215 protein-coding genes, 11 tRNA genes and 1 riboswitch (1 of these 227 cut by a window edge) are annotated in these 230,686 nt (G+C 36.2%); of the genes, 124 read left to right on the forward strand and 102 right to left on the reverse strand.

Annotated elements, in window-relative coordinates:
• The 7 genes from BW951_RS22715 to BW951_RS09085 all read left to right on the forward strand — a co-directional run.
• Window positions 1–194 (forward strand): hypothetical protein (locus BW951_RS22715; protein WP_175608804.1); only part of this gene is annotated, 194 nt, incomplete at its 5' end.
• A gap of 245 nt (window positions 195–439) precedes the next feature.
• Complete coding sequence (locus BW951_RS09060; protein WP_076392004.1) at window positions 440–1,258, forward strand: hypothetical protein; 819 nt, start codon at window positions 440–442, stop codon at window positions 1,256–1,258.
• Window positions 1,259–1,429: 171 nt separating this feature from the next.
• Window positions 1,430–1,825: a hypothetical protein gene (locus BW951_RS09065; RefSeq protein WP_076392006.1), complete on the forward strand. Its 396-nt coding sequence runs from the start codon at window positions 1,430–1,432 to the stop codon at window positions 1,823–1,825.
• A gap of 10 nt (window positions 1,826–1,835) precedes the next feature.
• Window positions 1,836–2,567, forward strand: coding sequence for a CsgE family curli-type amyloid fiber assembly protein (locus BW951_RS09070; protein ID WP_084196397.1), 732 nt, complete (start codon window positions 1,836–1,838; stop codon window positions 2,565–2,567).
• 11 nt (window positions 2,568–2,578) lie between these two features.
• A complete protein-coding gene (locus tag BW951_RS09075) occupies window positions 2,579–2,986 on the forward strand; it encodes a curli production assembly/transport component CsgF (protein WP_076392008.1) in 408 nt (135 codons plus the stop codon).
• Between the two features lie 31 nt (window positions 2,987–3,017).
• Window positions 3,018–4,382, forward strand: coding sequence for a CsgG/HfaB family protein (locus tag BW951_RS09080; RefSeq protein WP_076392009.1), 1,365 nt, complete (start codon window positions 3,018–3,020; stop codon window positions 4,380–4,382).
• Window positions 4,383–4,392: 10 nt separating this feature from the next.
• Window positions 4,393–5,904, forward strand: a complete 1,512-nt coding sequence (locus tag BW951_RS09085; RefSeq protein WP_076392011.1) for a carboxypeptidase-like regulatory domain-containing protein — start codon at window positions 4,393–4,395, stop codon at window positions 5,902–5,904.
• Between the two features lie 212 nt (window positions 5,905–6,116).
• Here the strand turns inward: BW951_RS09085 and BW951_RS09090 are convergent, their stop codons facing one another.
• The 6 genes from BW951_RS09090 to BW951_RS09120 form a co-directional block, all read right to left on the reverse strand.
• Window positions 6,117–6,764, reverse strand: a complete 648-nt coding sequence (locus BW951_RS09090; protein ID WP_076392574.1) for a response regulator transcription factor — start codon at window positions 6,762–6,764, stop codon at window positions 6,117–6,119.
• A gap of 453 nt (window positions 6,765–7,217) precedes the next feature.
• A complete protein-coding gene (locus tag BW951_RS09100; protein WP_076392015.1) occupies window positions 7,218–8,111 on the reverse strand; it encodes a hypothetical protein in 894 nt (297 codons plus the stop codon).
• A gap of 100 nt (window positions 8,112–8,211) precedes the next feature.
• The gene (locus tag BW951_RS09105) at window positions 8,212–9,624 is read right to left on the reverse strand and encodes a T9SS type A sorting domain-containing protein (RefSeq protein ID WP_076392017.1); all 1,413 of its coding nucleotides are present in this window, start codon (window positions 9,622–9,624) and stop codon (window positions 8,212–8,214) included.
• A gap of 80 nt (window positions 9,625–9,704) precedes the next feature.
• Window positions 9,705–11,264, reverse strand: coding sequence for an Rne/Rng family ribonuclease (locus tag BW951_RS09110; RefSeq protein ID WP_076392019.1), 1,560 nt, complete (start codon window positions 11,262–11,264; stop codon window positions 9,705–9,707).
• Between the two features lie 365 nt (window positions 11,265–11,629).
• Complete coding sequence (locus tag BW951_RS09115; protein ID WP_027388329.1) at window positions 11,630–11,920, reverse strand: HU family DNA-binding protein; 291 nt, start codon at window positions 11,918–11,920, stop codon at window positions 11,630–11,632.
• Between the two features lie 140 nt (window positions 11,921–12,060).
• Window positions 12,061–12,732 carry a LuxR C-terminal-related transcriptional regulator gene (locus BW951_RS09120; protein ID WP_076392021.1) on the reverse strand — a complete coding sequence of 224 codons (672 nt, stop codon included), beginning with the start codon at window positions 12,730–12,732 and terminating at the stop codon, window positions 12,061–12,063.
• 180 nt (window positions 12,733–12,912) lie between these two features.
• On the opposite strand from BW951_RS09120, the gene tssO reads away from it, so the two are divergent.
• The 25 genes from tssO to BW951_RS23125 all read left to right on the forward strand — a co-directional run bounded on the left by tssO (window position 12,913) and on the right by BW951_RS23125 (window position 44,208).
• Window positions 12,913–13,449 carry a type VI secretion system TssO gene (tssO, locus tag BW951_RS09125; RefSeq protein ID WP_076392023.1) on the forward strand — a complete coding sequence of 179 codons (537 nt, stop codon included), beginning with the start codon at window positions 12,913–12,915 and terminating at the stop codon, window positions 13,447–13,449.
• An 11-nt stretch (window positions 13,450–13,460) separates the two neighbouring features.
• Window positions 13,461–13,988 carry a type VI secretion system transmembrane protein TssO gene (locus tag BW951_RS09130; RefSeq protein ID WP_076392025.1) on the forward strand — a complete coding sequence of 176 codons (528 nt, stop codon included), beginning with the start codon at window positions 13,461–13,463 and terminating at the stop codon, window positions 13,986–13,988.
• A 62-nt stretch (window positions 13,989–14,050) separates the two neighbouring features.
• Window positions 14,051–14,959 (forward strand): PKD domain-containing protein, encoded by a 909-nt coding sequence (locus BW951_RS09135; RefSeq protein ID WP_076392027.1) that lies wholly within the window; start codon window positions 14,051–14,053, stop codon window positions 14,957–14,959.
• A 53-nt stretch (window positions 14,960–15,012) separates the two neighbouring features.
• On the forward strand, window positions 15,013–17,412 hold the full coding sequence (gene tssR, locus BW951_RS09140; RefSeq protein WP_076392029.1) for a type VI secretion system protein TssR domain-containing protein: 2,400 nt from the start codon (window positions 15,013–15,015) through the stop codon (window positions 17,410–17,412).
• Window positions 17,413–17,505: 93 nt separating this feature from the next.
• Window positions 17,506–18,009 carry a DUF4280 domain-containing protein gene (locus BW951_RS09145; RefSeq protein ID WP_076392031.1) on the forward strand — a complete coding sequence of 168 codons (504 nt, stop codon included), beginning with the start codon at window positions 17,506–17,508 and terminating at the stop codon, window positions 18,007–18,009.
• A 21-nt stretch (window positions 18,010–18,030) separates the two neighbouring features.
• Window positions 18,031–20,259: a M23 family metallopeptidase gene (locus tag BW951_RS09150; protein WP_076392033.1), complete on the forward strand. Its 2,229-nt coding sequence runs from the start codon at window positions 18,031–18,033 to the stop codon at window positions 20,257–20,259.
• 8 nt (window positions 20,260–20,267) lie between these two features.
• Window positions 20,268–21,197 carry a hypothetical protein gene (locus BW951_RS09155; RefSeq protein ID WP_076392035.1) on the forward strand — a complete coding sequence of 310 codons (930 nt, stop codon included), beginning with the start codon at window positions 20,268–20,270 and terminating at the stop codon, window positions 21,195–21,197.
• Between the two features lie 266 nt (window positions 21,198–21,463).
• On the forward strand, window positions 21,464–21,991 hold the full coding sequence (locus tag BW951_RS09160; protein ID WP_076392037.1) for a hypothetical protein: 528 nt from the start codon (window positions 21,464–21,466) through the stop codon (window positions 21,989–21,991).
• Between the two features lie 239 nt (window positions 21,992–22,230).
• Window positions 22,231–23,190, forward strand: coding sequence for a hypothetical protein (locus BW951_RS09165; protein WP_076392039.1), 960 nt, complete (start codon window positions 22,231–22,233; stop codon window positions 23,188–23,190).
• A gap of 190 nt (window positions 23,191–23,380) precedes the next feature.
• Window positions 23,381–23,785, forward strand: a complete 405-nt coding sequence (gene tssD, locus BW951_RS09170; RefSeq protein WP_076392041.1) for a type VI secretion system tube protein TssD — start codon at window positions 23,381–23,383, stop codon at window positions 23,783–23,785.
• A 259-nt stretch (window positions 23,786–24,044) separates the two neighbouring features.
• Window positions 24,045–26,540 (forward strand): ATP-dependent Clp protease ATP-binding subunit, encoded by a 2,496-nt coding sequence (locus BW951_RS09175; RefSeq protein ID WP_076392043.1) that lies wholly within the window; start codon window positions 24,045–24,047, stop codon window positions 26,538–26,540.
• Window positions 26,541–26,594: 54 nt separating this feature from the next.
• Complete coding sequence (locus BW951_RS09180) at window positions 26,595–27,467, forward strand: lytic transglycosylase domain-containing protein (RefSeq protein WP_076392045.1); 873 nt, start codon at window positions 26,595–26,597, stop codon at window positions 27,465–27,467.
• 34 nt (window positions 27,468–27,501) lie between these two features.
• Window positions 27,502–29,439 carry a type VI secretion system Vgr family protein gene (locus tag BW951_RS09185; RefSeq protein ID WP_076392047.1) on the forward strand — a complete coding sequence of 646 codons (1,938 nt, stop codon included), beginning with the start codon at window positions 27,502–27,504 and terminating at the stop codon, window positions 29,437–29,439.
• 2 nt (window positions 29,440–29,441) lie between these two features.
• Complete coding sequence (locus BW951_RS09190) at window positions 29,442–31,121, forward strand: T6SS phospholipase effector Tle1-like catalytic domain-containing protein (protein WP_076392049.1); 1,680 nt, start codon at window positions 29,442–29,444, stop codon at window positions 31,119–31,121.
• 58 nt (window positions 31,122–31,179) lie between these two features.
• Window positions 31,180–32,172 carry a DUF2931 family protein gene (locus BW951_RS09195; protein WP_228427528.1) on the forward strand — a complete coding sequence of 331 codons (993 nt, stop codon included), beginning with the start codon at window positions 31,180–31,182 and terminating at the stop codon, window positions 32,170–32,172.
• A 368-nt stretch (window positions 32,173–32,540) separates the two neighbouring features.
• Window positions 32,541–32,948, forward strand: a complete 408-nt coding sequence (gene tssD / locus BW951_RS09200) for a type VI secretion system tube protein TssD (RefSeq protein ID WP_084196398.1) — start codon at window positions 32,541–32,543, stop codon at window positions 32,946–32,948.
• 232 nt (window positions 32,949–33,180) lie between these two features.
• Window positions 33,181–35,208, forward strand: coding sequence for a type VI secretion system Vgr family protein (locus BW951_RS09205; protein WP_084196399.1), 2,028 nt, complete (start codon window positions 33,181–33,183; stop codon window positions 35,206–35,208).
• 3 nt (window positions 35,209–35,211) lie between these two features.
• Window positions 35,212–36,264, forward strand: coding sequence for a LysM peptidoglycan-binding domain-containing protein (locus BW951_RS09210; protein WP_076392055.1), 1,053 nt, complete (start codon window positions 35,212–35,214; stop codon window positions 36,262–36,264).
• A gap of 13 nt (window positions 36,265–36,277) precedes the next feature.
• A complete protein-coding gene (locus BW951_RS09215) occupies window positions 36,278–36,805 on the forward strand; it encodes a hypothetical protein (protein WP_076392057.1) in 528 nt (175 codons plus the stop codon).
• Between the two features lie 90 nt (window positions 36,806–36,895).
• Window positions 36,896–38,206, forward strand: coding sequence for a hypothetical protein (locus tag BW951_RS09220; protein WP_076392059.1), 1,311 nt, complete (start codon window positions 36,896–36,898; stop codon window positions 38,204–38,206).
• A 149-nt stretch (window positions 38,207–38,355) separates the two neighbouring features.
• Window positions 38,356–38,706, forward strand: a complete 351-nt coding sequence (locus BW951_RS09225; protein ID WP_076392061.1) for an immunity 51 family protein — start codon at window positions 38,356–38,358, stop codon at window positions 38,704–38,706.
• A gap of 634 nt (window positions 38,707–39,340) precedes the next feature.
• Window positions 39,341–42,178, forward strand: coding sequence for a DNA polymerase I (polA, locus tag BW951_RS09230; protein ID WP_076392576.1), 2,838 nt, complete (start codon window positions 39,341–39,343; stop codon window positions 42,176–42,178).
• A gap of 11 nt (window positions 42,179–42,189) precedes the next feature.
• The gene (locus BW951_RS09235; protein WP_076392063.1) at window positions 42,190–43,395 is read left to right on the forward strand and encodes a 5'-methylthioadenosine/S-adenosylhomocysteine nucleosidase family protein; all 1,206 of its coding nucleotides are present in this window, start codon (window positions 42,190–42,192) and stop codon (window positions 43,393–43,395) included.
• A 119-nt stretch (window positions 43,396–43,514) separates the two neighbouring features.
• Window positions 43,515–44,099 carry a hypothetical protein gene (locus BW951_RS09240; protein WP_139326137.1) on the forward strand — a complete coding sequence of 195 codons (585 nt, stop codon included), beginning with the start codon at window positions 43,515–43,517 and terminating at the stop codon, window positions 44,097–44,099.
• Window positions 44,080–44,208 carry a hypothetical protein gene (locus BW951_RS23125; RefSeq protein ID WP_262487836.1) on the forward strand — a complete coding sequence of 43 codons (129 nt, stop codon included), beginning with the start codon at window positions 44,080–44,082 and terminating at the stop codon, window positions 44,206–44,208. Before BW951_RS09240 ends, BW951_RS23125 begins: the two co-directional genes overlap by 20 nt.
• A 6-nt stretch (window positions 44,209–44,214) precedes the next feature.
• Here BW951_RS23125 and BW951_RS09245 read toward each other — a convergent pair whose 3' ends face one another.
• The 22 genes from BW951_RS09245 to BW951_RS09340 all read right to left on the reverse strand — a co-directional run bounded on the left by BW951_RS09245 (window position 44,215) and on the right by BW951_RS09340 (window position 64,809).
• On the reverse strand, window positions 44,215–45,459 hold the full coding sequence (locus BW951_RS09245; RefSeq protein WP_076392068.1) for a hypothetical protein: 1,245 nt from the start codon (window positions 45,457–45,459) through the stop codon (window positions 44,215–44,217).
• Window positions 45,460–45,685: 226 nt separating this feature from the next.
• Entirely contained in the window at window positions 45,686–46,321 is a 636-nt protein-coding gene (locus BW951_RS09250; protein ID WP_076392070.1) for an FEKKY domain-containing protein, read from the reverse strand.
• 96 nt (window positions 46,322–46,417) lie between these two features.
• The gene (locus tag BW951_RS09255) at window positions 46,418–47,152 is read right to left on the reverse strand and encodes a protein phosphatase 2C domain-containing protein (RefSeq protein WP_076392072.1); all 735 of its coding nucleotides are present in this window, start codon (window positions 47,150–47,152) and stop codon (window positions 46,418–46,420) included.
• A gap of 36 nt (window positions 47,153–47,188) precedes the next feature.
• Window positions 47,189–47,584: an immunity 22 family protein gene (locus tag BW951_RS09260; protein WP_076392074.1), complete on the reverse strand. Its 396-nt coding sequence runs from the start codon at window positions 47,582–47,584 to the stop codon at window positions 47,189–47,191.
• Window positions 47,585–47,642: 58 nt separating this feature from the next.
• On the reverse strand, window positions 47,643–48,362 hold the full coding sequence (locus tag BW951_RS09265; protein WP_076392076.1) for a hypothetical protein: 720 nt from the start codon (window positions 48,360–48,362) through the stop codon (window positions 47,643–47,645).
• A 23-nt stretch (window positions 48,363–48,385) separates the two neighbouring features.
• Window positions 48,386–48,700 (reverse strand): hypothetical protein, encoded by a 315-nt coding sequence (locus BW951_RS09270; RefSeq protein WP_139326138.1) that lies wholly within the window; start codon window positions 48,698–48,700, stop codon window positions 48,386–48,388.
• Between the two features lie 89 nt (window positions 48,701–48,789).
• On the reverse strand, window positions 48,790–49,347 hold the full coding sequence (locus tag BW951_RS09275) for a YdeI/OmpD-associated family protein (RefSeq protein ID WP_076392080.1): 558 nt from the start codon (window positions 49,345–49,347) through the stop codon (window positions 48,790–48,792).
• Window positions 49,348–49,360: 13 nt separating this feature from the next.
• On the reverse strand, window positions 49,361–50,239 hold the full coding sequence (locus BW951_RS09280; protein WP_076392082.1) for a hypothetical protein: 879 nt from the start codon (window positions 50,237–50,239) through the stop codon (window positions 49,361–49,363).
• 165 nt (window positions 50,240–50,404) lie between these two features.
• Complete coding sequence (locus BW951_RS09285; protein ID WP_076392083.1) at window positions 50,405–51,553, reverse strand: FAD-dependent oxidoreductase; 1,149 nt, start codon at window positions 51,551–51,553, stop codon at window positions 50,405–50,407.
• Window positions 51,554–51,576: 23 nt separating this feature from the next.
• Window positions 51,577–52,080 (reverse strand): helix-turn-helix domain-containing protein, encoded by a 504-nt coding sequence (locus BW951_RS09290; protein ID WP_228427529.1) that lies wholly within the window; start codon window positions 52,078–52,080, stop codon window positions 51,577–51,579.
• Complete coding sequence (locus tag BW951_RS23040) at window positions 52,055–52,339, reverse strand: DUF6597 domain-containing transcriptional factor (RefSeq protein ID WP_228427530.1); 285 nt, start codon at window positions 52,337–52,339, stop codon at window positions 52,055–52,057. Before BW951_RS23040 ends, BW951_RS09290 begins: the two co-directional genes overlap by 26 nt.
• Complete coding sequence (locus BW951_RS09295) at window positions 52,332–53,000, reverse strand: hypothetical protein (RefSeq protein ID WP_076392085.1); 669 nt, start codon at window positions 52,998–53,000, stop codon at window positions 52,332–52,334. Before BW951_RS09295 ends, BW951_RS23040 begins: the two co-directional genes overlap by 8 nt.
• Window position 53,001: 1 nt before the next feature.
• Window positions 53,002–53,481, reverse strand: a complete 480-nt coding sequence (locus BW951_RS09300) for a hypothetical protein (RefSeq protein ID WP_076392087.1) — start codon at window positions 53,479–53,481, stop codon at window positions 53,002–53,004.
• A gap of 17 nt (window positions 53,482–53,498) precedes the next feature.
• Window positions 53,499–53,762, reverse strand: a complete 264-nt coding sequence (locus BW951_RS22375; protein ID WP_228427531.1) for a hypothetical protein — start codon at window positions 53,760–53,762, stop codon at window positions 53,499–53,501.
• 29 nt (window positions 53,763–53,791) lie between these two features.
• On the reverse strand, window positions 53,792–54,010 hold the full coding sequence (locus BW951_RS22380; protein WP_084196401.1) for a hypothetical protein: 219 nt from the start codon (window positions 54,008–54,010) through the stop codon (window positions 53,792–53,794).
• Between the two features lie 46 nt (window positions 54,011–54,056).
• Window positions 54,057–55,772: a HAMP domain-containing sensor histidine kinase gene (locus tag BW951_RS09310; protein WP_076392089.1), complete on the reverse strand. Its 1,716-nt coding sequence runs from the start codon at window positions 55,770–55,772 to the stop codon at window positions 54,057–54,059.
• A gap of 6 nt (window positions 55,773–55,778) precedes the next feature.
• On the reverse strand, window positions 55,779–56,888 hold the full coding sequence (locus BW951_RS09315) for a histidine kinase (RefSeq protein ID WP_076392091.1): 1,110 nt from the start codon (window positions 56,886–56,888) through the stop codon (window positions 55,779–55,781).
• 125 nt (window positions 56,889–57,013) lie between these two features.
• A complete protein-coding gene (locus tag BW951_RS09320; RefSeq protein ID WP_076392093.1) occupies window positions 57,014–58,099 on the reverse strand; it encodes a porin in 1,086 nt (361 codons plus the stop codon).
• 11 nt (window positions 58,100–58,110) lie between these two features.
• Window positions 58,111–58,659: a K(+)-transporting ATPase subunit C gene (kdpC, locus tag BW951_RS09325; protein WP_076392095.1), complete on the reverse strand. Its 549-nt coding sequence runs from the start codon at window positions 58,657–58,659 to the stop codon at window positions 58,111–58,113.
• 101 nt (window positions 58,660–58,760) lie between these two features.
• Window positions 58,761–60,800 (reverse strand): potassium-transporting ATPase subunit KdpB, encoded by a 2,040-nt coding sequence (kdpB, locus tag BW951_RS09330; protein ID WP_076392097.1) that lies wholly within the window; start codon window positions 60,798–60,800, stop codon window positions 58,761–58,763.
• Between the two features lie 305 nt (window positions 60,801–61,105).
• Window positions 61,106–62,800 carry a potassium-transporting ATPase subunit KdpA gene (kdpA, locus tag BW951_RS09335; protein ID WP_076392099.1) on the reverse strand — a complete coding sequence of 565 codons (1,695 nt, stop codon included), beginning with the start codon at window positions 62,798–62,800 and terminating at the stop codon, window positions 61,106–61,108.
• Window positions 62,801–63,483: 683 nt separating this feature from the next.
• Window positions 63,484–64,809: a sigma-54-dependent transcriptional regulator gene (locus BW951_RS09340; RefSeq protein WP_076392101.1), complete on the reverse strand. Its 1,326-nt coding sequence runs from the start codon at window positions 64,807–64,809 to the stop codon at window positions 63,484–63,486.
• A gap of 137 nt (window positions 64,810–64,946) precedes the next feature.
• Here BW951_RS09340 and BW951_RS09345 point away from each other — a divergent pair, with 137 nt between their 5' ends.
• A complete protein-coding gene (locus BW951_RS09345; RefSeq protein WP_084196402.1) occupies window positions 64,947–67,823 on the forward strand; it encodes a M16 family metallopeptidase in 2,877 nt (958 codons plus the stop codon).
• A gap of 31 nt (window positions 67,824–67,854) precedes the next feature.
• On the opposite strand, the gene BW951_RS09350 is transcribed toward BW951_RS09345, so the two are convergent.
• Window positions 67,855–68,934, reverse strand: coding sequence for a GNAT family N-acetyltransferase (locus tag BW951_RS09350; RefSeq protein WP_076392105.1), 1,080 nt, complete (start codon window positions 68,932–68,934; stop codon window positions 67,855–67,857).
• Window positions 68,931–69,893, reverse strand: a complete 963-nt coding sequence (locus BW951_RS09355; protein ID WP_228427532.1) for a polysaccharide deacetylase family protein — start codon at window positions 69,891–69,893, stop codon at window positions 68,931–68,933. Before BW951_RS09355 ends, BW951_RS09350 begins: the two co-directional genes overlap by 4 nt.
• Window positions 69,894–70,169: 276 nt before the next feature.
• On the opposite strand from BW951_RS09355, the gene BW951_RS23130 reads away from it, so the two are divergent.
• Window positions 70,170–70,301, forward strand: coding sequence for a bacteriocin-like protein (locus BW951_RS23130; protein WP_262487837.1), 132 nt, complete (start codon window positions 70,170–70,172; stop codon window positions 70,299–70,301).
• An 80-nt stretch (window positions 70,302–70,381) separates the two neighbouring features.
• Here the strand turns inward: BW951_RS23130 and BW951_RS09360 are convergent, their stop codons facing one another.
• The gene (locus tag BW951_RS09360) at window positions 70,382–72,520 is read right to left on the reverse strand and encodes a S46 family peptidase (protein WP_084196403.1); all 2,139 of its coding nucleotides are present in this window, start codon (window positions 72,518–72,520) and stop codon (window positions 70,382–70,384) included.
• A 315-nt stretch (window positions 72,521–72,835) separates the two neighbouring features.
• Here BW951_RS09360 and BW951_RS09365 point away from each other — a divergent pair, with 315 nt between their 5' ends.
• A complete protein-coding gene (locus BW951_RS09365; RefSeq protein ID WP_076392109.1) occupies window positions 72,836–73,312 on the forward strand; it encodes a copper resistance protein NlpE in 477 nt (158 codons plus the stop codon).
• 60 nt (window positions 73,313–73,372) lie between these two features.
• Here the strand turns inward: BW951_RS09365 and BW951_RS09370 are convergent, their stop codons facing one another.
• Entirely contained in the window at window positions 73,373–74,020 is a 648-nt protein-coding gene (locus tag BW951_RS09370; protein WP_076392111.1) for an MgtC/SapB family protein, read from the reverse strand.
• Between the two features lie 85 nt (window positions 74,021–74,105).
• Here BW951_RS09370 and BW951_RS09375 point away from each other — a divergent pair, with 85 nt between their 5' ends.
• The gene (locus BW951_RS09375) at window positions 74,106–74,807 is read left to right on the forward strand and encodes a hypothetical protein (protein WP_076392113.1); all 702 of its coding nucleotides are present in this window, start codon (window positions 74,106–74,108) and stop codon (window positions 74,805–74,807) included.
• A 49-nt stretch (window positions 74,808–74,856) separates the two neighbouring features.
• On the opposite strand, the gene ligA is transcribed toward BW951_RS09375, so the two are convergent.
• Window positions 74,857–76,860, reverse strand: a complete 2,004-nt coding sequence (gene ligA, locus BW951_RS09380; RefSeq protein WP_076392580.1) for an NAD-dependent DNA ligase LigA — start codon at window positions 76,858–76,860, stop codon at window positions 74,857–74,859.
• A 243-nt stretch (window positions 76,861–77,103) separates the two neighbouring features.
• On the opposite strand from ligA, the gene BW951_RS09385 reads away from it, so the two are divergent.
• The 8 genes from BW951_RS09385 to BW951_RS09420 all read left to right on the forward strand — a co-directional run bounded on the left by BW951_RS09385 (window position 77,104) and on the right by BW951_RS09420 (window position 91,896).
• A complete protein-coding gene (locus BW951_RS09385) occupies window positions 77,104–80,211 on the forward strand; it encodes a TonB-dependent receptor (RefSeq protein WP_076392115.1) in 3,108 nt (1,035 codons plus the stop codon).
• 369 nt (window positions 80,212–80,580) lie between these two features.
• A complete protein-coding gene (locus tag BW951_RS09390) occupies window positions 80,581–81,324 on the forward strand; it encodes a glycerophosphodiester phosphodiesterase family protein (protein ID WP_076392117.1) in 744 nt (247 codons plus the stop codon).
• A gap of 312 nt (window positions 81,325–81,636) precedes the next feature.
• On the forward strand, window positions 81,637–84,600 hold the full coding sequence (locus BW951_RS09395) for a SusC/RagA family TonB-linked outer membrane protein (RefSeq protein ID WP_076392119.1): 2,964 nt from the start codon (window positions 81,637–81,639) through the stop codon (window positions 84,598–84,600).
• A gap of 11 nt (window positions 84,601–84,611) precedes the next feature.
• Window positions 84,612–86,063, forward strand: a complete 1,452-nt coding sequence (locus tag BW951_RS09400; RefSeq protein ID WP_076392121.1) for a SusD/RagB family nutrient-binding outer membrane lipoprotein — start codon at window positions 84,612–84,614, stop codon at window positions 86,061–86,063.
• Between the two features lie 88 nt (window positions 86,064–86,151).
• A complete protein-coding gene (locus BW951_RS09405) occupies window positions 86,152–87,735 on the forward strand; it encodes a calcineurin-like phosphoesterase C-terminal domain-containing protein (RefSeq protein WP_076392123.1) in 1,584 nt (527 codons plus the stop codon).
• 157 nt (window positions 87,736–87,892) lie between these two features.
• Entirely contained in the window at window positions 87,893–88,606 is a 714-nt protein-coding gene (locus BW951_RS09410; protein ID WP_076392125.1) for a 3-ketoacyl-ACP reductase, read from the forward strand.
• Between the two features lie 1,547 nt (window positions 88,607–90,153).
• Window positions 90,154–90,981, forward strand: coding sequence for a 50S ribosomal protein L11 methyltransferase (prmA, locus tag BW951_RS09415; RefSeq protein WP_076392127.1), 828 nt, complete (start codon window positions 90,154–90,156; stop codon window positions 90,979–90,981).
• A gap of 72 nt (window positions 90,982–91,053) precedes the next feature.
• Window positions 91,054–91,896 carry an SH3 domain-containing protein gene (locus BW951_RS09420; RefSeq protein ID WP_076392129.1) on the forward strand — a complete coding sequence of 281 codons (843 nt, stop codon included), beginning with the start codon at window positions 91,054–91,056 and terminating at the stop codon, window positions 91,894–91,896.
• A 539-nt stretch (window positions 91,897–92,435) separates the two neighbouring features.
• Here BW951_RS09420 and BW951_RS22720 read toward each other — a convergent pair.
• The 4 genes from BW951_RS22720 to BW951_RS09435 form a co-directional block, all read right to left on the reverse strand.
• A tRNA-Thr gene (locus tag BW951_RS22720) sits at window positions 92,436–92,505 on the reverse strand.
• Window positions 92,488–92,769 carry a GIY-YIG nuclease family protein gene (locus tag BW951_RS09425; protein WP_333781130.1) on the reverse strand — a complete coding sequence of 94 codons (282 nt, stop codon included), beginning with the start codon at window positions 92,767–92,769 and terminating at the stop codon, window positions 92,488–92,490. Before BW951_RS09425 ends, BW951_RS22720 begins: the two co-directional genes overlap by 18 nt.
• Before the next feature lie 21 nt (window positions 92,770–92,790).
• Window positions 92,791–92,864: transfer RNA gene (locus BW951_RS09430), tRNA-Arg, on the reverse strand.
• 8 nt (window positions 92,865–92,872) lie between these two features.
• Window positions 92,873–92,947, reverse strand: a tRNA-Pro gene (locus tag BW951_RS09435).
• Window positions 92,948–93,232: 285 nt separating this feature from the next.
• Between BW951_RS09435 and BW951_RS09440 the strand changes: the two genes are divergently transcribed.
• Both BW951_RS09440 and BW951_RS09445 read left to right on the forward strand, forming a co-directional pair.
• Window positions 93,233–93,481, forward strand: a complete 249-nt coding sequence (locus BW951_RS09440; protein WP_139326139.1) for a hypothetical protein — start codon at window positions 93,233–93,235, stop codon at window positions 93,479–93,481.
• Window positions 93,482–93,538: 57 nt separating this feature from the next.
• Window positions 93,539–93,922, forward strand: coding sequence for a hypothetical protein (locus BW951_RS09445; RefSeq protein WP_139326140.1), 384 nt, complete (start codon window positions 93,539–93,541; stop codon window positions 93,920–93,922).
• 77 nt (window positions 93,923–93,999) lie between these two features.
• On the opposite strand, the gene BW951_RS09450 is transcribed toward BW951_RS09445, so the two are convergent.
• The 3 genes from BW951_RS09450 to BW951_RS09460 form a co-directional block, all read right to left on the reverse strand.
• Window positions 94,000–94,073, reverse strand: a tRNA-Arg gene (locus BW951_RS09450).
• A gap of 49 nt (window positions 94,074–94,122) precedes the next feature.
• A tRNA-Pro gene (locus tag BW951_RS09455) sits at window positions 94,123–94,197 on the reverse strand.
• Window positions 94,198–94,215: 18 nt separating this feature from the next.
• Window positions 94,216–94,300, reverse strand: a tRNA-Ser gene (locus BW951_RS09460).
• 136 nt (window positions 94,301–94,436) lie between these two features.
• Here BW951_RS09460 and BW951_RS09465 point away from each other — a divergent pair.
• The 4 genes from BW951_RS09465 to BW951_RS09480 all read left to right on the forward strand — a co-directional run bounded on the left by BW951_RS09465 (window position 94,437) and on the right by BW951_RS09480 (window position 99,162).
• Window positions 94,437–95,465: an N-acetylmuramoyl-L-alanine amidase gene (locus BW951_RS09465; protein WP_076392137.1), complete on the forward strand. Its 1,029-nt coding sequence runs from the start codon at window positions 94,437–94,439 to the stop codon at window positions 95,463–95,465.
• 71 nt (window positions 95,466–95,536) lie between these two features.
• The gene (aspA, locus tag BW951_RS09470) at window positions 95,537–96,937 is read left to right on the forward strand and encodes an aspartate ammonia-lyase (protein ID WP_076392139.1); all 1,401 of its coding nucleotides are present in this window, start codon (window positions 95,537–95,539) and stop codon (window positions 96,935–96,937) included.
• 82 nt (window positions 96,938–97,019) lie between these two features.
• Entirely contained in the window at window positions 97,020–97,874 is an 855-nt protein-coding gene (locus tag BW951_RS09475) for a glycosyltransferase family 2 protein (protein ID WP_076392141.1), read from the forward strand.
• 220 nt (window positions 97,875–98,094) lie between these two features.
• Window positions 98,095–99,162, forward strand: coding sequence for a hypothetical protein (locus BW951_RS09480; RefSeq protein ID WP_076392143.1), 1,068 nt, complete (start codon window positions 98,095–98,097; stop codon window positions 99,160–99,162).
• Here the strand turns inward: BW951_RS09480 and BW951_RS09485 are convergent.
• Complete coding sequence (locus BW951_RS09485; protein ID WP_076392145.1) at window positions 99,155–100,654, reverse strand: lipopolysaccharide biosynthesis protein; 1,500 nt, start codon at window positions 100,652–100,654, stop codon at window positions 99,155–99,157. The genes BW951_RS09480 and BW951_RS09485 overlap by 8 nt on opposite strands.
• Before the next feature lie 6 nt (window positions 100,655–100,660).
• Window positions 100,661–101,452, reverse strand: a complete 792-nt coding sequence (locus tag BW951_RS09490) for an FkbM family methyltransferase (protein WP_076392147.1) — start codon at window positions 101,450–101,452, stop codon at window positions 100,661–100,663.
• A 287-nt stretch (window positions 101,453–101,739) separates the two neighbouring features.
• Here BW951_RS09490 and hpt point away from each other — a divergent pair, with 287 nt between their 5' ends.
• The 3 genes from hpt (at window position 101,740) to obgE (ending at window position 104,078) form a co-directional block, all read left to right on the forward strand.
• The gene (hpt, locus tag BW951_RS09495; RefSeq protein WP_076392149.1) at window positions 101,740–102,294 is read left to right on the forward strand and encodes a hypoxanthine phosphoribosyltransferase; all 555 of its coding nucleotides are present in this window, start codon (window positions 101,740–101,742) and stop codon (window positions 102,292–102,294) included.
• A 138-nt stretch (window positions 102,295–102,432) separates the two neighbouring features.
• The gene (locus BW951_RS09500; protein ID WP_076392151.1) at window positions 102,433–103,014 is read left to right on the forward strand and encodes an adenylate kinase; all 582 of its coding nucleotides are present in this window, start codon (window positions 102,433–102,435) and stop codon (window positions 103,012–103,014) included.
• Between the two features lie 80 nt (window positions 103,015–103,094).
• A complete protein-coding gene (gene obgE / locus BW951_RS09505) occupies window positions 103,095–104,078 on the forward strand; it encodes a GTPase ObgE (protein WP_076392153.1) in 984 nt (327 codons plus the stop codon).
• 65 nt (window positions 104,079–104,143) lie between these two features.
• Here the strand turns inward: obgE and BW951_RS09510 are convergent, their stop codons facing one another.
• Window positions 104,144–105,769 carry a T9SS type A sorting domain-containing protein gene (locus BW951_RS09510; RefSeq protein ID WP_076392155.1) on the reverse strand — a complete coding sequence of 542 codons (1,626 nt, stop codon included), beginning with the start codon at window positions 105,767–105,769 and terminating at the stop codon, window positions 104,144–104,146.
• Between the two features lie 22 nt (window positions 105,770–105,791).
• Window positions 105,792–106,931, reverse strand: coding sequence for an autotransporter outer membrane beta-barrel domain-containing protein (locus tag BW951_RS09515; RefSeq protein ID WP_076392157.1), 1,140 nt, complete (start codon window positions 106,929–106,931; stop codon window positions 105,792–105,794).
• A gap of 312 nt (window positions 106,932–107,243) precedes the next feature.
• Between BW951_RS09515 and BW951_RS09520 the strand changes: the two genes are divergently transcribed.
• Both BW951_RS09520 and BW951_RS09525 read left to right on the forward strand, forming a co-directional pair.
• Window positions 107,244–107,732 (forward strand): DUF6438 domain-containing protein, encoded by a 489-nt coding sequence (locus tag BW951_RS09520; protein WP_076392159.1) that lies wholly within the window; start codon window positions 107,244–107,246, stop codon window positions 107,730–107,732.
• An 87-nt stretch (window positions 107,733–107,819) separates the two neighbouring features.
• Window positions 107,820–109,127, forward strand: coding sequence for a DEAD/DEAH box helicase (locus BW951_RS09525; protein WP_076392161.1), 1,308 nt, complete (start codon window positions 107,820–107,822; stop codon window positions 109,125–109,127).
• A 35-nt stretch (window positions 109,128–109,162) separates the two neighbouring features.
• On the opposite strand, the gene BW951_RS09530 is transcribed toward BW951_RS09525, so the two are convergent.
• The 8 genes from BW951_RS09530 to BW951_RS09565 form a co-directional block, all read right to left on the reverse strand.
• A complete protein-coding gene (locus BW951_RS09530; protein WP_076392163.1) occupies window positions 109,163–109,930 on the reverse strand; it encodes a TatD family hydrolase in 768 nt (255 codons plus the stop codon).
• Between the two features lie 2 nt (window positions 109,931–109,932).
• Window positions 109,933–110,448: a DUF4269 domain-containing protein gene (locus BW951_RS09535; protein ID WP_076392165.1), complete on the reverse strand. Its 516-nt coding sequence runs from the start codon at window positions 110,446–110,448 to the stop codon at window positions 109,933–109,935.
• Window positions 110,445–110,795, reverse strand: coding sequence for a hypothetical protein (locus BW951_RS09540; protein ID WP_076392167.1), 351 nt, complete (start codon window positions 110,793–110,795; stop codon window positions 110,445–110,447). Before BW951_RS09540 ends, BW951_RS09535 begins: the two co-directional genes overlap by 4 nt.
• A 6-nt stretch (window positions 110,796–110,801) precedes the next feature.
• Window positions 110,802–111,752 carry a GSCFA domain-containing protein gene (locus BW951_RS09545; RefSeq protein ID WP_076392169.1) on the reverse strand — a complete coding sequence of 317 codons (951 nt, stop codon included), beginning with the start codon at window positions 111,750–111,752 and terminating at the stop codon, window positions 110,802–110,804.
• An 85-nt stretch (window positions 111,753–111,837) separates the two neighbouring features.
• Window positions 111,838–112,809, reverse strand: a complete 972-nt coding sequence (locus BW951_RS09550) for a polyprenyl synthetase family protein (protein ID WP_076392171.1) — start codon at window positions 112,807–112,809, stop codon at window positions 111,838–111,840.
• A 400-nt stretch (window positions 112,810–113,209) separates the two neighbouring features.
• The gene (locus BW951_RS09555) at window positions 113,210–114,352 is read right to left on the reverse strand and encodes an inorganic phosphate transporter (protein ID WP_076392173.1); all 1,143 of its coding nucleotides are present in this window, start codon (window positions 114,350–114,352) and stop codon (window positions 113,210–113,212) included.
• Between the two features lie 20 nt (window positions 114,353–114,372).
• Window positions 114,373–115,011: a DUF47 domain-containing protein gene (locus BW951_RS09560; protein WP_076392175.1), complete on the reverse strand. Its 639-nt coding sequence runs from the start codon at window positions 115,009–115,011 to the stop codon at window positions 114,373–114,375.
• 152 nt (window positions 115,012–115,163) lie between these two features.
• Entirely contained in the window at window positions 115,164–116,858 is a 1,695-nt protein-coding gene (locus tag BW951_RS09565) for a DEAD/DEAH box helicase (RefSeq protein ID WP_076392177.1), read from the reverse strand.
• 358 nt (window positions 116,859–117,216) lie between these two features.
• Here BW951_RS09565 and BW951_RS09570 point away from each other — a divergent pair, with 358 nt between their 5' ends.
• On the forward strand, window positions 117,217–117,885 hold the full coding sequence (locus BW951_RS09570) for a DUF2461 domain-containing protein (RefSeq protein WP_228427533.1): 669 nt from the start codon (window positions 117,217–117,219) through the stop codon (window positions 117,883–117,885).
• Window positions 117,886–118,095: 210 nt separating this feature from the next.
• Here the strand turns inward: BW951_RS09570 and BW951_RS09575 are convergent, their stop codons facing one another.
• Both BW951_RS09575 and BW951_RS09580 read right to left on the reverse strand, forming a co-directional pair.
• Window positions 118,096–118,725 (reverse strand): hypothetical protein, encoded by a 630-nt coding sequence (locus BW951_RS09575; RefSeq protein WP_076392179.1) that lies wholly within the window; start codon window positions 118,723–118,725, stop codon window positions 118,096–118,098.
• Between the two features lie 55 nt (window positions 118,726–118,780).
• A complete protein-coding gene (locus BW951_RS09580; RefSeq protein ID WP_076392181.1) occupies window positions 118,781–119,227 on the reverse strand; it encodes a hypothetical protein in 447 nt (148 codons plus the stop codon).
• 170 nt (window positions 119,228–119,397) lie between these two features.
• On the opposite strand from BW951_RS09580, the gene BW951_RS09585 reads away from it, so the two are divergent.
• The 26 genes from BW951_RS09585 to BW951_RS09710 all read left to right on the forward strand — a co-directional run bounded on the left by BW951_RS09585 (window position 119,398) and on the right by BW951_RS09710 (window position 143,119).
• Complete coding sequence (locus BW951_RS09585; protein WP_076392183.1) at window positions 119,398–120,684, forward strand: adenylosuccinate synthase; 1,287 nt, start codon at window positions 119,398–119,400, stop codon at window positions 120,682–120,684.
• A gap of 481 nt (window positions 120,685–121,165) precedes the next feature.
• Window positions 121,166–122,002, forward strand: coding sequence for an energy transducer TonB (locus BW951_RS09590; protein ID WP_076392185.1), 837 nt, complete (start codon window positions 121,166–121,168; stop codon window positions 122,000–122,002).
• A gap of 166 nt (window positions 122,003–122,168) precedes the next feature.
• Window positions 122,169–122,942, forward strand: coding sequence for a ParA family protein (locus BW951_RS09595; protein ID WP_076392187.1), 774 nt, complete (start codon window positions 122,169–122,171; stop codon window positions 122,940–122,942).
• A 35-nt stretch (window positions 122,943–122,977) separates the two neighbouring features.
• Window positions 122,978–123,868 (forward strand): ParB/RepB/Spo0J family partition protein, encoded by an 891-nt coding sequence (locus tag BW951_RS09600; protein WP_076392189.1) that lies wholly within the window; start codon window positions 122,978–122,980, stop codon window positions 123,866–123,868.
• Window positions 123,869–124,510, forward strand: a complete 642-nt coding sequence (locus tag BW951_RS09605; protein ID WP_076392191.1) for a DUF5683 domain-containing protein — start codon at window positions 123,869–123,871, stop codon at window positions 124,508–124,510.
• Between the two features lie 165 nt (window positions 124,511–124,675).
• Window positions 124,676–125,377, forward strand: a complete 702-nt coding sequence (gene dapB / locus BW951_RS09610) for a 4-hydroxy-tetrahydrodipicolinate reductase (protein WP_076392193.1) — start codon at window positions 124,676–124,678, stop codon at window positions 125,375–125,377.
• Window positions 125,378–125,500: 123 nt separating this feature from the next.
• Complete coding sequence (gene lepB, locus BW951_RS09615) at window positions 125,501–127,162, forward strand: signal peptidase I (RefSeq protein WP_076392195.1); 1,662 nt, start codon at window positions 125,501–125,503, stop codon at window positions 127,160–127,162.
• A gap of 9 nt (window positions 127,163–127,171) precedes the next feature.
• Window positions 127,172–127,849, forward strand: coding sequence for a signal peptidase I (lepB, locus tag BW951_RS09620; protein WP_076392197.1), 678 nt, complete (start codon window positions 127,172–127,174; stop codon window positions 127,847–127,849).
• A 52-nt stretch (window positions 127,850–127,901) separates the two neighbouring features.
• Window positions 127,902–128,522 carry a WbqC family protein gene (locus BW951_RS09625; protein ID WP_420866229.1) on the forward strand — a complete coding sequence of 207 codons (621 nt, stop codon included), beginning with the start codon at window positions 127,902–127,904 and terminating at the stop codon, window positions 128,520–128,522.
• Window positions 128,523–128,526: 4 nt separating this feature from the next.
• Window positions 128,527–130,203 (forward strand): S8 family serine peptidase, encoded by a 1,677-nt coding sequence (locus BW951_RS09630; RefSeq protein WP_076392199.1) that lies wholly within the window; start codon window positions 128,527–128,529, stop codon window positions 130,201–130,203.
• A 125-nt stretch (window positions 130,204–130,328) separates the two neighbouring features.
• Entirely contained in the window at window positions 130,329–130,823 is a 495-nt protein-coding gene (locus tag BW951_RS09635; protein WP_076392201.1) for a lipocalin family protein, read from the forward strand.
• Between the two features lie 23 nt (window positions 130,824–130,846).
• Window positions 130,847–131,536 (forward strand): YiaD family glycine zipper/OmpA-like lipoprotein, encoded by a 690-nt coding sequence (locus BW951_RS09640; protein WP_076392203.1) that lies wholly within the window; start codon window positions 130,847–130,849, stop codon window positions 131,534–131,536.
• Window positions 131,537–131,643: 107 nt separating this feature from the next.
• Window positions 131,644–132,531, forward strand: a complete 888-nt coding sequence (locus BW951_RS09645; protein ID WP_076392205.1) for a decaprenyl-phosphate phosphoribosyltransferase — start codon at window positions 131,644–131,646, stop codon at window positions 132,529–132,531.
• Window positions 132,528–133,844, forward strand: a complete 1,317-nt coding sequence (locus tag BW951_RS09650) for an FAD-binding oxidoreductase (protein ID WP_076392207.1) — start codon at window positions 132,528–132,530, stop codon at window positions 133,842–133,844. The genes BW951_RS09645 and BW951_RS09650 overlap by 4 nt, the downstream gene beginning before the upstream one ends.
• Before the next feature lie 5 nt (window positions 133,845–133,849).
• Window positions 133,850–134,575 (forward strand): SDR family NAD(P)-dependent oxidoreductase, encoded by a 726-nt coding sequence (locus BW951_RS09655; RefSeq protein WP_076392209.1) that lies wholly within the window; start codon window positions 133,850–133,852, stop codon window positions 134,573–134,575.
• Window positions 134,576–134,646: 71 nt separating this feature from the next.
• The gene (locus BW951_RS09660; RefSeq protein WP_076392211.1) at window positions 134,647–135,234 is read left to right on the forward strand and encodes an HAD family hydrolase; all 588 of its coding nucleotides are present in this window, start codon (window positions 134,647–134,649) and stop codon (window positions 135,232–135,234) included.
• A 117-nt stretch (window positions 135,235–135,351) separates the two neighbouring features.
• On the forward strand, window positions 135,352–136,527 hold the full coding sequence (locus BW951_RS09665) for a cysteine desulfurase family protein (protein ID WP_076392213.1): 1,176 nt from the start codon (window positions 135,352–135,354) through the stop codon (window positions 136,525–136,527).
• An 85-nt stretch (window positions 136,528–136,612) separates the two neighbouring features.
• Window positions 136,613–136,930: a thioredoxin gene (trxA, locus tag BW951_RS09670; protein WP_076392215.1), complete on the forward strand. Its 318-nt coding sequence runs from the start codon at window positions 136,613–136,615 to the stop codon at window positions 136,928–136,930.
• Window positions 136,931–137,064: 134 nt separating this feature from the next.
• Window positions 137,065–137,138: transfer RNA gene (locus BW951_RS09675), tRNA-Asp, on the forward strand.
• Between the two features lie 35 nt (window positions 137,139–137,173).
• Window positions 137,174–137,247: transfer RNA gene (locus BW951_RS09680), tRNA-Asp, on the forward strand.
• A 35-nt stretch (window positions 137,248–137,282) separates the two neighbouring features.
• Window positions 137,283–137,356, forward strand: a tRNA-Asp gene (locus BW951_RS09685).
• 134 nt (window positions 137,357–137,490) lie between these two features.
• A complete protein-coding gene (locus BW951_RS09690; protein ID WP_076392218.1) occupies window positions 137,491–137,877 on the forward strand; it encodes a hypothetical protein in 387 nt (128 codons plus the stop codon).
• Between the two features lie 407 nt (window positions 137,878–138,284).
• The gene (locus BW951_RS09695) at window positions 138,285–138,908 is read left to right on the forward strand and encodes a hypothetical protein (RefSeq protein ID WP_076392220.1); all 624 of its coding nucleotides are present in this window, start codon (window positions 138,285–138,287) and stop codon (window positions 138,906–138,908) included.
• A gap of 19 nt (window positions 138,909–138,927) precedes the next feature.
• Window positions 138,928–139,611 carry a hypothetical protein gene (locus tag BW951_RS09700; protein WP_076392222.1) on the forward strand — a complete coding sequence of 228 codons (684 nt, stop codon included), beginning with the start codon at window positions 138,928–138,930 and terminating at the stop codon, window positions 139,609–139,611.
• Between the two features lie 51 nt (window positions 139,612–139,662).
• Window positions 139,663–141,882, forward strand: a complete 2,220-nt coding sequence (locus BW951_RS09705) for a beta strand repeat-containing protein (RefSeq protein ID WP_076392224.1) — start codon at window positions 139,663–139,665, stop codon at window positions 141,880–141,882.
• A gap of 214 nt (window positions 141,883–142,096) precedes the next feature.
• Window positions 142,097–143,119 (forward strand): L,D-transpeptidase, encoded by a 1,023-nt coding sequence (locus tag BW951_RS09710; RefSeq protein ID WP_076392586.1) that lies wholly within the window; start codon window positions 142,097–142,099, stop codon window positions 143,117–143,119.
• Here the strand turns inward: BW951_RS09710 and BW951_RS09715 are convergent.
• From BW951_RS09715 to BW951_RS09725, 3 genes are all read right to left on the reverse strand, one after another.
• On the reverse strand, window positions 143,116–143,640 hold the full coding sequence (locus BW951_RS09715; RefSeq protein WP_076392226.1) for a hypothetical protein: 525 nt from the start codon (window positions 143,638–143,640) through the stop codon (window positions 143,116–143,118). The genes BW951_RS09710 and BW951_RS09715 overlap by 4 nt on opposite strands.
• A gap of 1 nt (window position 143,641) precedes the next feature.
• Window positions 143,642–144,973 carry a PDZ domain-containing protein gene (locus BW951_RS09720; protein WP_076392228.1) on the reverse strand — a complete coding sequence of 444 codons (1,332 nt, stop codon included), beginning with the start codon at window positions 144,971–144,973 and terminating at the stop codon, window positions 143,642–143,644.
• A gap of 110 nt (window positions 144,974–145,083) precedes the next feature.
• Complete coding sequence (locus BW951_RS09725; RefSeq protein ID WP_076392230.1) at window positions 145,084–145,722, reverse strand: alpha/beta hydrolase; 639 nt, start codon at window positions 145,720–145,722, stop codon at window positions 145,084–145,086.
• Window positions 145,723–145,967: 245 nt separating this feature from the next.
• Between BW951_RS09725 and BW951_RS09730 the strand changes: the two genes are divergently transcribed.
• Complete coding sequence (locus BW951_RS09730) at window positions 145,968–146,420, forward strand: hypothetical protein (protein WP_076392232.1); 453 nt, start codon at window positions 145,968–145,970, stop codon at window positions 146,418–146,420.
• A gap of 123 nt (window positions 146,421–146,543) precedes the next feature.
• Here the strand turns inward: BW951_RS09730 and tyrS are convergent, their stop codons facing one another.
• Entirely contained in the window at window positions 146,544–147,839 is a 1,296-nt protein-coding gene (gene tyrS, locus BW951_RS09735) for a tyrosine--tRNA ligase (RefSeq protein ID WP_076392234.1), read from the reverse strand.
• Window positions 147,840–148,146: 307 nt separating this feature from the next.
• Between tyrS and BW951_RS09740 the strand changes: the two genes are divergently transcribed.
• Together BW951_RS09740 and BW951_RS09745 are read left to right on the forward strand one after the other, a co-directional pair.
• The gene (locus BW951_RS09740; RefSeq protein WP_076392236.1) at window positions 148,147–148,707 is read left to right on the forward strand and encodes an RNA polymerase sigma factor; all 561 of its coding nucleotides are present in this window, start codon (window positions 148,147–148,149) and stop codon (window positions 148,705–148,707) included.
• A gap of 148 nt (window positions 148,708–148,855) precedes the next feature.
• Window positions 148,856–150,184 (forward strand): hydroxymethylglutaryl-CoA synthase family protein, encoded by a 1,329-nt coding sequence (locus BW951_RS09745; RefSeq protein WP_076392238.1) that lies wholly within the window; start codon window positions 148,856–148,858, stop codon window positions 150,182–150,184.
• A gap of 47 nt (window positions 150,185–150,231) precedes the next feature.
• Here BW951_RS09745 and BW951_RS09750 read toward each other — a convergent pair whose 3' ends face one another.
• A complete protein-coding gene (locus BW951_RS09750) occupies window positions 150,232–151,155 on the reverse strand; it encodes an AraC family transcriptional regulator (RefSeq protein WP_084196405.1) in 924 nt (307 codons plus the stop codon).
• Between the two features lie 181 nt (window positions 151,156–151,336).
• Between BW951_RS09750 and BW951_RS09755 the strand changes: the two genes are divergently transcribed.
• From BW951_RS09755 to BW951_RS09765, 3 genes are all read left to right on the forward strand, one after another.
• Complete coding sequence (locus BW951_RS09755; RefSeq protein WP_076392240.1) at window positions 151,337–152,866, forward strand: aldehyde dehydrogenase family protein; 1,530 nt, start codon at window positions 151,337–151,339, stop codon at window positions 152,864–152,866.
• Between the two features lie 262 nt (window positions 152,867–153,128).
• Window positions 153,129–154,166: an alcohol dehydrogenase AdhP gene (adhP, locus tag BW951_RS09760; protein ID WP_076392242.1), complete on the forward strand. Its 1,038-nt coding sequence runs from the start codon at window positions 153,129–153,131 to the stop codon at window positions 154,164–154,166.
• 256 nt (window positions 154,167–154,422) lie between these two features.
• Entirely contained in the window at window positions 154,423–154,806 is a 384-nt protein-coding gene (locus BW951_RS09765) for a DUF779 domain-containing protein (protein ID WP_076392244.1), read from the forward strand.
• Here the strand turns inward: BW951_RS09765 and BW951_RS09770 are convergent, their stop codons facing one another.
• Both BW951_RS09770 and BW951_RS09775 read right to left on the reverse strand, forming a co-directional pair.
• Window positions 154,807–155,337 (reverse strand): hypothetical protein, encoded by a 531-nt coding sequence (locus BW951_RS09770; RefSeq protein ID WP_076392246.1) that lies wholly within the window; start codon window positions 155,335–155,337, stop codon window positions 154,807–154,809.
• Between the two features lie 85 nt (window positions 155,338–155,422).
• Entirely contained in the window at window positions 155,423–156,622 is a 1,200-nt protein-coding gene (locus BW951_RS09775; RefSeq protein WP_076392248.1) for a dicarboxylate/amino acid:cation symporter, read from the reverse strand.
• 94 nt (window positions 156,623–156,716) lie between these two features.
• Between BW951_RS09775 and BW951_RS09780 the strand changes: the two genes are divergently transcribed.
• The 3 genes from BW951_RS09780 (at window position 156,717) to BW951_RS09790 (ending at window position 158,598) form a co-directional block, all read left to right on the forward strand.
• Window positions 156,717–157,637: a DnaJ C-terminal domain-containing protein gene (locus BW951_RS09780; RefSeq protein ID WP_076392250.1), complete on the forward strand. Its 921-nt coding sequence runs from the start codon at window positions 156,717–156,719 to the stop codon at window positions 157,635–157,637.
• A 3-nt stretch (window positions 157,638–157,640) separates the two neighbouring features.
• Window positions 157,641–157,943 carry a chaperone modulator CbpM gene (locus BW951_RS09785; RefSeq protein ID WP_076392252.1) on the forward strand — a complete coding sequence of 101 codons (303 nt, stop codon included), beginning with the start codon at window positions 157,641–157,643 and terminating at the stop codon, window positions 157,941–157,943.
• 127 nt (window positions 157,944–158,070) lie between these two features.
• Window positions 158,071–158,598: a YcxB family protein gene (locus BW951_RS09790; RefSeq protein ID WP_076392254.1), complete on the forward strand. Its 528-nt coding sequence runs from the start codon at window positions 158,071–158,073 to the stop codon at window positions 158,596–158,598.
• Between the two features lie 58 nt (window positions 158,599–158,656).
• Here BW951_RS09790 and BW951_RS09795 read toward each other — a convergent pair whose 3' ends face one another.
• Entirely contained in the window at window positions 158,657–159,640 is a 984-nt protein-coding gene (locus tag BW951_RS09795) for a PLP-dependent cysteine synthase family protein (protein ID WP_076392256.1), read from the reverse strand.
• Between the two features lie 540 nt (window positions 159,641–160,180).
• Entirely contained in the window at window positions 160,181–161,410 is a 1,230-nt protein-coding gene (locus BW951_RS09800) for an ABC transporter permease (protein ID WP_076392590.1), read from the reverse strand.
• 4 nt (window positions 161,411–161,414) lie between these two features.
• Here BW951_RS09800 and BW951_RS09805 point away from each other — a divergent pair, with 4 nt between their 5' ends.
• Window positions 161,415–162,626 carry an exo-beta-N-acetylmuramidase NamZ family protein gene (locus tag BW951_RS09805; protein WP_076392258.1) on the forward strand — a complete coding sequence of 404 codons (1,212 nt, stop codon included), beginning with the start codon at window positions 161,415–161,417 and terminating at the stop codon, window positions 162,624–162,626.
• Window positions 162,627–162,705: 79 nt separating this feature from the next.
• Here BW951_RS09805 and BW951_RS09810 read toward each other — a convergent pair whose 3' ends face one another.
• The 7 genes from BW951_RS09810 to BW951_RS09830 all read right to left on the reverse strand — a co-directional run bounded on the left by BW951_RS09810 (window position 162,706) and on the right by BW951_RS09830 (window position 167,236).
• Window positions 162,706–162,912, reverse strand: coding sequence for a hypothetical protein (locus BW951_RS09810; RefSeq protein ID WP_076392260.1), 207 nt, complete (start codon window positions 162,910–162,912; stop codon window positions 162,706–162,708).
• A 4-nt stretch (window positions 162,913–162,916) separates the two neighbouring features.
• On the reverse strand, window positions 162,917–163,555 hold the full coding sequence (locus BW951_RS09815) for a DUF3575 domain-containing protein (RefSeq protein ID WP_076392262.1): 639 nt from the start codon (window positions 163,553–163,555) through the stop codon (window positions 162,917–162,919).
• A 1-nt stretch (window position 163,556) separates the two neighbouring features.
• Entirely contained in the window at window positions 163,557–164,732 is a 1,176-nt protein-coding gene (locus BW951_RS09820) for a thioredoxin family protein (RefSeq protein ID WP_076392264.1), read from the reverse strand.
• A 143-nt stretch (window positions 164,733–164,875) separates the two neighbouring features.
• Complete coding sequence (locus tag BW951_RS22725) at window positions 164,876–165,040, reverse strand: hypothetical protein (RefSeq protein ID WP_175608805.1); 165 nt, start codon at window positions 165,038–165,040, stop codon at window positions 164,876–164,878.
• A gap of 62 nt (window positions 165,041–165,102) precedes the next feature.
• On the reverse strand, window positions 165,103–165,270 hold the full coding sequence (locus BW951_RS22730; protein ID WP_175608806.1) for a hypothetical protein: 168 nt from the start codon (window positions 165,268–165,270) through the stop codon (window positions 165,103–165,105).
• A gap of 216 nt (window positions 165,271–165,486) precedes the next feature.
• Window positions 165,487–166,173 (reverse strand): LytR/AlgR family response regulator transcription factor, encoded by a 687-nt coding sequence (locus tag BW951_RS09825; RefSeq protein ID WP_228427534.1) that lies wholly within the window; start codon window positions 166,171–166,173, stop codon window positions 165,487–165,489.
• A 13-nt stretch (window positions 166,174–166,186) separates the two neighbouring features.
• Entirely contained in the window at window positions 166,187–167,236 is a 1,050-nt protein-coding gene (locus BW951_RS09830; RefSeq protein WP_084196406.1) for a sensor histidine kinase, read from the reverse strand.
• A 361-nt stretch (window positions 167,237–167,597) separates the two neighbouring features.
• Between BW951_RS09830 and BW951_RS09835 the strand changes: the two genes are divergently transcribed.
• Window positions 167,598–168,404, forward strand: a complete 807-nt coding sequence (locus tag BW951_RS09835; protein WP_076392268.1) for a GLPGLI family protein — start codon at window positions 167,598–167,600, stop codon at window positions 168,402–168,404.
• Between the two features lie 42 nt (window positions 168,405–168,446).
• Here the strand turns inward: BW951_RS09835 and BW951_RS09840 are convergent.
• The 4 genes from BW951_RS09840 to BW951_RS09855 all read right to left on the reverse strand — a co-directional run bounded on the left by BW951_RS09840 (window position 168,447) and on the right by BW951_RS09855 (window position 171,911).
• Window positions 168,447–168,519, reverse strand: a tRNA-Phe gene (locus BW951_RS09840).
• Window positions 168,520–168,635: 116 nt separating this feature from the next.
• Window positions 168,636–168,708 (reverse strand) — tRNA-Phe (locus BW951_RS09845).
• 98 nt (window positions 168,709–168,806) lie between these two features.
• Window positions 168,807–170,648: a lysophospholipid acyltransferase family protein gene (locus BW951_RS09850; RefSeq protein WP_076392270.1), complete on the reverse strand. Its 1,842-nt coding sequence runs from the start codon at window positions 170,646–170,648 to the stop codon at window positions 168,807–168,809.
• Window positions 170,649–170,672: 24 nt separating this feature from the next.
• Window positions 170,673–171,911 (reverse strand): aspartate kinase, encoded by a 1,239-nt coding sequence (locus BW951_RS09855; RefSeq protein ID WP_076392272.1) that lies wholly within the window; start codon window positions 171,909–171,911, stop codon window positions 170,673–170,675.
• Between the two features lie 313 nt (window positions 171,912–172,224).
• Here BW951_RS09855 and fbp point away from each other — a divergent pair, with 313 nt between their 5' ends.
• Together fbp and BW951_RS09865 are read left to right on the forward strand one after the other, a co-directional pair.
• Entirely contained in the window at window positions 172,225–173,241 is a 1,017-nt protein-coding gene (fbp, locus tag BW951_RS09860; RefSeq protein ID WP_076392274.1) for a class 1 fructose-bisphosphatase, read from the forward strand.
• A complete protein-coding gene (locus BW951_RS09865) occupies window positions 173,241–174,245 on the forward strand; it encodes an o-succinylbenzoate synthase (RefSeq protein WP_076392276.1) in 1,005 nt (334 codons plus the stop codon). The genes fbp and BW951_RS09865 overlap by 1 nt, the downstream gene beginning before the upstream one ends.
• Here BW951_RS09865 and BW951_RS22735 read toward each other — a convergent pair.
• Window positions 174,242–174,391, reverse strand: coding sequence for a bacteriocin-like protein (locus tag BW951_RS22735; protein WP_157967241.1), 150 nt, complete (start codon window positions 174,389–174,391; stop codon window positions 174,242–174,244). The genes BW951_RS09865 and BW951_RS22735 overlap by 4 nt on opposite strands.
• Window positions 174,392–175,062: 671 nt before the next feature.
• Here BW951_RS22735 and BW951_RS09870 point away from each other — a divergent pair.
• The 3 genes from BW951_RS09870 (at window position 175,063) to BW951_RS09880 (ending at window position 180,530) form a co-directional block, all read left to right on the forward strand.
• On the forward strand, window positions 175,063–176,736 hold the full coding sequence (locus BW951_RS09870) for a glutamine--tRNA ligase/YqeY domain fusion protein (RefSeq protein WP_076392278.1): 1,674 nt from the start codon (window positions 175,063–175,065) through the stop codon (window positions 176,734–176,736).
• 155 nt (window positions 176,737–176,891) lie between these two features.
• Complete coding sequence (locus BW951_RS09875) at window positions 176,892–178,124, forward strand: MFS transporter (protein ID WP_076392280.1); 1,233 nt, start codon at window positions 176,892–176,894, stop codon at window positions 178,122–178,124.
• Between the two features lie 375 nt (window positions 178,125–178,499).
• Complete coding sequence (locus BW951_RS09880; protein WP_076392282.1) at window positions 178,500–180,530, forward strand: TonB-dependent receptor; 2,031 nt, start codon at window positions 178,500–178,502, stop codon at window positions 180,528–180,530.
• A gap of 195 nt (window positions 180,531–180,725) precedes the next feature.
• On the opposite strand, the gene BW951_RS09885 is transcribed toward BW951_RS09880, so the two are convergent.
• The gene (locus BW951_RS09885) at window positions 180,726–181,688 is read right to left on the reverse strand and encodes a YpdA family putative bacillithiol disulfide reductase (protein WP_076392284.1); all 963 of its coding nucleotides are present in this window, start codon (window positions 181,686–181,688) and stop codon (window positions 180,726–180,728) included.
• 175 nt (window positions 181,689–181,863) lie between these two features.
• Between BW951_RS09885 and BW951_RS09890 the strand changes: the two genes are divergently transcribed.
• A complete protein-coding gene (locus tag BW951_RS09890; protein WP_076392286.1) occupies window positions 181,864–182,502 on the forward strand; it encodes a hypothetical protein in 639 nt (212 codons plus the stop codon).
• A 267-nt stretch (window positions 182,503–182,769) separates the two neighbouring features.
• Here the strand turns inward: BW951_RS09890 and BW951_RS09895 are convergent, their stop codons facing one another.
• The 8 genes from BW951_RS09895 to BW951_RS09930 all read right to left on the reverse strand — a co-directional run bounded on the left by BW951_RS09895 (window position 182,770) and on the right by BW951_RS09930 (window position 190,207).
• Window positions 182,770–184,062, reverse strand: coding sequence for a glycosyltransferase family protein (locus BW951_RS09895; RefSeq protein ID WP_076392288.1), 1,293 nt, complete (start codon window positions 184,060–184,062; stop codon window positions 182,770–182,772).
• 52 nt (window positions 184,063–184,114) lie between these two features.
• A complete protein-coding gene (locus BW951_RS09900) occupies window positions 184,115–184,423 on the reverse strand; it encodes a GIY-YIG nuclease family protein (RefSeq protein WP_076392290.1) in 309 nt (102 codons plus the stop codon).
• Window positions 184,424–184,495: 72 nt separating this feature from the next.
• Window positions 184,496–187,030 carry a hypothetical protein gene (locus BW951_RS09905; protein WP_175608807.1) on the reverse strand — a complete coding sequence of 845 codons (2,535 nt, stop codon included), beginning with the start codon at window positions 187,028–187,030 and terminating at the stop codon, window positions 184,496–184,498.
• Between the two features lie 36 nt (window positions 187,031–187,066).
• On the reverse strand, window positions 187,067–187,297 hold the full coding sequence (locus BW951_RS09910) for a hypothetical protein (protein WP_175608809.1): 231 nt from the start codon (window positions 187,295–187,297) through the stop codon (window positions 187,067–187,069).
• A gap of 75 nt (window positions 187,298–187,372) precedes the next feature.
• Window positions 187,373–188,425, reverse strand: a complete 1,053-nt coding sequence (locus BW951_RS09915; protein ID WP_076392296.1) for a DUF6263 family protein — start codon at window positions 188,423–188,425, stop codon at window positions 187,373–187,375.
• 25 nt (window positions 188,426–188,450) lie between these two features.
• Window positions 188,451–189,194, reverse strand: a complete 744-nt coding sequence (rlmB, locus tag BW951_RS09920) for a 23S rRNA (guanosine(2251)-2'-O)-methyltransferase RlmB (RefSeq protein ID WP_076392298.1) — start codon at window positions 189,192–189,194, stop codon at window positions 188,451–188,453.
• Window positions 189,195–189,292: 98 nt separating this feature from the next.
• The gene (locus BW951_RS09925; protein WP_076392300.1) at window positions 189,293–189,685 is read right to left on the reverse strand and encodes a four helix bundle protein; all 393 of its coding nucleotides are present in this window, start codon (window positions 189,683–189,685) and stop codon (window positions 189,293–189,295) included.
• A 51-nt stretch (window positions 189,686–189,736) separates the two neighbouring features.
• On the reverse strand, window positions 189,737–190,207 hold the full coding sequence (locus tag BW951_RS09930) for a DinB family protein (protein ID WP_076392302.1): 471 nt from the start codon (window positions 190,205–190,207) through the stop codon (window positions 189,737–189,739).
• 251 nt (window positions 190,208–190,458) lie between these two features.
• Here BW951_RS09930 and BW951_RS09935 point away from each other — a divergent pair, with 251 nt between their 5' ends.
• From BW951_RS09935 to BW951_RS09980, 10 genes are all read left to right on the forward strand, one after another.
• Window positions 190,459–191,463, forward strand: coding sequence for an AAA family ATPase (locus BW951_RS09935; RefSeq protein WP_076392594.1), 1,005 nt, complete (start codon window positions 190,459–190,461; stop codon window positions 191,461–191,463).
• Entirely contained in the window at window positions 191,463–191,918 is a 456-nt protein-coding gene (locus BW951_RS09940) for a GNAT family N-acetyltransferase (RefSeq protein ID WP_076392304.1), read from the forward strand. The genes BW951_RS09935 and BW951_RS09940 overlap by 1 nt, the downstream gene beginning before the upstream one ends.
• Before the next feature lie 81 nt (window positions 191,919–191,999).
• A complete protein-coding gene (locus tag BW951_RS09945; protein ID WP_076392306.1) occupies window positions 192,000–192,863 on the forward strand; it encodes a DUF58 domain-containing protein in 864 nt (287 codons plus the stop codon).
• Between the two features lie 109 nt (window positions 192,864–192,972).
• A complete protein-coding gene (locus tag BW951_RS09950) occupies window positions 192,973–193,869 on the forward strand; it encodes a BatD family protein (RefSeq protein ID WP_420866231.1) in 897 nt (298 codons plus the stop codon).
• The gene (locus tag BW951_RS09955) at window positions 193,862–194,854 is read left to right on the forward strand and encodes a vWA domain-containing protein (protein ID WP_076392310.1); all 993 of its coding nucleotides are present in this window, start codon (window positions 193,862–193,864) and stop codon (window positions 194,852–194,854) included. The genes BW951_RS09950 and BW951_RS09955 overlap by 8 nt, the downstream gene beginning before the upstream one ends.
• Window positions 194,854–195,861, forward strand: a complete 1,008-nt coding sequence (locus BW951_RS09960; RefSeq protein WP_076392312.1) for a vWA domain-containing protein — start codon at window positions 194,854–194,856, stop codon at window positions 195,859–195,861. Before BW951_RS09955 ends, BW951_RS09960 begins: the two co-directional genes overlap by 1 nt.
• A 100-nt stretch (window positions 195,862–195,961) precedes the next feature.
• Window positions 195,962–196,699: a tetratricopeptide repeat protein gene (locus BW951_RS09965; RefSeq protein ID WP_076392314.1), complete on the forward strand. Its 738-nt coding sequence runs from the start codon at window positions 195,962–195,964 to the stop codon at window positions 196,697–196,699.
• On the forward strand, window positions 196,699–198,438 hold the full coding sequence (locus BW951_RS09970) for a BatD family protein (RefSeq protein ID WP_076392316.1): 1,740 nt from the start codon (window positions 196,699–196,701) through the stop codon (window positions 198,436–198,438). The genes BW951_RS09965 and BW951_RS09970 overlap by 1 nt, the downstream gene beginning before the upstream one ends.
• Before the next feature lie 44 nt (window positions 198,439–198,482).
• On the forward strand, window positions 198,483–199,085 hold the full coding sequence (locus BW951_RS09975; protein ID WP_076392318.1) for a MarC family protein: 603 nt from the start codon (window positions 198,483–198,485) through the stop codon (window positions 199,083–199,085).
• 5 nt (window positions 199,086–199,090) lie between these two features.
• On the forward strand, window positions 199,091–199,285 hold the full coding sequence (locus BW951_RS09980) for a hypothetical protein (RefSeq protein WP_076392320.1): 195 nt from the start codon (window positions 199,091–199,093) through the stop codon (window positions 199,283–199,285).
• Between the two features lie 348 nt (window positions 199,286–199,633).
• Here BW951_RS09980 and BW951_RS09985 read toward each other — a convergent pair whose 3' ends face one another.
• The 8 genes from BW951_RS09985 to BW951_RS10020 all read right to left on the reverse strand — a co-directional run bounded on the left by BW951_RS09985 (window position 199,634) and on the right by BW951_RS10020 (window position 208,093).
• Entirely contained in the window at window positions 199,634–200,605 is a 972-nt protein-coding gene (locus BW951_RS09985; protein WP_076392322.1) for a chorismate-binding protein, read from the reverse strand.
• 21 nt (window positions 200,606–200,626) lie between these two features.
• Window positions 200,627–201,520, reverse strand: a complete 894-nt coding sequence (locus BW951_RS09990) for an outer membrane beta-barrel protein (RefSeq protein WP_076392324.1) — start codon at window positions 201,518–201,520, stop codon at window positions 200,627–200,629.
• Between the two features lie 15 nt (window positions 201,521–201,535).
• Window positions 201,536–202,654, reverse strand: coding sequence for an RNA polymerase sigma factor (locus BW951_RS09995; protein WP_076392326.1), 1,119 nt, complete (start codon window positions 202,652–202,654; stop codon window positions 201,536–201,538).
• Window positions 202,655–203,049: 395 nt separating this feature from the next.
• On the reverse strand, window positions 203,050–203,484 hold the full coding sequence (locus BW951_RS10000) for a PaaI family thioesterase (protein ID WP_076392328.1): 435 nt from the start codon (window positions 203,482–203,484) through the stop codon (window positions 203,050–203,052).
• A gap of 80 nt (window positions 203,485–203,564) precedes the next feature.
• Window positions 203,565–204,161: a 1-acyl-sn-glycerol-3-phosphate acyltransferase gene (locus BW951_RS10005; RefSeq protein ID WP_076392330.1), complete on the reverse strand. Its 597-nt coding sequence runs from the start codon at window positions 204,159–204,161 to the stop codon at window positions 203,565–203,567.
• Between the two features lie 316 nt (window positions 204,162–204,477).
• Window positions 204,478–206,199: a PspC domain-containing protein gene (locus BW951_RS10010; protein WP_076392332.1), complete on the reverse strand. Its 1,722-nt coding sequence runs from the start codon at window positions 206,197–206,199 to the stop codon at window positions 204,478–204,480.
• Between the two features lie 10 nt (window positions 206,200–206,209).
• The gene (locus BW951_RS10015) at window positions 206,210–206,539 is read right to left on the reverse strand and encodes a PadR family transcriptional regulator (protein WP_072952756.1); all 330 of its coding nucleotides are present in this window, start codon (window positions 206,537–206,539) and stop codon (window positions 206,210–206,212) included.
• A 213-nt stretch (window positions 206,540–206,752) separates the two neighbouring features.
• Window positions 206,753–208,093 (reverse strand): cytochrome P450, encoded by a 1,341-nt coding sequence (locus BW951_RS10020; protein WP_076392334.1) that lies wholly within the window; start codon window positions 208,091–208,093, stop codon window positions 206,753–206,755.
• Between the two features lie 322 nt (window positions 208,094–208,415).
• On the opposite strand from BW951_RS10020, the gene BW951_RS10025 reads away from it, so the two are divergent.
• On the forward strand, window positions 208,416–209,006 hold the full coding sequence (locus BW951_RS10025) for an HD domain-containing protein (protein WP_076392336.1): 591 nt from the start codon (window positions 208,416–208,418) through the stop codon (window positions 209,004–209,006).
• Between the two features lie 88 nt (window positions 209,007–209,094).
• Here BW951_RS10025 and BW951_RS10030 read toward each other — a convergent pair whose 3' ends face one another.
• The 3 genes from BW951_RS10030 to BW951_RS10040 all read right to left on the reverse strand — a co-directional run bounded on the left by BW951_RS10030 (window position 209,095) and on the right by BW951_RS10040 (window position 211,698).
• The gene (locus BW951_RS10030) at window positions 209,095–209,478 is read right to left on the reverse strand and encodes an acyl-CoA thioesterase (RefSeq protein ID WP_076392338.1); all 384 of its coding nucleotides are present in this window, start codon (window positions 209,476–209,478) and stop codon (window positions 209,095–209,097) included.
• Window positions 209,479–209,587: 109 nt separating this feature from the next.
• Window positions 209,588–209,765: riboswitch (cobalamin riboswitch) on the reverse strand.
• A 63-nt stretch (window positions 209,766–209,828) separates the two neighbouring features.
• Window positions 209,829–210,623, reverse strand: coding sequence for a hypothetical protein (locus tag BW951_RS10035; protein WP_228427536.1), 795 nt, complete (start codon window positions 210,621–210,623; stop codon window positions 209,829–209,831).
• A 115-nt stretch (window positions 210,624–210,738) separates the two neighbouring features.
• A complete protein-coding gene (locus BW951_RS10040; RefSeq protein ID WP_076392342.1) occupies window positions 210,739–211,698 on the reverse strand; it encodes a helix-turn-helix domain-containing protein in 960 nt (319 codons plus the stop codon).
• Between the two features lie 229 nt (window positions 211,699–211,927).
• Between BW951_RS10040 and BW951_RS10045 the strand changes: the two genes are divergently transcribed.
• The 3 genes from BW951_RS10045 to BW951_RS10055 are packed head-to-tail and all read left to right on the forward strand — an operon-like array spanning window position 211,928 to window position 214,069.
• A complete protein-coding gene (locus BW951_RS10045) occupies window positions 211,928–213,313 on the forward strand; it encodes a hypothetical protein (RefSeq protein ID WP_076392344.1) in 1,386 nt (461 codons plus the stop codon).
• Between the two features lie 25 nt (window positions 213,314–213,338).
• Window positions 213,339–213,767 (forward strand): transposase, encoded by a 429-nt coding sequence (locus BW951_RS10050; protein WP_076392346.1) that lies wholly within the window; start codon window positions 213,339–213,341, stop codon window positions 213,765–213,767.
• Window positions 213,743–214,069, forward strand: a complete 327-nt coding sequence (locus BW951_RS10055) for a hypothetical protein (protein WP_076392348.1) — start codon at window positions 213,743–213,745, stop codon at window positions 214,067–214,069. Before BW951_RS10050 ends, BW951_RS10055 begins: the two co-directional genes overlap by 25 nt.
• Before the next feature lies 1 nt (window position 214,070).
• Here the strand turns inward: BW951_RS10055 and BW951_RS10060 are convergent, their stop codons facing one another.
• The 4 genes from BW951_RS10060 to BW951_RS10080 form a co-directional block, all read right to left on the reverse strand.
• A complete protein-coding gene (locus BW951_RS10060) occupies window positions 214,071–214,739 on the reverse strand; it encodes an ATP-binding cassette domain-containing protein (RefSeq protein ID WP_076392350.1) in 669 nt (222 codons plus the stop codon).
• Between the two features lie 406 nt (window positions 214,740–215,145).
• A complete protein-coding gene (locus BW951_RS10070; RefSeq protein ID WP_076392354.1) occupies window positions 215,146–215,757 on the reverse strand; it encodes a hypothetical protein in 612 nt (203 codons plus the stop codon).
• 85 nt (window positions 215,758–215,842) lie between these two features.
• Window positions 215,843–216,334, reverse strand: a complete 492-nt coding sequence (locus BW951_RS10075; protein WP_076392356.1) for a YcxB family protein — start codon at window positions 216,332–216,334, stop codon at window positions 215,843–215,845.
• Window positions 216,335–218,482, reverse strand: a complete 2,148-nt coding sequence (locus BW951_RS10080) for an endonuclease MutS2 (protein WP_076392358.1) — start codon at window positions 218,480–218,482, stop codon at window positions 216,335–216,337.
• Window positions 218,483–218,848: 366 nt separating this feature from the next.
• On the opposite strand from BW951_RS10080, the gene BW951_RS10085 reads away from it, so the two are divergent.
• Both BW951_RS10085 and BW951_RS10090 read left to right on the forward strand, forming a co-directional pair.
• On the forward strand, window positions 218,849–219,352 hold the full coding sequence (locus BW951_RS10085; protein WP_076392360.1) for a GNAT family N-acetyltransferase: 504 nt from the start codon (window positions 218,849–218,851) through the stop codon (window positions 219,350–219,352).
• 155 nt (window positions 219,353–219,507) lie between these two features.
• A complete protein-coding gene (locus tag BW951_RS10090; RefSeq protein ID WP_076392362.1) occupies window positions 219,508–220,149 on the forward strand; it encodes a uracil-DNA glycosylase in 642 nt (213 codons plus the stop codon).
• On the opposite strand, the gene BW951_RS10095 is transcribed toward BW951_RS10090, so the two are convergent.
• The 3 genes from BW951_RS10095 to BW951_RS10105 form a co-directional block, all read right to left on the reverse strand.
• Window positions 220,136–220,627: a hypothetical protein gene (locus BW951_RS10095; protein ID WP_076392364.1), complete on the reverse strand. Its 492-nt coding sequence runs from the start codon at window positions 220,625–220,627 to the stop codon at window positions 220,136–220,138. The genes BW951_RS10090 and BW951_RS10095 overlap by 14 nt on opposite strands.
• Window positions 220,628–220,635: 8 nt before the next feature.
• The gene (locus tag BW951_RS10100; RefSeq protein WP_076392366.1) at window positions 220,636–221,127 is read right to left on the reverse strand and encodes a DUF456 domain-containing protein; all 492 of its coding nucleotides are present in this window, start codon (window positions 221,125–221,127) and stop codon (window positions 220,636–220,638) included.
• A gap of 72 nt (window positions 221,128–221,199) precedes the next feature.
• On the reverse strand, window positions 221,200–222,378 hold the full coding sequence (locus BW951_RS10105; protein WP_076392368.1) for a carboxypeptidase regulatory-like domain-containing protein: 1,179 nt from the start codon (window positions 222,376–222,378) through the stop codon (window positions 221,200–221,202).
• Window positions 222,379–222,543: 165 nt separating this feature from the next.
• On the opposite strand from BW951_RS10105, the gene BW951_RS10110 reads away from it, so the two are divergent.
• From BW951_RS10110 to BW951_RS10150, 9 genes are all read left to right on the forward strand, one after another.
• Window positions 222,544–223,812 carry a mechanosensitive ion channel family protein gene (locus BW951_RS10110; RefSeq protein ID WP_076392370.1) on the forward strand — a complete coding sequence of 423 codons (1,269 nt, stop codon included), beginning with the start codon at window positions 222,544–222,546 and terminating at the stop codon, window positions 223,810–223,812.
• A 77-nt stretch (window positions 223,813–223,889) separates the two neighbouring features.
• Window positions 223,890–224,609, forward strand: coding sequence for a pyridoxine 5'-phosphate synthase (locus tag BW951_RS10115; RefSeq protein ID WP_076392372.1), 720 nt, complete (start codon window positions 223,890–223,892; stop codon window positions 224,607–224,609).
• Between the two features lie 85 nt (window positions 224,610–224,694).
• On the forward strand, window positions 224,695–225,474 hold the full coding sequence (locus BW951_RS10120) for an alpha/beta fold hydrolase (RefSeq protein WP_076392374.1): 780 nt from the start codon (window positions 224,695–224,697) through the stop codon (window positions 225,472–225,474).
• Window positions 225,475–225,590: 116 nt separating this feature from the next.
• The gene (locus BW951_RS10125) at window positions 225,591–225,809 is read left to right on the forward strand and encodes a microviridin/marinostatin family tricyclic proteinase inhibitor (protein WP_076392376.1); all 219 of its coding nucleotides are present in this window, start codon (window positions 225,591–225,593) and stop codon (window positions 225,807–225,809) included.
• A gap of 26 nt (window positions 225,810–225,835) precedes the next feature.
• Window positions 225,836–226,054 (forward strand): microviridin/marinostatin family tricyclic proteinase inhibitor, encoded by a 219-nt coding sequence (locus BW951_RS10130; protein WP_076392378.1) that lies wholly within the window; start codon window positions 225,836–225,838, stop codon window positions 226,052–226,054.
• Between the two features lie 87 nt (window positions 226,055–226,141).
• Entirely contained in the window at window positions 226,142–227,098 is a 957-nt protein-coding gene (locus BW951_RS10135; RefSeq protein WP_076392380.1) for an MvdC/MvdD family ATP grasp protein, read from the forward strand.
• On the forward strand, window positions 227,091–228,095 hold the full coding sequence (locus tag BW951_RS10140) for an MvdD family ATP-grasp ribosomal peptide maturase (RefSeq protein ID WP_076392382.1): 1,005 nt from the start codon (window positions 227,091–227,093) through the stop codon (window positions 228,093–228,095). Before BW951_RS10135 ends, BW951_RS10140 begins: the two co-directional genes overlap by 8 nt.
• Window positions 228,096–228,303: 208 nt before the next feature.
• On the forward strand, window positions 228,304–229,317 hold the full coding sequence (locus tag BW951_RS10145; RefSeq protein WP_076392384.1) for an NAD-dependent epimerase/dehydratase family protein: 1,014 nt from the start codon (window positions 228,304–228,306) through the stop codon (window positions 229,315–229,317).
• Window positions 229,314–230,686 carry the 5' portion of an AMP-dependent synthetase/ligase gene (locus tag BW951_RS10150; protein ID WP_076392386.1) on the forward strand. Its footprint extends 397 nt past the window's final position, so the window shows 1,373 of its 1,770 coding nt (coding positions 1–1,373); the start codon lies at window positions 229,314–229,316; its stop codon lies off the right edge, out of view. The genes BW951_RS10145 and BW951_RS10150 overlap by 4 nt, the downstream gene beginning before the upstream one ends.

Genomic DNA, 230,686 nt, shown 5'->3' on the forward strand with positions numbered 1-230,686 from the left:
ATCTTCCGAAATACATTAAGTTCAGTGATTTTGCAAGTTACGACAGGAGCAATAAAGTATATGTAAATACGAATTATCTTTACAGAGCAGATGGCGTAAAGATGAGAAAAGTACATAATTATAAGGATCCTTGCTGTCCTAAACACATCATTAGGATTTTGTTTAAAAGAATCATCAGTATTAATTGCAGATAATATTTTACAGTCAAAGATTTCCTTTTCTCAATCTTATGAACTCGATGAAATGAGATTTTTCGTGAGAAATCATAAGCTCAGCCCGTATTTTCCCCTAATCAGAACCCGTGATGCGGTAAAACCAGCAAACGGTGACAAAACCGTACTGTAATCAGTGATTTTTAAAATTTACCATTTTATTGTGGTTCGCGGAGTTCCTGTACAGCCTACCTTTGTCTTACTATTAACCAATTAATTTTAATAATATGAAAAACTTAGTTACAGGTGTATTTACACTATTGGCCATGGGGTTCACATTTGCACAGGCAAATATGGACATGAGCACTCAAAACGGAAACATGAACGTTGCTACAGTAGACCAGACAGGTCTGATGAACGTAAATCAGTTGAATCAGGATGGTAACAGAAATACTGCGGATATTGATCAGGTTGGAATTTTAAACACAAATGAGGCAGAAAGTTTAGGAAACCGAAATGCTGTAGACGTAGAGCAGACCGGTATCGGAAATTCAAATCTTACAAGCCAGACCGGAAATCGTAACGAAGCCACAACATGGCAGGTAGGTATGCTGAATTCTACACAGCAGACACAGCTCGGAACAAGAAATGAAACATCTTCTACACAGTGGGGAAATATGAATACCGCTGTTCAGTATCAGGACGGGGTAAGAAATGATGCTTCTTCTTTCCAGTGGGGGAATAGCAATGCTGCTACCCAGATCCAGTTAGGACAGAGAAACGAAGCTTCCTCCACTCAGGTAGGTGATGAGAACACTTTGCTGCAATATCAGCAGGGTAATGATAACAGTGCAACAAATATTCAGACAGGCGATAATAACATTGCTGCAGCCTTCCAGGTGGGGGATGATAATATGGCAATGGGAAGCCAGACAGGAGACGACAACCTGCTGGTTCAACTGCAGATCGGCGATGGAAACAGCGCTATGAATACACAGTCCGGTGACGGAAATCTGGCGGCGGTAAGCCAAAGCGGAGATGCACACATCCACGTTGGAAGTCAAATAGGAAACAATAATTCTTTAATGGTTAATCAATCAAATTAGTACTTCTGTAATCTGAAGTTTGGGAGAGACTGCGGTCTCTCCTTTTGATTTTTTAACAGCCATTTTCAGTCGGTATTTCTACGTAACTGAAACCAGTGATTTTAAAAGATTACCGATTACACGTGTTTTGTGCCATGTTACATTAGACTAACTTTATCAAAATTAATAATCATGTTTACTCTAAGATGGGGTGTCTTTGCAATGTTCTTCTTCCTATCTGTAAAATCTCAACAGATAGATTGGGACAGGATTAACAGCAATAATGTTCTCAGCGTTATCACTGTACAGAATCCGGATCTTGCAGCTTCCTCCGATATTATTCAGATGGGTAACGGTAATCATGCAGAGCTTTCCATCAATGCCAAAACAGATATTGCGGTAAGACAGTCGGGAGACTATAATGCGCTTTACTTTGTGAATTCATTTTCGGAAGCAGAAACAAAAACTGCAGTTACAACTCAAGGCAATAACAATATTATTGATATCACGGGAAGCAACAGTATATCCGAAGGTTTGCAGATCCACGTAAAAGGCGATAACAAAACCATCTTCATGAGGAATTATTAAAAATCAGGTGATGAAAAACAGGTTTTCCTTTATTTTGTGTACTTTTTTTATCCTTCTGTCACACACCACTTTCAGTCAGGAGGATAAAAAAGTCACGGTAAAAATAGAAAGCAAAGTCGTTGAAGACCAGATTCAGCTGAAAGCAGTGGTTGCCAATAACACCTCAATCTATGCAGAACTGAATTATCTTCTGATTTCAATTAAAAAAGGAAACGGAGGAAACCTTTCCAATAACAAGCAGAGCGGTAAATTTTCAATCAATCCCAACGAAGTAAAGGTTTTGTCTGAAATAAACGTAAATCTTGAAAAGAAAGACGCTTTAAAAGCTTTTCTCTATGTAAAAGATGAAGAAACCCAGAAGCTTATTGCGAAAGACAGTCTTGAGCTCAACGGAGATTTGTTCAGAAAGAAAATTGCAGGAATTGAAGAAGATGTTTTTTTCGAATTAAAAGGTTTAACGATTGATGAAACCAAAAGCAAAGTAGGAAAGGACTTCTATGATATGTTTTATATGAATTACAGCCAGATTCAGGATAAACTCAATGCCGCTGTAAAAATTTCAGAACTTCCCGTCCGCGGAACCAACGGACAGATCAATATCGAAATTGAAGATAAAATTATATACAGTTTTATAACCAACCCAAGCGAAGATTACCTGAAAGAACAGTTGGTTGCCACTTTAAAGTATATAAAAGAATTTAATGCTAAAAAAAATCTGATCAAGAATGAATTCATCTATTAATAACACCAGCCATGAAAACTCTTATTACTCTACTCAGCATTTTTGCGGGAATTTTCTCAGGAAAAGCACAACAGCTCGTTTACAAGCCCATTAATCCCGCTTTCGGAGGAGATACATTTAATTATCAGTGGCTTTTAAGCTCTGCCAATGCTCAGAATCAGTTTGATGATAAAAAAAGCAACAGCTTACTCGATAATTTTAATTCTCTCGACAGCTTCAGCCAGAGCCTTAACCGTCAGGTTTTGAGTGAGCTGTCCAGGAAATTATTTGCAGACCAGTTCGGAGAAGGAAGTATTCAGCCGGGAAATTACCTGTTCGGCTCCATGTACTTACAGATTACCGCTACCGCTCAGGGACTGCTGATTAACATTTTGGATACCAAAACAGGCGATCAGTCCGAGATTGTTATTCCAAAATAAAGAAGATTACCAATTACTAATTTTTTTGACCATGAGATCCACAACCTACACCAGAATTTTTTTCTGGGTGATAATGCTGTGCATTCTACAGGCATGCAGCTCTTTGCTCGGATTGCCCTCCAGTCCGGAAAAGTCTACGCTTGGCGAAAGCACGCAATACACCACAGAACTTAAAAATTTACCCCTGCCCAAAGAAAAAATCGTGATCGGAGTATATAAATTCCGGGATCAGACAGGGCAGTACAAACCTGCTGAAAACGGAAACAACTGGAGTACAGCCGTTCCGCAGGGAACCACCACCATTTTAATCAAAGCATTAGAAGACAGCAAATGGTTTATCCCGATTGAAAGAGAAAATATTGCCAACCTCTTAAACGAAAGGCAGATCATCCGTTCCACAAGGCAGGAATACCTTAAAGATGCCGATAAAAACAGTCAGGCATTGCCTCCGCTCTTATACGCCGGAATTTTACTCGAAGGAGGCGTTATTTCCTATGACAGCAATATTATGACAGGCGGACTGGGTGCAAGATATTTCGGAATCGGGGCTTCTACACAATACCGACAGGATCGGATTACCATTTATCTGCGTGCCGTTTCTACATTAAATGGCGAAATTCTTAAAACTGTCTATACTTCAAAAACCATTCTATCCACAAGCGTTAACGGAAGTTTTTTCAGATATATCGATACCGAAAGATTGCTGGAAGCAGAAGTCGGTTTAACGCAGAACGAGCCTGTTCAGCTTGCCGTTACCGAAGCGATTGAAAAAGCAGTAAAAGGGTTGATTGTAGAAGGAATTAAAGATAAGATCTGGGGGAAATCAGCCGATAATATTGAGAATTATCAGGCAATACTGGATGAATATGACAGAGAGCAGAAAAATAATGTAAACAGAGCGATCGGAAATAAATTTCCGGGCAGTTACCGAAAGAATTTTGCTGTTTTCGGAAACTTGGAAGCACAAAAAATTAAAGACGATTACGTAAATCCCAAAATGAATATTGGCGGAAAACTGGGTTTTAAATATTTCATGAATCCTAATTTCAATCTTGAATTCAATTCAAACGTATTTACATTAGAAAATGAAAACATTGTAAAAAGAACTTTCCTTGTTCCGGAAATTAATATCGAATATCTGCTTTTCCCGAAATATAAATTCACACCCTACATTTACGGTGGAGCAGGAGTGATGTATTCTGAGATCAAACCTCAGTACAAAGCACAGTTTGGCGGCGGCTTCGAGTATATTTTTGCTAAAAATATAGGCTTAAGAGCATCTTCTCAGTACGATCTGGGTTTTAAAGATCAATGGGAGGGGCTTATCAACGGGCAAAGAAAAGATCAGGCACTGAGATTTTCGCTGGGACTTAATTTTTATATCGGTAACCAATAAACCCTGAACTATGAAAACAATACTTAAAATATTCAGCATATTTATTTTTTCCCTGCTTCTGTTTTCCTGCAATGAAGAGCTTGTAGATCAGGCACAGACAGGAACGCTAAAAGGGAAAGTAGTAAAAAGAGGAACCAATGCCCCGATTGCCAATGTGAAAATTTTCACTTCTCCCAGTACACAGACTGTGTTTTCCGCAGCAGACGGATCTTTTGAAATTACAGGAATGCCTATCGGGAATTATTCTGTAAAAGCAGAACTTACCGGCTACGTTACCAATTATCAGGCGGTTAATATTCAGACCAATAATCAGGCGGTGAGTGTGGTTTTTGAAATGGATGATGACAAATCTTTAAATTCTCCTCCCACAGCTCCGGTATTATTAAGTCCTGTTGATAATGCGGTCAGTCAGCCTTTAAGTGTAGAACTTACATGGAATGCAAGCGATCCGGATACCAAAGATGAACTTACATACAGTTTAACAATTAAAAATAACGTTAATACAAATGTGGTTCAGGTAAATGATGTAACGGTAAAACATTACACCCTTTCCAATCTTAATTACGGAGTAAGCTATTTCTGGCAGGTTTCCGTTTCAGATGGGATTCATCCTCCGGTGATGAGTGCCATCGGTAAATTTACCACCAGTACAGTTCCAACGAACCGCTATCATTATGTTCGGAAACTCAACGGGAATCTTGTGATCGTTTCCAGTGATGCTTCAGGAACGAATTTTCAGTTTACCAATTCTTCTTTCAACAGTTGGCGTCCGAGAAAAAATAATAATTCAGGGCTGGTTGCTTTTTTAAGAACTGAAGGCGGAAGCAATCATATTTACACTGCAAATCCGGATGGTTCCAATCTTTTTAAAGTAACCACAGTGCCGGTTGCAGGCTTCAGGAATGATGAGCTGGATTTTTCCTGGAGTACAAACGGACAGGAATTTTTATATGCAAATTTTAATAAATTATACAGAATTAATAAAGACGGAAGCGGTCTGAATCTCGTTTACACCACGCCGGACGGAAGCATGATCTCCGAGTGCGACTGGAGCTATGACGGAACTAAAATAGCATTAAAAACCAATGATTACAGCGGTTACAATTCAAAAATTTACGTGATTGATATGCTGGGAAATGTTCTTAAAACCGTTCTCACGGGACTTCCCGGAGCCAGTGGCGGACTGAATTTTTCCGTCGACGGACAAATGCTGCTTTATTCGCGGGATATTTCAGGATATCAGGATACTTCCGGTAATTACAGACAACTGGATTCCCATGTTTTTGTCTATAATCTAACAACAAACACAAACCACGATATCTCGGTGGAAAGCGATAAGGTGATGGGAACCAACGATCTCGATCCCAGATTTTCGCCGAACAATGCTCAGGTAATTTTCATGAATACTTCTAATGATAACATCTCCCAACGGAATGTTATGGTTATTGATCTGAACAGCTCGATGACGGATCTCACTAGAGCTGTTCTTTTCAGTAACGCGGAAATGCCGGATTACGAATAACGTTTATGAAATTACTTATCTGTGAATGGCCAATTCAAAGACATTCAGTGCGAATGGTTAGCTGTCAATCCTTAATTACCATTTGCCTGTAAAGTACAATTGGCTGTTCACCTTTTAATCGGAAACATTTTTTGATTTTTTCATGGTTCTTAAAAGGAAATTCCAAACCCGTAAGTTTGGAATTTTTTTTAATGAAAAATTGGAGCTGCCGTTTAATCTATGATATGATTTTCCAATGCATATTTTACAACTCCTACCGAATTTTTTACATTCAGTTTTAAAAGAATTCTTTTTCTGTGTGTTTCTACCGTGTTTATGCTTATGAAAAGTTTTTCAGAGATGTCTTTGCTGCTGAGTCCGTCGCAGATTAATTTCAGGATTTCCATTTCGCGCCTCGTTAACGGATCTTTTATTGAGTTTTTCCCCGTGTCCTGTTCGTTGCTGATGAAATTTACCATTCTGTCTTTTGCATGATTGCAGACATAAATTTCATTGGAAAGTAGTGCCTCGATTGATTTTATAAATTCATCGTAGCTGCTGTTTTTATCCAGGTAGCTTTTGATGCCTTTGTTGAATAATTTCCGGATGTCGATCACATCATAATCGTTTCCTATAATAATAATCTTAATCGCTTTATTTTCGGTGGTAATATTTTCCACAGATTTATATAGTTCCGTAAAAATCAGCATATTGGCACTGATCATGAGAAATTCCGGCGGATCGTCCTTCAAAAGTATTTTTAATGCTTCCGGGCAGTTGCAAATATCAATTGTTGTGAAAATTCCACTTTGTTCGAGAAGTTTTGAGAGCCCTTCCGTATACAACAGAGGTTCGTCGAAGATGGTTAATCTTGGTCTCATCATGATTAGTTTTAGTTTATATAAAAATAAGAAAAAAACATAATATTTTAATAAATATAATCAAAAAATATATTATTATTGTAGTTAAATGTGTAAAATATTTTATTTTTTTATGATTATTTGATAAATAATTCCCTTTAATTTGAGTTTTGAAGCCAAATTGTAGAGTTATTGATGATGGATGTCCGTATTTATAGTGGTTTTGAATGGTTCATTTCAATTTAGAAAAATATTTAACTAACACTTTTGGGATTTGTTTTACCGGAAAATTTATTGAGCCAGAAATGAAATTAGTTTACTTTAAGATGAAGTTTTTAATCTTTAGAACATTAATTTATGAAGAAGATCCTATCAAAATTTACTGTCAAAATAAATTTTATAATTTACTTTATGCTAAAGCACTGAAAACTACTATTATTTCACCTCCATGGATTCAGATTTGATCTTTCCGTTTTAATTTATCAGAAGAGCATAGAATTTCGAATTTTTAAGAATACTTTTTACTATTTTTTCTCGGTCTTTTTCAGTTGTTGCATCATACAGTTTCCAATACGGAAGTGTTACATTTCTGTCTAAAAATTTAATGCTGTAAACAGTGTACTTGTATGTGCCGTTCATTTTCTTTTCTGAAATCAAATTTTTAAATGCTTTTTCAAATTTTATTTTTAAATCTTCTTTTGTGTTATTTTTTAAAAGAAGATCATAAGCCTGCTTAATGATTTCAGAATTATCAGCCAAACCATTTTCTATCAATAATGGGATTAAAATATCCAGTGCTTTTTCATTTTCCTTTAGTCCGATGTAACTTTTACTGTATTTTTCTGCTATTAGAATGTGTTCCATTGCATTGGCATTTCCGCAAAAAGACTTAAAAGGATGTTCATTCGCTTTATCCAGAAATTTTATTACCTCTGTGAAATTATTATTTTCAAGTTCAATGTCTGCAAGGCTTTGATAGATTTGATTTAGATATGAATTTAGAGATTGGTTGTCATGCTCTTTGCCGATTTTTTGATCTTCAATTAATTTTAAACAAAAAAGATAGGATTTTTTTGCATCATTATATTGATGAAGACCTTGTTCCTTAGATGCTTTGCCTAAAAATGCTGCAAATAAATATTCAGAATTCGGATAATCCAGAACAAATTGATTGTATCTTAAAAGAATTTCATTTTGAATTTGGATAATACTTTTTGAATTTAATGAAACTGTATCAGTTTCATAGATGATTTTACTCAGTAAAGAATCTTCTATTTTAATTATTTTATTTAGGGCTAACGAATCCTCTTTCTGACCAAAAGCAACAAAAAAAGACAACAATAGAATAAAGGAGAAAATGTTTCTCATTTCAGGTATTAGTTTTTATAATAAGCGTGTAAAATTATGAAAATCAGATCATAAAAAATCTCCGTAAAAATACGGAGATTTTAAATTTTATGCGTTAAAATTAATTTTTGATAATCTTTTTTGTTAAAACGTTACCATTATCTAAAGTTACTTTTGCAATGAAAACTCCTTTCGGAAGTTCAGAAATATCTGAATTGTTTTCTCGTATGGTCTTTAGAAGCTCTCCGTCGATAGAATAAATGTCTATTTTGCCTATTTTTTCTTTCGATTTATAAACTAAATTTTGTCTTACAGGATTCTCAATTACAATAAATGGGACATCTGTTTTTGCTTCATTGGAAACAGATAATGTAGAAGTATTCAACATGAATTTTAAAATCTTATCTACGCCTTTTACAGCAATAATATTGTTATCGTTAATAATCATTTCGCCGATAAAATACGGTGTTCCTGTTGTTTCAGAATAATAATTGAAGATAGGATCAATCGCCCCGGTTGAAGTAATTTTAGAAATAAAGAATGTCTCTCCGAACGAACCGGTTAATCCTGAAATATAATAATTTCCATTTTTTTCATTAATTATTGATGATAATGCAATTACGTTGAAAGGAAAAGAATTGCTGTCAAAAACAAAAGTGTTATCGTGATCTCCGTTAGGTTTGATTCTAAATATTTCATTATTAATATTCGAACATACGATATTGTTATTGCTGTCCATGAAAGCGGAATTAACGCCTCCCGGATTTGAGGTGAAAGCAAGCACTCCATTATTTCCGAAGCTGGTAAAAGGTTGTCCGTTATTATTGTATTTTTCTAAAGCTCCGTATGTATAAGCATTGGTATTATTGCTTATGAAACTGATAATATTGGATTGGTTATCTAAGAATATAAAATTTCCTAAAGTGTTGAAAGACCCATTATTTCCGAAAGTAGTATCGATACTTCCATTATTGTTTAATCTGTAGATGCTTGTATAATGAATGCCTGGTCCGGGAGCTGCATATCCATAAACAATTATTTTACTGTTTTGAAGATAGAAACCATATCCTGTACTGTTGTAATCTGTTCCTATGTTATCAATTTTAGCAATTCCGTTTATTCCAAATGTTGTATCGAGTTGTCCGTTTGGAAGTAATCTTACAATTGCGGATCCACTGGAATAGAAACACATAATGAGAATTTTCCCGTCAGTTTGTTTTTTCAGTTCACTTTGTTCACCACTGAAATAATTACTAATTATTGTTTCTCCGTTATTTCCAAAAGATGTATCCACTGTTCCGTTAGCATTAAGCTTGGATACAACGCATTCGGGAGCTCCTAATGAGGGATTGTCTTTTGCGTAAGTAAAATAAATACTGTTGTCTGAATTTTGAATAATTCTGTTCCAATAATAATTATTAGAGCCTGTAACTGTATATTTTCCGTTTGAAGCAAAAGAGCTGTCGTATGATAGAATCTGTGCAAAAGTAAGATGTACTACAGTAAGCAGCACAAGAAATAATAGTTTTCTCATTTGTGTTTAAAATTCTTTTGTGTAATCTGATACAAATATATAAAAAAACCTCTAGTTTTCTAGAGGTTTAAAATTTTGTATTAATTAGAATATCCTATCAATTCTTCTTTATTGGAATTGTAAATTCTGTATTCTAAATATTTAAAAGAATCCCTTGGAATAACGGTTACCCACTTTTTGTATTTCATAAACCATTTCATCTGGATGCTTTTGATTCCTTTCGTAAGGTAAGCTTCCACAAATGGATGTACATGCAGGTAAAGTTTTCCTTTTTCCTTTTGCATAATGGTTCTCAGGGTTTCTTCCATTCTTTCCACGATCACGATCGGAGCTACGATTTCTCCGTCTTTGTTCGGGTTTTCTTCTTTGGTGTCGATCTGTTTTTCCGGACGGTTTCTTTGTCTGGTAATCTGTATCAGCCCGAATTTACTCGGCGGAAGAATCTTATGGCGGGCTTTGTCTCGCTTCATTTCTTCTTTCAGATGTTCGTACAGATCTCTTCTGTGTTCTGCGTTGGGCATGTCGATAAAATCGATCACAATAATTCCACCCATATCACGGAGACGCAGTTGTCTTGCGATCTCGGTTGCTGCCATTTTATTCACCTTTAAGGCGTGTTCTTTGTTTACGGCAGCTCCGGTTGTGATATTATTTCCGGAGTTTACGTCGACTACGTGAAGCGCTTCAGTGTGTTCTATCACCAGATAAGCACCTTTTGAGCTTGGGATATTGACGTGTTTTCCAAAGCTTTGTTTGAGCTGTTTTTCAACATTGTAATATTCCAGAAGAGGAATATGGGAATCGTAAAAATGGACAATATTTTTCCTTTCCGGAGCGATAACTTCCAGATAGTTTTTCATTTCTTCCACCATCTGTTCGTCGTCGCAGGTAATGCTCACGAAATCCTGGTTGAAATTGTCTCTTAAAATAGCTGAAGCTTTATCATCTTCGCTTAAGACTCTGGACGGAACTTTATTTTTCTGTATATTTTTGAAGGTTGTTTCCCACTTCTGAATCAGCTGATTCATATCATTGTGCAGGTCTGCAACTTTTTTGCCTTCGGCTACGGTTCTTATAATAACCCCGAATCCTTCAGGCTTGATGCTTTCGATTAAGGTTCTCAGTCTCTCTTTTTCTTCAAAGCTTTTCACTTTCTTGGAAATCGAAACTTTGTTATCGAAAGGAATAAGTACCAAAAAACGACCTGTTAAAGAAACCTGAGTGGAAATTCTCGGTCCTTTGGTAGAAATGGGTTCTTTGGTAATCTGAAGCAGAACAAGATCGTCTTTGGCGATTACCTTGTCTACCGTTCCGTTTTTGTCTATTTCGGATTGTATCTCGAAATTTTTTAAGCTTGAAGTATTCTGTTTTTTGGAAATGGTATCTCGTAAAAATTTTCTGTACGTAAGATACTGTGGTCCCAGATCCTGATAATGCAAAAAGGCGTCTTTTTCGTATCCGATGTTTACGAAAGCTGCATTAAGGTTAGGTGCCAGTTTTTTTACTTTCCCAACAAACAAATCTCCAACTATAAAATCGCTTTTGTCCTCTTGCTCATGAAGTTCACATAGTCTTCCGTCTTCCAGCAGTGCAATCTTTGTAAGATCATCCTCATGCGAAACTATTAGTTCTTTCTTCATTTTGTTGTAAGATAAAATTGTTAAGATTGTAGGAAAAGAGTGTTTTTTTCATCAAATAAATTTTAACCTTAAGTTAAGCATAACAATTGAATGAATGATAATTTTTTTGATAAAATATAAAACGTTCTTTTCCTTAGACATCTTATAGTTGCAAAACAAAATATAGTCGGTGAGGCTTTAAAATTTAAAATCACCAACTATATCTTTATATTGTAAATCTCGAGAAAAAGAGATTATTTCTTCTTATGTCTGTTCGCTCTTCTTCTTTTCTTTCTCTTATGAGTTGCAACCTTGTGTCTTTTTCTTTTCTTTCCGCTTGGCATAATTATAATTTTTTAGTAACTAGTTAATATTCAGTTAATGTCTTATTTTACTGTAACTTTCGTTTTTACTTTCTCCACAAAAGATTTTGATGGTTTGAAAGCAGGAATGTTATGAGCAGGGATTTCAATGGCAGTGTTTTTAGAGATGTTTCTTCCTGTTTTTGCTGCTCTTGTTTTAATGATAAAAGATCCAAAACCTCTTAGATAAACGTTATCTCCATTATACATAGAAGTCCTGATTTCTTGCATAAATGCCTCTACAACTTTCTGTGTTTCATTCTTTTCGGTTCCCAACTTATTTGAGATGGTGTTTACCAATTCTGCCTTTGTCATTTCCTTATTTTAATTTTAAATTTTAGGTGTGCAAATTTAGTTAAAAAAATTGAATATTAGCAAATTAGTGGTAAAATATTTTTTGATAAGAGGTTGAGAACTCAGTATTTATTCTGTATAGATGTCGTCGTAAGTCACGATTACATACTCGAATTGTAGTAGCCATTCTCCACGCAGAAGCGGATGAGGTGCAGTTTTGTCTTCAGTCCGAGCTTTTCCGTAAGGCGGTTAATGTACGTGTCAATGGTTCTCGTGCTGAGATTCAGTTTTTCTCCTATCTCCTTGTTACTGAAGCCTTCATAGCAGAATTTCATCAGTTGAATTTCTGTAGGAGAAAGTTCTTCCTGACTTTTTTTCTGGCGGTTCATATAATCCATTACCGCTAAAGGCTGCTGTTCCCACTGTTTCGTATAGGCTTCATAATCGAAGCTGTCTGAGGTAATTTTTCCTTTGATAATTTCTTTAATAATCGTACTTTTTTTCTGGCAGTAGAAAGTATTGGGAATTTTAGAAAGAATTTCCGCCATATCTTCCTGATACGTTCCGGAATATGTAATAATTGGGGTTTCAGAATCGCTTTTCCGGATGTATTTAATGGCTTCCAGCCCGCTGAGAACAGGCATAAAAAGCTCTACAATAAATACATCTTCCTGCCTTCTGTAATTCCTGCTGATCAGTTCATGCCCGTTGTTGCAGTCGTTCAGCAGCATGTAGAAAGGATTTTCCGTCAGCGTTTTGATCATTATTTTTTTAAAATAAAAATCACTGTCGGCAATAGAAAATCGCACAGTATTGGTTAATATTTTGCTCACTTTTAATATCGATTTGGTGGATGATAATTAAAATTCAGATCACTAAATTAGGAAAATATGCTGAAAGTGAAAATTAATCTTAATTTAATTCAAAAAATAGAATTATTTAAGGTAAAAACTTAAATTTTGTGCATAAATTATTTTTTTATAATTTCACAGAACCAAACCAAATCACAAAATATGTCTTCGATCAGGGAGAAAAAATTAAACAAAGCAGACGTTAGGGTAGGCATTTGGAAATTTGTTCTATCATTCATTGTCTTATCGGGTGTATCCTTCATCTGTGTCTTTTTCTTTTTTAAAAGCTATGATATCCAGCGGGAAGGAATCAAAAAACAGGCGGATGACTACCGCGAACTGCTCACCAGAAGCGACCTTCTCAGGATTCACGTCGACAGCATCCTGTATCGTATGGATCAGCTCGATATCAATAAGGTGGATAATGATATTTTCCTCCGCAACTACATTATGGATAACGTAAGAGATGCCAAAAACATCATGGGAAAAGACAGTGCCGACAATTTTAAGCATTATTCCATCCTCATGAAGCAGATTGAGCCGATGCTTGCACTGAAAAACCAGATCGTGAACGTTTCTTACAAAGAGCAGAATGCTTTACGGGATCTCAGCGAATGCCGCGGTAAAGTAGGCATTGTAAACCACGAACTCAGGGTAGATCCTACAAGAAAATTTTCGGGAAGCCGACGAAGAAGATAAAAACTAAAATTATGCAGGGACAAATCACACTATCGAAAAAAGAAAGGCATTATCAGTTTTTATATTTGATCTTAATGCTTTTTGCAGCGCTTATTTTTCTGGCAATTATCTTTTTAAAAGGTTTTGAATCTCCGTTTTCAGACGAAGACATGATCTCGGTACAGAATCTTGAAGAAAAGGCAAAATTCGATCAGAAGCAGAAATTTTCCTACAAAACCTTAGACAGCACATTTTCTATGATTAATAAGCTGACAGACGAATCGCCGCAGCCTTTCGTGGAAAGCAATATTATGTACGGAATTAATGATGTTGCCAATTACTTCCAGAACGGAGACAATATTTCAGACATCAGAAAAGATGCGTATCCGCAGATTGCGAAATTCTACAAAATGTATTTCAACGACAAAAAAGTAATTTCCAGCAAAACGGAAAACATTAAAAGCTTCGAAAAACAGTTTGAAGAATGCTCCATAGGTTTTAAAGAAAAGAAAAGTCAGCTTTTTCAGCGGGAAACAGCTTTAAAAGCACGGACTCAGTAAATTTTAACATCCTTTTCATAAGACACACCAAATAAAACACACACATCACACAATCATTAACTATGAATTATTTTCAAAAAAACAAAAAAAACATTATCATCGGTGTTATTGCGACGCTGCTCATTGCAGCACTGGTTGCATTGTGGCTGCAGAAGAAGGTAATACACTCCGCAGATGATATTGTAGGGGTTGTTTATCCCTCTTCCCTGAAAGTAGGAGACACTCTTTTGTTTGAAGATAAAACCCAGTTTGCGAAAACCAAAAAATGGATCTTCGGAGACGGAACTTCAAGCGATAAAAACAGCGGCTTCCACTTTTACAACAGACCGGGATATTATCAGGTAACGTTGATTATTGATAATAAATATTCCAAATCTTTTCCTGTAATGGTTTCCGCAAGATCAATTCCGAAGCCTGTAGATTCTGCAAAAACAAGAACTTTAATCGACGCACAGACTCAGGCAATGCAGTTTGAAAACGTACAGTTCCGTGCGATTTCCGATGCCAAACAGTTTACCTGGAAATTCGGAGAAACCGGAAATATCGATTCCAAAGATAAAATGGCAATCTATTCCTACAAAAAGCCGGGAGATTATGTCGTAACGCTTTACACCGACGAAAGTGCAGAGCCGATTCTTCATCAGATTAAAATTCTTCCCGCTTATGATGCGCTTGAAGAAGAGGTAAGTGTAGAAGACGCCTATGCTAAAATAGATAATGATTTTAAATATCATCTTCAGCAGATTGCCAACGGAAACAGCTTCAATATGCATTACAATTATTTACTGAGAACCTATCTGTGCAACAATGAAAATACAGTCGTAAAAGTTAGTGACAGCAAAGTCAATAATTTTTATATGTACTGTGCAGGACTTCAGTTTGATAAAAACATGGTGATCCAGACCGTGAAAGTGAACTTCGATGATGCGCAGAACTGCGTAACCAAAGTTGATATTAACCAAAGTAAATAATTTCCGTTCAGAATTTTTTTTGAACCACCACACCAATCATTAAATAAATCAGGATGAAAAATACACTTCCTCTAGCAGCATATTATATCGGAGTTTCAGTATTGCTCGTAAGCTGTCAGGTAAAACTGCCGTCGAAAAGAACTCCCGAACCCACCCATTACGGACAGGTTGATAATTCACCGGTCGTCAACGGTTTTCCTAAAAAATCAGTTCCGTGGATTGCCATATCCGACAGATCCCGAAATACCGCATATCTCGATAAAAGCGATGAAAAATCCTATAAAGAAGTTAAATTTCTGGAACCTTTAATGGTGTTAAAAAACCGCGACGGAATGGTAAAAGTAGCAGAGTACATTCCGGATGCGCTCATGAAAAAAGTATCTTCCAAACAGATTAAAACCTACGGCTGGATTCCTGAATCTGATCTTCTTTTATGGAGCAATTCCTTAAAAAGCGAAAAGACAGGCTTTCCGGTAAGAGTAGCCATTGTTCCGAGCAACAGTGAGGTCATCAAAAACTCAGAAAGATATTATAAGAACGATTCCATCATGGTTTTCAATTCGCCAAGTCTTATTGAACAGGCAGATGTGAAAATTCCTAACGGGCAGATCGTATACGTCTACAAACAGGCAGAAAACAACAAAAGATTTCTGGTGGGTAAAAAACCAAACATTGATATCGACAGCATCAGTACAAGTCTGTACGGATGGGTAAGTTCCAACGTAGTTTCCACATGGGGAGAACGTTCTGCTGTTAAAATGAAAAATACAACAGGAATTACCGAAACCACACTGGGAATTCATGAAGGTTCTCCGGGAGGAAACGAAACCGAAAACAGAACCGCCGTTTTATTAACGGATGTAAATAAAAGAACACCGCTTGAAAATATTTTTCCTGTAACATTACCGTTAAATGAACCGCCCGCTCCGGATTCTAAAACAAAGTATTTTACCAATATTTTAGATTACAGCAAAAATTACGTTTTCAATGTATTGGGAGAGCCGATTTATTTCGACCGTTATCGGGAAATTACAGAAAAAAATAAAAAAATAAATATCGTATTTGCTTTAGACATCAGTGCTCCGAATGCACCTTATGCTCCGATTGTGAAATCTTTATTACAGGATTTACAGTTGAGATTCGAGAAACCGTCTTACTTTAATCAGGTAAAATACGGAGTTGTTTTGTACAAAAATAATTCCTGTGGAGACAATGTAGCGGTTTCAAATTTAAGCACAGATTACAGCAAAATCACCACCTTCATCGATCAGAAAAGCAATGAGATGAACTGTGTAAGCAACAGCGGTTATCAGCCGGTAAACGAAGGTTTAATGGCAGCCGGAAACCTTTTGTCTAACGTTCCGGATGAAACCAATATTGTCATAACGGTGGGAACATCGTCCAGTCAGGGCGGAAATATGTACGGAGTCATCAATTCTCTAACGCAGGCTCAGGCGAGACTGATCATGTTCCAGACCAGCGCGAGATCATCCGATACCTACAATGATTTTGTTTTGATGGCAGAAAATGTAGTAACCAATACCGCAAAAAATATTGCTGAACTGAAAAAACAGAAAATTATTAATCAGAATGATGTTTTAACTAAAAATAATTTCAGCCTCATCGAAGGAGACGAAGGCTTTTTCTCACTCGATTATCCGAAGCAGAGTATGGCACAGGGATTTGTAATTTTTCCTAAAAAAGGAGATATCGCGAAGCCGGGTTATCTTAAAAAATCTGTCGACAGCCTGATTGCACAGGTTACTCTTGATAATACGACTTTGGATAAATCTTTAAACGACTATTTCCATTCATCAGTAGGAGCAGGAAGAACGGATGTGGATGTAAAGTACAAATATCTTTATCCGGGACTTACCAATCCCGTTCCGGCAGGAATTGCTGCACAGCTCATCAATTACGGAAATCCGTTTCTGGTGAAAGGCTACATTCCGAAAGAACTGAAAGACTACAAACCGGGATTAGAGAAAGGAATTTTAATTTCCGAAAAAGAATTTGACAATTTAAAACTTTTCTACACCGAAGTTTATCAGAATACAGGAGCGGAACGATCAGATTTTAGCCAGTCCAGAGCGATTAACGAGTACGTGAAACTGCTGAAAAAGTACAATCCAACTCTGAAATTTTTAGATAAAAGTGATCTTTATCAACAGCCGATGTCTTACTCCGTGGGAATAAGCACAGGTTTTGATACTTCTGATGAAGAACTGATGTCGAAATATATGCTGAAAGGCTGGAAAAAATCTAAAATTGTGACCAATGAAACGGTAAAAACCTATTTTAAACATTACAAAGATTTAGCCGACAGAATGTTGTCTCACAGAAATGATCCTGCGGTGAAAATCGAACAGAACGGACAGACTTTCTACTGGCTGAATGAATATTTTATGCCGACCATGATGCCCGTTGAAGAACCGGAATATACTCAACATTAATTCTTTATAAACAGAAAAGCGGAAAATAATTTTCTGCTTTTTTTATTTTTTGATGTAAATTTTTTATCTTTGAATTACCCAAATCACGTAAATATGTCACAGCAATCATCACCTCATGACGGCAAATACTTTGTTGTCCGGAAAGGCAAAGCCCAGTGTAACCAGGGTGATCAGTTCCCGCAGTACAAAGTTACCTCCCATCAGAAACATTTTTGGAACGATTCCGAGGGGAATGCAGATTTTCTTGGCGTTACCGAAGACGATCTTCAGTTCAACCCATCCGGTCCCAGTTTCGGAAAATGTAAACTGAAACCTACTTCAGGAGGTTATTTGCCATGCTCTTATGCACCTGCCGGAAAATGGCAGAAAACATACGACAAAGTAACCATTATGGGTAAAAAGATCGTCACCGAATTTTCTGAACTGCAATGTGTAATCGGAGGTAAAATTACCATCAGAGATCACGGACAGCGTGGAGAAATGAGTAAACAGAATGTGAAAAATGCGGATAACAAAACGGTTCAGCACATCAATCCTTTAGTGAAGATGCAGGATTTTAAAGAAACCGTTCTTGAAAATGAAATTGATGCGTATTAATTAATCCAAAAAAAACGTTCTATGTCTAAACAAGGAGTTTCAAAAATCTCAGGAAACCCAAGTCCGGTGGTTGGCGAAAAAACAACTTACATGGTTACAGACTGGTATCCCGCCACGCCCGCAGAAGAAAGAAATCCTGCTGTGGTTACCTGGGAGCTTTTTAAAAAACGTCCCGACGGAAGTTTTACCACAACAAACATCAAAAAAGTGGGGGACGGAAGTTTTACATTCGGAGAAGTTGCAGCCAAAAATACCTATCGTCTCGAAGCGTATCTTCATCAGCCGGAAGGAAAAGGAAGTACCACCATTGATATTACTCCGCAACCGGGAGAAATTCCAAAGATCAATAAAGTGGAACTGCGCTATGCAGACGATTCTCCGGGAACCGTTTTCAGTTATCAGGAAAAACTTGTTGCCAACGCGCAGTGCGTAAATCTTGCAGGTAAAAAACTGCTGTTTACACTTTGGGAAGATGATGCAGCAGGAGAGGGACATAACTCTAAAAATAAATTTGTAGACAGCAAAGAAGCGGTTGTAAGCAGAACCGGAACGGCAACCGCAGAATTCATACTTACTAAAGCTTTGATGCAGAAAGCTTCACAAGGAGAAAGAGATCCTAAAGAACTGGAATTCTATGTAACGGTAGAATATTACAAAGACAAAAAACACGCAAGTGAAAACAGGGTGATAAAAAATCCTGAATACAAACCGCCTGTTCAGCCGTCTCAGGCTCCGAAATCCACGCCAAAAGCCACCGGTTCACCCGCCGCTTCAAAACCAGATTCTAAAAAAGAAACCAGCGGAGTATTTGATTCCTTCACAGAAACCGTAAGAAATACGTGGAATGAACTTTGGGACTGGGCAGAATCCAAAGGAACGGTAAAACCTGATAAAAAACCCAAGGCTCCCAAACCGGAAGGTAAAACAACGAGTGTGGTAAACGGAGAAACTAAGGATTCATGCCTGTGTAAAGAAACCAAATTGTTTTGGGGGAAACATTTTACCTGTCAGGAACGCAAAAAAATTATTGAAATTTCGCATAGACTTGGCTGTAAACCCGATTATCTTACTTCAGCTATGGCTCTGGAAACAGGAGGTACTTTCAATCCCGCAATCGTCAATAGTTTAGGATACACAGGTTTAATACAGATAGGAACTACGGCGGCAGCGGATATCAACAGGAGGAAAGGAACCAATGTAACTGCCGGAAAAAGCGGAAATCTGAAAAACATGACCAAGCTGGAACAGCTTACATACGTAGAATATTATCTGGAACCCTATAAAGGAAAACTCAATACACTGGCAGATTTTTACCTTGCTATTTTAATGCCTGTAGACTGCGGAAGAGGGAATGAAAGAAATCATGTTGTTTTTGATAAGAACTTACAGCTGGATTATGATAAAAATAATAAAGTTATTAAAAACACAAAATGGGTAAGGCAAAAAGCTTATCAGCAAAATCCTGCATTTTTTAAAGAAGGAAAAAACGAAACAGGAAGAACGTACGTTTGGGAAATAGCGGAAGAAATAGAAAAATGGTACAATAAAGGGGAAGCAAATGCAGAAACGAGCTTTTCATGCCAGAAATCTGCTGCACCTGCAAAAGTAGAACCGCAGAGTGGAAAATGGCATGATCCTGTTGATAATCCAAGACTTACAAAATATAATTATGGCGGAAATGTAAAACCTTCCAGCGGAACATACGGATGGTGCAGAAGAAACAGCAACGGAAGCAAAAAATACCATTCAGGATTTGATTTCTTTGCCATCCCCGGAAAAGATAAAGTTTATGCAACTTTAAAAGGTAACATCCATCAGGTAAGATATTCTGCAACTGCAGGATGGATTGTAAGAGTAAAAATTCAAAATGTGAAAGACCTTTTGGAGCAGGAGAAAAAAGTAGCTTACAAAACACAGTTTACCGATGAGCTAAAAGGAATCAATATAAAAGAGACAGATGATGTCTACTTTATTTATATGCATTTAGACAGTGTTTCGGTAACGGAAGCTGATGCAAACGCCAAAAAAGAAGTGGACGCAGGAACCGTTTTGGGATATGCCGGAGTTTCGGGATCTATCGCAAGCGGAGGAAGAGCACCTCATTTACATCTTGAAGTGGCAACAGTTTTGGATGCATATGGAAAAGGCGAATCGGTAAGAACGAACCCTGCAAGATTTGTAAAACTGAATTCTTACGATACAAAAGATCAGGATGAAGCAGCCAAAACAAGCCATACCTACAAAAAATAAGACTATATATGAAGAACTATTCTAAAAGATTATTACTAATACAGCTTTTGCTGTTTATTTTTATCGGATGCAAAAAATATCAGTCACAGGATCACATCAATACAAAATTTACTGTTGATAAAGAAAATATAAAAGACGATAGCTACAGTTCAAAAAATTTAGATAATCTTTTTACAGCAAAAGGAAATACTTATTTCGAGCCAGATTATACAGGTACTTCTTTTGACGATTATTACGTCAAAAATATTGTCGTAAAAGACCAAAAAGGAAAGAAATCTAATTATCTGCTTTTCTTTGATAACAAAGATATTTTAAAAGATACTTTGAGAATTGCTGATGATGAAATGTATTCTTTAAATGTTATTTTTGATAGCAACCGAAAAGGAATTGCAGTAGGAACTTTCGATGCAAAACAATCTTACTTTAAAATCGAAAAGAATTTTGAATTGGATAAAAATATAAAGCTTAAACCCATTCCCGTTTCTTCAAAAATTGAAAAATGTCCGCTTCCTGTACAATTGCTGTCTGAAGAAAATGTAGGTCTGGAAGAACATTTTACATTTGGAACACAAAATTCAGACACCAAAAAAGAAAGTCAATCTGCACAGACTGTTGTTGATGAATTTTCACAATGGAAAGGAAATTATCAGGCTGACTTTGAAATTTCAAGAACGGATGGAGATTATCAGGTAAAATATGAGGTTAAAATTACAGATAAAAATAATGTTGCCATTACCGAAAAGATTAATGATGAAAGCAATTTAGTTTCAGGAACTTTTATAAATTCTGTATCTGATGATAAAATCGTGATCAAATCCAAAACAGATGATACATTAGAATATATTGTTGCTAAAATTGGCGGAAAATATTATCTCATGGGAAATACCATTTATATGCTTAATCCCCCGAATGACAAATATATTCTGAAGAAAATTTAAAAATAGCAGAGGTTGTGTTTTCACAATCTCTTTTTTTTGGCAAATCTTTTAAACTCATCTCACTTTTGCCGTTAAATATATTTTGAACATATAGTGCTGTCATTTGCTGAATGAATTTCCTTTGGAACGTAGTATTAAAATACCACAGAACTTTTCATCTTAAATCATTGTCTGAATCCTTTTTCAGTTAATTTTAAAACAAAAAATATTATCGGATTAAAATTTATGGTATTTTTGATCTAATAAATACGTCAAAAGTATACCTTATGATTACAAAAAAAATCATTGGAATTTGTTTACTGGCAGGAGTTTTCACCATTTCCTGCTCGAAAAATGAAACAAAGAACAAAACGGCAACAGCAGACTCAATGTCCGTTTCTCAGCCTGTTGAAAAAACGGCAGTTCCTGTTGAGAAAAAAGATTCAGCACAATCTGATGAACAAACAGAAAGTCCGGAAGAAAAAGATACAAAAAAGACCGTCTCCAAAACTTCTGTTGAAGGAAAATTTATCGCAACAACCTGTGAAGGTGCAAGATTTTCAATAGAATTTAAAAATACCGACGGAAATCCAACGTTTAAAATTTTAGATAAAACAAAAGTAATTGCTGCCGGAAATGTCTCTGCAGAAACCGACGAAAAAACAGGAGCGATCACCAATATTATGATGGGAGAAATTGGCGGTGTGTATGAAGGTGACAAAATTGTGATCCAGAATTACGGAAATGCCATGAACGAATTCGAACACTTCACCCAATGCGGCGACAAATATCTGGAATTCACCAGACAGAAATAATCAAAAATTAATGATTGAAATAGAAACAGCATCCATTTTCGGGCGCTGTTTTTTTGTGGTTAAATTTAAAATGGTTTTAAAAAAGGTTGCATTACTGACTCCGTAGAAAAGCTATTGTGAACTTAAAAAGTGATTCGCGTAAAAACTTATGAACCTTGCGTTACATGAAGATCATGACAAAACTATTTTGCTGACTAAAATTTTTCCTCTAACTTAGTTTTAGCCAAAAAACAAAATATATGACCGTTCATTTTATCCTTTCCGGTGAAACGCTGGAAAGTATAGCTGAAGAAATTAATCTCGAAAATCCAAAATACCTTAAAGAATTTCACAATACCCATTGTGCAAGAGAAGATTTTATATATGATGACCTTGTTCCGCGGAAAAAACTTCTCATTCCCGATATTCAAAAAATAAAGGAATACAACAGCCGCAACGATGCCGATTTTAAAGATCCTAAATTAAATCCTGAAATCCCTTTCCATCCTGAAAATCTGGCTAAAATTTATACTGTTGAAAGCCGGGAAACCGAAGAAAATGTGCTTGAAGAAAAAAAGAATGCACTTTCTTACACCGTTTCAGTAAAGTGGATTCGGAAAGAAGACAATGTTCACATTTTTCACCTCTTCAAAAATAATTTTTCGGAAAAATCGGGAAGTATGATGGCAGATCTCGCTTCAGAATCCATCCGTTCGCTGAATCCTGTTGAGGTGAGAACTGATGATAAAGGCAGAATTTTACTGATAGCTTTACCAAAAGAAACATTGGATAATTTTACTAAAATAAAAGAACGTTTAGAAGATCTTTTTCCTGATAAATACGCCAAAATATATCTTGATGAATTCGAACGGATTGTTCTCGATCCTTCACTTTTCCACAGCAGAATGAAGGACGATATTTTCATCAAAAATTATTTTGCCGCCATAAGAAATACTTTTACGAATGGAAAATCTTATCTTACACAGTCAATCGGCGAAGAAAATACAGAAATTCAGATTCAGCAGAAAGTGGAACATTCTGAAGATCATGAAATCGTTCTCCGCCAAAACATAAATCCGCAGGGAAATGAGCTTGATTTCACCGGAAAATATACGCTGCATAAAGATTCCGGATGGGTAAAAGAAATCGGGATTGAATATACTATTTCTCAGTTTGGTGTAAAAAACAATAGTGTTTTTTCTCTTAAAGAATTGCTGTAAGTCATTTATAATAAAGAGAATATTACGGCAGTATTAAATCTACGATCGTAGAATTACGACATCAAATCGTAGAAATACGACAAAATTTCAAATTGATATTTAAAAACTTTCAGAAGAGAAATTGCCGCATTATATTTGTTACACAATCACCGAATCACAAAATAGTAATAACGATTAAAATTTACCTGTCATGGCAGCAAATTCAAGAGGAATCTTAAAATTCAATGGCGGAGAAGGGCAAAAATTACTGAAGCTGAACTACAGCGTTTCAAGATCTACGGATGTTTCCGGAAGAGTAGCTTCAGATCCTTCCAATGCGCTCATCAAAGTAACCGTAGAAGCTACCGAAAAATCAGACATTCTGGAAAGCTTACTGAACGGAAAATACAAACCGACAACCGGCGAAATCACCTTCAACAAATCCCACGAAGAAGGTACATTAATCACACTTTCATGGAACAACGGATACGTGATCCAGCATGAAGTGGAATTCGATGCCGTAGACGAAAACAGCATGCTCATCAGTTTCGTGGTAAGCGCAGAAACCATCGACTACGGAAACTCCAAATACGAAGGTCTTTGGCCATCAAGCTAAACAATTCATTTCATTCGTATTCATACAAAAGACTGTCACGCAAGGCGGTCTTTTTTTACCATTTTTAATTAAATTTTGTTAAAATAATTATTCTAAATCACATTATTAAGACATATTTTTCCGTTTTTGAGAAAAAACAGTTAACTTAGTAAATAATAAAAATTCAGAAGGTTATAGATTCATCCCATAAAAAAATAAGGAAAATCCAAACCCGAAGAACACCAATCACCACACACCAAATATTAATCTGAATAGTACAATGGGAGTATTAGTTACCAATGAGACTGTAAAGCAGCTGTTTCATATAGCACAATCCATCGCGAAGGAAAATTACAATGCAACCTACGGAGCTCCGCACATTTTGCAGGCACTCATGCACAAAGACATCGGGTTGAACGAATTCCTTAAAAGCATCGACAAAGATCCCGGATATTTCTACGAATGGGCAGATGTTCGTATTGAAGATTATCCTAAAACCACCCATCTTCCCAACGAAGCCGGAGAAGATGAAACCGTAGATCGTATTGTGGAAGAAGCAGATGATATCCGTCTGAAATTAGGTCTGGACGAAATTACCCCGATCTGCATTCTAACGGCAATTGTAAAACCTCAGGTCGCTTTTACCTTACAGCAGCTCAAATCCCTTCCTCTCAGAGAACACGAAATTTTTAATTTATACAGAAAAGATACACCTTACGAAAGTTCGGAAAACGGAGAATTTTCTTCAATATTTTCAAAAGGTTCAGATTATTCAGATCAGTCTTTTCCTTCCATAAAAAGCTATTGCACAGACAGAACAGCTCAAGCGAGAAAAGGAGAGCTTGAAAATATCATCGGAAGAGACAAAGAACTCAGAATGCTGGTCGAAATTCTCTGCCGGAGAAGCAAACCCAACGTCATCATTATCGGAGAACCCGGAGTCGGGAAAACCGCTTTGGTAGAAGGTTTTGCCATTGAAATCACCAAAGGAAATGTTCCTGAGATGCTTAAAAACGGAACTTTGCTGGAATTAGACACCGGAGCTTTATTAGCAGGAACCTCTTACAAAGGCGAAATTGAAGACCGTCTGAAAAAAGTCATCAACGAATGTAAAAAGATAGAAAAAGCGATTCTTTTTATTGATGAAATTCATACCCTTTTAGATCCCAAAGGAAGCATCGGAAACGTTGCCAATCTGCTTAAACCTGAACTGGCGAGAGGAGAAATTACCGTCATCGGAGCCACTACTCAGGAAGAATACAGGAAAATTATTGAGCCGGAACAGGCTTTCAACCGACGATTCGAAGTGTTAACGGTAAATGAGCCGGACGAAAAAACCTGCGTTAAAATGATTGACGTTTTACTCGAAGGTTACAAAAAACACCACGGAATTGAAGTAGAGAAAACTGCCCTTCCCGAATGTGTCCGTCTTGCAAAAAGATATGCTAAAGGGAAAAAACTTCCCGATGCAGCCATCGATCTCTTAGACAGAACCATGGCGGCGATTAAAATGCTCGACGAACTTTCAGAAAAAGAATTGGAAAGCTGGAAATTAACCTACGAAAAGCTTCAGAGCGAAGATTATTTCGATGAAAAAGACAAAGCAGACGAACTGATCTGGAATTACAATCTGCTGAGAGACAAAATAAGTCCGATTTTGTGGGGTTCTTTAAGTGAGCAGCCGCAAATCGACAATTCCATGCCGGTGGAACAGATTCAGAAAATTATTGAAGACAGCTACGCCGAACTTTTGCAGCACGCCTCAAAGAAAAGAGAAAAAGTAGACCGTCTGGAACTCGCGGCGGTAATGGCGGCAAAAACAAACATTCCGATCGGGAAAATTCAGGCGCAGGAAAAAGAGAAACTGCTGAATATGGAATCTCTTTTAATGAACCGTGTTGTAGGGCAGGATCATGCTTTAAAAATACTTTCCGACGCAATTGTTGAAAACAGGAGCGGACTCAATAAACCGGGACAGCCGATTGGATCATTCTTCCTTTTGGGACCTACCGGAACAGGAAAGACCGAATTGGCAAAATCGATGGCAGAACTCCTTTTCAACGACGAAAAAGCAATGGTTCGTTTCGATATGTCTGAATTCAAAGAAGAACATTCAGCCGCACTTTTGTACGGTGCGCCTCCCGGATACGTAGGTTACGAAGAAGGAGGGATGCTTGTAAACAAAATAAGACAGCAGCCTTACACTGTGGTGTTATTTGATGAAATTGAAAAAGCCCATCATTCGGTTTTTGATGTGTTTTTACAGATCATGGACGAAGGAAAAGTTCATGATAAACTTGGAAAAGAAGGCGATTTCAGCAATGCCCTGATCTTATTTACCTCAAATATCGGAAGCGAAGAAATCGTAAAACAGTTTGAAGAAGGAAAAATCCCTGAATCAAAATCCCTAATGCAGATCATGTCGAATTCCGGACGTTTCAGACCGGAATTTTTAGCAAGAATTACAGAAATTATTCCTTTTGCGCCAATTACAGAATCCATTGCCGAAAGAATTTTTAATATTCAGTTGAAATCACTTCACAATTCTTTAGCCAGACTGGGAATGAGTCTGAAAATCTCCGGTGAAGCCGTGAAAAATTTAGCATTGGGCGGATTCAGCAGCAAATACGGAGCAAGACAAATCTCAGGAGTGATACGTTCTCAATTGGCAAGACCGATCTCGAAAATGATCGTAAGAGAAGAAGTAAAAGCCGGACAGACCATTCATGTCGACTGGAATTCAGAAGAAGAAAAACTGAGCTGGAACGTAGAATAAGAAAGAATGAAATCGTGAATCAGTTTAAAAAACTTTTCACAAAAGCATAAAACAATGAACCCAAATCTCAAAAATATCTTTCTTACCGCAATGGTATTGCTGTGTTTTAATTTTACGAACGCACAGTTTCTTGCTGCTTCCGATACTTCGGAAAGCAGTGTGAAGAGATATAAAAGTATTATTAATGCCAACAGAGAAATTGTGGATTTTATCGAATATTCTCTGGTTCAGAAAGGTTTGCCGAGGCATTTGAGAAATTTAGCCTTAATAGAATCCCATTTCAACAGAAATATAGCTTCGGGAGCCGGAGCAGTGGGAGTTTGGCAGTTTATGACCGCTCACGCGAATCAATACGGATTAACCGAACAGAACAGAACGGATCTTTACAAAAGCACAAAAACAGCAACAGTTTCCTTAGCCAATCTCTACAAAAAATACAACAACTGGATCACTGTAGTGGCTGCTTACAACTGCGGAGAAGGAAATATTGCCAAAGCCATGACCGCTGCAAACTCTACTCAGTACCATGTTTTTTATAAGTTTTTGCCGGAAGAAACCATCAATCATGTTAAAAAATACCTGAACGCGTGCTACGCAACCGGAGAACTCCAAAATGTTTTGGCAAACTATAATTCCTCAAGAATGAACACCGTTTTCCTCGTAAAAGGAGGAAGCGGAAAAAACAATGTGCAATTGTCAGAAACCGAGATCAATGCAGGATTCAATCTCAACATCATTGCCGATGAACTGGATGTGGAAGTAGACAAACTCCTCTCCTGGAATCCCGGAATCAGCGATGAACTTCAGAAAAAGGGGGAAAGTACATTGTATCTTCCGACCGATCTTATGCCTGATTTTTTATTGAGAAAAACTAAAATTCTTTCAAGATCCATAAAAGAAGGAAATACACCAAATACCGAACACTAAGCGATCATGTTTAACCTACCAAATCACAGGAAATATGAAAACAGAATCACAAAATATACTACAGAATCCTTCCTTCCGCCCATCGCAGAATGCAGACGGAATTTCTCAGAATCATCACACAGGAATCAACCGTCTGGTAAAACTTTCTCTCGTGATCGAAGGAAAAGTGATTAAATACTACAAGCATTTTCAACTTACCCAAAGTACAAAACGCCACCACCAATTCAGCGTGACATTGGCTCATGATGCTTTAGGTGACCGACAGACTCATACCCTCGAAGAAGCCAATAAATTTCTCGGAAAACGTTTAACAGCCGTTATTTCTTACAAAGATATTGAAAGCAGCCCCGAAAGAACCTTTGTCGGAGTCATTACAGGAGTAGGTTTCAGTCAGGAAAAAATGAGCCTTGGAAATATTGTGTTAACAGGTTACAGCCCGACCATTTTACTCGATGGAGCGCCGCATATTCAGAGTTTTGGAGGAAGTTCACCGGTTAATATGGGAATCATTGCCAACGAAGTCATCAAACAGGGGATCGATTCCAGCCGTTTTGATGTTAGAGTGGATACCAACGATTATTCGCAGATTATTTACAGCAGTCAGTACGATGAAACGCATTATAATTATCTGGCAAGAATGGCTGAAGCGTATGGCGAACAGTTTTATTATGACGGCGAAGTATTGCATTTCGGAAAACTTCCGCCTCAGAACAAACCGATCAAATTAACCTACGGGAGCAGCGCCAATGATATTAAGGTTGAATTAAAAGCAGTACACACAAAACCCCAGTTTTACGGTTACAACAGCAGTAAACATGAAAAACTGACTTCGGGTGAAACGCCGGTTCAGCATGTGGGAGATTTGGCAAAAACAGCTTATTCCCACAACGAAAAAATATATAAAACCCCTGCATTACAGGTTGCGCCCATTAAAGCTTCCACTCATCTTGATGTGGAATATTCTCAGAAAAGTGCGGCGGGAAGTGAAGCGGTGAGCGTATTTTCATTTTCAGGAAATACAACCGTTCCTTTTTTGCATCCGGGGTGTGTGGTGGATGTTCAGATGAGAAAATTAGACAGCAACGAATCCGATTATTTTACGAGAATCATGGTGACGGAAGTTACTCATGAAATTGATACGATTGGGCATTATAAAGGAAGTTTTGAAGGAATTGCTTCAGACACCGGATTTTTACCTAAACCCGAATTTAAAATTCCAAAAGCAGAACCGCAGATCGCCACCGTAATTTCCAATACAGATCCGGAAGGACAGGGAAGAGTTCAGGTAAGATTCGACTGGCAAACCAACGATACGACACATTTTATCAGAATGATGAGTCCCGACGCGGGAGGAACCGATCAGGTGAACCAAAACAGAGGATATGTCGCAATTCCCGAAGTGGGAGATCAGGTGATGGTGAATTTCGTTCACAGTCATCCCGACCGACCCTTTGTGATGGGCGGAATGTTTCATGGCGGAATCGGTCTCGGCGGTGGTGTGGACAACAGAGTGAAATCTATCCAGACGAGAAGCGGTCACAGAATTATTTTTACAGAGGATGAAAGCATCGTGATTACTGACAAATCAGGAAATAAAATTCATTTAGACACCACCGGAAGCAACATCACCATTACAGCTCCCGAAACCATGACGTTCAATTGCCGGAACATGAACATCAACGTCGGCGAAAATATGAGCACCAATGTCGGAATGAATAAATCCGACACCATTATGGCAAATCATACCGAAAGCGTAGGTTCTATGAAATATCTTTCTACAGGAGCTGATTTCATGACGAATGTTGTCGGAAAAATGAGTCATTACGTAAAAGGCGATATGGAAGTCTACGGTGAAAAAGAGCATAAATTAACCAGCCTTAAAGGCGTTGAGGTCAACAGTCAGGGTAAAGTGGAACATCATGCAGAAAAAGAAGTTCAGAACAATAGTGGCGAGAAATCTAAAAATCACTAAAAATGAGCATTGAATATTTTGTAGAAGGTAAAGCGGTCACCCGTTTTGATGGAGATTCCAGAACTTTTGCCAAAGAAGGCATCAGTCATAACAGTGCGGCAACCGTAGAACAGAAAGGAAACGGAACGGGAGTAAGCTATAACAAAGCAGAAACCATTAATCCCGATGATAAACCCGTTAATACCATCGATATAAGCCTGAATCTTTTTTTTGACGGAACCCAGAATAACAAAACCAATACCCGGCTTGGCGGAGATTTCAAAGAAGCAAGCAGCGATAAAGACGACAGTTACAACAACGAGTTCACGAACGTCGCCCGTGGTTATGATACAATTGATCCGAATGCACAGAATCAGGTTTCATGGTATATTGAAGGAATCGGAACGGAGGACAGAAAAAGCGACAGCATTTTAAAAGGGGTTGCACAGGGAACCGGAGATACCGGAGTGGTGGCAAAAGTGGCAAAAGGGTGCAAAAGAGGAGCCGAAGCCATCGTGAATAAACTTAAAAATAACACGAAACCCATCCGCGTTCTTACCGTAAATGTATTCGGCTTCAGCAGGGGAGCTGCTGCGGCGAGACATTTTATACATGTTGCAAATTCTCCGGGAATAATTTCTTATGCTTTGGGAAAGGAAACGTTACAGGTTTTTCCTCCCGAATTCATCAATAATGAAACGGTTACAATAAAGGATAAAGATGGCTCCAAGTCGCAGTTCATCATGCGGCACGGATATTTCGGAGCCTGTCTTCTCGCGCAGGATCTGGATGTGAAGGAAATAAAATTCCGTTTTGCAGGACTGTACGATACTGTTGCTTCTTACGGTTTAAACCACAGAGGAGGTTTCGGGATTGATGACGATACAAAACAACTTGGTTTAGACTCCATCGGAGGCGGAAAAGTAAATTTTGTGCTTCAGCTTGCTTCGGATGACGAATACAGAGATAATTTTGATTTAACGAATATCGACAGTACAGGTTTATACGGACTGGAATTTACCCTTCCCGGAGTGCATTCCGATATTGGCGGATCTTATGGAGAAGGAGATGAAACTTCCGTTTTATACTGCGATTCTTACGATCCATATAACAATGTAAACACCCACAAAGAATGTGAAGCGTTTAAAAAAATTGTGGTAGAGGAAGGATGGTATCATGATGAGCAGTTGGAAATTAAATATTTCAGGCAGAAAGATGTAAATTATGACCGATGGTGGAATAAAACCTCTATGTATTACGGTCTCGTGGGAACCAGAAAGTTATCCAATAAATATGACAAAATCCCGCTGAACCAGATGTTTCATTATTCCAAACAGCATGAAGTGATATATCTCGAAGATCTCATCAACGAAAATCATAAAATAACAGATTCCTTTTTAACCGGAATTTACAGTCAGCTTTCTACTTACACCAACGCGTGTAACCAGCTCAGAAATAACTATGTAGAAGATTTTAAAGCAGGAAAAAAACCTTCAGTTGCCAAATACAAACAGGATATCAAAGCGATTTCGTATTTAGGTCACATTCAGGAAGAAGATCTTAAAAAATTAAGAAACGAATATCTTCACTGGTCTGTAAAAGCCAACCAGATCGGTCTGGATGCACGACCCAACGACAATGCCCCGAAAAGAAGAGGTGCATTGGCTGCACAATACCGCAAAAGAAACATACAGAATGGATAAAACGATAAAAATAGTATTTTTTTTAATCCTCCTTTTTCAGAATATAAGTTGCCAGAAAATGAAAGAAGAACAGTTGCCGGAATTTAACGTAGAAATAAGCAGTCCGAATAACAATATGATTGTAACGCCTGTTGAAGATAAAATCATCACTCTGGAAGGTGTTCCTGCGAGTCTGCCTTATGGAAGTTCGTCGGGAACGTGGGGGAATTCAGGGAAAGGCTGGACAGAGCAGTACGGAACTCCCGTCGGAATAGATGTTACTTATTTTTCCAGATATGAAGATACTTTTTATCATCTGAAGGCGGATTTTCCGGTAGAAAAAATTAAAGATTATATGCAGCGTGCGTATGCGCAGCGCGAAGCTTCTTTTTACAATAAACCTCTGGAAGAATATAAAAATTTGGGAAGGAATGAAAAATACAGCAGCGCAGAAAATCCGTACAACAGTTTTACAACGCTTGTTTTTGGTTTTGCTCCAAAAGGAATGGTCGTAGTATGGCTTAGATTCCGAGCCGTTCAGATTGAGTTGGGAAAATTTCAGGCTGAAATGGTAAAAGATGATCAACAGTTGGAGCAGGAGTTTTTCTCGAAACTTTCCGTAACGCGTGAGGAAATGAAAAAGAACAGATTTTTGGATGCGGAATCTAAAGAATGGGAAGACTATAGAAAAAAATACAATTGGAAACCGCAGATTACTTCAGAAAATCCGGCTTATAAACTATTTGAATCCAATATCAGTTATTACAATGCGGAAGAAGAAGTTATTCTCCGTTCGTGGATCGACAAAATTCCTTTAAGAGAAAGAGCGGTTCCGAAAGAGCTGAATTTCACATGGGAAACAGCAAAAGGCGAACAGTTTATCGGTAGAGCTTACTTCAACTGGGAAAGGCTCAACAGCGAGTTTCAAAAAGCGGGAAAAGACTTTCATCTGGATTTTAAAGTAGCAAAAGATAACAGCAGTTTTGATATTTCCATCAACAATCAGCCAGTTAAAGCAGACAGCATAAGAATATTCAGGACAGACAGGGAATTCCACGATTCCTACCAATAAAATAATTATCAGTTCTCAGTTTAGTTTATAGAATTCCGGTGAAAGATTTTTCATCGGAATTCTTGTTTTATTTTCAATTTTTAACCGTTAAGAAATAGTAAAAATATCTTAATTAAATCTTAATATTTCCCTTTTTAGTGTGTAAATTTAGCTAAATTTTCATGTTTTAAAATAGTTTAAATATTTGATTATTAATGTTTTAATTTTAAAAATATTTCTTTAATCGTAGAATTACTACACAAAGTCGTAGAACTACTACAAAAACTGAGATTACTGTTTAATTCCTTTCGGGTTCAGAAAAGGTGCCCTATCTTTGGAATACCAAATCAACCAAATCACAAAATATTAACGATTAAAATTTACGAATCATGGCAGCAAATTCAAGAGGAATCTTAAAATTCAACGGCGGCGAAGGACAAAAATTATTAAAGCTGAACTACAGCGTTTCAAGATCTACAGACGTTTCCGGAAGAGTAGCATCAGATCCTTCCAATGCACTGATTAAAGTTACTGTGGAAGCTACAGAAAAATCCGACATCCTAGAAAGCTTACTTAACGGAAAATATAAACCGACAACCGGCGAAATCACCTTCAACAAATCTCATGAAGAAGGAACTTTAATTACTCTGGGATGGGAAAACGGATATGTAATCCAGCATGAGGTGGATTTCGATGCAGTGGATGAAAACAGTATGCTCATCAGCTTTGTCATCAGCGCAGAAACCATCGACTACGGAAATTCCAAATACGAAGGTTTATGGCCGGGAGCTAAGTAATTCAAAACACAACAATCATCTTAGTAAAAATAAAATTGGTTACAGAATAGCATGGCTCAAAAGAGTAGCTATTCTGTTTTTTCTTTTTTACACTGAATTATTTCATCTTTTTCAATGAATTCTTTAAAAATAGAAGTTACATTGAAATTCGATAACAAAAATTTATTTGATGTAAAGTCGGATAAATTTTAGCATTTAAAACAAAACACATCAAATCACAAAATATCAGGCTATGTTTAAGGATGAAAATATGCCCAAAACGCCTTCTTCAACAGGAGAATCTTCAATGCTGATGAATGAGAATTTACAGCCGAATAAACCTTTTTTGGTGGATGAAAAACTCTGGTCTCAGCAACCGACTTCGAAAATACACAATGCAAAGGCAATTCCCGAAAGTCAGATTCAGGGAATCAACCGCGTGGTAAAGCTGGATATTGTTGTTGAGGGAAAAGCGGTAAAGCATTTTAAACACTTTCAGTTAAAACAAAGTGCGACAAGACATCATGAATTCAGTCTTTTATTAGCACACGATACATTGGGAAGCGCAGAAAATCATAATCTGGAAGCAGCTCAGAATTTTTTAGGCAAAAGAATTACCGTAGTTTTTAAATATAAAGACCTCGAAGATGGTCCGGAAAGAAGTTTTGTAGGAGTTATCACGGAAGTAGGATTCAGTCAGGAAAAAGGAAGTCTTGGAAATATAGTTCTTACAGGATGCAGTCCGACGGTTTTGCTGGATGCGGCTCCACATATTCAGAGTTTTGGCGGTGCACAGGAAATCAGCCTGAACAGCATTGCCAATGAGGTGATTAAAGAAGGTTTCGGACATGGAAAATTCGATTTTCGCGTAGATGCACAACACGGAAATGTTTCTTACAGCTCTCAGTATGAAGAAACCCACTACAATTATCTGGCAAGAATTGCGGAAGCCTATGGCGAACAGTTTTTTTATGACGGTGAAGTGTTGCATTTCGGAAAACTTCCTCCACAGGAAAAACCTGTAAAGCTTACCTACGGAAGCAGCGTGAATGATGTGAAGATCAAAATGAAAGCACAGCACGTAAATCCTACATTCTACGGCTACAACAGCAGTAAAAACGAAAAATTAACAACGGGGAATTCCAAAATCAGTCATACCTCAGATATTGCCAAAAGAGCGTATGAAATTTCAGAAAGAACGTTTACGACGCCATCTTTAAGAGTTGCTCCCATTAAAGCAGCCTCTTTTATGGATATTGATGCTTCACAGAAAGGAACCGCCGGAAGTAAAGCTTCCGATGTTTTCATTACTTCCGGTGAAACTACCATTCCTTTTCTTTATCCGGGTTGTATTGCAGATATCGAGATGAGAAAAACCGATACGAACGCGACCGCTTATTTCACCAAATTAATGATTATTGAAGTTAATCATGAAGTAGATGCAAGAGGATATTACACCGGAACTTTTGAAGCGATTGCTTCAGACACAGGATTTATTCCGCGTCCTGAATTTCAGTTGCCGAAGGCGGAACCTCAGTTTGCCAAAGTGATTTCCAACTCTGATCCGATGAATCAGGGAAGAGTAAGGGTACAATTCGACTGGCAAAACGGCGCAACCACTACAGAATACATTCGTGTAATGACTCCAGATGCGGGAAGCAGCGATAAAGTGAATAAAAACCGTGGTTTTATGGCAATTCCGGAAGTCGGAGATCAGGTAATTGTAAATTTTGTACATCAACATCCGGATCGTCCCTTTGTAATGGGGGGAATGTTTCATGGTGCAATTGGAGCAGGTGGTGGAACCGGAAATAATATTAAAAGCTTAAGCAGCCGAAGCGGAAATAAGCTCGAACTGGATGATGGAGCAGGTTCTGTTTTTCTTACCGATCAGGGTGGTGCGAATATGAAGTTTGACGGAGCAGGGAATGTAGTACACAATGCAAATAATGACAGCACCAAAACGGTTGGGAATAATAAAACCGATAAAGTAGGTAACAATAAAAAGCTGGAAGTAGGTTGTGATCATATTGCAGATGTGGGAAATACTCATAAAGTAGAAGTAGGAAAAGGGAAGAGTGTTTTTACAATGGATAATACAGGAACTATTGATTTAACAGGAGTAAAACAGGTTAAATTAAAGGTTGGCAACAGCGAAATTATCATTACTTCTGATAAGATTTCTATTACAGGTGCTGAAGTGGATATCAAAGCGGGAGAAGCTACGGCAAATTTTAAAGGAAATACCAAAATAACCGGAGGACAGGTTGATATTAATTAACAGATGGAGTTTATAAAGTACGAAATTAAAAAGGGTGATACACTGGAATCTATTGCAGCGAAACAAGGCATTTCAGTAAAAGAGCTTGTCGATTTTCATAATTTATATTGTGGAACGACAAATTTTATTATTGGAAACACGCTGCCTATTCATCTTCAGACTCTATGGGTGGAAAAAAAGACGAAGGAGGAAATCAACAGGGCAATAGAAGACGTAAAATTTCCGCGAAAAACAAGATACAGATGCGAACAGTTCAACACCACCAAATTAGAGGACAGAATAACGTTTCACTGCAATACAAAAAAAGAATATGTGGTTGAAAAAGATGCTGCCAGTACAAAAGCGAAAGTCAGGCTTAAAGAATATTTATACAAAATAAATCCTGAAAATATGGCTCTTGCCATAGAAGCGGTAAAAGAACTGGAATTTGATAAAGAAAATGTCATTTTCGAACTGGAATCTGACAATACCATAAAACGCGTACAGAATTTCCCTGAAATTAAAGAAAAGTGGGAACTTTTTAAACCCAGATTAAAATCTTCAGAATTTTACAGGCAGGTAGAAAAAATCAGTCCGAAAGCGGCTGAAGATATTATAAAAGGAGGTGGAGTGGAATTTGAAAGCGAAGCCAATCTGAGAAAAACATATGATAAGTCACTTCTCTATCATGTTCTTTTCAATGATTATGATGCCCGTAAAAAAAGCATACAGAATAGCACGCTAAAATTTATTTCCCAGATATTTGTAGATATTCATATTGAGCTGGAATTGCAACATTCCATTATTAAGGAAGACGATTATTTTATAGAATTTAGAACAGTGGGAACACTTTTAAGAGATAAAATAGACCATTCTGTACTGGAACAGCAGTACAATAAGTTTTATAAACCTATTATCGAATATGGTTTCAGCGAATATAACTATGATTATCGGATCAGAAGGATGGTTGACAAAAAAACAGGAACCATCGTCAATGCTTTTGCCTTAATGAAAGAAGAAGTGAAAAATAATTATCAGTTGGTCACCCAGTTTGATTTAAAGCAAATTGAATATTAAAAGTATCTTAGTTATGGCGGATAAAGTATTTACATTCAATAACGTTTTACCCTTTCATATTGTAAAAACTCTTTTGGTGATTATACCTTGTTTAATGGCTTATGGTGCACTCTATTATTGGTTGTTTAAAGGAGTATTCAGACTCTCATTTGCCATGTTCTTTATTCTTTTTTATCTTGGGACCTGTTATCTTATACTCAAAGCAATGTCCGTAAAAGTGAAAATATGGTTTGATGAAAACTTTTTTTACCTGCAAAAAGGAAATCAGTCTCCTGAAAAGTATTCCAAAACAGAAATAGAAGGATTCTACGCTTATGATTATGAAACCAAAGCTCCGGCATTGCAGAGTTCAAAAATATACTTCAGATTCTGTCTGAAAAATAAGACAGATATTTATTTAAATGATGTTGAATACAGAAATAAATATGAAGAGGAAAAAGGAAATGAACTTAAAAAATTACTGAAAGCGGCTCAGAAAGAACTTAATTTTTCAAAAGAAGAAAAGAAAAGCCTTCAGAATATTTACTGGTATTCAAAGTAAAATGAGTTAAAGATAGTTAGTATAAAAGAAGTCCTTAGTCCAGACTTACCTGCAAATTGATGATGTTTAAATCAAATAAAATACAACATTATGAGTGCTTCATATATCCCGAAAGATGTTTATGCAGTCTGTACATTTCAGACGGATTCGGAACCCAGACAATTAATTCCCACAAGAGAAACGATCACGGTTTTCTATGGATCAGATACAACACGACCTTTATTAACGGTTGAAGACCGTAATATCAATAAAGAATTTCCCTGTAAAAGCCCTAAAAATGCAATGTGGGGATTTCTTTGTTTTGGAGCCGGTCTTATTGTAGGAGCGCTTCTGGTGTTATCCGGTCCTGTAGGTTGGGCGGCACTGGCTGTAGGAGTGGGTGTTCTTGCGTGTGCAGGTGCTGCAGTGTATCATGCCACAAAAATAAACCATTTATGCACCGAATCTTTAGGAAAAGGAAGCTGGAAGATTGAACATGAAAAAGTAACCTTTGATAGATCTAAGGCAATCACCCAGAATTCTATACTCGTTTGTGATACAGGTGGCTTATTAAGCCCGATTTTTAGTTATGCCGTTGCTAAAAAATACGCACAGCAGATCGATAGCAATAACGGAAAAGAAATTTTTCTTAATGCGGCTGCATCTTTTTTTGGAGGAGCAGGAATTGTGATTGCCGGAGCTGAAATGGGAATTGCTAAAACATTATTATGGATGGGCGTAACGATGGGTGTAATGAATGAATTAAGCTACTGGGAAAGAGAAGGTATCCGAAACAGCTCCCTGGAAGATAACAGCCATTATCAGGATATGAATAAAGAAGCGGATGAAAACAGCAGAATTCCGGGCTATTTAAATGATGTACCGGAAAGCGTTACAGGCATTACTCCTTCAGATCTGGCAAGTCCCGATATTCTTGAGCTTAATGAGAAAGGAGGATTAGCAAGCAGAGACGGAAAAACGCCGGTTTTCTTTAACGGCAAATGGTATGTTCAGGACTGGCAGAAGAATCTGATAGAAATAAAACAGGGAACAGCCTTATCCAAAGACTTAACCGCTTTAGAAGGAATAGATTCCCGCGAAGTATGGAAAACCCCCGAAGGAAAAGCAATTGTAGAGAATATTCGTAATGGCAAATACTCAGAATCGCTTGTCGCAACAGCCAAAGACGGCTTAGGAAGAGTACGTCCCCGAAACCTGCCCAACTTAGCCAGAGAACTTCCCGCTATAAAAATGCAGAACATCAAAAATATAGGAAAACTCGGCGTAAAAGGAGGAGGATTTGTAGGATTCTTTTTTCCGTTTATTGCAACCTATTTTTCAGAAGATTCAAGAAAAATACTGGCTCTGGCAATGGCGGAAGACTTTGGAAAAGGCATCAATGTAGTGGCGGATGAAGCCTGAAATAAAAGACTTATCTGAGTTTCGTATAAATTCTCGTAACAATAATTCATGATAAAGATAATCTCGAAAACGTTAATAAATGTTATAAAAAATAAATGAGCTCAGAAATTTATTATCTTTAATATTCAATTAATTTTAATAAAAATAGTATGGAAGCCTACAATTTTGAGACTGCTATTAAGCCCTTTTTTTGGGTATCCTCAGAAAAAACATATTCAGTATGTTTAAACGCAGGAACGTACAAACCTGAAATTTTCGAATGGAGAAAAGACGAAGGTTTCGAAGGCAACGGTTACGACTGGACTTCACTGGCAAAAGTTTTTGTAGAAGAGAAAAAACCGAACCTGTCGGACGATATTAAATTCGATCCGGAAGCCGATATGTTCTGTGCCTATTCCAGCAATCCGGAAAGCCTGAAAGAATTTATTTCTGAATTCAAAAAAGCCTGTGAAGACGAAATGCTGATTCAGGATCTCTTTTCAAAAGCCGAAATTGATTAAATATCCCTTAAAATATTCAAAAAGATCTCAATTTGAGGTCTTTTTTATTTGTAGCATTCCGACTGTTTAAACAATTTCGATCCAAAATCTGTTCTTTCTTATCCTGTGAATGAAAATATTTTAAGGAGCTGTTTCTCGCTTTCCGCACTCGCTATTTCTTTAGTTTCGGCTGCGACGGCAAAGCCGCCGCAGCCGAAACTAAAGAAATGAGCTCAGACAAATGCTGCAATCGAGGCTAGGACAACGGAAACGTTGAAATTTTCAGTAAGATTAGTACTCATTCGTCAGAATGACAGCTCATATTGCCTGAAAATCGACTTCGGAAGCTGAAGTGTTAAGAAAATGAATCAGATGAACGTTAAAAAAATTCTACTGTCTGAGCGCGACAGAATTTTAAACTGAAGAACCAATTTACCATTCGCGCGAGTTTTAGAATTTTTAGAGCATAGGATTCATTTTTAGCATTCAGCTTTCCAGTCTTGAATTTTTGTTTCTTTTGTTTCAGGACAAAAGAAAAATATTTAGAATAGAATTCAATATTTAGATTCTTTCAAAAGACAATTCGCACTGTTATTTTAATTCAACACAAAAGAAAAAGAAAAGTAATTTCTTATCTTTGTTCCTTATGGAAAATATGGACGCAACACAAGATAAAAGGTTATTTCTCATCGATGCTTATGCGATGATTTTCAGAGGATATTACGCATTAATCAGAAATCCGAGGCTTACAAGTAAAGGGCTGGACACTTCTGCCATCTTCGGATTTACGAATTCTTTAATTGAACTGATCAGAAGAGAAAAACCAACCCATTTGGCAGTGGTTTTTGATGTAGGAGAGGCAAGTATAAGAACCGAAGACTTCTCAGATTATAAAGCGAACCGAAGCGAAACGCCTGAAGCCATTAAAAATGCGATTCCATACATTCACAGGATTTTAGAGGCAATGCACATTCCCATTTTGGGAGTTCCGGGATATGAAGCAGATGATGTAATCGGAACCATTGCCTGCAAAGCAGAAAAAGAAGGCTACGTCACATTCATGGTAACGCCGGATAAAGACTTTGCACAGCTTGTAACAGATAAAATCAAAATTTATAAACCGGGACTTAAAGGCGGCGATATTGAAATTTTAGGCGTTGAAGAAGTCAAAGCCAAATACGAAATTGAAGATCCGAAACAGGTAATCGACTTTCTTGCGATGATGGGAGATGCAGTCGACAATATTCCCGGACTGGAAGGCGTTGGTGAAAAAACAGCCATGAAATTCCTGAAAGAATTCGGAAGCATAGAAAATCTTTTAGCCAATACAGATCAGCTTAAAGGAAAGCTGAAAGAAAAAGTGGAAGCTTCAGCCGAAAGAGGAATTTTATCCAAAAAATTAGCGACCATTATCTGCGATGCTCCTGTAGAATTTCATCAGGAACAGTACGATCTGGAAACGCCTGATTTTGAGAAAGTAAAAGAAGTCTTTGAAGAAATAGAATTCCGTAGATTATACGAAAATCTTTACCGTGCTTTTGCTCCGGCTGCAGCGCCAAATGTAGTTACAGAAGTGGAAGTAACGGTTACAGAAACGACTCCTCAGCAAAAAGTTGCACAGGCAGTCGGACAGTTGGATCTTTTTGCCACTTATGAAGATCTTGATCAGGCAACCTCTACAAAATCGACGATTGAGCAGAATGATCACCTTTATCAGTTTGTAGATAATCCGAAAGCACAGAAAATTTTAGTCAATAATTTATTAAAACAAAAAGTAGTCTGCTTCGATACCGAAACCACCTCTCTTAATGAACTGGAAGCCGAATTGGTCGGGATGAGTTTTTCCTACAAAAAAGGTTTGGCGTATTATGTTCCGTTATCCGAAGATCAGGGAGAAGTTCTGCAGACACTGGAAATTTTCAGACCGTTTTTCGAGAAAGAAGATCTGGTAAAAGTAGCGCACAACTTAAAATTCGATTATAAAATCCTTAAAAGATACGATATTACGGTAAAAGGAGCCATGTTTGATACCATGATTGCGCATTACCTTTTAAATCCGGACGGAAGACACGGGATGGATTATCTTTCGGAAGTTTACTTAAATTACAAACCTGTTTCCATCGAAACCATCATCGGTAAAAAAGGAAAAAAACAGGGCAATTTCCGTGATGCGGATCTCAGAACCCAGACCGATTACGCTGCAGAAGATGCAGATGTAACTTTCCAGTTGTACGAATTGTTTGCGCCACAGCTTAAAAAAGAAAATTTAGAAGACTTATTCTTCAGTATAGAAATGCCTTTGATGGAAGTTTTGGCAAAAATGGAACTGGAAGGAATTTCTCTTGACGAAAAATGGCTGGCTCAGGAAAGTATTGATCTTGAGAACGATCTAAGACAGCTCGAATCCAAAATATTTGAGATTTCAGGGGAAGAATTTAATATGAATTCTCCAAAACAGCTGGGTGAAATTTTATTTGAAAAAATGCAGCTTGATCCGAAAGCGAAAAAGACAAAAACCGGACAGTACGCAACTTCGGAAGATGTCCTTCAAAAACTGTCTTCAAAGCACGAAATCATCAAGCATATTCTGGAATACAGAACCTATCAGAAATTAAAATCGACTTACGTTGATGCATTGCCGTCACAGATTGAAAAATCCGATAACCGCGTTCATACCAATTTCTCACAGACTACGGCTGCAACAGGTCGTCTGGCGAGTGTAAACCCAAATTTACAGAATATTCCGATCCGAACTCTGAGAGGTCAGCAAATTCGTGGAGCGTTTGTTTCCGCAGAAGGAAAGAAAATTATTTCTGCCGATTATTCCCAGATCGAACTTCGTCTGATTGCCGAAATTTCAGGGGAAGACAATATGATTAAAGCGTTCCAGAACGGGGAAGATATTCACGCTTCTACGGCGGCAAAACTGTTCAATATTCCATTGGAAGAAGTTTCCAAAACACAGAGAAGTCAGGCAAAAACCGTAAACTTCGGAATCATTTACGGACAGGGCGCTTTTGCATTGGCAGAGCAGACCGGACTTTCAAGAACAGAAGCAAAACAAATGATTGAAGCCTATTTTGAAACCTATCCGAAACTGAAGGAATACATGGCGGAACAGGTAAGAAAAGCCCGTGAAGTCGGTTATGTGGAAACACTTTTAGGCAGAAAACGCCATTTAAAAGACATCAATTCCAATAATTTTGTGGTTCGTGGTCACGCGGAACGAAATGCGGTGAATGCTCCTGTTCAGGGAAGCGCAGCAGATGTGGTAAAAATGGCAATGATTAAAATTCAGAAAGAACTGGAAAAGGAAAAGCTGCAGACAAAAATGCTGCTTCAGGTACATGACGAATTAATTTTTGAAGCCCCGATTGATGAGGTGGAAGTTGCCAAAAACATCATTAAAATGGAAATGGAAAACGCCGTTGAAACGCAGGTTCCGTTATTGGTTGAAGTTGGAGTAGGGAATAACTGGCTGGAAGCGCATTAAAATTTTTATTTATGGAGGAAAGGAAAATACATTATAATTTAAAACCATTATTAGCAAATTTAAATCGATTAGCAAATTTCAAAGATTATTTAGAATCAAGTGAATTCCATAATATTTTGTTAGAATATGGATATGATGAATTGTGGGAAAAAAATATTAGTTATACAGGAATTTTAGGACGACAAGAAGTTAATAAAACATATGTAAATTGTTTAAACTTTATGTTATTAATTTGGATAGATTCTAATGGCGATGAACGAATTACTAAGAGAATAAATGAATTTTTAACTTTTACAATTTCTGGATATATTGAATTTAATGAAATCAAAAAAGATTTTTCTAAATTAATTAACAGTTTAGATTTTGGACCTGATACAAAAGCAACTCAAGATAAAATAAATGGATTATTATCATCAAAAGTATATGAAGAAACTGTAATGGATAAAAATGAAATTGAAGAAGTAACTCAATCTGTAGAAATTGATTATGCGATTATTACTGCTCTTGAAGATGATGAAATGGAAAAGATATTACCATTAATTGTAAAAGAGGGAGAAGTTGAAGATTCGAATAATTATATTGAATATGGTTATCTTAGAGATAAACCAAGTAAAAAAATTGTATATGCTTCACAACATAATACAGGAATGGTAGATGCTTCTATTTTAGCTTCAGAACTTATAATTAAGTTTAAGCCAAAATTTCTAATTATGATTGGGGTTTTGGGAGGAAAGCCGGCAGAGACAAGTATTGGTGATGTAATTATTGCGAATAAAGTTTTTGAAATTGATCGAGGAAAACTAACCGATGTAGGTTTTAAAAAAGAAGCTTCGGTTGCTAATCTTAAATCAAGAGAAATCATAAAAATAAATAGGAAAAAAAGGGAAATAGAAGATTTTATAAAAGGAGTTGATGAAACTAGAAAGTCTCATGTACAATTACATTTTGGTCCTATTGCTTGTGTTAATCAAGTTATAGATGTTGAAGACTTTTTTCAAGAAAAAATAACTACTGTTGATAGGAAAGCTATTGCTTTAGAAATGGAAAGTTTCGCTATAGTCAGAGCTTGTGAACTACTTAATAATGGAGAAACTAAACCTTTAATAATTAAATCTGTAATGGACAATACTCAAGATAAAACAGATGAAGGAAAAACGTATGCTGCATGGACAAGTGCTAAAACATTAGAGTTCATATTATTAAATGATATAATTTAGAGTTACTAAAAAATTAAAATAAATACTTTCACAACAACGTGAAAGTTTTTTTATTGATCGGTTTGAAAAAGCAATTTTTACAAAAATATTAATAATTTTAAGTGAACAAATTTTATCTGATGAAGTTTTTATTTCTGCTTTTCCCTATCATTATCTTTTCCCAAGCGAAAAAGGATTCTATTTATGAAAATTATATATATTCAAAAGCGAAATGCATTGAAGAAAATAAAAAAGATAAGATTCTGTATGATAAGCTAAAGCATGAAGCTTCCGAAATGGACTTCAATTCTTTAACCAGAACCTTAATAGATAATTTGGATGAGCGACAATTTACCAGAAGATACATTAATTTCAGATACAGTGTTTTTAGATTAGAATGTGGAAGTTTCGATCCTGCCGAATATGAATGTGAAAAATACAATCTCAAAGATCCGTTTTATAATCTTCGAAATTGGACAACTGATGATTTGATTTATTTAGGGAAAAAATTTAAAGATAAATTTATCATTCCAAGTTCGGTTGGCAGTGGTTTTGGATATTATGAAGGATATTATTACGTGGATAAAGAAGATGCAGAAAAATTCAAGAAATTTAGTGTAGGAAAAGTCAAGGAGTCCGGAGCAGAATTTTACTACTATTCCAAAAATAGTAAAAAATTCTTTGGAAATCTCAGTAAATACAGGGATGGATTACATTCAATTTAGTTTTTATAATCTGCCGGATCATCAGGTAAAAGTTTATCAGTATATCAACAGTAAAAAAACAGTAAAAACTTACGAATATAAATATGATAAGTGGGAAATTATTGAGTAATTCAATTTACATCAAACCTTTCCCTTTCATTTCCTGATAAACCAGTCCCAGACAGCTTTGTCCTTCCGTATTTTCGTCCCAGTACATATCATGAACTTTGATGCTGTAGAGCATGATAAAATCAATAATGCTGAATTTTCCGATAGGATAAACTTCGTAATTGATATTAAACGGCTTATTGGAAGCTCCTTTAAAAGAGATTTCAGAGTCTCCGGCAATTCCGTCTTTTCTGAAGTTGGAACCTAAAGCATCGGCTGCAGAATACACATTCAACCACTGAAGCTGATCTCCGGGTTGGGTTTGGCGGTTGTTGTAAAATTCAGGATAATAAGAATTTACAAATTCATAAGGCGTTCCGATAGTGATAATGGCTTCACAATATTCTAAAGCATTTTTAGAGGCTTTTATGCCGTAGGGAAAAACATAGTCTAATGCGAGAACACTTCCGAAACTGTAGGCATGAAAATGAATTTTAGAGTCTTTTTCGTTTTCCGTAATGTAATCTACAAGGTGTTCTAAATTTCCCTGAATCAGTTGTTTTTTTGAGCCGTGCTGCAAATAATCGTTGGCGCAGACGAAATTGGTGGCAAGATTTGTGATAATGGTATTGGCGTTTGGAACAAGCAATACCAACAGTGCTGTAAATAAAATAATCAGTTTAGAAAACCAGTTAAAATCTATACCAATATAGCGTTCATGGGAAAGATCGATAAAAATTCCTTTCATCGAAATATATTTCAAATCTCCAATGGGAATCAGTTTTCTGAGTTCAGTCATTTTTCCGCTTTCCTTTGAGAAAAACTGACCTGTAGCTTCGAGAACGGCAGGAAACATCAGAACTAAAGAAAGCGATAAAATTAAAAATATGGAAAATACATACATTAACTGTCCCGGCTTCGAATAGTTTTTGGGGATAAAAATCCGTTTGATGATTAATGGAAATTTCCTGATAACCAATGCGAAAAGCCAGAGACTTTTGTAAATAAGCGTCCTTCCTTTGAAATCCTCGGTGAGAATTTCGTTGTATTTGAAGTCGTAAAATTTGTAAACGGGATTTTCGGGTGATTCTTTTTCGAAAATGCTTACAACGGTACTTTCCCTGTTTTTGCTGTAATGGATTTTTTCAATTTTGGTCTCATACTGGTAACCATTTGTATTGAAATTGATTTCATTTTTTAACCGTTCTGCATAATTTTCAACCGAGTTACTTTTTGAAATTCCCAATCCGGATATATAGATTCCTATTTTCATGGCTGAGCGTTTTTTAAGAAGTAAAAATTAGATGAAAGGATGAATTAAGCATACATCCTGAATGACGATAAAAAAGAAATAACTTATCCTGAATTTTCGGATAACTGATGTTGAGATAATTTCATGTTTATAGTTTTTAAGGTTATTAAAATCAATTTAAATAACTGATTGTTAGTTTGTTTTAAACTTAGCTATTTTTTCTTAGAAACTAAATTATTAATGAAAATTATTTTTGAGGATGCAATTCTGTTTTTTTTAATTTCTCAATTTCATCAAGCATCTTTTTGTTCCAGTCTTTACCATTTCGTTTTTCGAGATAAGGCGTTACAATTTCCTCGTATTTATGACGACCTTCATTTTCAATATAATCTACGGTGCAGCCTGTATTTTCCAGATAAATCCCATAATGGCTTCTGATACTGTCAATTTTACGATAAGTTTCCTGATCATACATAAAAATTGGCAATCCATAGCTTTTAAAAACAATGCTGTCATTTTTAATGTCTTCTTTTGCCTGTTGAATGTATTCATTTTCACTTTTCGTAATCGCTTTTCGGGTATTAAAGAAAGTGCTTAAATTATAATAACCTATCCATAAAAGCATTATTCCGCACAAAACGGTAAAAGCCAGAAGAAATCTGTTTTTAGGGCTTAAATTCTTAATTCTGATGTGACTTATCAGCCAGGAAATCAGGACAAAAAATGCCAGAATAAAAAGAAGGTAATGAGGCTGACTTTCCGAAATAACGGTCAGGAAATCAAACTTTATCGGATAAAGAATAAGATAATTTCCTAAAGTATAAACAACGATAAGCAGGGATAAAACAGCTATAGCAATGCGAAGTAACTTTTTAGAAATCATCTTATTAAGTTATGATAAAGCAAATGTAAGGAAAATCATTTCTGCTCATCAACATGATAAAAACAAAAACTTAATCTATTATATTGAAAATAAAATTTACTTTATAATTCTTATGATGGCAAGATCATCAGTAGGTTTCATTCCGTAATGATGTTCAAGTTTTTTTAATTTCAGGGAAAGCATTTCTTCAGATTCAACATTGTTTTTATCATAGAGAAGATAGTCTGCCGGATTGATTTTTTCGTTGTGATCTGTCTTTTTAATTGGGATGAAAGATGAAATTCCGTCTGTAGCAATAGAAACATCTTTAAGCTTAGTGAATCGTATTTTCTGAGTCTGATTGCCGTACCATTCTTCGAAATCTTCTTTCAAATGATAGGTCAGATAATCCGGTTTGTTGTCTCTTTCAAATTCTGTTGTTTTTCCATTTACGGAAATAAAACCATCTCCGATGCACATGATAATTCCTTCGTCCTTTTTGGTGTCGTAAAGAAGAATAATCAATGTTGTAAGAAGTTCTTTTTCATCAAGCAATAAATGATTTTTGACGGTTGTAATTTCTTTAAACAGCTCTTTTAAAACAGCTTTTAAATCTTCTTCAGGATCAGAATTTTTCTCTGTTTCGTATAATTCTTTATAACCTTTTTCAATGCATATTTTACGCAGGATCTTCCCAAATAGTGCAGAAGCAAACTGACTTTCCATAGCAGTTGAACATCCATCCATTACAGCACAAAGAATCTTATTGCTCCCTATTTTCTTTGTGATGAGAAAATCTTCGCAATGATTAATGTGGTAATCGCCAATCTGAAGAACAGAATAAATGTTCATTAATAATTTGAAAAAGGTTATAAGTTTTTAAATATTTTACGCAGAATATTCAATTCCTCCGATGTAAACCAAAGAGAAAAAATCTGTTTCTACGGAAGTCGGTTTCGGAATCTGCTTATTCAGGAAAATAATGGAATTGATATCAAAATCAAGATTCAGTTCGTTGAGCCTGTTGATTAAAATCGGGAGCCACTGTTCGGCAAAAGAATAGTCTGCAAATTTTTCGTAAATGGTTCCGTTTCCGTTTTCATAGCCGTATTCTACAAAGTCGTGATCCAGCCAGATGGTGTCCTGAGATTCTGCAAATTTTGAAATAAAAACATCATCAGAATCTTCTTCCAGATAAAAATTTTCATCTTCTTCCACAAATTCATAAAAATCTTCCTCGCTTTTGAAATTTCCTACCCAAAAGTCTAATGTGTCTGTAGTCATTTGCTTTTCTAATTTTAAACGTAATAAAGATCAAAGGTAAAATAATATTTGGAGATTTTTAAAACAGATATTTAAGTATTTCGTTAGCAATGGCAGAATCTTTTTTGGGAATTTGGGTACAACGTGTCTGAAATTCATCCCGTGAAATTTCTTTTTCGGAGTATAAATAGTGTTCAAACCACACTTTTCCTTTCGATTTCACAAACTTTTTATCGAGAGCCGGAGCAATTATGTAACGGTATTCTGAATGACAGTTCAAACAGTTATTTTCGTAAAAAACAATTCCGGGAGGGGAACTTTTAGTCTTAAAATTTTCCATCTCAATAATTAATGGCTTCTTTCGGGTAGACTTGTTCAGCTTTAATGTTTTAAAAATATCCAAAACCTGCTGAATATCTCCATTTTTATTTCTCATGTATAAACCCTGTGCAGAATCTGTTATGGGAATATAAACCGAAGCGAAACCTCCGTAATTATTTCGTGAAGTTTCAAAAACAGCTTCTGTACCGTCAATTGGAATTTGCATGAAAATATGATCTTTCAAAGGTTCTTTGTATATTTTCGGATTATAAGATCCGTATTCTATCCAGATGGTATCTTCATCTTTTGAAAGGTAAGCAATGTAAGAATCGATTCCTTGTAGTTTGGTAAATTTCCAGTCAGACGAATATTCAAAACCTATTTCACCAACATTGAATTTCTCAGTAAAAACAGTTTCTTTTTTAGCACAGAATGTAAGCGTTAAAAGTATGGGAATAAATAAAAGGCGAGTAGTCATTTGTTCTTTATCTGAAAGTAAATTTAAGCATTATCTAAAGTGAAAATCATCATCATCAACATCGTTAAAAAATAATATAACAACGTCGAACTAAGATATAAAATACAAAATATAACATTGAAAGTAAAATAGCCACGAATAATCGGAATGTTTTCCAAGAGGCTGTTGATCACGAAAAGCATTAAGAAATATCCGGGAACAGCAAAGTTAATCATCACCAGAAACAAGCAGTTTTCCAAACCTTTATATTCAAAGAAATGTGGAGTAATGATAATGACGTATAAACTTGCCAAAATGGTAATCATGAAAAGTACCGTTAAATATATTTTCAGCTTCATCTGCTTATTTTCCCTCCTGAAAAAGAGGAAATAATGGAAATTTGAAATTCCCAGTAAAGCGGCAAAAAAGATTAAAGCTTCCCACATCTCTATAAAACTCTCTTTTCCAGTTCGCTTTCCCGAATTGTCTTTTCCAATCTCGACAGTCTTGTTTTTTCCTGTTTCGCGCTCATGATCCAATGCAGCATTACTTTTTTATAAGAAGGAGCCTGATTGCTGAAAAATTCCCATGCTTTTTTATTGGCTTTAAATTTTTTTTCAAACTCAGGATCGAGGGTTGCAGGTTCTTTTTCGTGGGAATAGATCGCAGATTTTTCCTCTTTTCTCAGTTCAAAAGCTTTTCGTCCGGCTTCGGTCATTAATCCGACTTTTGTAAGTTCTTCCACTTTTCTGATATTGACTGCACTCCAGATGCTTGTCGGTTTTCTCGGCGTAAAACGGATGCTGTAACTTTCAACGTCAATCGATTTTCTCACCCCGTCGATCCAGCCGAAACACAAAGCCTGATCTACAGATTCCGACCACGTCATGGAAGGTTTTTTCGTTCCGACTTTCCAGAATCCCACCAACAATTCTTTTTCTGTGGTGTGATTTTTTTCGAGCCATTTTCGGAAATCTTCTGGTGTTGGGAAAAATGTTGCAGTCATTTCTATTTTGTTTTTAATTTTCTTTCAATCCGTTTTCAGGTTGTTTATTTTCCAAAGCATCTGAAAGTTCTTTGAAAATTATTTTCGAATAATGTTTTCGGGCTTTTACAAACAATCTTATCGTAGAAATATCATCGGAAGTCTGCAATCCGTTGAAATGCAACGTGGTTTGGTTTTCGCCAATGCTTCTCATCGCAAAATCTACATTTTTTAAGGTGTCCTTATCAATTACAAATTTTTTGATTGTATAAAAATGAATGTCATCCTGTTTAAAAAACGGGTATTTCTTGTAAGTTGATTCCGACATTGGGTAAACGGTATCGAAAACAATTTGATTTTCTTTTAATCTGTCTACAATTTCTTTCTGGGTCATTGCAACTCTAATTACACATTTCCTACAATTCAAATTGCCGTTGGAGTAGGTGTAAGAAAAGCTTGGAGGAGGTGCAGTTGCCATTAGAACAAATCCGGTGGGAAATAAAATGAAAGCAGGATTTATTTTTTGAATTTTAAGAAGATTAAGACAGTTTATTTTTTTAATTAAATAATAAGAAACCGGCAGAAATACAATTACCAAAAGATCAGAATAATCTACAACTCTTGTAATGGGAATCAATGTAAACTTGTTATACATTTCAATTACTTTTCCGGAATATGGAGATTTCCAGAATGCAAACAACAGAGCACTTATCCAGACAGAATGGATTTTTAGTTTCGGAAAAATATAGGTCAGAATCAACGGCAAAATAATAATTCCCACCATATCAGAAAGTTTTCCTGTGAACCAACTGGAAAAAATGTGCTTGAAAAAATGATCGTTTAAAAATAAAATAACAACACAGAATATGAAAATATAATTGAGAATTAAATATTTATTTCTTAGTGGCTTCATCTTAATATTTGATTGAAAGCCGAATTTACAGAATTTCTGATAAAGTAAGCATTCGTGTTGGATTTTAATTAGTTATTGTGGAGGTTTCGGGCGGAGCGAAGCTCCGCCCGAAACCCTTTAACCTTAAGTTCGAAACCTAAAATTCAAAATCTCAAACCATAAAATTTACCCTCCCTGAAACATATTCAGAAGATTTTGTATAGCATTTTCAGAATGAAGCATTTCTGTACTGTTTAAGGTAATCTCTGTAATTTCCGAAGCCCGTTTCAGCATACTTTTCTCGTAATTTGAAAAAGCCGATTTTGCGTCTTTAAAATTGTTGTCCGTAAGATTTTCTGCTAATTCAAAAGCATCCTGCATTGCCATATTCACGCCTTCTCCGGCATAAGGAGTCATCCTGTGAGCAGAATCACCCAGTAAAGTCAAATTCGTGGAAGTTTCCCATTTTTGATCAGGAGGGTAGTGGTATTGAGGACGTGGAATAATAGATATTTCATCGCTCTCAAATAATTCGTGAAAATCTTTACTCCATAAAGAGAATTCTTTTTTGAACCAGTTAAAAACCTGTTCCTTATTATCAAAGTCAATTCCGGAATCTTTCACCCAGTTTTCATCGGTTTTGCAGCCTGTGTAAAACGTTAATGTTCCGTCTCCTTTTGTACTGAAAAGCAAAGACTGATGCAGATCCAAAGCAAAAATTTTTCCGCCATTCACCAGTTTCCATAACTTCGGAGCGTTAATTTCTGCGTTGTAAATATTTCCTTCCACCATAGTTACTCCTGAATAAACAGGCTTAATATCCGTAAGATAAGACCGGATTTTAGAATTCGCTCCATCGGCTCCGATAACAATATCTGCGTAATAAGACTTTCCGTTTTTAAAATGCAGTTTCCACCCCTCACCATCTTTTTCCATCGAAATAAACTGACTGTCCCAAACCACAGTTTCAGGCTTTAAAGAATCCAGTAAGATCTTTCTGAGAGGTGCTCTGTCGATTTCCGGACGGTCTTCTGCATAAGATTCTTCGGAAGCATGTTCATCCAGGAAAACATTCAGATCTTTATCTAAAATTTTTAATTTTCCTGCGCTCGGACGATAGTTGGCTTTAAATTCATCCATCAAACCCGCTCTTTGAAGAGCTTCCAAACCAGATTCCTCATGAAGATCCAATGTTGCGCCCTGAACTCTTACATCTCTATTTTCATCTCTTTCATATACTTTTACTTCGGCGTTCTTTAGTTGTAAAAGTCTTGCTAAGGTTAATCCTCCGGGACCACCGCCAACGATGGCAATTTTTTTGTTGTCTGTTACCATAATTTAAATTTTATGGGACAAAATTACTTCTTGGGCAGAACGGAAAATTGTATAAATCGGTCGTTTTTATTTTGGCTTAATTCTTTTGGCAGAAATCCTGAAAGTTTTTTAATCTCCCTAATAAAATGAGACTGGTCGGAAAAATTTTCTTCAGGAAATAATTTTCCTTCCTTAATGTGCTGAAATGAGGCTCTGAAACGGAGAATTCCACAATATGATTTTAAAGAAATGCCAAATTGCCGGTTAAAGTAACGGTTGATTTGTCTCTCACTCCAGATTACTTTTTCCGAAAATTCTTTTACCGTTAATGAACCTTTTGACGAATAGATAAGATTAAATAATTTAAGTTTCCTTTCATCTGTTTTTTGTGTGGAAAGCTCTTTTTTTATTTGAAATGAAACCTTCTCACAGAATTTTTTAAAATCATTAAAATCCTCAATATTGAAATTCCAGAAATCGGCAGGTAGAATTTTTGCGCTATTTAATAATTCGGAAATGCTCTCATGCAAAATATATTCCGTCGCCAATAAATTGAAGCTGACCGCAAAAATCTTTGTTTTTTTCAGTAATAATCACATGTTCAGGATGTGTTCCGATTCCCAGTAAAACGACATGAAGCGGTTCGGTTGGAGATTGCGAAAAGATCAGATCAATCCTTCCGTCCGGTAAAAGAATGACTTCTTTATGTTCCGAAGGGTTATCCAGCATCCAGAAGCTTTCCACAAAATCGGAAAGTGAAAATTCTGGTTTTTGGGATTGAAAAATCAGATTTACTATTTTATTCATCAATTCCGTAAATTAAGATTTTATCAATTTCAGGAATATTCAAGTTTTCTTTTTTATTAATTCTGATGAGCTGCTCAGCAAAATATTGAAGTTCTTTTTTTGCATTTTCAATTGCTGTTCTCAACGATTCTTTATCTACTTCAATTTGATCCTCCGAAACAGGATAAGCATAACTTTCCTGGGGCATCGAATGTAAAAAATCGAAAATGATCTTATGTTCCTGTATTTCAACTTTAGGAGATGGATGTCCTGTATAAAAATGATGATTCCCTTCGTCGGAAACAAGATCTTCCCATTCAGTAATGTGTTTAAGCCTTCCGCAACATTGTGGAAAATAGGTGTCTACATCATTAATCTTTAAAATGTAACCGCCGTCCATAGAACACACCAAATCATCAATTCCGCGATTTTCTTCAGTCTGCTGTATTTCAATTTCTCTGTAAATGATTTTCAACAGATCTGCATCAGAAATTTCACTTATTCTGTAAAAAGAAGAACTTTTAAAATAAGCTTTGAAACTTTCGGAAAAACCAGTCTTTAGATTCGCGGAAATATTATAATTTTCCCACTCATCCGGAAATTCCAAATAGGAACCGGAAGGCATTTCCAGATCCTCATCGTAATTTGAAACTTCTATAACAGGTATAAGTTCTATTTTCATATTAATAAAATCTGCGGCTTTTGCCTTCTAATGTTTTTTCTAAAATGGAAAGCTGTTCATCAGAAAGATTTTTCAGTATAATCTGACGGCTTCTGTTCATCAGATGATCAGGATAATAAACAAGTTTAACACTTTTTCGGTCAATTTTATATTCTCTGAGCAAAACAGCACTTTTAGTATTTTTCCTGTTGGAATTTGAAAAAAATAAATTCGTAATCCGCCCCGGAATAAAACCGAAACTTTTCAGAAATAAAAAAATTGAATTATTGTTGATCAACAGATCAAATGTACCCAATTCCATTCCCCAACTGAGAAAGCCTTTGTCTGTAATTATTGTTCCGCTTATATTTTTAAGTTCAATTGAATTTTCCTGTCTGTAATTTTTAATAATATTTTTCTTCTGAATAAAAAAATAAATACTGACAATGATTGTAGAACAGATTGACGCAATAAAGAAATAATAAATAGGCAGTTCAAACATATTTTCTAATCATTAAATTACTTGTCAAATCGCCAATTATTAAGAACAATGGTAATGATTGGCTGTGACCACATTTCAAAGTTTTTTAATTTTGGTTTTATTGGAATAATAGAGGTTTCAAACCATCCTTTCTTTCCGACTACATTTATAATGGCATCATAATTTAAATTTTTGTCAAAAGGATTACTTACCGAAAGCGTCATTCCTTTGTTTTGCCTGCCGGAAACTTTCTGAGAAAATTCTATTTCTATGGTTTTTAAAGGGTTCTTATTTTCTTTCACAATCTTCATCGTTTGTATCTTATCATCTTTTACTTCTGTTTCAATAAAAAGATGCTCACCCGGATAAATTTGTAAAATATTATCTTTAACGAATATTTAGATTTTCCAATTTCTTGCTGATAAAATGTCATAGAATCAACAGCTATTTTTAAGGTAAACGCTTCACGAAATTCATTTTCATTTTGGGCAAAAACAAATTTTGAAATAATTAAAAAGAATAAGAAAACAAATTTCTGAAAAATGTTCATGAATAGAGTTTTGTCGCAAATATACTAATTCAAACGAAAATTTTATTTAAACCATCGGCAACACAAAATAAAAAGTACTTCCCTGATTTAAAGAACTTTTAACGCCGATTTCTCCGTTTTGTTTCTCAATGAAATTTTTGGAAATTGCAAGTCCTAAACCGGTTCCGTTCTGATGCTCTCCCGGAACCTGAAAATAGCGGTCGAAAATCTGTCGCTGGTATTTCTCTTCAATCCCTTTTCCGGTATCGGTAATGCTGAATTTAATTCCCGAATGTTCTTTTTCAACCAAAATCAGGATATTTTCATCCTGAAAAGAATGTTTAATCGCGTTGCTCAGGAAATTATTCATTACCCAGACTGTTTTATCAAAATCAGCCAAAACAAAGTCCTTTTCATCCGTCAGAAACTGCGTCTGGATCGAAATGTTTTTCTGTTCCGCCAGTTTTTCCACATTTTTTACAGCAGTCTGTACCATTTCTTTTGGAGCGCAGCTTTCGATATTCAGGCGGATATTTCCGGTTTCCACCTGGGATAAATTCAGCAGTTCTCCCGTAATATCAAGCAGTCTTTGTCCGTCTTCATTAATGCTTTTTAATAATTCTTTCTGCTGATCATTCAGTTCCCCGAATTTTTGATTTTCCAAAAGCTGAACGCCCATTTTTATGGCAGAAATCGGCGTTTTTAATTCATGCGAAATGGTTGCGATAAAGTTGGTTTTTGCAAAATCCAGTTCTTTGAAAGGAGTTATGTTTCTCAGCAGAATAACCTTTCCGATGTATTTTTTTTCCTTTTCTCCCGTCTTTGTAATATTGATCGGGATTACATCCTGCTCAAAATAATTTTCCTTATTGTCGGTTACAATTTTAATAGGATCTTTCTGCGGATGATTGATGTTTTTCAGAAGTTCCCTTATGAGATCATTGTTTACAGCCACTTCATGAACCGTTTTCCCGATAATTTCATCTTTATTGAGATTCGTGATTTTAAGAGCCTCATCATTAATCATATAAATAAAATGATTTTCGTCCAGACCGATTACAGCATCGTGCATATTATTCACGAGGGTTTCAATCCGTTTTTTATCCATAAGCTGTTCAGACAAAGTGCTGCTTTCATATTCCTGAAGCTTTTCCGCCATGATGTTGAAAGAATTGGCAAGATCGTTAAACTCTTCACTTCCCCGGAAATGAACCCTTTCGTTATAATTTTTATTCGCAATCTGCCGGATGCTGAACGTAAGCTGACTGATGGGTTCCGCAATCGTCTGAGGAAGATTAAAAACAAGCGTGATCGCAATTAAAAAACAGATGGTTCCGAGACAGGCGATCCAGAACGTCGCATTTTCTGCCGTAATGATGGCAATATCGCTTTTTCGCTCAATTCCTTTCATATTCAGAGACATGATTTTTACCAGATCTTCACGAATCAGTTTTTCCTTTTCCGGTGAAGGATCATGGATGTAGCTGTTGAAATGAAGATTAAGATTCTGGGTAGCTTCCTTCTCTCCGAATTCCGTTAAATTTCTTTCCTGAAGAAGATTATTTTTCTTAAAATCTTTAATGGCAACTGCGCTGTCGGTTTTCATTTTATCCAGAGCCAGAAGCATATTCTGAGAAAATTCCAGACTGTTGTAATTGGCGATAAGAATTTTTTCTGTATCAGATTTCAGTTTATTGATGTAAAAAGACCCGATAACCGATAGCAAAACAATCAGCACAAATAAAAGACCTACTCCGAGGGTGAGTTTCGTTTTTAGTTTCATTGCATTCTAAGATAAAATAATAATGTCGATCTGTCTTTCATTCAGTCGGTTCATTAAAGTGTAAATCCAGCTGTAGCCGAAAATTCTCTGTAGAAGATGAGCGTGCGGTTTTCCGATGCATACGGTGGTGATGTTATGCGCAATCACGTAGTCCAGAATTCCTTTATGAATACTGCTTTCCTTCTGCCGGATCACTTTGGCTCCCAATTCCTGAGCTAAATTAAAATTATTAATCAGAAATCGCTGCTTGTTCAGGGCAATTTTTTCAGGATTTTCTGATGGTTTCTGGATGTAAAGAACGGTCCACGGACTGTTGTAATAACTTGCCAGTCTTGCCGTTTTCCGAATGATATTTTTGGCTATTTTCTCGTTGCTGCTGATGCAGGCAAGAAATTTTATGGGTTTAAAATTCTCGGTTTTGATCTCTGTTTCTACCTTTCTTTCAACATGGGTTGCCACTTCTTTTAAAGCCAGTTCCCGAAGCTGCAAAATATGTCCGCTCTGGAAAAAATTGCTTAAAGCCGTCTGGATTTTCTCTTTTTTGTAAATTTTTCCTTCTTTCAGGCGAGTTAGAAGTTCGTCGGCGGTTAAATCGATATTCACGACCTCATCCGCCAGAGCCAGAATTTTATCGGGGACACGTTCCGAGACTTCTATTCCGGTGATCTTTTTTACTTCTTCATTCAGGCTTTCAATATGCTGAATATTCATCGCACTGATGACGTTGATTCCATTATCCAGAATTTCCAGAACATCCTGCCATCTTTTTTTATTTTTGGAACCTTCAATGTTTGTGTGAGCCAGTTCGTCCACCAAAACAACTTCGGGATGGGTATTAATAATGGTCTGAAGATCCATTTCCTCCAGATTTTTACCTTTATAAAAAGAAGACCGTCTCGGTATTTCAGGGATTCCGTCTGTTAAAGCGACAGTTTCTTCTCTTCCGTGGGTTTCGATGTAGCCAATTTTTACGTCAATTCCGTTTCGCAAAAGAGCATGCGCTTCCTGAAGCATACGGAAGGTTTTTCCTACACCCGCGCTCATTCCGATGTAGATTTTAAATTTCCCTTTTCTGGATTTCTGGATGAGTTCTAAAAAATCTTTTGCTGAAGACATTTTTTGACTTTTTTTATAATGGATTTATTTAATTACAAACCTAACAGGTTTTTAAAACCTGTTAGGTTTCCCATCTTAGAATTACTAAACTTTTAAAACTAAATCTAAGTTGATGCAGTCTTTTCTCAGAACCAGGCTGCTAAACTGGTGGTGATGAAAAAATTTCCCTGTCTGAAATTGTCGTTTTTCACAAAAATGGCATCTTTGGAAGTAAATCCTCTTGCTTCCGTACGGAAAACCACATTTTTCAGGATCTGATAATCGACATTCAGAGAATATCCGAAAGTCTGAAATCCATTAGGCGTTTCCGTAGCGATGATAACCCCGTTTTTGTCGCTGAAATATTCCACACGTCCCGCAAGACTCCACTGATCGTCAAACTGATACTTCATCAATACGTTTGGAGAATACCAAAGGTTGTAGCTTTCACTTCCTTTTTCTTTCTGTTCGGCTCCGACATCAAAACCTAACGTCGTTGAGAAATGATCTGTCAACTGAAAATTTCCGTACAGATCATGGAAGTAACGCATTCTTTTATCATCCTGCGGTTTATCGTTTCCTATGAATGAACTGCTGTTCAGTGTAATCTTATCGTTGGGTTTAAAAGTTATCTGATGCCCGAAAGAAAGACTTTTATTTCCTTCAGCTTTTGCAATTCTCTGCCATCCGTTTAAAACAAGACCGCTCAGAAACCATTTTCCGTTATCCGAAGTGTAAGAAACTTTGGCTCCGGTCTCGAAATAGGGAGAATTTTCTGCCGCGAGACTTCTGGTAAGATTAACGTTATCTTTCCCGATTGCGCTTTCCCAGCCAATGTGTGACGGCATGATCCCTGCATCGATCCACAGATTTTTTGTTTTGGAAATTTTAATCCCGATATTCGCTTCATTTACATATTTCAGAGCGTCCTGTTCCGCAGCCAGATTATCCTGTGCATAAGTTCCCGCCATCAGAGCGAGATTGGCGCGCATCCTGTCGTTTTCATAGTTGGCTTTAATGAATCCTAAATTGAGGTTAACTTCATTGTGCCTGTTGTAGCTGTACAAAAAGTTCTGGCGGTTTCCTCCGGAAGGTTCATTGAAATCATAGGTGTAAAAAAGTTCAGCGTAAGCAGAGATTTTCAGCTTGGCATCGGTTTTTGCAGAGTCTGTGTTTTGTGCCTTCGGTAAGAAAAATCCTGCCAATAAGAATGCCGCAATATATTTTTTCATAAAATTTTACTTTATTTAAGCTGATCCAGAGCAATATTAAGTTTCAATACATTTACTTTTGACGGACCGAAAATAGATGTTTCTGTTTGATTTTTGATAAGTTGTTCCAGTTTTTCTGAACTGATATTTCTGTTTTTTGCCACTCTTTTAACCTGATAAAAAGCGCCTTCCGGAGAAATATCCGGATCAAGTCCGCTTCCGCTTGCCGTTACCAGTTCTACAGGTACTTTTGCGTTCTGCATTTCGGGATTCATCATTTTTAAAGTGTCAATTCTTTTCTGTACGGTCTGAAGATATTCCTCATTACTCGGTCCTTTATTGCTTCCCGCACTTCCTGCTGCATTGTAATCTACCGCAGAAGGACGACCGTGAAAATACTTCGAAGACGTAAAATTCTGTCCGATATTGGCGTAAAATTTCTGTCCTTTAAAATTAATAATTTCTGCATTTCCCTGAGTCGGTAAAACTTTAGAACCTGCGTAAACAATTCCTAAATATATTCCGACAATTACAAGCATCACCAATGTAAGTCTGGATGCTGATAAAATATGATTTTTCATTTGAATTAAATTTTTGAGTTGAGTGGATAGAAGATGGAAGAAGGATGACGGAAGTTAAAATATTACGTTTCATTTCCAGCTTCCAGCTTCAAACTTCCAGCCTAATAAAAAAGACTTATAACTAAATCGATGAGCTTTATTCCGAAAAACGGGGCAATAATTCCACCCAGTCCGTAGATCAAGAGATTTCTTCTTAGCAGTGCGCTGGCTCCGATCGGTTTGTAAGCAACTCCTTTCAAAGCTAAAGGAATAAGGATCGGGATGATGATGGCGTTAAAAATAATCGCAGATAAAATCGCAGACTCAGGGCTGTGAAGATTCATAATATTCAGCTTCTGAAGCGCCGGAATAAACGTGATGAACAATGCCGGAATAATTGCAAAATACTTGGCAACATCATTCGCAATACTGAAAGTTGTTAACGTTCCGCGTGTCATCAGTAACTGTTTCCCGATTTCCACAATTTCAATAAGTTTCGTAGGATCATTATCTAAATCCACCATATTTCCTGCTTCTTTGGCTGCCTGTGTTCCGCTGTTCATTGCTACGCCCACATCGGCTTGTGCAAGTGCGGGAGCATCGTTGGTTCCGTCTCCCATCATGGCGACCAGTTTTCCTTCCTGCTGTTCTTTTTTAATATAGTTCATCTTATCTTCCGGTTTTGCTTCGGCGATAAAATCGTCCACTCCGGCTTTCTCAGCGATAAATTTTGCCGTTAAAGGGTTGTCTCCGGTTACCATTACCGTTTTCACGCCCATCTTTCTTAACCTCTGAAAACGCTCCTGAATTCCTGTTTTGATGATATCCTGAAGCTCGATAACTCCCCATACTTTTTCATTAACAGAAACCACCAAAGGAGTTCCTCCGTTTTCAGAAATTCTGGTAACGGCTTCCTGTGTTTCGGAAGGGAAAATATTTCCCGCTTTTTCTGTCAGTTTTTTAATCGTGTCATAGGCTCCCTTTCGGATTCTCGTGTTTTCAAAATCGATTCCTGAAGTTCGGGTTTCAGCCGTAAAATCAATGTAAACCGGATTGGGAACAAGTAAATCTTCGGATTTTAACTGGCTTAATTCGATGATCGATTTTCCTTCGGGCGTTTCATCCGCAACGGAACTCAGTGCCGAAGCTTTAATGAATTCATCAAGCTGAATTCCATTTGAAGGATGAAATTGGGTTGCTTTACGGTTTCCGATGGTAATGGTTCCTGTTTTATCCAGAAGCAGTACATCAATATCTCCCGCAGTTTCAACGGCTTTACCGCTTTTGGTGATCACGTTGGCTCTCAAAGCTCTGTCCATTCCCGCGATTCCGATTGCAGAAAGCAGACCGCCAATCGTTGTGGGAATCAAACAAACGAAAAGTGAGATAAATGCCGCAATGGTAATCGGTGTCTGCGCGTAGTCTGCAAAAGGTTTCAGGGTAACGGTTACGATAATAAAGGTTAGCGTAAAGCCTGCTAAAAGTATGGTTAATGCGATTTCGTTGGGTGTTTTCTGTCGGGAAGCACCTTCCACAAGAGCAATCATTTTATCTAAGAAAGATTCTCCCGGTTTGGTGGTTACTTTTACTTTTATTCTGTCGGAAAGGACTTTTGTACCTCCTGTTACGGAACTTTTGTCTCCTCCTGCTTCACGGATAACAGGTGCGCTTTCTCCAGTGATGGCAGATTCGTCGATGGTTGCAAGACCTTCGATAATTTCTCCGTCCATCGGGATTTGGTCTCCGGCTTCGCAAAGGAAAATATCGCCCAGTTTCATTTCGGCAGATTTTTTCATCACGGTTTCTACCTGAAATCCCTGTTTGTTGCTTACGACAACTTTTGCGGGAGTTTCCTCACGGGTTTTTCGTAAAGTATCCGCTTGCGCTTTTCCTCTTGCTTCAGCAATGGCTTCGGCAAAATTGGCGAATAAAACCGTAAAAAATAAGATAACGAATACTAAAAAATTATAGCTGAAACTGCCTTGAGACTTGTCTCCGGTAAGGCTGAACAGGCTTACAATAAGCATGACAACCGTTCCGATCTCTACGAGAAACATGACAGGATTTTTAAACATGATTTTCGGATTCAGTTTTACGAAAGACTGTTTGATGGCTTCGTTTACCAAATCTTTTTGAAACAATGTCTGAGATTGATTTTTCATTTTGTTTTGAAAGTGTTATATCATTGGAAACCAAAATCAACCATTAAAGCAAATTAATATTAAAGAATAAAAATGGATAATATTAGTTGGGTATGGATGAAAATTGAGACTAGTTTTCTTTATATAATCTGCTTAATGGTTTGAATTGATTTTTGAATTAAATTTTTCTTTTTTGAAGCATTAAGATTTATTTAAGAAGCGAAGTTTAATCAAGAAATTCAAAGAATATTTTAAACTTAATAATTTGATAAGATTAATTTTTTTAACGTCTTAAATAAGTCTTAATGGTTCAATTATTTAATTTTTTATTTAGAAAAATACTGAAGCTGTTCTGCAATCGGACCTAAAGTAAGGGCAGGGAAGAAGGACAGCGCAGCGATCAGAAGAATAACGGCTAACGTCATAAATCCGAAAGTGGCAGTATCTGTCTTCAGCGTTCCCGAGCTTTCAGGAATGTATTTTTTCTGTGCCAGTAATCCTGCGATTGCTACCGGACCGATAATCGGGATAAATCTTGATAATAAAAGCACAATTCCTGTGGAAATGTTCCACCACGGAGTATTGTCTCCCAAACCTTCAAAACCGGAACCGTTGTTTGCAGATGATGAGGTAAATTCGTACAGCATTTCACTAAAGCCATGGAAACCGGGATTATTAAGCGTTTTTGCTCCGAATTCAGGCAGATAAGCTGTTAGAGCTGTTCCTACCAAGATCAGAAAAGGATGGAATAAAGCTACAATCATCGCGATCTTCATTTCTTTAGCTTCAATTTTTTTGCCTAAAAATTCAGGCGTTCTTCCCACCATTAATCCGCTGATGAATACGGCAAGAATAATGAAAATGAAATAGTTAAGAATTCCGACTCCGCATCCGCCGTAGAAACAGTTGATCATCATGGCAAGAAGCTCATTCATTCCCGAAAGCGGCATCGTACTGTCATGCATCGCGTTTACAGATCCTGTTGAAATAACGGTTGTAGCAATGCTCCAGTACGCTGAAGCAGCACTTCCGAAACGGATTTCTTTACCTTCCATCGCTCCAAGATGAGAATCAGCTCCCATTTGGGTAATCAGAGGGTTCCCGTTGGTTTCGTTAATAACGTTCGGAACGGTTAAAGCCAGAAAACCAATCGTCATGACAGCAAAAATCGTCCAGGAAAGTTTTCTTTTCTTCAAATAAAATCCTAAAGCAAAAACCAAAGCGAATGGAATAATCATCTGAACAATCATTTCTGTCATATTGGTCGTATAATTCGGGTTTTCTAACGGATGCGCTGAGTTAGCTCCGAAGAATCCTCCTCCGTTTGTTCCCAGATGTTTGATGGCAACAAAAGCGGCAACCGGACCTCGTGAAACATCTATTTTAGCTCCTTCCATAGTGGTAGTGTGGTCTTTTCCTTCGAAAGTCATCGGACTTCCGTTGGAAGAAAGGATGAAAGCAACCACAATGCTTAAAGGCAATAAAATACGGATCACAGATTTGGTGAAGAAATCGTAAAAATTCCCCAGTTCTGTTGTCGTTTTATCTCTGAAAGCTTTGAATAGAACTGCCATTGCAGCCATTCCTGTCGCAGCAGAGACAAACTGTAAGAACATTAAATACAACTGACTGAAATAGCTGACTCCCGTTTCTCCGGAATAGTGCTGCAAATTACAGTTGACTAAAAAAGAGATGGCGGTATTAAAGGCTAAATCCGGCGACATATCCGGGTTTGCGTCCGGATTCAAAGGAAGCCAGGACTGATTCAGCAGAATAAAAAAGGCAAGAATAAACCATACAAAATTGATGGTTAACATCGCAGACATATTCTGTTTCCAGGTCATTTGACGGTTCGGATTGATGCCTGAGATTTTATAGATCAGATTTTCAGCGGGCTGAAAAATTTTGTCTAAAAAGGTTTTTTTGTAGCCGTATACATTAGCAATATATTTTCCGAGAAAAATACCAATCACTAATGTAATCGTGAACATGGCAATAATGCCTAAAATTTCTGTGTTCATTATTTTTGGTTAAAATTTTTCAGGTTTTATTAATACATAGCAGATGTACACAAAGGCGATAACGGATAGGAAAAATAAACTCCACATAATTTTTATATTTTATCAAAAAATTCAACGGATTTGTAAGAGATCCAGAATAATAAGGCGCTGAGAAGAATTAAAACTATCAACATCATACGGCAACAATTAAGGTTAATAAAGTAAATACTACGTAAGATACCATCAGCAGACTCAGTTTTGAGTGCTCCCGTTCTCTGAACGTTTTTCTTGAAATTGTCATTTTATAAATATTTTATTCAGACTGACAATGCCAAAAGAAGTTCCATTGTTGTTTAGATTAATTTAATTAATTGAAAATGAGTGTTTTGGTTATATTTCATCATGTGCCAAAAAACAGAAAAACCTATCAAAATGATAGGCTCGTTATTAAAATGATAGGTTTTATTTTTTTAACCAATTAAGTTCTTTCTTAAAAAAAACATACTAAAACTATGTTCCTTTATATTTTGAAGGCATTTTTTAGATTAAAGCGAAGCTTCTCTTATATAATCTTAACTTCTAAACTAAAACTTAATGGTTTAATTCTTAATGTATTTAAAATTAGTTATAATTAAATGATAATCAATTATTTATTGTTTTAAATAAAATGCTCCGGTATCTACAGCGTGGATTTTAATTAACATTTATCTCAAATGATATTCTTCCAGTTTGCGGTATAAGGTAGCAATCCCGATTTCCAGCAATCTCGCTGCTTCTGCCTTGTTTCCTTTGGTGTATTGAAGCACTTTCTGAATATGCTCCTTTTCCAGAGATTTCATGCTGAAAGAATCGTTTTCAGAAGAAACTTTTTCAGAGTAACGCGGAAGACTTTCTGCATCAAGGATATGATCGTTCATTAGGATTAAGCTTCTTTCGACAGTATTTCGCAGTTCCCGTATGTTTCCTTTCCAGTCGTTTTTTTCCAATGTTTTATAATATTCCGGAGAGATTTCAATATTGGAGATATGAAGTTTTTGAGAAAAAACATTCACGAAATTTTTAGCCAGAGCTTTCAGATCCTCTTTTCTCTCGCGAAGTGACGGAAGCCTGATTTCAAAGATATTCAGCCGGAAAAAAAGATCCTCACGGAAGTTTCCCTGCTTTATTTCTTCCTCCAGATCACGGTTTGTTGCGGCAATCAGTCGGAAATCCGATCTGGAAACCTTCGTTTCTCCCATTTTGATAAACTCTTTGGTTTCCAGTACACGAAGCAGTTTTGCCTGAAGCTCAATCGGCATTTCTCCGATTTCATCCAGAAATAAAGTTCCGCCATTGGCTTCTTCCACCAGTCCTTTTTTATCTTTTACTGCTCCTGTAAAAGCTCCGGCTTTATGCCCGAAAAGTTCGCTTTCCAGAATTTCTTTGCTGAAAGCGGAACAGTTGATGGCTACAAAATTATTTTTCTTTCTGTCGCTGCCTTCATGAATGGCATTCGCAAAAACTTCCTTTCCGGTTCCTGTTTCACCCGTCAGAAGAACGGTTGCATCCGTTAACGCTACTTTTTCAGCCAGTTTTTTTGCCTGAATAATGGAAGGTGAATTTCCGATAATCGTTTCAAAACCTTTTGAAGAAGAACTCTTCTGAATGATTTTCGACCTGTTATCTTTTGCTTTTTCCAGAGATTTATAAACCAGCGGAATAATTTTATCATTATCATCACCTTTCACCAGATAATCGTAGGCGCCGTTTTTCATTGCCTGAACTGCGTCCGTAATATTTCCGAAAGCCGTCATCAGAATAATTTCCAGATGAGGATATTTTGTTTTGATGGATTTTACTAAATCTACTCCGAAAGCATCGGGAAGCCGAACATCGCTTAGCACGACATCAAATTCATACTGTTCTAGCATCGTCATCGCAGAACGTGCGGTGGAAGCTTCTTTTACGTTAAAATTTTCTTGGGAAAGGATCATTCCTAATAATTTCAGGAGCTTGATCTCGTCATCGATGATGAGGATGTTTCCTTGCATGGTGTTGTAATTTGGAAAACTGATGCAAACTTAAATATAAAATGCGAATCTTAATCATAGATTTTAATATTTATAAAATGGAAGGATTCTTTTTTGATTGCTTACATTTGTATTCATTCTATTTTTAAGGGTGAAAAATGAAGTTTATGATTGATAAAAAATTCAGGGAAGAAATTCATACAGATAAAAATAACTACGAATATATCACGGTTTCCAATGACGAAAATGGAGTAAGAATTTACACTTTAAAAAATGGTTTAAAGGTTTTTCTTGCCCAAAATTCCGATGCTCCGAGAATCCAGACCTATATTCCTGTGAGAACCGGAAGCAATAACGATCCTTCTGATAATACAGGTTTAGCACATTATCTGGAACACATGATGTTTAAAGGAACCTCTAAATTAGGAACTCAAAACTGGGAAAAGGAAAGTGAATTATTAGATCAGATTTCAGATTTATACGAACAGCATAAAGCTGAAAATGATCCTGAAAAAAAGAAAGAAATTTACCGCAAAATAGATGAAGTTTCTCAGGAAGCCAGTCAGTATGCCATTGCGAATGAATATGACAAGGCAATTTCTTCTTTAGGCGCAAGCGGAACCAATGCGCATACATGGTTCGATGAAACGGTTTACAAAAATAATGTTCCGAACAATGAGCTTGAAAAATGGCTGAAAATAGAGAAAGAACGTTTTTCTGAACTGGCTTTAAGGCTTTTTCATACCGAACTGGAATCTGTTTATGAAGAATTCAACAGAGCACAGGATAACGATTCGCGTCTGGTGAATTATGAACTGATGGATGCTCTTTTTCCTACGCATCCCAACGGACAGCAAACGACTTTAGGAAAGGCAGAACATCTGAAAAATCCTTCCATGAAGGCGATTCATAAATATTTTGATGAATATTATGTTCCGAACAATTATGCTATGGTTTTGGTGGGAGATCTTGATTTTGAAGAGACAATTCAGCTTGTTGACCAATATTTCGGAACCATTCCGTACAGAGAGCTTCCGAAAAAAACTCCTATTATCGAAAAACCGATTACGGAAATTATAAAACGAACGGTAAAAAGTCCCACAACGCCGAGAGTGCAGTTGGCATGGAGAACGGAAAGTTACGGCACAAAAGAAGCGATGTTGGCGGATGTGGTGGTAAATATTCTTAGCAACAGGGGAGAAGCAGGATTGCTGGATCTGAATATCAATCAGACTCAAAAATTATTGTGGGGACAGGCGTATTCAGTAGGTCTGAAACAGTACGGATATTTTTCCATCGTTGCCGTTCCGAAGGAATCGCAGACTTTGGATGAAGCCAGAGATTTGGTTCTGGAGCAGATCGAACTGGTTAAAAAAGGAGAATTTCCGGACTGGATGCTTCCTGCCATCATCAATGATTTTAAAATTCAGAGGATGAAAGCGCTGGAAACCGCAGACGGATTGGCAACAAACCTTTACGATACGTACATCAAAGGAAGAACGTGGGAACAGGAACTGAATGAAATTGATCAGTATGAAAAACTGACAAAAGAAGAGGTTATCGCCTTTGCCAATGAGTTTTTCAGAGATAATTATGTAATCGTTTATAAAGAAAAAGGGGTAAACGAAAAATTGATCCGCGTAGAAAATCCGGGAATTACTCCTGTGAAAATAAACCGTGAAGCCCAGTCTGAATTTTTACAACAGATTCTGGAAGAAAAAACAGAAGATATTCAGCCGGAATTTGTGGATTATGAAAAGGAAATTCAGAAAGATGTTGTGAAAGGCAAGACCATAAGTTTCGTTAAAAATAAATACAACGATATTGCGCAGGTTCATTTTATTTTTCCGTTCGGAAGCGATCATGACCGCGATCTTGCGATTTCGACACAGGTTCTTCAATATCTGGGAACTGAAAAATTCTCTCCGGAAGATCTGAAAAAAGAATTCTTCAAAATCGGCGTTACCAATGATTTTAAAACCACCAACGATCAGCTGATTATTTCGCTGAACGGTCTGGAAGAAAACATTGAAAAAGGAATAAATCTTCTGCAGCATTGGCTGTATGAAGTAAAACCGGATCAGGAAATTTACAGACAGTTTACAGAAACTATTCTGGAAAACCGTGGTGCGATGAAGAAGGATAAAGGCAGAATTATGACGGCTCTTACAAATTATACCAAATTGGGACCTTTCTCACGGTTTACGGATGTTATTTCAAAAGAAGAGCTGGAAAGCAGCAATGTGGAAGTTTTTACAGACCGTATGAAAAAACTGTTCAGATATCCGTATCAGATATTTTTCTACGGAAGAAATTTTGAAAATTTCACTTCATACATCGGAAAATATACTGAAAATGAAAGTTTTGTCATTCCGGAACCTAAAAATTATCCGGAGCCTGAAACCGATGGAAATGTATATTTTACAGATTACGATATGGTTCAGATGGAAATGAGTAAGGTAGGAAGAGGTCGCAATGTAAACACGGAAAATTTTGGTAAAATCAATGTTTTTAATGAATATTTCGGACGCGGTTTGTCATCCATTGTTTTTCAGGAGATTCGCGAAAGCAAAAGTTTAGCGTATTCTGCATACGTTTCTTACGCTGCCAATTCAGAGCTGGATCATCCGGATTACATTACCACCTACATCGGAACGCAGCCGGACAAATTACAGATTGCTGTAGATACGATGACTGAACTGATGACTGAGCTTCCTGAAGTGAAGGTACAGTTTGAAAATGCAAAAAATTCTGCTTTGAAACAGATTGCTTCGCAACGGGTAACAAGAACGAATATTTTCTTCAATACGTTAAGATTAAGAAAACTGAATATTCATCACGATTTCAGGAAAGATATCTATCATCAGATTGAAAGCTTGAAATTTGAAGATCTGAAAGATTTTTACGACCATTATATAAAATCCGTTCACTTCAACACCGCCATTATCGGGAAAAAAGAAAACCTGAACAGGGAAGCGGTTGATAAGATGGGAACCTTCAGGGAAGTGAGTTTAAAAGATATTTTCGGACATTAAAAAAGAGGCTTGAAAAAAGCCTCTTTCCGTTTCATGTCATTGCACAATCGCCGTCTCCATCCTGAAAATCCGGATCAAAATCTTTCGGCAGATTAACAAGTAAATTTTTATGGAACATATATCTTCTTTCAAAATCTTTCTGATAAATTTTCTGAAACTGCTTTGAAGAAGCGATATTTTCATTAAGTTCAATATGATAATTCGTTAGAACCTTCACTTTATTTTTCACAATGAAATCATTGAGAAATACAACAAATCTCTTTAATTCTGTTTTTGAAAATAAATATAAAACTTTAAGCGTTCCGTCTCTTAGAAGCAGAAGCGAACAGGTTTCCAAATTGTTATTTTCATCATAAATTTTTATCCAGAAATATCTGAATTGTTTTGAATAGGCTGAAAAAAGGTAATCTTTTTCGGTATTTTCGTTTTCCAGAACCCATGGATTTTCAATAAACCAGTTGATTTCATCAGGCGTTCTGTTGCTTTTAAACGCCAACAGAAATGCTGAACTTTCCGCATCAATTTTATCTGAAATTTCAAACTTAAAATCCGGTTTTTGGGTGAAAATTTTTCTAAACGACAATAGCGTGTTGATAAAACTATCCGCAATTTTAAAAACCGGCTGAAAAGGTTTAAAACCAGACTTTTTTGCAGGAATGATCGTTGCAAAATCTGCTTTGAAATAATATCTCTTTCCTTTTTTAGGCTGAATGTACCGGAAAAGTCCAATTTTATTATACAGACTTTCTGCTTCTTTTGTAAATTCTGTGATGGCAATATTTCCGTCGTATTCTTCAAAGGCTGTATTTAATAAAGTCTGTGCAATTTTCTTTCCGCGAAACTCATTGCTGATGAAAAGGGTACTGAGCCATGCATACTTAAAAGGTTTTCCATCGATGATAAAATGATCGGGAAAACACCCTAAATAACCCGCCAACTGATCGTTATGAAGGGCAAGAATCAATAAAATGTCTTCGTCACCGGCTTTCGGATTTCTGAGATGGGAAATAGCGCGATGCTTCGTGATAGGAAGGAAATCATACTTTTTATAATCGCCGGATGATATGAATTCTTCAAGTTTTTTTCGGTTTAAAGTTTTCAGATCAATCATCTTCTCGCAATTTTATTTTTGTTAAAAATCTTCTTCAATTTAAAGTAAGCCATTTCTTTTTTTAATGTAATTTCAGCCGTTTCGCTTGTTTCAAAAGGGATTCTCTGAAAATTTTGAGGAACACTGTCGAGCTTAATTCCTGCGCTCCCAAAGCTGCAAAATAATTCGGGATTTGTAAATAACTGATCAAAAAAAGCTTTTTCTACTCCAAAATCAGTAAATGGAAAAGCAAAACTTTCATATAAAAAATCATTCTGCTTCAAATAGTCAAAAGTTCGGTTACAGGATTCAAGTTGTTGATTAATAGATAATTCGTGGTACAAAGGATGATCCCAACTGTGAGAGGATATTCCGAATCCCTTTTCCGTAAGACTTCTTAACTGATCCAAAGTCATGTAGGGCTTCTGCTGACTTAAAAATGAATTGAAATCAATTTCCAGAATTTCTGCAAGCTGGTCTAAAAGATTTTGTTGTAAATAACTGATTTTTAAAATTTCAGAAATACTATTTTCTTCTGTTTTAAGAATGCTGAAGACTTTTGGGTTTATATCGTTTTTTTTCTCGATTTTATCAACTAAAAGACTTGCTTTACAGCGAAACATCAGGTTTTTATTATCAACAAATTCAGGATTGATAAAGTTAACCGCATAAATTCCTTTTCTTTCCAAAACAGGCAGTACAACGTCATAAAACTCACGCAATCCGTCATCAAAGGTCAGCAAAGCAATCTTCTTTTTCGGCTTAAAACTTCCTTTGATAAAATCTTTGAATTCCTGCCAGTTGACAAACTGAAAATATTTCAGAAAATAATCTAAATCCTGCTCGAACTGCTTTACATTTTTATACTGAATGATATTTTGAAGATGAGGCAGATTTTCATCGGAAACACAATGATAAACGGGTAAAAAGTAAGACAGGGGAAATGATTTTTCAACATTTCCATTTTCAAATTCTGACAAAAAATTAATGATTTTTCTTTTCATTGATCTGTCAAAAATAAAAAGAATCTATTTAAATCCGTTGAAAAATTTAAATAGACTCTTTTAAATATGGATTGAAAATTAAAACTATGATCGGTTAAACCTTATAAAATGCTTTTCTATTTAACATAATATATTTTTTTTCTTAAATGTGTGAAAAATTATTGGAGAATTGTTTCTTTTGTTTAAATTTATCTTAAAATATAGCGGTATCTGAAAAGCTCATAGAGTAGGAAAAAAATTAAAACAAAAACAATGAAAAATTTAAAGAAACTTTCTAGAGAAAATCTTAAAACAGTAAAAGGAGGATTAATGATCTGTATGAACTACGATGGCGTTTGCGAAAAAGTAGGTAAATTCTGTGGAGAACCGGAATGTAAAAATTAAAAACCTCTTTAGACTCTTAAAGTAAGAATCATAAAGAAATAGAAAAGTCCTGAAATTTTTTTCAGGACTTTTCTTATCATTTATTTTACAATCTTCATCTCATCAATCAGCCATTTGGAATCTGCAAATTTATCGATAATGAAAAGAATATACTTTGTATCCACCATGATATTTCTGCTGAAACGAGGGTCATAATTAATGTCGCTCATTGTTCCTTCCCATTGTCTGTCGAAATTCAGTCCTACCAGATTTCCGTTGGCATCAAGAGCCGGACTTCCGGAGTTTCCTCCCGTTGTGTGGTTGGTTGCAGTAAATCCTACAGGAACATCGCCGGTTTTATCTTTGTACACTCCGAAATCTTTTTTGCTGTAAAGCTCAATCAGCTTTTTCGGAACATCAAATTCATAATCTCCCGGAACATATTTTTCCATTACTCCCGCCAAATGCGTCTGATAATTGTAAGAAACAGCATCTCTCGGAGAAGAACCTTTCACTTTTCCGTACGTTACACGAAGCGTAGAGTTTGCATCTGGAAAGAATTTTCTGTCTTTATCCGTTGCCATTTGCTGCGCCATATAAGTCTTCTGTAAAGCATCAATTTTCGTCTGCATCGATGTAAACTGAGGATCAGCTTTTGTGATGTAGGTATCTCTCATGGATAAATAAGTCTGATAAACAGGATCTTTTTTCAATGTTTTGATCAGTTTGTCCTGATTGGAGAATGCCTTGTCGATATCTTTGCTCAGAGAAGCTCCGTTTACTTCAGTTCTTCCTGTGATGATGGAGTTTTTAGAATCTTCTTCAACGGTCTGAAGATTTTGTGCTTCATTTTTATATTTTTCAAATCCTGCAGGTAAAAATTCCGGAGCCGTTTTATTGGCATAAAGAGCCAGTAATTTTGCCGTAACTTTTGCATCAAGTTCTGCATTGTAATCTTTGTAGAAAGAAGTCAGTCTGTTTTTAAAGGAAGTTGTCCCTTTTTCGTCCATTCTTCCGGCTTCTACCGCAGTAATGTAGTTGTAGAAAAGATTGGCAAGCATTAAAGTTTCTGCATTTCTGATGGTTTCAGAATAATATGCGTTGTTTAATGCGTAAGGAGCCTGATCGTTGTACAGTTTGTTCAGCTGATCTAAAGTCGTTTTAATGTCTTTATTTTTAGCGATCAGAGAATTTTCATACTGTACTTTTTTCTCTACCGCGTTAGATTTTTTCAGACCTTCCACTTCTCCGATCCATTTTTTCCAGTAATTGGCTACCGAAGCGTATTTTGAAGCATACTGAATTCTTGTGGCATCATCGGTACGCATTTTTTCGTCCAGCGTTTTCAAAGCAACATCTCTCACTGCAATTCTCGCAGGATCGGTGTCTTTCATGATCTTTTCAACTGCGATAGCAGGAAGATATTCTGTGGTTCTTCCAGGGAATCCGAATACAAAAGTGAAATCATTCTCATTTTTATCTTTAATGGAAACCGGAAGATAATGTTTCGGAACGTAAGGAACGTTATCTTTAGAATATTCAGCAGGTTTGTTATTTTTATCAGCATAAATTCTGAACATGGAGAAATCTCCTGTATGTCTTGGCCAAACCCAGTTGTCTGTATCTGAACCGAATTTTCCGATGCTTTGAGGCGGCGCTCCTACCAGACGGATATCTTTGAATGTTTCGATAGTGAAAGCATAGAATTTATTCCCATAATACATGGATCTTACAGAAATCGACTGATAAGATTCTGTTTTCTGAGAATTTTTGTAAATCTCAATATTTTTGGCAATCTGTTTAGAAAGTTCGGGTTCCTGAAGTTTATCGGTTCCTTCTAAAATCTGAGAAGTCACTTCTTTGATATCAACAATAAAGTCTACCGTTACTCCCGGGTTCGGAAGTTCTCCCTGAGGATTTTTTGCCCAGAACCCATTCGATAAAAGGTCATTCTGTACCGTAGAGTGAGACTGAATCTGTCCGTATCCACAGTGATGGTTGGTAAGCAATAACCCTTTTGGCGAGATAATTTCCGCGGTACAGCCTCCGTTGAACTGTACTACCGCATCTTTTATGCTTGCTTTTTGCGGATTGAAAATATCTTTGGCAGAGATTTTCATTCCCAAATCTTTCATTTCCTTTTCATTAAGCTCCGTTGGAATCCACATTCCGCCGTATTGCTGTGCAAACGTCATTACAGCCGGCAAAAGAAATACAGATAGAAGTATCTTTTTTGTCATAATCAAAATTTTGCCCCAATTTACAAAGAAAAAGGGAGATTTGGGTTAAAATTGGCTGATAGTTAATTGTTTTTTTAGAGGCTGTTCAAATTTAAAATTTTATGATTCTTTTATTTTCAAAAACAAAATTTTAATTCAGCATAACGATTATTCTAGAAAAATAAAAACAAATAAAATTTTTGTATCAGGATTGATGATAAGGTTTAATCTTTAATCAGTTCGATCTATCAACCATCAACAAGAAACCATCAACAAGAAACTATCAGGCGGCTTAATTTTTGCTGCTGAAAAAGCATTCACGCTAAATCATTTATTATGAAAAAAACAATTCAGATTCTGGGAATCACTCTTATGCCACTTGTGGTTTCCTGTACCCAAAAAGACAAAAATCCTGAAGTGAACCCTAAAACAGATCCGATGGCGATTCAGGCTCCGGTGGACAGTACCAAAACAAATTCCGTTGCGGGTGCTGATAATTCAGAAAATTCTTTGGACTGGGACGGAACGTATGAAGCCACAGTTCCATGCGCAGACTGCCCCGGAATTAAAACGACACTTGTTCTAAATAAGGACAAAACTTTTAAAATCACAGAAGAATATCTGGAAAGAAATTCTAAAAATGAAGATACGGGAATGTTTGTATGGGATTCTACAGGAAGCATCATTACCTTAAACGGAAAAACTTCAAAATACAAATATAAAGTCGGGGAAAACACACTTACACAGCTTGATATGGAAGGAAAACCGATTGACGGTCCCAATAAAGCTCTGTATATTTTTAAAAAGAAATAAAATGATTTACACATCTGAAATCTCTTCATCCGAAGGGATTTTTTATTGACATCGGTGATATTAAAACTGATAGGCAATTATTTTATCATCTTCCATCAGGCTTTTCATTAAAATTTCATGATTGGTATTATTGTCTGTAACCATCCATGTTGTCGATAAATTTCCCTGTGTGTACTGCTGTTTTGCGAGGGTGAATTTCAGATTGTTTTTCTTAAAAAGTTCTTCACAGTGTTGAATATCATGATAATTGACGACTGCAATTTTATACTCCCGGATTTTATGATGCCTGTCTATAAATTTTTCAAAATAGGTTAAATAATTTAAAACCAATAAAATAAGAAGCGTTCCGAGGAGAGAAAGATAAACATATCCGGATCCGACTGCCATTCCGATGGAAGCTGTTGCGAAAATGGTTGTGGCAGTGGTAATTCCGTCGATTTTATTATCCCCTTTAAAAATAACTCCCGCTCCCAGAAAGCCGATTCCGGTAATGATATTGGCAGCCAGCCGATCCGGATTGGCGACCCCGATTTTAATGGAAAGTATCGTAAACAGGCAGGATCCGAAACAGACCAGAATAAAAGTACGCAAACCTGCCGATTTGTTTCTGTATTCCCGCTCCGTTCCGATGAAAATGCCGAGAAGAACGGAGATGAAAATCAGCAGAAGCTCATTCTGGATGACGTAATGATCTTTTAAAAATTCCATTTTGAAGATTTTACTAAATAAAATTACAATAATTCTTTTGATAAAAATCCAAATGAGGTATATTGTATCGTAAAATACTAAACCATTGAATGAAAGTCTGAAAAAGTCGATTGAAAACCTGTATTCTGTTTTTTCAAAATATGAAATCCGATCTGTTATCGAGGGATGCCCATGTTGTGTTTCGGATCGTGACAAAGAGAAAATTCATAGTAAGGAACTCAGAGAGCTCGAAGAAGAGGATCTTTCACGATATGCTTTCAAAGCAATGACAACGTGGGGAAATGTGGATGATTTTAAACATTTCCTGCCGAGAATACTGGAACTTTGCATTGATCAGAATCTTGGAATTCAGCCGTTTGGTATTTTCGGAAAACTGGAATACGGAAAATGGGAAGTCTGGGATGGTATTGAAAAAGAAGCGGTTATCACTTTTCTTTTGGAATGGTGGAAGTATTTCTTAGAAAATAGAAATTTTTTTGATGATGATCTGTTTTTCGGAATCTATAATGTGACGGGTAAAATTGAAAAATTATTAGAATACTGGAAAGTGGATATTGCCCAAAACAGCTTTATGATTTATGTGGATTTAATCCGGTATTATTATCAGGATTTTGTCAACGAAAACCTGAAAAATAAAAGTTTCGATGAATCAGATCGGGAAAAATTTCTGAAGTGGATCAAAGAAAATTCAAAAAGTCTTGAAGAAGGTTTTTATTATTTCGAAAAGAGGGATGAAAGATTTGCCAGGGAAATTTCGGATGCTCTGTATATTTTGGAACACAGCTAAAAAAAGACTGCCTTTGAAAGACAGTCTTTTGTAATTATCTAAAGCAAAATTATTTTTCTACCAAATCCAAAAACTGCTGTTCATCCAGAATCTCAATCGTTCCGATGTCCTGCGCTTTTTTCAGTTTGCTTCCTGCTTTTTCGCCAACGACAAGGAAATTAAGGTTTTTGGATACTGCCGAAATATTTTTTCCACCGTGTTTTTCCACCATTTCTTCTGCTGCTTCTCTGGTAAATAATGATAATTTTCCGGTAAAAAGGAATGTTTTGCCTTCCAGAACATTTGATAAAACTTCGTTTGTGCTTTCGCCTTTTTCAAGCTGCACTCCGTAAGATTTTAACCTTTCGATCATGAGAATGTTTTCGGAATTTGCAAAGAACTCCACGATGCTTACCGCGATTTTGGTTCCGATATCTTCTACTTGGCAAAGCTCTTCTACCGTCGCATTTTTCAGATCTTCGATGGTCGGGAAATTTTTAACCAGTTTTTTGGCAACCGTTTCTCCGACGTGTTTTATCCCGATTCCGTACAGTACTTTTTCAAACGGAATTTCTTTGGATTTTTCGATTCCTGAAATGATGTTCTGTGCCGATTTTTCTGCCATTCTTTCAAGCGGAAGAAGCTGCTCTTTTGTTAAAACATAGAAATCTGCCGGATTTTCAATTAATCTTTCTCTGTAAAGCTGTTCGATGGTTTCACTTCCCAGATTATCAATATTTAAAGCCTTTCTCGAAACATAATGGATCATTCTTCCCACAACCTGTGGCGGACAGTGAAGATCATTCGGACAGAAATGAATTGCCTGATCTTCAATTTTTACAAGCTCAGTGCCGCATTCCGGACAATTTTTGATGTATTCAATTTCCTTGCTTTCTTCCGTTCTTTTTTCGGTATTGACGCCGACAATTTTCGGGATAATTTCACCGCCTTTTTCTACATAAACGAAATCATTTTCATGAAGATCAAGTTTTTTAATAATATCTTCATTGTGAAGCGAGGCTCTCTTTACGATCGTTCCGGCTAATAAAACAGGTTTCAGATTGGCAACCGGAGTGATGGCTCCGGTTCTTCCGACCTGATAAGAAACGCTTTGCAGCTCGGTTTCCACTTTTTCAGCCTTAAATTTATAAGCCATTGCCCAGCGTGGAGATTTTGCGGTATATCCAAGTTGTCTCTGCTGTTTTAAAGAGTTGACTTTTAAAACGATACCGTCAATTTCAAACGGTAAATTATGACGTTCAACATCCCAGAAATTAATAAATTCTTTAACCTCATCCAAAGTCGTACATAATTTTGCCTGTTGGGATGTTTTGAAACCCCAGCTTTGCGCTTTCTGAAGCAGTTCCCAATGCGATGTTGCAGGAATATCTTCTGAAATAAACTGATACAGAACCGATGAAAGCCCACGTTTTCTCACTTCGCCGCTGTCCTGCATTTTCAGACTTCCGCTTGCGGTATTTCTGGGATTCATGAAAGGATCGAGACCTTCTTCCTCACGCTGTTTGTTGATTTTATCGAAATTTTTTCGGGTTAAATAAATTTCTCCGCGCATAAAGAAATGTTCCGGAAAATCACCTTTTAGTTTCAGAGGAATATCCGAAATGGTACGAACATTAGCCGTAATTTCATCGCCCTGAAAACCGTCACCGCGAGTTACTGCCTGAACCAGTTTTCCGTTTTCATACAAAATGGAGATCGAAGCACCGTCATATTTCAGTTCGGCAACAAATTCCACCGGTTCGTCAATGGTTTTAATAATTCTTTTTTCCCAGTCTTCAAGATCATCAAAATCATAAGAATTATCAAGAGAATACATTCTGAATTTATGCTGAACCGTAGGAAAAACTTTGGTAATTCCACCGCCGACACGAACGGTAGGAGAGTTTTCATCATAAAATTCGGGATATTGGGCTTCCAGATCACGAAGTTCTTCCAGCAGCATATCAAAATCATAATCCGAAATCGTCGGGGTATCAAGGAGATAATAATTTTCGTTGTGCTGATGAAGCTCTTTTCGAAGATCTTCTATTTTCTGTTGTATGTTTTCGGACATCGGGTTTCTATCTTTTTCAGCAAAAATAAATAAAAGTAATTCCAATTTAAAAAATAAGGGAATTAAATATTCTGCGAAAATTAAAAAGTTGTAACATATTTAAACCCACTGATTATCCACCAGATAAAATCGGGGTTAAAATTCAGGTAACATAAGGTTCCCATATAATTTAAAAAATGTTAAAACTCCCTTAAACAGAGGATCCTGAAAGTCAGAATACATTTGCAAAGCTAATTTGTAGATATGAGAAAAGTAAAGATTGTATTGGGACTATTGTTCCTGAGTTTTGGAACGCTTGCGTATGCGCAGACCACTCAGGCTTCTATTGTAGGAAAAGTTACCGGAACCGGAAAAGCTCCGCAGGAAAAGGTAAAAGTAACCATTGTAAATGAATCGACAGGTTTTAAAACGGAAACGGAAACCAATTCGAAAGGGGAATATATTTTCAAAGAAATTCCTTTGGGCGGCCCTTACACGGTATTCGTAAATGATGAAAAAAGGGAAGGCCACAATGTGAATTTTGGAGATCAGGTAACGGTAAACGTAGATTTGGGAAGCGAGAAAAGCATTGAAGAAGTGGTTGTTACCGGAAATTTAAAAAACAAAATCGGGAATTTAGGTGCGGCAACAGCCATCACAACCAAAAATATCGGAATTTTGCCTGTAAACGGAAGAAACTTCAATAACCTTGCTGAACTTTCGCCGTTGAGCGGTAAAAACGGAAGTATTTCCGGACAGTTGGGTTCTTCCACGAATTTTACCATCGACGGAATGACAGCTAAAAATCCTACTTCTGCAGGTTCTACCACAAGCAGAAGTAATGCTCCTTTTTCTATTTCCATCGAAGCGGTTCGTGAATTTAAAGTAACCACCAATCAATATGATGTCACATTGGGAAGAAGCGGAGGAGGAACTGTAAGTGCAGTTACAAAATCAGGAACCAATAAATTCTCTGGAAGTGCATGGGAATATTTGAGGACAAACTGGCTTTCCAGCAAATACGACATCAGAGGAAATAAAATCAACAACGATTTTTCCACTTCCCAGTTCGGATTCTCTTTAGGCGGACCGATCATCAAAAACAAACTGCATTTCTTCGTTGCATGGGATCATCAGTTGGATTCAAGACCATTGCAGATTGCCGATATCAAATCTCATGACGACGAATTAAGATTAAATACCACAACGGCTACTTTAAATAAATTCCTTGATATTGCCAGAGCAAAATATGGCGTTGGAAATACACCGCAGTTCGGAAGTTTTGATAAAGTGAGAAATTCTGATGCCGGATTTTTGCGTTTAGACTGGCAAATTAACGATAAAAACTTATTGACTTTAAGAAATAACTTCACCTATGATCTGAACAAAAACGGTTTAGGAGACAACACAGCGATCAACGCTTTTGAATCGTATGGAAATGATAAAAATCTGGATAACAGCTTATTGTTGACTTTAAGATCAAACTTAAAACCGAATATGACGAACGAACTGAAGGCGCAGTATCTTTACACGTTTCAGGACAGTTACCAAAACGATCAGCTTGGTCATCCCGTACCGAGAGCCATTGTCGAAAATATCGTAACCAGCATCGACGGAAAAGATAAAGCAACCAATATTCAGATCGGAGGACACCGTTTTGCGCAGGAAAGTTTCAGAAATAATGTTTTCCAGATCGTAGACAATTTATACTACAATACCGATAAAATCAAATATACCTTCGGAGCAGATTTAATGTACACGATGGCAAAATCGGTGTACGGAAGTGAAGTGAACGGAAGATTCCACTTCAGGGAAAATCCTACTGTGAACGGAGGAGATAATCTATTTAATTTTAATAATCTTGTGGCGTACAGATTTTACAGAGAAGTTCCTTTGATGGAAGATCCTTCTGTAAAGTCCAATATTTATAACTTGGGAGTTTACGGACAGATTCAGACAAAAATTGCAAAAGGTCTGGATTTAATGGCGGGTTTAAGATTGGATTACGGCGGTTATCCGAAAGCAGGCTTCAATCAGAAATTGTATGATGAAATGGGAATCCGGACAGATAATCAGATCAAATCATTCATCATTCAGCCAAGATTCCAGTTCGATTGGAATATTAATGAAGGAAATAAAGACTTCCTGAAATTCGGGGCTGGAATTTTCTCTTCAGACATCAACAATTATATGATTATCAATAATCTGGTGTTTGACGGAAGACATTTGGCAACAGTGGATGTAAATCCTTCACAGATTGGTCTTAAGCCGGATTTCATCAGCTACAGAAACGATTACGGAACGGTTCCTACTTTAGCGCAGTATCAGCTTCCTACCATTAACTACACAGGAAAAGATGCAAAAATTCCGGTGGTTTACAAAGCCAATGTTTCTTATACGCATTTCTTCAACGATAGATTCAGAGCGGGAGTTGCGGGTTACATGACGTTGGGAAGAAACAACTATTTCTACTACGACAGGAATATGGTGTCAAATCCGTATTTTACGCTGGATAATGAAGGCGGAAGAGGTGTTTTTGTTCCTGCAGCAACCATTGCAGCCAACGGAACACTGAACTGGAAAGATGGGAGAATCAACAAAAATTTTGGAAGAGTTCTGGAATTGGTGAGTGATGGAAAAGTCAATCAGTTTTCATTCGTATTAGATACAAGTTACCGTTACTGGAAAGACGGAGAAATTACAGCAAGTTACACCTGGGCAGACATCAAAGACAACACTTCGTATAACGGAAACGTAGCCAATTCTGCAACACTGTCTACCATGGTTTCGGGAGATCCGAGAAACTTAAGAATGTCGTATTCTGACAACCAGTTCAGAAACAAAGTCGTGATTTACGGGAACTCTCCAACGATTGCAGGATTTACTTTGGGAATCAGGTATGCCGGAATCGGCGGAACCCGTTTCTCTGTAGCGGCAGGAGGAAATGTAAACGGAGATTTCGTAGATACGAACGATTTAGCTTACATTTTTCCGAATCTTACACAGACTTTAATTGATAATCCTGAAGTGGGACAGGCTTTGAAGAACTACATTACAGATTACAACAACAAAGTTGCAGAAAGAAACGGCGGAAAGAACGGTTTCTACGGAGTTTGGGATGTTCGTGTAGCAAAGAAAATCAAATTTGAAAAAATCGGAGCCTTTGAACTTTCAGTGGATATTTTCAACGTTGCCAATTTGCTTAACAAAGAATGGGGCGTTAACAAATCTTACGGAAATACGGCACTGTACAGAATTACAGGATTTGATCAGGCAACAAAACAGTTTAAATACAGTCTGAATACAAGCGGACTGGAGCCACTTTCAGGAAATCCTTACCAAATCCAGATCGGAGCGAAATATTCTTTCTAATCTAAAAATAAGTTTAAACTCATTTTAATGTAACTGCAAAAGAGACAAAAGACTTTGTTGAGTTTATTTAAAGTATTTCAAAAGTCTGCAAAGAGAAAAATCTTTGATTTTTTTAACTTATGTGCTCTTTTTTTTACATTTAAGTACTCAACTTAAATAACTAAAGTGTTACAATCTTTTGCGGTAAAAAAGTTTAGACAAGTTTAATGTGAAAAATGTAAATGGTCAATTTTGCTTTGCAAGTCAATTGTTAATTTTAAATAACTGATCATTGAAAGCGAAGGATTCACAATTGACGATTCACTTAAATAAATTTATATACCTTTATCTGAAAGTTGAAAGACTTTCGAATACTATTCAAATTATATTATGAAAAATTTTATCTTAGGGTTAGCAGTTTTAAGCACAGTAGTAATGAAGGCACAAACCCAGATCGTAGCGCACAGAGGTTATTGGCAGACGCAGCCGCCGACAACGGAAAATTCTCTGAAATCGTTGGAAAACGCACAGAATTTGAAGATTTACGGATCTGAATTCGATGTGAGAATGACGAAAGACGGAGTTTTGGTGGTAAACCACGACGAACATCACGCCAAAATGGAAATTTCCGAAACCGATTTTAAAGAACTGGAAAAAGTAAAATTATCCAACGGTGAAGATTTTCCCACTCTGAAAGACTATTTAAAACAGGGAAAAAAAGATAAGTCGCTAAAACTGGTGGTTGAAATAAAGCCTGACAAAACGAAGGAAAAAGAGGATGAACTGACGGCGAAAACCATCAAAATGATTAAGGATATGAAGCTTGGAGCGCAATGCGATTTTATTTCTTTCAGCTTAAATATCTGTAAGGAAATTAAAAGGCTGGAACCCACTTTTAAAGTTCAGTATCTGAAAGGAGAGCTTTCTCCGCAGCAGATCAAGGACGAAGGTTTGGACGGAATCGATTACCATTACAGCATTTTCCAGAAAAATCCTACATGGATTGCAGATGCAAAAGCTTTGGGATTGATCACCAATGCATGGACGGTGAATGACGTTGCCATTGCCGATGAATTAAAAAAGCAGGGAATTGGTTTCATCACTACCAATATTCCGGATCAGCTTAAAAAATAAGATCATGTCATCTTTATACAGAAAGTCTGTCTCTTTTGAGGCGGACTTTTTTTGTTTTAAAAGTTTCTTTTAAAATTCAGCCAACTTTGTGGTATCCCTTATTTACTCAGGAAAAGACAATAAAATTAGGGAAATAAATCAGCTTTAAAATATTAAAAATTATTCATTCGTTTAACCTCTTGTTAACCAGTTGGCTGTGCAATGTTATTAAGGTTTAATTAATATGGCGTTTAATAATTCTTTAATAAATGTTAAAATAGTATTAAAATCCTACTCATAATATCGTTTTAGTTTTGCGCAAACAAAAAGGATATGCGTAAAGAGACACAAAAAGTACTCATTTTATCATTACTAGGACTTGTCAGTGTAAATCTGGCAGCTCAGCAAAAAGTGAAAAGAGATACCATTAAGAACATCGACGAAGTTGTGGTAACCGCTTTGGGAATCAAGAGACAAGACAAATCTTTAGGATATGTTGCGGAAAAAGTAAACTCAGACACTTTTGAAGAAACCCAGAACAACAACTGGGCTCAGTCTATGGAAGGAAAAGTTGCCGGACTGAAAGTTCAGACGGCAGGAGCGGGACCGCTTGCCAGTTCCAGAATTACCTTAAGAGGCGAAAAGTCGATGGTATTGGATAATAATTACGCATTAATTGTTGTAGACGGAATTCCTTTGGGAAATTCCACCACAGGAACCGGAACTCCGGCGTACGGAGCGGGTTCCGGAGGGGATGTTCCGATTGATTTAGGAAACGGACTGAACAGCATCAATCCCGATGATATTGAATCGGTAACCGTTCTGAAAGGAGCTTCTGCAGCCGCATTATACGGATCCCGCGCTGCGAACGGAGCTTTGATGATCACCACAAAATCCGGAAAAAGCAAAAACGGAAAAATTCAGGTGACTTTCAATTCCTATTCAAGTTATGATACGGTTTTAAAATGGCCGGATTGGCAGTACGAATACGGACAGGGAACTTTGGCTAAAAATACGGCAGGACAATTCTATTACTCCTACGGAGCTTCTGCAGACGGTGTAAGTACCGGAGGAACGAGCAGTGCTTTCGGACCGAAATTCGCGGGACAGTATTATTTTCAGTATGATCCTACCGTTGGCGGACAGAGCAAGGAAAGACAGCTTTGGAGAGCTTATGAAGACAACATCAAAGGATTCTGGAGAACAGGTTCTACGTATTCCAACAGTCTTTCGGTAGAGAGTTCCAATGATAAAACCAATTTCAGAACATCGCTTACCTATCTTAATAACGAATGGATGATGCCGAATACAGGTTTCGACCGACTGAATTTTGCTTTGTCGTTCGCGCATCAGTTAACCAAAAAATTAAAAATTTCTACCAAATTTACTTTCAATAAAACATCAAGTGACAATCTTCCGGCAACAGGATACAATAACCAGTCGATTTCCTATTTCATGATCTTCCAGAATCCGAATGTGGATCTTGCATGGTATCAACCCATCTGGAAACCGGGACAGGTGCAGATTGATCAGATTCACCCTTTCAGTACATTTATCGACAATCCTTACCTCATCGCTTATGAAATGCTGAACGGAGTGGATAAAAAAACGATTTTCGGAAACATTACGGCAGATTATCAGTTCAATAAAAATTTCAGCCTCATGTTAAGATCCGGACTGGAAGTGCTGAACGAAAAAAGAACAACAAAACGTCCGTGGAGTTCAGCCAATTATGCAAAAGGATTCTACAGAGAACAGTACATCAAAAATCACGAATACAACAACGATGTTTTATTTTCGTACAAACAGAGCTTTAATAAATTCAATATTTCTGCATCAGCCGGAGGAAGCATCCGTTACAATCAGTATGTGATGAATGATTATCAGGCAAACGGATTGAAAATTGCCGGAGAATACAATCTTACCAATGCGCTTGGAATTGATGTAAAATATCCGAGACCGGGAGACGAACAGGTAAACAGTGTCTATGGTTTGGTAACATTGGGATACGACAATAAATTCTTTGTGGATGTTACCGGAAGAAACGACTGGAGTTCCACACTTCCGAAATCCAACAGATCATTCTTTTATCCTTCCGTAAGTACGAGTTTCATCCTTTCAGAAATTTTTAAATTGAAAAGCGACCGTTTCAATTACTGGAAACTGAGAGCTTCGTGGGCAAAAGTAGGAATCGACGGTTCTCCTTATCAGTTAGATACCTATTACGATACCAGTTCTATCACAGGAAGTGTGGTAGCGAGAAATATCTTCAACAATCCGAATCTTAAGCCTGAAAAAAATGCCAACGTAGAAGTGGGGATGGATTTCAGCGTATTAAAAAACAGATTGAATTTTAATTTCACGCTGTATCAGAACATGAGTGAAAATCAGATTATTCCGGTTTCTCTTCCTTATGAAAGCGGTTATTCTCAAAGAATCATCAACGCGGGAAAAATCCGAAACAGAGGTATGGAATTATCTTTAAATACGACACCATTTAAAACCAAAAGCTTCTCCTGGATGATCGGAGCCAACTGGTCTGCCAACGAAAACAGAGTACTTACCACGTCCGAAGGTTTCGACGGAATTATTTCAACCGTGGGAGGAGTGGTTTTTTATAAAGCAATCGTAGGAGGTTCTTTAGGAGATATGTATGGTTTCAAGCTGGTGAAAAACAGTCAGGGACAGGTTGTTTATGACAACGCAGGATTGCCTTTAAGACCTGCAGAAATAGAAAAAGTAGGAAATGCATTCCCGAAATGGAGAGCCGGTTTACAGAATGATTTTAAAATTAAAAATTTCACCGTAAGCTTCTCATTCGACGGTCAGTACGGTGGTGTTGCGTATTCGCAGTCGCATCACAAAATGTCGGAACAGGGAAAACTGAAATCTACACTTCCGGGAAGAGATAATCCGAACGGAATGATCGTAGGAGAAGGAGTTGTGCAGAATCCGGACGGTTCTTACAGCCCGAATACAAAAGCGGTTACCGTTTCTGCTTATTATGCAGAATACTACAGAAGAGCCAACGTTGAAACGAATACATTCAGCACAGATTTTATCAAACTGAGAGATGCAAGAATCGCCTATTCTTTCCCGAAAGAAACCATAAAATCTTTAGGACTGCAGGATCTTACCTTAGCTATTTTCGGAAAAAATCTATGGATGTGGACAAAGTTCCCGATGTTTGATCCTGAAGTAGCCACTTTAGATAACGCCACCATTACTCCCGGAGTGGAAATGGGGCAGCTTCCAACCGCCAGAACCGTTGGATTTCAGTTAAATCTTAAATTTTAAATCTTAAAAAAATGAAAAAATTATTCATCAATATAGCTTTGATTGCTTCACTTTTTATTTTCAATTCTTGCGACAGAAATTTTGAAGAAATCAACACAGATACCAGTAAAATTCTCAATCCGTCTGTAGGAAGCCTTCTGGCTCCCATTCAGTACGAAATGGCAAACTACGGATACAGCAGAGCCAATGATTTTACTTTCGATATCATGCAGATCGGTCTGGATTTTCCGAATGAAGGAAATACGTACAGCAGATATTATATGACGGAAGGAAGCGGAAACGGAGTCTGGAACACCTCTTACAAATGGCTGAAGCAGGTGAATGACCTGAGAACTTTTGCCAAAAAAGAGCAGAACAACAATTATCTGGCGATTTCCATGGTCTTGAATGCGTGGATCTACTCCAATCTTACCGATGCTTTCGGAGATGTGCCTTTTTCTGAAGCCGTAAAGATCGATCAGGGAATCATTACCCCAAAATACGACAGCCAGAAAGATATTTATGTTCAGCTTTTAAATGATCTTAAAACAGCAAACAGCTTATTCGATACCACCAAAACATTAACGGAAACCGATCTTTTCTATAATGCCAATAATAATGTGACGGGAATCGTTAACTGGAAGAAATTCTGTAATTCTTTATCATTAAGATTGTTAACAAGAATTCTGAAAAGAAACGGAGAAGTAAATGTTCATGAAAGAATTCAGGAAATTGTAAGCAATCCTGCCACATATCCGATTTTCCAGAACAATACAGACAGCGCTTTATTAACCATTTCAGGAATTTCACCCTATCTTCCGCCGATCGCAAGACCGCAGGATTTTACAGCGTACCGTGCCGCAGGAGAATTTTTTGTGAATGCCATGAAAAACAATAATGATCCGAGAATGAGCATGTTCTTCACACAGGCAAAAGATCTGGCAACGAATGCAAACATCGGTTACAAAGGCGCTCCTTCAGGATATGCTTTGGGAAGTTCTTTTAATTATCAGCCTTCGAATTTCAATCAGAATCTGGCAAAAGCGCCGTTGAAAGATTTAATCATGACTTATTCTGAGGTTCAGTTTATTCTTGCAGAGCTTTCTTTCAAAGGAATTATTACAGGAAATACCCAGACTTATTATGAAAACGGGGTAAAATCGATTATTGAACAATGGGGAGCAACCGTTCCAGCCAATTATTTTACGAATACTAATGTGGCTTACAACGGAACTTTCGAAAGAATTATGCTTCAGAAATACATTTCTCTGTTTTTTGTAGACCATCAGCAATGGTACGAATACAGAAGAACAGGATTCCCGGTTTTACCGAACAACGGCGGGCTTCAGAACAACGGACAGATGCCGGTAAGATTTATGTATCCTACCCAGACCAAAGTAATGAACACAGCTAATTACAATGCAGCAGTTCAGGCAATGGGTGGAGACAATATCAATGTTAAAATGTGGTGGAATAAACCATAAACTTATCCGTAGGATCGGGCTTTAGCCCGATTTTCAGAAAAATAATCAGATTGGCTTCAGCCAAAACTTAAATGTAAATATCAATACAATGAACATAAAATTTTTAATGCCTTGTTTTTTAATTTCAGCAATGGCATTTTCACAGGCTTCTGTTTCGGGATATGTGTACGAAGACAGCAACAAAAACCAGAAGAAGGAAAACAAAGAAAAAGGAATCGAAGGAGTGGCGGTTTCCAACGGAGCTCAGGTTGTGTTAACCGATAAAAACGGAAGATACAGTCTGCCTGTTCAGGACGGACAGACCATTTTTGTTATCAAACCTTCCGGCTATATGACTCCTCTAAATGCAAATAATCTTCCTCAATATTATTATCAGTACAAACCCAAAGGTTCTCCCACAGATTTTAAATACAAAGGTTCTGCACCTACAGGCGAACTTCCGAAAGAAATTAATTTTGCCTTAAATAAACAGAATGAAAGCAAAAATTTTGATATTCTGGTTTTCGGAGATCCGCAGCCTTACACAGAAAAACAATTGGATTATTTTAAAAGAGCCATTGTAAATGAGGTGAAAAGTACGAAGAAAAATGCGGTTTTAGGAATCAGTCTTGGGGATTTGGTGGGAGATAATTTAAGCCTGCAAAAACCTTATGCGGACGTGATGAAAGAAATCGGACTTCCTTGGTATAATGTGATGGGAAATCATGACATGAACTACGAAGCGAAAGAAGATATGCTTTCCGATGAGACTTTTGAATCCAATTTCGGACCTGCAAATTATTCCTTCAATTACGGGAATGTGCATTTTATTATTTTGGATGATATTTTGTATCCCGATCCGCGCGACGGAAAAGGATATTGGGGAGGTTTCCGTGAAGATCAGATGCAGTTCATCGAAAACGATCTGAAACTGGTGGATAAAAATAAACTGATTGTTGTTTCTTTCCATATTCCTCTGGAGCATAAAAACGAAGATAATTTCAGAAATGCAGACCGCCAGAAATTATTTGATAACCTTGCGCCGTTTAAAAATGCTTTGTTGCTTTCGGCGCATACTCACGTTCAGCAGCAGCTTTTTTACGGAAAAAAAGCAGGATGGAACGGTTCAAAAGATCTTCATGAATACAATGTAGGAACAACCTGCGGCGACTGGTGGTCCGGAACTTCGGATGATTTGGGCTTGCCTACTTCCACGATGAGAGACGGAACAGCAAAAGGATATTCTTTCATCAGTTTTAACGATAATGAATATAAAGTAAAATATAAAACTGCCGGAAAACCTGAAGATTATCAGATCAATTTATATGTTCCGAAAGTAGTTCCTTTCCCTTCAAAAACGTCTGCAAAAGTTTTGGCAAATTTCTTCATGGGAAGCAAAAAAGATAAGGTAGAATACAGAATAGACGGTGAAAAATGGGAAGAAATGCAGTATGATGAAACCGTAGATCCGAGTTTTGCGATGTCGGTTTTCAAATGGGATACTACGCAGAATATTTTCCCCGGAAGAAGGCCTTCCAATCCGGAATCTTCAAAACACATCTGGACAGGAGATTTCCCGAAAAAACTTTCTTTAGGAAAGCATAAAGTTGAGGTAAGAGCAACGGATATGTATGGAAACCAGTTCTCTGCCACAGAAGAATTTGACGTTCAGAACCAGATTATTATTCCTTAATTTTCATTTATTACTATACTTTCAAAGAAACCGGCTCCATTTTGGAGTCGGTTTTGCTTTAAACATAACCGGTTATTTATAAATTAATCATAATACGGATTTTTAGCTCGGCTAATGTTTCGTAAATTTGCATCAACGAATAAAAAATTCTTTAAAAATGGATATAAACGGAAAAAATGCCATCGTTACAGGAGGCGGAAGAGGATTGGGAAAAGCTGTGGCTTTAGCTTTGGCAAGTGAAGGAGTAAATGTAGCCATCACGGGAAGAAATGAAGAAAACCTTAAAATGGTAGTCGATGAAATCCAGAAACTGGGAGTAAAATCGGCTTACGCAGTTTTCAGTATTGATAATGAAATCCATGTAAAAGCAGGAATCGAATCAATTGTGGAGCAGTTAGGAGGTGTTGATATTTTAATTAACAACGCAGGGATCGGAGATTTCGGTTCTATTGAAGAAATGCCTTCTGAAACCTGGGAGCAGGTGATTAAAACTAATCTTTTCGGGGTATATTATGCAGCAAAAGCTGTTTATCCTTTCATGAAAGAAAAAGGAGAGGGGGATATTGTAAATGTTGCATCTACGGCAGGTTTGAAAGGCGGGCCGAATATGTCGGCTTATGCAGCATCCAAAGCAGCAGTTGTTTCCCTGTCTCAGTCGATGATGGCAGAATGGAGAAAACAGAATATCCGCGTGATTACTTTAACGCCGAGCACGATTGCTTCAGATATGTCGATTCAGGGAGGTTTAACAGACGGAAATCCTGAAAAAGTTCTTCAGCCGGAAGACTTTGCAGAATGGGTAAGAGATATTTTAAAAATGAACAGAAGAGCGTTGATCGCAAACGGTTCTATTTTCTCTACCAATCCATAATTGGTTTAAAGTTTAAAGTTTTGAGTTCTGGATTTTTTTCGGACTCAAGATATAAAACTATTGTAAAAGCGGACTTCGGTTCGCTTTTTTTCTGCGGGAAATCTGTCATTCTGAACGGGAACGAAGTGAGAGTGAAGAATCTCTAATCAATAAACGACAGATTTTTCTTCCGTCAGAAATAGAGATTCTTCCTTCGTCAGAATGACAAAGTAAGCCTATCATCTTCGCTGAGTGAAACGCCTTAGCGAACGAAGAATGTTTTCAATAATTTCAAATTAATCCTTCGCGCCTATTGCGTTTAAAAAAGAAAACCATTAAGAACATTTAAGCAGTTAAGAAGAATTAAGAATTTGCAGGCAAACTGAAGGATAAGTTAAAAAAATGCTTTGCGTGCTTATTTAAGTGAAACGCCTTTGTGAACTTAAAAATATGCAGTAAGTTTTTAAAAGAAAATCTTCGCGGGCTTTGCGTTAAAAACAAAACTAATCGCTTTAAAAACAAAACCAGCAATATTCCAGAATAAAAAATAGAGATTCTTCCTTCGTCAGAATGACAAAGTAAACGTGTCATCTTCGCTGAGTGAAACGCCTTAGAGAACGAAGAATGTTTTCAATAATTTCAAAGAAACTTTGTGCCTTATTGCGTCTAAAAAGAAACCATTAAGAACATTTAAGCAGTTAAGAAGAATTAAGAATTTTGCGGGCAAACTGAAGGATAAGCTTAAAAATAATTAGGATGTAATAAAAAATAGAGATTCTTCCTTCGTCAGAATGACAAAGTAAACGTGTCACCTTCGCTGAGTGAAACGCCCTTGCGAACGAAGAATGTTTTCAATAATTTCAAAGAAACCTTTTGCGCCTATTGCGTTTAAAAAAGAAAACCATTAAGAACATTTAAGCAGTTAAGAAAAATTAAGAATTCGCAGACAAACAGAAGGATAAGCTTAAAAATAATTAGGGTGTAGTAAAAAACTCTTTGTGTGCTTGTTTAAGTGAAACGCCTTAGCGAACTTAAAAATATCCAGTAAGTTTTCAAAGAAAAATCTTCGCGGACTTTGCGTTAAAAACAAATCTAGTCGTGTTAAAAACGAAACCAACAATATTCCAGAAATAAAAAATAGAGATTCTTCCTTCGTCAGAATGACAAAGTAAGCGTATCACCTTCGCTGAGTGAAACGCCCTTGCGAACGAAAGATATTCTCAATAATTTCAAATTAATCCTTTGCGTGTATTGCGTTTAAAAAGAAAACCATTAAGAACATTAAGCAGTTAAGAAGAATTAAGAATTTTGCGGGCAAACTGAAGGATAAGCTTAAAAATAATTAGGATGTAATAAAAAATAGAGATTCTTCCTTCGTCAGAATGACAAAGTAAACGTGTCACCTTTGCTGAGTGAAACGCCTTAGAGAACGAAGAATATGCAGTAAACTATAAAAAAAAATCTTCGCGGACTTTGCGTTAAAAACAAAACTAATCGCTTTAAAAACAAAACCAGCAATATTCCAATAAATCAAAAAAGTAGTTTTATTTTTGCAACAAATTATTCACATGCAAAATTATTTAGAATTCGATTTCAAAATCACACCGCTTCAGCCGTGGAACGAAATATTAATGGCAGAACTTATTGAGATAGGTTTCGACAGTTTTACGGAAGAAATCAACGGTATTTTAGGATATATTCAGAAAGATTTATTTAATGAAGAAGAGCTGAAAGCGTTGCCGCTTTTTCAGAATGATGAGGTAAAAATTGAATATACTTTTAAAGAAATGCCAAACATCAACTGGAATGAAGAATGGGAAAAGAACTTCGAGCCGATTAATATTGATGATAAAGTGCTGATCAGAGCAGAGTTCCATGAATCTGTTCCGGGGATGCACGAAATTGTTATTCAGCCGAAAATGTCTTTCGGAACAGGGCATCATCCGACAACGCATCTGATGATCCAACAGATGATGGATATTGATTTTAAAGGTAAAAAAGTTCTGGATATGGGTTGTGGAACGTCGGTTCTGGCAATTTATGCAAAACAGATCGGAGCCGGAGAAACCAAAGCGATTGATATTGATGAATGGTCGGTAGAAAATTCCAAAGAAAATGCAGTAAGAAATAATGTGGAACTGGATATTGAGCTGGGAACTGCAGAAAATTTAGGCAAAGAACATTACGATATTATTTTGGCAAACATCAACAGAAATATTTTAATTTCAGACATTCCGACGTATGTTTCTGTACTAAATGAAGGTGGGAAATTACTGCTTTCCGGATTGTGTTTCTTTGATGTGGATGATATTCTTGAAGTGTGTAAGGAAAACGGTTTAACGCTTACAAAAAAACTTCAGAGAGAAGAATGGGTAAGCTTGCTGCTTGAAAAATAAATAATCACATTTTTCACTTAGCCTCAATTTTAATCTCAACCTCAACCTTAACCTCAGTTTTAACCAAATCTTATGAAAACCTTTTTCACCATTCTGTTTGTATTCGTTGTTCAGATTTTCTCTGCGCAGGAAGACGATTACGTGTACGCAAACGGAGTTTTCGATTTTGAAGAAAATAAAACACAGAAAATATTCACGGACTGGACGAGAATAAGACAGTCTCCGAATATTACTTCTCCAATTTTAGATTCTTTGCAGAGCAATCAGCAGATTTTAATTCTCAAAAAAGACGAAACGATCCTTAAATTAGGCGAAAGAAGAGCGAACTGGTTTAAAATTTCTTATCAGAAAGGCGATTCAACTTCAGAAGGCTACGTTTGGGGCGGAAATCTGTGTGTAGGATACAGAAATAAGAATGGCTACGATTTTCTTTTCGGTCTCACCAAAACGTTAGCGAAAAAAAATCTTGATTTTAACGGAACCATTCATCAGAATTATGCTTCTGTAAAAGTTATGGAAGAAAATACACTGATTGATGAGGTTTCTTTTGAAACAGGTTCGGGAGAAAGTTTAAGCTACGGAAGTTTTGCAATGGAAAGCAATCATAAGCTGAAAAATGTTGAACTGACTTTAAAAGTTATTGTTTCGGGGGAAGCCTGTGGAATTCCAAGTTATGATCAATATATTTTGTTTAGAAATAAAAAGCTGATAGCTTTACCTCAGTTAATGAGCGTTGGTGATGCCGATGTTTATTACCATTCTGAAGAATTTGTCTTCCCGAATGACAAAGGCGGAATTCCCAATGCTTTCATCTTTAAAATGGAAGAAATGGAAAAGGATGACAGAGATCGTGAAAAGAAGAAGAAAGCTTCTAAAACATATATTTGGGACGGGAGTTCTTATCGTTTGAAGTAAAGTCAAAATAGGTTGTCAAAAGTCAAACTATTTGACTTTTGTCATTCTGAGAGCAGCGAAGAATCTCTAAAATCAAATAATTAAGATTCTTCACTATATTCAGAACTTACTTTATTTGTTTAAGGTTATAATGTAACTGTAAGTTATTTTTAATTTCTCATTGCAATATTCCATAATTATTATTTCCTCCTTTTCATAAAAAGAAGGAAATAATAATTTGCAAATTTGTATAAATCTAAATATATTTTTTAAAACTCTTGAGAAAGTAATTGCTTTTTGTCTTTTTTTAAATTATTTTCCTTTATAAGTTTTTGTATTCTTTGTTCTACATAAAGTTTTACTTGTTTCTTTGTCATAAATTTGTTTTATTTATTTCACAAAGATTTGTCTTTTAATTTATTGTCTATCAGAGTGAACTGAAAAAAAATAAAAAATATAGTTATTAATTTATAGTGTGATGCTAATTGTAATAGGTGGATTATGCATTTTTTGCAAAAAATGTATTAAAAAACCTCATAACAAAAGCTATGAGGTTTCTGTGAGCGCGAAAGGATTCGAACCTTTGACCGTCCCGATAACAATCGGGATGCTCTATGTGGCTGAACTCTCAATTAGCTTTTGAATTTTGGAACTGCTTTTCCATGATTTTATTTCCTGTTCTCTTTTATAAGCATCATTCTTAGAATTAAAAATTTCTGAATAAACGATTATCCAGTCTTTAGCTTTTGAAGTAAAGCCTTTATGATCCGATAAATGTTTCCTTAATCTTTCCTGTAAAATTTCACAGGAATGTCCGACATAATATTTATTTAAAGATTTAGAAAAAAGAATATAGCAGTAGCACATAAAATTAATATAAACAAAAAACCTCATAACATTGTTATGAGGTTTAAGTGAGCGCGAAAGGATTCGAACCTTTGACCGTCTGCTTAGAAGGCAGATGCTCTATCCAGCTGAGCTACGCACCCTAAAATTGTCGGGGCGGCAGGATTCGAACCTGCGACCTCCTGGTCCCAAACCAGGCGCGATGACCGGACTACGCTACGCCCCGATTGAGGTCATCTTTTTAACAAGAATTACCTTGTTTTTTGTGGTTGCAAATGTATAACCTTTTTTTGAATTATGAAAGTAAAATTGAAATAATTTTCTATTAAATTTTTCAATGTCCTTTTTTATTATCTTTACCTTATTAGTAACCATTATTTTAGATGAAATTTAAATGAAAAAGAAACTTTTGCTTTTATTCCTTATTTCCCTTGTTATTTCATTTATTTCTAATTTTTATATTGAACAAAAGCTATACGAAACTTTTTCAAAAATAAAAACAGAAAACCTCATGAATTTAGAGCATCATTCCAATAAAAATTTCTATCAATACGGAATTGAAAATATAGGTGAAAATTTACAGCAGGAATTGGTAGAAATGAAAATTGATGAATGCAGACTGAATGTCGGAAAAGATTTATTTTACATATTTCAGGATAAAGTTGTTTATATCGGAAATGGTAAAAAATGCTTAATGATAAAGGTTGGTTATCATTTTTATGGGGCTGTGTTTTATATCAAAGGATTTCAGAACATCTAAATTCATAATTCTGCGGAGCAAAACATAATGTGAGAGTTGAAAGCTAAATTAAAACAAATGACCATTACTAAGTTACATATAATTGATTGGTATGACGATATTATTACATCAGTAGTTTCGTTTGAAAAGGAGGTGTATTTATTTCATTGTATTGACAAGAACTTTAAAACTCATGAGAAGACATACTATTGCGTGAAGATCGATGAAATATCATTCTTACGGATTGAATCAATTCTGGTAAACCTTAAGAGGTTTAAGAGAAAAGAGTGGAATATTATTAATGAATTTTTTAGAAGTAATAATAAAAAAGAGAATGCTTTTTTAGTAAAATCAACATCTTTATCAATGGGTGAAAATATTGTTTTTCATGAATTAGAAGCCTCGGATTTGTTAAGGGAAATTAAATTTCCATTTGATGTTTCTGTTCTGTATGAAGTTTGAGTGATGTAGATTGATGAGTAAAAAATATAAAGTTAATATAAACAAAAAACCTCATAACAAAAGCTATGAGGTTTTTGTGAGCGCGAAAGGATTCGAACCTTTGACCGTCTGCTTAGAAGGCAGATGCTCTATCCAGCTGAGCTACGCACCCATTATAAAGTTGATTCCCGCTTAGTTAGTAGATAAGCGCGTTAAAAAAGTCGGGGCGGCAGGATTCGAACCTGCGACCTCCTGGTCCCAAACCAGGCGCGATGACCGGACTACGCTACGCCCCGAAAAGATATATAGAAAAGCGGAGGGTAAGGGATTCGAACCCTTGCGACACTTTCGCGTCGACAGTTTAGCAAACTGCTCCGTTAACCACTCCGGCAACCCTCCTGTTTATCTTATTTTTTAATGATCGTTGTTCCTTTATTGCGAGTGCAAATATAGAACAGATTTCTTTATTTACCAAATATTTTTCAAGAAAAATTTGTGTATTTTTGAGGTAATAAACAACAAAAAAAGTAAACAAATGCGTAATACATTATATATCATCGGATTAAGTTCTTTGATTTTTTCCTGCACTTCTCAGCAAAATGCCAAAAAAAAACAATACATCCCGAGAACCCCTTCAGTACAGCCGAAAACAGCAGGGCAGACTTCAGCTAATGATAAGCCAAAACCAAAAATCACTTCCGATCATGGAGTAGAATTTTTTACGACCAATATTGCAGATATTACTAAAAATGACAACACCGCAAGTTATGGTTCTATTGTTTCTGCAAAACCCGCAGGTTATAAAGTGGTGAAAACTTACTTTCCGGCAATTGCACAGAATTTCAGACAGCGATATTTAATCTTACATTATACAGCTTTACCGGACGATAAATCCATTACCGTATTATCTCAGCAGGCGGTAAGTGCACATTATCTTGTAAATAATACAGGAGATAACGAAATTTATCAGTTGGTAGATGAAAATAAGCGTTCGTATCATGCCGGAGTAAGCGCTTGGAGAGCCGATAAAAACCTTAATGATACATCTATTGGAATTGAGATTGTAAATTCAGGATTCACCACAGGTGCTGCAGGAAAAAGAACTTTCATGCCTTTTGATGAGGCTCAGGTGAAAAAAGTAGCCGCTTTGGTGAAAGATATTGTGGCGAGATATAATATTCCGGCAACCAATATTCTGGCACATTCAGATATTGCCCCTACAAGAAAACAGGATCCGGGACCTTTATTTCCATGGAAAAAATTATACGACGAATACCAGATCGGAATGTGGTATGATGATGCCGTGAAGCAAAGTTTCTATGATCTGGCAACATCTACGGATTTCCAGTCAAAATACAACGATCCGACGTTTATTTTCAATGTTCAGACGCAGTTGCAGAAATTCGGGTATGCCTTGGATCTGAGCGGTAAATGGGATGATGCTACGAAAAAAACAATAGAAGCATTCCAGTATCACTTCAGACCGCAGAATTACGACGGAATAATGGACGCGGAAACCTTCTCCATATTGCAGGCTTTAAACGTAAAATATCCTACAAAATAAATAAGGAAAGCGCATCGGTTTCGGTGCGTTTTTGCTATCTTTAAAGTCTCAAAATAATTAAAAAATCTGTAATGGAAAATTTCAGGAAAGAAAGCGATTTGCTGGGAGAATTAGAAGTTCCGGTGAATGCTTATTATGGAGTACAGACGCAAAGAGCGATTAATAATTTTAAAATTTCAGGACAGCTTTTATCTTCATATCCGGAGTTCATCAAAGGGTTGGCTTTCGTAAAAAAAGCGGCAGCCAAAACCAATTATGAGCTGGGTCTGCTGGATGAAAATTTATATCATACCATTGCTGAAGTTTGTGATGAATTAATAAACGGAGAACTGCACGACCAGTTTCCGGTGGATATGATTCAAGGTGGGGCAGGAACTTCCATCAACATGAACGCCAATGAAGTAATTGCCAACCGTGTTCTGGAAAAACTTGGGAAAAATAAAGGACAGTATGAATTCTGTTCACCCAACGATCATATCAATCTTTCCCAGTCTACCAACGATGCTTATCCTACGGCAATTAAAATGGGACTGCTTCAGATGAACATTTCTCTTGTAGAAAAACTGGAGAAAATCGTTGAAGCTTTCAGATCGAAAGGGAAAGAATTTCAGGATGTTATCAAAATGGGAAGAACGCAGCTTCAGGATGCGGTTCCTATGACTTTGGGACAGGAATTTGAAGCCTTTGCAGCTACTTTGGAAGAAGATATTTCTAAATTAAATAATAACGCCAATCTTTTTGTAGAAGTTAATATGGGTGCCACTGCGATCGGGACAGGAATTAATGCTCCGGTTGGATATGCAACACTCTGTGCTAAAAATTTAGCGCAGTTAACAGGTTTTCCTGTCGTTTCAGCGCCGGATCTGGTAGAAGCAACGCCGGATACAGGTTCTTATGTGATCTATTCATCCGCAATGAAACGTCTTGCTGTTAAACTATCAAAAATCTGCAACGATTTAAGATTGCTTGCTTCAGGACCGAGAGCCGGATTGTCGGAAATCAATTTACCTCCGATGCAGCCGGGATCATCTATTATGCCGGGAAAAGTAAATCCTGTGATTCCGGAAGTGGTTAATCAGGTTTGTTTTAAAGTGTTCGGAAATGATCTTACGGTAACTTTTGCAGCAGAAGCAGGACAACTGCAGCTCAATGTAATGGAACCTGTACTTTCTCACGCGATCATGGAAAATATTCACTTTTTAGGCAATGCTTTGGATACGCTTCGTGAAAAATGTATCGTCGGAGTTACGGCAAATAAAGAAGTCTGCCTGAATATGGTGAAACACAGCATCGGAATCGTAACCGCCTTAAATCCTTACATCGGCTACAAACAATCCACAGCGATTGCCAAAGAAGCTTTGGAAACAGGAAAAAGTGTCTACAATTTAGTATTGGAAAAAGGACTTCTTTCTCAGGAGAAACTGGATGAAATCCTTGATCCTAAAAATATGCTGAAACCCCACAACAAATAATAGTAACGGTAAGCGATAAATGATTAAAATCTAACCCGATTTTATCAGTTATCGCTTATTATTCATCATTTATATTTTTCTTTTGAGATTTTTAATCATCATTCCTGCACATAACGAAGAAAACAATCTTCCTTTTACATTAGATTCTTTACAACAGCAGAGTTTTAAGGATTTTAAAGTCGTGGTCGTTAATGACGGTTCTACAGACGGAACTTCGGAAGTCATCAGAAAATATACAGATCATGATTCAAGATTTGAAACGATTGATCTTCAGAAATCTGCGCATCAACCCGGTTCAAAAGTAGTCAATGCTTTTAAAAATGGCTTGAATACTCAGAATATAGAGGATTTTGAGATCATCTGTAAATTTGATGCAGATATCATTTTATCGGAAGATTATCTTGAAACGGTAGAAAATGCATTCAGAAATAATCCGAAATACGGCTTGGTCGGCGGTTTACTGTACGTTGAAAAAGACGGAGAATGGATCTATGAAGGAAATTCCAACAAACATCATGTTCGTGGTCCGATGAAAGCGTACAGAAAAGAAAGTTTTATCGGGATGAAAGGCATTCGTGAAACTTTGGGATGGGACAATATCGATGCCATTTTGCTGGAAAATCTGGGCTGGAAAGAAATTGTTCTGCCGGAACTTCACGTGAAATTAATTAAAGTAAAAGGAGCAGATTATACCATAAAACCGGCAGATTACTACGGAAAATATTTTTATTTTTTAGGACTGAACCGGTTTTTAGCCTACATTGCTTCCTCAAAAGAAGCCATGAAAAGCAAATCGGCTGCGTTTTTCTTTTCAATCATTAAATCGTATGAAAACTGCCGTTCTCAGAAGTTAGAACTGAAAATTTCAAAAGAGGAACAGAGAGTCATCAACAATCAGCGCTGGAATATGCTGAAGAAAAAATGGCTGAAAATATAGTTGCAAAATTTTAGATTTGTCATTCAGAACAAAGCAAAATGTAGTGAAGAATATAAAAAGCAGATTTCTCCTATCGTCGAAATGACAGTTTAAACTGCATTCCTTTGCTAAGTGAATAGTTTATGCTGAGCTTGTCGAAGTATCTTTGTGAACGAAAATAAATGTAAAGTGAAACAAAAAACTTTTTGATCTTTGCGTAAAAATTTCTAAAAATAAACCTTTGAAAAAAATAGCCTACATAGAAATTGATACCCACGCGGAAATTGCTCAGGATTTTATCAATGTAATGAGCGGTTCCGGAGAATTTACCATAGATTATTATTTTTCAAAAAAGATAAAAGATCAGATCATTGAATCCGGAGAGAATATTTTTCTGTCGGACAGTTCAATGATTTTGGATCAGCTGAAATTACAAAGATATGATGTAATTATCATCGGAACGGTTCACCGTTATTTCAATACTTTCCTTGCGATTGTAAAAAAATACAATGCTTCCGTAATCGTTCACAATATGAACTTTATGAAATCTTCAAAGTTCAGCCTTATCAAAAGTATTTTCAAAGAAGATCAGATATACAGACTGAAATTGTTGTGGAAAGAAGGTCTGTTAAATTCATCAAAAGTCTATCAGACAGCAAAAAAACGATTGGTTTTGGATGAAGAGTTGAGTTCTGAAAGATTTAGATTTTTACCTCTTTTTTACACTAAAAATTTTAAAAAACCGGAAAATAAAGTGTTAACCATTATAATTCCGGGTGGAGTTTCCCAACAAAGAAGAGATTATAAAAGAGTTTTTTCGACGATAAATAATCTTGAAAAGTTAAATGAACATTTAGATCCTGAAAATAAATTCATTGAATTTGTCTTTTTAGGAAGAGCAAAAAATCAAGAATTAAAAGATATTATAGATCTGGAACGTTCATTGAAATATATCAATATTACCTATTTTTCAGAGAGGGTTACTCAAACCGATTTCGAAGACTGGATGCAGAAAGCGGACGTTTTGTGGTGTCCTATTCAGCAGAAAACTACGTTTTTCAGTCAGGAAGAAATTTATGGCAAAACAAAAATGACGGGAAATCTTGGAGATGCCATCAAATTTGGAAAACAAGCTATTTTTCCTTCAAATTATGCTTCAAAATTAGATTTTATTGTTCCTGAGCAAAAAGATATTCTGGAGCAGTTTAAATCACTCAAAAACAATCAGTTCGACTTTCAAAAAGAATTCAATAAAAAATCTGTTCAGCAAAAACTCGAAAAGCTATTAAACGAATTAATTTCTATTTAAATTTAAAAATACTTTTGATGAAATTTCTGTTCAGATAGTCTTCAACAGGGAAAATCTTGGTAAAATAATTTCCGATAAAAATCAGGATCAGTACTACGGCAGGTTTGTAAATCATGTTGACGAAATTACTTTCGAAATTCGGCAAAACAATCGCAACTGTAACCGCTAAAGTACAGATAATGGATACAAAAATCATTTCAATCGTTAAAGGAGAAACTTTAAACATTACATAGTTGAAAATAATCTTAATGACATTGTAGGTGGTAAGAGAAATCGCTGTAGACAGGGCAATTCCGCTTAATTTAAGATCTGTGTTTTGTAAAAAGTAAAGATTTAACAGTATGGTGAGTCCTGCTAATAAAAGCATTACAACAATATTAAATTTATAATATTTTGAAAGGGAAATAATGTTTCCGTTGAAGCCCGTTGCTAAATCGACCAGAACCGCAGATCCCCAAATCCAGACAACCGGTTGATATTCCCTTAAAAGAATTCCGTTTTTAGGCATAAAATAAGTAAGATAAGGAAACCCGATGATGATGCATGAAAACAGAACCGCTCCCAGAAAATACAAAGTGAGGGATGTTTTCTTATGAAATTTATCCAGACCTTCCATATCTCCGTCTGCAAGGTTTTTACTGATAATAGGTGCTGAAATATTAAATAAACCTAATTGGGGTATTGATATTAGTGAAATTAAAGCATACAGTGTAGAGTAAATTCCGTTTTCTTCCATTCCCAGAAATTCCCCAATCATAAAGTTGTTGATGGCTAAATAATTTCCAAAAGTTCCTAAAAACCCGAAAAAACTATAAGCGGCAAACTCTTTGTAAAAGTTATCTTTTTTGAAATAATCTGTACTGAAATCCAGATTTATTTTTTCCAGTTTATTGGTGTAAAAAATATATCCAAAAAACATCAGGGCAAACATTCCGAAAAAGAAAATCAATGCGATTTTTTCAGGAATAGTTGAAGGCTCTGCGTACCGTGATGCTAAATATATAAAAATAAGAAAAGCACCCAGATTGGCAATTTTTGGAAAAAGATTGTCAAAAATATTAGAAACGACTATTCTTTTGTAATTTGAAATATATTTATTAAAAATTGCACAAAAAGAAAGAGTTAAAGTAAGTGGCAGAATGATGTTTTTAATTTTCCAGGCTTTGGTATTCTTAAATTCCGGAAAAAAATAGGGAATCAGAAAGAAGATACACAGAAATATAGCAAAATTAATGACCACAGCAAGCAGAGATAGCGAAAGCATGTTTTGCTTTTTTCCGTCTTTATCTACTTTATGGAAAAATTTTACATTAGCGTAAGAAATCCCGAACACAACGAAAGGAACGAACATTTCTGCGGTTGGCATGATATATCTTAAAGTTCCGTAGAACTCAAGATTATTCATGAAAATAAATATTGAAACGGTTCCCAGTAAAAAACCAATATACCCAATGATGGAATATTTAAAGCCCTGCCTTGCTACTACACTCATCTTTTATTAGTTTTTCGGAATAAAAATAATGTTGTTGATGTATTCTGTTTTATTTTTTTCGTCGCTGATGTTTTTTAAAAGAATTTCTTCCGTTAATTTTTTAAGCTCAAAAGTGTGCCTGTTCAGATAGTTTGCATCATAACCCCAGGATTCAACTTCTGAGATCTCTTCCCAGATCGGAGTCTGGTGATGTCTCTGCTCCATTTCCACCATTAACGTCGGTGAAAACTGTTTAATAATCTGCTTCGCACCGTGAAGTGTTTTCATTTCATTGCCTTCCACATCAATTTTAATAAAATCGAGCCTGCTGAAATGCTCAATTGCCGCCCATTCGTCGAGTTTTATCACTTTTACTCTTTCGGTGTAGCTCTGTTCTTCGCCTTTTTCCTTGTAGTCTGTATTCAGGGTTCCTCTTGAAGCAACCATTTTTCCGTTGATGATCGGAACTTTAAATTCAGCCGTTGTATTTTCGTCAGACAGTGCCAAAGGAAAAATCCGCATTGCCGGAAATAACCTTTTCAGACGGTGATACAGTTTTTTATTGGGCTCAAAAGCATAGATGTTCTCATGATCCAGCTTATTTTCAAGCTGATAAAGGAAGGTTCCTACATTGGCTCCGATATCAAAGATTACTGCATTTTTAGGTAAGAATTCTTTAATCCAAACCAATTCCGGTTCTACATTTCGCGACGAAAAATTATCTTTGGTAAGATTGTTTAAGGTTTTAAAATATCTTTTTTTATAAAAATTCGGGCTTATATATTGCAGCTTCTCAGCAATTCTTTGGTACAGAGACATTGTAAGGTTTTTGGACTAATCAGCAAATATAAGAAAAAAGGTTAAAACAATGTTAAAATAATACGATTGTAAATATTTGATTTTTAACATTTTGGGTAATTTTAAAATTTAGTTTTAATTTTAAGTGAATTCTTTTGTCTTTCGGTAAGATGATTTCAAATGTTTCTAAGGCATTCTGTAATAGGGTATTGAAAATATAAAGTTCATTGATTTTAAAAACTCTTCATCTTTATCCATTAAAAACTTTCGTCAAAAATCCGTAACTTTGCCAACTACTAAAATTTTTTATGGAGAGTATTAAAGTTCACGACAAAACTTTTGTTCCTTATCTGGAGGATGCCGAGATTCAGGAGATTGTAAAAGCTACGGCTTTAAAGATTTATGAAGATTATAAAGATGAAGTTCCTGTTTTTATAGGTGTTTTGAATGGGGTGATTATGTTCTTCTCAGACCTTTTGAAGCATTATCCGGGACCATGCGAAATTGCTTTCATCCAGATGAGTTCTTACGTGGGAACAGAATCTACAGGAATTGTTTACCAGAAAATGGAACTGACGAAGGATGTAAAAGACCGTCACATCATTCTGGTAGAAGATATTGTAGATACCGGAAATACCGTAGAAAGTCTTTTCAAGTATTTTAACGAGACGCAGCGTCCTAAATCTGTAAAAATAGCTTCATTCTTACTGAAACCTGAAGTATATAAGAAGGATTTTAAGCTGGATTATATCGGGAAAGAAATTCCAAACAAATTTGTTTTAGGGTACGGTCTGGATTATGATGAATTAGGAAGAAACTTACCCAATTTGTACCAGTTAGAAGACGGACAAATCAATCATTAAAACGCTGTTGGCTATTAGCTGATAGCTTTTAGCTTAAAAGTAAAATAAAGAAATAAATTTAATAATAACTTAAAAACAGCTAAAAGCAGGAAGCAGGCCAAAAAAAGCAGTGCCGATTGCCGGAAGCAAAACAACATTATGATAAACATCGTTCTGTTCGGTCCTCCAGGAAGTGGAAAAGGAACACAAGCACAAAACCTGATCGAGAAATTCAATTTAAAACAAATCTCAACAGGTGATCTTTTCAGATTCAACATGAAAAATGATACCGAGCTTGGAAAATTGGCAAAATCTTACATTGATAAGGGAGAATTGGTTCCGGATCAGGTAACAACAGATATGCTGATCGATGAGATCAGAAAACCTACCGATGCAGCAGGATTTATTTTCGACGGTTATCCGAGAACGGCTGTTCAGACGGAAGCGTTGGAAAAAATAGTGAAAGAAGAACTGAATGATGAAATTGATGTATGCCTTTCTTTGGTGGTTGAAGATTCAATTTTGGTAGACCGATTGCTGAAAAGAGGAGAAATCAGCGGAAGATCAGACGACAGTAATGTAGAGATCATCCAAAACAGAATAAAAGAGTACTACGCAAAAACAGCAGAAGTAGCCGAGCTGTACAAGCAGCAGGGCAAATATGTTGAGATCAACGGTGTCGGAGACATCAATGAAATCTCTGAAAAACTTTTCGCTGAAGTAGAGAAGTTTCAAAAGTAAAAATTTTTGATTCAAGGTTCAAAGTTCCAAATTCAAGGTTAAAACTTTGAACCTTCAACATAAAACCTTGAATTAAAATTATGTCAAATTTTGTAGATTACGTAAAGATTCATTGTAAAAGCGGTCATGGAGGAGCAGGTTCTGCGCATCTCCGCCGTGAAAAATATATTCCTAAGGGCGGTCCGGATGGAGGAGACGGTGGTAGAGGAGGCCACGTCATCATGAAAGGAAATGCCAACGAATGGACTTTACTTCCTTTGCGTTACACGCGACACGTAAAAGCGGAGCGTGGTGAAAACGGAGGAAAAAATCAGTTAACAGGAGCTTACGGAGCCGATGTTTATATTGAAGTTCCTATCGGAACGATTGCTAAAAATGAAGATGGCGAGATCATCGGTGAAATTCTGGAAGACGGTCAGGAAATTATCCTGATGGAAGGAGGAATGGGAGGAAAAGGAAATGAGCACTTCAAATCTTCTACCAACCAGACTCCAAGATTTGCGCAACCGGGAATGGACGGACAGGAAGGATACGTTGTTTTTGAGCTTAAAATCCTTGCGGATGTAGGTCTTGTAGGGTTTCCGAACGCAGGAAAATCTACGTTGTTATCCTCCGTTTCTGCGGCTAAACCTAAAATTGCAGATTATGCTTTTACCACTTTAACACCTAATCTTGGAATTGTGGATTACAGAAATTATAAATCTTTTGTAATGGCAGATATTCCGGGGATTATTGAAGGAGCGGCTGAAGGAAAAGGTTTGGGACACCGTTTTTTAAGACATATTGAAAGGAATTCTATCCTGTTGTTTTTAATTCCGGCAGATTCTGAAGATCATTTTCAGGAGTTTAAAATTCTGGAAAATGAATTAAAGGAATATAATCCTGAATTGCTGGATAAAGATTTTATTATTTCCATCTCAAAATCCGATCTTCTTGATGAAGAGTTGAGGAAAGAAATTTCCGCAGAATTTCCCGAAAACAGACAGCCTTTATTTTTCTCAGGCGTTACCGGAGAAGGTCTTATGGAACTGAAAGATGTGATCTGGAAGAAATTACATGGATAAAAATCAACCGATACCAAAAATAAAAAAGGAGAAACAAAGCGTTTCTCCTTTTTTAGTGTTCGTAATTATTTTTTTATAAACTTTTTCGTTGTTTTCCCTTCTTTAGTTTCGATCGTAATGAGATATGATCCCGAAGGAATATGTTTAATATCAATTGTATTTCCATTCAATACGGTATTAATTTTCTTCCCCGAAATGTCATAAACATTTACATTTTCAACTTTCAAAGTAGATTGAATAGTTAAAAAATCAGAAGCTGGATTCGGATAGATATCTATAGAGCCTCGTTGTTGGTCTTTTGTTAAATCAAGTTTTAAAGAAATTTGTTTTTGATTTTGTGTTTTTGCTTGCTTTACTACCGGTGAAGGACAATCTTCTATTGTCGCAAGAAACTTTGAATTATACATAACGAATGAATCTGGAAGCATTAAAATATAATTTTTTGCTTTCATTGTAATATCTTTATTATCATGAATTATGTAATTAGTATGTGTTGTAATCTTGTCTCCTGCTTGATAAGTAAAATATACATTAGGTTCGGTAATAAGATCAAAAACAGGTGGGCAAGAATCATTTCCAGTAATAAGCAATGAAGGTAAAGTTTTTGTAGTAGTTTTTCCTTGAAGATTCACAGCATCAAGGATTACACTACTTCCTCCGTAAACATCCGGGTTATAAATCTTACTTAGATATCCTCTATTATCATAACTTATATAAATATCATTGTATTTATTTCTTTGAATAGCATAACATTCTAAATTTGAATTATTGTAAATTTGATTATATACAACGGATGTAGTCGAATTAAGCATATCTATTGCTAAAATACTCCCTGTTGCATTGTTACCTACATAAAGAATAGATGCGTCTTTATTAAATTCTGTAACTGTGGGATGTAAACTTGAAATTGTCAGCAAATAATCGTTTGTTACTTTTCCAATTGAATTATTATATGACATTACCTTAGATTCATGTAAAGATCCTAACCATACAGCAAGGCTTATGTAATTCGAAAAGCTTGAATTAATAGTAGGTGAAGAAGTTACTTTAGAATTGTAATAATTTATAGGGGCGGTAATATTCATATTACTTACGGACGGAACACTATGCAACCCTGTATTATCCACCAAATAACTATACATCTTAACATCCATTGGAAAACATACCCAAACAGATTTTCCATCTGCGTGAGGGACAACAGTTACACCGTAAGATGCATAGGAATTTCCCATATCGTTATAAAGTGTTACATTCTTTTGTCCATCAACAACTTTACCTAAAGGAACTCCATTACTTACAGCTCCTAAAGACATATCAACAAGCGAATAGGAAACTGCGTCATACGGAAAATTACTTACAAAAACGTAATATTGACTTGGTTTTCCAGGGTGTTTTACAATAGATACCTGCCAAGGATTTATCCCATTATTAATACCCAAACCATTTTCCATCACCTGATGTTCTCGATTTCTTATTTGGCTACCATCTGTATAAAACAATAAATTGCCATTATTATCACTTACTGTTCCACTCGCCCACATACTGTCTCTTTGACTATCTACTAGAGTTGTTGTTGTACCATCAAACCTTACACCGGCATAGTTTCCAAAATACCAATTGTTATTTTCACCTTGTGAAAACATCAGTATCGGGAATAAAGCCATTATAATTGTTATATAAAACTTTTTCATGTTCTCAATTTTATATAATTAACTATTTTACTTTTTTCTCAAGTGCTTCAATTCTTTTCTGTTGCTCTATTGTATAAAGCGTAAGTTCTTCAATCTTTTTCAGAAGTAGAATATTCATTTCCTTAAGTTCAATACCATTTTTGATTGCTTCCTCAGTTGTGGGAACTTCCGGAAGATGTCCGTTTTCTTTGATAAATTTTTCAACACTATTTAATGGCATTAATTTGTAATCTTTTTCAAATACGTAATCTGCCCATCCGTTGTTTGCGGCGATATCTACTTTTACTTTTTCTGTTCTAATCCCATCTTTTACAAAAAGTTTGTATTTCTCGCCATCGGCGGCAATTCCATTAGCGGGTAATTGATTGGTAAACTGTCCGATTCCGATTGTCCCGTTATTTCCTACAATCCAATTGCCTATATTAAGTTCACTTTCTGGAGTAGCAGAATATGGGATGATATTTGTTCCTATGAAAATATTGTTATTACCTGATAAAATACTTTTTGCATTAGAATATCCTAAATTAATATTATTTGATCCTGTTGTTAACGCTCTAAAAGAATTTGCTCCTAATATCACGTTTAAACTTCCGTTTCCAATATATCTCATAGCACTATTTCCTAAAGCGATATTATCATCTCCTACAAGTGATCCTGATCCCATTGCTCCCAGTCCTATTCCGATGTTTCCTGTACCTCCCTGCATGTTTTCCAAAGCATTAGTTCCTATTGCAACACTAAATGTAGCAGAAGGAGTATTTCGCATGGTGCCACTACCTAGCGCAGTATTTGAACTACCACTTGTTAATGACGCCAAAGCATTACTTCCCAATGCTACATTACCTGAGGATGTGGCATTTTGCGTTAATGTTCCCATACCAAACGCTGTGTTTAAAATACCTGTAGTATTGCTCATACCACCGCCAAAAAGCAAGTTTTTATCCCAGATTTGAGCTGTATATCCTATATTATGAAATAAAAACTGACCAGTTGGTGTAATTCTCACTTTTTCATCATTATTTATCTTAATAACAAGGGGTTGATTATCTAAAGTTCCTATAAAATTTGTTCCTGGAGTTGTTCCTGTGTTACCTGTAAGATTCCATTGAGCGTTTGCTGTAATACCTAATACAACAGAAAGTAGAATGATTGTTTTTTTCATGATTATTAAATTAGAAGCAAATATAATATTAAGAAAGTTAAAAATTTACTTATTTAGTTTTTTTTTTGTTAATTGTATATAAAGTTGATGTTTTTATAATTAATAATAAATAAAAATGATGTTTTTTTTATTGATAAAATAATGATAAATAGGTAAAAAACATTTCTTTCTAATATAAAATATAAAGTTTTACAAATATGTTATAAAATTTTAATTTTTCTGATTATATAAAAAAATAACTTGTCACACGTTCTAAGCGATTACTTTTTACTTTTGGAACAATTATTGACGGAAATCACCCAAATGTAAGCTATGAAATATTTATTAGGCATATTTGCCTTTATTTTCCTATTTTCTTGTACCCCGCAAAAAAACAATTCAAAATATTCAAAAATCGAATATGAAGCAGGAGCCTGTTTCGGATCTTGTCCTATTTTTAAAATAACCGTTAATCCTGACAGAACAGCGGTGTTTGAGGCAGAACATTTTAATTTTACGAACGGATTTTCGAAAGGAGATTTCAATAAACCCCGTGAAGGAACTTTCAAAGGAACAATAAAGCAGGAAGACTATAATAAGCTGATTGCTTTACTGGACGGTTTGGAGGTAAAAAAACTGAATGAAAAATATGGTGAAAGAAATATTACGGATCTCCCAACTTCCCATTTAAGAATTAATTTTGCCGACGGAACCTCAAAACATGTTGAAGATTACGGGAAAAGAGGAACCGAAAAACTTGAAGAATTATATAAGTTTTTTGAAGATTTAAGATTCAGTCAGCAATGGACAAAAGTGAATTGATTCATTAAAAATATTTAAGCTACCTTTGCAAAATATAATTCCTTCATTTTGAAGGAATTTTTATTTTAATTATTAAATACAATTCATTTGAATTTTACAGACTTACAATTAATAGATCCTATTACAAAAGCAATTCAGGAACAAGGATATACCAACCCGACCCCGATTCAGGAAAGATCTATTCCGGAAATTTTAAAAGGTAAAGATTTTCTGGGTTGCGCACAGACAGGGACAGGAAAAACGGCAGCTTTTGCGATTCCTATCCTTCAGAATCTTGCTCAGAACAAATTTCCAAACAAAAATATAAAAGCTTTAATCTTAACGCCTACAAGAGAACTGGCAATCCAGATTGAAGAAAACATTAATGCTTACGGAAAATATTTGCCTTTAAAGCATCTCGTAATTTTTGGAGGTGTAAAGCAGGGAAATCAGGAAGCTGCGCTGAAAAAAGGAGTTGATATTCTGGTCGCGACACCGGGAAGACTTCTGGATTTTATTGCTCAGGGAATCATCAGCTTAAAAAATCTTGAAATTTTTGTACTGGACGAAGCCGACAGAATGCTGGATATGGGTTTTGTGCACGATGTGAAAAGAATTATTAAACTTTTGCCTCAAAAAAGGCAGACTTTGTTCTTCTCTGCAACCATGCCTTCAGAAATACAGAAACTGGCAGATTCTATTCTTAATAATCCTGTAAAAGTAGAAGTTACTCCGGTTTCATCTACCGCAGAAACCATCAAACAGTCGGTTTACTTTGTAGAGAAGGATAATAAACTGAATCTTTTAACGCATATTTTAAAGAACGATATTTCAGATTCTGTCTTGGTTTTTGCAAGAACGAAACACGGTGCGGATAAAATTGCGAGAAAACTACAGAAAGATGATATTACAACAGAGGCTATTCACGGAAATAAATCCCAGAATGCGCGTCAGAATGCTTTAAGTAATTTTAAATCCGGAAAAACAAGGGTTCTGGTTGCGACAGACATTGCAGCGAGAGGGATTAATATTGATGAACTTAAATATGTCGTTAATTTCGAGCTTTCCGATGTTTCTGAAACGTATGTTCACAGAATCGGAAGAACGGGTAGAGCAGGAGCGGAAGGAACTTCTATTTCGTTTGTAGACGGTCTGGATCTTCTGAATTTGCGCAATACGGAGAAACTGATCGGAATGAAAATTCCTGTGGTAAAAAATCATCCGTTTCATACAGACGATCTGGTTGCTCAGAAAAGAGATTCGAACAACAAGCCAGTTCCTGCAGGAGGGGAAAAACCGAAACAGGCAAGAGGAAATTCTTCAAAATTCAGCCGAAATAAGGCAAAGCCGGATAACGGAGCGGCATCGGTTGGTTTTAAAAAGCCTAAGAATAAAAATTTCACCAGAAAGAAATAATACAAAAGCCTTCCGGATCCGGAAGGCTTTTATGTTTAATGCTGAACGAATATTTTCTTCGCATTTTCAGTTGTAATGCTGTCAATCTCCGAAAAATCTACTTTATAGAGATCAACCAGTTTTCCTGCAACAAGATCAAGATAAGAACTCTCGTTGCGCTTTCCTCTGTGCGGAACCGGAGCTAGATAAGGAGAATCTGTTTCCAGAACAATTTTATCCAAAGGAATTTCATGCAGAAACTGATCTATTTTACCATTTTTAAAGGTTACAACTCCTCCGATCCCTAAAATGAAATTCAGGTCTATTGCCCGTTTTGCCTGTTCTAAATTCCCTGAAAAACAATGGAAAATCCCTCTAAGTTTCGGATGTTTTTTTCTTTCCAGTACTTCAAAAGTTTCATCAAAGCTTTCTCTGGTATGGATTACGATAGGAAGATCTTTTTCAATTGCCCAGTCGATTTGCTGTTCAAATGCTTTCACCTGAATATCAAGAGTGGTTTTATCCCAGTACAGATCGATTCCGATTTCTCCAATGGCAGGAAAAGACCTTTGATCGAGATAATTCTTAACGATTTCGAGTTCTTTTTCCCAGGATTCCGGTTTTACGTAGCAGGGATGCAATCCCATCATCGAAAAGATACTTTGCGGATATTCAGCTTCCAGTTGGAGCATTTTTTCGTGAGATTCCGAATCGATTGCCGGAAGATAAAATGCTGTAATTCCCTTATCTAAAGCTCTCTGAATGGCTTCTTTTCTGTCTTCATCAAATTCTTCTGCATATAAGTGCGTATGTGTATCAATCATTTTTATATCATTTTTAACAGGTCTTCGTAAGGTTTTTCCAAATTCAGTAAAATTCCGAAAGCAGGTTCCGTTTTGATGCCCTGTTTTTTTAATTCTATTATTTTCTTTTTAAAATCGTTTCCTTTTTCCTGTAGTATTTTGTATTCAGCGATCATGTGTCGGTAAGCGTTCTGTTCGGTTGCAGGTTTGTTTTGTCCGAAAATTTCAACAGGAAATTCTTCCAGTTTGAAATTTAAAACAGTTGCCTGTTCATTATTTACCGTGATTTTTTCAATTTTTAAATCAAATTCAGAGAACATTTCAGAAAGTGCTTTCTTAAATTCAGTGAAATCTGTTACTTCACAGATGATATCCAGATCACTATCTTCAATATCAATTTCTATCGGGATGGTTCCCGCCAAAATGGGAGAATAGTCCTTCAGCTTTTCAAAAATATGATATCTCGTCAAAACTTCATAAGCTCTTTTTTGCCTTTCATTTCCGTTCTTCAGATAGTCGATCTTTGTGAAATCAATCATTTTGATTCTATTGAATTTGAAGACTCAACATGATGGGTGTTTATCTGATGTAAAACTTCATTTGTGATGTCTTTTCCTCCCGTAAAGTTTCTGTAAAAAGAGGCAATACTGAAAATAGGTCCGAAAGGAATTCCCCACCACCCAAAAAATAAAGTCAACAGTGAATATTTCCAACTGTATTTTGAGGAAGACTCATCAGATTTTATAAAATAAATATCACTTGGTCTTTTTGATGATAGGAAAATAATTGAAATTGTATATGAAAAAACTACGAATTTAGCACCTTTCTGTAATTCATCATTTAATTGATCGGTTGATAATCCTTCTGTGTTTTTAATAATAACCATTAGTTTTTAAAATATTTTATGCTTTACTTTTTTTCGCTGAGCTTCAATTCTTAGGTTCAATTTTTCTTTAAATTCAATGTATTTCGGATCTTTTTCGTCGTTGGTTTTATGCTCCAACGCTTTGTGGATTTTAAAATTTTCTTTAATAAAATCTTTTGTCTCATCCGAAAAATAAGCATTTCCGAATTTTTCGAAAATGTAATTAATTGCCTGATTGTTAGGATGAATCATATCTTCTTTGTAAAAACGGTAATCGCGGAGATCGTCCATTAAAATTTCATAAACCGGAAGATAATGACAGTAATCCAGTTCATCAATCATCTCATGAATTGCAGTGATCAGTTTAGATTTACTCAGCTGATTTTCAATCATTCCGTCTTTTGTATGGCGAACCGGAGAAACAGTAAATAAGATCTGAACATCGTCCGGACAGATGTCTTTGAGGTTTAAAATCGTATTGTACACAGAATCTGTAAGTTCCTGAAAGGTCAGAAGTCTTTTTTCAAAGAATTTCTGAGGAATTTTATGACAATTAGCGACGAGCTTGTTTTTATGCGTAAATTCGTAAATAAATGAGCTTCCGTAGGTAATAATCACCCAGTTGGATTTTTGGAGAAAAGAATTTCCCTCCTCAAGACCGGAATTTATTTTCTGTAACGTCTGATGAACATACCTTGTGTCAAAACTTGAGTGGTGATCCAGAGAAATGAATTCATCGTTGAAGGTAATCAGTTCATCTTCATGGTAAAATTCGGCATCATGAAGTCTTTTAACCGCGTTATTGATTGAATATGGATTAAAAATCGTTCCGAAAGGATTATTGATAGTCTGCAATTGCCCCTGCTGAAAAAGATCCGACATTTCAGAGGCAAAACAGGAACCGATCGAAAATATTCTATCTTCAACTTCAATCTTCTTCTGCGATTCTTTGATATCAACTTCGGTTCTGAATTTCATTTAATCAATTTGAAAATTTGAGAATGTGTCAATTTGAAAATTTAAGGTTTATGCTTACTCATTTTCAAATTGACTTATTATCAAATTATGATTCTCTTCTCAATAAATAATTGGCAAGTTCTGCAAACGGCTTTTTCTTTTCTTCCGGAATATCGATTTTCTGAAGATAGCTTTGCCCGATTTCGTTATGTTTTTCAATAAGACGTAATGCTTTTTCGTCTACTTTAGTTCTTCTGAAAATCTTTTCTACACCGTATACTTTGTCGATATTATCGGTCTTTTTAGAGTACCAGTAATCCAGCTCTTTTCTTTCTTCTTCTGTAGCGTGTTCTCTCGCCATCAGGTAAAGAACGGTTTTTTTGTTTTCGTAAATATCTCCGGCGTGTTTTTTTCCGAACTGCGCCTGATCTCCGAAAACATCCAGATAATCGTCCATGATCTGGAATGCAATTCCGATGTGTTTTCCGAAGTTAAAAATGGCTTTTGCATCCTTGAAGTTTGCTTTTGCAATCAATGCTCCGATTTCAAAGGAAGAAGCGCTTAAAACTCCTGTTTTGTAGGTAATCATTCTGATGTAATCATCAAACGTTACGTTTTCCTGAGTTTCGAAATTGATGTCATATTGCTGACCTTCGCATAAAAGTAGTCCTGTATGGGTAAAAATCCTGATGCACGCTTTGAAAATCTCAGGCTCAAGATCTTCGAAAAATTTATAGGCTTTCAGCATCAGTCCGTCTCCTGAAAGAATTCCGACATTAATTCCGTGTAACGTATGAATCGTCGGTTTGTTTCTTCTTAATGGAGCTTCATCCATAATATCATCATGGATCAGGGTGAAATTATGGAAAAATTCAATTGCCAGAGCCGGCTTTATGGCTTCTTTAAGATCACCTCCAAACAAATCGCAGGCCATTAGAACCATGATCGGACGAAGACGCTTTCCTCCGTGCGAAATAATGTAGTTCATGGGTTCGTAAAGTTCTGTTGGCTTATCTTTGAAAGTATATTTGGTAATGGCATCCGCAACAATCTGCTGATATCTGTCTAAAAATTCCATAAATTCTAATAGTTTAAGCAAAAATACAATTTTTCAGGGCTTTATAAAACAAAATCCTCACCGTTTTAAGAGTGAAAAGCTTTTATGTGATTGAAATTTTTTTATTCTTAATTATTTTCACATGATTTGTCATTCCGTAGGAATCTAAATATAATTTTTTAGATTTTATTTCTAATACAATTTCTTAGATTCCTACGGAATGACAAATCCTCTGGTTATTTCTTCCAAAACTTGAATACACGCCAACAATTATTAGCCCAGATTGTAATGGAAATCCTTTTTTGAAAAAAAAGATTGCAATGGAAAGCTGGAAATAGCTCCAATTTTTTCAGTATTATGCCTAAAACAAAAAACTTTGCCCGAAAGAGCAAAGTTTTATTATTTTGAGTAATCTCAGTTGTTAAGATAATGCAGTTACTGCAAGATAAGTAATTCCGGCAACAATTGCAGAGATCGGAATGGTAAGAACCCATGCCCAAAGAAGACTTACGGTGATTCCCCATCTTACGGCAGAAACTCTTTTCGTAAGACCAACCCCGATGATGGAACCTGTAATCGTGTGTGTGGTAGAAACAGGAATTCCGAAGTGATCTGTAATGAATAACGTAATAGCACCTGCTGTTTCAGCACTTACTCCTTCCAGAGAAGTTACTTTTGTAATTTTCGTTCCCATGGTTTTGATGATCTTCCATCCACCGCTCATTGTACCTAAAGCGATCGCGATAAACGAAACCAAAGGAACCCAGATGTAATGCTGTGCAAAATAATCGAAACGCTCTCCAGATTTAAGATTTAAATAAATCGGATCGTGAAGCATTTCAACATGATAGTAAATTAATGCCGCACCAATGATTCCCATTACCTTCTGCGCATCGTTAAGACCGTGTCCTAAACTGAAAAGCGCCGAAGAAGCAAGCTGCAGTTTTTTGAAAGACTGGTCTGCTTTATGCGGGTTTGATCTTTTATAAAGGTGAACAATAATTAAAGTAATGATAATTGAGATAATCATCCCGATAATCGGTGCCATGAAAATGAAAAGGAAAATAGGGATTACTTTATCAAATTTCACAACGCTCTGGTGTGTTACCTGCGAAGCGGCTGCTTTTACGGTTTCCCAAGTTCCCAATTCCGGCTGTGCTGCTGCAACATTGTGGTAATCCATCATAAAAGCGTGCATTAAAGCGGCTCCTAAAAATCCTCCGATCAGTGTGTGTGAAGAGGAAGAAGGAATACCAAACCACCATGTTAAAAGGTTCCATGCGATTGCCGCAACAAGACCTGAAAAGATAACTTCGAGGGTGATAAAATTCTCATTAACTGTTTTGGCAATTGTATTACCAATTTTAAATTCTCCGATGATGTAAGCAGCGATAAAGAAAGCTGCAAAATTCCAGAGTGCTGCCCAAAGAACCGCCTGGAACGGAGTTAAAACTTTTGTAGAAACAATAGTCGCAATTGAGTTGGCTGCATCATGAAAACCATTGATGTAATCGAATATTAAAGCCAATGCAATAATAACTATAAGTAAAATCGGAAATTCCATTGTTTAATTATAATTATTAATTAAGCGTATTTAATCATGATGTTTTCAATCGTGTTGGCAACATCTTCTGCTTTGTCAGTTACGACTTCAAGATAATTAAGTACAGATGAAACTTTGATAATGTTGATCGCATCGTTTGTTTCAAATAATTCTACCATAGAATTGGATAACAAATCGTCTGCAATGTTTTCGATAGAGTTTACTTTGATACAAGCTTCTTTTACCTGCTCCATATTTTTGAATCCTTTCAGATTTTTCATCGCATTCTGGATCTCAAGACAAGCTTTGTGAATCAGTAATGAGAAGTCGGAGTATGCCTTCATTTCCGGCGACTTGTAAAGGAAAATATATTTTGTGGAAGCGTAGATGTAATCTGCGATATCGTCTAATCCTGTTGCTAGAGTGTGGATATCTTCCCTGTCGAAAGGAGTGATGAAGTTTTTCCCCAGTTCTACGAAGATCTCGTGAGTAAGCTCATCATTTTTGTGTTCGTAATCGCTCATCTTTTTCAACATAGAATCGTCGTTCAGATCGAAATCTTTGATTCCGTGGTTGAATTCCTCAGACATTGCTACAAGGTTTTCTGTTACTTTTTCGAAAAGCACAAAGAAGATTTTATCTTTCGGTTGAAAAGCGTGGAAAATATTACCAATTCCCATTGTAAAGTTTTTATAATTCGAGTGCAAATTTCTTAAAAAACCACCTTACCTGAAAGAGTATAACGTTAAGTTTTGTTAACATTGCATTAAGGTCTGGTTATCAGGCAAAAAAACCGGCTGTAAAGCCGGTTTTAATATTGTTTTAAGCAGGATTAGTTAGCCTCTTCAGCTCTCATATCCTTCCCTCTGAATTTCATTGTAGAAATATTGCTCAAAAGATCTCCTTTGAAAGATTTTTCAACCTCGAAGAAAGAGAATTTCTCTAAAATTTCGATGTCTCCGATCTCAGCTCTTTTTTTGCTTTTTCCGTTCGATGTCGCTTTATTGATGATGTCTAAAACGTCAAGTTTTTTCAACTGATCTTTTTTACCAAGATTGAAGAAAAATCGAACCATATTTTCGTTCTTTCTTCTTGGTTTTGCACCACGCTCTCTTCTGTCGCTTCTTTCTCCACGTTCCCCTCTGTCGCGGTCTCTTCCTCTGTCACGATCTCTTCTGGAACCTCTGTCGTCATCTCTGCTGCTTAGTTTCTGCTCCACAAGATCATGTCTGTCTTTGTAGTACATTGCAAGATCTTTCAGTTGGAACTGAAGAAGTTTGTGCGCCAGTTCTTCTTTAGTGAATGCTGATAAATCAGGGATCAGAGAATCGTCGAACTCAAAGAAATCTTCGTGAATTTCGAAAAGACTTTCGAAAACTCCGCCTACCTGAGCTTTGATAATATCGTCACCGGTAGGAATTTTACCTTCCGTGATTTCAATTTTCGTAGCCGATTTGATCTGCTTTAATTTTCTGCTTTCTTCAGGCTTGATTAATGACATTGAAATTCCGTCTTTTCCTGCTCTTCCTGTTCTTCCGCTTCTGTGTACGAATACTTCAGGATCATCCGGTAAAGAATAGTGGATAACGTGGGTGAGAGAATTCACATCCAGACCTCTCGCTGCAACGTCTGTTGCTACAAGAATATCGATGTTTTTCAGTCTGAATTTCTTCATTACCGTATCTCTCTGCGCCTGAGAAAGATCTCCGTGAAGCGCATCTGCTGCATAACCGTTCTGCATTAAGAAATCGGCAACTTCCTGAGTTTCCATTCTTGTTCTGCAGAAAATAATAGAGTACTGATTCGGGTTCGAATCAATTAATCTTTTTAATGCTTCTTTTTTCTGACGATATCCTGCTACGTAAAATTCGTGCTTAATGTTCTTCTTAACTTCGTTAATAGAACCTACCGAAATTCTGTGAGGCTTCGTTAAATAATTTTTGGAAATTCTTTCCACTTCCTTGTTCATTGTTGCCGAGAAAAGGAAAGTCTGTTTTGTTTCCGGTGTTTCACTTAAAATTGTTTCCAACTCGTCTTTGAAACCCATGGAAAGCATTTCGTCTGCTTCATCCAAAACCAACCAATGAATGGCAGAAAAGTCTAAAGCCTTTCTGTTAATCAAATCGATTACTCTTCCCGGAGTTCCCACAATAATCTGCGGTTTGTCCTTCAGAGATCTCATTTGTTCCATAATGCTGCTTCCACCATAAACTGCAGTAGTTTTGATGTTCGCCATGTACTTAGAATAATTTTTTATGTCTTTAGCAATCTGAAGACATAATTCCCGCGTCGGACAAAGCACCAAAAGTTGGATTTTGCGACTCGTTTCGTCAATCATATCCAAAATCGGAAGCGAAAACGCTGCTGTTTTGCCTGTCCCCGTCTGCGCAAGTGCGATCAAGTCGCGAATATCTGAAAGAATAAAAGGGATAGTCTGTTTTTGGATTTCTGTCGGGCTTTCGTAACCCAGTTCGCCAATTGCCTTAAGAATATCAGGACTTAAATTGGTCTCCGTAAATAAATTCATTAAATATTATAAAATTTCTGCAAATATACAATAAATATTTGATTTGTTTTTGAATTATTTTTAAATAATCAAACTTAAATTCAGAATCCTTTAATCTTTTACTTTTATTTTGAAAATTAAATGCAAAAAAACAGGGTGCAAATTATAAAGATGTTAACCATTGTTTTTTTTTATTAGATGCGTTTTATTTTTTCTCTGTAATTTATGAATTTTCAAAAATTTTAAACTTTCAGATCCATTTAAATTCTTTATTTCATTATTTATCTAGAAAAAGTATAATTAAAAATACTTCGGTTTTTGTACATTTGAATCATTACAATTGTATCTTTTTAAATTTAAAATAAAAAAACTTTACAGAATGATGTCCGCAACAATTTCTCCAAAAGTATTCGATTTTCTTAATCAACTTACCGTTAACAATAACCGCGAATGGTTTACGGAAAATAAAAACCTTTACACGGAATCTCAGGAAAATGTGATTGCTTTTCTTGAAGATCTCATTAAAGAAATGGCAGGTTTTGATGATGAGCTGGGAAAAATTGATGCCAAGAAATCTCTGTTCAGAATTTACAGGGATACACGATTTTCAAAGGACAAAATCCCTTATAAAAGGAATTTCGGAGCGTCACTGGGAATGGGGAAAGGAAGTCAGAAAGGCGGATATTATCTGCATCTGGAACCGGGGAAATCGTTCATTGCAGGAGGGATTTATATGCCGGAATCTTCAGTTTTAAAGGAGTTGAGAAAAGAAATTTCTTTGTATGGAGAGGATTTTCTTAAAGTCATCAATAACAAAGAATTCAAAAAGTATTTTCAGGATCTTGATCAGGATGATAAGCTGAAAAAAATTCCACAGGGTTTTGAAAAGGAAGATCCGATGGGAGAGTATCTCAAACTGAAAAGTTTTATCGTGGTTTATAACCTGAAAGATGAAGAGGTCTTCGATAAAAATGCCGTGAAAAATCTTGCCAAAATCTTTAAAGTGATGAAGCCTTTGAATGATTTTCTGAATACGCCTTTTTTGTAGGTGAATTTGTTTAACCCTCACAGGTTTTCGAAACCTGTGAGGGTTAGGATCGATAAATTGTATAAATCAAAACGTGGAAATTCTTACGAATCATAGTTTTGAATGTATCGTAGCATTGTATCGATTAATGAAACTTTGCAAAGTCTAACAATTCATTTTGTTTGTCATTCCGCAGGAATCTAGACTGTGATAGGTTTTGCGGGATGATGATTATTTAGCTTCTGATAATGTCCAATCAAGGTATATGTTTGTATTAATAAGATCAATGAGAAGATCCTCTAATTTTCTGCAAAAATGTCCTTCCAGTATTAACGGAGTTTTTTTTAGTTCTTCCTGTAATTGTTCTTTAGTGTAGTAATAGCTGTTTGGGTCATTATTATCATAACGGCTCGGATTACAAATTTTATGTTTTAAGAGAACATTTACTAATTCCTCAAGTATTATTTCTCCCATTCCTAATGCTTTTTCCCAATGATCATCAAGTTCATTAATTATTAAATTATATTTTCCATCCCATATATTATAATCTCTGTAGTAAATTCTTATTAATCTTTCCTTATTTAATTGATTAATTAAATGAAAACGAGCGCTTATTCCACCTTGAGCGCTTCCGTAAGAAATCACTTTTTTATCTCTTTTGAGAATGAAAAGAGGTCCCGGTCCTACAAATTGATCTTCAAATCTTCTGGTTTCTATAAATTTTTTAGAATTATAATGAAAACAAAATGTATCTTCACATTCCTCGGTATCTTCTTCTAAAATATCTACATTGTCTCCAAAGTTTTTAAAAATATATTCTCTTGCTATTTTTGTAAACTCCTCTTTAATATTTTTCTGCATTTTATTTTATGTTTTTTTGTGGAGATTGTTTAAAAAGTTTTTGGGATTGAAATTTTTAATCCCATCCATTATTAGTATTAGTCCAATCAAAGAAAAATATAATATTTTCTAATTCAATAATTGCTTTGTCAAGTTTTCTTTCATCTTTAGGATATGGATTTAAATCTTCAACAATGCTATTCATTAAAGCCATATTCGAAAGCATTTCATGTGCGATGTAATTTCTCTTCTCAACAATATTTTCGAGAAGGCTTATGAAATCAGAACGTAATCCTTTTTCTTTAAGTTCTTTTACTGTTTTTCCAAGTGTCCATTTTTCCATTTCATCTAAATCGTAATTAAATTTTTCTTGAAGAAGCTTTTTTAGACCAAATTCTAAAATTTGAATAACTCCCATAAACATTCCATATTTTGCCAAAAAAGTAAGATTTTCATATTTTTGCAAACCTTCTTTCATTCCTTCATGAATCTGTTCTGTAGTTAAATGATTTTCTGTTGACATAGTTTTAAGTTTTTAATTAGCTAAAATTACATAATAAACTTTTAAAAATATAACTAAATAGCTCCTCAATTGAATCATTCCCCACCCACCCAAAAAATAAAATCCGCCACAAATTTGCCCACCCAATTTTTTAAAAGTAATTTTGCATGAATCTAAAATAAAAGTAAAATATGTCAACTTACGTAGTTGTAGGTCTTCAGTATGGAGATGAAGGTAAAGGAAAAATCACGGATGTTTTATCGGCAAAATCGGATTACGTTGTACGTTTCCAAGGGGGAGATAACGCGGGTCACACGGTTTATGTAGGTGAAGAGAAATTCGTTTTGCACCTTCTTCCATCGGGAGTTCTTCAGTGCAAAGGGAAATGTATCATTGCCAACGGAGTAGTGGTAAATCCTAAATCTTTCATTAAGGAGGTGAATCAGATCGAAAGCAAAGGCTTAAAGACAGATCACATTTTCATCAGCAGAAGAGCGCATGTCATCATGCCTTACCACATTCTTTTGGATACGTACCGTGAAGAAGAGCACGGAGGAACGCAGATCGGGACAACAAAAAAAGGGATCGGACCTTGCTATGAAGATAAAATTGCAAGAGTGGGAATCAGAATGATCGACCTTTTGAATCCTGAGATCTTAAGAGACAAAATCGAGAAAAACTTAAAAATTAAGAATTCTCTTTTTGAAAAATACTTCGGAAAACCTACATTAGACGTTGAAGAAATTTACAACGAATATTTAGAAATCGGAAAACAGCTTCAGGACAGAATTGTAGATACTGAACTTGAACTGAACGAAGCCATTAGAGACGGTAAAAATGTTTTATTCGAAGGAGCGCAGGCTTTAATGTTGGATATCGACTTCGGAACGTATCCTTACGTAACTTCATCCTCTCCGTCTACAGGAGGCGTTTGTACAGGAGCGGGAGTTCCGCCGACTTCATTGCAGAACTTAATTGGTGTTGCTAAAGCATACTGCACAAGAGTAGGAAACGGACCTTTCCCTTCAGAACTGGATAACGAACTGGGTGAGAAAATCAGACAAATCGGAGGAGAATTCGGAGCAACGACAGGAAGACCCAGAAGAACAGGCTGGTTAGACCTTGTTTCTTTGAAGCACGCTTGTATGATCAACGGAATCAATAATTTAGTGATTACAAAATTAGACGTTCTTACAGGAATTGAAAATTTAAAAGTCGTTACGCATTATAAAACCGAAGACGGAAAAATCATCGATTATTTCACTTCATCCACCGAAAAATTATACAACTACGAACCGATCTATCAGGATTTACCAGGTTGGAACGAAGATATCACGAAAGCCAGAAGCTACGACGAACTTCCGCAAACGGCTCAGGAATACATCGAGTTTATAGAAAAATATTTAGGAATCAATGTTTATTTAGTATCTGTTGGACCTGAAAGAAGCCAGAATATCATCAGAAAGGAATTATTCTAAGAATATTTTTTCAACATACAAAAAGAGATCATCAAACGGTGGTCTCTTTTTTATAGAAACATTTTAAATTCATAAAAACTAAATTTCCACTTTCTGTTTATTCCGTAAATTTCAACCATCAACCATCAACCATCAACTATCAACTAATTCTCTTTTCAGGAGCTTTTTCCAGCTTTCGCTACTCGCTTTTTTGAGGTTTGGGCGGCGGCTTTGCCGCCGCCCAAACCTCAAAAAGAGCTCAGACATGCCGCTCAATCTGGGCTAAAATACAGGTCTGCAATTTTAACTTTCTCCGTAAAATATTTAAACTCAGGAATTTATTATTTACAACATAGTTAAATTTCTTACTTGGCATGAAAATTTTAAAAACGTTATCATTTTAACAAATATTTGGCAAAAAATTTGATATTGAATCAATGCTTATTGGTAAGATCATAAAAACTAATAATCAAATTTTTTTAACAGTTTAAATATTTTAGTGATGAAACACACAAATCAAAATCAGGAATTTCGTTTTAACGAAGTCCTTTTCGAACACCGTAACAAAGAATACGGAGCTTATGTATTAAGAAGAGAATCAGACAGAATCTTAACAAAAGCATTTTTTATAGGAGTCAGTGTATTGGCTGCCGTTTCTTTAACTCCGCTTGCGATTAATGCATTTAAGAATCCCGAAGTGACTGACGAAGGAGGGTATGAATTACCTCCACCAATTCTTATTCATGAATATGATGATACACCACCTCCAGTAGCAGTTCTGCCTCCAAAAGCACCATCTGCTCCTGTAAAAACATTCGATGATACGGTTCCGACACCTACTTCTCATGTAACCAATGAAAAAGTTGTAGAGAAAATTGAAGGAGCTGTTGCAGGAACAAGAAATAATCCTGATGGAGAAACTGCTCCACCGAATACTTATGTACCAACAACTCCAACTATCGGAACTGGTCCTGTAATTACCACGGCTCCACCGGTAGTACCTAAAGAGGATCCCAATAAGATTTTCAATAGTGTAGATTTGGGAAAAGAAGCAAATTTTGATGGTGGAATAGACTCGTTCAGAAATAAAGTAATGAGTAATTTTGACGGATCAGGCTTTGATTCTGGTGATGTAATGAAAACCACCATTACTTTCATTGTAGAAAAAGACGGTACCATTTCTGGAATAAAAGCTGCGGGTTCAGATGCGGATTTCAATAGTGAGGCGGTAAGAACAATCAGATCGATTAAAGGAAAATGGACACCTGCAAAAAACAAACAGGGTGAATCCGTAAGAAGCTATTTCAAATTTCCGATCACCATGAAATTTGATCAATAAGACATAAAAAACAAATCTTGAACAGTTATCCACAAAGAATTTTTTTTGTGGATAATTTTTTTTTATTGCTAAATTGCTTATTAACAATATTTTAACTCAAATTTCGTTTTATCCGCTTATGGAGAGCAGGGAAAAATGTGTATTTTTGAAACTTAAAGTTCTAACAATGGCAAAAATCATAGGTATCGCTAATCAGAAAGGAGGAGTTGGGAAAACAACAACAGCTGTTAATTTAGCCGCAGCATTAGGGGTATTAGAGAAAAAAATATTAATCATCGATGCAGATCCTCAGGCGAATGCAACTTCAGGTTTGGGCGTAGAAGACGTAAGATATTCTACATACAATCTTTTGGAGCACAGCGTGGAGACTTCAAAATGCATAAAACAGACGGCAACTCCGAATCTGGATATTGTGCCTTCTCACATCGACTTGGTGGCAGCGGAAATTGAACTTGTCGACAAAGAAGAGCGTGAGTATATGCTTAAAAAAGCTTTACAGAGCGTAAGAGACGATTATGATTATATTATTATCGATTGTGCGCCGAGTTTAGGTCTTATTACCGTAAATGCACTTACAGCAGCAGATTCTGTAATTATCCCGATTCAGTGTGAGTATTTCGCATTGGAAGGTCTTGGAAAATTACTGAATACCATTAAAAACGTTCAGAAAATCCATAATAAAGATCTTGATATCGAAGGTCTGCTTCTTACGATGTACGACAGCCGTTTGAGACTATCCAATCAGGTCGTGGAAGAAGTAAACTCTCATTTCCCTGAAATGGTTTTCGAAACCATCATCAGCAGAAACGTACGATTAAGCGAAGCGCCAAGCTTCGGAGAAAGTATCCTGAATTACGATGCGGAAAGCAAAGGAGCAATACAGTACATTCAGTTGGCAGAAGAAGTTTTATTGAAAAACGAGAAATTAGTAAAGAATTAAAAGCAGCTAGCTAAGCTAAACGCTAAAAACAAAATATGAAGGATAAAAAAAGAGCGATGGGGCGTGGTTTGGGCGCAATTCTTAGTGCCGAATCCAAAGCAACGATCAATTCTGCCACCGATGAGGGAGCGGATAAGTTTGTAGGGAATATCGTAGAAATTGCATTAGAAGATATTTATCCCAATGCGTCTCAGCCAAGAACTTATTTTGACGAAAAAGCCTTGAACGAACTCGCACAGTCAATTAAAAATTTAGGCGTTATTCAGCCGATTACTTTAAGAAAAGACGGCGAAAAGTTTGAAATTATTTCCGGGGAAAGACGTTACCGCGCAAGTAAAATTGCAGGTTTAGAGTCTATTCCGGCATACATCCGTCTGGTAAATGATCAGGAATTGCTTGAAATGGCACTTGTTGAAAATATCCAGAGAGAAGATCTTGATGCGATAGAAATTGCATTAACATATCAGAGATTGATGGAAGAGATCGGTCTTACTCAGGAAAATCTCAGCCACAGAGTTGGGAAAGACAGAAGTACCATTACAAATTCCATCAGATTACTGAGATTACATCCGGATATTCAGAATGCGATCCGAAGCGGAGAAATTTCTGCGGGACACGGAAGAGCCATCATCAGCCTTGAAAGCGAAGAACATCAGCAGATTTTGTTTGATCTCATCATTAAAGAAAAACTGAACGTTCGTCAGGCTGAACAGGCAGCTACAGCCATTAAAAACCCGAAATCTCCGGCAGCAAAAAAAGTAAAAGCCGAGCTTTCCAATAATTATAAAAGAGCGCAGAAAACGATTGCAGATATTTTAGATGTAAAAGTTGAAATCAAAGCCTCTCCAAACGGTAAAAAAGGTAAAATTGTTCTGGACTTCAAAAATGAAGATGAGCTGGAATATATTTTATCCCATATTAAATAAATGAAGAAAATACTTTTCACATTTTTTCTGTGTCTGTTTGCAGTTGCGTATTCACAGGTAAATCCTAACGATACCATTCGGGTAGACTACCGTCCGAAAGACAGCGTAGCCGTGGAAAAAAACAACACCAAAACAGAAGCGAAGGTTGTTGCAGATCTGGAAAAAGCAAACGGACCTACCAAAAAAACACTGAAACTGAATCCTACAAAAGCAGGATTGTATTCTGCTGTGCTTCCGGGATTGGGACAGGTGTATAATAAAAAATACTGGAAGGTTCCCATTGTTTTAGGAGCAGTAGGAGCGGGAGTAGGAATTGCGGTATGGAATGACAACCAGTACAGAAAATACCGCGAATATTACATCGCCAAGCTCAACGGAACACCGAATGAATTTGTAGATACCCATCCATGGCTCGACAAGGTGGCTCTCGGAAATGCACAGGACAGATCCAAGAGACAGAGAGATTACGCCATTGCAATTACAGGATTAATTTACATTCTGAACATCGTAGATGCGGTAGTAGATGCACATTTATACGAAGCAAGACACGATCCGGATCTTACGCTGAATCCGGCAATGATTCAGGATCAGTACGGAATTGCACCTCCTAAAACCGGCTTAAGTTTAAGTTACAGATTTTAAAATAATTAATATTAATTCTGTTAAACAAATTTATTACTGACTTGGTTAAGTGAAATCGAAGATTCGACGAAGTCAAAAGCCTTTGCGAACGAAAAATATGCAGGAGAATTTTAAAGAAATCTTTGCGGGCATTGCGTTAGATTATAAAATTAAATAAAGAAGTACATGAAAATAGCATTAGTTGGATACGGTAAAATGGGCAAAATCATTGATGAAATTGCCACTAAAAGAGGACATGAAATCGTTGCCAGGTTAAAAGAAACTCCAACTGCTGAAAATCTGAATAATCCCGATGTCGTAATTGAATTTTCTTTACCCGAAGTTGCTTACAAAAACATCAAAGCCTGTCTGGAAAACAAAATTCCTGTGATCTGCGGAACAACGGGTTGGCTGGAAAAAAAATCCGAAATTGAAAAACTGGCTGTAGAAAAAGAAACCGCTTTTTTATATGGTTCAAACTTTAGTCTTGGTGTTAATTTATTCTTTGCCTTAAACGAAAAACTGGCAGATTTAATGAAAAATGTGGACGAATATTCTTGTCAGTTGGAAGAAATTCATCACATTCACAAATTGGATGCTCCAAGCGGAACGGCAATTTCCATCGCCGAAGGAATTTTTAAAAACAATCCGAAATTCAATTCCTGGAAACTGGAAGAAACGCAGGGGAATCAACTGGGGATTTTTGCCATCCGTGAAGATGAGGTTCCGGGAACGCACAGTGTTTTTTACAGAAGCGAAGTGGACGAAATAGAAATCAAACATACCGCGTTCAACAGAAGTGGTTTTGCACTGGGTGCAGTAGTTGCGGCAGAATGGATTAAAGATAAAAAAGGAAATTTCACGATGAAGGACGTTTTGGGACTTTAATATTGTAACAAAATTCTTACATTGCAAACTAATAAGAGTGAATGGTGAAGTGTTAATAGTGAACTTGTGATCATTTATCAGACATCATTCATCAATTATATTATAGATTAGGCACAAAAATTTATGAATTATTTTTTAACGTACGCAGTTTATGTTCTCATTTTATCTGTATTGATGGGAATTTCCACATGGAAACTGTTCAAAAAATTAGGATATAGTCCGCTTTTCGCGTTTATTCCTTTTTACAACTATTTCATTATTTTAAAAGAGACAAAACATCCGAAATGGTGGGCAATTTTATCGTATCTGCCAATCGTGGGACCTATTATGATGTCTGTTTTTCATTTGTATTTAATGAAAAAATTCGGGAAAACGCTCTTTAAGGATCAGCTTCTTACCGTACTTCTTCCGTTTATCTATATGGCAACGGTAAATTATGGAAAAGATGTTGAATTGGAAGACGAAAATGCAATATTCCTTACCGACGAAGAAAAAAACGCAAAAAAGAAAGATTCATTTGTAGGATCTGTGACGTTTGCCGTAGTTTTCGCAACAATAATTCACGTTTTTGTAACGCAGCCTTTCGGAATTCCGACAGGATCTATGGAAAGAACTTTATTGGTAGGTGATTTCCTTTTCGTTAACAAATGGAGCTACGGATACAGACTTCCGATGCGTCCCCTTGCAATTCCTTTCCTTCAGGGAACCATCATGGATACAGGAGAAAAAGGAAACCCGAAAGATGATCCTAAATCTTATGTAGATGCTGTAAAATTACCTTATGAAAGAATTTTTCAGTTCAATAAACCTCAGAAAAAAGATATCGTTGTTTTCAATTATCCACAGGATTCTGTGCATACCGCGATCGACAGAAAAGATCCTTACGTAAAAAGATGTGTTGCTGTTGCGGGAGATACTTTCGAAATGAGAGCCGGAAGACTTTTCGTTAACGGAAAAGCTGAAACATTTTTAGGAGATCAGGAAGTTCAGCATGCATATACAGTAAGCACAGGAACACAGTTAGATATTCCGGGGCTTTATAATACTTACGGATTCCTTCCTGTAAGAGAAATTCAGAACGAAAAAAGCGGTGGATTTGTATATATGTTTCAGGGACTTACTGATAAAACAGCTAAAGAGATTAAAGCTTTGCCCAACGTTATCAGTATGGAAGAAAATATCTATCCTAAAGATTCTGCTACGATTTCTTATAAATTAAATGCTGATAAAACAGCATATACCAAAAGTATTGATACCACCCAATCTATTTTCCCAATCAATAAACCTTGGAATCAGGATTGGTATGGACCTTTAAAGATTCCTAAAAAAGGAGATGTGGTTACCATCAATCAGGAAACATTGCCGGAATATCAGTGGATTATTTCTCAGTATGAACACAATAAACTGGAAAATAAAAACGGTAAAATTTTCATCAATGGAAAAGAAACCAATCAGTATACCATTCAGCAGGATTATTATATGATGGTGGGAGATAACAGAGATGCTTCTTTGGATGCAAGATTCTTTGGTTTCGTTCCTGAAGAAAATATCGTTGGAAAGCCAATGTTTACATGGATGAGTGTTGAAGGGGCTTTCAAAGATTCGAGTTCTTCTTATCAGGCAAACGGTTGGAGAATCCGTTGGGACAGAATGTTTAAAGCAACAAACACAGGGGAGGCAAACAAAACTTCGTACTGGTGGATTGCAGCGATGATTCTTATTCTGTTCTTCGGTTGGGAATATTTCGTGAAATTATTCAGAAAGAAAAAAACGGAAGACGATTAATTTTTATTAATGTTTAAGCATAAAATATTTAATAAAGTTCTCCTTACCGGAAGCTTTATTGTAACACTTTTAATTATTGCAAAACTCTCCGGGGTTTTGCAATATGCTTATGTACCACAAGCTGGAGGGGAGCCAAATATTAAGAAAAATTCCTTTGTATTCATTACAAACATTCTTCCATATGAAAAATTTAAGCTATTAGTTTACAATCAAAATGAAAATGAATTTGGTAAAGGTGCATATGTTCATCGGCTGGTTGGTGTTGCAGGAGATCGTATACAAATTAAAAATGGAGAACTGTTTGTCAATAATAAATTTTCAGATTCAGCATTAAAACTTAAACATTCTTATAAAATAGACAGAGCTTACTTAAATGATTTAATGTTAAAAGGAGCTTCAGAAAATGAATTCTATCCTTTGGATTCAGACTATTTTATAACCCAATTAAGTAAAGATGAACTGAATGATAACTTTTTTTACGAAAGATTTATCAATCCTAATTCAGATCAGGAAATTGTGAATATATACCATCACAGCTGGAATGCGGATAATTTTGGTCCCGTAACTGTTCCGCAGGGAAAAGTGTTTTTTCTTGGAGACAATCGAAATGCGAGTTTAGATTCAAGATATATAGGATTTATCGATGAAAAAGAAATAACAGGAAGAGTCTTTTATCCTAAAAATTAAAATAAATTATAAATAGAATGAAGTATTTGAAAAAATACTTCATTTTTGCATTATGAATATGAAGAATGTATTATTACCGGCGTTTTATCTGCCGCCAATTTCTTGGTTTTCAGTTTTTTTAGATCCTGAAAATGAAATTATATTTGAACAGTTTGAAAGTTTTCCCAAACAAACCTACAGAAACAGAGCCAACATTTTTGGAGCAAACGGAAAATTATCATTAATCATTCCTATTGCTCATAACGGATGCAGAGAATTTAAGGATATTGAAATTTCTCACCGTGAAGACTGGAGAAATCTTCATTGGAAATCCATTAAAACGGCATATCAGAGTTCGCCTTATTTTGAATTTTATGAAGATAAATTCAGAAAAATTTATGATCTGAAAGAAAAATATCTGTTGGATTTTAATCTGAAAACAGTGGAAATTATTCAGCAGATCCTTAAAACAGAAAAGGCACACTCTTTGAATGAAGAATATATCAAATTTCCGGAAGAAATTAATTTCAGAGATCAATTTTCAGCCAAATTACCTTCAGAATACGAAATGGACGAATATTATCAAACGTTCTCTGATAAACGTGGTTTTTTGAAAGATTTATCAGTTTTGGACTTAATTTGTAACAAAGGACCGGAATCTTTGACTTATATTAAAAATATTAAATATTCATAGTAAAATGAAAAAGGTATTATTAGCAGCTGTTTTTTTAGTGGGATTCGGTTTCTCCAACGCACAGGAAGTGAAAGCGGGGACAGATCCGATGCAGGATAAAGATCTTATGACATGGTATCATAAAGATTTCGCTACAACGAAAGTTTATGGTGTAAATACAGAAAATGCCTATAAGTTTTTAGAATCTAAAGGTCTTAAACCTAAAACAGTTTTGGTGGGAGTTTTGGATAGCGGAGTTCAGGTAGATCATCCCGGATTGGTAAAAAACATCTGGACAAATCCTAATGAAGTGCCGAACAACGGAAAAGATGATGATGGAAACGGATATGTCGACGATATTCACGGATGGAATTTCATCGGTGGAAAAAACGGAGATATTGATATCGATAACATGGAGGTAACCAGAGTTGTTGCTAAATATAAGCCTGTTTTTGAAGGAGACGATTCTACAAAAAATAAAGCAAATCAAGCTAAAATGCCTGAAGAATTTGCTATGTATATGAAAGCCAAAGATCTTTTCACCAAGAAAAGTGTGGAGGCAAAACAGGGGTTCAAAACCTATTCCATGATTAATGAGGCAATTCCCGTAATGGTAAAACTACTGAACGGAAAACCTCTTACTCCTGAAAATGTTGCCGCTATAAAACCGGCAGATCAGAGAGAAGCAATGGCTGTACAGGTTTTAACACAGGTTGCTCAAAGTCCTGAATTTAAAGGAAAATCGGCTGCTGAATTCGAAAAAGCAATGAGCGGCCAGATTAAAGAAGCTTTAGATTATTTTGGTCCTCAGGAAAAACAGTACAATCTGGATTATGATCCGAGAAAAGAAATCGTAGGAGATAATTATGACGACTATTCTGAGAAAAACTACGGAAACAATCATTACGAAGGTCCGGATGCAGAACACGGAACTCACGTAGCGGGAATCATCGCTGGTCTTCCGAACGGAAAAGAAATACAGTATGGTGTCGCTTCAAAAGTAGCAAAAATCATGTCTGTAAGAACCGTTCCGAATGGTGATGAAAGAGACAAAGACGTTGCCAATGCAATAAGATACGCTGTTGATAATGGTGCGAAAGTTTTAAACATGAGTTTCGGAAAACCTGTTTCTCCGGGTAAAAATGTTGTTTGGGATGCATTTAAATATGCTCAGGATAAAGGAGTTCTTCTGGTAAAAGCTGCAGGAAACGAAAACGAAGATGTGGCAGAACATTTAGCTTATCCTACCAATTTTAAAAATGTAACAGATGAAAAACCATTTGTAAACAACGTTTTGGTTGTAGGAGCAAGTACCAATAAAAATGATGCTTTAAGAGCGAGTTTCTCCAACTTCAATAAGAAAATGGTAAATGTTTTTGCTCCGGGTGAAGAAATTTATTCTACCGTTCCTCACAACGAGTATAAATATTTACAGGGAACTTCCATGGCTTCTCCGGTTGTAGCAGGAGCTGCAGCAGTTTTATTAGCGTATATGCCTAATTTAACTCCGGCACAGATCATAGAATCTTTAGTAAAATCCAGCAACGCAAGTACCGCAAACCAATTTGGGGATTTCTCTGAAGCAGGAGGCGTAATTGATCTTAAAAAGGCAGCGGAATATGCATATACAAATTTTTACAACGGAAAAGCAGGCTCTTCAAAGAAGGCTGAAAAATCCGTAAAAAAGACTGTTAAAAAATAGTATATCTTCCTGTATTTAAGAAAGAAACATACAAAGTCCGAAATTTTCGGACTTTTTTTATTGGTAATATTTAATTTTGGCACGGTTTTTTGTAACTTTATTGTAACAAAATAATAAACAACAAAATGAAAAAGTTACTACTTGCAGGGATGTTGGGAACAGCGCTTTTTGCAGTGTCTTGTTCCGCGGTGAATAACGCTAAAACAGCCCAAACCCAAAGATCAGAATTTTTGAAAATGAAGGGAGACTGGCAGATCGTCAGTGTAAATTATGATAAAAATTTTAAAGTAAAACCATTCGATGATGGGGTAGATGCACAGTGTTTCGTAGGAAGCCACTGGAGATTGATTCCTAATAACTGGACCGGAGCATATACATTAAACGGAGGTGGAACTTGCGGAGCAGGATTTACACAGCCTATTAAAATTGATGTAGTAAGCGGAAACACTTTCAATTTCAAAAAAATTGCTGACGGAACAAAAGCGAAGCAAAATACAGCAGGATATACTTTAACGCTGATTAACCAGAATACAGACCAATTCTCATTGGAACAGAATATTCCTTTCGACGGAGAAAATGTAAGAGTTGTTTACAACTTCGAAAGAACAGGGATGAAATAATTTAATATTAAAAATATAAAAAGATGAAATTTACAAAAACATATATCGGAGCGTTATTTTTATCATCAGCATTACTGCTTACAAGTTGTGAGGCTGTACAAAACTCTAACCATCAGCAGAGAGGAACAGCAGTAGGTGTTGCTTCCGGAGCCGTACTTGGTGGTATTTTAGGAAATAACGTAGGAAAAGGTAAAAATGCAGCTTTAGGAGCTGTTTTAGGAGGTATTATCGGTGGTGTTGCCGGTAATGTTATCGGTTCTAAAATGGACAAGCAGGCAAGAGAAATTAAAGAAACTTTACCGGGAGCTCAGGTAGAAAGAGTAGGAGACGGTATCAAAATTACGTTGAATGAAAGCATCGTGAATTTCGATTTCGATTCTTCAGCTTTAACAAGTACTGCTAAAACAAACTTAGATAAACTGGCTCAGGTTTTAACGAACAATCCGGATACCAATATTAATATCTACGGACATACAGACAGTAAAGGTTCAGATTCTTACAACATGAGCCTTTCCGAAAGAAGAGCAAACTCTGTAAAAGCGTATTTAGCAGGTAAAGGAATTGCTTCAAACAGATTATTTGCTTTAGGTGAAGGAGAAAGTATGCCGGTTGCAACAAACGATACAGAAGAAGGAAGAGCTAAAAACAGAAGAGTAGAATTCGCCATTACTGCCAATGAAAAAATGATTAACGACGCACAGAACGGTCAATAATTATTTAACATATAAATATTTTCGTGAATAACCGCAATAGCGGTTATTTTTGTATTTTTATGGTGATATTTTTTTAAATTACTATTTTTGCATTTGAAACAACATAAATGAAGAAATATTTAAAGCTGCTCCGTGTTGAGCAATGGGTGAAGAACCTGTTTGTTTTTGTTCCTCTTTTTTTCTCGGGTAATATAAAAAACCTCGATTTACTCGCAAAAAGCATCTTTGCTTTTATCATTTTTTCTTTGGCAGCAAGTGTCGTTTATATTTTAAACGATTACAACGATATTGAAGCAGATAAGAAACATCCCGAAAAAAGGAGAAGACCTTTGGCGAGCGGAGCCATTTCAAAATCTCAGGCAGTAGGAATTTTTACAGGACTTATTATTCTGGACATCGCACTGGTTTTCTTTGCCCAAATGTATTTTCAGGAAAGTTTGTGGAAATTTGCAACCATTGTAGGATTTTATTTTGTGATGAATCTTGCTTATACTTTTAAACTGAAACACGTTCCGATTATTGATATTTCCATCATTGCGGTAGGATTTGTATTAAGAGTTTTATCAGGAGGTTACATTACGGGAATAAGCATTTCACAATGGGCTATTTTACTTACTTTTGTGCTTGCACTGGTTTTAGCCATAGGAAAAAGACGTGGAGAACTCATCAATGCGCAGGTTTCCGGAAAAACGCGAAGAGCATTAGACGGCTACAATGTACAGTTTGCAGATATTGCACTATCCATTTCCGTTACTCTGGCAATTGTATGCTATCTAATGTTTACCTTGTCTCCTGAAGTTCAGGCAAGATTTCATTCAAGAGTATTTTACACCGTAATTTTTGTTGTTTTTGCCTTCTTAAGATATTTACAGCAGACTTTGGTATACAACAGAACCGAATCTCCCACGAAAATTGTTTACAGAGACAGATACATTCAGATCACCTTAGTGTTGTGGGTTGCTGCATTTTTAATTCAAATCTATTTTAAAAAATGAAGCCGAATTTTATACAAAAAGTGACCAATTGGGGTAATTTTCCCATAGTGGAAAAAGAAATGAGGTCTGATGACAGCTTCAGAAAAATAAAAGAATTTGTTCTGAATCATAATGAAATGATTGCAAGAGGGAACGGAAGATGTTATGGAGATTCTTCATTAGGCGAACATATATTTTCAACCAAAAAATTAAATAAATTCATCAGTTTCGACCGTCTGAACGGAATTATTGAATGCGAATCAGGGGTTCTGCTTTCCGATGTGCTGGAAATTGCAGTTCCGCAGGGATATTTTTTATATGTAACGCCGGGAACGAAGTTTGTTTCTGTAGGAGGCGCCATTGCTTCCGATGTTCATGGTAAAAATCATCATGCTGAAGGATGTTTTTCCGAATATGTGATTGAATTTAAACTGATGATCGAAAACGGAGACATCATCAACTGTTCAAGAGAAGAAAATTCAGATAAATTCTGGGCAACTATTGGCGGAATGGGATTAACCGGGATTATTTTAACGGCGAAATTCAAGCTTAAAAATATTGAATCCGCATACATCCGTCAGGAAAGTATTAAAGCAGAAAATCTGGATGAAATCTTTAACTTGTTTGAGGAAAGCGAAAGCTGGACTTATACTGTAGCATGGATCGACTGTCTTCAGAAAGGTAAAAATATCGGAAGAAGTATCCTGATGAGAGGAGAACACGCTTTTCAGCATGAACTCCCTCAGAAATTCAAAGAAAAACCTTTACGTCTAAAGAAGAAATTTGAACCCACCGTTCCTTTTTATTTTCCGGGATTTGTTCTAAATGCTTTAACGGTAAAGATTTTCAATTATCTCTATTATAAAAAACAGTCCAAAAAGGAAGTTAAAAATTTTATTGATTATGAAACTTTCTTTTATCCTTTGGATTTTGTTCACGACTGGAACAAGATTTACGGAAAATCCGGCTTCATCCAGTATCAGATGATGATCCCCAAAGAATCCGGAAAAGAAGGAATGAAAAAAATTCTGGAAACCATTGCCAACAGCGGAAACGGTTCTTTTTTAGCTGTTTTAAAGTTGTACGGAAAAGAAAATCCGGAAGCTTACAATTCATTCCCGTTTGAAGGATATTCTCTGGCATTGGACTTCAAAGTCAATTCCAAACTGAAAAAACTGATTGATCAACTGGATGATATTGTAGAGCAGTACAACGGTAAAATTTATCTTACCAAAGACAGCATGAGCAGATCTTCGCTCACCAACTATCTGAAAAATGTACAGAGCTCAAAATTTGTATCTCTGCAGCATAAAAGAATTTTAAATAATATTTAGCAGACATGATCGTTTTAGGAAGTACATCGGAAGTAGCACAGGCTTTTGTAGAAAAAGCATTGCAGGAAGGAGAGAAATTTGAAAAAATCTATCTTTTTACCTCCAGTAAAGAAACGACCGAAAGATTTGCAAGGCATATTGATGTGAAATTTCTTCAGCAGTCCGAAGTGATAGAGCTCGATCTCCTGAAAGGGATAGATTACAATCAGTTTGATTATGTTAATTCAAATTTGCTGTTCTGTGCAACCGGATATTTAGGGGAGGGAACAGAAGAAGGATTGTATGACAACAAAAATACACAACGGATTATTGATATCAATTACGCTAAACTGGTTCCTGTGATGAATTATTTTGCGCAGAAATTTGAAAGCAGAAGATCCGGAACAATCATCGGTCTTTCTTCTGTTGCCGGAGATCGCGGAAGACAGAGCAATTTTATTTACGGAAGTGCAAAAGCGGCTTTCACAGCTTATTTAAGCGGTTTAAGAAACTATCTTTTCGATAAAAAAGTTCACGTAATGACGGTGAAGCCCGGATTTATGGCAACAAAAATGACTGAAGGTCTGCCTTTGAATCCAAAACTTACGGCAACCCCGAAACAGGCAGCAGACTGCATTTTTAAAGCCTATAAAAAGCAAAAAAACGTAGCCTATGTTTTGCCGATCTGGGGAATTATCATGATGATCATCAGAAATATTCCTGAATTTATTTTTAAAAAATTAAAGCTTTAAAATTATTTTATTTAAAATATACTTTCGATCTTTACGTTACAAGATAAATATTCTAAAATTGACTTAAAGCGATGAAAAAACTGTACTGCTTCGATTTCGACGGAACGCTTACTTACAAAGATACCATGTTTATGTATCTGAAATTCTATGATCCTACAAGATTTCGTCTGCAGTTTTTGAAGCATGTTCCGCTTTTTGTTCTTTTAAAACTGAAACTTGCCGATACGGAAAAAGTGAAAAAAAGCTTTATCGGTTCCATTCTGAAAGGGCAGACTCAGGAAAAAATAGAAAAAAAATCCAGACAGTTTTTTGAGCATTATTATCCTAAAATCGTAAGGGAAAATGCCTTGGATTTTATTCAAAATATGGATCGTAATAATACGCAGAGTCTATTGGTTACCGCATCATTAGACATCTGGACAAAACCATTTGCCGAAGCTTTTAAAATGCAGCTTATTTCCACTAAAGCCGAGTTCAGAAACGGAGTTTTTACAGGAAACTTTGTAGGAAAAAACTGCAACGGAAACGAAAAACTGGTAAGAATTCAGCAGGAAATCAGCAATCATAAATACGATAAAATTATCGCTTTTGGAGATACTTCCGGAGATAAGCCGATGTTGAAGTGGGCGAATGAAGGACATTACCAATTTTTTCACTAATTTTGGGCGGTAAAATATACAGATGAAGCAGAGTCTTTTAAAACGATAAACTCTACTGATTTTGTAGGTTTTACAGATTGTACATATTCCACAGAAACTAATATTTTCAAAGTAAAAATGAATAAAGTATACCTTGATAACGCTGCAACAACTCCACTTTCGGAAGAAGTTATCGATGCAATGGTTGATACCATGAAAATGAATTTCGGAAATCCATCCTCTACACACAGTTTTGGGCAGGAAGCGAAAATTCTTATCGAAAACGTAAGAAGGCAGGTTGCAGACTATCTTCATGTAACGCCCGCTGAAATTATTTTCACCTCTTGCGGTACAGAATCGAACAATATGATCATCAAATCGGCTGTCGAGCATCTTGGAATAGAAAGAATCATCAGCTCACCTCTTGAGCACAAATGTGTTTCTGAGAGTATTCTGGATATGAAGAGCAGAAAAGGAGTAGAGGTAAACTACATCCGTCCGAATGAAAAGGGTGATATTGATCTTCATAAACTGGAAGAACTTTTAAAGACTTCCGACAAGAAAACACTGGTAAGTTTAATGCATGCCAACAACGAAATCGGAAATCTTATCGATATTAAAAAAGTAGCGGAACTCTGCAAGGCAAATAATGCACTTTTCCATTCAGATACCGTACAGACAATGGCTCATATGAATCTGGATTTTTTCGATATTCAGGTAGATTTTGCTTCTTGCAGTGCCCATAAATTTCACGGACCGAAAGGCGTTGGATTTGCGTTCATCAGAAAATCAAGCGGTTTGAAGGGGATTATTACGGGAGGACCACAGGAAAGAAGCTTAAGAGCGGGAACAGAAAATGTTGCAGGAATTGTAGGATTAGGAAAAGCTCTGGAAATCTCTCTTAAAAATCTTGAAGCGTATACCCATCATATGCAGGAAATTAAAAGCTACGCCGTAGAAAGGCTTACAGCGGAAATTCCGGGTATAAAATTCAACGGAAGAAGTTCTGAGAAGGAAAACAGTCTTTATACCGTTTTAAGCGCTTTATTACCGTATAAAAACCCTCTTATCGGGCTTCAGTTAGATATGAAAGGAATCGCAATCTCTCAGGGAAGTGCGTGTTCTTCCGGAGCCTCAAAACCTTCTATGGTGATGATGATGGTTTTATCTGAAGATGAAATGGATCATTGCACGCCTCTTCGTATTTCTTTCAGCCATTTAACCACTAAAGAAGATATTGATGCACTGGCAACAGCTCTGAAAGAAATTTCTAAAGATTTCGTTATAGAAAATACAAATGTTGAGCATAGATAGTCTTATTACTCAAAAAGCGTAATTTTGATTATCCAATTAAGGAAATTATAAAAGAATAATATTAATTTAAATAAAAGAAACAAAAATGGCTTTAGAAATTACAGATAGCTCATTTCAGGAAACGGTTTTAAAATCAGATAAGCCGGTATTAGTAGACTTTTGGGCAGTATGGTGCGGACCTTGCAGAACGTTGGGACCAATCATCGAAGAAGTAGCAAGCGATTTCGAAGGAAAAGCAATAGTTGGGAAAGTAGACGTAGATAACAACCAGGATATTTCTATGCAATACGGGATCAGAAATATTCCTACAGTTCTTATTTTTAAGAACGGAGAAGTGGTTGATAAATTAGTGGGTGTTGCTCCAAAAGAGGTGATCGCTGAGAAATTGAGCGCACACTTGTAAAAATAATAAATTTGATAATGAACGCCTTCCGTTTTCGGGAGGCATTTTTTTTGAAATAAATTTGCAGGTAACGAAAAAAGTTGTACTTTTGCCATCACAAAAAAGAAACGAAGTTCTTTAAGAAACAAAAACATGATCCGGTAGTTCAGCTGGTTAGAATGCCGCCCTGTCACGGCGGAGGTCGCGGGTTCGAGTCCCGTCCGGATCGCAAAAGTTTTTCAATTTACTTTTAAAACAAAATTTGATCCGGTAGTTCAGCTGGTTAGAATGCCGCCCTGTCACGGCGGAGGTCGCGGGTTCGAGTCCCGTCCGGATCGCAGAAGTTTTCTCAATTTACTTTTAAAACAAAATTGATCCGGTAGTTCAGCTGGTTAGAATGCCGCCCTGTCACGGCGGAGGTCGCGGGTTCGAGTCCCGTCCGGATCGCAAAAAGTCTTCTAAATTTTAGGAGACTTTTTTATTTTATTTCAATTATATTTTCTAAAGTCAAATAATTAATTATTCTCTTAAAAACTTTATGTCAGCTTTAAAAAGCTAAAAGACAAAAACTAAATAAATGTATGACCACACTCAATTTCGATTGGAGCAATAAAGTAGCACTAAAAGAAAACCTTTTAAAATGGTCTTATGATGAAAGTTTAATACTTTTGGAAGATGATGAAGATGTTCTTTTTTTTGATAACGAATGGATGGGAATAATTTTTCCGTACATGTTTGACGAAAAATGCATTAAGAGAAATTATATCATCCTTATTCTTAAAAACTATATCAGAGATAGTTTTTTACGGAGAAGATCATTATCTGAATTAGAAACTATTCAGGAATTGTTTGTTGATGAAATGCAAACATATTGTTCAGTGAAAAATGATCATCTCATGCAGGATTGTGTAGATTACTTTGTATTCTGTAAAAACAAATTAGAGAAAGGGCATCACCGCAATAGATAGTATACTGAATGTAGGTTTAGCTATTTTTTAATTAAACTTCCTTTCAATAATTCATATATAAAACTCAATAAAGGACTTACTAAAATGAACGGTGGGTAATTTTAATTTTCCGTAACGTTTTTTAAATTTTTCTTTTCATTTATGATAGAATTTAGCTAATTGAATTATTTATTAAAAATTAGTTAAATTTTGCAATTATTTTTCTTTTATTTCGAATAAATATGTATATTCGTTAAACAATCACAAAGTTAGATGAAGATTATTCAATTAATCACACAAAATTGAATAATGTCATTAAAATTATTTCGAAAACCTAATGTAGTTGCGCTTCCGCAATCTATTCCAAATACATTTTAGTGAACATTTAACTTGTTGGATTATAATAATAAGTATAAAACCTTAAAGCTATGAGGTTAATTTTTATTGTATGCGCAATTTTAAGTTCTCCATTATTTCTATCTCAGGTAGGGATAAACACACCCAGTCCTGATCCTTCGGCAGCTCTGGATATTGTTGCTAAAGCATCAGATAAAGGTTTACTTATTCCTCGTGTTCCTCTTCAAAACATTACAGATACTTCTACAGTACCTAATCCTGCAGTAAGTCTTCTTGTTTATAATACAACTACAAATACAGGAATTACTAAGGGTTATTATTATTGGGACGGAAGCAAATGGCTTAGATTTAATGACAGTTCGAAAATTTTTTACGGAAACTCAGATCCAACGATTCCCACTACAAATTCTACAGGAGACATATTTATTAACAATTCCACTGGGACTCTTTTTGTGTATAATGGCAGCAATTGGATTTCACAAATGTCCGGAACAGAAATCCTTTCTGTAAAAATTATTGCTGCAGACGGTCAGACAGAATTCCCAACCCCATGGAGCATTAGTACTTCTAATACAAAAGTCTACAGAAACGGAGTAAACATAGATTTTCAGGTTCTTTCTTCTTTTAATATAAAGCTGGAAACCGGAGTATCCTGCTATGCCAACGATGAAATAAAAATTTACAAATTCTTATAAAACTTTAAAATTACTTATCATGAAAAGGTATTTACAAACTTCAGCAATCTTAGTATTTCTTTTTTCAGCTTTTGGAGCTGTAAAAGCACAACAAACCACAGGTGATGTAACCCAAAACTCTGCCAATGGAGCAGCACAGGCTCTTAACGGAACAATAAGAGTGATTGACAACAAAGGAACAATAAAGTATCTGCAGGCTAAAAATGGGATCACAACACTCACGAATACTACAAATAATGTAACAACAACAACGTGGCAGTTGGGAGGAACCCTTACTGATGATACCAGTATAGATCTTAACGGGAAAAAATTTGGTCTTGCCAATGTACTTCAGAATACGAATACCAATCAGGCAGGATCTAATGTTCCGGCAACTTCTGCAACGCTGGGAACTTCAGGATATACAATTCTTGTAAGGGATGAGGCTACGGGAAATGTCTTAAAAATGCTTTCAACAGATCTTGTACAAAGCGGGCATGAAAAATTTACTTCAACTGCGGGTCAGACCTCTTACAGTTTAACAGGATCACCTGCACTTCCTACCTATTCTCAGGTTTGGGTATATAGAAACGGAGCAAAACTAATTGCCAATGAAGATTATACCGTTTCCGGATCTGCCATAACACTGGTTCCAAACGGAACTGCTCCGAATGATTGGTCTGTATTGGCAGGCGATATTATCGAGGTTCAGTATCTGAAGTAAGATTGCTTCTCAAAACCAATAATTCATTTTCATATTATTGATAAACACGAGATGGACAAATTATTCAATTTTATTTTTTTCGTTTTATCTGTTTCGTTCTATTCACAAGTCAGGGTTATTGATAATAAAGGTAACCTTAAACAGGTTGATGAATCGAAATGGACTTTATCCGGCAGTAATATTTATAATAAAAACTCCGGAAATGTAGGAATTGGTATATCCAGTCCCTCAGAAAAGCTTGAAGTAAATGGAATTGTAAAATCAGCGGGAGCTGTTTATACCAACTCGGGGCTTTTCAATAAAATTTTATATGCAAATGCTTCCGGTAATGTAAGTCCACTGTCTTTAGGATCCGGACTTACATTCTCCGGTGGTATTCTTAATACGGTGAATAGCGGAACAGTTACAAGTGTAGGATTAAGTATGCCTGCTGCATTCAGTGTTTCCAATTCTCCGATTACCAATTCGGGAACGATCACAGTTTCCGGCTCGGGAACAATTGCTCAATATATAAGAGGAAACGGAACTTTAGGGAATTTCTCTTTATCCGGTTTAAGCGATGTATCTCTTTCGGCTCTTACAACGGGACAGATTTTGCAGTATAACGGTACTTCATGGATAAATATATCACCCAATTCAACGCTTACAAGAGGTAATTTAACGACAGCCACTACAGGATTATCTGTAACCGGAGGGACTAATGCCGTTTTGGGAAGTGGAACAGCGGTGGATTACAATTTAGTTACGGGTATCGGTAACCTTGTTTCGGGAACTCAGGGAGTCTTGGGAGGAACAGGAAATACAAACACCTATATTGGTGCAGACGGACAGAAACATTTGTTTCCTTCGGCATATTCTTTACCAATTGCAAGTTCCACAACTCTTGGAGGAGTAAAGATTGGCTCAGGAATAAATGTTGCTCCAGACGGAACGATATCGGCAGCAAATTCGGGAACGGTTACAAGTGTAGGACTGAGTATGCCTGCTGCATTTAGTGTTTCCAATTCGCCGATTACCAATTCGGGAACGATCACGGTTTCCGGCTCGGGAACAATTGCTCAATATATAAGAGGAAACGGAACTTTAGGGAATTTCTCTTTATCCGGCTTAAGCGATGTATCTCTTTCAGCACTTACAACGGGGCAAATTTTGCAGTATAATGGTACTTCATGGATAAATATATCACCCAATTCAACGCTTACAAGAGGGAATATAACGACATCAACAACAGGATTATCTGTAACCGGAGGGACTAATGCTGCATTGGGAAGCGGAGTAACTTTAGATTACGATTTAGTTACGGGTATCGGTAACCTTGTTTCGGGAACTCAGGGAGTCTTGGGAGGAACAGGAAATGCAAACACATACATTGGCGCAGACGGACAGAAACACTTGCTTCCTTCGGCATATTCTTTACCAATTGCAAGCTCTACAACTCTTGGAGGGGTAAAGATTGGCTCAGGAATAAATGTTGCTCCAGACGGAACGATATCGGCAGTAAATTCGGGAACTGTAACCAATATTGCCACAGGAACAGGACTTACAGGAGGACCCATAACATCTACAGGAACCATATCTTTAAGCAATACGACAGTCACTGCCGGAGCTTATGGAACCGCGTCTACAACTATTCCTACCTTCACAGTTAATGCACAGGGACAATTAACAGCAGCCGGAACTTATCCAACATCAGGAATATCCATTGCAGGCGATGTTACCGGAACTTTAGCAGCCTCCACGGTCGCGAAAATTCAGGGAAGAAATATTGCCAATACAGCTCCGACTAACGGACAGACATTGATTTACAATACCACTACCAGTCAATGGGAACCCGGTAATTATACCTTTCCTCAGTTGCTTGTAGATGCTTCAAGAACAACAACGTATACTCCTGCTGTTGCCTATGTTGTTATTCCCTACAATACGACAGCAGTAAATGTAGGAACTTCCTATAATACAACCTCAGGAAATTTTACGGCTCCGGCAGCAGGAACCTACCAGATTATTGTCAACAACAGTTTCAGCGCAAATACCGCTGCAAATCACTCTATAACAACCCGAATTATTGTAAATGGCACAACAGATACAGAATCATCCTGTTCGGCATCTCCATACGCAGGAAGCGGAGTTAATATTACAAGCTCTCCCTCAACAGTGGTGAGCTTAACAGCCGGACAAACTGTTAATATACAAATCGGCGGGGAAGTGGGAACTGTTAATGCTTTAACGGGTACCGGTCAGCACAGATTAAAAATCATCAGGTTAAATTAATTCGGATAATTAACCTCGTATACCTTACATTTCAGTCAATTTCATACGATATTTAACATAACTACATTTAATAATTCTTGATTCAAAAGGTTAACTGTTCACCGTATTTTTACGGTAAATTGATTCCGTATTTTTTTTATCCGATTTTAGGTCTGATATTTGTACTGAGTAGAAAAAAAATTATTGCCCATTTTTATTTATGAAAAACAGACTTGTGAAAAAATCATTTCTTTATGCATTCTTTATCAGTTTAATGGTGGTTTCCTGTAAAAAAGAAATTGAAAAAATCAGCGACAAAATCAGTGACACCACTTCATCAATAAGCGAACCAGATCCCGAAAAAGATTCCGTAGTTGTAAAAAAAGATTCTGTAATAGAAAAAGAATCTTTACCTCCGGCAATGCAGGAAGATGGTTTTTACAATGCTTTTATTTTCCCTAAAGACAAAAAAATGAAAGATTCTTTATTCGGAATCTTCAACAAAAAATATACAGAGAAAGAACGTTATGCTATTTTAGCTTTAAACAGACTGGATTCTAAAAATAAATGGAATGCAGATACTTTGGTGGTTCCTGCAAAAATTGATACTACATTGATGGAGTATTCTCCTTTCCCGATGCAGCTTGATGTATTGAGTCCGGTAAAGAAATTTGTTATCTTTTCATATCCTATTCAGGCTTACGGAGTGTATTCAAACGGAACTCTAGTGAAGTGGGGACCTACAAGTATGGGAAAGAAAACGGCGAAAACAAAAACAGGTCTTACCTTTGCCAACTGGAAAAAACAACTGGCGATCTCAACGGTAAGCAGCGAGTGGAAATTGCCTTATAATTTCAACATCTTTAATCTCGACGGAATCGGATGGCATCAGTATGATCTTCCGGGTTATCCTGCATCGCATTCATGTTTAAGATTGTTGATGAAAGATGCAAAATGGCTTTATGGTTATGCAGATACTTGGGTGCTGAATCCCGGAGGAGCGACTACAAAAGCAAAAGGAACCCCTGTAATGGTTTACGGAGATTACGGTTGGGGAAAAAGAAAACCTTGGAGAAAACTTCTGAGCGATCCGAATGCCAACAGCGTTTCTGTAGATGAAATGACCAAAATGATCGAGCCAAACATCGAAAGAATACTGAAAGAACAGGACAACAGAGAAAAAGTGGTAGATTCTATAAGAGCGGCAAAAGCTGTATTGGAACAAATGCCGCAGACAACCAAAACCGTTGCTCCTTAATCCAATTTTTCAAATTGCAGCGTAGATTCTTCGGCAAATCTTCTGAGTTTCAGCATTTCGTCTTTGCCTTTGTACTGTCCGAAACGTGCAGCAGCATAGGTGAGTGCAATACAAAATACCATCACGAAAGATGCGGTAAGCGCCCAGGGAAATTCCTGACTTTTGATTTGTTTTTCCACATAATACATGGAAATAAAGACCATCCAGAGAATCGAAAACGCAAAATATAAAAACATAAAGAACGTCCAAACTGCGGAACTGGGTCCGAAAACACCCCGTATCGCAGTTTTTTCGTCTTCAATTTCAATTCTTAAAGACAATCTCGGCTTCCAGTAGGTTTCGTAATCTGTTTCTACACAGATCGTAGCCACTTCTTTATTGATGTTGCCGGAAAATTCATCTTTATGTTCTTTAAGATATTTTTTCAGATTTTCTGCATATTCTTCTTTGGTTAAATGAGTAAACATCTTAAATCGTGGTCTGGTTCTTATTTTGTCCAGCGTTGTTTCTTCGGTTTTCATATCATTCTTGTTCTTGGTAAGGTATCGGATCTTCGAGGGTGAAGCTTAAAGTCATCTGTTTATTTTTTCTTTCAATCAGCATATTGATGGTTTTTCCTTCATCGGATTTCATCATTTCCATGATTTTATTGAGCGTCATGTCTTCTGTTTTTTTACCATTGATGCTTATTAAACGATCGTCTTTCTGCAGTCCGGCTTTAGCTCCGGGAGAATCTTTACGCACTCCGGCAATGGAAAAAATAGGTTTTAAGACAAAATTATACTGCAGATTATTATTAATGATTTCAATGCCATTGGAAGGACTTTCTTTGCTTTTAGCGGGAAGATTCACCACATCTTTTGTCCATTCCATGCCGTCCTGCTTAAAATCCAGACCGCTCATATTGAAATGAAAAGGATCATCGTAATTTCCGTTCTTTTTTAGATACATCTTCTGTTCAGAATAGTGGAATGCAACCGTAAATCGTCTCATGATATCTCCGCCAATGGAACCTTTTCTGTTTTCTACCATATTTACGTGCTGAATGGAGTATTCATCAGGCATTGCCGTTAATGGCTTTTCAAATTTAAAATCTCCGAGATACAGGTTGTGAATTCTGCTTCGTTTACCATACACATCACCGTTGAAGCCACGACCGAGATAATCATCAATATTCGGTCGGTTGTATACAAAATCTTTAATGAGGGCAGGAAAAAGCCACATCGGATCACTATTCCCCAGATCAATCAGTAATTTTGAAGGCTTTCGTTCCCTTGTCATTTCCACATCGGCAATCACATAAGGTTTATTTTTTTCAATACTGATATCGATTTCTTTAAAATTTTTTATTTTTTTCTGAAATAAAGTTTTATCGTTGTAAATGGTAATTTTTTTAGACGAATAATCAATTAAAACAGGATGATCTTTGAAAAAATGATAGCCAATGATTCCGTTTACAGGAATTCCTACGTGCGAGGAAATATTAAAATCCTGATCTGTAATAATATAAACCGTCATTGAATAGTTTACGAAATTCTTTCCGATTTTTGCAATATTATTATCTGAAAGAAATCCGTCGATACTTGCGCTTCCTCCTAAACCGGCAAATTTTATCTTCTCAATATTCTGGAGATTGATTTCTTTATTTTCAAGACTGAAAATAGAAGTTTCTGCGACTCCGGTATCAAGTAAAAAAGTCAGATTTACTCCATTAATATTTACAGGAATAAAAATTAAATTGGCAATAAGTTTAAAAGGGATGACGGTTTTTTTTGCATCCTGAACTTCAAAAGAGTTTTGAGCATTCATAAAAATGCCGAACAGTAAGAACACAAAAAAATACCTCAGTTTCATTTACTGAATTTACTGAATTTATCCTTATCATCAATAAAAAAACATTCCCAAAATGAGAATGTTTGTATTTTGTTTAATAATTTAAAACTAATGTTTAGATTTCAATAATCTTATTTGGAAAAAAAGTCCATCAGATCCATATAATTTTTCTGGTTCACTCCATGACCGCTCATATATTCTCTGAACGTAAAATAACAGCTTAAATCATATAAAAGATCTGCTGCTTTTCTTCCCCATTCCAAAGGAATTACGGCATCGTCTGTTCCGTGAGAAATAAAGAAGCGAAGTCTTTCCAGTTTTTTCTTATCTCTTACAATATCGGTGAGTAATTTTTCTTCCGGATAACTGCTTAAACACGCCACAAGGTTAAACATTTCAGGATATTTTAATGCCAGAGCATAACATAAAATTCCTCCCTGACTGAAACCGCAAAGGTGAGTTTTGCCTTCGGTAATTCCATAACTGTTTATAATTTTAAGAATACTTTCCGTAACGCTGTTTAATGATTCTGTAGCCTGCGGAACATCAATAAAGTTGTCAGGATTGTTAAAATCGATATCATACCATGAAAAGCCTTCAAACTGGGTATTTCTCGGCGCTCTGAAGCTTACGATAATCCAGTCTTTAGGAAGAGTTTCTCTGAAGCTGAAAAGATCCTGTTCATTGCTTCCGTAGCCATGAAGCATGAAAAGAATGGTGGTATCAGAATTGATATTTTCGGGTTCTCTTACGATGTAATCTAAATTCATAAGGCAAAGATAATTATTAATGATGTATTTATTCTTTAGCTCCATCAAAATAAGACCATTTAAAACAGATGGACAAACTGTCTTAAAACTAATATTAAACCCGCCCAATATTTAGACAAAAACAGCGTTATAATTATTTATTGAATTGATATTATTTACAAATCATTGTTGGAAATTTTTCATAAAAGTTATTTTTATATTGATAAAAAACCTATATTTGGAACATTAAAAATCTATTTGGAGAAATGAAGCAATTTTACAAATCAAAAAGTTTACTTAGACTTTCTTTTTTATTCGCTGTATTATTTTCAGCAATCTTAGTTGTTAATTCTTGTAAGAAAGATGACGATGATGAATTTACAGATCATATTATTCAGTTTGAAGCTAAAATAAATACAAAAGGTCCAAATCCACCTGCAAATCCACCTGTTACAGGAACTTTTTCAACTGTAGTCACACAAATCGGAACAGGGCAGAGTACTACTTTTAATCCTACAGGAACTACATGGTCCAGCGGAGAGCAGTTTGTAAGCTCAAGTCAGGCTCAGCTAAATTTAGCAGCAAATGCTGTTCTTCCTTATTCGGATTCTGAGCTAATCATTAATATCTATGTAGACGGAGAAGTTGCAAAAACTAAAAAGGTAGTAGGATCGGGTACACAAAGTGCTTCAATTTCTTACAGCTTTTTAGAATTATAAAAAAAATCATTCAAAATACCAAGACCATCTGAAAAGGTGGTCTTTTTTATTGACATTACCTAAAAAATCGGGGGGCAAAATTGAAAATTTTGCCCCCCCCCGATTTTATACTATTATTAACTTTTAAATTACTTTCACGATAAAATAGCTCTTCTTTCCTTTTTGTAAAAGTAAAAACTTACCGTCAATCAAATCACTTTCATTAGCTGTGTAAACATCATTAATTTTCTGTTTGTTTACCGAAATAGCATTTCCTTTCAGTTCTCTTGTTGCTTCACTTTTAGATTTTAAAAATCCTGATTTTTCAGAAAGCAAATCGATAATATTTACTCCTAAAACATCATTCTTTGCTACCTCTTTCTGAGGAACTCCATCGAAAACTTCAAGAAATGTTTCTTCATCAAGACTTACCAGATCTTCAGCCGTAGAACGTCCGAAAAGGATTTCAGAAGCTTTCAGTGCTTTTTCGTATTCATCTTTTCCGTGAACCCAAGCCGTAACTTCCTCAGCTAATTTTTTCTGTAGTTTTCTTTCGTGCGGAGCCGTTTTATGCTCTTCAATTAAAGTTTCAATTTCTTCTTTCCCTAAAAAAGTATAGAATTTAATAAATCTTTCCGCATCTTCATCCGTTGCATTCAGCCAGAATTGGTAGAATTTATAAGGTGAAGTTTTCTTTTTATCCAGCCAGTAATTTTCTCCGCTTTCAGACTTTCCGAATTTCGAACCGTCCGCTTTTGTGATCAAAGGAACCGTTAATGCAAATGCTTCACCCTGCGCTTTTCTGCGGATCAGTTCTGTACCGGTCGTGATATTTCCCCATTGGTCAGAACCGCCCATCTGAAGCTTAACGCCATTATTCTGGTATAAATGTAAAAAATCGTATCCCTGAATCAACTGATAGGTAAACTCAGTAAAGCTCATTCCGTCAACACCTGCCTCTCCGGAAAGTCTTTTCTTCACAGAATCTTTCGCCATCATATAGTTGACGGTAATATTTTTTCCTACGTTTTTCGCAAAATCAAGGAAAGAAATATTTTTCATCCAGTCGTAATTGTTCACCAGTTCCGCTTTATTCGGCTCGCTTCCCGAAAAATTCAGAAATCTGGAAAGCTGGTTTTTCAGACAGTCTACATAATGCAGCAAAGTATCTTCATCCAGCAGATTTCTTTCCGCAGATTTTCCCGAAGGATCACCAATCATTCCTGTGGCACCCCCTACCAAAGCAATCGGTTTATGACCGTGCTGCTGAAAATGAGCCAGAATTTTTATCTGAATAAGACTTCCGATATGTAAAGAATCTGCAGTAGGATCAAAACCGATGTAAGCTGTTGTCATTTCCTTATCCAGTTGTTCGTCCGTTCCGGGCATCATGTCGGCAAAAAGCCCGCGCCATTTCAGTTCTTCAATAAAAGAGTTCATTATTTTCTGCTTTAAAATTTAATGTGCAAAGATAATCATTTCAGGGGAATAAGGCGAAGACAGAAACTTTCAATTCAGGATGAAAAACAGGTTGATTTTTTTAGGAGCTGTTTCCTGCTCTCCGCACTCGCTATTTTGTTTGATTTTGGTTTCGGCGGCAAAGCCGCCGAAACCAAAATCAAACAAAATGAGCTCAGACAAATGCTGCGATCATGGCTAAACCTCAGTCGGAATACAAATTGTACAGAAAAAATCATTTGATCTCCTGCATTGTATTTTCAGCGAAAATCAATTATATTTGTTAGTAATGAACGACGAACAATTATTTCCTCTCATTCAGAAAGCGAAGGAAAAAGACCAGAAAGCGCAGACAAGGCTCATCAACATTTTTTGGGTTGATGTTTTTTCTTTTGTAATGAAAAAAGTTCACGACGAAAATGATGCCGACGAAATCACCGTAAATGTTTTTTCAAAAGTTTTATCAAAGCTGGATATGTTTGATCCCCATTTTCAGTTTAAAACATGGATTTTAACCATTGCTCAAAATACCATCATCGATTTTTGGAGAAAAAAAAGCCGCGAAAATCAGGATCCTACGGAAAATCTGGATGAGGTAAAAAACCAGTATGCCAAATCTCCTGAAGAATTAATGATTTCCGAAGAAGAACAGAAGAAAATCATTAAAACAATAGAATCTTTAGATGTCAATTATCAGGAAATCATCCGTTTGAGATTTTTCGAAGAAAAAAGCATCAAAGAAATTGCTGAGGAATTAGGCATTTCTGTTGCCAATACAAAGGTTCGTGTTATGCGTGCAAAAAAAGTCTTAGCAGAACTGTTGAAAAATAATGAGTTTGAGGATCAATAATCACAAACTTTTAAAATCCCGATCTTAGAATTTAAAAAATATAATTTTCCTGAATTTTATCATATTCTGAATAAATTTTCAATAAATGCTGAAAATCATATATGATTAAACGTTTACATTTTCTAAATTCGTATGAAAATTAAGAAATATGACTTTTGGAATTGAGGCAGCAAGCTATTATGTGCCTTCATTATATTTGGAAATTAAAGATTTAGCAGAAAAAAGAGGAATCGAGCCTGCAAAACTCGAAAAAGGATTGGGATTGCATAAAATGGGCTTTCCCGATGTTCATGAAGATGCCGCAACTTTCGCAGCAGAAGCATTACTTAAACTCATAAAGGATTATAACATCAATCCGAAAGAAATATCAAGAATTTATTTAGGAACAGAAAGCGCTTTAGATGCAGCAAAACCAACCGCTTCTTACGCTATGCAGATGGTAGAAAAAGTTCTGGAAAAAGAATTCGGAGAACGGGTTTTCAGAAATTGTGATGTGGTAGACATGACTTTTGCGTGTATTGGAGCAGTAGATGCGCTTCATAATTCTTTAGATTTTGTAAGAGCAAACCCTGATAAAAAAGCGGTCGTCATTGCAAGTGATTACGCAAAATACGAACTGGCTTCTTCCGGAGAATACACACAGGGGGGAGGAGCCGTTGCGGTTTTAATTTCTTCAAAACCTGATCTTATTGAAATCGAGAACAATTGGGGAATTGCCACAGAATCGGTCTTTGATTTTTTCAAGCCGCGTCGTCATTTCAAAAAAGAAGATTTAACGAATGCTCCAGAAAGTTTTCCTCAAAAAATAGAAATTTTCACGGATGAGCCAGTCTTTGATGGACAATATTCCAATCAGTGTTATCAGGACAGAATTAGAGAAGCCTACGATCATTATAAAGAAATTACAGGACTTAATAAACCTTACGAAAATTGGAAATATCTGATCTTCCATCTTCCCTACGCCTTTCACGGAAAAAGAGTTTTCACAGAAATTTACAGTTTAGAAAACGGTTTGTCTTACGAAACTCCTGAAGAACAAAAAGCAGTGGCAAAATCAGAAGAATACCTTCAGTTTATTAATGATAAAATTGAAAAATCTCAACGTGCATCTTCGGAAATCGGAAATATGTACACTGCTTCCATTTTTATGGCTTTACTTTCTGCTTTACAGACTTCTTTTAACGAAAATGAAGAATTGGCAGAACAGGAAATCGGATTTTTAGGGTACGGAAGCGGATCAAAATCCAAAGTTTTTGCCGGAAAAGTTTCAGAAAACTGGAAAAAGGTGGTCAAAAAATGGAATTTATTTGAAAGTTTAAAAAACAGAACAGCAATTGATTTTGAGACTTATGAAAAACTTCACAGAAAACAAATGCAAAATTCAGTTAAAGAAAACTATAAAGGTTTCGGTTTAAAATCAGTAGAATTGGAAAATCCTGTTTTAAAAGGAGCAAGATATTATGATTATCAGGGATAATTAAAAATCAATAATAATATTAAAACATCTCAATCTGAGGTGTTTTTTTATTCCGGAAACAAAACTTTATCCTGATAACTTTTCGGCGTTACTCCCACTAATTGCTTAAATACTCTCGTAAAATAATTCGCATCCGAAAACCCTGTCTGATAAGCTGTTTCCTTAATGCTGTTCTGGTTCGCCAAAAGTTCTTTTGCCCGATTGATTCTTTCCTGCAAAATAAACTCATTCGGAGAAGTTCCCAGTTCGTCTTTAAACATTTTAAAGAAATTGGATTTACTTACATATGCCATTTTTGCAATGCTGTCAATCGATAATTTCTGATGAAGGTTTTTCTTAATATAATCTACGGCAAAACCGATTCTGGATTTGTTTTTAACGATATTTTTCTCCACCATGCTTCTTGCCTGTGTCTGCATCAGGCGGATAAGAAGTTCCTTCAACGCAAAATCTGCCATAATATCCTTTTGTGAATTATCGTCCATCGCAATTCTCATGATATTATTCGTTGCCGAAGCCAGAGACTGATTATTAAACAGAAAATACTCATCCAGTTCAATATTCCATTGCGAAGTTTCATCCACCTTTGGAAGATGATAATTGAGGTGATTGAGAGAATTCTCTATAAATTCAGGATTCAGGCTAAGAGAAATACATTGGGAAGGCGTTTCATCCGCTTCCGGAAAATCGATCACCATCGTTTCTCCCGGCGAAACCAAAACACTTTCTCCCGGAAAATAATCAAAATAGCCCGTTTTATGATCTATTTTCATATGCTTTTTCCCGCGAAGCATTGCCGTGAATGCAATCGTTTCAAAATGCAGTTTTACATCGAAAGCAGCCTTATGCGTTTCGTAGATGCTGAATTCACAATTGTTTAGATTGAATTTTGTCTGATTTTCAACCAAGTGCATAAGCTGGTTTTCCCTTTTCAATTCAGGAGTTTCTAATAAAATCTTGTTATTGTTCATTTCTAAACATTTTTAATAGCCTGTTTACTCAAATATAGAAAATAATCGCTTTACAATACTGTTAATGAAATAATAAAATTCTACGTCTGCACGATTTTGAAGTTTTTTTGTACGATTGTGCTATCCGAATCTCTAAGGGAAGTGTAATTTGGCAATAAATAAAAATTAAAATTGTACGAATATGAGCACTACAACACAACAGCAATCAGACACATTACTACAGTGGCCTGAATTTAAAAAAAGATATGACAACTACATCAACGGGCAATTTACAGCTCCGGTCAACGGACAGTACTTCGATGTAGTTTCCCCCATTGACGGTAAAAATTTCACACAGGCAGCCCATTCATCCAAAGAAGACCTTGAATTGGCGGTAAATGCAGCCGAAAAAGCATTCCAAACGTGGAAAAACACTTCTTCCACAGAAAGAAGCATCATTTTAAACAAAATTGCCGACAGGATCGAGCAGAATTTAGAATACATCGCAACCGTTGAAACCATTGATAACGGGAAAGCGGTAAGAGAAACTTTAGCCGCAGATATTCCTTTGGCGATCGATCATTTCAGATATTTTGCGTCCGTTATCAGAGCGGAAGAAGGTTCTCACAACGAACTGGATAAAGATACCGTTTCATTAATCGTTCACGAACCGCTTGGAGTGATCGCACAGATCATTCCATGGAATTTCCCGATCTTAATGGCAGTCTGGAAATTAGCTCCGGCTTTGGCAGCAGGAAACTGTGTCGTTTTAAAACCCGCAGAAAGTACTCCAATTTCCATTATGGTTCTGATGGAACTCATCGGCGATTTGCTTCCGGCAGGAGTGGTAAACATTGTGAACGGTTTCGGAGCAGAACTGGGAAGGGCTTTGGTAACCAATCCGAAAGTAGCAAAAGCAGCATTTACAGGTTCTACAGCAACCGGTAGACTTGTTATGCAGTACGCAACAGAAAATATCATCCCGGTAACGTTAGAATTAGGAGGAAAGTCTCCAAACGTTTTCTTCAATTCGGTAATGGATGCAGACGACGAATTTTTAGATAAAGCCATCGAAGGAGCAGTTCTTTTTGCTTTGAATCAGGGTGAAATCTGTACCTGTCCGTCAAGATTACTGGTTCAGGAAGATATCGCAGATGCTTTCATTGCCAAAGTGATCGAAAGAGTAAAAGCCATCAAAGTCGGAAATCCTTTAGATAAAACCGTAATGATGGGAGCACAGGCTTCACAGATTCAGAAAGATAAAATCCTTTCCTACATCAAATTAGGAAAGGAAGAAGGTGCAGAAGTGCTTGTTGGAGGCGATGTAAATCACGTCGGAGAAGGTCTGGAAAACGGATATTATATTCAGCCGACCATTTTCAAAGGAAACAACAGAATGAGAATCTTTCAGGAAGAAATTTTCGGACCTGTTCTTGCGTTCACCACCTTCAAAGACGAAGAAGAAGCATTAAAAATTGCAAACGACACCATTTACGGTCTTGGAGCGGGAGTATGGACAAGAGATGCGCATCAGCTTTATAACATTCCGCGTCATATTGAAGCAGGAAGAGTTTGGGTAAACCAGTATCATGCATATCCTGCAGGAGCACCATTCGGAGGATACAAACAGTCGGGAATCGGTCGCGAAAACCACAAAATGATGCTGGATCATTACCGTCAGACTAAAAATATGCTGATTTCCTACAACAAAAACAAACTAGGTTTCTTTTAATCTTAAATATTAGGGCGTGCCCGTTTTCCCCATCTCGGCAACGGGGAAAAACGGTCGGGCTATTCAAGGCTCCACTTCGTTTCGGTGCTCCGTTTCACTCCGCACCGGCTCGTTCCTCGCCGCCCTTCCTATCCCTCACGCGAATAACCAGTCGTCCTTATCTGAAATTTTCGGGTGAGCAGGAATTTTTGTGTCATTTAGAGCCGTATCAAAACTTTAAAGAACCAGACTAAACTTAAAAACCAACTCAAAAAAATAAATAATGATTCCAAAAACAATGAAAGCAGCAGTTGTTCAAGGCTATGGACAACCCCTGAAAATAGAAGAAGTGCCCGTAAGAGAACCCGGAAGATATGAAGTACTCGTAAAAGTAATCGCCTGTGGCGTTTGTCACACAGATTTACATGCAGTGGACGGCGATTGGCCTGCAAAACCGAAAATGCCTTTAATTCCGGGACATGAAGGAGTAGGGATCGTGGTTGCATGTGGTCCTGAAGCTTTTGTAAAAGAAGGAGATGCAGTGGGAGTTCCGTGGCTCTATTCCGCCTGCGGATGCTGCGATTATTGTATCACAGGCTGGGAAACACTTTGCGAAGCACAGAAAAACGGAGGATACAGCGTTGATGGAGGTTTTGCCGAATATGTCATTGCAGATTCACGATATGTCGGACATCTGAAACCGGATGTTAACTTTTTAGAAATTGCGCCGATTCTTTGTGCGGGAGTCACCGTATATAAAGGTTTAAAGGAAACGGAAACAAAACCGGGAGAATGGGTTGCCATTTCAGGAATCGGTGGATTGGGACACGTTGCCGTTCAGTATGCAAAAGCAATGGGAATGCATGTCGCCGCTATTGATGTAGCTGATGATAAACTGGATCTGGCTAAAAAATTAGGCGCAGATTTGGTCGTGAATGCCAAAACAACAGATCCCGGAGAATATCTTCATAAAGAAGTTGGCGGAATGCATGGCGCATTAATAACAGCGGTATCTCCGATTGCCTTTAAACAGGGAATTGATGTCTTGAGAAGAAAAGGAACCATTGCCTTAAATGGTCTTCCGCCGGGATCATTTGAACTTCCGATTTTTGAAACCGTATTAAAAAGAATTACGGTGCGCGGTTCCATCGTAGGAACTCGAAAAGATCTTCAGGAAGCACTGGATTTTGCAAATGAAGGACTGGTAAAAGCAACGGTAACTGCGGCAAAATTAGAAGATATTAATGATGTTTTCGACAAAATGAAAAAAGGGCAGATCGATGGCAGAATCGTTCTCGATATTGCAGGAAGTTCGAATTAAATAGAATTTAAGGTTTCGGCGAAATGAAATTTCGCCGAAACTTTTTAACTTTATGTAAGAAAAATAATGACGAGGGAAACGGAGGTGTTAAGAACATGATTTTTACGAATGGATCAAAGAAGAGATAATGACATTCAGAAATACCGAAAATGTTGTCATTCTGACGAAGGAAGAATCTAAACCTTATTTATAAAGATTTTTTACTTCACTTCTGAACTGTGTTCGTACAACTTTAATTCACTAAAAATAAAGAAAAATGCAAACAAAAATAGCAAGACTCTCAGCAACCGAAAAAGCTTTGGAAGTCATTTGGGAACTGGAAAAAAAATATGGTGACCTGATGTTTTATCAGGCAGGAGGATGCTGTGAAGGAACGCAGCCGCAGTGTTTTGAAAAAGGAGGATTTTACCCGAGAATGAACGATGCGATGATCGGAACCATTAACAATCATGAATTCTGGATCGACCGTGATCTCTTCGAATACTGGAAATATTCACATTTTACACTCGATGTTGTCGATGGTTTCGGACCGGGCGGATTCTCTTTAGAAACACCTCTGGGCAAAACATTTAAAGTCATTTACAGACTTTTCACGCCTGAAGAACTGGAGAATTTAGAACCGGTGAAACGGAGTGAATAATTATCGTGTATTTTTTAACATATTATTTTTCTGAACTATAAAATTTAATTCTCTTTCAAAATCGTATTTTCCCCTAGTAATATTTCTTTTTAGAGTAAAATAATAATTTATAACTCCAATTATTGGTATAATTACTATAAAAGACATATCAGAACTGCCTTGGAAAGGAATATTGAAAAATATAATTAAAAAAATTATCAGAAAAATTAAGGATATACCGGAATATTTTATGGGAGTGAATTCCATTCTAATGAGTATTTTTCCGTTTTCATCATTTATCGTACCTCTTATATAAGGATTTGGAGAACTCATATCAAAAAGATGTCTTCTTCTCATAATCAAAAATTCGTTTTTATTCAAATATCCTTTATATTCATATCTTTTTGGAATTAAATATTCTGAATTTTCAAAAAAACTAAAATTACTATTATAAATAAGCTTTTTTAATATATATATGAATTCAGCTTTATCCATTGTAGTTTCAAAGATTAATTCATCATATAGCCCTATACTTTTGTAAAAAGAATTCATACAGAAATCAATACATAAAATTATTTAGAAAATATTCGTGCAATTCGTGAAAAAACATTCGTGCAATTTGTGTTTAGGTACAAAATCAAACCTTCACAAACCTACTCACAAACATAGAAGCTACCAATTGTCCGACCGCATTTAAAACCGTTGCCAAAGGATCCACCAGAGTTCCGATAATCATCACTGCCGGAATTGCTTCCTGTGGTAATTTGTAAACTGAAATCATCAACATTTCTCCGATATATCCTCCGTTCGGAATTCCTCCCGCAACGATACTTACAAACACGGTAATTCCCAAAGCTAAAAGAAGATTCATGGGATCAAAAAAATCTCTTCCGATGATTAAGAATGCCACATAAATCTTAATGATCGACGACATCGAAGAACCGTTTTTATGTAAGGTTGTCCCAATCGGGATCACAATATTTGAAATCTGGCTAGGAATTCCGATTTTTGAAGCTGCGAGTAAATTGGCAGGCATCGTGGCGAAGCTGCTGCAGGTACTCAAAGCGGTTAAAGTAGGGAAAATAGCATTTGTCCAGAAACTTTTAACCCCGTTCTGTCCTTTTGCCATAAACGCATAGAGTGAAAAGAAGACCAGAAAATAGACTACTCCTGCAATATAATACAATCCTAAAGGTTTTGCGTAAAATCCGAAAAGCTGAGGTCCCAAAGTGGCAACCTGATACGCAAAATAAGCGCCCAAACCAATCGGGGCGACTTTCATAATCAACAAAAGCAGTTCTTTCATCACTTCATAACCCGAAGCGATAAATGACCGGAAAGCCTGTCCTTTTTCTCCCGCTTTTCTGGCTGAAAATCCCGTCATGAAAGCAAAAATTAAAAGAGCCAGCATATTTTGTCTTGAAAAAAGCTGTGTAAATTCTCCTACCGTAAAAAATCCTACGATTCTGTTTCCCCAACTGTCATTGCTTGTAGCTTCCTCCACAATTTCAGAACTTCCCGAAACTCCGGAAACCGGAAAAAGATAAACGGCGCAAATCGTAAAAACCGCGGCGGTTAAAATAAAAAACAGAAAGGTAAAAGCCATGGTAACCATTATTTTTCCAAATTTAGACTGCTGCTCTAACGAAGCAATAGAATTGGAAACGGCAAAGAAAACCAGCGGAACTACACTTACAAACAGCAGGTTCAGGAAGATATCTCCCAAAGGTTTTATATAATCCACAATATCGGGAGCCGCAATTCCGATAATGCTTCCGACAGAGATTCCCAACAGTAAAAGTAAAATTCCGGAGTAGTTTTTCAACACTTCTTTCATGCGTTGCTTTTTAACCAAAGATAGCTTAATTTTTAACATTCCGTTATATAAAATTCAGTCATAAAATCCTTAAATTTGAGTAAACATCGTTTCTATGGCTTATATAGATTACTATAAAATTTTAGGCGTAGACAAAAACGCAACGCAGGAAGATATCAAAAAGGCATATCGCAAACTCGCAAGAAAATTACATCCCGACCTCAATCCTGATGACAAGGAAGCCGAAAGACAATTCAAAGAGCTGAATGAAGCCAATGAAGTTCTGAGCAATCCCGAAAACCGTGAAAAGTACGATAAATACGGAGAACACTGGAAGCATGGCGAAGAATATGAAAAAGCACAGCAACAGCAGCAAAGACAATATCAAAACCAGGGAGGAAACTTCGGAGGCGGATTTTCGGAAGCGGATTTCGGCGACGGGGAAGATTTTTCAGATTTTTTCCAGAGTATGTTTGGCGGAGCAGGAGGAGGTTTCGGAAGAAATTCAAGGGGAAGTGCGTCGGGAAAATTTAAAGGACAGGATATTCAGGCAGAATTAACTTTAACCTTGAGAGATGCCGCAACAACACATCCTCAGACTTTTGATATCAATGGCAAAAAAGTAAGAATTACGATTCCGGCAGGAGTGTATGACGGTCAGCAGATTAAATTAAAAGGGCACGGAAATCCCGGTTTCAATGGCGGTCCAAATGGAGATTTATACATTACTTTCAATATCACTCCTGATCCGAATTTTGAAAGAACCGGCAATGATCTGAAATCTAAAGTTTTGATTGATCTGTACACTGCAGTTTTAGGCGGTGACGTAAAAGTAAACACGCTGAACGGAAGTGTAAATCTGAAAGTAAAACCTGAAACACAGAACGGAACAACAGTAAGACTGAAAGGAAAAGGCTTTCCGGTGTACAAGAAGGAGGGAGAATTCGGTGATCTTTTTGTGACCTATGAAGTGAAATTACCGACAAATTTAACTGAAAAGCAGAAAGAACTTTTTGAACAACTTAAAAATTCCTAAGCCATGAGTGAAAGAATATCGAGGGAAGAACTCGTAAAAATATACAATGTAGAAATTACTTTTTTTGATGAACTGGTGAATTCCGGATTGCTCAATATTCATACAGAAAACGAAATCCGTTATGTGATGTATGAAGATTTGCCCACGTTTGAGCGGTTTACCAACTGGCATTATGATCTGGAAATCAATCTTCCGGGTCTGGAAGTGATCCATGAAATGCTGAAAAAAATGGATGATCTGAGACAGAGGAACCGTGAACTGATGAATAAACTTTCTGCAATTGCAGATAAATATGAGGATGGGTAATTTAGTTGATAGCTGAAGCATCATGATTGATGATTGATGATTGGAGTTGTGAAAAAATAATAGATCAATGAAGAGATCATCATTAAATTAAATTTTTCATTTAGCTTTGCATCAGAAATTACTGTTTATGAATGAAGAGAAAAGTATTGTTTTAAAGCCTAAAAGGAAAGACTTCGAAGAAATATATTTCAGCGGAAATCAGGGAAGTTTGTTTTTTTCATCGACTACCAGAGGAAAAACGATTACAACGATTGTGATTGCTGTTATTTTACTGATCGTTTTTGTTTTCAGAAATGATTTTACCAAAGAAAAAGCGGGAATTTTATATTTTGTAAGTTTTTTGTTTTTGCTGTGTGCGGTTTTTCTTTCTGTAAGCATCAACAAAGTTTCGAGATGGAAAAAGCAGGTTAATAATTACTTGAATAAGCTTGAAAACTGTAAAATCTACGAAATCCGGTTTGATGAAAATTTCTTTACCGTAAATATCGATGGCGAAAAAGAAACCAGCGAATGGAAAGATTTCACGTATTTTGACAGCAATAATGAATTTATTACCGTTGAAGGAAAATACAGCTATATGTTTCCCAGAAAATCAATGAGCGAAAAGGAATACAGCTTTCTGAAGCAGGTTTTAAAGAAAAATATTTCAGAATAAAACAACAAAAAAACTCAGAGTGCTTTGCTCTGAGTTTTATTTTATCATGAAAAGCTGATTAATCCAGCCAGCCCATTTCCTTCATCCAGTCGTCGTTGTAAATTTTTCCGACGTATCTTGAACCATGATCGTGAAGAAGAACCACAATCACATCGTCTTTCGTAAACTGATCTTTCATCTGTACCAAAGCAGAAATTGCGCTTCCCGCAGAATATCCGCAGAAAATACCTTCTTCTTTAGCCAGTTTTCTTGCATATACCGCTCCGTCCTTATCCGTTACTTTTTCAAAATGATCGATTACAGACATATCGTAGTTTTCAGGAAGAATATCTTCGCCAATTCCCTCTGTAATGTAGGTATAAGCATTTCCTAAATTGATTTCCCCCGTTTCGTGGATCTCTTTTAAGATCGATCCGTAGGTATCTACTCCGATTACTTTAATGTCAGAATTTTTTTCCTTAAAGAATGTTCCGCAACCTGTAATTGTACCTCCTGTTCCTGCTCCTACAACGAAGTGCGTTAGTTTTCCTTCCGTCTGTTCCCAGATTTCAGGTGCGGTAGACTCGTAATGAGCAGCTCTGTTGGATAAATTGTCGTATTGGTTTACGTACCATCCGTTTTCCGTTTCTTTAGCCAGTCTTTTGGAAACAGAATAGTAAGAACGCGGATCGGTAGGTTTCACATCCGTCGGACAGACAATAACTTCTGCTCCTACAGCACGAAGAATATCACATTTTTCTTTAGATTGTTTAGAGTTGGTTACAAAAATACATTTGTACCCTTTGATGATCGCGGCAAGAGCCAGTCCCATCCCTGTATTTCCGGACGTTCCTTCGATAATCGTTCCTCCGGGTTTTAATCTTCCATCTTTTTCAGCATCTTCAATCATTTTCAGAGCCATTCTGTCCTTCACAGAGTTCCCCGGATTGAAAGTTTCCACCTTTGCCAAAACCAGTGCCGGAAAATCTTCACCCAAAACTTTATTAAGTTTTACAAGAGGCGTATTCCCGATGGTTTCAAGGATGTTGTTTGCGTATTTCATAAATGTCTTTTAAAGCGTTGCAAAGATACGGCTTTCAGATAATTAATAATTAAAAATGAATAATTAATACTGTTTTCCCAATTCCAACCCCTCAAAACCAACCTTTCCAATCCAAACCCAAACTCTAAAAAATCTCAAAACCCTCTCACTCTATTTATCTTCTTACGCTCACCCTCTCCAACTCTCATACTCTCCAACTCAATAAGGAGCTTATTCCCGCTATCCACTGTATCTTTTTTGTTACGGCTTCCTGAACTACGTCCGTAAACCTTCAGTTTATGCTCCAGCCGCAACAAAAAAGGATGTAGTTCCTATCGGGGCTAGGAATTTAGGATTTCAAACAGGAATTACACACAAAGAAAATTCCACTCTTTTGGAGGGGTGGCGAAAATTTCAGAAAAATTTTTGACGGGGTGGTCTGAAAAGTGTGATTATAAGTCAATTGTGAATCGTGAAAGAGTCAATGTAATGGCTTTACAAAAATTCAGTGTTAAAAAAATTCACCATTCACTTACGCAGTAAAATTCACCATTCACTTTATTAATTATACTTAATCGCCTTCACCGGAGAAATCTTACTGATCAGATAACTCGGAATTATTAAAGCCAGTCCTGAAATAATCAGAATTCCGGCAGAAATGGAAATAATGGCAATTGGGTTAAGATCTACCGGAACCGTACTAACGTAATAATTTTCCGGATTTAAGGTAATCACTCCAAAAACTTTCTGAATCAAAAGCAGTCCGAGACCAATCGCATTTCCGTACAGCAATCCCGGAATCATAATAATTAAAGTATAATTGATAAAAGTGGCTCTGATCTGTGAATTGCTTGCTCCCAAAGTCTTTAAAAGACCGATAGAATTTGTTCTTTCAATAATCAGGATCAGAAGAACCATGATGATATTAATGACCACAACAATCAGCATGATGATGATAATCAGAGCGATATTCGTATCGAAAATACTGATCCAGTCCGTAATCTGAGGATATTTTTCAGTGGCTTTTTCAGCATAATTTTTATAGCCGATGAGTTTCTCAATTTCAGGAAAATCGCTGTCGATATCATTTACATTTTTAAAGAAAATATCCAGTCCGCCCATTTCATCAGGCTTCATATCCTGAATTTTTCTTACATGATTAATTCCTCCCAACACAAACTGATCGTCGATCATCTTAATATCGGTTTTATAGATTCCTACCACTTCAAATTTTCTGTAAATAGGCTTTTGATCTGCCTTTGAAAATACCGTTACAATGCTGTCCTTCACTTTCAGATGAAGATCATTGGCAATCTTTTGGGAAATAGTAACTCCGTTGTAATAGCCAACTTCCGTAACTTTCGGAGAAGTTCCGGCAACCAGAAATTTTTTGAACCTTACACTGTCAAAATCTTTTCCGATTCCTTTGAAAATAATCCCTGCAAAATTGTGCTCGTTCCGCATAATTCCCGTTACCGTAGCATATTTCTGCACACTTTCCACATCCGGAAGTTCTTTTATTTTCTGGATATTCAGTCCCTGATTATCAAGAACGGAAGTATTGTAGGAAGAGTTTGATCTCGTGGATCTTACAGTAACGTGTCCGCTGAAATCTGCAAGTCTTTCCTTAATCGCTTTCTTAGAACCGAATCCGGTGGAAACGGTAATGAGAGAAACAATAATTCCCAATGCCACAGAAAGTCTGCCGATGAAGATGATAACCCTCGAAAGGTTATTTTTGTTATCTTTGGAAAACGCTATTTTTTTCGAGAAATATAAAGGAAATTTCAAACTTATGAATTTAGATTTCAAAATTAAAAATTTACTTCTTATTTGCCTAATTTTTTTAGGAGTATTCAATCAATATTATTCTCAGGCTCAAGATAAAAAAGATTTTAAAACGGGAGCAGATCAGCCGGAGCTCTATTTGCCTTTGCTGAAAGGAAAAATTGTAGGAGTGGTAACGAACCAGACCGGACTGATGAGCGATAAAACGCACGTTGTAGATTTTTTGGTAAAAAACGGAATCAGAATAAGATCCATCTTCGCACCGGAACATGGTTTCAGAGGAGATGCAGATGCAGGCGAGAAAGTAAAGAACGGAGTAGACGTGAAAACCGGAATTCCCATCGTATCATTATATGGTAAAAATAAAAAACCGACTCCGGAACAACTAAAAGAAATGGATGTTCTGGTGTTTGATATTCAGGATGTTGGAGTGAGGTTTTACACCTATATTTCAACACTTACGTATCTTATGGAAGCAGCCGCTGAAAATAATATTGAAGTGATTGTTCTGGACAGACCCAATCCGCATGACGGCTACACAGATGGTCCTGTTTTAAAGAAAAAATGGACAAGTTTTGTGGGAATGCACGAAGTTCCGGTTGTATACGGATTGACAATAGGAGAGTACGGAAAAATGGTGAATGGAGAAAAATGGCTGAAAAACGGAGTTCAGGCAAAATACACGTTGATTCCGATGAAAAATTATCATAAAATGTTGCGTTACCAGATTTCAGATAAGCCGTCTCCAAATTTACCCAATGATAAAGCCATCAATTTATATCCGAGTTTATGCTTTTTTGAAGGAACACAGGTTTCCGTGGGAAGAGGAACAGATTTACCGTTCCAGATCTACGGATCTCCATGGACAAAAAATCTTCCTTATCAGTTTACTCCGAAGCCAAGTGCAGGAGCAAAAGATCCTTTTTTAAACGGAAAATTGTGCTACGGCGAAAACCTTTCAGATTATAGAAAAGATTTAAGGGAACTAAATCTGGACTGGGTAATAAAAGCGTATAAAAACTATAAAAATCCTGATCTGGACTTTTTCCTGAAACCAACCACAGGAAGCAATTTATGGTTTGATACTTTAGCCGGAACCGATGAGCTGAGAAAACAGATTGTTGCCGGAAAATTAGCTTCGGAGATCAAAGCATCCTGGAAGTCTGATTTGGAAAAATTCGAGAAAATCAGAAAGAAATATGTTGTTTACGAAAACTGATGAAACGTGAATTGTCAATTGTCAATAGTGAATTCATTTTATTTGTGAATCTAAATTGACAATTGACAATTAAAATTTTTTAATCAAAATTCTGCGGCGGAGTTTTGTCGTCTTTTCCTTTATTCATGATCACAAGACCGATTGACAGACCGATAACGCCCGCTGCCGCAATCATTAAAGCTCTTTCCAGTTTATCTGCCTGATCGTTTCCCAGATAATTCATCAGAAAAAGAATCCCAAAAGTGATGATGCAGATAATAATATGGTTTTTACCGAATAGTTTCATTGTTTTATTTTAGTTTATAAGAAATCATGACACCGCCTCTGTAAGGAAGAATTTCCCCGCTTTTGTTAAAGCCTTCCGCTACGTCATAACGAGCTCCCGTCGAGCGTACATAGCCTTTGTAAAAATCCTGAGAAGTTCCGATTCCTGCATAAATATCCATGTTCCAGTTTTCAGCAAGTTTAAACTGATAGCCTCCTGTAATTCCAACTATTATGGAATAACCTTTTTGGTAGACATCAGAATATTGGTAGACATTTCCATTTTTTTCATCAACAAAAGTGCCGTCACTCCAGTAATTCCACTTTTGGGCAATAAAGCGGGAACCTGCAATATTTCCTCCGATATACCAATGTTTAAAAGCTTCATCAAAATAATATCTTCCTTCCAGCGAAACGGAGTAATACTGCAATTCGTGTCCGGCAAAAGATTTCCAAGGAGAAATTAAAACATCACCCTGTACCGTGAATTTTTTATTTAACTGATGCTCTAATCCTACATTTATAACTCCTACAGGTATTAGCAAAGCATTTCCTTTAAGGTATACACTTTTTTCAGAAGTCTGTTGTGGTTCCTGTTCCTGTGCATTGAGTGTTCCTAAAAAAAACACGGTTAAAATTCCTGCAATCAATCTTATTTTAAGCATTTTATTTTATTTGTTTTAGTAGCTCATCGGCTAAAGTAGAATCTTTCTGAGCCTGTGTTGCCATATTTTTAGACATTTCTGCGTATGTTTTTGCCATTTCTTTATTTCCGGTTAGAAAATAAAGTTTCGCAAGAATATATGTGTTTTCGGAACTTTCGCCTCTCATCACAGATTTTTCAGCCCACTCCGCCGCTTTTTTCAGGGATGATGGGGTTTTTACGTGTTCCGCAAATACCCATGCTGCTTTTAATAATTCATTAGGTTCAAACGCTTCTGAATTTCTGTAATAGGCTAAAGCTGCTTTCTCGTATTCCGGAAAATTCGAATTTTGCTCATAATAGCCAAGTTTCATCTGGTTGAGTTTCACTTCTGCATCGTGCTTTCCTACAAGAGGTTCTGCATTTTTCATGAAGTAATCATCATTGATTTTTTTATTCTGCTGATCGATAGACTGCTCCACAATTTTGCCAAGCTTGATCTGATTGTCAAATTCTTTATACGTTTCTTCCGGTAAAAATTTGATGATTTCAGCTTTTCGGTCTGTAAAAACTTTGTAATTTTTGTCTTCAGTAGATTTTAAGAAAAACAGCAGCAGTCCAACGTCGTCTTTTGAGAATTCTTCAGTAGCTTTTTTATTTTCAAAATATCTTTCAGATGCCTGTTTGGCAAAATTAAAATCCGAAGAAGAATTGAGTTTCATAATATTGATCAGAAAATCGGGATCTTTTTCACCCTTCGCAAAACGTTCTTTCAGCGAACCTTTTTTGTTGTTAGGAGAATTTACATCCTGCGCCATCGTCAGAAACATACTTCCTTCCATATATCCGAAATTCTGGGAAACAAGCTCTCCGTTGCCATTCAGAAAAAGATAAGTAGGATAGGAGCGTACTCCGTATTTTACCGCAATATCTCTTCCTTCACCTTTTTCCATATCAAATCTTGCGTTCACAAAATTTGCATTGAAATAATCTCCGACCGATTTCTGTGTAAAAACATTTCTTTCCATCATTTTGCAGGGACCGCACCATGAAGCATAGGCATCCAGAAAGACAATCTTTTTTTCTTTTTTTGCCTTTGCAATAAGGTCTTTAAAAGGCAGTTCTTCAAATTTAATGGCTTCCTGAGCAAATGCCGTAATGGCGGAAAATAACAATAAACCGGAGATAATCTTCTTCATTTCCAATTAGAATTTGTTGGCGAATATAGTATATTTTGGCTGTATATCGATAAAATTGTATGCTAATTATATTATAAAAAAAGAGATTGCTGTATTCCAACAATCTCTAATTTTATTCATCCTTTATCTAACTTATAGTTGGATTATGGACATTGTCTCTCCCATGTAGACCATACAACACATACTTTTACATTTTTTATTGTTTCATATTCGCAACACCAGCGTGGAAAACTAGAAACCGCACCAACAGTCGCTTTTAATTCATTTCTGTTAAGAATTTTTCCGTTTTTTAATTTTTGATTTTTCATAATAAGTTAATTTTTAAGATTGTTATTGTTTAGAAATTTTGGTTAATAAAGATGTCTTACTTTTAATCACAAATGTAATAGGCTTCACATCCTGAAAAAGGATCATAAGGTGGGTTTTCTCCTTTATAACAGCATTTGTCATAGTCTTTTGTAGCTCCGCCATGGATTTTTTTCAGTTCTTTCACTTTCAAAGGGCGCAGATTTTTAAGGTTTTTAATTGCTTTCTTCATAATAATTTTTAAGATTTTAGTTATTAATATTTTAAGTCGCTTTAGTTTTTTCTATGTTGAATAATCTGATATCAATATTACAGATCCCCAAACAGATTTTACATTTTATTCTACAAAAAGCAGCTTACTGTATATCAATAACATTTTGGAAAAACGAAAGAACGGAGGGAAGATGTTTTTGCGATTTCTAAACCCCAGAAATGATAGAATAAAGGATTATTTATCGGGGATAAATGATTTGTAAGTTCTTTCAATGGGTAATTTTTTCCCATTGACCACAATTTCATTGGCGCAGATGACTTCAATTTTTGACCTTGAAACAATATAGGATTTATGAATTCGGATGAAATTATTTCTGTCCAGGCTTTCCTCAAATTTACTGATGGGTATTTTTACAGTATAGATTTCCTGTTTTGTATGGATCTTTATGTATTCTCGGATACTTTCAACATAGAAGATATCCTGCAGTACAATTTTTATTTTTCTCTTTGCGATATTGATAAAAATAAAATCCCTGTTTTCCATTTCCAGAATGGCTTTTTCTGCATTCATCAGATGTTTAAATTTTCCTAGTGCATCCAGAAATCTGCTGTAGGAAATGGGTTTTAAAAGATAATCTACAATATTCAGTTCATATCCTTCCAAAGCATATTCATGAAAAGCGGTTGTGACAATAACAAGAGGAGGATTCTTGATTTTTTTTAAAAATTCAAATCCTTTGAGTACCGGAAGATGTAAATCTAAGAATATAAGATCTATTTTATGGGTGTTAAGCAGACTGTTGGCATAGATGGCATCCGAACATTTTCCTACCACATGAAATTCTTTGTTTTGAGAAATGAAATGCTCCATGATTTCCATAGCAATGGGCTCATCTTCTATAATCAGACAATTATATTTCACTTCAGGAATCATTTTAATCAAATAATAATAATATTTTCAAACTAACCGAATACAGGTTGTTGCAGTCATTAATTTCCAGACTATGTTTTGGATATAACAAATCCAGTTGTCTTTTAATATTTTTTAAACCAATTTTTGTACTTTCTTTTTCAGGATGTTCTTCTTTAGAGTTTTCAATACTATAAATCAGAACTTTATTTTTAAGTTCAAGATTAATGGTGATAAAAGAGTTGAATCTGCTTTCCGAAGCACCGTGTTTAAAGGCATTTTCAACAAATTGCAGAAGAATTAAAGGGGAAATTTCCTGTAATTCATCATCAACGGAAAGGTTAAACTCTACTTTAACCTGTTTGTGCCTTATTTTCTGTATATCTATAAAGTCCTGAATGTTCTCTAATTCCTGCTGAAGATATACTTTGTTTTTAGCAGAATCAAAAATGTTGTAACGCATTATTTTAGCCAGTTTCAAAATAATTGTTGGAGTTTCGTCTGATTTTTTCAGAGAGAGTCCGTAAATATTATTAAGCGTATTGAAAAGAAAATGCGGATTTATTTGTGTTTTAAGCAGCTTTAGTTCGGTATCCGTTTTTTCTTTTGAAATTTCCATCAGTCTTTTTTGCGTTTCATTTTGCTGAATAAATTTTTCAAAGCCCAACATGATGGCGATGGCAAAAACAATATTCATGGCTGCAACAAAGATTCCGCCTAATGAAAATCTTGCGATGTCTTCCGGAACAGAATAATAGTAAGGAAATATGAGATCATGGGATATTATCCTAAAAACAACTACTGAAAATGTTACAATTATAATTACAGCAAAAATCCAGAATGCTTTATTTCTGAGAATTTGTATTTTACCGTCTATAATTGTCAAAACTAAATATGCTGCCGGTATTTCTGCAAAAAGAAAAGTGAATTCTGAGATTACAGACAGATAGAGTGTTTTTTGCCATGAAAATTGTTTAAAACTTTCATGTATATACACGAATGATGCATTAATCTCAAAGAGATAATAGGCAAGCCAAAAGAAGATATGATATTTGTTTTTCTGAGTCAGTTTCAAGATTCTAAATTATTTTAAAATAAAAACAGATAAAATTCAAGTTTTTCTTTTAAAAATAATAATAAAATCTACGAAGTGCTTATTTAAATCTACAAACGAAAAAGAATTTTTTAATTGAAAAGAAAAAACGGATCAATGACAAAAGCTGGAGAGAAAGATAAAAGACATAATTTTGTTGAAATAATCTATTATGAAAATCTTAAAGATATTCTGGAAATGGAGGGGGTGCAGACTGCACAGATATGTATCGTTCTGACAGTGAGTGGAAGATCAAACGATAGTCAATGTTTAAGATGTGTGACAATTTAATTATTTACTAAAATGACATGAGACACATCTTTCAGGTGTAGCTCTTTTTATTATGAAAAAAGTTAATTTTATTTTTTTAATATGCTTTATAGGATTCTATTCTGCACAAAAAACATCATTTGTTTATGAGTTGAAATATCGCTTTGGATCCCATAATGATAGTCTTGCTTCTATTAATATGATTTTGGATTTTAATGATAACATATCCGTATTTAGAACCGAAAAAGAGAAAAGATCTGATTCATTATTAAACGTATCAAGATTCGGAATAGGAGCTGATCAAAATATTGAAAGGCAGATATACGTAACAAAAGATTTAAAGAATAAAGATGTTAAAAGAAACTATCGGACACGGTTTAATGATTATTACGATGTAAAAATAGAAAATAAAATAATCTGGAAAATAGAATCCGACAGGGATAAGATAGGAGGATTTGATGTTCAGAAAGCTGTAACAGATTATGGAGGAAGAAAATGGATTGTATGGTTCACGACTGAAATTCCGATTACGGATGGTCCCTACATTTTTAACGGACTTCCGGGACTTATTGTAAGAGCAACTGATAGTGATAGGGATTACGACTTTATACTTGTCGCTATCAAAAATACTTCTGGGAATTTATTTCTACGAAAAAAAGGTTTGGATATGGATTTTTCTCATTTCAAAAAATTAATGATGCAATATTACAATGATCCTTATGCTGACCTTAAATTAAGAAATATGTTACCTGTTTATACCAGTGACGGACATGGTGGAAAAAAGGCACTAGACTTGAATGAATTGACAAAAAAAACACAAAAAATGATTCGTGAGCAAAATAATCCTATTGAGATAGATTATAAAAATGACTACAAATAAGTATAAACAAAAAAAAGTCATCCCAAATGAGATGACTTTAAGTGGTTTCTCCAGGAATCGAACCAGGGACACATGGATTTTCAATCCATTGCTCTACCAACTGAGCTAAGAAACCATTTAATTTTTGCTTCTTTTTTGAAGTGGTGCAAAAGTAATAATAATTATTAACCTTGGCAAATTTTATCTAAAACTTTGAAAATAAAACCACCTTTTTACAGGTGGTTTTTTAAGTGGTTTCTCCAGGAATCGAACCAGGGACACATGGATTTTCAATCCATTGCTCTACCAACTGAGCTAAGAAACCATTCTTGTTACTTCGTTGTTTTAAAGTGATGCAAAAGTAGTAAGTTTTAGTATATGAAGCAAGTATTAACAAGACTTTTTTTAACAAAACTTAAAAACCTACTGATTTTCAACCGAATTATTTTCCTGTTCGCGTCTTATCTGTTCGCTCATTTCCTCTAATACAGGCTTAATCGTGCTTTCCGGAAGATCACTTATTCGGATATACATCAGTCCATCGATGGCATCATTGAAGTTGGGATCTACGTTAAAAGCGATAACTTTCGCGTTCTGTTTAATGTATTTTTTAATTAAAACAGGCAGTCTCAGCTCCGGTTCCAGATCATCGATGATTTTATCCAGCTTATTAAGATCAGATTCCATTTCTTCAAAAAACAGATGCTTGTCCCTGTCGCGAAGCTTTACTTTGTATTCGTTTCTTGGAGTAATATACTGTGCTACTGCAGAATCATAATAATTCGAACGCATAAACTCGATCATCAGAGATTTTGAAAACTCTGAAAACTTATTGGAAATACTTACGCCGCCCATTAAAAATTTATGATCCGGATTTCGTAAGCAGACATGCACAATTCCTCTCCATAAAAGGAAAAGCGGAAGCGGCTTCTGCTGGTATTCCTGACAGATGTATGCACGACCCATTTCAATCACTTTTTTGAAAAAAGGATGAATGTCCTGCTCGAATTCAAATAAAGAACTTGTGTAAAAACCTTTGATGCCGGATTTCTTCATCACTTCTTTACCCAAAGCCATTCTGTAAGCTCCTACAAGTTTTTCAGCGGCACTGTCCCAAAGAAAAAGATGATGATAATGTTTGTCGTATTCATCAAGGTCGAACGGCAGATTACTTCCTTCCCCCACTGCACGGAAGGTAAGCTCACGCTGTCTCCCGATTTCCCGCATAATAGAAGGGATTTCTTCGTAAGTGGTAAAATAAACTTCGTAATTTCCGTTGCTGAAAAACATTTTATCCGTGCCTTTCAGTTTATTAATGTCTTTTAAAATATCTTCTTTCGGAGTTTCGTCGATGATATTCTGAACGATATTTTCTTCTCTTAGTAAAGGGAATTTTACCGAAAGATTTTTAAGATTGATACTTTGCGCCAAAGATTTTCTCTTTTCGTAGTAAGATTTCATCATATAAACCTTACGTTTCAGAAATTCTCCCAGTTCCTCGATGTTTTCCATATCGTCCATCGCCTTAACGGTAATAGGTTTTCCGATTCTTATTCTGATCGGTTTTTCCCTGTCGTTCATCATTTCTGCCGGAAGCATCAAGGTCTGCAAATTAGGATGAATTTTCGCCACCTGATAAAAGATCCTGCTGTTTTTTGCATGAAAATACATAGGAACGACCGGCACTTTTGCCATTCTGATGAGCTTTAATGCCGGTTTTTCCCATTCTTTATCCAGAATTTCACCGTAAGGATTGTTCTTATTGGAAACTTCTCCTGCAGGGAAAATTCCTACACAGCCTCCATTTTGCAGGTGCTTTAACGTTTCCCGCATTCCTGAAGAGCTGCTATATGCTTCTTTTCTGCCTTCAAAAGGGTTTACCGCAATTACGTACGGCTCCATCGGCTTGATCTTTTCCAGAAGGAAATTTCCCATCACCTTAAAATCCGGACGTACTTCTGACAGAACTTTGCACATTAAAATTCCGTCAATCGCGCCAAGCGGATGATTGGATACCAGAATAAACGGTCCTGTTTTCGGAATTTTTGCCAGATCTTCTTCAAAAGCGATATAGCTTAAGTTGCGCTCTCTTACAAATGAGTCGAAAAAGTCTTTGCCTTCCTTGTCTTTTAGTTTGTCGTATAATTTATTTACTTCGTTTATTTTAGCAATGCTCATCACAGCAGATGCTACAGGATTCTTTAAAAATCCTATTTTACTTAAGCCGGAAGCCTTTATCAGATCGTTTTTCGAAATTAAACTCATATTGTGTTTAGTCGCAATTAGTTTTTATTGTGTTACCATTTGAAGCGTATTTTTCGCAATCTGCTCCAATAATACACTTTTTTCCTGGTAAAATTTATCTATGTTCTCTATTTTCGCATTTCTTACGGTAAATAAAGATACATTTTTTATAACTTCTGTTTTAAATACTTTTTGAAGTTCTTCATTTAATTCATCTACGGTATTGAATTTATCTTCAAGACATAAAGCCAATGAAATTGCAGAATTCTGCATCAGGGATACCTTAATTTTGTACTTGGATAAATATCCGAAAATAAGACTCATATGGTCTTCTGCGATAAATGAAAAGTCTCTTGTGGAGATTTTCAGCAAAGTCTGGTTTTCCTTTAAAATATAAGATTCTTCGCTTTGGTTTTTTTCCGAAGCACCTACTTTTGTTCCTTCCTTTGTAGGATCTACAAAAGATTTTACGTAAAAAGGAATGTTTTTCTGCTGTAGCGGCTGTAATGTTTTCGGGTGAATTACACTTGCTCCGTAATACGCCATTTCAATTGCCTCTTCATAAGAAATATTAGAAAGCAACGTTACATCTTTGAATTTTCTCGGATCTCCCGTCATTACGCCCGGAACGTCTTTCCAGATTGTCATAGCCTCTGCATTTAAGCAATACGCAAAAATCGCGGCAGAATAATCAGAGCCTTCTCTTCCTAATGTTACTGTAAAATTGTTATTATCCGAACCGATGAATCCCTGAGTAACGTAGCAGATTTCTTTATTTAAATTGGAAATAAATTCTTCCGTCTTTGCCCAGTCTACCACACCTTCTCTGTAAGAATTGTCTGTCTTTACATAATCTCTTGCATCTAGCCACTGATTGGTAAACTGAATTTCATTCAAATATTCGCTCACAATTTTCGTAGAAATCATTTCTCCGCAGCTTACCACCTGATCGTAAACAAAATCGTAGTTCGGAGATTTGTTTCTTCTTAAAAAAGAATCAATATCATCAAAAAATAAATTGATTTCCGCAAACACCGCATGATTTTCGGGAAATAATCCTTCCGCGATCTCAATGTGTTTTCGTTTTATCTTTTCAATTTCAGTTTGATAGTTATCCTTCTTGAAATAAAGTTCTACAACCTTTTCCAACTCATTTGTCGTTTTGCCCATCGCAGAAATTACCAGCAGACATTTGGCAAATCCCTGGCTTTTTAAAACCATGGCTACATTTTTTACACTTTCGGCATCCTTTACCGATGCTCCACCAAACTTGAAAATTTTCATTAAATTGTTAATAATAAAATTGTTAGATAAAATTTGTGGGAATATTTTACGGGTGACAAAATTATACATTTACAACGAGATATGAAAGAGTAGAATATCGCTGCAGGCTTAAGATTTTATTAAAATTATCAATTAGGAGAAATTATTCCGATTGCTTCAATAAAACGGGAGGCGTATTTTAGGATAAAGATTTTTTAAGATCAATGTGTTTGATTGTATTTAATTGATAGACAGCAACTAAGGTCTTTTATTAATTATTCTTTTAAATTGTAATAAATTTTACGAAATTTGGAGAAAACGTAAAAAGCAAAATATGTCAGAGCAACCATTACAGACTTTAGGAGAATTTCTTATTGATAGACAGGATGATTTTCAGTATTCCACGGGAGAGTTTTCCCGTCTCTTGAGTGCAATAAGACTTGCTTCAAAAGTAGTAAACAGAGAAGTAAATAAAGCAGGAATTGTAGACATCGCAGGCGCTGCAGGAAACCAGAATGTACAGGGAGAAGAGCAGCAGAAGCTTGATGTAATTGCCAATGAAATTTTTATTACCGCTTTGTCTCAGAGAGAGGTTGTCTGTGGAATCGCTTCCGAAGAAAACGACGATTTCATCGATATTAAATGTGGCGAAAACGGACATTTAAGCAAATATGTGGTGCTGATTGATCCTCTTGACGGTTCTTCAAATATTGATGTAAATGTTTCGGTAGGAACTATTTTCTCAATCTACAGAAGAGTTACGGAGCCCGGAACTCCGGTTCAGTTGGAAGACTTTTTACAGAAAGGAGTTAACCAGATCGCGGCAGGATATGTTATCTATGGATCTTCCACAATGATCGTGTATACAACAGGAAACGGAGTGAACGGATTTACATTAGATCCTTCTCTGGGAACCTATTATCTGTCTCATCCGAATATGACTTTCCCAAAAACAGGGAAAATTTATTCCATTAACGAAGGAAACTATATCAAATTTCCTCAGGGCGTAAAAAATTATCTTAAATATTGCCAGATGGAAGAAGGAGACAGACCGTATACTTCAAGATATATCGGTTCGTTGGTAGCAGATTTTCACAGAAATATGCTGAAAGGCGGAATTTATATCTATCCTTCATATTCACAGGCTCCGAACGGAAAACTGAGATTGCTGTACGAGTGTAATCCGATGGCTTTCCTTGCAGAACAGGCAGGAGGAAAAGCAACAGACGGCTTCAGAAGAATCCTTGAAATTGAACCGACAGAACTGCATCAGAGAATTCCGTTTTTCTGCGGAAGTATCGATATGGTGGAGAAAGCGGAAGAATTTATGCGAATAGACAGTGTAAAATAATGAAAGCAGAATATTCAAGATATTTATTAGAATTCAAACGCCCGAGTGGAACATCTCGCGGCGTTTTGCTTGAAAAAGAGACCTTTATTCTCGAAATTTCAGAAAATGGAAAAAAAGGAATAGGGGAGTGCGCGATTTTCAGAGGATTAAGTTTTGACGACAGACCGGATTATGAAGGTAAATTAAAATGGCTTTGTGAAAATATTCAGCAGGAAACTGAGTTTTTAAAAGAAGAACTGAAAGAATTTCCTTCCATTTGGTTTGGTTATGAACAGGCTGTTCTGAATTTAAAAAATGGTGAAAACCTGTATTTCCCAAGTGATTTTACAGAAGGAAAGACTCCGATCGTCATTAATGGTCTGATCTGGATGGGCGATATTAATTATATGGAAGAGCAGATTCAGGATAAGCTGGAAAAAGGTTTTCACTGCATCAAGCTGAAAATAGGAGTCGACTGGAAATCCGAGCATGAGATTCTTCAGAAACTGAGACAGAAGTTCTCAAAAGACAGGCTTGAGCTTCGCGTGGATGCGAACGGAGGTTTTAATAAAGAAGAAGCAAAAGTCGTTTTGCAGCAATTAGCCGATTTACACATTCATTCCATCGAGCAGCCTATAAAAGCAGGAAACTGGAACGATATGGCAGAATTATGTCTTGAAACGCCTACTCCGATTGCTTTGGATGAAGAGCTGATCGGGATTACAGATTTTAATGAAAAAAGAAAATTACTAGAAACCGTAAATCCTCAGTATATCATTTTAAAACCCGCTTTGGTAGGAGGTTTCTCAGGTTCTGATGAATGGATTTCTCTGGCTGAAGAACGCAATGTCGGATGGTGGATTACATCTGCTCTGGAAAGCAATATTGGTCTGAATGCGATTGCTCAGTATACTTTCACAAAAAAAAGCCCGATGCCGCAAGGATTGGGAACCGGAGCTTTATTTGTTAATAATTTCGATTCAAATCTGGATCTGAAAGGAGAATTACTGTGGTTTAAAAATTAGATTTCACAAACAGGATTGTTGTAATGTTCTTCATCCCATGTTCTGCAGCATCTTAATTTAGGATTCCAGTTAAGACAACCGATGGGAACAATACCTCCTTTGATTGTTTTTAAATCACTCTTCTTAAGTTTTTTTAGATTTTTCATAGAAACATTTTTTTTTGGTTTTGTAATGTAAATATGAATTTCTTTTTTGGGATATCCTACAACTTTAACTTACATTAACACACATTAAAGTGAATTAATATAAGTGAAAAAAGAATATAAAAGATTTGCAAAGTCCGGATGAACTCTGTGTGTTTCTGTGAAAATTGTTTTGAGATTTTTAATTTGTAGTTTTCAGTCGTATAATCTTGGTGTTTATAATATTAATAAATAGCGATTAAATGATATCTTTTACAAAAATCGCTTTCTTAATATATTCTAAAATGAAAGAAAACTTACTTTTAACCTTTTTCATAATATAAAATGTTAATATTTTTGTGGTAATAAATTTACAATCTTTATGCCAAAAGTCAATGCATATTTTTTATTTTTTTAACATTTTTCTTAAATTAACTATAAATTGTTGTCTAATAGGTGTTTGTAAATTTTTTCTCTACTTTTTTAATTTCATGCAGGTATAATTTTCTTTTAATTGGTTAATTTATAGAGAGTTTTAATGTTATTTCAATCCTGATATTTACATCTGCTGATAAAAAGCACCTGAAAGAATTATTAATTGATAATTACTCTTTTGCATTATTATTTCCATAAACCCTCAAAATTTCATAAATTTGCAAATTGTCGTGTTATACGGCATTTAAAAGCGAATTTTAATGGAAGAAGAAAAAAAATCACTCAATTTTATTGAGCAAATTATCGAAGATGATTTGGCAAACGGTCTGGGAAAAGATCAGCTCCGTTTCCGTTTTCCGCCTGAACCAAACGGTTATCTGCATGTAGGTCACACAAAAGCGATCTGCATCAACTTCGGTTTGGGTGAAAAATACAATGCTCCCGTAAACCTTCGTTTCGACGATACGAACCCTGAAAAAGAAGAACAGGAATTTGTAGATTCTATTATGAAAGACGTTGAATGGCTAGGTTTCAAATGGGATAAAGTTTTGTACGCCTCCGATTACTTCCAGCAGCTTTACGATTGGGCAGTTCAGTTAATAAAAGAAGGAAAGGCTTACGTAGATGAGCAGCCTTCTGAAGTGATTACCGAACAGAGAAAAAATCCTGCAGAGCCGGGTGTGGAATCTCCATACAGAAACCGCCCTGTTGAAGAATCTCTGGATTTATTCGAAAGGATGAAAAACGGCGAATTCGAAAGTGGTTCTATGTCTCTTCGTGCAAAAATCGACATGACTTCTCCGAATATGAACATGCGTGATCCTGTGATGTACAGAATTCTGAACAAACCTCACCACAGGACAGGAACCGATTGGAAAATTTATCCGATGTACGACTGGGCGCATGGTGAATCCGATTATATTGAACAAATTTCTCACTCGCTGTGTTCTTTAGAGTTTGAAAACCACAGACCTTTGTACAACTGGTACTTAGATCAGGTGTACGAAGAAGGAAAAGTGAAAAACAAGCAGAGAGAATTTGCGAGAATGAACGTTTCTTACATGATTACTTCCAAAAGAAAACTACAGAGGCTGATTGCCGAAAATGTAGTAAACGGTTGGGATGATCCGAGAATGCCTACCATTTCCGGAATGAGAAGAAAAGGTTTTACCCCTGCTTCCATCAGAAATTTTATTGAAAAAGTAGGTGTTGCCAAAAGAGAAAATCTTATTGAGCTTCAGTTACTGGAATTCTGCGTTCGCGAAGACCTGAATAAAGTCGCAAAACGTGTAATGACGGTTGTGGATCCTGTCAAATTAGTCATTGAAAACTATCCGGAAGGAAAAGAAGAATGGCTGGAAACAGAAAACAATCCTGAACAGGAAAATGCAGGAACAAGAGAAATTCCGTTTTCCAGAGAATTATATATTGAGCGTGAAGACTTTAAGGAAGAAGCAAACAACAAATTCTTCAGACTAAAGTTAGGCGGAGAAGTTCGTCTGAAATCTGCTTACATCATTAAAGGTGAAAGAGTAGAGAAGGATGAAAACGGAAACATTACGACCATTTACGCAACCTACGACGAAAAATCCAAGTCAGGAAGCGGAACAGAAGAAAGCTTAAGAAAAGTAAAAGGAACCATTCATTGGGTGTCTGCGAAACACGCAATTCCTGTGGAAGTAAGAAATTACGACAAATTATTCACTGTGGAACAGCCAGATGCAGAGAAAGATGTCGATTTCCTAAACTTTATCAATCCGGATTCTGTAACTACCATTCAGGGATTTGCTGAACCAAGCTTAAAAGATGTGGCAGTTGGAGAACCTCTTCAATTCCAGAGAATTGGCTATTTCACGAAAGATCAGGATTCTACGGATACAAACTTTGTATTCAACAGAACTGTGACGTTAAAAGACTCTTATAAGCCGGAGTAAAAATTTATTATGCATATAAATAAAACAGGGCTTAATTTTTAAGCCCTGTTTTTTGTTTTTAACCCTAACGAAACAAAAACGATAACCAAAAAATAAGGTTATCCGTGAAAAGCATTTGTGTCATTCGTGTTTAAAAACAGTAATTAAAATTAAAAATTGTGAAACTTATACACTTATATACCAACTCATTCAAAGGGCTTTCCAAAGAAAGCTGGATGCTTGCTTTGGTCATGCTCATCAATCGGGCAGGTTCCATGGTACTTCCTTTTCTGGGAGTTTACATGACCGATCATCTGAAATTCAGTATCGAAAATACAGGAATTGTACTCAGCTTTTTCGGAATCGGTTCGGTAATTGGTTCTTGGCTGGGCGGATTTATTACAGACAGAATCGGAGAATACAGAGTTCAGTATCTCAGCTTATTGCTCAGTGTGCCTTTATTTTGTATGATTCCTCTATTTAAGACAGAAATAGGAGTGGCGACCATTATTTTGCTGCAAAGCATTGTAAGCGATTCCTTCCGTCCAGCAAATTCGGTTGCCATTACAAAATATGCGAAACCCGAAAACATAACCAGAGCATTTTCCTTAAACCGGATGGCAATTAATTTAGGCTTTTCCATCGGTCCTGCTTTGGGCGGTATTTTATCGGCAATTTCCTACGAATTTTTATTTTTCAGCAATGCTTTTACAGCTTTGGTGGCGGGAATTTTATATATCGTCTTTTTCAGAAAACGAAACATTCTGGCAAAATTAAAAGCCCGAAAAGTACAGGAAGCCATAGAAATTAAAAAAGAAAATTCCCCTTACCGCGATGGTAAATTTCTGGTTTACTGTTTCTTCTGTATGCTTTTTTCAATCTGCTTCTTCCAGTTGTTCAGTACGCTGACTATTTTTTACAAAGACACGGCGCATCTAAGTCAGCAAAGTATAGGATATATTTTGGGATACAGCGGCTTTTTAGTCGTTTTACTCGAAATGGGATTGGTACAGGTTGCCGAAAAATATTTCAGCCTTTCCGTAACCATGCTTTTGGGAACCTTCATCTGCGGATTTGCTTATGCCATGCTTGGTTTCGATCACAGTATCCTGACTTTAGTGATATCCATGAGCCTTCTCTGCGTAGGAGAAATCTGGGCTTTGCCGTTTATGTCAACCATCACAGCATTACGCTCCGGAAAAAACAACAAAGGAGCTTACATGGGCTTGAACGGAATTTCATTCTCCATCGCTTTTATCGTAACGCCTACTTTAGGAACATTTATTGCCGAAAGGTTCGGATTTACCATATTATGGATCGGAACCGGAGTTTTAGCCACAATCATTGCCATTGCATTTTATTACATTGTTCCCTGGATGATTGGTGACAGAAAACACGTAGAATCTTAAATATTTTGGGCGTGTCCCTCATTCCAGAGCTAAGCCTCATAGGTTTTTAAAACCTATGAGGTTTCCCCATAAAATTCGGGTCGGGCTGCTTTGGGGTTCGCTTCGCTTCCGTACTCGTTCGTTCCTCACTCGCACTGGCGTCTTCGTCGCCGCCCGCCGCATCCCTCACGCGAAGGAAGTAGTTCATAGAAATTTCAGTCCGTCACAGAAAATGTTGACGGACTTTTTATTGTAACGGAGTAAGAAACAAATTTGGCTTTAGCCAAAACGCATCATCAATTTCGTCTGAAGCCCAACTCACATTATTTTAAACAAATCTTCTGCGAATTTATATTTTCCACACAGAAAAGTACAGTTTTTGCTTCCTTTCATTCGATGACAAAACTCTGCTTTCTATTCTCATTATGTTCCGTTTCCCTGCTGTTTTCTCAAGAAAGAGATTCTGCAGCACTGATTTCAGAAGTCAGAATCGATGCCTACAAGAAACCCACAACTTTTATTTCGTCCACAAAATCGGTTGCTGTAGTTTCAGAAAATCTGCTTAACCAGAATACACCCGAAAGAATGCTCGAATCCATCAATCAGATTGCAGGAGCCAGAATGGAAGAACGTTCTCCCGGAAGCTACAGGATTTCTCTTCGCGGAAGTACTTTGCGATCCCCTTTTGGTGTTCGGAATGTGAAAGTTTATCTCGACGATTTCATCCTGTCCGATGCTTCGGGAAATACTTATTTTAATGTTGTTTCTCCTGAACTCATCAACCGGATGGAAATATATAAAGGTCCTGAAAGCGGAGATTACGGCGCCGTAACGGGCGGAACTGTTTTGCTTCAGACCAGAAAATCAGATCAGATTTCTGCAAATCTGGCAATTGGAAGTTATGGAACCTTTAACCAGAGTTTTGATCTTTCCAAACACATTGGGAAACACTTTTTTCAGGTTTTTCAGAACTATTATCAGACCGATTCTTATCGGGAACAGTCGAAAGTTCAGCGAAAGCAGATTTTTGTAAAAGACCATTTCCAATATTCAGAAAATGGATTATTGAAAGCGATGATTTTATACGCTGATCTCGATTATCAGACTCCGGGAGGACTTACTTTAGAACAGATGCAGATCAACCGGAAACAGGCAAGACCAGCAACCAAAACAGTTCCGGGTGCAAAAGAACAGGATGCCGGAATCCGCAATAAAATGATTTTGGCAGGAGTTTCAAATGATTATAACTTCAGTCCGGATTTCTCCCATTTTATTTTAATTCAGGGTTCATATGTCGATTTTGAAAATCCGTTTATCACCAATTATGAAAACCGTTTTGAAAAGAATTTTGCACTAAGAACGCATCTCAATTACGAAAAAAACTGGAATACTGTTTCATTAGCCTACCGATTGGGATTTGAAGGTGGGATCAATGATATTTTGGTCAGAAATTACGATAATAACAGAGGAACAGAAGGAAACCCACAGAATTTTGATCAGATTAAAAATACTTCAGTATTTTTCTTTTTTTCTCAAAAACTGAATGTCAGCGAAAAATTATTCACCGATCTTTCCATCAGTTTAAATTCAAATTCTTACGACTGGAACCGGATATATCCCCGAAATGAAGAAGGAAAAGTTCATTTTAAAAACCAATGGCTGCCCAATTTTGGTTTCACCTATCTTTTGGGAAAAGGTTTTTCTGTGCGCGGAAAAATAGGGAAGGGGAATTCTGCACCAACGAATGAAGAAATCCGCTCTTCGAATCAGCAGTTTAATACAGATTTAAAACCCGAATTCGGCTGGAACAAGGAAATCGGGATTCGAAAACAATTCGGCAACTATATTTTTGTGGAAGGAAATTATTTTGATTTCCGGATGAAAGATGCAATTGTGAGAAGGCAGAACGAAGCAGGACAGGAATACTTCGTCAATTCCGGAGAAACCGTTCAAAAAGGGGTTGAAATTTTAATGGAGTCGAAGAATTTCAATCTCAAAAACAACTTTTTAAACCATTTCAGATTCAGGTTTTCGGGAAGCTTTTACGATTTTACATTTAAAAATTATCAGCAGAACGGAAATGATTTTTCAGGAAATGAAATCACCGGAGTTCCCAAAACAACAATCAACAGTTTGCTGAATTTTACGTTTTTCAGAAAACTTTCGGTAGATTATTCCCATTTTTACACCTCAAAAATCCCTTTAAATGATGCCAATTCTGTCTGGTCAGAACCAAGTTTGGTTGGGAATATTCAGTTCAGATTTCCTGTACATTTTGAAAAAACGAGAGTCAATGTATATCTTCAGATTCAAAACCTATATAATGAAGAGTATGTTTTAGGCTTCGATATTAATGCATTCGGAAACCGTTATTACAATCCGGCTGCCAAAAGAAATTTTGTATTGGGAATGAAGGTTGATTTTTAATGTCATTGCTAGGAACAACGTGACGAAGCAATCTCATCTTGTTGTCCGCAATTTTTAATCATTAAAAAAACTTTGGATTCTTTACTGAGTGAAAAGTTTATACTGAGCTTGTCTAAAACTAAATATATGATTAATTAAAGATAAACGATAAAAATAGATAAAGATTGCTTCGTCACGTTGTTCCTAGCAATGACATTATTCCGAAAGTATGTTTTTCACAATCATTTCCGCATGAATTCTCGAATTTTCAATAAACCAAAGGTGCGTATCTTTTCCTCCGCAAACCACTCCCGCCAAATACAGATTCGGAACATTGGTTTCCATGGTTTCAGGATGATAAAGTGGGTTCAGACAATCGCCCTGCAATTCGATTCCGGAATTTTTTAAAAAATCAAAATCTGGAAGATAGCCCGTCATTGCAAGAACAAAATCATTTTCAATTTCCTGCAATTCACCTTTTTCATCTTTAAAAACAACGGAATGTTGTTTAATTTCCATCAATTCGGCATTGAAATGAGCTGCAATACTTCCTTCCGCAATTCTGTTTTCAATATCCGGTTTCACCCAGTATTTTACACTTTTTGAAATCTCGGAATGTCGGATAATCATGGTGACTTCCGCGCCTTTTCTGTAAGTTTCCAAAGCAGCATCGACCGCCGAATTGCTCGAACCTACCACAACGATTTTCTGTTTTGCGTAAGGATAAGGTTCTGTATAATAATGTCTTACTTTGGATAAATCTTCTCCGGGAATATTCATCAGATTCGGAATATCATAGAATCCCGTTGAAATAATGACGTTTTTCGCTGAATATTTTCCTTTCGAAGTTTCAATGGTGAAAATTTCATTCTCTTTGGAAACTTTTTCTACCTTTTCATATAAATTGATGTTTATATTCCGCTGTCTTGTAATTCCCTGATAATATTCCAGCGCTTCCTGTCTTCCCGGTTTTGGAGCCGTTGAAATAAAAGGAATTTCGGCGATTTCCAGTTTTTCGGCAGTCGAGAAAAACCGCATATACAAAGGATAATTGTACAGAGAATTAACGATGGTTCCTTTTTCGATAACCCGATAAGAAAGATTGTTTTTCTGCGCTTCCAGTGCACAATTCAGCCCGATCGGTCCGCCTCCGATGATAAGAATATCTAAAATTTCCATACAACAAATGTAAGGAAAACCCATCAACAAAGGCTTTCTCAGTAAAAGCAAAAAACTATTCTTTTCATAATGACCATCTATTCGAAAAATATGAAATTCCTTCAACAGTAAACTTTCAAAACGATTCTAAAAGCATGGCATTTATTTTGGTAAATGATAATCAGACATTATAAACATGAAAAAAATAATCATTTCCTTGCTGGCTTTATCTGCGGTTGCGTGTAAGAAGAACCCTGAAAAATTCGTTAATGATGAGGTTAATGCTAAAGGCAAAACCATTACGGATAGTTCAATCAGTAGTAGAACGAAAATTACCAAAGATCAGGCTTTAAAAAAGATCAATGAGGACATTATACAGGCTTTAAAGGATAAAAACTTTAAGAAGTTTGCGGAATTTATTCACCCTGAAAAAGGAGTCCGTTTTTCGATGTACGCTTTCGTGAATCCAAAAGAAGACAAAAAATTTTCAAAAGCAGATTTTATCAGATATCAACCTACCAGAACACTTTTTACTTGGGGAACAATGGACGGTTCCGGAGATCTGTACAGAGCGACTATCCATGATTATTTAGCAGACTGGGTGTACTCCAAAGATTTTGCGACCGCGCAGGTTTCTTTAAATGAGTTTCAGGGAAAAGGAAATTCTTTGAATAATGTAAAGGAAATTTATCCAAATGCAGATTTTACGGAAAATTTCATGAAAGGCTCAGAAGCCAACTCCGGAATGGACTGGAAATGCCTTCGTCTGATTTTTGAAGAATTTCAGGGAAAATATTATCTGATTGGTGTTGTTAACGATCAGTGGACGATTTAGAATAAATTTAAAAAATTGCAATGTTGCGAATGCTCAGTGTAATATTTAAACAATGTATCATTGTTAAATGTATTTTCATTCATAAAGAAGTTCAACGATCCTATGTCATTCTTATGAAGGAAGAATCTCATAAATAGTTGTTTTGTAAGTAACTGAATTGTTAATAACTTATTCCGGCAGAGACCCTTCGACAATCTCAGGGTGATATCTCTAATACTAACATAATGTGATGTCAATACAGTACGTTAATATGTAAAATCTTCGTGATTATAAAATTTCCGCCAGTTTTTTAGTTAAATTTTTTCTTGAAAACTGCTCAATATTCTGAGTGTTTTCTGAAAGATTTCCGTCTTTCCAAAGTTCAAATTTTTCTAAAATAAACTCTTTAATTTTCCCGGAATCATCATAACTGAAATGTTTTCCGGCTTGTGTTTCATTTAAAATTTTCGAAACATCCGTATCTTTAGGACCAAAAGAAATAATTTGTTTTCCTGTTGCCAGATATTCAAATATTTTTCCGGGAATTATTCCTTTGGAAGAATCGTTCGGAAAGTTGGTGATGAGCAGTATTTCCGAAGTCTGCATTTCTTCAATCGCCTTGTCGTGGGAAAGATATCCTAAATTCAGAATATGATTTTTCAGGTTTGAATGTTCTATTGAATTCAGAATTTTATCATCAATTCTTCCTGCAAACTTCAAGGTAAATTTTTCAGCAAATTCAGCATTTTCTGTAACCAGATCATTCAGAGCTTTCCAGAGATTTTCAGGGTTTCTCAATTGTTCCAGAACTCCGATGTAACTTAATGTGAATTTTGTTTGAGTGTCGGAGAATTTAAGCGTTTGATTGTTTGAGTCTGACTCGTCAAAACCATTCGTAATGCAAAGTGCATTAGCTCCGTTTTTACGGAAATTTTCAGCATCAGTGTAGCTTGTTGCTAAGGTAATGTCTGCATTTCTGAACACTTCGCTTTCCAGTTGACGGTGCTTTTGATCGGAACTTTTGGTCAGTTTTAGGTGTTTGTAATAAGAGATTTCTGTCCACGGATCACGGAAATCGGCAATCCATTTCAGGTTGGGAAGTTTCTTTTTTAAATTCAAACCAATTAAATGTAAAGAATGGGGCGGTCCCGAAGTTACCACAACCTCAATCTGATTCTCTTTTAAATATTGTTCCAGAAATTTTACGGAAGGTTTTACCCAGAAAACTCTCGCATCGGGAATGAAAAAATTGCCTCTCACCCAAATCGAAAGCTTAGATTTCCAGCTTTGATTTTTCCCGACATCAAACTGTCCCGCTTTAAATTTTTTGTTGCTTTTGTTCAGCTTTTCAGCCAGTTGATAAGGTTCCCAGATTTTTGTTTTTACAATGTCTAAATCTTTCGGAACATCTTTCATCAAACTTTCATCCAGCAAAGGATAACTCGGATTTTCCGGTGTATAAATCACAGGTTTCCATCCGAATTCTGGTAAATATTTTGCAAATTTCAGCCATCTCTGCACACCGGGACCTCCCGCCGGTGGCCAGTAATAGGTGATGATGAGTATTTTTTTGGGTTCCATTAATAATGAATTCTGTTGTCATTCTGAATGAAGTGAAACGGAATGAAGAATCTCATTTAATTTCATCATTTAGAAATTTCCAAGTTGGATTAAATTCGTTAATTAAACTTTCTTTCTTGCTTCTAATCCAGCCTTTAATTTGTTTTTCTCTATTTATTGCAACATCAATATCCTTGAAATGCTCAAAATAAACCAAATAAAAACATTTATATCTAAAGGTGAAGCTTTTATCTATAGTTTCCGGATTTCTATGCCAATATAATCTTTTTTCTAAATCATTAGTTACTCCAGTATATAAGACTGTTTTGATTTTATTAGTCAATATATAAACATAATAATTGTGAGTTTTCAGGGTTTTCATTGTTGTGTTTATTGTGTTCAGTAAAGAGATTCTTCACTGCGCTTTGCTTCGTTCAGAATGACATCGTGAAATCTAAGCTTCTTTAGGTTGGGTTTGCTTCTTATTTTTATTTAACCAAAAAATTCCGGCGCCGCTCAAAAGAACAAATAAACTAAAACAGATAAGCGAGATCCATTTTCCTTTTTCGATAACTTCGGGTTCGAAGACCATTCTCACGCTATGATTTCCCGCAGGAACGTGAACGGCACGAAGAAGATAATCTGCTTTGATGTAAGGAACTTCTTTTTCATCGATGAAGAATTTCCATCCGTGAGGATAGTAAATTTCAGAAAAAACTGCCAATTGCGGAGTCTTAGACTGCGATTTAAATTCCAGTTCGTTGGGTTGATATTTCGTTAAATTGATGAAGGCTGTTGAGTCTGCCTGAACAGGTTTTCCGTCAAAATATTTTTTATCATCTGCGGAAATAACAGCGGTTCTTTTGCTGTTGATGGTTCCGATTGCTTTGATTTCCTGATTGGGAGATTCTACGAATTTAAGATCGCTTACAAACCATGCGTTTCCGTTGGCTTTAGGATTCGGCATTGCCTGAGGTTGTTCCGGACCTCCTAAAACCAAATATTTTGCATTCAGAAGATTCAGGATATTCGGAACTTTTACGGAATCCATGATCTGGAAATATTCGTTGATTACATCATCGTATCTTCTCAGTTTTACCGCGTGATAACCTCCGATAGAAGATTTGAAATAAGAAGTGTTTGTTTCGCTGAATGTTCCTAAAATATTGTTGAAAATTCTGTAATGCGTTTTGTCTTTTTCGGCGATGGTTTCTAATGTTTTGTTCACATTTACATTCGCTAAAATAGGTTCCAGATTTGGATTTCCCTGAACTTTTTCAGCCATCAGATCTGAGCTTTCCGTCTGGAAGGGATTTTCGGCAAAGATTTTATCAACATAATTATCATCGTTCAGATAACGTTTGTTAACCGTCCAAAGATCAAATAAACTGACTATTCCGATAATTACCAGAGCAATGTTCTGATTCAGCTTTTGCTTTAAGACAAGGAATAAAGCAGCAACTGCGATAGCAACATAAATAAATGCTTTGATGGCATCAATTCTGAATAATTTAAATCTTTCGTCTGTAAGATAATCCAGTAAGAAAGGAGGAAGATAGGTTTTTTCGTTCTCGGTATGAAATCCTAACAGAGATTTTCCGAAAACCAGTAAAATCAATACAAAACCTAAAGTTCCGCCTCCTACGTAAAGAAGTGTTTTTTGTTTGTATTCCTGTGTGAGTGTTTTATCTGTGAAGAATCTGTATAATCCGATGATCGCAATTAAAGGAAATAATAATTCTACAACCACCAAAATAGAAGAAGGTGCTCTGAATTTATTATAAAAAGGCACGAAATCGATGAAAAAGTCGGAAAGTGCCATGAAATTACTTCCCCAAGCTAAAAATACGGTGAGAATAGAAGCTCCTAAAATCCAGTAGCGGTATTTTTTCCATGCGATGAAGAATCCTAAAAGCGCAAGAAAACAAACAATAGCTCCCTGATAAGCAGGTCCTGAAGTTCCCGGCTGATCTCCCCAATAGGTTAGATTCCCGAAACCTTTGGAAATTCTGTCATATTCAGCTTGTGAACTTACGTTTTCCTGAACCAATTCCTGAATTTTAGCCATCATTTCTTTTCCTTCCGGTTCCTGACTTCCGCCTCCCATTAATCTCGGGATGAAAAGGTTTAAGGTTTCCAGTTTTCCGTAACTCCACATCAGCATACTTTCTTTATCCATTCCGGAATCTCCGCCTGTATTGCTGCTGTTCGTAAGGATCTGCTTTCCACGAACGGTTTCTTTGATGTACTCTGAATTTGCCATGATTCTCTGAGAATTCATTCCGACTCCGATTAAACATGAAGCGGCAACAATTCCGGACGAAATCAGGAAGTGTTTCATTGGTGTTTTTTTCAGAATACCTCTTATCAGCTCAGAAAGGAATAAAAATCCTAACGCTAAGAAAAGATAATACGTCATCTGTGGGTGGTTTGCAGCAATCTGAAGCCCCATAAATAGGGTAGTGACAATGAAGCCCCAAATATATTGTTTCCGGATGTAGACGAGTAAAATTCCTGCTAAAAGCGGTGCGAAATATTCAATGGTATTGATTTTTCCGTTGTGTCCCGCAGCAATGGCAATATAAAAATAGGTGGAAAGTCCGAAAAAAGTAGCTCCTAAAAGGGCATATTTCCAGTTTCTTACCACAACCATTCCCAAAAGGAAAAATCCTGCGGAAAGAAGAAAAAGATAATTAACCGGTCTTGGCAGAAAATTCAGTTTGGAATCGATTTTTTTGATGATGTCTCCGTTAAACTGACTTCCCATCTGATACGTCGGCATTCCTCCAAACATGGAATCGCTCCAGTAGGTTTCTTTTCCGGTATCGGCTCTGTAATCGAGAAGCTCTTTTGCACCGCCCCGATACTGCACGATATCATGCTGGAAAAGCTGCTTTCCCGTAAAAACAGGAGTGGAGTATAAAAATGCTAAAACGATAAATACAACTAATGAAATTGCAATATAAATCAGGTTTTTATTTTTCGCCATGTTGATGGTTATTATCTAAATATTTTTTCGGAATTGTTACCTTTTATTGTTGTTTTCTTTTACCTCTTCATAATCAACGGTTTCTGCGTCCCAGTTGATTTTTTTCTTCGTATTGTCTGAGTTTTTAATATCCTGCTCCCTTCTGTTTTCGTTTCTGTTCTGGTTAAACAGATAGCTGTGAAATTTTTTGAAAAAGATTCTCTTCAAAATATTCCACACAAAATAGATGATAATGGTTGCGAGTACAAACTCAAAAATATGTTTCATCATAATAAAAATATTTAAGGTTTAATGCTCAAAGCTTCTGTAACGCTTTGACATTTCAACTTTAAACGATCTGCTTTATTTCGCAGAAGGATTTACCATTACAGAAGAATTGGAAACACTCGTCATAGACTGAGATTCTTTTCCTCTGGAAATACTTTCAATCTGTGTCGTTTTTACAGAAATATTCTGGTTTTTGATCCATCCTGTATTCTGGTCAAACGTAATCGTTCCGTTTTGTGTAAGTTCCGTGCTTAAGCTGTGCGTAACATCACCCTGATTTTCCTTATTAACTTTCTTAGGAATTCCTCCGGTTACTGAAATTTCAGCCACTCCGTTTCCTACACTTTTCAGAATATAGTTAGACGTCACTTTAATTCTTCCCTGTGCATCAGCATTTTCGCTGTTTGTCCATTTTTCGCCGATTTTCGCACCTTTTTTAGGGATAATCGTTAAATTTTTATTGAACTGATCTCTAAGAACTTTTTCGTTAAAAGATTCCTTAAGACTTGCAACAACGCTTTCTTTCTGGTTTTTATCTTTAATCAGCGATCCTACAGAATTGGCAACTTTAGTGTAAACAGCATCAAAACCTGTAATAGAAATTACATTTCCTTTGGTGTCCATCTTCATGTTCAGCTTATTTCCGGTCAATGCTCTGTTGATATTCCAGATCATCTTCAGGTCATCCTCTTTCGGGATCGGCAGTTTCGTATCTACTACGATAGTTTTTCCCTGTGCCGTCTGAGAGCTTCTTTTTGCGATTAAATTTAAGGTAATATCGTAAACATTTCCTTTAATATCATTCACCGTAAAAGACATTTCGTCGGTAGATTCGCTCGTTCCATTAAGAGTTTTCCCTTGAGGATCAGTCATTGTTTTCGTATCTCTCTGATACGTTGTTAAAGGATAAGTTTTTCCTTTTTCCAGTTTAAAAGTCTGCGTATACACTCCCGCTGAATCTTTAATCGCCGGATTTTTCTCTACTTTCGCTACGGAATCTGCCGGAACTTCCACCGTAATCGTTTTTCCGGTTTTAGGATCTACTTTTGTAATTTTTGCCGTTTCTTTTTTGTTGCACGAAACAATGGCTATGGTTGAGATGAGCGCTAACGCTGCTATGTTTTTCATTGTAAATTTTTAAATGTTAATGGAATTAATTGGCTTTCATAAATTTCTGTCTCACCGCTTCATATAAAATTGCTCCACACGCAACAGAAACATTTAAAGACTGTGTTTTTCCCTCGATCGGAAGTTTTATTTTTTCATCAGAATGGTGAAGAACCTCTTTGGAAATTCCTGTTTCTTCATTTCCCATAACGATTGCACAAGGTTCTGTAAAATCAATATCATAAATTAATTTTTCAGCCTTTTCGCTTGCTGCAAAAACGGAAATGCCGCTTTGCTGAAGAAAATCTACCACATGAGCAAGATTCGGAGCTTTACAGATTTTCACATTATAAAGAGCTCCTGCTGAAGTTTTTATCGCATCGGAATTAATCGGCGCTGCTCCTTTTTCGGGAATAATCACCGCATCTACTCCTACACATTCTGCGGTTCTGCAGATGGCGCCAAAGTTTCTGACGTCTGTTAATCTGTCCAGAATCAATAAAAAAGGAGTTTTTCCGTCCTCAAACAATTGAGGAACCACATCTTCCACTTTATGAAAAGGAACATCCGAAATAAAAGCAACCACTCCCTGATGATTTTTTCTCGTAAAACGATTCAGCTTTTCTACCGGAACGTAATTGGGACGGATTTTATTTTTCGCCAGAATGGCTTTAAGTTCAGCATAAATAGGTCCCTGCAATGCATTCTGCACAAAAACCTTGTCAATTGTTTTTCCCGCTTCTATAGCTTCAATTACGGGACGTAGCCCGAAAATAAAATCGTCTTTCATTGAATAAATTTTATGTTAAAGGTTCAAAGTTCTATGTTTAAAGTTTTGAGTTCGGTGAAAGGCTAAAAACAATAAACCTTAAACTCAAAACCAGAATTTCATGTTTTGTACTTTGTTCCTTTTAAATCTGTTATATTTAAATATTTAATAAATGAGCCAATTTTTCGGCTTAATACTTCAGTTTGTTCTCTTAATGTTTCAAATTTTTCCTCAGAGATAAAATTTCTGTCAAAAACCCGGTATAACTGTGATCTTGTTTCGCCACAAGAAGCTTTTGCTATTGAAAGAAACTGAATAAATTCTCTGTTTCCGTTTCTTTCAAAACCTTCAGCGATATTATCCATCACTGAACCCGAAGAACTATCAATCTGATTGCAGAGTTTAAAATTATTTTTAAGATTAGTAGATTCAATTACATCATAAATATCCTTGCATAAAGCACGAGACAACTGCCAAATTTCTAAATCTTCAAATCTTTTAACACTTGCCATAATTGATCTTAATCTATGAACCTTAAACTCAAAACAAAAAACTTTGAACAACTAATACTTTTCCCCTAAAATAGCTCTCTTCTGCGCCAAAGCATAGCCATAATGCAGACCTTCATGCATATTGTTAAAAATAATGGCATCCTGAATGCTTTTCAGATCCAGCCCAAAACTTGTGGTGTAAGGCGTATAATCTGAAAAGAAATCGCTGTCGTAATCTTTCATCAGGATTTTTGAAGTTTCGGTTAATAAAAACTCCAGATCTTCCACTTCAGATTTCTGCACATCCAGATTCGGAAGCGTTCCTTTTTTATAAGTTTCGATCCAGTATTTATCAATTCTGAAAGGATTTCCGCTTAGATAATAATGCAGCAACTGCTGTGTAGCAACCGTATGAGCAATGTTCCAGTAAAGATTATTATTGAAACCGTCCGGAATCAGTAAAAGATCTTCGTGAGAAGTGTTCTGTAGAATATCCAGAAGGTTTTTTCTTACTTGTCTGTGTGCTTGAAAATGATAATTCATTTTGCAAAAATTTTAATCTCCAAAAATAGTTTAATAAACTGGAAATGACAATTTTTGAACGGTGGATTAAAGCAAAATTTATATATTTTTAAGAAAAATAGTATTGATTGTATTGAGTTTTAAGCCTTCATCTATTCAGGATCCTGCATTAATGCCGGAATATTTAACAAACTTTAACTCAAAAATGGCATTTTTTGTGTTGATTAATGCAAGTATTTATTGGAAATTTACCCATTATTTTAAATCAAGATATGTCAGAGATCAATCAAGCTGAAGATATTCGTCAATTGACGGAGCAGGTAAAAGAAGCAAACTACTTTTTTTCTCTTTTGAGACAGGAAATCAACAAGGTTATTATTGGACAGGAATATATGATAGACCGTCTTTTAATCGGTCTTTTGGGCAATGGTCACGTTCTTTTGGAAGGTGTTCCGGGACTGGCAAAAACTCTGGCGATAAAAACTCTGGCTGAAGCGGTTCACGGAGAATTTTCCAGAATTCAGTTTACACCGGATCTTCTTCCTGCAGATGTTGTGGGAACAATGATCTACAATGTAAAAGACAATGATTTCTCCATAAAAAAAGGGCCTGTTTTCGCAAATTTCGTTTTGGCGGATGAGATCAACCGTGCACCAGCGAAAGTGCAGTCAGCTCTTTTGGAGGTGATGCAGGAAAAGCAGGTAACCATCGGAGACGAAACCATGAAGCTTCCAAAACCGTTTTTGGTATTGGCAACGCAAAACCCGATCGATCAGGAAGGTACTTATCTTTTACCGGAAGCACAGAGCGACCGTTTCATGCTGAAATGTACGATTGATTATCCAAAACTTGAAGACGAAAGAACCGTAATGAGAATGGTTTCCACTTCGCATCAGCCTACTGTAAAACCTGTGATTTCACTTGAACATATTGTTGCGGCGAAAGAATTGATCAATCAGATCTATCTTGATGAAAAGATTGAAAAATATATTCTGGATATGGTTTTTGCCACCCGTTTCCCTGAAGATTACGGACTTTCTGAACTTAAAAATTATATCAGCTTCGGGGCTTCTCCGAGAGCATCAATAAATCTTGCGATTGCTTCCAGAGCGTATGCTTTCTTAAAAGGAAGAGCATTTGTAATTCCGGAAGATGTAAAATCGCTGGCAAAAGATGTTCTGAGACACAGAATCGGATTAACTTTTGAGGCTGAAGCGGAAGAAATTTCTTCAGAAGAGATCATCAACAGAATTCTGGCAAAAATTCAGGCTCCGTAATGAGTGAGGTAGTTATTAGAAAGGCAGCTCAGGAAGATTGTGAACCGATGCTGGAATTAATTAAAGAACTGGCGGATTATGAAAAGGCTTTGCATGAAGTTACCTTAACTTTAGATCAGTTTATTGAAGACGGATTCGGAAAATCTCCTGTTTGGGGGGCTTTTGTAGCAGAATTCAATGGTGAAATTGTCGGGATCTCTTTGTATTACGACAGATATTCGACCTGGAAGGGAAGAAGATTGTATCTGGAAGATCTTGTGGTGACGGAAAATCTGAGAGGAAAACAGATCGGCAAGAAATTATTTGAAGCCACCATGGAATACGGAAAATCTAACCAATACAGCGGAATGGTTTTTCAGGTGCTGAACTGGAATGAACCTGCCATTAATTTCTACAAAAAATACAGCCCGAAATTTGATGACGAATGGCTGAATGTATCTATTGAATTTAAATAGGATAGGAGTTGGAAGCATGATGATGGAAGTTTACAAAATCTCAAAAAAACGCTTATACACTAAAACACTCAGACAAAGGAAATGCAGATAAAAGATATTGTAAAAAAAGTAAAGCAGATAGAAATCCGGACCCGAAAGAAGACGGAAGCTACTTTAATGGGGCAATATCATAGTGCTTTTAAAGGACAGGGAATGACGTTTTCGGAAGTTCGTCCCTATCAGTTTGGAGATGAAATCCGCAGGATCGACTGGAACAAAACGGCGCGTTTCCGGGAACCTTTCGTAAAAGTAATGGAAGAGGAGCGCGAACTGACGATGATGCTGGTTGTGGATATTTCCGCTTCGATGGATTACGGAACCAAAAATCAATTGAAAAGAGAATACGTTGCCGAAATCGCAGCAAGTCTGGGTTTTTCAGCAGCCGGAAATAATGATAAGGTAGGTTTAATTTTGTTTGCGGATAAAGTATACAAAGTAATTCCGCCACAGAAAGGAAGAAAACATATTTTATCAATTATCAGTACCATTTTAACCGCAGATTATGTTCCTGCCATTTCAAAAATGGATAAAGCGATGGAATACATGATGGGAATTTTCAAACGGAAATCTTTGGTTTTCCTGTTCTCGGATTTTGAAGATGAATATGACTCTAAAATGCTGAGAGTGGCTTCCAAAAAACATCAGTTGTTGGGAATGAGAATTTATGATGAAAAAGACAATGAAATTCCGGATGTGGGATATACTTTATTATATGATGCAGAAACCGGAAAGCAAATTTGGGTAAATACCTCAAGTGCGAGATGGAGATACAATTTTGCTGAAGCCAAAAAGCAGAAGCTGAAATCTTTAGAAGAAGATTTTGCCAACAGTTCGGCGAGTTTTATGAATATTAGTACAGGTTCGGATTATTCGAGATTACTGTATAATTATTTTCAGAAGAAATAAAAATAGACACTTTTTGTCATTGCGAGGAGGAACGACGAAGCAATCTTTTTTAATACAGATTCTTCCTTCGTCAGAATGACAAAAACGACGTTAAAATTTAATAATAAAATTGAAAAAACTATTATTTATATTTTGTTTTTTAATCTGTGCAAATGCGTTTTCGCAGATCCTTTCTTCCAGTGTTGAGAAGAAAACCATTGCTTTGGGAGAAGTGAACCATATTGTGATCACGATCAATAATCTGAACAATGAAAAAGTTTCTGCAGCTCGCGAGAATGAGTTGTTGCCTTTTCATTTCGAAGAAATTAAGGACAGTATCGCGCAGACTCAGGATGTTTATTACAGAAGAATTGAATTTGCTGTTTTTGATGAAGGAAAATTTACCATTCCCGAACTGGAATTCAAAGTCAACGGAAAAGTTCTGAAAACAATTCCTTACGAAATTGATGTTATTAATACGGCTCAGAAGACTGACCAGATTAATGACATTATGAAGAACAAAGAAGTAAAACTTGAAGCCACCGATTACTGGGAACTGTATAAATTTTACATATTAGCCGCCATTGCGGTCATCTGTCTCATCATTGCGGTCATCATGTTCATAAAATTCGGACGAAAACCAAAAGATTCGCCGGTTGTCGCCACAAATCAGACCTTGAAGGAACTGGATTCTCTCAAAAAGAAAAAATATGTGGAAACAGGAAACTACCGTTCATTTTATGTTGAACTGATTGATATTTCCCGAAAATTCATCGCAAAACAATACCGCGTTCCGGCAGATGTTTTGTTAACGGATGACCTTATTGATGTGATGAAGAAGAACAATACCATTTCTCAGGAAAATGAAAAAATAGTGGAGGAAGTATTTTTAAGAGGCGATCTGGTGAAATTTGCGAAAACATTCCCGGATCAGACCACCATGGAAAAAGATTTTGCCGACATCAGAGATTTTGTAAAAAGATCATCAAAAGATCTTGAATTTGAAAACTTGAGAAAGGATGCCTGATTTTGAATTTTACAGTCCGTGGTTTCTGCTGCTTTTCGCGCTGTTTATCCCTTTGTTATTCAGAGATGCGAGCCGGCAGAAAAGAAAAGGAATAAAAGTTCCTACGGTAAAAAATATGGGGGAAAGCGGTGGAATTCATTTCATTATGTTTATCCTGAGAATATCGAAGTATATTATTCTTTCTGCACTCATAATTGCGATGGCAAGACCGAGAACTTTTACGGTTTCTCAGGACAGAGACGATACAAAAGGGATTGATATTATGCTTTCTGTGGATGTTTCCCTGAGTATGCTGGCAAAAGATTTAACGCCCGACCGTTTAACGGCTTTAAAAGATATTGCGATTAAATTCGTTAATAAAAGACCGAATGACAGAATTGGTCTGGTTGCCTATTCCGGAGAAGCATTTACCAAAGTTCCGGTAACGTCTGATCATCAGGTTGTTGTGGATGAACTGAACAATCTTAATCCTCTGGAATTACAGCCGGGAACAGCCATCGGAGAAGGACTTTCCGTTGCGGTTAACCATTTGAAAAACAGCAAGGCGAAAAGTAAAATCATCATTCTGATGACGGATGGTGTGAATACCATTGCAAATGCAATGCCACCTGCCATTGCTGCGGAACTGGCTAAAAATAACGGAATTAAAGTATATTCCATCGGAATCGGAACCAACGGGTATGCTTTGATGCCTACACAGACCGATATTTTCGGAGATCTTGTTTTTACGGAAACCGAAGTGAAAATTGATGAGCCTGTTTTAAAAGAAGTTGCACAGATGACGGGTGGAAAATATTTCAGAGCCACATCAAACAGCAGTCTTGAAGAAGTGTATGACGAAATTAACCAACTGGAAAAATCTGATGTAAAAGTTGCCAAACTTTTCAATTATCAGGAATATTTTAAAATTTTCCTGTGGATTGCTTTGGGTATGCTGTTTTTAGACGCTTTACTGAGATGGGTGTTTTATAAAATTTTAAGTTAATGGATTGGTATTTAGGAAATTATTGGTTTTTATTATTGCTGTTGCTTTTGCCGCTGTTAGCTTCCTTTTTGATCCGTTTTCTGAAATGGAAAAAAAAGAAAAGAGAAATTTTTGCAGACAGCCAGTTTCATGAGCAGTTATTTGAAAAAAAATCCGGTTTTACCAAGTTTTTTCCGGCTTTGTATCTTTTCGGAACATTGTTTTTAATATTTTCGATTATCGATTTGTTAAGCGGTTCAGAAGAAATTAAAACCAGTCAGAAATTAAATAATGTCATTTTCATGCTGGATGTTTCCAACTCGATGAATGCGGAAGATATTAATCCGAGCCGTTTAACGGAAGCAAAGAATCTCATGCTTCAGACGATGCAGAAGATGAAAAGTGATAAAGTGGGGATGGTGATTTTTGCAGGACAGGCAACCTCCATCATGCCTTTAACCACAGATTACAGCTCGGCAGAAACCTACATCAGCGGAATCGAAACAAACTCAATGCAGATTCAGGGGACAGATTTTCTGAACGGGATGAAAATTGCTGCCGAAAAATTCAAAAATGTAAGCAAAGACGGAAGAAAAGTTGTTTTGCTGAGTGATGGTGAAGACAACGAAGGAAATGACGAAGCAGCGATACGACTGGCTAAAAAAGAGGGAATTATGATTACGTCCGTCGGAATAGGAACAGAAGAGGGAGCTCCGGTTCCGGAATATGTTTTTGGACAGTTAATGGGATATAAAAGTGATATCAACGGACAGACCGTTATCTCGAAAAGACAGACGGAAGCACTTAAAAAAATGGCTGATGCAACCGCAGGAAGCTATATTGACGGAAATAATATCAACGAAGCACCGGACAGAATTTTAGACGCATTAAGAAAGAAAACTGGTTCATCTGAAACCATGGTGAAATCACAAAATGCCAATCATTATTACCAGTATTTTCTGGCAGTTTCTCTGTTTTTCTTCTTTCTGATTTATTTATTTAATCCTAAAAGAGACTTTAATTTATAATAATCCGGATACATTGTCTCAGAATCAGACTATTACTTTAACCCAATTTTAACAAATAAGACACTGTTTATTAACATTTAAAGGAATAATTTTGCACATAATGAATACTAAAATCATTTTTTTATCGTTTATAATTGCTTTCATCTTTCCGGGAAATCTTTTCGGGCAGAAAAACTACAGGACTTTAGTCTATGAAGGCAATGAAAAATTCAACGGTAAAGATTATGATGGCGCGTCTGTAAAGTATCTGGAAGCAATCAGAACCAACAGCAAAGATTTTACAGCGCACTACAATTTAGGAAACGCATTATATAAGAGTAAAAAATACGAAGAGGCAAAAGCGGAATTTGAAACGGCTCAGAAACTTTCTCAGACGCTTCCGGATAAAGCAGCCGCTCTTCATAATTTGGGGAACACGTACATGCAGATGAACAAGCCGGAAAAAGCAGCAGAATTCTACAGACAATCCCTGAAACAAAATCCTTACAGCGAAGTAACAAGAAAAAATTACGAAATTGCCAAGCTGAAGGATAAAGAAAACCAACAAAAAAAACAACAGCAAAATAACTCCGGTAAAGGAGGCGGTGGTAAAGACCAACAGCAAAATGATGATCAAAAAGGAAAAGATCAAAAGCAGGATCAGGGACAAGGTCAGCAGAATAAAGGAGACGGACAGGGAAATGATCCCAACCGGAACCAGAATAATGAAGGCAAAATCCCTAAAGGTCTCGAAAATCAAATACTCAACAAAGTAAGCGACAAGGAAAAAGAAACCGCCAGAAGAATTTTGAATAAAAATTCTTATTCGATGCCCGAGAGCAACGAGAAAGATTGGTGATGCAGAACAGAATTATTTACATATTACTTTTAATGTCTTCCGTAATTTCTTACGGACAGGTAAATCTTTCTGTAACTCCGGATAAAACAACTTACAGCTCCAAAGAAATTGTAAATCTCAGCATCGTTCTTGAGGTAGAAGGAGCCGAATATAATCAGCAGACAAAACTTCGTCTTCCTGATTTTTCTAAATTCAATCTTATTGGTACCGGTTCACTTAGCAATGGATTTATAGATCCCGAAAGTAACGTTGCCGTTTCACAGACCATCACAAGACTTGCTCTTGAACCCAAACAGAAAGGAAAAGTAAAGATCGGATCTTTCCTGATTACCATCAACAATAAAATTTATAAGACGGAACCTTTTGACATTTTTATTAAAGATGTAGAAAAGAAACCTGTGGCTGCAAATAATGCTTCAAAAGACGTGTATCTCAATATGGAGATTGATGACCGTGAAGTGTATCAGGATCAGCCAACCATTGCTGTTCTGAAGGTGTATTCAAAAAACATGGATAACTTCAGAAGGGTAAGAAATATTCATCTTCCCGAACAGGACAATCTGGATGTTTTTCCGGTAAGCTTTACCAAATCTGAGATTGATCCTTCCGATGCAGGAAATATGGCATCGCAGATTCTTGCCGTGTTTATGGTTTTCCCGAATGAAGCAGGTTATGTGGATATTCCGGGAGTTTCTGCCTCTTTAAATTCCTATGCGAATAAAAATAAAATTGTTTCCAATAAAGTAAAGATCAACGTTAAAAAGCTTCCTGAAGGTTCTCCGGAATGCTTTAAAAATGCAGTAGGAAACTTCAATGTAACGGTTGCCAATACTTCAAAAGAAAAAGTTGAGGTTAAAAAACCGATGAATGTTCTTATAAAAGTAAGCGGAGAAGGGAATCTTAAAAGCATGGAACTTCCCAAAATTGCGGAATCTCCGGATTATGAAGTTTTTGCACCCAAAATTACTTCACGTGTAACGGTGGGAACAGAAGGGATGAAAGGGGAGGTTTTGGCCAATTATCTTGTGATTCCTAAAAAAGCGGGAGAAATAACCATTAAAACAGAGCAGTTTGCCTTTTTTGATCCTTCAAGTAAAGAGTATGTGGACCTCGGACAGCAGTCTTTAGCCGTAAATGCTTTTTCTCATGATCAGATTCTTGAATCCCGCACTGCGGTTGAGAAAGTGAATGAGTATACCAATACTTTTCTAGAAACGGTAAATACGCCGGTTTTAAAAACAACATCATTTAAAGTAAAAGAAAAAAAGAAATTCCACTGGAATATTCTTTTCATCAATATTGCGATTTTACTTTCGTTATTCGGAATGTATCTTCTGTTTAAAACGTGGCAGAAAAAAAACAGATTATCTAAAGAAATTCAGACTCCGATGGCTTTAGGTTCTGTTGCTGAAACAGAAAATGAAATCCGTGAAAAGTTTAAAACAGACATCAATGATTACTTCGGGTATTTGGAAAATCTTAAAGATAATGAAGATTATCAAAAGTTTTTTCAAACCTTCGATGAGCTGGATGAGGAAGTGAAAAGCCAATATTCTGTAAATCCGGCTGATCATTTCGCTGAGTTGCTGGTAAAAGAAAAAGGTTCAGCAATTGCCGAAGAATACAGGAATCTTATTCAGAGAGTGCAGGTTGAAAAGTATGCCCCGATAAAATCTTCCGAAGGAATGGACGAACTTTTATCAGCAATCGTTAATTTGTATTCTAAGATTAGCAAATAGTTAATTTATTTTCATATTTTTGCGAAATTATTAATTGCAAGGAAATGGAAATATTTAATGATTTTTCGATAAAAGAGATTATTACCTGTTTTATGGTTCTTTTTGCAGTGATTGATATCATTGGCTCTATCCCGATCGTGGTAAGTCTGCAGCAAAAATTCGGACAGATAGAAGCAGAAAAAGCGTCTATTACCGCAGGAGCTATTATGCTTGTTTTCCTTTTCGTAGGGAATAAAATTCTTAAATTTATCGGTGTTGATGTTAATTCGTTCGCCATTGCGGGAGCTTTTGTGATTTTTATCATAGCCCTGGAAATGATTCTCGGAATTGAGATCAACAAAACGTCTGAAGCAAAGGCTGCATCCATCGTTCCCATCGCGTTTCCGCTGGTTGCAGGAGCCGGAACTCTAACAACTACACTGTCTCTGAAAGCCGAGTTTCATGATATTAACATTATTTTTGGAATTATTCTCAACACAATTTTCGTATATTTGGTGCTGAAATCTGCAACGTGGCTGGAGAAGAAAATGGGTGATGCGACACTCGCTATTTTACAGAAAGTTTTCGGAATTATCCTGTTGGCGATTTCAATTAAATTATTCACCGCGAATTTTGCGCAGCTGGTGCAGAATTACATTAATTTTTAAGAGTTATGCAGAAGTTTTATAAAGTATTTTTGGTACTGTTCATCGTGTTTATCGCAATTAATCTTTATGCTTTAGACTGGCAATCGGATATTTTGTCTGAGGATAACCTGAAGTTTGTTTTCTCAATAGCTTCAGCGGCAATAGGTCTTATTTTGCTTTTTGTAATGAATACATGGAGCAAAATTGGAGTAAGAAAATAATTGAATTACAATCTTATATAAAGCCTCTTTCAGTCTGAAGGAGGCTTTTTTATTTCTGCTTCTTATTGCATTTTAGCTCTCGAATAATAAAAATCTAAAGTAAAGAGTTTTGCTCCTTTAGGAGCAGAATCTGTGTAGAAATAAGAATAAATCTATTAATCAATCCGTAGGATTGATATCTATGATACGATACATTTTATAAAGATAGCGTTCCTACGGAACGCCGAACGTACGGTTAATATGATTTCTACACAGATAAAACTCCATAGAGTTTTCTAGCGTTTTACTTTATACAAATTGTTGAATCTTTTGCCTCTTTTGCGGTCAAATAAAATTTAAAGAAGTTTATTATTTTAAAATCGCCAGATTTTTTAGAACAGCTTCAGATTTCAGTTCAGTTTCTGTCCATTCTTTTTCGGGATTGCTTTGTGCGGTAATTCCGCCACCTACAAATAAATGAACCGCATTTTTATACAGTTTTGAACAGCGAAGATTAACAAAATACTGTACCGTTTCATCAGTCTCAATTTTAATATATCCTGCGTACAGTTCGCGCGGAAATTTTTCAATCTTCTGAATTTCTTCTTTACAAAAATCTTTCGGAATTCCGCAAACAGCAGGAGTGGGGTGTAATTCCTGAATAATCTGATCTAAGTTTTCAGGCTTAATTTGGGCTTTAAAATCGGTTCGAAGATGCTTTATATTTCCCGAAATATGATCGTAGGTTTCAGATTCCGTTACGTTTTCAGAATACTGATTTAAAATATTTCTGATGTAGGACGTTACAGGTTTTTGTTCCTCAATTTCCTTTTCCGACCAGTTTTCAGAAACGGGAAGCGTTCCTGCGAGACTCATCGTTTCAAATTCGTGCGTTCTTTTACTGAATTTTCCTAAAACTTCCGAGAAAGCACCCATCCATGAATTTTCGTCATCGATAAAAATATATCTGAATGCATTCGGATAGGATTGACAAAGATGATTAAAGCTTTCTTTCAGATTAATTTCTTTAAAATCGGTAAAAATTTTTCTTCTTGAATAGACCAGTTTCGGAAGCTGATGTTCTTTGATAACCGCAATTACTTTTTCAAGATTTTTTAAATATTCTTCCTTCGTTTCGGCAACAAATCCGCTTTTGTCTTCAGTTAAAATCTCACTTGAAATTGCTGTCTGATTAAAATTTTCAGGGTTTAATTCAATAATTTTTCCTCCAAAATCCAATCGTTCCAATCCATCAAAAGAATAAAAACTGATAGGGTTTTCGCCGGAATTTTCATCTGTGGAATACAGTTTTTCGTCGAATGGAAATTTGAAATAAATCATTGTTTGAAGCTTTTTCGAAAATCAGAGTCGGGAAATAATATAAGAAATTCCAACATTGATTTTTCTTTCTGCAAAGGTATTATTAGTCTTAAAAATCTCAAAATCAAAGTCAGGGTTTTTTAAGGAAATATTCTTGATGCTGTAATGCTGATATTCCGCAGAAATGATGAAACGTCGCAGCAATCTGTACTGAAGCCCCAAAGAAAATCCGAGATTGGTCTGTGTGTTTTTAAAATCCTCCAGTTTGGTTAAAGCGTCATTTTCAGGAGTCAGAAACTGCATTTTATAAGTCTGATTATTTAGCAAAATTCCTGCAAACGGACGGAAGTTTTTCCAGTTATACATCAGTTTAAGCTGAAGTGCAAACTCAAAATGTTCATTATTAAACTTCTGAAATAGAAGCGGCTTATTATCTTCGGTAAAATAATATCCGTTCAGAAAGGTGTCTTCTTTGTTGGCATCAAGATCGAAGGATGAATTCCAGTGATACGCATTGGCAGAAACCCATACTAAAAACTGAGAATCAAAGAAACTTTTGGAAGCCCAGATTCCGAGATTTTCCCCGAACTGCGGTTTATTTTCTAAAGACCAGTTTGCACTTTTTATGCCAAATCCGCCTTCAATTCCGTACTGAAAGGTCACCGGTTTTCGCAATCTTGCTCTTCTTGAAGCTCTCTGTTTGTCGATTTCCTGTTTGTATGCATCCGTCACAAATTTCGTTTCCTGAACGGTTGGTGTTTTCATCACAACATCATTCAACTTGAATTTTAAAGGCTTCATAAGATATACGGTATCATAAACGACTACTTTTTCGTAGACGTAAACCGTATCAATTTTCTTTTTCCTGATTTTCTGTGCAAACGAAAAGTTAACACAGGCGATGAGAAAAAGAAGTATTATTTTTTGGAAGGACATATTCTGCTTTTCAATTTATTTTTCAATAAATACGGTATCTCTTTTAATGATTTTTTTAACGACAATTACTTTCTGCGGAGCTTCTTCAATGGTGTCGCTTGCAGCCGTTTTTTTTAAAACCGGTCTGCTTTTCAATCCTGTTTCATCGTCGTTTATTTTTGTTTTTGAAGTGTTTTTCTCTTCAATTATATTTGTTGCTGACTGATTTACAGCATCATTGTCTGATTTTTCTTTTTTATCGAAATTGATAGTTTTTAAATATTCTTTAGTCTCTTTATTTTTTATTTCACCTTTGTTTTTAAAAGTTGATGAAACTGAATCATGATCGGTTGTGAAAAACGAATTCTTCGGATTTAGGAAAAAAACGGACAGAACAATAATGATTAAAAATGTTCCTCCAATTATTATTTTCTTTTTCAGGCTTTTACCGGATGATGAAAATGCAACATTATTAATTTTAAGATCAGAAGGAATCTGCAATTTTTTTGATGGCTGAATGGTAAAATCAGCAAATTTGTTTTTGAATGTCTGCGCCCAAAGCAATCCGCCAAGTCCGAAGATAACGAGTAATTGCGCCATCTTCTTTTTTGGAGTATTTTGATTGACGAAATTCTTCATAAGATAATTCTGAACCGATTTTTTCGCTCTCAAAAGGTGAGATTTTGAGGTGTTTACTGTAATTCCCAATAAACCGGAAATTTCTGCATGAGAATGATTTTCAATAAAATACAGATTGAAAACGGATTTGTGATGGGATGGAAGACTGTCGATGGAAGACAGCAGTTCTTCACTGGTAAAGTCGTAAACGAATACATTTTTCTCTTCTAATAAATGATGGTCCATTTCTGAATAGGTATCTGGGATTTCCGAAGGTTCTGTAGTTACAAAAGTATCTTTGCTGTGTTTGCGGATGTGTTGCAGTGCATTATTTACCACAATTTTTTTCAGCCAGGCAAAGAGAGCCTTTTCATCATTCAACTGATCGTTTTTCTGGATTGCGGTAATAAAGCTGTCCTGCACGATGTCTTCTGCCGTGTAAATATCATCAATATATCTTCTGCATATTCCCAGAAGTTTCGGGGAATAATCGAGATAGATTTTCTGCCAGTTGAAGTTGCTGCTGTTTTGCTTCATAATTTAATTCGCGACAAATAGTAGGTTTTTATTTACCGGAAGTTTTATTAAAATTTTTTGATTATCCGTTATTAATCATAATGCTTAATTTTTACGCAAAGGATCGCTAAGATTCTTTTATATACCAACTGTTTTTAAGTTCGCAAAGGCGTTTCACTCAGCAAAGAACTCAAAGATTTTCAATTATGACCAATTACGGGCAATATATAAAATTTTGACCTTTTCAAGATAAAGTTAAATCTTTATATAAATGAACAGTGCCAGTAAAAAATAAATTTAAAGTTTTCATGGTTATTATTTTCTTATAAGATGCAGAAAAATAAAAAGGTTGCAGTAAAAAATAAAAAAAAGCTCAATTTTTTTTGAGCTTGGTATTTTTTAGTGAAAATTAAATCTTATCGATTGATGATATTGTTCGTCATCGTGGTATGATTAATGAGCTGACCTTTTTCATCGCGGATCTCAATTTCTGAAACATGCATCGTTTTTCCTTTTCGGATAAATCTTGCAACGGCTGTTACGATTCCGTCTTTTTTGCTTCTTAAATGGTTGGAATTGATGTTGGTTCCCACTCCGAAATATTTTGTACCGTCGATAAAAATATTAGACAGGCTTGATCCCATGGTTTCTGCCAATACACAGCTTGCGCCACCGTGCATAATTCCGAAAGGCTGATGAATTTTTGGTGAAACAGGCATTGTTGCAGTCAGTGTTTCATTGTCAACATCAATATCCGTAAATTTGATATCCAGAGTTTTTGCAAACGTTTCTCCGCCCCAGTTGTTGATGAATTCTAATATTTCTTCCTTGCTTTTATCTTTTATGAACATGTTTTTTAATAATGAATAATAAGTAATTGGTAATGAGTAATTTTGATAGCTTCTAGCTTCTAGCTTCCAGCCTCTATCTTCTAACTTCCAGCCTCAGAATCATTTCCCATGATATTCGGGTTCCAGTTTTCCGGGATTTTAGGAACTATATCATTTTTTATGTAGTAATCCTGAATTTCCTGCATAATTTCTGTAAACGGTGCAGATGCAATTCTTTCGTAGGGAATGGTATACCCAAGATAAATGATTTTTCTTTTAAAATCACCCGCCGCGAGAACGATAGGAACTTTAGCCGCTAAAGCCATGTGATAAAAACCTTTTCTCCATTTCGGAACCCAGCTTCTTGTTCCTTCGGGAGTGATGACCAGACTGAAATCGTCTTTTTCAAACTGTTTGGCTACGAAATTCACCAGATCATTCTTCTGGCTTCTGTCGATCCCGATTCCGCCCAGACCTTTTACAACGCTTCCGTACCAAGCTTTGGTGTGTGCATCTTTGATGATGATTTTTAATGGTTTTTTCAGAGACCAGTAGGAAAGATTTCCTAAAATATATTCCATGTTGTGCGTGTGTGGCGCGACTACAAGAATACATCTGTTCAGAACGTTTTCGTCGCCCTGAAGAACGACTTTCCAGCCCATTAATTTTAGCAGCAGTTTGCCGATCAGCTTTCTCATATAGTTTTAGATTAAAACAAAAAAGTATAACCAAAGTGGTTATACTTTACAAATATATTGAAATATTATCGCTCTTAAAACAGACTGCTGATTAAATCAACAATTTTCATTACAATTTCTAGTGCCAGTTGTACCATGATTATTGAATTTTTATTGAGTGTTTTGGTTATAATGTTTTACTACACAAATGTAAAGATTTTTATTAACATAGCGAACAAAATCTTTATATTTTTTCGTTTTCAGTGAGAGAAGAAGAGTGTGAATTTCAAACGGTTGAGTTATTCATTCACACCTTCTGCCACTCTCTGCAGTTTAGTTATTTGGTTTGTATGGAAATTTCGTTTTTACCTTCGTCTACCTTGAAGTCGATGTTGGCTCCTTTCATCTTTTTGATGCTGCTTTTCATGGAATCGATTACCTGATCTGCCTTATTGCTCGGAACTTTTTTTCCGTTAACGATAATGCTGTCTTCATCATCAGAGTTGTATTCAATCGTAGAACCGTTTACCGTGATTTTATTTTTTTCGATTTTGATGTTTCCGTCTTCGTCTCTTTCCTGATCGTCATCATTAATTCCGTCTGCGTTAAGATCTCCGTCGAAGCTGATTCCGTCTTTTTTTACAGGGATCACTACGGTTTTTAAAGGAAGTACCAGTTCATAATCAATGCTGTAATCTCTGAAACGGTGTTCGTAAGGATATTTGATGTAGTTCGGAAGAACAATTTTATTGTTTACCACTTCTACAGGAACGCTTACATTTAACGGAAGATTATATCCTTTAGCTTCTTTTTTAATAATTAAATAAGGCGTTTTGATGTCTGCTTTTCTTGTTACATCCATATGCATCCAGTCTCTTTCGTATACGGAAACTTTGTCTGAATAAAGATCATCATCGTATCCTTTAAAGTTCTGAGGAATGGAAACCTGCTTGAAATCTACATAAATACTGTCTGATTGGGTGTTGATTGCAATTTCTTCTGTATCTTCTTTATGACCTTTCAGGAACATTTCTCTTTTCGCCATGCTGAATCCGAAATAAGTACCTAAAGTGATAAGTGCAAGGAACAAAGCTCCGATTACCCAGCCTGTATTTCTCAGTTTTGTTTTAGGCGAAATTAATTTGATGCTTAATAATCCGAATAACATGGCAGGCAATAAACTTCCTAAAGTAATCAACGCCATGATAATATACTTCATATTGTCGTTATCAAAATAGAAATTCATCTGGCTGATCGGCGGAAAATCGCTGTCTGCTCCCATGAAACCGAATACCACAAATACTCCGATTAAACAAGATAAAGACATAAACCCGAAAATTCCTCCTAAAATATATCGTAATACATTCCAAAGTCCGCTTCCGGCGTTGTTGATGTAGGGTTTGTTTTCGATATAGATTTCTCCGACCCTCTGAGTAGATTCGTTGGCAAACTGTACCAATTTATTAGACTCATTCTTAAGATTGTCGAAGTTCATAGGCTTTCCCTTCATTTTCAGGAAATCTGCTGCGGTTTCTGCTTTTGGCAAAACAGCCCAAAGAATGATGTAAAGTAAGAAAACCAAGGTTGAAGAAACGGCCGCCGTAAAGATTCCAAGGATGAAAACGCCAAGCCAAATAGCTCTCATGGCAGTAATGTCCATTCCTACGTAATGCGCTAAACCTGCGCAAACACCGGCGATTTTTTGTCTTTCAGGATCACGGAACAGTTGCTTTTTATCAGAATATTCGGTTCCTGAAGTGTTTGTTCTTTTGGTATTTTTTTCAGAATAATAAGCTTCTTCCTGCTCTTCGATTTTTTCAGGGCTTCCGATCTGTGCAATTACTCTTTCTACATCCGAGTCGTTAATTACCTCACGTTTTGCCATAGAATCTTTGAAGATTTCTACCATTCTGATTTCTATGTCATGCATTACCTCATCTGCTTCCGAAGCATCCAGAGAGCTTCTCAGAGCATTCAGGTAATCGCTAAGTTTTATGTATGCGTGTTCTTCTATGGTAAAAGAAAAACCTGCGAGTCCTATTGAGAGTGTCTTGTTCATAGCTTTGTTTTTAATTTTTTTGAGTGATTTGGTTAACTGAATTGGTTAATTCGTTCCAGGTGTTTTGAAGTTCATCTAAAAATAATTTACCTTTTTCGGTAATCTGGTAATATTTTCTCGGAGGTCCTCCTGTAGATTCTTCCCATCTGTATGAAAGAAACTCGCCGTTTTTTAATCTAGTTAAAAGAGGGTAGAGTGTTCCTTCTACAACATCCAGTTTTCCTTTTTTCAGTTCATCGATTAAGTCGGAAACGTACATTTCGCGATGATTGATGAGACTTAAAATACAGAATTCCAGAATCCCTTTTCGCATTTGCGCTTTGGTATTTTCAGTATTCATCTTTAATAAGTTTTGTTAATTAGTTACATAATTTTCGAAACCCGGAACCTAGCTAGTTGTACCTGTTTCGATTTTACATTACAAAGATATGTAATTAAAATGGTATTATGCAATACAAAGTAGTGAAAAAATATAAATAAATAATTTAACTAATTGATAATCAGTTTAATTATTTTTAATGAGAAATTTTATATAATGAGAATTTTATGAAAATCAGATCATATTTTTAACAATTTTACCTTTTAGGCTCAATGTTCTTAAAGTAACCAAAGCTTTTTTCTTTAATTCTTTCTGATATGATACGAAGCTGTATTTTTTGTAGAATCTACGGACGATAAGTGCCATTTCCATCATGGCAAAGTGTTCTCCTATGCAGAGTCTCGGTCCTGCTCCAAAAGGGTAGTAGGCGAAGTTTTTGGCATTTTCATCATTAAAACGTTCAGGAATAAAAGAATCGGGATCATTCCAGTACTTCGGGTTTCTGTGCAGCCCTGTAATATAGAGGATTATTAAAGTTCCTTTTTTCCAAGAGTAATTTTTAAAGCTGTCGTCTTCCAGAGCCTGCCGGTCGATTGCCCAAGCCGGAGAATGCAGTCTCATTGCTTCTTTGATAATACTTGAGGTATAGGATTTTTTCATTAAGCTTTCTGTACCAAAAGCATTTTCACCTTCTGCAGCAATTTCAGCTTTTAGCTTTTGTTCAGCTTCAGGATTCCGGCTGATCTCGAAAAAGATAAAACTTAAAGCATTGGCGGTGGTTTCGTGTCCTGCAACGAAAAGAATGAGCATTTCATCAATTAGCTGTTCATCAGACATCGGAAGTTGTGTATCTTCGTAACGTGCCTGAATAAGCATATCCAGCAAATCATTTTTTTCTTCGCCTGAGCTCCTTCTTTTATCCAGAACATTTTTAATGATATTTTTTCCCTCATTGCTTTTTCTCATCACTTTATCAATTATCCCAAGACTTTTTATCATCTGGCTATACAAAGGAATTCTTACTTCTTTCGCAAAGACTTCCTGAACTTCGGTAATGATTTTTCCTAATTCTTTTACGCTTTCTTCATCAATATCCGAGCTGAAAAGTGTTTTCGCAACAATGTTGAAAGCCAGTGTATGAAAGAGGTCGTACAAATCAGTCTCCGGTTCCTGTGGAAAAGCCTGAAATGCTTTATCAATTTCAGCCTCCATAATGCCAACCAAGTTGGAGATTTTGATCTTACTGAATCCCGGCTGGATGAGTCGTCTCTGTTTCAGCCAGTCCTTCCCGTTATTGGTAAGCAGTCCTTTCCCGATATATTTTCCTAAGATAACCGATTGTATTTCAGATTTAAAATAGTTTTTATGGTTTTGCTTTAGAATATATTCAATAAATTCCTTATCCTGAGAAAAGATAAAATCGATGTTCGTTATGCTGGCTTTAAGATGAAAAGTGTCTCCTGCAATGTTATGATTTCCGCTGATCACTTCTAAAGGATTGTTTATTCCGTATAAAAGTGAATACAGTTTTCTTTTTCCTTTAATTTCTGTAGGATAATTGTAATTTGGGGTCATGTTGAATATTTATAATAAATGTAATACTAATCTCTGAATTAAAATATGTTTAAAGCTAAAAGTCATATTTTTGTATTATCTGTTTTATCATTTTAATTTTATGCTTTTTTAAATTTTAACCATAAAAGAAACGAAAGATTTATCATAAATTCATTATCAAAATAATCAGCGTTCTCATAAGCATGAAAGTCTGATGTTTTTTAAACCAATATTTTTTTCTTTTGTGTAGAAACTTTAACAAAGTCAGGTGGATTTTTTAAGTAAAAAGGATAAAAAATATTCTAAATGATTGAGGAATAATGACGTTTAAATAATATATACAATGAAAATACAAAAGGAAATCGATTTTATTCTGGCTGTTGATGCTCTGAAAAATGTACAAAGAAGAAATTACAATGCAGACGATTCACGAAGAGAAAATACGGCGGAAAATTCATGGCAGATTATTATTCTGGCGCAGATCCTTTTTCCGTATGCGAAAAACAGAGCAGATATCGATTTGTTGAGGGTAATCAGAATGTTGTCTATTCATGATTTGGTGGAGATTGAAGCAGGAGATACTTTCATATTTGATGAAGCGGCAATGGTTGGGAAATTTGAAAGAGAGAAAGTTTCAGCTCAGAAAATCTTCGGAATTTTAGACGAACCGCTGCGCTCCGAATTTTTTAATCTTTGGCTGGAATTTGAGGAAGAGCAGACTCCTGATGCAATTTTCGCCTGCGCGATCGACCGCATTATGCCTTTTATTTTAAATTCCCATACTTCAGGAAAAAGCTGGACGGAAGCCGGAGTCACGGAAAAGCAAATAAGAAATATGCTGGAAAATGCCATTGTAAGAGCTTCAGATGAATTGGGAGAGGCTTTTCAATTGTTGCTGCTGAAAAATTTGGAAACTGAAAAGGTATTGAAATAGAAAGGTTTCGGCGGGCTTTGCCCGCCGAAACCGCTTTAAAGAACATTGAAAATATTGGATTCCGGCGACCGAAGGTCGCCGGAACCTTTTATAAGATTTGGATAGGTTTCTTAAACTCATCAATCGCTACAAAAGTAAAATCGCCTACGATCGCTCTTTCCCTTTCATACGAATACATCTGTTCCGTGAAAATTTCCACATTTACTTTCATACTCGTTTTTCCGACGTGAACCACTTTTCCAATCAGTTCAACAATGGTTCCGGCAGGAATCGATCTTTTAAAATCAATCTTATCGCTGCTTACGGTTACCACGCGTTTTCTCGCAAATCTGGTGGCAGCAATAAAAGCCACTTCATCCATCAGTTGCATCGCTGTACCTCCGAAAAGGGTATCGTAATGATTGGTTGTGTTCGGGAAAACCGCTTTGAAAATTCGGGTTTCAGATGCTTCAATTCTTTCTTCTGTAGTCATATATCATTATTAATTAAAGCGAGATGAAAAATAGAAGAACAACAGAAAAAGCAGAGACAGAAATCTCTGAGTGTCCATTAGATCAACAAACTTCAAATCGCGAAAGTTTTTTGTTATGAAGAAAAAGGCAGGTCTCCTGACTTGTAACATCTTTATTTCCTTCCCATGACCAGCACAGTGGATTTTAATAAAGACTTCAGTTACTTACAGTTGCGCGACAGCTCGTGATTTTCACACGATTCCCTTTTAATCTGCAGTTAAGCAAAACCAGTTTCCTGAAAAGTAACAGACTTTACAAAAGAGTTAAAGACGGATGCTTTTCGGGTACAAAAATAATGATTATTAATGAATTATTCGGGAGTTTTATAGATGATCTGGCTTTCGGCTTTTCCCTGTTTTATCGTCCAGATCGTTGTATAGCGGTTTTCACCGGAACCGTTAATCATATATAGAAAAATATGATCGTTGTCGATGGCGGTTACCCCAACATTATTGAAATCCATTGTAGGCTGAAACATATTTTTAATAGCGTCTCTTACAAAAACAGAACCTCTTCCCGGCTGTTGGACGCGGACAGATTTTATTTCGGTTAAACCTTCAGGCAATTCCTTTCCTACACCCCAGGCTTTTACTTTGTCAACTTTAATAATATTTCCGCTGGCATCTTTTTCCTGTTTCTTGATATGTGCATAGGAAGGATAAACATCAATGATGACTTTTGTTCTCTGATTTCCCGGAATTTTAGGATTGGTATCGTCTGTAAAGATCAGAGATTTTCCGTTCTTGGATTTTGAAGGCGTAAATGGTGCTAATTTATCCACAAAAACCACACGGTTTTTATTAACCATACCTTCTTTAGTAATGCTATCGTATCTTACGAAAGGTTTTTCCGTGTCCTCTTTTTCAGGATATTTTATCCAGATCCATTCCGTTTCTCCCGGTGCAGGTTTTTCGTAAATAAAAACATCTCCTGTTTTCATACGGATTTTATCGACTATTTTTCTGTAGTCGTCTTTATGAAGGCGCACCATTGCATAACCTTCTTCAGCTTTTACAACACCGAAAGGAACTTTATTCTGACCTTTCGCCAACGCAAAAGAAAAAACACCGAAAACTGAAAGATAAAATGCTTTACGTAGAGACATCATCATGAAATTTTTTGACAGTTCAAATATATAAATTAAAATTTGTTTAAACTTTTCAAAAGTATAAAAGTAAACTGATGAATGTATCTAAACTAATTTAAATTAAAAAAAGCTGTCATGAAACCTTTGTATTGGTTTTCTGTATATATTCACTCGGAGTTACCCCTTCTATTTTCTTGAATACTTTATTAAAAGTTGACTGATTTTTAAATCCGGCTTCAGAATAGATATGCATTAAAGTCATCGTTTTCAATTCATCACTCTGTAGTTTATCTTTTACATATACCACTCGATGCGTATTGATGTAATGATTAAAATTATCGAATCCGTTGATTTTTATGGCTTTGGAAATATAATTGTTATTCACTTTAATCGTACTGCTGAGCTCAGAAATCGTTAAATCTGCATTTCTGAAGAGTTTATTGCCAATCACCTCATTGTCTATTTTCTCAAAAATATTTTCCGCAAGTTGTAAATCTTTATCTGCAACCGGAACGGGTTTGGAAATCTTCTTCTCGATAAATATATCTTTATTCTTTAAATTTTGAATCTGGCTTTTGTAATAAGTTCCTAAAAATATCTGTATCAGATTGACGGTAAGGATGAAAGCATCTGTAAGACGTCCTTTTTCAAGATCATTAAAAGGATATCCGAAATAATCGTTTCCGGCAAATATACAGCAAAAGCTTATGAGAAAAATGGCGTATACTGTAAAGAAAACAACTTCTCTTTTAGAAAAAAAAGTATAAGCCCAGAATGGCAATGTAACAATCCATATCAGACTGCAGACAGAAATATTCCAAAATCTGAATATGATAAACAGATTGTAGAGCGGCATTACAATAATGAAAATTTTTACGACTTTAAGAACATCATAGTTATTGCCTACTATATAAAAAGGAAGCAGTAATGAAAAAAAACCTCCGATGAGATAATAAACCATTACCGGATCTTTCATATAAAATGAGAAAACCAGGATGAATGTAATAAAAGTTACACCCAGTACATAGACGTATCTGTTGGCGAGCTCTCTTTTCAGATTAAGCACTTCGCTCTCAATATTTTTTTTCCCCATACCAATCTAATATAATAAAATTCAGAAAATCACTTATTAATTATTTTGATTATCAGTGGTTTATATTAGTTGCAATGAAAAGCCATTTATCATTTATCTTTTGTTTTGGACTCGATAAAGTGACTTTATATTTGCAATGTGTTTTTCAGTTAGCAAAATTACAATAAAAATTTAAGCTTTATAATTGTTAATATAAATATCTGATGAACCCCCTTAAAAAACATATATTATGACGAACAAAAAAAAATTATTTCTTCTCATTTCCTTTACAGTTTTGGGATTTAAATCTTTTGCTCAGGTTGGTATTAATACCACAAAACCGCAAGGTGTATTTCACGTAGACGGCAAATCTACTTCTGCCACAACGAATGATCCGAACAACGCACCAACGGATGTACAGTCTTCCGACGACTTTGTTGTTAAGAGTAATGGAAGTGTAGGTATTGGTACAGTAAATCCTGACGGTTCTGCTATACTGGATATGAATGTGGATCAGCTTTCTTCAGGAAGCAAAAAAGGTCTTCTTATTCCAAGAATGGCTTTAACATCCAGAACGGATATTACAACAATTCCGAATCCGGCAACAGGATTATTGGTGTATAATTTAGGAACAAATTCAGGATTTAGCTATTCCGGGTATGTTTACTGGAACGGAAGCGAGTGGCGCCTTATGGAAGACACTTCTCCGGTAGGGGCAGTTGCTGTTTTAAACTGTAATGCTGCTGCATTGGATCCATCGCAGTTAATTGATGGAAATACGCCTACTGCAATTACTTCAGGAACCGTGATGAAAATTCCATACTCCGGAGCAAACGGCGGTCAGTATAGTGGAATTACATTATATTCAGTAGGAAATCCGGGAGTTACGGCAACCATTACCGGCGGAAAGCTTGAGGTTGGATCCGGTTCTTTAGCATTTGCAGTACAGGGAACTCCTATTGCTTCGCAAACGTCACCGGTGGGAATTACATTTGATCTGACTCCTTTTATTACCGCAAATTCCGGACTTACAGGCTGTAGCTCTGTTACTGTAGGAACTCAGGTGAATGCAGATGTTAAAACAGTAGCGGTTATGGATTATATGAAATTTGTGACAGATCCGGATACAGGAGTAAAAGGATTTGTAGTAGAAGCAAAGACACCGGATGGTCTTTACACAGTAAAAGTTTTCATGAGACATTCTCTTCAAAATGCCACTGCTACTGCAAGCAATAACACAACCTCTACTGCAAGTGGAGCAGAAAACAACGTACTGTTGCGAAATAACTCCAGTACATCCAAAACCATCATGTGGAATTATTCTACATTTTATGGAGGACAGATTACTGATGCCGGAGGAAGTTTAGTAGTTCCGTCACAAACTCCGGGTGGCGGAGACGGAAATACATGGAGATCATTATCTACTTCTAATGCAGGAGCTTGGGGAAATCCGGGGATTTATAATGCAGTTAATAGCGGACCGGAATATCGATACTATTCATGGATTGATACTTCCACAACTTCCAAGGTGTCTTACACTGCAACTGTAATGGCAGGAATGGATCCTTCGGCTACTGCAACACAGGTTACCAAACAAAAAGTTTTTATTAAAATCGAACAGATTACTGGACAATAGTAAATATAATACACATTGATGAAAAATGAATTTCAAGGACATCCATATTGGTAAGTTTATTGAAATTAAGGTTACAGAATGTGGGATGGAAATTTCCCACATCTGTAATTATTTTAATCTCGGAGAAAAAGATATACTAAGAATGTATGATTCTTCACACATAGACAGTGCACTTTTACTAAAGTGGAGTAAACTTCTTAATTATGATTTCTTTAGACTTTACACACAGCATTTAATATTTTATGCGCCTCCGTCTTCAAATCTGAAACCGCAGTCACAGACTAAACATAAAGTATTGAAATCGAACTTCAGAAAAAATATCTACACACAGGAAATCATTGATTTTATCCTCGAATTGATGGAAGAAAAAAAACTATCAAGACATGAAATCTATGAAAAATACAAAATTCCTAGCACAACACTTTACAAATGGATATCAAAGAGAAAAAAATAAAGAAAACAACTCCGGACTATAAACAGATATATCAGGATCTTATTACAATGAAATATCCTGAAAAACTTCAGCAGTGTGAACATATACTCAGAAAAAAAGAGCTGGGTTTTCTGGATGTTTTAGAAGTTAATAATATTTTAAAACCCAATAAGACAGATCAGAATTTAAAATCATATGATAAATCTACCATTTTAAAAATTCTGGATTACCAGAAAAAAAATAATTTAAACAATACTGAACTGGCTATTAAGTTTAAAATGAGCAGAAATACGGTAGGGAAATGGAAAAAAATATTCTTCTGAATTAATCTGAATAGGAAACCGGAAGATAACCGTGCCGTTGCAATTCTTTTAAATCTTTAATCTGCCTTAAATAAGAATCAGAAAGAAGATAAATTTCATCTGAAACTTCCAACACTTCCTTATAGCGATGATCAGAGAGGATAATTCCTTTCTGTTGTGATTGTTCTTTAATTATTCTCTGAATTTCAACAATCATTTTTGGAGATAAAGCATTAAAAGGTTCATCCAGAAGAATAAACTTTGAATCGGAATATAAAATTAAAAGAACCTCAACAATTTTCTTCTCACCGCCGGAAAGACTTCCAGAAGTTTCATTTAAAAAAGGTTTTAACAAATCTGATGCAATGAGCTGATCTGCATTTTCTTTATTACAGAAAAGTGAGATCAGTTTTTTAATTTTTACACCCCTCGGAAGAAAAGAATGCTGAGGTAAATAAGCAATCCTTCCTTTCCTGTCCATTTGGTTTTGTAAAATTCTATCATCCACTCTTACAAACTGAGAATCGCCTTTCTCTGTTCCGAAAATAATTTTTAAAAGAGTAGATTTTCCCGTACCGTTTCTTCCCAGCAATCCGATAATCTTTCCTGTTTCACAACCCATGTAGATATCTCTCAGAATTTTCTTTTCGTTAAAAGATTTTGTAACACTGTCAACATGCAACTTGCTCATATCAATTTTGTAATCACATTAACAATTACCCCTGCTGAAAAAGTGAAGATCCAAAGAAAAACTCTTGAAAACCCGAAATTGGCAAAGAAAAAATATTCATTTTTAAATCTTAATTCATAAATCAGATAATGAAAAGCCGGAAAAAATACCAAAAAACACAATCCGAAATTGTCAGCCGTAAAACCAAGTAGGGCATTCATCAACAAAGAAAATAGAACAGCAGGAATCAATAATTTTACATAGAAAATCCAGAGAATCCTTATATTTTTAACCATATATCTGTTTAAATTAATTTTGAATTCAATCAAAGTTAAAGCGATTGGATTATAAAGCTTCTACTAAAATATCTTAAGCTCTCAGAAGAATAAAAATCTGAAATTTTTTAGAAACTGATAACCAAATATCGTTAAATTTTCTCCGGATCTTTTTTTGACAAAAACAGATAAGAATAGATTCCAAAGAAAACAAAAACAACTGAAAATAAAACGGCAGCAATATAAAAAGCATCTCCGAAATTGTACGCAATATTTATTTTTCCATCCATTCCCATTCCTGTGGTATGTTCCATATCTTCCATTTTAGCTTTAAAACTCAGATAAAATCCTAAAAACCCAAGAAGTCCGGTTAAAGAAACCCCAAGATGATAAAGATACTTGTTTCGTATGGTTTTCATCAGTTGCACAGCAATTCCCGCAATCGCCATTAGAAAAGAAAGAATAACAAACGGATTTGGCGAAATATCACCTTTGTCACTTTCTTCCTGAGAATCATCGGTTGAAGACGGACGATCTTCCTGATTGCTTACGGAAGAAGCATAGGGAGAACTTTTTTTAATGCTTTCTCTCATTCTTTCGTCCATTTTTTGCTTAGAAACTCCCGTTATCAGATCAGTTCCCTTTACAGACATCAAAGTAACGTTACCGCATTTCACAAGGAAAAAGGGAAATAAAAAACAAAGGATAATTACGGTATAGCTCGGTATCGGCAGAAAGTAGGACAGCATTTTTAAGTTCTTCATAAATTATTGTTTGGGGTAAAAATATAAAATTTAAAATAAAAGAGCGTCCTGAACAGACGCTCTCATGAGATATTTTGTAAGTACATTACTCTTTTCTGAGTTTTGCTTTTACATTATTTTCTGTAATCATTCTTCGCAATCCGGTAATCTCATCCTTCGTAAAATACTTTTTCGGAACCATATTCATCGTCTGTGCGCTTTGGTAGATCAGAAACCATTCTTTATTTTCCTTCACTTTATAAACCGTATTCCATGCAAATTCTGCATCAAAAGTTTCTCCTTCTGTACGGATTTTCTCTTCCGTAAAAATATATGTAATATGTTCCTGAATCTTTTTATTGGAGCTGAAAGCAAATTTCAGCCGTAAAAAAGACCGGATCACGATAAACAGAAACATAATTCCAAGCCACATTGAAGCCGAAAGCAAAATTTCCTGTTCAGAATTGCCGTCCGCAAACAGTTTCACAATAAAGAAAAGCAGAATCAGCAAAGGAAAAGCAATAAGCCTTATTAAAGAACTTTTGAGATGAAACATCAGAAAATCCTTAAAACTGATATGAGTTTTTACCGTTATCATTTAAATTCTTTCCAGTTCGTCTGCGTCAATCGTTGTTTTAAAAGTTCCGTAATTCACAATTACTTTATTACGCGAAATTTTTTCAATCGTTCCCACACTCGTGCTGCCGGAAATACGGACGCGTTGCCCGACTTTCATCCAAAGAGCGCGGTCGGTTTTGCGTTTTTCCTCCAGTTTCTCATTGGTTTCCGTAATTTTTTCAATTACTTCTTCCTTTTTAAGCTGTTGGGTAATCTTCCTTTTCACAACTTGCAGACGTTTAGATTCATCTTTATCTGCTCCCAGTTTTCTGAATTTTTCCTGCTCAAGAATTTTTACAAAATCTTTTACCACATCTTTTCTGGATTTCCCTTTTACGTAGCTGTCGATAAAAGCCTCAATCTTGTTCCCGAACTGCAGTTTACGGTGCTCTTCTTCATATAATTTCTGGAAATTGAATAACTTCTGCTGAAGCTGTTCATTCAGTTTCTGAAGGTTATCGCGCTTATCTTCTACAGATTCTTTTCTTTCGGCAAGATCGGTTTTAAGCTTTTCCACTTCATATTTCTCCTGCTGAAGCTTTACAATCGTTTTATCCAGATTTACAATATCATGCTCCACCTTTTTCTTGGCAGAATGAATAATAAATCTCGGAATTTTATTCTTTTCCGCCACCTCAAAAGTAAATGAACTTCCCGCTTGTCCCACTTCCAGTTTGTACATCGGTTCCAATGTTTCTTCATTGAATAACATTGCTGCATTCTGCGCATTCGGAAGCTGTTCCACAACAAGTTTAATGTTGGTGTAGTGCGTCGTAATGATCGCAAAACTTTTTTTGTCATAGAAAAACTCAAGGAAACTTTCTGCTAAAGCACCTCCCAGTTCAGGATCGGAACCTGTACCGAATTCATCAATCAGTAAAAGCGTATTGGCTTCTGCTTCACGAATGATTCCCGACATTTTCTTCAGTCTGGATGAATACGTTGAAAGGTGATTTTCAATCGACTGATTATCCCCAATATCGGTCATGATCTTATCAAAGAAAAACATTTCGGATTTCGGGTGGGTTGGAACCAGAATTCCGCTCTGGATCATCAATTGCAGCAAACCAACTGTTTTCAGCGTAATGGATTTTCCTCCCGCATTCGGTCCGGAAATACAGATGATTCTGTTGTGTTCCGTTAAACTCAGCGTCTGAGAATAAATCGTTTTATTTTCCGCTTTATTCCTTAAAAACAGTAAAGGATGGAACGCTTCTCTTAATCGCAGCGTTTTGTGGCGGTTGATTTTTGGTAAAACACCGTTGATAAGTTCAGCAAATTTTGCCTTCGCTCTCGTTAAATCAAGGTCGAAAATATACTTCTGATATCTCCAGAGCTGAGGTTGGAATTCCGCCAGTTCTGCGGTAAGCTGTCTTAAAATCTTATCAATTTCCTTTTTCTCTTCCTCCTCACTTTCACGAAGCTTGAAATAATGCTTTACTACGGAATCCGGCTGAATATAAGTGATGGAACCCGTTTTTGAAAGTCCCAAAACCCTTCCCGGAACTCTTCTTTTGAATCCCGATTTTACCGCTAAAACTCTTTGGTCATCAATAATCGTTTCGCGGATATCATCCAGAAAATCACTCTGTCCGTAAGTCGTTAACGCACGGTTGAAATTTTCCTGAATCGCTTTTTTCGCGTGCTGAATTTCACTTCTTAATCCTTTTAAAACAGGAGAAGCTTCACTTTTAACCTCACCAAAACGGTTGAACACTTTATCAACTTTATCAATAATCTCTTTTCTGAATTCCAGAACAGAAACATCTTCCATGAGAGTAGGGAAGGTTTCCGGCATGGTCGGGAAGAACTTCTGCAGTTTCCCGATTTGCTCCGTGATGGTTTTGATTTTGATGAAAGCGCTGTTTTCCAGTCGGTAATTTTCGATCAGCATTAGCTTCAGCTCACTTTCGATATCTTCATATTCATCAAACGGAACTGCATTTGAACTTTCAAAACTCGAAAGATACTCGGAAGTTTTTTTCAATGAAAGTTCTGCCTCGTCTATTTCCATCGGACGAAGTTGAAGAATTTTTTCTCTTGTTTTCGGAGAATACGCAAAGGGAGAAATTTCCGCGAGCAATTGCGGAAACTCTAATTCGTTTAAATCTTCTTTATTTATATACACAGTGCAAAGATAATTAATTTGAAAATGAAATAATTTGAGAATTTGAAAATGATTTATTGATTTGATTTCTTTTATTAATATAAGCTTTGGCAAGTCCAGTTTGATATTTTGTAACGCTTCGATTGTATTCAGGATGTTATCTTTTTGTAAAGTTTTTCTGAAATCATTAATGTGCTGTATAATTAGATAAATGTTTGATTTTAATTTTAAAACCTAACAGGTTTCTGAAACCTGTTAGGTTTACAACTGTTTAACAGTCTCCATTGAATTTTTGGACTTTGTTCTACACTTATTTCAATAAAATTTTTGTGATTTTTGTAGCAGAAATTAGTGAGTTTAATTACTAAATTTATGTAAGTTTGAACTATGAAGCTAGAAACCGAAAGATTAATTCTGAAACCCATTGACGAAAGTTATACGGAAGACATTCTAAAGATCAGAAGCAATGAAACCATCAACCAGTTCGTACACCGAAATCCTCCTAAAAACAATTATGATGCGCTTCAGTTTATTTTAACCATTAAAGAAAATACCCGAAATCAGACATCTTTTTATTGGGGAATTTCGTTAAAAGACCACCCGAATCTGATCGGAACCATTTGTCTCTGGAATTTTTCCGAAGACCGAAAAGAAGCAGAAGTCGGTTATGAATTATTACCGGAGTATCACAGAAAAGGCATTATGTCTGAAGCTTTGGCGGCAGTCGTGGATTTTGCATTTAAAAATTTACATTTGCAGGAAATTGTTGCGCTGACGCACAAACTCAACGAAAATTCAAAAGGACTTCTTTTAAAACATGATTTTGTATTGCAGGAGGATAGAAAGGATGAAGATTTTCCGGAGAATCTGGTTTTTAGCTTGAGGAAATAATTTTCTTTGTCATTTCGACGAAGGAGAAATCTTTTTTATTTTAATCATTAAATTTGCGTTAGATTCTTCATTGCGCTTTGCTTCATTCACAATGACAGTTGGCGTAAAAATTGAATTTTTAAATTAATTCATTCTCAAATTTTCAAATTTAAAAAATGACCTGGACAGAAATATTAGCCCCGATAAAAAATACAGAATACTTTACCAGTTTATGGGAAAAAGTAAAGCAGGAATATGCGACAACCAAAGTTTTTCCACCAAAAAATCAGATTTTCAGAGCGTTGGAAATTACGCCTTTTGAAGATATCGAAGTGGTCATTATCGGACAGGATCCTTATCATAATGATTATCAGGCGAATGGTCTGTGCTTTTCCGTTTCCGAACAGGTTGCTGCACCGCCTTCTCTGAAAAATATTTTTATTGAATTAAAAGATGATTTGGGGGTTGAAAGAACTTCAAAAGAATTGGACGATTGGGGAAAACAAGGCGTTTTACTGTTGAATGCGACTTTAACCGTTCGTGCCCATTCTCCGAATTCACACAAAGATTTGGGATGGGAAAAATTTACAGATTTCATCATCAAGGAAATTTCAGATAAAAAAGAAAACGTGGTTTTTGTTCTTTGGGGCGCTTTTGCACAAAAAAAAGCCGAACTCATCGATCCGGCTAAACATTTTATCTTAAAATCTGCGCATCCTTCTCCGTTTTCCGTTTACAGGGGATTTTTTGGAAGCAGACCTTTTTCAAAAATTAATGAATATCTGGTTTCAAAAGGGAAGAAACCTATTTTATGGTAGGATTTTCTCCTCCTTTTTTAATGGTAATTCCTATTTTGTACTTTCCGTTCAAAGCCTTTGCTCCGTCTGCAGAAGCAGGATAAGGCTGAACATCCGTTAAAGAAATAGTATATCCGTTAAAAACAGCCGACTGATGATAGTTTCTGCCTTCATTGTCCATACTGGCTAAATTCAGAACCACCGGTCGGGTTGCAGTTCCCATTACTTCAACCTGTGCCACGGCAACACCTGCCCAAATGCAGTTTACATCTTTTGGGCAACGGCTGTCTTCAGAAATTCCTTTGAAGGTTACATTCATCTGATATTCTTCAAGGAATTTGTTTTCACCCTCGTTGAAATAGATCATTCCACCATCTTTGCTGGTTACTTTGGTAACGCCTGTTTTATCCGTGTTCACTTTTAATTTATTTTCTTTTTGAGCATTACAGTTCATTAAAAACAATGAGCCTAAACTCAGGATAAGCATTTTATGTAGCATAATTTTTTTTATATAATATTAAGCATATCTAATAATACTACCAAAAACATTGCCACACCTACCACAAGACTGAAACCTGTTCCGTAAATAAACCCTATAAAAGCCCCTTTCGTCGATTTCAGGGCTTTATTCACATCCTTGCTGTCGTGAAGAAGTTCTCCGATAAACACTCCCGCAAACATTCCCACAAGAAAACCCAAAGGGATGGGTAAAAATATTCCGACAATGGTTCCGATAATCGAACCGATGCTTCCCCAACGCGTCCCTCCATATTTCTGATTGGTTTTTGCCGGAATTACATAATTCAAAACCACAGAAGCTACCGTCAGAATTCCGAATGCCCATACATAAATCATAGGAAGATCTGCATCTGTTCCGAATTTATAAATTAAAAGTCCGCAGATGCTCAGCAATAAGCCCGGCAAAACAGGAAGAAACGTTCCTAAAATTCCCAGAAACAAAAGAATAAGACAAAGAATATTAATCAGTGTAGAGTCCATAATTTAAATTTATTTGCAGTATATAACAAAAGTGACTCCAAAGAGCCACTTTATATTGATAAAAAAATTCTGTTAAAGATTCAGGATCACGTACTGTAAAATAACACCCGCATTTCCGATGTTTCCTGCAGCATGATTGTGGAAACTTGTATAATAAATATAGCCGCTGTTTGAAGAACCGGAGCATGGACCTACAGTTGCGCCCAATGCAACAAGATAAGGAACTAAAGTCTGCGGAACGGAAATCGTAATCTGGATACTGCTTCCCGGAATTGTAATGCAAACCGGAACAAACGTTGTGTTCGGAGCATTTCCGATTGGCGTTACCGGAATTCCTGTAGCCGTAAAATGATTCGTTCTCAACATCAATGCCTGATTAGCACCGTCTTTTACCAGAACTTCCCAGTAAGAAGGGTCATAATTGGTAATTTTTTGCCAGGATCCCAAATCAAAATCGATATTCAGATTGTTGAAACCAAGTGCCGAAGACAATCCTGCGTTGCTTACCACAGCCGGAACAATGCCCGAATTTCCTGTGTTTGTAGAACAAAGTTTTGAATCGGGAACAAATCCTCCCGCTGGAGCGCAGCTTGAAGTATTATCTGTACCACCCACTAAATAAGAAACATCCCAATCTGAAGCATAGATACTTCCGCCATTAGCAACGAAGATCGCAAGGTTTGCATCGATTGCAGGGAAAAGTGCCTGATTGGTGGAGTATTTTCTGGAACCGCAGTTCAGGAAAATAATATCATACTGTGCAATGGTATTTAAATTGGTAAGATCATTATTCGTGATTTCCGTAGCGGTATATCCCAAAGAAAGGATAATATCTTCAATTTTATCATACGAACCTTTTACATAAGCAATTTTAGCCACCTGATTCAGTTTGGTCTGAGACAGATCCAACGTTAAAGTTTCGTTATTTTTTACTGTTGCAGCCACTTCTGTACGGAAATTGCTTCCATTCCCGGTCTGAATGTGAATGGTGTGATTGCCGACCGGAGCGTCCAGTGTAAAATTACCATCCGCATCAGAAGTTGTGTAGTAGATTTTATATTTATCGTCGAAAGTAAAAACAGACGCGCCGCCAATGGCTTTGGCTCCGTTTTGTGACATTACTTTTCCGGTTATTTTTCCGGTTTTTACCGTATTATCTACCGTGGCTTCTGTAGGAGAAGAAGGATCCGAGTGACAGGAACCCAAAGAAAAAAGGATGATAAAAATAAAAAAGAGGTTAAGTTTTTTCATAAATCATAGTTTTTAATTACGAGACTAAATTAATGATTTTATTATTAAATATATTAAAATTTTAAAACAATTTTAAATAATCGTTAATTAATTTTCAATTGTTTTGTGAAAAATTCTTATTTAATCGGTGTTGGAAGGATTTAATTTTTTACTAAATTTGTTAGAATGAATGATCAGTTACAGGAAACCAAAAATTTCATACAGGATTTAAGCGAACAGCTTTATTTATACATTACCAAAATTTCTCCGGCAGGTCTGGATTGGATTTTTCATGCCTTTACAAAGCTTGCTATACTTGTTATTTTATTTTTGCTGGTAGACTTTCTTGTAAAACCTGTGATTAATCTTATCTTCCGTTTTTTTCATAACGAAGAAAAATATCCCGTAATAAAATCAATTTATCAGTCAAGAATAACAAATTCCGTAGCACATCTTTTTGCTTTGGCAATTGTACTGGGGATTCAGACTTCTATTTTTCCGCCAAAAGCAATTCCCAGAACCAATATTTTTATTATACGTTCCATTAATTTAGGACTTGTATTAATTCTTGCCGGAATGCTCTATCGTGGTCTCACTGCTTTCAGGAACTATTTCGCCATTAAACAGGATTATTACAAAATCATGGCGCTGAATGCGATTTCTGAAACAATGAAAATTTTAGGAATTTTCATTTTCTCTATTGTAGGAATCTGTGTGATTTTCGGGATTAAAGGAGCTACCATTGTTGGAAGTTTAGGGGCAATTACGGCAGTTCTGGTACTGGTTTTCCGTGATACCATTCTTGGATTTGTAACCGGAATCCATGTTTCAACCTCTAAAAGTCTTAAAGTAGGGGACTGGATCAGTATTCCCAAATACAATATCGAAGGAAATATTTCAGACATCAGTCTTTTAACGACAAAGATCATGAATTTCGATAAAACCATTTCTTCGATTCCAACGTATGATCTTTTAACCACTGAGATTAAAAATCTTCAGGTGATGTCGGAATCCAACACCAGAAGAATTAAAAAATCAATCTACTTTAATATCAATTCCTTTAAATTTTTAACGGAAGAAGACATTGATCGCCTGAAAGACATTAATCTGATCTCAGAATATCTTGAAGGAAAAAGCATTGAGCTGAAAAAAGAAAAAGAGACTTTGAAGCACAGCGATAAAATAGTGAACGGAAGACAGCTTACCAACATTGGTGTTTTCAGATACTACGCAGAAAAATATCTGCAGAATGATCCCGATGTAGATCAGGATGGGGCAATGATGGTTCGTCAGTTGGATATTACTCCGCAAGGTCTGCCTTTGGAAATCTACTGTTTCGCCAATGATTCGCGTTGGGAACATTTTGAGCAGATTCAGGCAGATATTTTTGATCATTTACTGGTTGCTTCTAAAGAATTTGATCTTCAGGTAATGCAGATCAGTGTAAAGGTGTAATGAAACTTATTCTTCGAATGTAAAATTTCATGAAATAATAAACCAACTTTTAAGTTGGGTTTTTTTATTTTTGCATTATGACAAAACTAAGTGTAAACATTAATAAAATTGCGACGCTGAGAAATGCAAGAGGAGGAGAAACACCAAGTGTAACGGAGGCGGCCGTAAAAATTCAGGAGTTTGGAGGACAGGGCATTACCATCCATCCAAGACCGGATGAAAGACACATCACAAGAAAAGATGTTTATGATCTGAAACCTTTGGTAACCACGGAATTCAATATCGAAGGAAATCCCCACCGTTCCTTTATCGATATGGTTCTTGAGGTGAAACCGGAACAGGTAACGCTGGTTCCCGATGCAGATGATGCCATTACTTCAAACGCGGGCTGGGACACCAAAAAGCATCTGGATTTTCTTACGGAAGTGATCGCAGAATTTAAAAATGCGGGAATCCGTACTTCGATCTTCTTGGATCCGACTCCCGAACTGGTAGAATATGCTGCCAAAACAGGAACCGACAGAATTGAACTTTACACCGAAGCTTACGCTAAAAATTATACTTTAAATAAAGAATCTGCTATAAAGCCTTACTACGATACGGCGGTTGTTGCCACAGATTTCGGATTGGGAATTAATGCCGGACACGATTTAAGCTTGGAAAATTTAAAATATTTCGCCGATACCATTCCGAATTTGCTTGAAGTTTCGATTGGTCATGCCTTGGTTTCAGAAGCATTATATATGGGAATGGAAAATACAGTTCAGGCTTATCTGAAGAGGCTGGCAAAATGGTAAAAAGGCTGGAAGTTGGATGTGTAAAGCCAAGATTTGATAAGTGTTGTTTTAAACTTCATGCTTCCATCCTAAAAAACAAAAACGTATGGAAATTTTAAATTCAAAAATATTTGGCGAAAATCTTTCGTCTACACCGCTTTTGGTATTTCACGGTTTATTTGGAATGCTTGATAACTGGGGAACCTTCGGAAAAGATTTCGGAGAATTTGTACCGACTCACCTTATTGATCTCCGCAATCACGGAAGAAGTTTTCATTCGGATGAAATGTCTCACGACGATTTAGCCGATGATATTCTTCGGTATATGGATCATTACGGCATAGAAAAAGCTCATATTCTGGGGCATTCTTTAGGTGGAAAAGCAGTGATGCAGTTTGCTATTAAATATCCTGAAAAAGTTGAAAAGCTCATCGTTGTGGATATTTCTCCGAAAGCATATCCTCCACATCATCAGGGAATTATCAAAGCTTTGGAAACGGTAGACTTCAATACGGTAAATTCCAGAAATGATGTGGAAGCGGTTTTGAGCCAGTATATTCCTGAAAGATCAACCATACAATTCCTCACAAAAAATCTGTATTGGGACGATAATAAAAAACTCAACTGGAGATTTAACCTGAAAACTTTGTCTGAAAAATACAATCAGTTTGTTTCGAATGCGATAAAGTTCGGCGTTTTCGAAGGAGAGACATTGTTTATTGCAGGCGAAAAATCAAATTATATTCTTCCTCAGGACGAATTTGCCATCAAACAGCAGTTTCCCAAAGCTCAGTTTTCAACGGTGAAAAATGCAGGACATTGGGTGCAGGCTGAGAATCCTGTAGATTTTGCTAAAATTGTCAAAGAATTTTTGAATATTGTATAACATAAAGCATTTATTGGGGTTAATTTGTTAAAATTTTATTAAAACGAAAATTTATTCTACTTTGTGTGATATTTTTTAATATTTTAGTCGAAGCTAAATCACTAAATATTAACATCATGGAAAATAAGAAAAACAAGAAGCCGTTCTTCGCATCATTTTTAGAAAAACAGATCGCAGAACCGGAAAAAATCAAAGGAGGATCTGAAACTGCTGCAACAGCTCCGTTAAAAGATAATGTTACAACAGCACTTCAGGACAGCGTTACAAAACCTTCCAATGATAATGTTACCATGAAATATCCTTCCGATGGCGATGAAGGCGGTAATGAAATCTAAAAACGAATAACCCAAAATAAACAACTATGAAAAACAAAGATTCAAAAAAGAAACCTTTCTTCGCTTCATTTTTAGAAAAACAATTACAGGATCCTGAAAAAATTAAAGGAGGAGGAGATGTAACTATTGCATCACAGGACAGCATTACAAAACCCGCTGTAGATACAGTGACCAAGCCGATCTATGATATGGCACAGACTATGAAATATCCGTCCGATGGTGATGATGATTCTCCATCAGTTTAATGGATTTTTATTATACAGATCACATTAAAAAATCATATTAAAAGGAAACTTACACTCTAAGTTTCCTTTTTTAATAAAAACCGGCAGATGATTCTTTGTATTACGCATTCTCAGGACTTTTACAATATTGATATCTTTTTTGAATATTTAAAATCTAAAAATATTCCTTATTTCAGGCTGAATTCAGATAAAATCAGTCATTATCAGAAAATCAGCATCAACGAAAACTTTTTTGAGTTAACCGATGAATTCGGAAATACCGTTAATTCAAACGAAATTAAAGCGGTGTGGCACAGAAAATCATGGGGAATTTCAGTTCCCGGAGAACTGCACGAAAACTACACAAAAACTTTCCTGAAAGAGTATGCAGCTCTCAGATACAATCTTTTCACTTTGCTGGAAGAAGTTCCGTGGATCAATCCATTTGAGAATGAAAACAAGATAGATGGCAATAAGATGCATCAATTGAGAATTGCCAAAAAAAACAACCTTACTATTCCTGAAACTATTTTTTCAAACGATTCAGAACAAATAACCGAGTTTTTCCATCAGAAATGCAGCGGAAAAATGGTGGCAAAACTTCATGGTGCGCTTTCAAAAACAATGAGCGGCGAAAATTTCCTTTCCACCAATATCATCGATGAAAATTCTCTCGAAAATATAGAAGACATAGAATATTGTCCCATGATTTTTCAGCCCTACATCGAAAAAGAATATGAACTGAGAATACTGTATCTCGAAGGAGAATTTTTTACCGGAAAAATCAATAACAGCGAAAATGCCGACTGGAGAATAGCCAACGAAAATTATTTTTGGTCAGAATACAGCTTACCCGAAAATATTAAAAACGCTCTCACTTCAATGATGAAAGAAATGGGACTGTACATCGGAGCAATCGACATGATAAAAAGCAAAGACGGAAACTATTACTTCCTTGAAGTAAATCCGCAGGGAGAATGGGGAATGCTGCAGAAAGAACTCAATTTTCCGATTGCGGAAAGAATTGCCGACAACCTTATAAAAAGAATGAAAACCAATGAATAAAATTTTAATAATTACCCATACAGGAGATAATTTTTCCATAGAAAAAGTAACGGAATACATTTCTGAAAACAATTGTGAAGTCATCCGTTTCGATGTCGATTTGTACCCTTTGCAAAATAAATTATCCACCCGTTTTGAAGACGGAAAATGGATCAGTATTCTGGAAACACCCGAAAAAAAACATCGTTTAGATGATATTTCCGCAGTCTGGTACAGAAGAGCCTACAACATCGGAAGCGGACTGAAGGAAGAACTGGATTCTAAATTTTACGGAGCCGCGATGGGAGAGGTCAGAACCACGCTTTTTGGTTTTTTAGAGTCTATTGATGTATATTCATTAGGAAAACCGAGTGTATACAGAAGACTGGACAGCAAAGAGGAACAGTTGAAAATAGCCCATAAAATAGGACTTCAGATTCCCGAATCCAGCCTTACCAACAATCCGGAAGAAGCGAAACAGTTTATTGTAAAACATAAAAATGTGGTTGCCAAAATGCAGACCGGATTTGCCATTTATGAAGACGGTGTTGAAAGTGTGGTCTTCACCAATGTGGTAAACGAAGATAAACTGGAGGAACTGGATACGCTTTTGTATTGTCCGATGCAGTTCCAGAAAAAAATTGAAAAGAAAAAAGAACTTAGAATTACCATTGTCGGAAGAGATGTTTATGCTTTCGAAATCGATTCTCAACAGTCGGAAGCCGCAAAAATAGACTGGCGAAAAGATGGTGTCAATCTCATTGATAAATGGATTCCTGCGGAACTTCCGACAGACATCGAAGCGAAGTTGCTGGAACTTTTAGACGTTTATCATATCGATTACGGAGCTATTGATATGATCGTTTCGCCCGAAGACGAATATTATTTCATTGAAATCAACTGTGCCGGAGAATTTTTCTGGCTCGATAATCTTACCGAAGGAAACCTTATTTCCAAAAGTATTGCCGATATCTTATGTGATAAAGCTCCAAGAAGAAACAATATGGTTTTGGTCTAAAATTCTTCTGACAAATGATAATACAGAAAACGGGCGAAAGTCCGTTTTTTTATTTCAAAACAATTTCACGATTTAATTAAAATCCGGGATTGCTAAAACTTTTGTCGTTTTATCCATTTAAAAAACAGAAAATCTCCCTTAAAAATCGCAAATTTGCATAACGTAGAATATTATCATAATTTAGTAAGCAATCAAGTAAAAAAAATTGATGGTTTTTGTAACGGGAGCAACCGGAATTTTAGGCAGAGTAATCGTTTTGGAACTTCTGAAAAAGGGAAAAAACGTTCGTGCCGCAAAAAGACCGACGAGCAATTTAAACGAAGTAAGGCATTCCTATACATTTTATACGGAAAATCCCGATGATTTCTTCAACAGAATTGAATGGGTTGATGTAGATTTTAATGATATGTATTCTCTTCAGGAAGCTTTGAAAGAGATGGATGAAGTATATCACTGCGCTGCAAAAGTAAGCTTTCATCCTCATGACGAAAAAGAAATGTATCGTACCAATATAAAAGGTACAGAAAATCTCCTGTACGCCTGCGAAGGCTCCGGTGTGAAGAAATTTCTTCACGTAAGCTCAATTGCTGTCCTTGATAATTTCAACGAAAAAGGAGAACTGGACGAAGAATCCGATTTCAATCCTAAACTGGATCATTCTGCATACGCACTTTCCAAACACCTTTCCGAAATGGAAGTGTGGAGAGCTTCAGCAGAAGGTTTAAACGTTGTTATTGTAAATCCCGGAATCATCATCGGAAGCGGAAACTGGGGAAACAGCAGTGGAGATGTTTTTCCTACCTTCGAAAAAAACAGCTTTACATTTTCTGGCGGATCTAGTTATGTGGATGTAAGAGATGTTGCAGAGATTTCCATAGAATTAATGGAAAAAAACATTTTCGGGGAACGTTTTATTGTAATTGCAGAAAACAGAAAATACGCAGAATTAGGAAAACAGATCAGATCTAAATTAAATTTAAAAGAAGCTAAAATTCTTTCAGACTTTCAGCTCAATATCGGAGTTTTGGCAAATACATTATTTGGCTGGTTTATTCCAGCTTTAAGAATGGCAACGAGATCCAATGTTAAATCAATTTCAGAAATGAACACCGTTTCCAACGAAAAAATAAAAAGCAGATTGAATTATCAGTTTATTCCTCTTTCGGAAAGTATTGATTTTCATTTAAATAATTATATCAACGATAAAAAGATAAAGCAATGAATCTTGCAGAGGCAATTATCTTAAAAAATACAGAAAAGCATCCCATAAAATCTGCCATCGGATTTAAAAAGAAAGATGCGGGCTGGAAAGAACTGAGCTGGAAAAAATTCGGCGAAATTGTGTATAAAACAGCCAATGCGCTTAAAAATGCAGGAATTCAGGAAAATGATAAAGTAGCCATTTATTCGGATAACTCTTCCGAATGGATGATTTTTGATCTCGCAGTATTAGCAATCGGAGCCATCACGGTTCCAATCTATTCCACCAATAATGCAGAACAGGCAGAATACATCATCAACGATTCGGAAGCGAAAGCAATTTTAGTGGGAGATCAGTCGCAGTACGATGCGTGTCTTGAAATTTTGAAGAAAGAAAGTACCAGTCTGCAAACGATTATCATTTCTAAAAAAGCAGTCTGGATCAAGAAAGAATTCAGCAGTTTTTATCTGGAGGATTTTATCGCTAAAAGTTCTCCCAAATTAGAATTCTGCAAGAAAGAATATGAAGATATTGCCACGCTTATCTACACTTCCGGAACTACAGGAACACCGAAAGGAGTCATGCTTACGCACGGAAATTTCATAAAAGCCTTTGATGCACATTTTGAATTTTTCAAGTTTAAAAACTTTGAAGAAGAGCTTTCTCTGGCATTTTTACCTTTAACCCACGTTTTCGAAAGAAGCTGGAGTTTATTATGTCTTTACGGAGGCGCAAGAGTGTATTTCCTCGAAGATCCGAAGAATATCGCCAATGCTTTGGAAGAGGTAAAACCGACCATGATGTGCGCAGTGCCGAGATTTTTCCAGAAAGTCTACGCCGGAGTGTTGGAAAAAGCAGACGAAGGTTCATCGCTGAAGAAAAAAATATTTAACTGGGCATTGGAAACCGGTTCGCAGACCGCAGAATTAAGAAGAAGAGAACAGCCGGTTCCGTTTGGATTAAAAATAAAAGAAAATATTGCCGAATCTTTGGTTTTTAGTAAAATTAAAGAAAAAATGGGCGGAAGATTGTGGTTTCTGCCTTGTGGCGGAGCTTCATTATCTCCTGAAGTGACGAAGTTTTTTGAATCGGTTGGAATTCATGTGACGGTTGGCTACGGTTTAACGGAAACTACAGCTACTTTAACCGCTTTTCCTTTGACGCATTTTGAACACGGAAGCTGCGGAAAACCTCTTCCGGGCGTGGAAATCCGAATCGGGGAGAACGACGAAATTCAGGCAAAAGGAAACGGAATCATGAAGGGGTATTACAAAAAGCCTGAAGAAACGCAGAAAGTTTTCACCGAAGACGGCTGGTTTAAAACCGGAGATGCAGGAACCATCGACAGCAAAGGAAATCTTACCATTACAGACCGATTGAAAGATCTCAT

Source organism: Chryseobacterium gambrini, from assembly GCF_900156825.1.
GTDB lineage: Bacteria > Bacteroidota > Bacteroidia > Flavobacteriales > Weeksellaceae > Chryseobacterium > Chryseobacterium gambrini.

What these genes read in the sequence shown, in the direction of transcription:
- BW951_RS09060 (WP_076392004.1), top strand. Translation starts at nt 440, where the DNA reads ATGAAAAACTTAGTTACAGGTGTATTTACACTATTGGCCATGGGGTTC.
- BW951_RS09065 (WP_076392006.1), top strand. Translation starts at nt 1,430, where the DNA reads ATGTTTACTCTAAGATGGGGTGTCTTTGCAATGTTCTTCTTCCTATCT.
- BW951_RS09070 (WP_084196397.1), top strand. Translation starts at nt 1,836, where the DNA reads ATGAAAAACAGGTTTTCCTTTATTTTGTGTACTTTTTTTATCCTTCTG.
- BW951_RS09075 (WP_076392008.1), top strand. Translation starts at nt 2,579, where the DNA reads ATGAAAACTCTTATTACTCTACTCAGCATTTTTGCGGGAATTTTCTCA.
- BW951_RS09080 (WP_076392009.1), top strand. Translation starts at nt 3,018, where the DNA reads ATGAGATCCACAACCTACACCAGAATTTTTTTCTGGGTGATAATGCTG.
- BW951_RS09085 (WP_076392011.1), top strand. Translation starts at nt 4,393, where the DNA reads ATGAAAACAATACTTAAAATATTCAGCATATTTATTTTTTCCCTGCTT.
- BW951_RS09090 (WP_076392574.1), bottom strand. Translation starts at nt 6,764, where the DNA reads ATGAGACCAAGATTAACCATCTTCGACGAACCTCTGTTGTATACGGAA.
- BW951_RS09100 (WP_076392015.1), bottom strand. Translation starts at nt 8,111, where the DNA reads ATGAGAAACATTTTCTCCTTTATTCTATTGTTGTCTTTTTTTGTTGCT.
- BW951_RS09105 (WP_076392017.1), bottom strand. Translation starts at nt 9,624, where the DNA reads ATGAGAAAACTATTATTTCTTGTGCTGCTTACTGTAGTACATCTTACT.
- BW951_RS09110 (WP_076392019.1), bottom strand. Translation starts at nt 11,264, where the DNA reads ATGAAGAAAGAACTAATAGTTTCGCATGAGGATGATCTTACAAAGATT.
- BW951_RS09115 (WP_027388329.1), bottom strand. Translation starts at nt 11,920, where the DNA reads ATGACAAAGGCAGAATTGGTAAACACCATCTCAAATAAGTTGGGAACC.
- tssO (WP_076392023.1), top strand. Translation starts at nt 12,913, where the DNA reads ATGTCTTCGATCAGGGAGAAAAAATTAAACAAAGCAGACGTTAGGGTA.
- BW951_RS09130 (WP_076392025.1), top strand. Translation starts at nt 13,461, where the DNA reads ATGCAGGGACAAATCACACTATCGAAAAAAGAAAGGCATTATCAGTTT.
- BW951_RS09135 (WP_076392027.1), top strand. Translation starts at nt 14,051, where the DNA reads ATGAATTATTTTCAAAAAAACAAAAAAAACATTATCATCGGTGTTATT.
- tssR (WP_076392029.1), top strand. Translation starts at nt 15,013, where the DNA reads ATGAAAAATACACTTCCTCTAGCAGCATATTATATCGGAGTTTCAGTA.
- BW951_RS09145 (WP_076392031.1), top strand. Translation starts at nt 17,506, where the DNA reads ATGTCACAGCAATCATCACCTCATGACGGCAAATACTTTGTTGTCCGG.
- BW951_RS09150 (WP_076392033.1), top strand. Translation starts at nt 18,031, where the DNA reads ATGTCTAAACAAGGAGTTTCAAAAATCTCAGGAAACCCAAGTCCGGTG.
- BW951_RS09155 (WP_076392035.1), top strand. Translation starts at nt 20,268, where the DNA reads ATGAAGAACTATTCTAAAAGATTATTACTAATACAGCTTTTGCTGTTT.
- BW951_RS09160 (WP_076392037.1), top strand. Translation starts at nt 21,464, where the DNA reads ATGATTACAAAAAAAATCATTGGAATTTGTTTACTGGCAGGAGTTTTC.
- BW951_RS09165 (WP_076392039.1), top strand. Translation starts at nt 22,231, where the DNA reads ATGACCGTTCATTTTATCCTTTCCGGTGAAACGCTGGAAAGTATAGCT.
- tssD (WP_076392041.1), top strand. Translation starts at nt 23,381, where the DNA reads ATGGCAGCAAATTCAAGAGGAATCTTAAAATTCAATGGCGGAGAAGGG.
- BW951_RS09175 (WP_076392043.1), top strand. Translation starts at nt 24,045, where the DNA reads ATGGGAGTATTAGTTACCAATGAGACTGTAAAGCAGCTGTTTCATATA.
- BW951_RS09180 (WP_076392045.1), top strand. Translation starts at nt 26,595, where the DNA reads ATGAACCCAAATCTCAAAAATATCTTTCTTACCGCAATGGTATTGCTG.
- BW951_RS09185 (WP_076392047.1), top strand. Translation starts at nt 27,502, where the DNA reads ATGAAAACAGAATCACAAAATATACTACAGAATCCTTCCTTCCGCCCA.
- BW951_RS09190 (WP_076392049.1), top strand. Translation starts at nt 29,442, where the DNA reads ATGAGCATTGAATATTTTGTAGAAGGTAAAGCGGTCACCCGTTTTGAT.
- BW951_RS09195 (WP_228427528.1), top strand. Translation starts at nt 31,180, where the DNA reads ATGAAAGAAGAACAGTTGCCGGAATTTAACGTAGAAATAAGCAGTCCG.
- tssD (WP_084196398.1), top strand. Translation starts at nt 32,541, where the DNA reads ATGGCAGCAAATTCAAGAGGAATCTTAAAATTCAACGGCGGCGAAGGA.
- BW951_RS09205 (WP_084196399.1), top strand. Translation starts at nt 33,181, where the DNA reads ATGTTTAAGGATGAAAATATGCCCAAAACGCCTTCTTCAACAGGAGAA.
- BW951_RS09210 (WP_076392055.1), top strand. Translation starts at nt 35,212, where the DNA reads ATGGAGTTTATAAAGTACGAAATTAAAAAGGGTGATACACTGGAATCT.
- BW951_RS09215 (WP_076392057.1), top strand. Translation starts at nt 36,278, where the DNA reads ATGGCGGATAAAGTATTTACATTCAATAACGTTTTACCCTTTCATATT.
- BW951_RS09220 (WP_076392059.1), top strand. Translation starts at nt 36,896, where the DNA reads ATGAGTGCTTCATATATCCCGAAAGATGTTTATGCAGTCTGTACATTT.
- BW951_RS09225 (WP_076392061.1), top strand. Translation starts at nt 38,356, where the DNA reads ATGGAAGCCTACAATTTTGAGACTGCTATTAAGCCCTTTTTTTGGGTA.
- polA (WP_076392576.1), top strand. Translation starts at nt 39,341, where the DNA reads ATGGACGCAACACAAGATAAAAGGTTATTTCTCATCGATGCTTATGCG.
- BW951_RS09235 (WP_076392063.1), top strand. Translation starts at nt 42,190, where the DNA reads ATGGAGGAAAGGAAAATACATTATAATTTAAAACCATTATTAGCAAAT.
- BW951_RS09240 (WP_139326137.1), top strand. Translation starts at nt 43,515, where the DNA reads ATGAAGTTTTTATTTCTGCTTTTCCCTATCATTATCTTTTCCCAAGCG.
- BW951_RS23125 (WP_262487836.1), top strand. Translation starts at nt 44,080, where the DNA reads ATGGATTACATTCAATTTAGTTTTTATAATCTGCCGGATCATCAGGTA.
- BW951_RS09245 (WP_076392068.1), bottom strand. Translation starts at nt 45,459, where the DNA reads ATGAAAATAGGAATCTATATATCCGGATTGGGAATTTCAAAAAGTAAC.
- BW951_RS09250 (WP_076392070.1), bottom strand. Translation starts at nt 46,321, where the DNA reads ATGATTTCTAAAAAGTTACTTCGCATTGCTATAGCTGTTTTATCCCTG.
- BW951_RS09255 (WP_076392072.1), bottom strand. Translation starts at nt 47,152, where the DNA reads ATGAACATTTATTCTGTTCTTCAGATTGGCGATTACCACATTAATCAT.
- BW951_RS09260 (WP_076392074.1), bottom strand. Translation starts at nt 47,584, where the DNA reads ATGACTACAGACACATTAGACTTTTGGGTAGGAAATTTCAAAAGCGAG.
- BW951_RS09265 (WP_076392076.1), bottom strand. Translation starts at nt 48,362, where the DNA reads ATGACTACTCGCCTTTTATTTATTCCCATACTTTTAACGCTTACATTC.
- BW951_RS09270 (WP_139326138.1), bottom strand. Translation starts at nt 48,700, where the DNA reads ATGAAGCTGAAAATATATTTAACGGTACTTTTCATGATTACCATTTTG.
- BW951_RS09275 (WP_076392080.1), bottom strand. Translation starts at nt 49,347, where the DNA reads ATGACTGCAACATTTTTCCCAACACCAGAAGATTTCCGAAAATGGCTC.
- BW951_RS09280 (WP_076392082.1), bottom strand. Translation starts at nt 50,239, where the DNA reads ATGAAGCCACTAAGAAATAAATATTTAATTCTCAATTATATTTTCATA.
- BW951_RS09285 (WP_076392083.1), bottom strand. Translation starts at nt 51,553, where the DNA reads ATGGTAACAGACAACAAAAAAATTGCCATCGTTGGCGGTGGTCCCGGA.
- BW951_RS23040 (WP_228427530.1), bottom strand. Translation starts at nt 52,339, where the DNA reads ATGAATAAAATAGTAAATCTGATTTTTCAATCCCAAAAACCAGAATTT.
- BW951_RS09295 (WP_076392085.1), bottom strand. Translation starts at nt 53,000, where the DNA reads ATGAAAATAGAACTTATACCTGTTATAGAAGTTTCAAATTACGATGAG.
- BW951_RS09300 (WP_076392087.1), bottom strand. Translation starts at nt 53,481, where the DNA reads ATGTTTGAACTGCCTATTTATTATTTCTTTATTGCGTCAATCTGTTCT.
- BW951_RS22380 (WP_084196401.1), bottom strand. Translation starts at nt 54,010, where the DNA reads ATGAACATTTTTCAGAAATTTGTTTTCTTATTCTTTTTAATTATTTCA.
- BW951_RS09310 (WP_076392089.1), bottom strand. Translation starts at nt 55,772, where the DNA reads ATGAAACTAAAAACGAAACTCACCCTCGGAGTAGGTCTTTTATTTGTG.
- BW951_RS09315 (WP_076392091.1), bottom strand. Translation starts at nt 56,888, where the DNA reads ATGTCTTCAGCAAAAGATTTTTTAGAACTCATCCAGAAATCCAGAAAA.
- BW951_RS09320 (WP_076392093.1), bottom strand. Translation starts at nt 58,099, where the DNA reads ATGAAAAAATATATTGCGGCATTCTTATTGGCAGGATTTTTCTTACCG.
- kdpC (WP_076392095.1), bottom strand. Translation starts at nt 58,659, where the DNA reads ATGAAAAATCATATTTTATCAGCATCCAGACTTACATTGGTGATGCTT.
- kdpB (WP_076392097.1), bottom strand. Translation starts at nt 60,800, where the DNA reads ATGAAAAATCAATCTCAGACATTGTTTCAAAAAGATTTGGTAAACGAA.
- kdpA (WP_076392099.1), bottom strand. Translation starts at nt 62,800, where the DNA reads ATGAACACAGAAATTTTAGGCATTATTGCCATGTTCACGATTACATTA.
- BW951_RS09340 (WP_076392101.1), bottom strand. Translation starts at nt 64,809, where the DNA reads ATGCAAGGAAACATCCTCATCATCGATGACGAGATCAAGCTCCTGAAA.
- BW951_RS09345 (WP_084196402.1), top strand. Translation starts at nt 64,947, where the DNA reads ATGAAGTTTATGATTGATAAAAAATTCAGGGAAGAAATTCATACAGAT.
- BW951_RS09350 (WP_076392105.1), bottom strand. Translation starts at nt 68,934, where the DNA reads ATGATTGATCTGAAAACTTTAAACCGAAAAAAACTTGAAGAATTCATA.
- BW951_RS23130 (WP_262487837.1), top strand. Translation starts at nt 70,170, where the DNA reads ATGAAAAATTTAAAGAAACTTTCTAGAGAAAATCTTAAAACAGTAAAA.
- BW951_RS09360 (WP_084196403.1), bottom strand. Translation starts at nt 72,520, where the DNA reads ATGACAAAAAAGATACTTCTATCTGTATTTCTTTTGCCGGCTGTAATG.
- BW951_RS09365 (WP_076392109.1), top strand. Translation starts at nt 72,836, where the DNA reads ATGAAAAAAACAATTCAGATTCTGGGAATCACTCTTATGCCACTTGTG.
- BW951_RS09370 (WP_076392111.1), bottom strand. Translation starts at nt 74,020, where the DNA reads ATGGAATTTTTAAAAGATCATTACGTCATCCAGAATGAGCTTCTGCTG.
- ligA (WP_076392580.1), bottom strand. Translation starts at nt 76,860, where the DNA reads ATGTCCGAAAACATACAACAGAAAATAGAAGATCTTCGAAAAGAGCTT.
- BW951_RS09385 (WP_076392115.1), top strand. Translation starts at nt 77,104, where the DNA reads ATGAGAAAAGTAAAGATTGTATTGGGACTATTGTTCCTGAGTTTTGGA.
- BW951_RS09390 (WP_076392117.1), top strand. Translation starts at nt 80,581, where the DNA reads ATGAAAAATTTTATCTTAGGGTTAGCAGTTTTAAGCACAGTAGTAATG.
- BW951_RS09395 (WP_076392119.1), top strand. Translation starts at nt 81,637, where the DNA reads ATGCGTAAAGAGACACAAAAAGTACTCATTTTATCATTACTAGGACTT.
- BW951_RS09400 (WP_076392121.1), top strand. Translation starts at nt 84,612, where the DNA reads ATGAAAAAATTATTCATCAATATAGCTTTGATTGCTTCACTTTTTATT.
- BW951_RS09405 (WP_076392123.1), top strand. Translation starts at nt 86,152, where the DNA reads ATGAACATAAAATTTTTAATGCCTTGTTTTTTAATTTCAGCAATGGCA.
- BW951_RS09410 (WP_076392125.1), top strand. Translation starts at nt 87,893, where the DNA reads ATGGATATAAACGGAAAAAATGCCATCGTTACAGGAGGCGGAAGAGGA.
- prmA (WP_076392127.1), top strand. Translation starts at nt 90,154, where the DNA reads ATGCAAAATTATTTAGAATTCGATTTCAAAATCACACCGCTTCAGCCG.
- BW951_RS09420 (WP_076392129.1), top strand. Translation starts at nt 91,054, where the DNA reads ATGAAAACCTTTTTCACCATTCTGTTTGTATTCGTTGTTCAGATTTTC.
- BW951_RS09425 (WP_333781130.1), bottom strand. Translation starts at nt 92,769, where the DNA reads ATGAGGTTTTTTGTTTATATTAATTTTATGTGCTACTGCTATATTCTT.
- BW951_RS09440 (WP_139326139.1), top strand. Translation starts at nt 93,233, where the DNA reads ATGAATTTAGAGCATCATTCCAATAAAAATTTCTATCAATACGGAATT.
- BW951_RS09445 (WP_139326140.1), top strand. Translation starts at nt 93,539, where the DNA reads ATGACCATTACTAAGTTACATATAATTGATTGGTATGACGATATTATT.
- BW951_RS09465 (WP_076392137.1), top strand. Translation starts at nt 94,437, where the DNA reads ATGCGTAATACATTATATATCATCGGATTAAGTTCTTTGATTTTTTCC.
- aspA (WP_076392139.1), top strand. Translation starts at nt 95,537, where the DNA reads ATGGAAAATTTCAGGAAAGAAAGCGATTTGCTGGGAGAATTAGAAGTT.
- BW951_RS09485 (WP_076392145.1), bottom strand. Translation starts at nt 100,654, where the DNA reads ATGAGTGTAGTAGCAAGGCAGGGCTTTAAATATTCCATCATTGGGTAT.
- BW951_RS09490 (WP_076392147.1), bottom strand. Translation starts at nt 101,452, where the DNA reads ATGTCTCTGTACCAAAGAATTGCTGAGAAGCTGCAATATATAAGCCCG.
- hpt (WP_076392149.1), top strand. Translation starts at nt 101,740, where the DNA reads ATGGAGAGTATTAAAGTTCACGACAAAACTTTTGTTCCTTATCTGGAG.
- BW951_RS09500 (WP_076392151.1), top strand. Translation starts at nt 102,433, where the DNA reads ATGATAAACATCGTTCTGTTCGGTCCTCCAGGAAGTGGAAAAGGAACA.
- obgE (WP_076392153.1), top strand. Translation starts at nt 103,095, where the DNA reads ATGTCAAATTTTGTAGATTACGTAAAGATTCATTGTAAAAGCGGTCAT.
- BW951_RS09510 (WP_076392155.1), bottom strand. Translation starts at nt 105,769, where the DNA reads ATGAAAAAGTTTTATATAACAATTATAATGGCTTTATTCCCGATACTG.
- BW951_RS09515 (WP_076392157.1), bottom strand. Translation starts at nt 106,931, where the DNA reads ATGAAAAAAACAATCATTCTACTTTCTGTTGTATTAGGTATTACAGCA.
- BW951_RS09520 (WP_076392159.1), top strand. Translation starts at nt 107,244, where the DNA reads ATGAAATATTTATTAGGCATATTTGCCTTTATTTTCCTATTTTCTTGT.
- BW951_RS09530 (WP_076392163.1), bottom strand. Translation starts at nt 109,930, where the DNA reads ATGATTGATACACATACGCACTTATATGCAGAAGAATTTGATGAAGAC.
- BW951_RS09535 (WP_076392165.1), bottom strand. Translation starts at nt 110,448, where the DNA reads ATGATTGATTTCACAAAGATCGACTATCTGAAGAACGGAAATGAAAGG.
- BW951_RS09540 (WP_076392167.1), bottom strand. Translation starts at nt 110,795, where the DNA reads ATGGTTATTATTAAAAACACAGAAGGATTATCAACCGATCAATTAAAT.
- BW951_RS09545 (WP_076392169.1), bottom strand. Translation starts at nt 111,752, where the DNA reads ATGAAATTCAGAACCGAAGTTGATATCAAAGAATCGCAGAAGAAGATT.
- BW951_RS09550 (WP_076392171.1), bottom strand. Translation starts at nt 112,809, where the DNA reads ATGGAATTTTTAGACAGATATCAGCAGATTGTTGCGGATGCCATTACC.
- BW951_RS09555 (WP_076392173.1), bottom strand. Translation starts at nt 114,352, where the DNA reads ATGGAATTTCCGATTTTACTTATAGTTATTATTGCATTGGCTTTAATA.
- BW951_RS09560 (WP_076392175.1), bottom strand. Translation starts at nt 115,011, where the DNA reads ATGGGAATTGGTAATATTTTCCACGCTTTTCAACCGAAAGATAAAATC.
- BW951_RS09565 (WP_076392177.1), bottom strand. Translation starts at nt 116,858, where the DNA reads ATGAATTTATTTACGGAGACCAATTTAAGTCCTGATATTCTTAAGGCA.
- BW951_RS09570 (WP_228427533.1), top strand. Translation starts at nt 117,217, where the DNA reads ATGATGTCCGCAACAATTTCTCCAAAAGTATTCGATTTTCTTAATCAA.
- BW951_RS09575 (WP_076392179.1), bottom strand. Translation starts at nt 118,725, where the DNA reads ATGCAGAAAAATATTAAAGAGGAGTTTACAAAAATAGCAAGAGAATAT.
- BW951_RS09580 (WP_076392181.1), bottom strand. Translation starts at nt 119,227, where the DNA reads ATGTCAACAGAAAATCATTTAACTACAGAACAGATTCATGAAGGAATG.
- BW951_RS09585 (WP_076392183.1), top strand. Translation starts at nt 119,398, where the DNA reads ATGTCAACTTACGTAGTTGTAGGTCTTCAGTATGGAGATGAAGGTAAA.
- BW951_RS09590 (WP_076392185.1), top strand. Translation starts at nt 121,166, where the DNA reads ATGAAACACACAAATCAAAATCAGGAATTTCGTTTTAACGAAGTCCTT.
- BW951_RS09595 (WP_076392187.1), top strand. Translation starts at nt 122,169, where the DNA reads ATGGCAAAAATCATAGGTATCGCTAATCAGAAAGGAGGAGTTGGGAAA.
- BW951_RS09600 (WP_076392189.1), top strand. Translation starts at nt 122,978, where the DNA reads ATGAAGGATAAAAAAAGAGCGATGGGGCGTGGTTTGGGCGCAATTCTT.
- BW951_RS09605 (WP_076392191.1), top strand. Translation starts at nt 123,869, where the DNA reads ATGAAGAAAATACTTTTCACATTTTTTCTGTGTCTGTTTGCAGTTGCG.
- dapB (WP_076392193.1), top strand. Translation starts at nt 124,676, where the DNA reads ATGAAAATAGCATTAGTTGGATACGGTAAAATGGGCAAAATCATTGAT.
- lepB (WP_076392195.1), top strand. Translation starts at nt 125,501, where the DNA reads ATGAATTATTTTTTAACGTACGCAGTTTATGTTCTCATTTTATCTGTA.
- lepB (WP_076392197.1), top strand. Translation starts at nt 127,172, where the DNA reads ATGTTTAAGCATAAAATATTTAATAAAGTTCTCCTTACCGGAAGCTTT.
- BW951_RS09625 (WP_420866229.1), top strand. Translation starts at nt 127,902, where the DNA reads ATGAATATGAAGAATGTATTATTACCGGCGTTTTATCTGCCGCCAATT.
- BW951_RS09630 (WP_076392199.1), top strand. Translation starts at nt 128,527, where the DNA reads ATGAAAAAGGTATTATTAGCAGCTGTTTTTTTAGTGGGATTCGGTTTC.
- BW951_RS09635 (WP_076392201.1), top strand. Translation starts at nt 130,329, where the DNA reads ATGAAAAAGTTACTACTTGCAGGGATGTTGGGAACAGCGCTTTTTGCA.
- BW951_RS09640 (WP_076392203.1), top strand. Translation starts at nt 130,847, where the DNA reads ATGAAATTTACAAAAACATATATCGGAGCGTTATTTTTATCATCAGCA.
- BW951_RS09645 (WP_076392205.1), top strand. Translation starts at nt 131,644, where the DNA reads ATGAAGAAATATTTAAAGCTGCTCCGTGTTGAGCAATGGGTGAAGAAC.
- BW951_RS09650 (WP_076392207.1), top strand. Translation starts at nt 132,528, where the DNA reads ATGAAGCCGAATTTTATACAAAAAGTGACCAATTGGGGTAATTTTCCC.
- BW951_RS09655 (WP_076392209.1), top strand. Translation starts at nt 133,850, where the DNA reads ATGATCGTTTTAGGAAGTACATCGGAAGTAGCACAGGCTTTTGTAGAA.
- BW951_RS09660 (WP_076392211.1), top strand. Translation starts at nt 134,647, where the DNA reads ATGAAAAAACTGTACTGCTTCGATTTCGACGGAACGCTTACTTACAAA.
- BW951_RS09665 (WP_076392213.1), top strand. Translation starts at nt 135,352, where the DNA reads ATGAATAAAGTATACCTTGATAACGCTGCAACAACTCCACTTTCGGAA.
- trxA (WP_076392215.1), top strand. Translation starts at nt 136,613, where the DNA reads ATGGCTTTAGAAATTACAGATAGCTCATTTCAGGAAACGGTTTTAAAA.
- BW951_RS09690 (WP_076392218.1), top strand. Translation starts at nt 137,491, where the DNA reads ATGACCACACTCAATTTCGATTGGAGCAATAAAGTAGCACTAAAAGAA.
- BW951_RS09695 (WP_076392220.1), top strand. Translation starts at nt 138,285, where the DNA reads ATGAGGTTAATTTTTATTGTATGCGCAATTTTAAGTTCTCCATTATTT.
- BW951_RS09700 (WP_076392222.1), top strand. Translation starts at nt 138,928, where the DNA reads ATGAAAAGGTATTTACAAACTTCAGCAATCTTAGTATTTCTTTTTTCA.
- BW951_RS09705 (WP_076392224.1), top strand. Translation starts at nt 139,663, where the DNA reads ATGGACAAATTATTCAATTTTATTTTTTTCGTTTTATCTGTTTCGTTC.
- BW951_RS09715 (WP_076392226.1), bottom strand. Translation starts at nt 143,640, where the DNA reads ATGAAAACCGAAGAAACAACGCTGGACAAAATAAGAACCAGACCACGA.
- BW951_RS09720 (WP_076392228.1), bottom strand. Translation starts at nt 144,973, where the DNA reads ATGAAACTGAGGTATTTTTTTGTGTTCTTACTGTTCGGCATTTTTATG.
- BW951_RS09725 (WP_076392230.1), bottom strand. Translation starts at nt 145,722, where the DNA reads ATGAATTTAGATTACATCGTAAGAGAACCCGAAAATATCAATTCTGAT.
- BW951_RS09730 (WP_076392232.1), top strand. Translation starts at nt 145,968, where the DNA reads ATGAAGCAATTTTACAAATCAAAAAGTTTACTTAGACTTTCTTTTTTA.
- tyrS (WP_076392234.1), bottom strand. Translation starts at nt 147,839, where the DNA reads ATGAACTCTTTTATTGAAGAACTGAAATGGCGCGGGCTTTTTGCCGAC.
- BW951_RS09740 (WP_076392236.1), top strand. Translation starts at nt 148,147, where the DNA reads ATGAACGACGAACAATTATTTCCTCTCATTCAGAAAGCGAAGGAAAAA.
- BW951_RS09745 (WP_076392238.1), top strand. Translation starts at nt 148,856, where the DNA reads ATGACTTTTGGAATTGAGGCAGCAAGCTATTATGTGCCTTCATTATAT.
- BW951_RS09750 (WP_084196405.1), bottom strand. Translation starts at nt 151,155, where the DNA reads ATGAACAATAACAAGATTTTATTAGAAACTCCTGAATTGAAAAGGGAA.
- BW951_RS09755 (WP_076392240.1), top strand. Translation starts at nt 151,337, where the DNA reads ATGAGCACTACAACACAACAGCAATCAGACACATTACTACAGTGGCCT.
- adhP (WP_076392242.1), top strand. Translation starts at nt 153,129, where the DNA reads ATGATTCCAAAAACAATGAAAGCAGCAGTTGTTCAAGGCTATGGACAA.
- BW951_RS09765 (WP_076392244.1), top strand. Translation starts at nt 154,423, where the DNA reads ATGCAAACAAAAATAGCAAGACTCTCAGCAACCGAAAAAGCTTTGGAA.
- BW951_RS09770 (WP_076392246.1), bottom strand. Translation starts at nt 155,337, where the DNA reads ATGAATTCTTTTTACAAAAGTATAGGGCTATATGATGAATTAATCTTT.
- BW951_RS09775 (WP_076392248.1), bottom strand. Translation starts at nt 156,622, where the DNA reads ATGAAAGAAGTGTTGAAAAACTACTCCGGAATTTTACTTTTACTGTTG.
- BW951_RS09780 (WP_076392250.1), top strand. Translation starts at nt 156,717, where the DNA reads ATGGCTTATATAGATTACTATAAAATTTTAGGCGTAGACAAAAACGCA.
- BW951_RS09785 (WP_076392252.1), top strand. Translation starts at nt 157,641, where the DNA reads ATGAGTGAAAGAATATCGAGGGAAGAACTCGTAAAAATATACAATGTA.
- BW951_RS09790 (WP_076392254.1), top strand. Translation starts at nt 158,071, where the DNA reads ATGAATGAAGAGAAAAGTATTGTTTTAAAGCCTAAAAGGAAAGACTTC.
- BW951_RS09795 (WP_076392256.1), bottom strand. Translation starts at nt 159,640, where the DNA reads ATGAAATACGCAAACAACATCCTTGAAACCATCGGGAATACGCCTCTT.
- BW951_RS09805 (WP_076392258.1), top strand. Translation starts at nt 161,415, where the DNA reads ATGAATTTAGATTTCAAAATTAAAAATTTACTTCTTATTTGCCTAATT.
- BW951_RS09810 (WP_076392260.1), bottom strand. Translation starts at nt 162,912, where the DNA reads ATGAAACTATTCGGTAAAAACCATATTATTATCTGCATCATCACTTTT.
- BW951_RS09815 (WP_076392262.1), bottom strand. Translation starts at nt 163,555, where the DNA reads ATGCTTAAAATAAGATTGATTGCAGGAATTTTAACCGTGTTTTTTTTA.
- BW951_RS09820 (WP_076392264.1), bottom strand. Translation starts at nt 164,732, where the DNA reads ATGAAGAAGATTATCTCCGGTTTATTGTTATTTTCCGCCATTACGGCA.
- BW951_RS22725 (WP_175608805.1), bottom strand. Translation starts at nt 165,040, where the DNA reads ATGAAAAATCAAAAATTAAAAAACGGAAAAATTCTTAACAGAAATGAA.
- BW951_RS22730 (WP_175608806.1), bottom strand. Translation starts at nt 165,270, where the DNA reads ATGAAGAAAGCAATTAAAAACCTTAAAAATCTGCGCCCTTTGAAAGTG.
- BW951_RS09835 (WP_076392268.1), top strand. Translation starts at nt 167,598, where the DNA reads ATGAAAAAAGTTAATTTTATTTTTTTAATATGCTTTATAGGATTCTAT.
- BW951_RS09850 (WP_076392270.1), bottom strand. Translation starts at nt 170,648, where the DNA reads ATGAGTTTAATTTCGAAAAACGATCTGATAAAGGCTTCCGGCTTAAGT.
- BW951_RS09855 (WP_076392272.1), bottom strand. Translation starts at nt 171,911, where the DNA reads ATGAAAATTTTCAAGTTTGGTGGAGCATCGGTAAAGGATGCCGAAAGT.
- fbp (WP_076392274.1), top strand. Translation starts at nt 172,225, where the DNA reads ATGTCAGAGCAACCATTACAGACTTTAGGAGAATTTCTTATTGATAGA.
- BW951_RS09865 (WP_076392276.1), top strand. Translation starts at nt 173,241, where the DNA reads ATGAAAGCAGAATATTCAAGATATTTATTAGAATTCAAACGCCCGAGT.
- BW951_RS22735 (WP_157967241.1), bottom strand. Translation starts at nt 174,391, where the DNA reads ATGAAAAATCTAAAAAAACTTAAGAAGAGTGATTTAAAAACAATCAAA.
- BW951_RS09870 (WP_076392278.1), top strand. Translation starts at nt 175,063, where the DNA reads ATGGAAGAAGAAAAAAAATCACTCAATTTTATTGAGCAAATTATCGAA.
- BW951_RS09880 (WP_076392282.1), top strand. Translation starts at nt 178,500, where the DNA reads ATGACAAAACTCTGCTTTCTATTCTCATTATGTTCCGTTTCCCTGCTG.
- BW951_RS09885 (WP_076392284.1), bottom strand. Translation starts at nt 181,688, where the DNA reads ATGGAAATTTTAGATATTCTTATCATCGGAGGCGGACCGATCGGGCTG.
- BW951_RS09890 (WP_076392286.1), top strand. Translation starts at nt 181,864, where the DNA reads ATGAAAAAAATAATCATTTCCTTGCTGGCTTTATCTGCGGTTGCGTGT.
- BW951_RS09895 (WP_076392288.1), bottom strand. Translation starts at nt 184,062, where the DNA reads ATGGAACCCAAAAAAATACTCATCATCACCTATTACTGGCCACCGGCG.
- BW951_RS09900 (WP_076392290.1), bottom strand. Translation starts at nt 184,423, where the DNA reads ATGAAAACCCTGAAAACTCACAATTATTATGTTTATATATTGACTAAT.
- BW951_RS09905 (WP_175608807.1), bottom strand. Translation starts at nt 187,030, where the DNA reads ATGGCGAAAAATAAAAACCTGATTTATATTGCAATTTCATTAGTTGTA.
- BW951_RS09910 (WP_175608809.1), bottom strand. Translation starts at nt 187,297, where the DNA reads ATGAAACATATTTTTGAGTTTGTACTCGCAACCATTATCATCTATTTT.
- BW951_RS09915 (WP_076392296.1), bottom strand. Translation starts at nt 188,425, where the DNA reads ATGAAAAACATAGCAGCGTTAGCGCTCATCTCAACCATAGCCATTGTT.
- rlmB (WP_076392298.1), bottom strand. Translation starts at nt 189,194, where the DNA reads ATGAAAGACGATTTTATTTTCGGGCTACGTCCCGTAATTGAAGCTATA.
- BW951_RS09925 (WP_076392300.1), bottom strand. Translation starts at nt 189,685, where the DNA reads ATGGCAAGTGTTAAAAGATTTGAAGATTTAGAAATTTGGCAGTTGTCT.
- BW951_RS09930 (WP_076392302.1), bottom strand. Translation starts at nt 190,207, where the DNA reads ATGAATTATCATTTTCAAGCACACAGACAAGTAAGAAAAAACCTTCTG.
- BW951_RS09935 (WP_076392594.1), top strand. Translation starts at nt 190,459, where the DNA reads ATGTCAGAGATCAATCAAGCTGAAGATATTCGTCAATTGACGGAGCAG.
- BW951_RS09940 (WP_076392304.1), top strand. Translation starts at nt 191,463, where the DNA reads ATGAGTGAGGTAGTTATTAGAAAGGCAGCTCAGGAAGATTGTGAACCG.
- BW951_RS09945 (WP_076392306.1), top strand. Translation starts at nt 192,000, where the DNA reads ATGCAGATAAAAGATATTGTAAAAAAAGTAAAGCAGATAGAAATCCGG.
- BW951_RS09955 (WP_076392310.1), top strand. Translation starts at nt 193,862, where the DNA reads ATGCCTGATTTTGAATTTTACAGTCCGTGGTTTCTGCTGCTTTTCGCG.
- BW951_RS09960 (WP_076392312.1), top strand. Translation starts at nt 194,854, where the DNA reads ATGGATTGGTATTTAGGAAATTATTGGTTTTTATTATTGCTGTTGCTT.
- BW951_RS09965 (WP_076392314.1), top strand. Translation starts at nt 195,962, where the DNA reads ATGAATACTAAAATCATTTTTTTATCGTTTATAATTGCTTTCATCTTT.
- BW951_RS09970 (WP_076392316.1), top strand. Translation starts at nt 196,699, where the DNA reads ATGCAGAACAGAATTATTTACATATTACTTTTAATGTCTTCCGTAATT.
- BW951_RS09975 (WP_076392318.1), top strand. Translation starts at nt 198,483, where the DNA reads ATGGAAATATTTAATGATTTTTCGATAAAAGAGATTATTACCTGTTTT.
- BW951_RS09980 (WP_076392320.1), top strand. Translation starts at nt 199,091, where the DNA reads ATGCAGAAGTTTTATAAAGTATTTTTGGTACTGTTCATCGTGTTTATC.
- BW951_RS09985 (WP_076392322.1), bottom strand. Translation starts at nt 200,605, where the DNA reads ATGATTTATTTCAAATTTCCATTCGACGAAAAACTGTATTCCACAGAT.
- BW951_RS09990 (WP_076392324.1), bottom strand. Translation starts at nt 201,520, where the DNA reads ATGTCCTTCCAAAAAATAATACTTCTTTTTCTCATCGCCTGTGTTAAC.
- BW951_RS09995 (WP_076392326.1), bottom strand. Translation starts at nt 202,654, where the DNA reads ATGAAGCAAAACAGCAGCAACTTCAACTGGCAGAAAATCTATCTCGAT.
- BW951_RS10000 (WP_076392328.1), bottom strand. Translation starts at nt 203,484, where the DNA reads ATGTTCATAAAAGATAAAAGCAAGGAAGAAATATTAGAATTCATCAAC.
- BW951_RS10005 (WP_076392330.1), bottom strand. Translation starts at nt 204,161, where the DNA reads ATGAGAAAGCTGATCGGCAAACTGCTGCTAAAATTAATGGGCTGGAAA.
- BW951_RS10010 (WP_076392332.1), bottom strand. Translation starts at nt 206,199, where the DNA reads ATGAACAAGACACTCTCAATAGGACTCGCAGGTTTTTCTTTTACCATA.
- BW951_RS10015 (WP_072952756.1), bottom strand. Translation starts at nt 206,539, where the DNA reads ATGAATACTGAAAATACCAAAGCGCAAATGCGAAAAGGGATTCTGGAA.
- BW951_RS10020 (WP_076392334.1), bottom strand. Translation starts at nt 208,093, where the DNA reads ATGACCCCAAATTACAATTATCCTACAGAAATTAAAGGAAAAAGAAAA.
- BW951_RS10025 (WP_076392336.1), top strand. Translation starts at nt 208,416, where the DNA reads ATGAAAATACAAAAGGAAATCGATTTTATTCTGGCTGTTGATGCTCTG.
- BW951_RS10030 (WP_076392338.1), bottom strand. Translation starts at nt 209,478, where the DNA reads ATGACTACAGAAGAAAGAATTGAAGCATCTGAAACCCGAATTTTCAAA.
- BW951_RS10035 (WP_228427536.1), bottom strand. Translation starts at nt 210,623, where the DNA reads ATGTCTCTACGTAAAGCATTTTATCTTTCAGTTTTCGGTGTTTTTTCT.
- BW951_RS10040 (WP_076392342.1), bottom strand. Translation starts at nt 211,698, where the DNA reads ATGGGGAAAAAAAATATTGAGAGCGAAGTGCTTAATCTGAAAAGAGAG.
- BW951_RS10045 (WP_076392344.1), top strand. Translation starts at nt 211,928, where the DNA reads ATGACGAACAAAAAAAAATTATTTCTTCTCATTTCCTTTACAGTTTTG.
- BW951_RS10050 (WP_076392346.1), top strand. Translation starts at nt 213,339, where the DNA reads ATGAATTTCAAGGACATCCATATTGGTAAGTTTATTGAAATTAAGGTT.
- BW951_RS10055 (WP_076392348.1), top strand. Translation starts at nt 213,743, where the DNA reads ATGGATATCAAAGAGAAAAAAATAAAGAAAACAACTCCGGACTATAAA.
- BW951_RS10060 (WP_076392350.1), bottom strand. Translation starts at nt 214,739, where the DNA reads ATGAGCAAGTTGCATGTTGACAGTGTTACAAAATCTTTTAACGAAAAG.
- BW951_RS10070 (WP_076392354.1), bottom strand. Translation starts at nt 215,757, where the DNA reads ATGAAGAACTTAAAAATGCTGTCCTACTTTCTGCCGATACCGAGCTAT.
- BW951_RS10075 (WP_076392356.1), bottom strand. Translation starts at nt 216,334, where the DNA reads ATGATAACGGTAAAAACTCATATCAGTTTTAAGGATTTTCTGATGTTT.
- BW951_RS10085 (WP_076392360.1), top strand. Translation starts at nt 218,849, where the DNA reads ATGAAGCTAGAAACCGAAAGATTAATTCTGAAACCCATTGACGAAAGT.
- BW951_RS10090 (WP_076392362.1), top strand. Translation starts at nt 219,508, where the DNA reads ATGACCTGGACAGAAATATTAGCCCCGATAAAAAATACAGAATACTTT.
- BW951_RS10095 (WP_076392364.1), bottom strand. Translation starts at nt 220,627, where the DNA reads ATGCTACATAAAATGCTTATCCTGAGTTTAGGCTCATTGTTTTTAATG.
- BW951_RS10100 (WP_076392366.1), bottom strand. Translation starts at nt 221,127, where the DNA reads ATGGACTCTACACTGATTAATATTCTTTGTCTTATTCTTTTGTTTCTG.
- BW951_RS10105 (WP_076392368.1), bottom strand. Translation starts at nt 222,378, where the DNA reads ATGAAAAAACTTAACCTCTTTTTTATTTTTATCATCCTTTTTTCTTTG.
- BW951_RS10110 (WP_076392370.1), top strand. Translation starts at nt 222,544, where the DNA reads ATGAATGATCAGTTACAGGAAACCAAAAATTTCATACAGGATTTAAGC.
- BW951_RS10115 (WP_076392372.1), top strand. Translation starts at nt 223,890, where the DNA reads ATGACAAAACTAAGTGTAAACATTAATAAAATTGCGACGCTGAGAAAT.
- BW951_RS10120 (WP_076392374.1), top strand. Translation starts at nt 224,695, where the DNA reads ATGGAAATTTTAAATTCAAAAATATTTGGCGAAAATCTTTCGTCTACA.
- BW951_RS10125 (WP_076392376.1), top strand. Translation starts at nt 225,591, where the DNA reads ATGGAAAATAAGAAAAACAAGAAGCCGTTCTTCGCATCATTTTTAGAA.
- BW951_RS10130 (WP_076392378.1), top strand. Translation starts at nt 225,836, where the DNA reads ATGAAAAACAAAGATTCAAAAAAGAAACCTTTCTTCGCTTCATTTTTA.
- BW951_RS10135 (WP_076392380.1), top strand. Translation starts at nt 226,142, where the DNA reads ATGATTCTTTGTATTACGCATTCTCAGGACTTTTACAATATTGATATC.
- BW951_RS10140 (WP_076392382.1), top strand. Translation starts at nt 227,091, where the DNA reads ATGAATAAAATTTTAATAATTACCCATACAGGAGATAATTTTTCCATA.
- BW951_RS10145 (WP_076392384.1), top strand. Translation starts at nt 228,304, where the DNA reads ATGGTTTTTGTAACGGGAGCAACCGGAATTTTAGGCAGAGTAATCGTT.